This is a genomic window from Rhizobium sp. Root1203 (genome assembly GCF_001424945.1).
GTDB lineage: Bacteria > Pseudomonadota > Alphaproteobacteria > Rhizobiales > Rhizobiaceae > Rhizobium.
On the sequence record NZ_LMCW01000012.1, the window covers coordinates 892,716 to 1,119,417 of the forward strand.

General features: G+C 60.8%; 214 protein-coding genes, 1 tRNA gene, 1 other RNA gene and 3 pseudogenes (2 of these 219 only partly in view). 103 read left to right on the top strand and 116 right to left on the bottom strand.

Translation table 11 applies throughout. The features are described from left to right. Window positions 1-2,037 carry the 3' portion of an ATP-dependent helicase gene (locus tag ASC97_RS15090; protein ID WP_057469103.1) on the top strand. 444 nt of this gene lie to the left of the window's left edge, so 2,037 of the gene's 2,481 nt are visible here — the last part of the coding sequence; its start codon lies off the left edge, out of view; its stop codon occupies window positions 2,035-2,037. 801 nt (window positions 2,038-2,838) lie between these two features. Here ASC97_RS15090 and ASC97_RS15095 read toward each other — a convergent pair. Next, on the bottom strand, window positions 2,839-3,186 hold the full coding sequence (locus tag ASC97_RS15095; protein WP_057469104.1) for a hypothetical protein: 348 nt from the start codon (window positions 3,184-3,186) through the stop codon (window positions 2,839-2,841). Window positions 3,187-3,363: 177 nt separating this feature from the next. Beyond that, window positions 3,364-3,762, bottom strand: coding sequence for a DUF488 domain-containing protein (locus ASC97_RS15100; RefSeq protein WP_057469105.1), 399 nt, complete (start codon window positions 3,760-3,762; stop codon window positions 3,364-3,366). A gap of 302 nt (window positions 3,763-4,064) precedes the next feature. Here ASC97_RS15100 and ASC97_RS15105 point away from each other — a divergent pair, with 302 nt between their 5' ends. The 6 genes from ASC97_RS15105 (at window position 4,065) to pncA (ending at window position 11,795) form a co-directional block, all read left to right on the top strand. Next, window positions 4,065-4,901 carry a siderophore-interacting protein gene (locus ASC97_RS15105; RefSeq protein ID WP_057469106.1) on the top strand — a complete coding sequence of 279 codons (837 nt, stop codon included), beginning with the start codon at window positions 4,065-4,067 and terminating at the stop codon, window positions 4,899-4,901. 159 nt (window positions 4,902-5,060) lie between these two features. Then, complete coding sequence (locus ASC97_RS15110) at window positions 5,061-6,392, top strand: hemolysin family protein (RefSeq protein ID WP_057469107.1); 1,332 nt, start codon at window positions 5,061-5,063, stop codon at window positions 6,390-6,392. Between the two features lie 383 nt (window positions 6,393-6,775). Next, complete coding sequence (locus ASC97_RS15115) at window positions 6,776-7,267, top strand: hypothetical protein (RefSeq protein ID WP_057469380.1); 492 nt, start codon at window positions 6,776-6,778, stop codon at window positions 7,265-7,267. 227 nt (window positions 7,268-7,494) lie between these two features. Next, complete coding sequence (locus ASC97_RS15120) at window positions 7,495-9,135, top strand: Na+/H+ antiporter (protein ID WP_057469108.1); 1,641 nt, start codon at window positions 7,495-7,497, stop codon at window positions 9,133-9,135. 652 nt (window positions 9,136-9,787) lie between these two features. After that, the gene (locus tag ASC97_RS15130; protein ID WP_113000697.1) at window positions 9,788-11,062 is read left to right on the top strand and encodes a sugar MFS transporter; all 1,275 of its coding nucleotides are present in this window, start codon (window positions 9,788-9,790) and stop codon (window positions 11,060-11,062) included. Window positions 11,063-11,168: 106 nt separating this feature from the next. Next, window positions 11,169-11,795, top strand: coding sequence for a bifunctional nicotinamidase/pyrazinamidase (pncA, locus tag ASC97_RS15135; RefSeq protein WP_057469381.1), 627 nt, complete (start codon window positions 11,169-11,171; stop codon window positions 11,793-11,795). Here pncA and ASC97_RS15140 read toward each other — a convergent pair whose 3' ends face one another. Then, window positions 11,796-12,044: a DUF2164 domain-containing protein gene (locus ASC97_RS15140; RefSeq protein WP_057469111.1), complete on the bottom strand. Its 249-nt coding sequence runs from the start codon at window positions 12,042-12,044 to the stop codon at window positions 11,796-11,798. It abuts the gene before it with no gap. A gap of 132 nt (window positions 12,045-12,176) precedes the next feature. On the opposite strand from ASC97_RS15140, the gene ASC97_RS15145 reads away from it, so the two are divergent. Next, entirely contained in the window at window positions 12,177-12,893 is a 717-nt protein-coding gene (locus tag ASC97_RS15145) for an AzlC family ABC transporter permease (protein WP_057469112.1), read from the top strand. A gap of 2 nt (window positions 12,894-12,895) precedes the next feature. Then, window positions 12,896-13,204: an AzlD family protein gene (locus tag ASC97_RS15150; protein ID WP_037064251.1), complete on the top strand. Its 309-nt coding sequence runs from the start codon at window positions 12,896-12,898 to the stop codon at window positions 13,202-13,204. Between the two features lie 47 nt (window positions 13,205-13,251). Here the strand turns inward: ASC97_RS15150 and ASC97_RS15155 are convergent, their stop codons facing one another. Further along, a complete protein-coding gene (locus tag ASC97_RS15155) occupies window positions 13,252-15,087 on the bottom strand; it encodes an aminopeptidase P family protein (protein WP_057469113.1) in 1,836 nt (611 codons plus the stop codon). A gap of 276 nt (window positions 15,088-15,363) precedes the next feature. Here ASC97_RS15155 and ASC97_RS34655 point away from each other — a divergent pair, with 276 nt between their 5' ends. Further along, complete coding sequence (locus ASC97_RS34655; RefSeq protein WP_200959470.1) at window positions 15,364-15,537, top strand: hypothetical protein; 174 nt, start codon at window positions 15,364-15,366, stop codon at window positions 15,535-15,537. Window positions 15,538-15,698: 161 nt separating this feature from the next. Here ASC97_RS34655 and ASC97_RS15160 read toward each other — a convergent pair whose 3' ends face one another. Genes ASC97_RS15160 through ASC97_RS15170 form a run of 3 tightly spaced genes read right to left on the bottom strand, consistent with a single transcriptional unit; the run spans window position 15,699 to window position 18,327 of the window. Continuing rightward, the gene (locus tag ASC97_RS15160) at window positions 15,699-16,577 is read right to left on the bottom strand and encodes a 50S ribosomal protein L11 methyltransferase (protein WP_057469114.1); all 879 of its coding nucleotides are present in this window, start codon (window positions 16,575-16,577) and stop codon (window positions 15,699-15,701) included. Window positions 16,578-16,592: 15 nt separating this feature from the next. Next, the gene (locus ASC97_RS15165) at window positions 16,593-17,720 is read right to left on the bottom strand and encodes an FAD-dependent oxidoreductase (RefSeq protein WP_057469115.1); all 1,128 of its coding nucleotides are present in this window, start codon (window positions 17,718-17,720) and stop codon (window positions 16,593-16,595) included. 4 nt (window positions 17,721-17,724) lie between these two features. Next, window positions 17,725-18,327, bottom strand: coding sequence for an SCO family protein (locus ASC97_RS15170; RefSeq protein ID WP_057469116.1), 603 nt, complete (start codon window positions 18,325-18,327; stop codon window positions 17,725-17,727). A 296-nt stretch (window positions 18,328-18,623) separates the two neighbouring features. On the opposite strand from ASC97_RS15170, the gene ASC97_RS15175 reads away from it, so the two are divergent. Both ASC97_RS15175 and ASC97_RS15180 read left to right on the top strand, forming a co-directional pair. Then, window positions 18,624-20,588: a methyl-accepting chemotaxis protein gene (locus ASC97_RS15175; protein WP_057469117.1), complete on the top strand. Its 1,965-nt coding sequence runs from the start codon at window positions 18,624-18,626 to the stop codon at window positions 20,586-20,588. A gap of 2 nt (window positions 20,589-20,590) precedes the next feature. Continuing rightward, on the top strand, window positions 20,591-21,058 hold the full coding sequence (locus ASC97_RS15180; RefSeq protein ID WP_057469118.1) for a chemotaxis protein CheW: 468 nt from the start codon (window positions 20,591-20,593) through the stop codon (window positions 21,056-21,058). 94 nt (window positions 21,059-21,152) lie between these two features. Here ASC97_RS15180 and ASC97_RS15185 read toward each other — a convergent pair whose 3' ends face one another. From ASC97_RS15185 to ASC97_RS15195, 3 genes are all read right to left on the bottom strand, one after another. Continuing rightward, a complete protein-coding gene (locus ASC97_RS15185; protein ID WP_057469382.1) occupies window positions 21,153-22,022 on the bottom strand; it encodes an aldose 1-epimerase family protein in 870 nt (289 codons plus the stop codon). A 117-nt stretch (window positions 22,023-22,139) separates the two neighbouring features. Then, complete coding sequence (locus ASC97_RS15190) at window positions 22,140-22,634, bottom strand: CreA family protein (protein ID WP_057469119.1); 495 nt, start codon at window positions 22,632-22,634, stop codon at window positions 22,140-22,142. 62 nt (window positions 22,635-22,696) lie between these two features. After that, on the bottom strand, window positions 22,697-23,287 hold the full coding sequence (locus tag ASC97_RS15195; protein WP_057469383.1) for a 3'-5' exonuclease: 591 nt from the start codon (window positions 23,285-23,287) through the stop codon (window positions 22,697-22,699). A 268-nt stretch (window positions 23,288-23,555) separates the two neighbouring features. Here ASC97_RS15195 and ASC97_RS15200 point away from each other — a divergent pair, with 268 nt between their 5' ends. Continuing rightward, complete coding sequence (locus tag ASC97_RS15200; RefSeq protein ID WP_057469120.1) at window positions 23,556-24,092, top strand: GNAT family N-acetyltransferase; 537 nt, start codon at window positions 23,556-23,558, stop codon at window positions 24,090-24,092. 97 nt (window positions 24,093-24,189) lie between these two features. Here ASC97_RS15200 and ligA read toward each other — a convergent pair whose 3' ends face one another. Further along, window positions 24,190-26,346: an NAD-dependent DNA ligase LigA gene (gene ligA / locus ASC97_RS15205; RefSeq protein WP_057469121.1), complete on the bottom strand. Its 2,157-nt coding sequence runs from the start codon at window positions 26,344-26,346 to the stop codon at window positions 24,190-24,192. Window positions 26,347-26,554: 208 nt separating this feature from the next. Here ligA and ASC97_RS15210 point away from each other — a divergent pair, with 208 nt between their 5' ends. After that, window positions 26,555-27,442, top strand: a complete 888-nt coding sequence (locus tag ASC97_RS15210; RefSeq protein WP_057469384.1) for an MBL fold metallo-hydrolase — start codon at window positions 26,555-26,557, stop codon at window positions 27,440-27,442. A gap of 1 nt (window position 27,443) precedes the next feature. Here ASC97_RS15210 and recN read toward each other — a convergent pair whose 3' ends face one another. The 8 genes from recN to aqpZ form a co-directional block, all read right to left on the bottom strand. Next, on the bottom strand, window positions 27,444-29,117 hold the full coding sequence (recN, locus tag ASC97_RS15215) for a DNA repair protein RecN (RefSeq protein WP_057469122.1): 1,674 nt from the start codon (window positions 29,115-29,117) through the stop codon (window positions 27,444-27,446). Between the two features lie 5 nt (window positions 29,118-29,122). Then, complete coding sequence (locus tag ASC97_RS15220; protein ID WP_200959471.1) at window positions 29,123-29,992, bottom strand: outer membrane protein assembly factor BamD; 870 nt, start codon at window positions 29,990-29,992, stop codon at window positions 29,123-29,125. A 273-nt stretch (window positions 29,993-30,265) separates the two neighbouring features. After that, complete coding sequence (gene lpxC, locus ASC97_RS15225; protein WP_057469124.1) at window positions 30,266-31,222, bottom strand: UDP-3-O-acyl-N-acetylglucosamine deacetylase; 957 nt, start codon at window positions 31,220-31,222, stop codon at window positions 30,266-30,268. 287 nt (window positions 31,223-31,509) lie between these two features. After that, window positions 31,510-33,219 (bottom strand): cell division protein FtsZ, encoded by a 1,710-nt coding sequence (gene ftsZ, locus ASC97_RS15230; RefSeq protein WP_057469125.1) that lies wholly within the window; start codon window positions 33,217-33,219, stop codon window positions 31,510-31,512. A 56-nt stretch (window positions 33,220-33,275) separates the two neighbouring features. Then, the gene (ftsA, locus tag ASC97_RS15235; protein ID WP_037064280.1) at window positions 33,276-34,607 is read right to left on the bottom strand and encodes a cell division protein FtsA; all 1,332 of its coding nucleotides are present in this window, start codon (window positions 34,605-34,607) and stop codon (window positions 33,276-33,278) included. Then, the gene (locus tag ASC97_RS15240; RefSeq protein WP_057469126.1) at window positions 34,604-35,536 is read right to left on the bottom strand and encodes a cell division protein FtsQ/DivIB; all 933 of its coding nucleotides are present in this window, start codon (window positions 35,534-35,536) and stop codon (window positions 34,604-34,606) included. The genes ftsA and ASC97_RS15240 overlap by 4 nt, the downstream gene beginning before the upstream one ends. Next, window positions 35,524-36,450 (bottom strand): D-alanine--D-alanine ligase, encoded by a 927-nt coding sequence (locus tag ASC97_RS15245; protein ID WP_057469127.1) that lies wholly within the window; start codon window positions 36,448-36,450, stop codon window positions 35,524-35,526. The genes ASC97_RS15240 and ASC97_RS15245 overlap by 13 nt, the downstream gene beginning before the upstream one ends. Window positions 36,451-36,691: 241 nt before the next feature. Then, window positions 36,692-37,378: an aquaporin Z gene (gene aqpZ, locus ASC97_RS15250; RefSeq protein WP_057469128.1), complete on the bottom strand. Its 687-nt coding sequence runs from the start codon at window positions 37,376-37,378 to the stop codon at window positions 36,692-36,694. Between the two features lie 213 nt (window positions 37,379-37,591). Between aqpZ and ASC97_RS15255 the strand changes: the two genes are divergently transcribed. Next, window positions 37,592-38,896: an MFS transporter gene (locus tag ASC97_RS15255; RefSeq protein WP_057469385.1), complete on the top strand. Its 1,305-nt coding sequence runs from the start codon at window positions 37,592-37,594 to the stop codon at window positions 38,894-38,896. Window positions 38,897-39,012: 116 nt separating this feature from the next. Continuing rightward, window positions 39,013-40,110, top strand: a complete 1,098-nt coding sequence (locus tag ASC97_RS15260; protein ID WP_113000692.1) for a metallophosphoesterase — start codon at window positions 39,013-39,015, stop codon at window positions 40,108-40,110. Between the two features lie 103 nt (window positions 40,111-40,213). On the opposite strand, the gene murB is transcribed toward ASC97_RS15260, so the two are convergent. The 18 genes from murB to ASC97_RS15345 all read right to left on the bottom strand — a co-directional run bounded on the left by murB (window position 40,214) and on the right by ASC97_RS15345 (window position 60,002). Beyond that, entirely contained in the window at window positions 40,214-41,188 is a 975-nt protein-coding gene (gene murB / locus ASC97_RS15265) for a UDP-N-acetylmuramate dehydrogenase (protein WP_057469130.1), read from the bottom strand. Beyond that, a complete protein-coding gene (gene murC, locus ASC97_RS15270; RefSeq protein WP_057469131.1) occupies window positions 41,185-42,600 on the bottom strand; it encodes a UDP-N-acetylmuramate--L-alanine ligase in 1,416 nt (471 codons plus the stop codon). Before murC ends, murB begins: the two co-directional genes overlap by 4 nt. After that, on the bottom strand, window positions 42,597-43,721 hold the full coding sequence (murG, locus tag ASC97_RS15275) for an undecaprenyldiphospho-muramoylpentapeptide beta-N-acetylglucosaminyltransferase (protein WP_057469132.1): 1,125 nt from the start codon (window positions 43,719-43,721) through the stop codon (window positions 42,597-42,599). Before murG ends, murC begins: the two co-directional genes overlap by 4 nt. Window positions 43,722-43,727: 6 nt before the next feature. Continuing rightward, window positions 43,728-44,882, bottom strand: coding sequence for a putative lipid II flippase FtsW (gene ftsW, locus ASC97_RS15280; RefSeq protein WP_057469133.1), 1,155 nt, complete (start codon window positions 44,880-44,882; stop codon window positions 43,728-43,730). A gap of 1 nt (window position 44,883) precedes the next feature. Continuing rightward, entirely contained in the window at window positions 44,884-46,296 is a 1,413-nt protein-coding gene (gene murD / locus ASC97_RS15285) for a UDP-N-acetylmuramoyl-L-alanine--D-glutamate ligase (RefSeq protein WP_057469134.1), read from the bottom strand. A gap of 7 nt (window positions 46,297-46,303) precedes the next feature. Continuing rightward, window positions 46,304-47,404 carry a phospho-N-acetylmuramoyl-pentapeptide-transferase gene (gene mraY, locus ASC97_RS15290; protein WP_057469135.1) on the bottom strand — a complete coding sequence of 367 codons (1,101 nt, stop codon included), beginning with the start codon at window positions 47,402-47,404 and terminating at the stop codon, window positions 46,304-46,306. A gap of 22 nt (window positions 47,405-47,426) precedes the next feature. Continuing rightward, window positions 47,427-48,860 (bottom strand): UDP-N-acetylmuramoylalanyl-D-glutamyl-2,6-diaminopimelate--D-alanyl-D-alanine ligase, encoded by a 1,434-nt coding sequence (locus tag ASC97_RS15295; RefSeq protein WP_057469136.1) that lies wholly within the window; start codon window positions 48,858-48,860, stop codon window positions 47,427-47,429. Continuing rightward, complete coding sequence (locus ASC97_RS15300; protein WP_057469386.1) at window positions 48,857-50,317, bottom strand: UDP-N-acetylmuramoyl-L-alanyl-D-glutamate--2,6-diaminopimelate ligase; 1,461 nt, start codon at window positions 50,315-50,317, stop codon at window positions 48,857-48,859. The genes ASC97_RS15295 and ASC97_RS15300 overlap by 4 nt, the downstream gene beginning before the upstream one ends. A gap of 67 nt (window positions 50,318-50,384) precedes the next feature. Next, complete coding sequence (locus tag ASC97_RS15305; RefSeq protein ID WP_057469137.1) at window positions 50,385-52,136, bottom strand: peptidoglycan D,D-transpeptidase FtsI family protein; 1,752 nt, start codon at window positions 52,134-52,136, stop codon at window positions 50,385-50,387. A gap of 2 nt (window positions 52,137-52,138) precedes the next feature. Continuing rightward, a complete protein-coding gene (gene ftsL, locus ASC97_RS15310) occupies window positions 52,139-52,549 on the bottom strand; it encodes a cell division protein FtsL (protein WP_057469138.1) in 411 nt (136 codons plus the stop codon). Window position 52,550: 1 nt separating this feature from the next. Beyond that, window positions 52,551-53,576 carry a 16S rRNA (cytosine(1402)-N(4))-methyltransferase RsmH gene (rsmH, locus tag ASC97_RS15315; protein WP_057469139.1) on the bottom strand — a complete coding sequence of 342 codons (1,026 nt, stop codon included), beginning with the start codon at window positions 53,574-53,576 and terminating at the stop codon, window positions 52,551-52,553. Window positions 53,577-53,590: 14 nt separating this feature from the next. Further along, the gene (mraZ, locus tag ASC97_RS15320) at window positions 53,591-54,031 is read right to left on the bottom strand and encodes a division/cell wall cluster transcriptional repressor MraZ (RefSeq protein ID WP_057469387.1); all 441 of its coding nucleotides are present in this window, start codon (window positions 54,029-54,031) and stop codon (window positions 53,591-53,593) included. Window positions 54,032-54,812: 781 nt separating this feature from the next. Next, window positions 54,813-55,208, bottom strand: an RNA gene (gene rnpB / locus ASC97_RS16280) — RNase P RNA component class A. Between the two features lie 55 nt (window positions 55,209-55,263). Further along, window positions 55,264-56,454, bottom strand: a complete 1,191-nt coding sequence (locus ASC97_RS15325) for an NAD(P)/FAD-dependent oxidoreductase (protein WP_082530001.1) — start codon at window positions 56,452-56,454, stop codon at window positions 55,264-55,266. Between the two features lie 10 nt (window positions 56,455-56,464). Further along, complete coding sequence (locus tag ASC97_RS15330) at window positions 56,465-57,652, bottom strand: FAD-dependent oxidoreductase (RefSeq protein WP_057469140.1); 1,188 nt, start codon at window positions 57,650-57,652, stop codon at window positions 56,465-56,467. A gap of 99 nt (window positions 57,653-57,751) precedes the next feature. Next, window positions 57,752-58,273 (bottom strand): lytic transglycosylase domain-containing protein, encoded by a 522-nt coding sequence (locus tag ASC97_RS15335; protein WP_057469141.1) that lies wholly within the window; start codon window positions 58,271-58,273, stop codon window positions 57,752-57,754. 260 nt (window positions 58,274-58,533) lie between these two features. Beyond that, a complete protein-coding gene (locus ASC97_RS15340; protein WP_057469142.1) occupies window positions 58,534-59,298 on the bottom strand; it encodes an N-acetylmuramoyl-L-alanine amidase in 765 nt (254 codons plus the stop codon). Continuing rightward, entirely contained in the window at window positions 59,295-60,002 is a 708-nt protein-coding gene (locus tag ASC97_RS15345; protein ID WP_057469143.1) for a J domain-containing protein, read from the bottom strand. The genes ASC97_RS15340 and ASC97_RS15345 overlap by 4 nt, the downstream gene beginning before the upstream one ends. 226 nt (window positions 60,003-60,228) lie before the next feature. Here ASC97_RS15345 and ASC97_RS15350 point away from each other — a divergent pair, with 226 nt between their 5' ends. The 4 genes from ASC97_RS15350 (at window position 60,229) to ASC97_RS15365 (ending at window position 64,106) form a co-directional block, all read left to right on the top strand. Then, the gene (locus tag ASC97_RS15350) at window positions 60,229-61,104 is read left to right on the top strand and encodes a DMT family transporter (protein ID WP_057469144.1); all 876 of its coding nucleotides are present in this window, start codon (window positions 60,229-60,231) and stop codon (window positions 61,102-61,104) included. A gap of 90 nt (window positions 61,105-61,194) precedes the next feature. Next, on the top strand, window positions 61,195-62,406 hold the full coding sequence (locus ASC97_RS15355; protein WP_057469145.1) for a pyrophosphate--fructose-6-phosphate 1-phosphotransferase: 1,212 nt from the start codon (window positions 61,195-61,197) through the stop codon (window positions 62,404-62,406). 59 nt (window positions 62,407-62,465) lie between these two features. Continuing rightward, window positions 62,466-63,101: a LysE family translocator gene (locus ASC97_RS15360; RefSeq protein WP_057469146.1), complete on the top strand. Its 636-nt coding sequence runs from the start codon at window positions 62,466-62,468 to the stop codon at window positions 63,099-63,101. A gap of 114 nt (window positions 63,102-63,215) precedes the next feature. Further along, complete coding sequence (locus ASC97_RS15365) at window positions 63,216-64,106, top strand: transglycosylase SLT domain-containing protein (protein WP_057469147.1); 891 nt, start codon at window positions 63,216-63,218, stop codon at window positions 64,104-64,106. Here the strand turns inward: ASC97_RS15365 and ASC97_RS15370 are convergent, their stop codons facing one another. Beyond that, window positions 64,107-65,498 carry a serine hydrolase domain-containing protein gene (locus ASC97_RS15370; RefSeq protein WP_057469148.1) on the bottom strand — a complete coding sequence of 464 codons (1,392 nt, stop codon included), beginning with the start codon at window positions 65,496-65,498 and terminating at the stop codon, window positions 64,107-64,109. A gap of 170 nt (window positions 65,499-65,668) precedes the next feature. On the opposite strand from ASC97_RS15370, the gene ASC97_RS15375 reads away from it, so the two are divergent. The 4 genes from ASC97_RS15375 (at window position 65,669) to ASC97_RS15390 (ending at window position 69,830) form a co-directional block, all read left to right on the top strand. Further along, the gene (locus tag ASC97_RS15375; RefSeq protein ID WP_057469149.1) at window positions 65,669-66,913 is read left to right on the top strand and encodes a DUF3419 family protein; all 1,245 of its coding nucleotides are present in this window, start codon (window positions 65,669-65,671) and stop codon (window positions 66,911-66,913) included. Next, entirely contained in the window at window positions 66,910-67,581 is a 672-nt protein-coding gene (locus ASC97_RS15380; RefSeq protein ID WP_057469150.1) for a class I SAM-dependent methyltransferase, read from the top strand. Before ASC97_RS15375 ends, ASC97_RS15380 begins: the two co-directional genes overlap by 4 nt. A gap of 130 nt (window positions 67,582-67,711) precedes the next feature. After that, window positions 67,712-68,509 carry a glycoside hydrolase family 25 protein gene (locus tag ASC97_RS15385; RefSeq protein WP_057469151.1) on the top strand — a complete coding sequence of 266 codons (798 nt, stop codon included), beginning with the start codon at window positions 67,712-67,714 and terminating at the stop codon, window positions 68,507-68,509. Between the two features lie 82 nt (window positions 68,510-68,591). Next, on the top strand, window positions 68,592-69,830 hold the full coding sequence (locus tag ASC97_RS15390) for a lytic murein transglycosylase (protein WP_057469152.1): 1,239 nt from the start codon (window positions 68,592-68,594) through the stop codon (window positions 69,828-69,830). A 503-nt stretch (window positions 69,831-70,333) separates the two neighbouring features. Here the strand turns inward: ASC97_RS15390 and metF are convergent. The 4 genes from metF to ASC97_RS15410 all read right to left on the bottom strand — a co-directional run bounded on the left by metF (window position 70,334) and on the right by ASC97_RS15410 (window position 75,103). Next, a complete protein-coding gene (gene metF, locus ASC97_RS15395; protein ID WP_057469153.1) occupies window positions 70,334-71,233 on the bottom strand; it encodes a methylenetetrahydrofolate reductase [NAD(P)H] in 900 nt (299 codons plus the stop codon). 1 nt (window position 71,234) lies between these two features. Beyond that, window positions 71,235-72,260 carry a metalloregulator ArsR/SmtB family transcription factor gene (locus tag ASC97_RS15400; protein WP_057469154.1) on the bottom strand — a complete coding sequence of 342 codons (1,026 nt, stop codon included), beginning with the start codon at window positions 72,258-72,260 and terminating at the stop codon, window positions 71,235-71,237. 172 nt (window positions 72,261-72,432) lie between these two features. Then, a complete protein-coding gene (ettA, locus tag ASC97_RS15405; RefSeq protein ID WP_057469155.1) occupies window positions 72,433-74,082 on the bottom strand; it encodes an energy-dependent translational throttle protein EttA in 1,650 nt (549 codons plus the stop codon). 286 nt (window positions 74,083-74,368) lie between these two features. Next, window positions 74,369-75,103: a ribonuclease T2 family protein gene (locus ASC97_RS15410; RefSeq protein WP_057469156.1), complete on the bottom strand. Its 735-nt coding sequence runs from the start codon at window positions 75,101-75,103 to the stop codon at window positions 74,369-74,371. Window positions 75,104-75,270: 167 nt separating this feature from the next. On the opposite strand from ASC97_RS15410, the gene ASC97_RS15415 reads away from it, so the two are divergent. Genes ASC97_RS15415 through ASC97_RS15430 form a run of 4 tightly spaced genes read left to right on the top strand, consistent with a single transcriptional unit; the run spans window position 75,271 to window position 80,050 of the window. Beyond that, window positions 75,271-76,200 carry an alpha/beta hydrolase gene (locus tag ASC97_RS15415; protein WP_057469157.1) on the top strand — a complete coding sequence of 310 codons (930 nt, stop codon included), beginning with the start codon at window positions 75,271-75,273 and terminating at the stop codon, window positions 76,198-76,200. Between the two features lie 14 nt (window positions 76,201-76,214). Continuing rightward, window positions 76,215-77,174 carry a DMT family transporter gene (locus tag ASC97_RS15420; protein WP_057469158.1) on the top strand — a complete coding sequence of 320 codons (960 nt, stop codon included), beginning with the start codon at window positions 76,215-76,217 and terminating at the stop codon, window positions 77,172-77,174. Window positions 77,175-77,192: 18 nt separating this feature from the next. Then, the gene (locus ASC97_RS15425) at window positions 77,193-78,395 is read left to right on the top strand and encodes a CaiB/BaiF CoA transferase family protein (protein ID WP_057469159.1); all 1,203 of its coding nucleotides are present in this window, start codon (window positions 77,193-77,195) and stop codon (window positions 78,393-78,395) included. Further along, window positions 78,392-80,050 (top strand): thiamine pyrophosphate-binding protein, encoded by a 1,659-nt coding sequence (locus tag ASC97_RS15430; protein WP_057469160.1) that lies wholly within the window; start codon window positions 78,392-78,394, stop codon window positions 80,048-80,050. The genes ASC97_RS15425 and ASC97_RS15430 overlap by 4 nt, the downstream gene beginning before the upstream one ends. Before the next feature lie 39 nt (window positions 80,051-80,089). Here ASC97_RS15430 and ASC97_RS15435 read toward each other — a convergent pair whose 3' ends face one another. From ASC97_RS15435 to ASC97_RS15445, 3 genes are all read right to left on the bottom strand, one after another. Beyond that, window positions 80,090-80,431 carry a RidA family protein gene (locus tag ASC97_RS15435; RefSeq protein WP_057469161.1) on the bottom strand — a complete coding sequence of 114 codons (342 nt, stop codon included), beginning with the start codon at window positions 80,429-80,431 and terminating at the stop codon, window positions 80,090-80,092. A gap of 70 nt (window positions 80,432-80,501) precedes the next feature. Continuing rightward, window positions 80,502-80,840, bottom strand: a complete 339-nt coding sequence (locus ASC97_RS15440) for a TIGR01244 family sulfur transferase (protein ID WP_057469162.1) — start codon at window positions 80,838-80,840, stop codon at window positions 80,502-80,504. Between the two features lie 69 nt (window positions 80,841-80,909). Further along, window positions 80,910-81,749: a DUF4432 family protein gene (locus ASC97_RS15445; RefSeq protein WP_057469163.1), complete on the bottom strand. Its 840-nt coding sequence runs from the start codon at window positions 81,747-81,749 to the stop codon at window positions 80,910-80,912. Window positions 81,750-81,992: 243 nt separating this feature from the next. On the opposite strand from ASC97_RS15445, the gene ASC97_RS15450 reads away from it, so the two are divergent. Next, on the top strand, window positions 81,993-83,345 hold the full coding sequence (locus tag ASC97_RS15450; protein ID WP_057469164.1) for a L,D-transpeptidase family protein: 1,353 nt from the start codon (window positions 81,993-81,995) through the stop codon (window positions 83,343-83,345). Between the two features lie 118 nt (window positions 83,346-83,463). Here the strand turns inward: ASC97_RS15450 and ASC97_RS15455 are convergent, their stop codons facing one another. From ASC97_RS15455 to ASC97_RS15490, 8 genes are all read right to left on the bottom strand, one after another. Then, window positions 83,464-84,177: a ParA family protein gene (locus ASC97_RS15455; RefSeq protein WP_057469165.1), complete on the bottom strand. Its 714-nt coding sequence runs from the start codon at window positions 84,175-84,177 to the stop codon at window positions 83,464-83,466. Between the two features lie 238 nt (window positions 84,178-84,415). Continuing rightward, window positions 84,416-85,567, bottom strand: coding sequence for an iron-containing alcohol dehydrogenase (locus ASC97_RS15460; protein ID WP_057469166.1), 1,152 nt, complete (start codon window positions 85,565-85,567; stop codon window positions 84,416-84,418). Then, the gene (locus ASC97_RS15465) at window positions 85,564-86,949 is read right to left on the bottom strand and encodes an aldehyde dehydrogenase family protein (RefSeq protein ID WP_057469167.1); all 1,386 of its coding nucleotides are present in this window, start codon (window positions 86,947-86,949) and stop codon (window positions 85,564-85,566) included. Before ASC97_RS15465 ends, ASC97_RS15460 begins: the two co-directional genes overlap by 4 nt. A gap of 18 nt (window positions 86,950-86,967) precedes the next feature. Beyond that, complete coding sequence (locus tag ASC97_RS15470) at window positions 86,968-87,384, bottom strand: type II toxin-antitoxin system VapC family toxin (RefSeq protein WP_057469168.1); 417 nt, start codon at window positions 87,382-87,384, stop codon at window positions 86,968-86,970. After that, window positions 87,377-87,790 (bottom strand): helix-turn-helix transcriptional regulator, encoded by a 414-nt coding sequence (locus ASC97_RS15475; RefSeq protein WP_082530015.1) that lies wholly within the window; start codon window positions 87,788-87,790, stop codon window positions 87,377-87,379. The genes ASC97_RS15470 and ASC97_RS15475 overlap by 8 nt, the downstream gene beginning before the upstream one ends. 71 nt (window positions 87,791-87,861) lie before the next feature. Next, window positions 87,862-89,229: a glutamine synthetase family protein gene (locus tag ASC97_RS15480; RefSeq protein ID WP_057469170.1), complete on the bottom strand. Its 1,368-nt coding sequence runs from the start codon at window positions 89,227-89,229 to the stop codon at window positions 87,862-87,864. A 151-nt stretch (window positions 89,230-89,380) separates the two neighbouring features. Then, window positions 89,381-90,928, bottom strand: coding sequence for an amino acid permease (locus ASC97_RS15485; RefSeq protein ID WP_057469171.1), 1,548 nt, complete (start codon window positions 90,926-90,928; stop codon window positions 89,381-89,383). A 126-nt stretch (window positions 90,929-91,054) separates the two neighbouring features. Then, on the bottom strand, window positions 91,055-91,825 hold the full coding sequence (locus ASC97_RS15490; protein WP_443216744.1) for an N-formylglutamate amidohydrolase: 771 nt from the start codon (window positions 91,823-91,825) through the stop codon (window positions 91,055-91,057). 182 nt (window positions 91,826-92,007) lie between these two features. Between ASC97_RS15490 and ASC97_RS15495 the strand changes: the two genes are divergently transcribed. From ASC97_RS15495 to ASC97_RS15525, 7 genes are all read left to right on the top strand, one after another. Beyond that, complete coding sequence (locus ASC97_RS15495) at window positions 92,008-92,880, top strand: MurR/RpiR family transcriptional regulator (RefSeq protein WP_057469173.1); 873 nt, start codon at window positions 92,008-92,010, stop codon at window positions 92,878-92,880. Window positions 92,881-93,061: 181 nt separating this feature from the next. Next, the gene (locus tag ASC97_RS15500) at window positions 93,062-94,165 is read left to right on the top strand and encodes an ABC transporter substrate-binding protein (protein ID WP_057469174.1); all 1,104 of its coding nucleotides are present in this window, start codon (window positions 93,062-93,064) and stop codon (window positions 94,163-94,165) included. A gap of 75 nt (window positions 94,166-94,240) precedes the next feature. Next, the gene (locus ASC97_RS15505) at window positions 94,241-95,134 is read left to right on the top strand and encodes an ABC transporter permease (protein ID WP_057469175.1); all 894 of its coding nucleotides are present in this window, start codon (window positions 94,241-94,243) and stop codon (window positions 95,132-95,134) included. Next, entirely contained in the window at window positions 95,131-95,919 is a 789-nt protein-coding gene (locus ASC97_RS15510; RefSeq protein ID WP_057469176.1) for an ABC transporter permease, read from the top strand. The genes ASC97_RS15505 and ASC97_RS15510 overlap by 4 nt, the downstream gene beginning before the upstream one ends. A 14-nt stretch (window positions 95,920-95,933) precedes the next feature. Continuing rightward, window positions 95,934-96,995: an ABC transporter ATP-binding protein gene (locus ASC97_RS15515; RefSeq protein ID WP_057469177.1), complete on the top strand. Its 1,062-nt coding sequence runs from the start codon at window positions 95,934-95,936 to the stop codon at window positions 96,993-96,995. A 124-nt stretch (window positions 96,996-97,119) separates the two neighbouring features. Further along, window positions 97,120-97,425, top strand: coding sequence for an NIPSNAP family protein (locus tag ASC97_RS15520; protein WP_057469178.1), 306 nt, complete (start codon window positions 97,120-97,122; stop codon window positions 97,423-97,425). A 34-nt stretch (window positions 97,426-97,459) separates the two neighbouring features. After that, window positions 97,460-98,338 (top strand): hypothetical protein, encoded by an 879-nt coding sequence (locus ASC97_RS15525; RefSeq protein WP_057469179.1) that lies wholly within the window; start codon window positions 97,460-97,462, stop codon window positions 98,336-98,338. Between the two features lie 89 nt (window positions 98,339-98,427). Here ASC97_RS15525 and metH read toward each other — a convergent pair whose 3' ends face one another. Next, on the bottom strand, window positions 98,428-102,201 hold the full coding sequence (gene metH / locus ASC97_RS15530; RefSeq protein ID WP_057469180.1) for a methionine synthase: 3,774 nt from the start codon (window positions 102,199-102,201) through the stop codon (window positions 98,428-98,430). A 171-nt stretch (window positions 102,202-102,372) separates the two neighbouring features. On the opposite strand from metH, the gene ASC97_RS15535 reads away from it, so the two are divergent. Then, the gene (locus tag ASC97_RS15535) at window positions 102,373-103,629 is read left to right on the top strand and encodes an AGE family epimerase/isomerase (protein WP_057469181.1); all 1,257 of its coding nucleotides are present in this window, start codon (window positions 102,373-102,375) and stop codon (window positions 103,627-103,629) included. Between the two features lie 44 nt (window positions 103,630-103,673). Here the strand turns inward: ASC97_RS15535 and ASC97_RS15540 are convergent, their stop codons facing one another. From ASC97_RS15540 to ASC97_RS15570, 7 genes are all read right to left on the bottom strand, one after another. Next, the gene (locus ASC97_RS15540; RefSeq protein WP_200959481.1) at window positions 103,674-104,162 is read right to left on the bottom strand and encodes a heme-degrading domain-containing protein; all 489 of its coding nucleotides are present in this window, start codon (window positions 104,160-104,162) and stop codon (window positions 103,674-103,676) included. Window positions 104,163-104,250: 88 nt separating this feature from the next. Beyond that, a complete protein-coding gene (locus ASC97_RS15545) occupies window positions 104,251-104,862 on the bottom strand; it encodes a flavin reductase family protein (RefSeq protein ID WP_057469183.1) in 612 nt (203 codons plus the stop codon). A gap of 3 nt (window positions 104,863-104,865) precedes the next feature. Beyond that, window positions 104,866-105,609 carry an aspartate/glutamate racemase family protein gene (locus tag ASC97_RS15550; protein WP_057469184.1) on the bottom strand — a complete coding sequence of 248 codons (744 nt, stop codon included), beginning with the start codon at window positions 105,607-105,609 and terminating at the stop codon, window positions 104,866-104,868. 4 nt (window positions 105,610-105,613) lie between these two features. Then, a complete protein-coding gene (locus tag ASC97_RS15555) occupies window positions 105,614-106,435 on the bottom strand; it encodes an ABC transporter permease (RefSeq protein ID WP_057469185.1) in 822 nt (273 codons plus the stop codon). Between the two features lies 1 nt (window position 106,436). Then, complete coding sequence (locus ASC97_RS15560) at window positions 106,437-107,351, bottom strand: ABC transporter permease (RefSeq protein ID WP_057469186.1); 915 nt, start codon at window positions 107,349-107,351, stop codon at window positions 106,437-106,439. A 167-nt stretch (window positions 107,352-107,518) separates the two neighbouring features. After that, a complete protein-coding gene (locus ASC97_RS15565; protein WP_057469187.1) occupies window positions 107,519-108,817 on the bottom strand; it encodes an ABC transporter substrate-binding protein in 1,299 nt (432 codons plus the stop codon). 31 nt (window positions 108,818-108,848) lie between these two features. Further along, window positions 108,849-109,937 carry an ABC transporter ATP-binding protein gene (locus ASC97_RS15570; RefSeq protein ID WP_057469188.1) on the bottom strand — a complete coding sequence of 363 codons (1,089 nt, stop codon included), beginning with the start codon at window positions 109,935-109,937 and terminating at the stop codon, window positions 108,849-108,851. Between the two features lie 270 nt (window positions 109,938-110,207). On the opposite strand from ASC97_RS15570, the gene ASC97_RS15575 reads away from it, so the two are divergent. After that, the gene (locus ASC97_RS15575) at window positions 110,208-110,921 is read left to right on the top strand and encodes a GntR family transcriptional regulator (protein WP_057469189.1); all 714 of its coding nucleotides are present in this window, start codon (window positions 110,208-110,210) and stop codon (window positions 110,919-110,921) included. A gap of 79 nt (window positions 110,922-111,000) precedes the next feature. On the opposite strand, the gene ASC97_RS15580 is transcribed toward ASC97_RS15575, so the two are convergent. Then, window positions 111,001-111,384 (bottom strand): hypothetical protein, encoded by a 384-nt coding sequence (locus tag ASC97_RS15580; RefSeq protein WP_057469190.1) that lies wholly within the window; start codon window positions 111,382-111,384, stop codon window positions 111,001-111,003. Window positions 111,385-111,631: 247 nt separating this feature from the next. Continuing rightward, window positions 111,632-112,378 carry an SIMPL domain-containing protein gene (locus tag ASC97_RS15585; RefSeq protein ID WP_057469191.1) on the bottom strand — a complete coding sequence of 249 codons (747 nt, stop codon included), beginning with the start codon at window positions 112,376-112,378 and terminating at the stop codon, window positions 111,632-111,634. 154 nt (window positions 112,379-112,532) lie between these two features. Between ASC97_RS15585 and ASC97_RS15590 the strand changes: the two genes are divergently transcribed. Continuing rightward, window positions 112,533-112,608 (top strand) — tRNA-Ile (locus ASC97_RS15590). Between the two features lie 28 nt (window positions 112,609-112,636). Here ASC97_RS15590 and ASC97_RS15595 read toward each other — a convergent pair. Continuing rightward, on the bottom strand, window positions 112,637-113,173 hold the full coding sequence (locus ASC97_RS15595) for a GNAT family N-acetyltransferase (RefSeq protein ID WP_057469192.1): 537 nt from the start codon (window positions 113,171-113,173) through the stop codon (window positions 112,637-112,639). A 174-nt stretch (window positions 113,174-113,347) separates the two neighbouring features. Here ASC97_RS15595 and ASC97_RS15600 point away from each other — a divergent pair, with 174 nt between their 5' ends. The 6 genes from ASC97_RS15600 to ku (ASC97_RS15625) all read left to right on the top strand — a co-directional run bounded on the left by ASC97_RS15600 (window position 113,348) and on the right by ku (ASC97_RS15625) (window position 117,042). Next, window positions 113,348-113,650, top strand: coding sequence for a hypothetical protein (locus tag ASC97_RS15600; protein ID WP_057469193.1), 303 nt, complete (start codon window positions 113,348-113,350; stop codon window positions 113,648-113,650). Window positions 113,651-113,925: 275 nt separating this feature from the next. Then, complete coding sequence (locus ASC97_RS15605; protein ID WP_057469194.1) at window positions 113,926-114,174, top strand: DUF1488 domain-containing protein; 249 nt, start codon at window positions 113,926-113,928, stop codon at window positions 114,172-114,174. A 312-nt stretch (window positions 114,175-114,486) separates the two neighbouring features. Further along, window positions 114,487-114,633 (top strand): hypothetical protein, encoded by a 147-nt coding sequence (locus tag ASC97_RS34660; protein ID WP_200959473.1) that lies wholly within the window; start codon window positions 114,487-114,489, stop codon window positions 114,631-114,633. Between the two features lie 647 nt (window positions 114,634-115,280). Next, window positions 115,281-115,667, top strand: a complete 387-nt coding sequence (locus ASC97_RS15615) for a hypothetical protein (protein WP_244481469.1) — start codon at window positions 115,281-115,283, stop codon at window positions 115,665-115,667. Between the two features lie 4 nt (window positions 115,668-115,671). Further along, the gene (locus tag ASC97_RS15620; RefSeq protein WP_244481470.1) at window positions 115,672-116,115 is read left to right on the top strand and encodes a pyridoxamine 5'-phosphate oxidase family protein; all 444 of its coding nucleotides are present in this window, start codon (window positions 115,672-115,674) and stop codon (window positions 116,113-116,115) included. A 117-nt stretch (window positions 116,116-116,232) separates the two neighbouring features. Next, window positions 116,233-117,042, top strand: coding sequence for a non-homologous end joining protein Ku (gene ku / locus ASC97_RS15625; protein WP_057469197.1), 810 nt, complete (start codon window positions 116,233-116,235; stop codon window positions 117,040-117,042). Between the two features lie 36 nt (window positions 117,043-117,078). Here the strand turns inward: ku (ASC97_RS15625) and ligD are convergent, their stop codons facing one another. Genes ligD through ASC97_RS15640 form a run of 3 tightly spaced genes read right to left on the bottom strand, consistent with a single transcriptional unit; the run spans window position 117,079 to window position 120,738 of the window. Next, window positions 117,079-119,601, bottom strand: coding sequence for a DNA ligase D (ligD, locus tag ASC97_RS15630; protein ID WP_057469198.1), 2,523 nt, complete (start codon window positions 119,599-119,601; stop codon window positions 117,079-117,081). 2 nt (window positions 119,602-119,603) lie between these two features. Continuing rightward, window positions 119,604-120,440 carry a non-homologous end joining protein Ku gene (gene ku / locus ASC97_RS15635; protein ID WP_057469199.1) on the bottom strand — a complete coding sequence of 279 codons (837 nt, stop codon included), beginning with the start codon at window positions 120,438-120,440 and terminating at the stop codon, window positions 119,604-119,606. Window positions 120,441-120,453: 13 nt separating this feature from the next. Continuing rightward, window positions 120,454-120,738 (bottom strand): hypothetical protein, encoded by a 285-nt coding sequence (locus ASC97_RS15640; protein ID WP_057469200.1) that lies wholly within the window; start codon window positions 120,736-120,738, stop codon window positions 120,454-120,456. A gap of 249 nt (window positions 120,739-120,987) precedes the next feature. Between ASC97_RS15640 and ASC97_RS15645 the strand changes: the two genes are divergently transcribed. The 3 genes from ASC97_RS15645 to ASC97_RS15655 all read left to right on the top strand — a co-directional run bounded on the left by ASC97_RS15645 (window position 120,988) and on the right by ASC97_RS15655 (window position 124,069). After that, complete coding sequence (locus ASC97_RS15645) at window positions 120,988-121,947, top strand: helix-turn-helix domain-containing protein (protein ID WP_057469201.1); 960 nt, start codon at window positions 120,988-120,990, stop codon at window positions 121,945-121,947. 146 nt (window positions 121,948-122,093) lie between these two features. Further along, complete coding sequence (gene adh, locus ASC97_RS15650; RefSeq protein ID WP_057469202.1) at window positions 122,094-123,602, top strand: aldehyde dehydrogenase; 1,509 nt, start codon at window positions 122,094-122,096, stop codon at window positions 123,600-123,602. Window positions 123,603-123,673: 71 nt separating this feature from the next. Then, window positions 123,674-124,069, top strand: coding sequence for a DUF779 domain-containing protein (locus ASC97_RS15655; protein ID WP_057469203.1), 396 nt, complete (start codon window positions 123,674-123,676; stop codon window positions 124,067-124,069). 27 nt (window positions 124,070-124,096) lie between these two features. Here the strand turns inward: ASC97_RS15655 and ASC97_RS15660 are convergent, their stop codons facing one another. From ASC97_RS15660 to ASC97_RS15670, 3 genes are all read right to left on the bottom strand, one after another. Continuing rightward, window positions 124,097-124,456 (bottom strand): hypothetical protein, encoded by a 360-nt coding sequence (locus tag ASC97_RS15660; RefSeq protein ID WP_057469204.1) that lies wholly within the window; start codon window positions 124,454-124,456, stop codon window positions 124,097-124,099. A 310-nt stretch (window positions 124,457-124,766) separates the two neighbouring features. Then, a complete protein-coding gene (locus ASC97_RS15665) occupies window positions 124,767-125,432 on the bottom strand; it encodes a permease (protein WP_156390383.1) in 666 nt (221 codons plus the stop codon). A 90-nt stretch (window positions 125,433-125,522) separates the two neighbouring features. Beyond that, a complete protein-coding gene (locus ASC97_RS15670) occupies window positions 125,523-126,548 on the bottom strand; it encodes a substrate-binding domain-containing protein (RefSeq protein ID WP_057469206.1) in 1,026 nt (341 codons plus the stop codon). Window positions 126,549-126,867: 319 nt separating this feature from the next. Here ASC97_RS15670 and ASC97_RS15675 point away from each other — a divergent pair, with 319 nt between their 5' ends. From ASC97_RS15675 to ASC97_RS15700, 6 genes are all read left to right on the top strand, one after another. Then, the gene (locus ASC97_RS15675) at window positions 126,868-128,133 is read left to right on the top strand and encodes an ABC transporter substrate-binding protein (protein WP_057469207.1); all 1,266 of its coding nucleotides are present in this window, start codon (window positions 126,868-126,870) and stop codon (window positions 128,131-128,133) included. Between the two features lie 88 nt (window positions 128,134-128,221). Further along, a complete protein-coding gene (locus tag ASC97_RS15680; RefSeq protein WP_057469208.1) occupies window positions 128,222-129,208 on the top strand; it encodes a carbohydrate ABC transporter permease in 987 nt (328 codons plus the stop codon). Then, window positions 129,208-130,038: a carbohydrate ABC transporter permease gene (locus ASC97_RS15685; RefSeq protein WP_057469209.1), complete on the top strand. Its 831-nt coding sequence runs from the start codon at window positions 129,208-129,210 to the stop codon at window positions 130,036-130,038. The genes ASC97_RS15680 and ASC97_RS15685 overlap by 1 nt, the downstream gene beginning before the upstream one ends. Window positions 130,039-130,050: 12 nt before the next feature. After that, window positions 130,051-131,079 carry an ABC transporter ATP-binding protein gene (locus ASC97_RS15690; protein ID WP_057469210.1) on the top strand — a complete coding sequence of 343 codons (1,029 nt, stop codon included), beginning with the start codon at window positions 130,051-130,053 and terminating at the stop codon, window positions 131,077-131,079. Between the two features lie 70 nt (window positions 131,080-131,149). Then, entirely contained in the window at window positions 131,150-131,935 is a 786-nt protein-coding gene (locus ASC97_RS15695) for a ThuA domain-containing protein (protein WP_057469211.1), read from the top strand. Between the two features lie 13 nt (window positions 131,936-131,948). Next, window positions 131,949-133,055: a Gfo/Idh/MocA family protein gene (locus tag ASC97_RS15700; protein ID WP_057469212.1), complete on the top strand. Its 1,107-nt coding sequence runs from the start codon at window positions 131,949-131,951 to the stop codon at window positions 133,053-133,055. Window positions 133,056-133,289: 234 nt separating this feature from the next. Here ASC97_RS15700 and ASC97_RS15705 read toward each other — a convergent pair whose 3' ends face one another. Together ASC97_RS15705 and ASC97_RS15710 are read right to left on the bottom strand one after the other, a co-directional pair. Continuing rightward, a complete protein-coding gene (locus ASC97_RS15705; protein WP_057469213.1) occupies window positions 133,290-134,453 on the bottom strand; it encodes an aminotransferase in 1,164 nt (387 codons plus the stop codon). A gap of 101 nt (window positions 134,454-134,554) precedes the next feature. Further along, a complete protein-coding gene (locus tag ASC97_RS15710; RefSeq protein WP_244481471.1) occupies window positions 134,555-135,229 on the bottom strand; it encodes a Crp/Fnr family transcriptional regulator in 675 nt (224 codons plus the stop codon). A 337-nt stretch (window positions 135,230-135,566) separates the two neighbouring features. Between ASC97_RS15710 and ASC97_RS15715 the strand changes: the two genes are divergently transcribed. From ASC97_RS15715 to ASC97_RS15750, 8 genes are all read left to right on the top strand, one after another. Next, the gene (locus ASC97_RS15715) at window positions 135,567-136,145 is read left to right on the top strand and encodes a GbsR/MarR family transcriptional regulator (RefSeq protein ID WP_057469215.1); all 579 of its coding nucleotides are present in this window, start codon (window positions 135,567-135,569) and stop codon (window positions 136,143-136,145) included. Between the two features lie 4 nt (window positions 136,146-136,149). Further along, window positions 136,150-137,844 carry a thiol reductant ABC exporter subunit CydD gene (gene cydD / locus ASC97_RS15720; RefSeq protein WP_057469216.1) on the top strand — a complete coding sequence of 565 codons (1,695 nt, stop codon included), beginning with the start codon at window positions 136,150-136,152 and terminating at the stop codon, window positions 137,842-137,844. Next, entirely contained in the window at window positions 137,841-139,532 is a 1,692-nt protein-coding gene (locus ASC97_RS15725) for an amino acid ABC transporter ATP-binding/permease protein (RefSeq protein WP_057469217.1), read from the top strand. The genes cydD and ASC97_RS15725 overlap by 4 nt, the downstream gene beginning before the upstream one ends. Before the next feature lie 77 nt (window positions 139,533-139,609). Beyond that, window positions 139,610-141,190 (top strand): cytochrome ubiquinol oxidase subunit I, encoded by a 1,581-nt coding sequence (locus tag ASC97_RS15730; RefSeq protein WP_057469218.1) that lies wholly within the window; start codon window positions 139,610-139,612, stop codon window positions 141,188-141,190. A 5-nt stretch (window positions 141,191-141,195) separates the two neighbouring features. Beyond that, entirely contained in the window at window positions 141,196-142,350 is a 1,155-nt protein-coding gene (cydB, locus tag ASC97_RS15735) for a cytochrome d ubiquinol oxidase subunit II (protein ID WP_057469219.1), read from the top strand. A 12-nt stretch (window positions 142,351-142,362) separates the two neighbouring features. Then, window positions 142,363-142,473, top strand: coding sequence for a cytochrome bd-I oxidase subunit CydX (cydX, locus tag ASC97_RS15740; RefSeq protein ID WP_057469220.1), 111 nt, complete (start codon window positions 142,363-142,365; stop codon window positions 142,471-142,473). Window positions 142,474-142,658: 185 nt separating this feature from the next. After that, window positions 142,659-143,255, top strand: a complete 597-nt coding sequence (locus tag ASC97_RS15745; RefSeq protein ID WP_057469221.1) for a DJ-1/PfpI family protein — start codon at window positions 142,659-142,661, stop codon at window positions 143,253-143,255. Between the two features lie 25 nt (window positions 143,256-143,280). Then, the gene (locus ASC97_RS15750; protein ID WP_057469222.1) at window positions 143,281-143,631 is read left to right on the top strand and encodes a ribbon-helix-helix domain-containing protein; all 351 of its coding nucleotides are present in this window, start codon (window positions 143,281-143,283) and stop codon (window positions 143,629-143,631) included. Here the strand turns inward: ASC97_RS15750 and ASC97_RS15755 are convergent. After that, window positions 143,625-144,131: a GAF domain-containing protein gene (locus ASC97_RS15755; RefSeq protein WP_057469223.1), complete on the bottom strand. Its 507-nt coding sequence runs from the start codon at window positions 144,129-144,131 to the stop codon at window positions 143,625-143,627. The two genes, ASC97_RS15750 and ASC97_RS15755, sit on opposite strands and share 7 nt — an antisense overlap. A 370-nt stretch (window positions 144,132-144,501) precedes the next feature. Between ASC97_RS15755 and ASC97_RS15765 the strand changes: the two genes are divergently transcribed. From ASC97_RS15765 to ASC97_RS15775, 3 genes are all read left to right on the top strand, one after another. Continuing rightward, window positions 144,502-144,762, top strand: coding sequence for a hypothetical protein (locus ASC97_RS15765; RefSeq protein ID WP_037058514.1), 261 nt, complete (start codon window positions 144,502-144,504; stop codon window positions 144,760-144,762). Between the two features lie 21 nt (window positions 144,763-144,783). Beyond that, window positions 144,784-145,263, top strand: coding sequence for an NUDIX domain-containing protein (locus ASC97_RS15770; protein WP_057469225.1), 480 nt, complete (start codon window positions 144,784-144,786; stop codon window positions 145,261-145,263). A gap of 124 nt (window positions 145,264-145,387) precedes the next feature. Then, complete coding sequence (locus ASC97_RS15775) at window positions 145,388-146,344, top strand: DMT family transporter (protein ID WP_057469226.1); 957 nt, start codon at window positions 145,388-145,390, stop codon at window positions 146,342-146,344. Window positions 146,345-146,446: 102 nt separating this feature from the next. Here the strand turns inward: ASC97_RS15775 and ASC97_RS15780 are convergent, their stop codons facing one another. The 4 genes from ASC97_RS15780 to ASC97_RS15795 all read right to left on the bottom strand — a co-directional run bounded on the left by ASC97_RS15780 (window position 146,447) and on the right by ASC97_RS15795 (window position 148,234). Further along, window positions 146,447-146,815 carry a hypothetical protein gene (locus tag ASC97_RS15780; protein WP_057469227.1) on the bottom strand — a complete coding sequence of 123 codons (369 nt, stop codon included), beginning with the start codon at window positions 146,813-146,815 and terminating at the stop codon, window positions 146,447-146,449. Window positions 146,816-146,973: 158 nt separating this feature from the next. Continuing rightward, window positions 146,974-147,276 carry a hypothetical protein gene (locus ASC97_RS15785; RefSeq protein WP_057469228.1) on the bottom strand — a complete coding sequence of 101 codons (303 nt, stop codon included), beginning with the start codon at window positions 147,274-147,276 and terminating at the stop codon, window positions 146,974-146,976. Window positions 147,277-147,379: 103 nt separating this feature from the next. Beyond that, window positions 147,380-147,802 (bottom strand): secondary thiamine-phosphate synthase enzyme YjbQ, encoded by a 423-nt coding sequence (locus ASC97_RS15790; RefSeq protein ID WP_057469229.1) that lies wholly within the window; start codon window positions 147,800-147,802, stop codon window positions 147,380-147,382. A gap of 78 nt (window positions 147,803-147,880) precedes the next feature. Then, a complete protein-coding gene (locus tag ASC97_RS15795) occupies window positions 147,881-148,234 on the bottom strand; it encodes a DUF1428 domain-containing protein (protein ID WP_057469230.1) in 354 nt (117 codons plus the stop codon). Window positions 148,235-148,429: 195 nt separating this feature from the next. Between ASC97_RS15795 and ASC97_RS15800 the strand changes: the two genes are divergently transcribed. Continuing rightward, window positions 148,430-148,882 carry a VOC family protein gene (locus ASC97_RS15800; RefSeq protein ID WP_057469231.1) on the top strand — a complete coding sequence of 151 codons (453 nt, stop codon included), beginning with the start codon at window positions 148,430-148,432 and terminating at the stop codon, window positions 148,880-148,882. On the opposite strand, the gene ASC97_RS15805 is transcribed toward ASC97_RS15800, so the two are convergent. After that, a complete protein-coding gene (locus ASC97_RS15805) occupies window positions 148,839-149,876 on the bottom strand; it encodes a LysR substrate-binding domain-containing protein (protein WP_443216745.1) in 1,038 nt (345 codons plus the stop codon). The genes ASC97_RS15800 and ASC97_RS15805 overlap by 44 nt on opposite strands. Window positions 149,877-150,374: 498 nt before the next feature. Between ASC97_RS15805 and ASC97_RS15815 the strand changes: the two genes are divergently transcribed. Together ASC97_RS15815 and ASC97_RS15820 are read left to right on the top strand one after the other, a co-directional pair. Beyond that, window positions 150,375-151,400 carry a porin gene (locus tag ASC97_RS15815; RefSeq protein ID WP_057469233.1) on the top strand — a complete coding sequence of 342 codons (1,026 nt, stop codon included), beginning with the start codon at window positions 150,375-150,377 and terminating at the stop codon, window positions 151,398-151,400. A gap of 275 nt (window positions 151,401-151,675) precedes the next feature. Continuing rightward, the gene (locus tag ASC97_RS15820) at window positions 151,676-152,059 is read left to right on the top strand and encodes a GNAT family N-acetyltransferase (protein WP_057469234.1); all 384 of its coding nucleotides are present in this window, start codon (window positions 151,676-151,678) and stop codon (window positions 152,057-152,059) included. Here ASC97_RS15820 and ASC97_RS15825 read toward each other — a convergent pair. From ASC97_RS15825 to dnaG, 15 genes and pseudogenes are all read right to left on the bottom strand, one after another. Further along, the gene (locus tag ASC97_RS15825; RefSeq protein WP_057469390.1) at window positions 152,056-152,436 is read right to left on the bottom strand and encodes a DUF427 domain-containing protein; all 381 of its coding nucleotides are present in this window, start codon (window positions 152,434-152,436) and stop codon (window positions 152,056-152,058) included. The genes ASC97_RS15820 and ASC97_RS15825 overlap by 4 nt on opposite strands. A gap of 123 nt (window positions 152,437-152,559) precedes the next feature. Continuing rightward, the gene (locus ASC97_RS15830) at window positions 152,560-153,447 is read right to left on the bottom strand and encodes a DMT family transporter (RefSeq protein ID WP_057469235.1); all 888 of its coding nucleotides are present in this window, start codon (window positions 153,445-153,447) and stop codon (window positions 152,560-152,562) included. A 70-nt stretch (window positions 153,448-153,517) separates the two neighbouring features. After that, on the bottom strand, window positions 153,518-154,351 hold the full coding sequence (locus ASC97_RS15835; protein WP_057469236.1) for an AraC family transcriptional regulator: 834 nt from the start codon (window positions 154,349-154,351) through the stop codon (window positions 153,518-153,520). Between the two features lie 47 nt (window positions 154,352-154,398). Then, complete coding sequence (locus ASC97_RS15840) at window positions 154,399-154,803, bottom strand: DNA breaking-rejoining protein (protein ID WP_156390384.1); 405 nt, start codon at window positions 154,801-154,803, stop codon at window positions 154,399-154,401. A 122-nt stretch (window positions 154,804-154,925) separates the two neighbouring features. Next, window positions 154,926-155,087 carry a hypothetical protein gene (locus ASC97_RS34665; RefSeq protein WP_200959474.1) on the bottom strand — a complete coding sequence of 54 codons (162 nt, stop codon included), beginning with the start codon at window positions 155,085-155,087 and terminating at the stop codon, window positions 154,926-154,928. Between the two features lie 250 nt (window positions 155,088-155,337). After that, a complete protein-coding gene (locus ASC97_RS15845) occupies window positions 155,338-156,543 on the bottom strand; it encodes a DUF930 domain-containing protein (RefSeq protein ID WP_057469238.1) in 1,206 nt (401 codons plus the stop codon). 199 nt (window positions 156,544-156,742) lie between these two features. Then, complete coding sequence (locus tag ASC97_RS15850) at window positions 156,743-157,036, bottom strand: GYD domain-containing protein (protein WP_057469239.1); 294 nt, start codon at window positions 157,034-157,036, stop codon at window positions 156,743-156,745. 225 nt (window positions 157,037-157,261) lie between these two features. Next, a complete protein-coding gene (gene rpoD / locus ASC97_RS15855; RefSeq protein ID WP_057469240.1) occupies window positions 157,262-159,316 on the bottom strand; it encodes an RNA polymerase sigma factor RpoD in 2,055 nt (684 codons plus the stop codon). A 127-nt stretch (window positions 159,317-159,443) separates the two neighbouring features. After that, window positions 159,444-159,713, bottom strand: a complete 270-nt coding sequence (locus ASC97_RS34005; RefSeq protein ID WP_156390385.1) for a hypothetical protein — start codon at window positions 159,711-159,713, stop codon at window positions 159,444-159,446. 80 nt (window positions 159,714-159,793) lie between these two features. Next, window positions 159,794-159,904 (bottom strand): annotated as a pseudogene (locus ASC97_RS33010) (GFA family protein); the annotation flags it as partial. Between the two features lie 10 nt (window positions 159,905-159,914). Beyond that, window positions 159,915-160,949, bottom strand: coding sequence for an L-threonine 3-dehydrogenase (gene tdh / locus ASC97_RS15865; protein ID WP_057469242.1), 1,035 nt, complete (start codon window positions 160,947-160,949; stop codon window positions 159,915-159,917). A gap of 89 nt (window positions 160,950-161,038) precedes the next feature. Then, window positions 161,039-162,226 carry a glycine C-acetyltransferase gene (locus ASC97_RS15870; protein WP_057469243.1) on the bottom strand — a complete coding sequence of 396 codons (1,188 nt, stop codon included), beginning with the start codon at window positions 162,224-162,226 and terminating at the stop codon, window positions 161,039-161,041. 76 nt (window positions 162,227-162,302) lie between these two features. Continuing rightward, a complete protein-coding gene (locus ASC97_RS15875) occupies window positions 162,303-163,031 on the bottom strand; it encodes a class I SAM-dependent methyltransferase (protein WP_057469244.1) in 729 nt (242 codons plus the stop codon). Between the two features lie 70 nt (window positions 163,032-163,101). Next, window positions 163,102-164,958: a DNA helicase RecQ gene (gene recQ, locus ASC97_RS15880; RefSeq protein ID WP_057469245.1), complete on the bottom strand. Its 1,857-nt coding sequence runs from the start codon at window positions 164,956-164,958 to the stop codon at window positions 163,102-163,104. Next, entirely contained in the window at window positions 164,958-166,943 is a 1,986-nt protein-coding gene (dnaG, locus tag ASC97_RS15885; protein WP_057469391.1) for a DNA primase, read from the bottom strand. The genes recQ and dnaG overlap by 1 nt, the downstream gene beginning before the upstream one ends. 690 nt (window positions 166,944-167,633) lie before the next feature. On the opposite strand from dnaG, the gene ASC97_RS15890 reads away from it, so the two are divergent. Further along, window positions 167,634-168,512 carry a hypothetical protein gene (locus tag ASC97_RS15890; protein ID WP_057469246.1) on the top strand — a complete coding sequence of 293 codons (879 nt, stop codon included), beginning with the start codon at window positions 167,634-167,636 and terminating at the stop codon, window positions 168,510-168,512. On the opposite strand, the gene ASC97_RS15895 is transcribed toward ASC97_RS15890, so the two are convergent. After that, the gene (locus tag ASC97_RS15895) at window positions 168,513-168,965 is read right to left on the bottom strand and encodes a GatB/YqeY domain-containing protein (RefSeq protein WP_057469392.1); all 453 of its coding nucleotides are present in this window, start codon (window positions 168,963-168,965) and stop codon (window positions 168,513-168,515) included. Between the two features lie 272 nt (window positions 168,966-169,237). Between ASC97_RS15895 and carA the strand changes: the two genes are divergently transcribed. Then, window positions 169,238-170,443 (top strand): glutamine-hydrolyzing carbamoyl-phosphate synthase small subunit, encoded by a 1,206-nt coding sequence (gene carA / locus ASC97_RS15900; protein ID WP_057469393.1) that lies wholly within the window; start codon window positions 169,238-169,240, stop codon window positions 170,441-170,443. Between the two features lie 143 nt (window positions 170,444-170,586). Beyond that, the gene (locus ASC97_RS15905) at window positions 170,587-171,015 is read left to right on the top strand and encodes a GFA family protein (protein ID WP_057469247.1); all 429 of its coding nucleotides are present in this window, start codon (window positions 170,587-170,589) and stop codon (window positions 171,013-171,015) included. Window positions 171,016-171,082: 67 nt separating this feature from the next. Here the strand turns inward: ASC97_RS15905 and ASC97_RS15910 are convergent, their stop codons facing one another. The 3 genes from ASC97_RS15910 to ASC97_RS15920 all read right to left on the bottom strand — a co-directional run bounded on the left by ASC97_RS15910 (window position 171,083) and on the right by ASC97_RS15920 (window position 174,922). Further along, window positions 171,083-172,471, bottom strand: coding sequence for an MATE family efflux transporter (locus tag ASC97_RS15910; protein WP_057469248.1), 1,389 nt, complete (start codon window positions 172,469-172,471; stop codon window positions 171,083-171,085). A gap of 127 nt (window positions 172,472-172,598) precedes the next feature. Beyond that, window positions 172,599-173,861, bottom strand: coding sequence for a TCR/Tet family MFS transporter (locus tag ASC97_RS15915; RefSeq protein WP_057469249.1), 1,263 nt, complete (start codon window positions 173,859-173,861; stop codon window positions 172,599-172,601). A 155-nt stretch (window positions 173,862-174,016) separates the two neighbouring features. Next, window positions 174,017-174,922, bottom strand: a complete 906-nt coding sequence (locus ASC97_RS15920) for a LysR family transcriptional regulator (protein ID WP_057469250.1) — start codon at window positions 174,920-174,922, stop codon at window positions 174,017-174,019. 109 nt (window positions 174,923-175,031) lie between these two features. Between ASC97_RS15920 and ASC97_RS15925 the strand changes: the two genes are divergently transcribed. Continuing rightward, complete coding sequence (locus tag ASC97_RS15925) at window positions 175,032-176,027, top strand: aldo/keto reductase (protein WP_057469251.1); 996 nt, start codon at window positions 175,032-175,034, stop codon at window positions 176,025-176,027. A gap of 41 nt (window positions 176,028-176,068) precedes the next feature. On the opposite strand, the gene ypfJ is transcribed toward ASC97_RS15925, so the two are convergent. Together ypfJ and ASC97_RS15935 are read right to left on the bottom strand one after the other, a co-directional pair. Next, complete coding sequence (gene ypfJ, locus ASC97_RS15930) at window positions 176,069-176,983, bottom strand: KPN_02809 family neutral zinc metallopeptidase (RefSeq protein WP_057469394.1); 915 nt, start codon at window positions 176,981-176,983, stop codon at window positions 176,069-176,071. Between the two features lie 77 nt (window positions 176,984-177,060). Next, a complete protein-coding gene (locus ASC97_RS15935; RefSeq protein WP_057469252.1) occupies window positions 177,061-177,549 on the bottom strand; it encodes a DUF2306 domain-containing protein in 489 nt (162 codons plus the stop codon). Window positions 177,550-177,652: 103 nt separating this feature from the next. Between ASC97_RS15935 and ASC97_RS15940 the strand changes: the two genes are divergently transcribed. Continuing rightward, window positions 177,653-178,426 carry a LytTR family DNA-binding domain-containing protein gene (locus ASC97_RS15940; protein ID WP_443216747.1) on the top strand — a complete coding sequence of 258 codons (774 nt, stop codon included), beginning with the start codon at window positions 177,653-177,655 and terminating at the stop codon, window positions 178,424-178,426. Window positions 178,427-178,570: 144 nt separating this feature from the next. Here the strand turns inward: ASC97_RS15940 and ASC97_RS15945 are convergent, their stop codons facing one another. Further along, window positions 178,571-179,680 carry a phosphatase PAP2 family protein gene (locus tag ASC97_RS15945; RefSeq protein WP_057469395.1) on the bottom strand — a complete coding sequence of 370 codons (1,110 nt, stop codon included), beginning with the start codon at window positions 179,678-179,680 and terminating at the stop codon, window positions 178,571-178,573. Between the two features lie 239 nt (window positions 179,681-179,919). Between ASC97_RS15945 and ASC97_RS15950 the strand changes: the two genes are divergently transcribed. After that, a complete protein-coding gene (locus ASC97_RS15950; RefSeq protein ID WP_057469254.1) occupies window positions 179,920-180,948 on the top strand; it encodes a zinc-dependent alcohol dehydrogenase family protein in 1,029 nt (342 codons plus the stop codon). A 170-nt stretch (window positions 180,949-181,118) separates the two neighbouring features. Beyond that, window positions 181,119-184,607, top strand: coding sequence for a carbamoyl-phosphate synthase large subunit (carB, locus tag ASC97_RS15955; RefSeq protein ID WP_057469255.1), 3,489 nt, complete (start codon window positions 181,119-181,121; stop codon window positions 184,605-184,607). Window positions 184,608-184,700: 93 nt separating this feature from the next. Here carB and ASC97_RS15960 read toward each other — a convergent pair whose 3' ends face one another. Both ASC97_RS15960 and ASC97_RS15965 read right to left on the bottom strand, forming a co-directional pair. Continuing rightward, complete coding sequence (locus ASC97_RS15960; RefSeq protein ID WP_057469256.1) at window positions 184,701-186,206, bottom strand: UdgX family uracil-DNA binding protein; 1,506 nt, start codon at window positions 186,204-186,206, stop codon at window positions 184,701-184,703. After that, a complete protein-coding gene (locus tag ASC97_RS15965) occupies window positions 186,206-187,438 on the bottom strand; it encodes a putative DNA modification/repair radical SAM protein (RefSeq protein ID WP_057469396.1) in 1,233 nt (410 codons plus the stop codon). The genes ASC97_RS15960 and ASC97_RS15965 overlap by 1 nt, the downstream gene beginning before the upstream one ends. A gap of 250 nt (window positions 187,439-187,688) precedes the next feature. On the opposite strand from ASC97_RS15965, the gene greA reads away from it, so the two are divergent. Both greA and ASC97_RS15975 read left to right on the top strand, forming a co-directional pair. Continuing rightward, window positions 187,689-188,165 carry a transcription elongation factor GreA gene (gene greA / locus ASC97_RS15970; RefSeq protein WP_057469257.1) on the top strand — a complete coding sequence of 159 codons (477 nt, stop codon included), beginning with the start codon at window positions 187,689-187,691 and terminating at the stop codon, window positions 188,163-188,165. A gap of 6 nt (window positions 188,166-188,171) precedes the next feature. Then, window positions 188,172-189,248 carry a glycosyltransferase family 4 protein gene (locus ASC97_RS15975; RefSeq protein ID WP_057469258.1) on the top strand — a complete coding sequence of 359 codons (1,077 nt, stop codon included), beginning with the start codon at window positions 188,172-188,174 and terminating at the stop codon, window positions 189,246-189,248. 36 nt (window positions 189,249-189,284) lie between these two features. Here ASC97_RS15975 and ASC97_RS15980 read toward each other — a convergent pair whose 3' ends face one another. Continuing rightward, window positions 189,285-189,752 (bottom strand): Lrp/AsnC family transcriptional regulator, encoded by a 468-nt coding sequence (locus tag ASC97_RS15980; RefSeq protein ID WP_037058899.1) that lies wholly within the window; start codon window positions 189,750-189,752, stop codon window positions 189,285-189,287. Window positions 189,753-189,982: 230 nt separating this feature from the next. Here ASC97_RS15980 and trxB point away from each other — a divergent pair, with 230 nt between their 5' ends. From trxB to ASC97_RS16005, 5 genes are all read left to right on the top strand, one after another. Next, on the top strand, window positions 189,983-190,957 hold the full coding sequence (trxB, locus tag ASC97_RS15985; protein ID WP_057469259.1) for a thioredoxin-disulfide reductase: 975 nt from the start codon (window positions 189,983-189,985) through the stop codon (window positions 190,955-190,957). Window positions 190,958-190,978: 21 nt separating this feature from the next. Continuing rightward, complete coding sequence (locus ASC97_RS15990; protein WP_057469260.1) at window positions 190,979-191,875, top strand: LysR family transcriptional regulator VtlR; 897 nt, start codon at window positions 190,979-190,981, stop codon at window positions 191,873-191,875. 539 nt (window positions 191,876-192,414) lie between these two features. Further along, a complete protein-coding gene (locus ASC97_RS15995; protein ID WP_057469261.1) occupies window positions 192,415-192,708 on the top strand; it encodes an ArsR/SmtB family transcription factor in 294 nt (97 codons plus the stop codon). A 131-nt stretch (window positions 192,709-192,839) separates the two neighbouring features. Next, a complete protein-coding gene (locus tag ASC97_RS16000; RefSeq protein WP_057469262.1) occupies window positions 192,840-193,961 on the top strand; it encodes an alkene reductase in 1,122 nt (373 codons plus the stop codon). A gap of 74 nt (window positions 193,962-194,035) precedes the next feature. Continuing rightward, on the top strand, window positions 194,036-194,839 hold the full coding sequence (locus ASC97_RS16005; protein ID WP_057469263.1) for an aminoglycoside phosphotransferase family protein: 804 nt from the start codon (window positions 194,036-194,038) through the stop codon (window positions 194,837-194,839). Here ASC97_RS16005 and ASC97_RS16010 read toward each other — a convergent pair. After that, the gene (locus tag ASC97_RS16010; RefSeq protein WP_057469264.1) at window positions 194,836-195,846 is read right to left on the bottom strand and encodes an NAD(P)H-binding protein; all 1,011 of its coding nucleotides are present in this window, start codon (window positions 195,844-195,846) and stop codon (window positions 194,836-194,838) included. The genes ASC97_RS16005 and ASC97_RS16010 overlap by 4 nt on opposite strands. Window positions 195,847-195,937: 91 nt before the next feature. On the opposite strand from ASC97_RS16010, the gene ASC97_RS16015 reads away from it, so the two are divergent. Beyond that, on the top strand, window positions 195,938-196,849 hold the full coding sequence (locus ASC97_RS16015) for a LysR family transcriptional regulator (RefSeq protein WP_057469397.1): 912 nt from the start codon (window positions 195,938-195,940) through the stop codon (window positions 196,847-196,849). Between the two features lie 27 nt (window positions 196,850-196,876). Here ASC97_RS16015 and ASC97_RS16020 read toward each other — a convergent pair whose 3' ends face one another. Continuing rightward, on the bottom strand, window positions 196,877-197,158 hold the full coding sequence (locus ASC97_RS16020) for a DUF2188 domain-containing protein (protein ID WP_057469265.1): 282 nt from the start codon (window positions 197,156-197,158) through the stop codon (window positions 196,877-196,879). Window positions 197,159-197,392: 234 nt separating this feature from the next. Here ASC97_RS16020 and ASC97_RS16025 point away from each other — a divergent pair, with 234 nt between their 5' ends. After that, window positions 197,393-198,490 carry a calcium:proton antiporter gene (locus ASC97_RS16025; RefSeq protein ID WP_057469266.1) on the top strand — a complete coding sequence of 366 codons (1,098 nt, stop codon included), beginning with the start codon at window positions 197,393-197,395 and terminating at the stop codon, window positions 198,488-198,490. A gap of 80 nt (window positions 198,491-198,570) precedes the next feature. Here the strand turns inward: ASC97_RS16025 and ASC97_RS16030 are convergent, their stop codons facing one another. Then, complete coding sequence (locus tag ASC97_RS16030; RefSeq protein WP_057469267.1) at window positions 198,571-199,773, bottom strand: pyridoxal phosphate-dependent aminotransferase; 1,203 nt, start codon at window positions 199,771-199,773, stop codon at window positions 198,571-198,573. A 373-nt stretch (window positions 199,774-200,146) separates the two neighbouring features. Here ASC97_RS16030 and ASC97_RS33015 point away from each other — a divergent pair. The 6 genes and pseudogenes from ASC97_RS33015 to ASC97_RS16060 all read left to right on the top strand — a co-directional run. Beyond that, window positions 200,147-200,449: pseudogene (locus ASC97_RS33015) on the top strand (marine proteobacterial sortase target protein); the annotation flags it as partial. Window positions 200,450-200,660: 211 nt separating this feature from the next. Then, on the top strand, window positions 200,661-201,440 hold the full coding sequence (locus ASC97_RS16040; RefSeq protein ID WP_057469269.1) for a class GN sortase: 780 nt from the start codon (window positions 200,661-200,663) through the stop codon (window positions 201,438-201,440). A 58-nt stretch (window positions 201,441-201,498) separates the two neighbouring features. Beyond that, entirely contained in the window at window positions 201,499-202,647 is a 1,149-nt protein-coding gene (locus ASC97_RS16045; protein ID WP_057469270.1) for a PQQ-dependent sugar dehydrogenase, read from the top strand. A 170-nt stretch (window positions 202,648-202,817) separates the two neighbouring features. Beyond that, on the top strand, window positions 202,818-203,732 hold the full coding sequence (locus ASC97_RS16050; protein ID WP_057469271.1) for a DMT family transporter: 915 nt from the start codon (window positions 202,818-202,820) through the stop codon (window positions 203,730-203,732). Window positions 203,733-204,194: 462 nt separating this feature from the next. Continuing rightward, entirely contained in the window at window positions 204,195-204,410 is a 216-nt protein-coding gene (locus ASC97_RS16055) for a cold-shock protein (RefSeq protein ID WP_003581120.1), read from the top strand. A gap of 161 nt (window positions 204,411-204,571) precedes the next feature. Beyond that, on the top strand, window positions 204,572-204,994 hold the full coding sequence (locus ASC97_RS16060) for a BA14K family protein (RefSeq protein WP_057469398.1): 423 nt from the start codon (window positions 204,572-204,574) through the stop codon (window positions 204,992-204,994). A gap of 63 nt (window positions 204,995-205,057) precedes the next feature. Here ASC97_RS16060 and ASC97_RS16065 read toward each other — a convergent pair whose 3' ends face one another. Beyond that, complete coding sequence (locus ASC97_RS16065; protein WP_057469399.1) at window positions 205,058-205,705, bottom strand: MBL fold metallo-hydrolase; 648 nt, start codon at window positions 205,703-205,705, stop codon at window positions 205,058-205,060. Between the two features lie 258 nt (window positions 205,706-205,963). On the opposite strand from ASC97_RS16065, the gene ASC97_RS16070 reads away from it, so the two are divergent. Further along, window positions 205,964-206,572: a DUF1236 domain-containing protein gene (locus ASC97_RS16070; protein WP_057469272.1), complete on the top strand. Its 609-nt coding sequence runs from the start codon at window positions 205,964-205,966 to the stop codon at window positions 206,570-206,572. Window positions 206,573-206,810: 238 nt separating this feature from the next. Continuing rightward, window positions 206,811-207,077 carry a hypothetical protein gene (locus tag ASC97_RS16075; protein WP_057469273.1) on the top strand — a complete coding sequence of 89 codons (267 nt, stop codon included), beginning with the start codon at window positions 206,811-206,813 and terminating at the stop codon, window positions 207,075-207,077. A 64-nt stretch (window positions 207,078-207,141) separates the two neighbouring features. Here the strand turns inward: ASC97_RS16075 and ASC97_RS16080 are convergent, their stop codons facing one another. After that, window positions 207,142-208,029: a branched-chain amino acid aminotransferase gene (locus ASC97_RS16080; protein WP_057469274.1), complete on the bottom strand. Its 888-nt coding sequence runs from the start codon at window positions 208,027-208,029 to the stop codon at window positions 207,142-207,144. Window positions 208,030-208,283: 254 nt separating this feature from the next. Here ASC97_RS16080 and ASC97_RS16085 point away from each other — a divergent pair, with 254 nt between their 5' ends. Genes ASC97_RS16085 through ASC97_RS16100 form a run of 4 tightly spaced genes read left to right on the top strand, consistent with a single transcriptional unit; the run spans window position 208,284 to window position 211,480 of the window. Next, on the top strand, window positions 208,284-208,781 hold the full coding sequence (locus ASC97_RS16085; RefSeq protein WP_057469275.1) for a MarR family winged helix-turn-helix transcriptional regulator: 498 nt from the start codon (window positions 208,284-208,286) through the stop codon (window positions 208,779-208,781). Further along, window positions 208,782-209,483 (top strand): response regulator, encoded by a 702-nt coding sequence (locus ASC97_RS16090; protein WP_037058606.1) that lies wholly within the window; start codon window positions 208,782-208,784, stop codon window positions 209,481-209,483. It begins immediately after the preceding gene. A gap of 28 nt (window positions 209,484-209,511) precedes the next feature. Beyond that, complete coding sequence (locus tag ASC97_RS16095; RefSeq protein WP_057469276.1) at window positions 209,512-210,888, top strand: ATP-binding protein; 1,377 nt, start codon at window positions 209,512-209,514, stop codon at window positions 210,886-210,888. A 10-nt stretch (window positions 210,889-210,898) separates the two neighbouring features. Then, window positions 210,899-211,480 (top strand): DUF1349 domain-containing protein, encoded by a 582-nt coding sequence (locus ASC97_RS16100; protein ID WP_057469277.1) that lies wholly within the window; start codon window positions 210,899-210,901, stop codon window positions 211,478-211,480. A 55-nt stretch (window positions 211,481-211,535) separates the two neighbouring features. On the opposite strand, the gene ASC97_RS16105 is transcribed toward ASC97_RS16100, so the two are convergent. The 4 genes from ASC97_RS16105 to ASC97_RS16120 all read right to left on the bottom strand — a co-directional run bounded on the left by ASC97_RS16105 (window position 211,536) and on the right by ASC97_RS16120 (window position 213,866). Next, complete coding sequence (locus ASC97_RS16105) at window positions 211,536-211,877, bottom strand: tRNA-binding protein (protein WP_057469278.1); 342 nt, start codon at window positions 211,875-211,877, stop codon at window positions 211,536-211,538. Between the two features lie 9 nt (window positions 211,878-211,886). Next, the gene (proC, locus tag ASC97_RS16110; protein WP_057469279.1) at window positions 211,887-212,711 is read right to left on the bottom strand and encodes a pyrroline-5-carboxylate reductase; all 825 of its coding nucleotides are present in this window, start codon (window positions 212,709-212,711) and stop codon (window positions 211,887-211,889) included. A 1-nt stretch (window position 212,712) separates the two neighbouring features. Next, window positions 212,713-213,213, bottom strand: coding sequence for a YbjN domain-containing protein (locus tag ASC97_RS16115; RefSeq protein WP_037058615.1), 501 nt, complete (start codon window positions 213,211-213,213; stop codon window positions 212,713-212,715). A 392-nt stretch (window positions 213,214-213,605) separates the two neighbouring features. Continuing rightward, window positions 213,606-213,866 (bottom strand): accessory factor UbiK family protein, encoded by a 261-nt coding sequence (locus tag ASC97_RS16120; RefSeq protein WP_057469280.1) that lies wholly within the window; start codon window positions 213,864-213,866, stop codon window positions 213,606-213,608. A gap of 191 nt (window positions 213,867-214,057) precedes the next feature. On the opposite strand from ASC97_RS16120, the gene lgt reads away from it, so the two are divergent. The 7 genes and pseudogenes from lgt to ASC97_RS16155 all read left to right on the top strand — a co-directional run. Next, complete coding sequence (gene lgt, locus ASC97_RS16125; RefSeq protein ID WP_057469281.1) at window positions 214,058-214,906, top strand: prolipoprotein diacylglyceryl transferase; 849 nt, start codon at window positions 214,058-214,060, stop codon at window positions 214,904-214,906. Window positions 214,907-214,931: 25 nt separating this feature from the next. Then, on the top strand, window positions 214,932-216,032 hold the full coding sequence (locus ASC97_RS16130) for a class I SAM-dependent methyltransferase (RefSeq protein WP_057469282.1): 1,101 nt from the start codon (window positions 214,932-214,934) through the stop codon (window positions 216,030-216,032). A gap of 98 nt (window positions 216,033-216,130) precedes the next feature. Next, window positions 216,131-216,925, top strand: a complete 795-nt coding sequence (pgeF, locus tag ASC97_RS16135) for a peptidoglycan editing factor PgeF (protein WP_057469283.1) — start codon at window positions 216,131-216,133, stop codon at window positions 216,923-216,925. Window positions 216,926-216,930: 5 nt separating this feature from the next. Further along, window positions 216,931-218,082 carry a M24 family metallopeptidase gene (locus tag ASC97_RS16140; protein WP_057469284.1) on the top strand — a complete coding sequence of 384 codons (1,152 nt, stop codon included), beginning with the start codon at window positions 216,931-216,933 and terminating at the stop codon, window positions 218,080-218,082. A gap of 104 nt (window positions 218,083-218,186) precedes the next feature. Then, window positions 218,187-219,020 (top strand): hypothetical protein, encoded by an 834-nt coding sequence (locus ASC97_RS16145; RefSeq protein WP_057469285.1) that lies wholly within the window; start codon window positions 218,187-218,189, stop codon window positions 219,018-219,020. A gap of 106 nt (window positions 219,021-219,126) precedes the next feature. Then, window positions 219,127-220,059 (top strand): ribose-phosphate pyrophosphokinase, encoded by a 933-nt coding sequence (locus tag ASC97_RS16150; protein ID WP_057469286.1) that lies wholly within the window; start codon window positions 219,127-219,129, stop codon window positions 220,057-220,059. A 99-nt stretch (window positions 220,060-220,158) separates the two neighbouring features. Continuing rightward, window positions 220,159-220,593: pseudogene (locus ASC97_RS16155) on the top strand (Kazal-type serine protease inhibitor domain-containing protein); the annotation flags it as partial. Between the two features lie 58 nt (window positions 220,594-220,651). On the opposite strand, the gene ASC97_RS16160 reads toward ASC97_RS16155, so the two are convergent. The 4 genes from ASC97_RS16160 to ASC97_RS16175 all read right to left on the bottom strand — a co-directional run. Further along, window positions 220,652-221,329 (bottom strand): peroxiredoxin-like family protein, encoded by a 678-nt coding sequence (locus tag ASC97_RS16160; protein WP_057469287.1) that lies wholly within the window; start codon window positions 221,327-221,329, stop codon window positions 220,652-220,654. A 99-nt stretch (window positions 221,330-221,428) separates the two neighbouring features. Then, window positions 221,429-224,668, bottom strand: coding sequence for an adenylate/guanylate cyclase domain-containing protein (locus ASC97_RS16165; RefSeq protein WP_057469288.1), 3,240 nt, complete (start codon window positions 224,666-224,668; stop codon window positions 221,429-221,431). Between the two features lie 127 nt (window positions 224,669-224,795). Continuing rightward, window positions 224,796-226,247, bottom strand: coding sequence for a hypothetical protein (locus tag ASC97_RS16170; RefSeq protein WP_057469289.1), 1,452 nt, complete (start codon window positions 226,245-226,247; stop codon window positions 224,796-224,798). Window positions 226,248-226,328: 81 nt separating this feature from the next. After that, window positions 226,329-226,702 carry the end of a putative bifunctional diguanylate cyclase/phosphodiesterase gene (locus ASC97_RS16175; protein WP_057469290.1) on the bottom strand. The gene runs 1,696 nt beyond the window's last position, so 374 of the gene's 2,070 nt are visible here — the last part of the coding sequence; its start codon lies beyond the right edge, outside the window — the gene reads right to left on this strand; its stop codon occupies window positions 226,329-226,331.

Consider the following 226,702-nt stretch of genomic DNA (forward strand, 5'->3'; position numbering starts at 1 on the left):
GTCAACCTGCGCTCCGATTTCACCATCCTCGACACCGACGACGTCGTTCGCCTCGTCAAGCAGCTGATCCAGGCCGAGGGGCTCGACGACAAGCGCTGGCCGGCCAAGCAGTTCGCCGGCATGATCGATACGTGGAAGAACAAGGGCCTCGGCCCCGCCGACATCCCGGAAGGCGACGCCCGCGCATTTGCCAACGGCAAGGGCCGCGAACTCTACTTCGCCTACCAGCAACGTCTTTCGACGCTGAACGCCTGCGACTTCGGCGACCTGCTGATGCATCCGATCGCGATCTTTCGAAAGACTCCCGATCTTCTCAAGGAATATCATCAGCGCTTCCGCTACATCCTCGTCGACGAGTACCAGGATACCAATACCGCCCAGTACATGTGGCTGAGGCTTCTCGCCCAGCGTCCCAGGGGCGAGCTGCAGAACGTCTGCTGTGTCGGCGACGACGACCAGTCGATCTATGGCTGGCGCGGCGCCGAGGTGGATAACATCCTGCGCTTCGAGAAGGATTTTCCCGGCGCCAAGGTCATCAAGCTGGAGCGCAACTACCGCTCCACGGAACACATCCTCGGTGCCGCTGCCCACCTCATCGCCCACAACGAAGGCCGCCTCGGCAAGACGCTCTTTACAGACCGCAGCAACTCCGAGGACGCCAAGGTGCAGGTCCACGCCTCCTGGGATTCGGAGGAGGAAGCCCGGGCCATCGGCGAGGAGATCGAACAGCTCCAGCGCGGTGGCGCCTCCGGCCAGCCCCATGCCCTGAACGACATGGCAATCCTGGTGCGCGCGTCCTTCCAGATGCGCGAGTTCGAAGATCGCTTCGTCACGCTCGGGCTCAACTACCGTGTCATCGGCGGCCCGCGTTTCTACGAGCGCCTCGAGATCCGCGATGCCATGGCCTATTTCCGCCTCGTCGCCCAGCCGGCCGACGACCTCGCCTTCGAGCGCATCGTCAACACCCCGAAGCGCGGCTTGGGCGACACCACCGTCCGCGCCCTTCACGACTATGCCCGCGCCCGCGACATCCCGATGCTGTCGGCGGCAGCCGACATGATCGAGACGGACGAGCTGAAGCCGAAGGCGCGAAAAGCCCTGTTCGACGTGATTCAATCTTTCCGCAGATGGCAGGAAAGGCTTGAAAACACACCACATACCGAGCTCGCCGAACAGATCCTCGAAGAGTCCGGCTACACCGACATGTGGAAGAACGACAAGTCGGCCGACGCCCCGACCCGGCTCGACAACCTGAAGGAACTGATCCGCTCGATGGAGAGCTTCGAGTCGATGCGCGGCTTCCTCGAGCACGTCTCGCTGGTCATGGATGCCGAGCAGAACGAAAACCTCGACGCCGTCTCGATCATGACCCTGCACTCCGCCAAGGGCCTGGAATTCGAAACCGTCTTCCTGCCCGGCTGGGAAGAAGGCCTCTTCCCGCACCAGCGCTCGCTTGACGAGACCGGCCGAGCCGGGCTGGAGGAGGAACGCCGCCTCGCCTATGTCGGCCTCACCCGCGCCAAGCGCCGCTGCCACATCTGGTTCGTCTCCAACCGCCGCATTCACGGTCTCTGGCAATCGACCATCCCCTCGCGCTTCCTCGACGAGCTGCCGGAAACCCATGTCGAGGTCGCGGAAGTCGAGCAGAGCTATGGCGGTTACGGCCGCGGCGGCTATGGCCAGTCCCGTTTCGACAAGGCGGAGCCCTTCGCCAACTCCTATTCTACACCCGGCTGGAAACGCGCCCAGCAAAACCGCAACGACGCCACGCGCGACAACTGGGGCTCACGCTCCGGCCATTCCGTCGAGCGCATCGGCTACGGCGAAAGCGGCCCGAAGACCCGCACGATCGACGGCGAACTGGTGGCCAAGTCCACGACCTCGGAACCGTCGAAATTCAAGACCGGCGACCGCGTCTTCCACCTCAAGTTCGGCAACGGCAACATCACCGGCATCGAAGGCAACAAGCTGACGATCGAATTCGACCGGGCCGGCCAGAAGCGCGTGCTGGACGGGTTTGTGGAGCGGGTTTCCTAGTGCAAATATCCGCTTTCCCGTCACCGCCAATGCCATCGGCGCGCGCGCTCACCCATTCGTGACTTCGCATCTCCTGCCGCCTCCCGCATACTGGCCTTTCCTGCGCATATCTGTCGCGGGATCGAATAGGAGGATGCTGATGAAACGCTGCTCACTATCGCTGATCGGCATGTCGCTGATGATTGCCATCCTGAGCAATCCGGGCATTGCGCTGGCTTGCAACAAGATTATCGGGACATGATATCCAGAGGCAAGGCACATTGAGCGGGCGTAGCGCCCGCTCGCTTCATCAAGAAATTTGAGTATTCTATACGCCGGGCGAGGCTCTGAGTTTTGCGTATGCCTATCGAGTGAGGGAGACTATCTGAACTTTTTGACGTCTTTGAGAGCAAGATCAATATTATCTAGTGCCAACTCAAGTGCCGCCTTTGCCTCTTCTAAAGCCTTTAGTGAGTGGTGAGTTGCCCTCCCAGACGAATATCGTCCTCGAGGGGGTAGCTTCTCGGCGGGTGCAACCTCAACCCATTGAAATTTTTTGCCTGAAAGAACCTCGGCAATTCGGCCCTGATTGACACCAAACCATGCAGCGATGTCATGGTGTCGGTCATTGCGCGCACCCATCCCTTTTACTAACGCAGCATCGAAATCGCAAAGTCTGCGCCCGCTCGCTCTGCTCTAACAGCCATGCTTCACCTCAACACTCAGAACACCTCCAATTCTACTAAGAACAGCAACTAAAAAGAAGCAGAAATACAATTTAAAGTTAACTCCGGAGCCGCCATTCGGCCCAAACGCACCCCCTCACCCCAAAATCGGCATCGACCCCAGGCCCAGTATATCGTTCACCAGCGCCAGCCCGATGCCGGCCGCGACGATTCCCAGGCCGATCAGGAACAGGCGCCGCGAGCGGTCGTATTTTGCGGCGTTGAGCGAGTCCCGCGCCAGAAGGTCGGCGAACACCTTCACCTGGATGGCGATACCGACGGTGAGGCACAGCATCGGCAGGATGTCGATGCGGCTCCAGTCGTTCGGGTTGGAGACCCAATGGCTGATGAAATTCAGGGAAAAGCCGAGGATGATGCCCGCCGCCGTCAGCGAGCCGTTGCGAAAGGTCGCATCGATCTTTTCCTCTGTATCCGGCTCCGGCATGGCTTCGATTTCCGGCTGATTTCCTCCTCGCAAGAAAGGCAGAAATCACCGGGATGGGCAAGAGCGCGGGCGCGGCGGCAGCAATTCCAGCAAAAGCGCGTGGCAGCTTTGCGTCCGGAATTGCGGCAAAGCAAGAAGAGGCAGCGTTTTCGCGATTCGACGAAAAGCGGAATTACTCTAACTGCAGGCCTCGGCTAACTGCGCACCCCTGTCCGCAAGCAGGCGGCGGAGGACGCTTCGGTGGCAGCGGCTCTCGTCGTCGCAATAGCAGCCGATCGAAAAGGCGCTGGCATGTGAAAGGGTTGCCAGCAGCTCGAGCGCATGGCTTGCATCGGGTGCCTTCATCTCCTTCGTATAGGCTCTGACGAAGCGGTCCCAGTCGGCTTCGGTGACGGCGGCTTTCGCCTCGGAGACCAGGCCCTGACTCGGCGCCAGGATCGGCAGCCAGACGTCATAGTAGTCGCGGCTGGAAAATTCCTCCTTCGGCACGCCGCGCGGCGGCCTGCGGACGGTGCCGATCCTGACACCTTCGCCCGCCAGCCGCGGCGTCCCCAGCTGCACGACACTGATCGACATCATAATCTCCTTGCATGGCCGGGCGATCCGCAACCCGCCAAGTCCTCCAGCGGGCCCGCAGACCTCCCGCATTCCTGCAGAACTCCAGTGCGCCGACAAGCATTACAAAACCTTCATTTTAAAATCATGTTTTATCTTGCCAAGCCGCCGGCCGGCCGCTAGACACAATCCATCTGCCGCCCCTCGACGCCGCACGTAAGCGTTAACGTCAATCAACGCGCTGATCGAGCCCGGATCCGGGGTGCGAGCGGCGCGGCATGCCTGCGTTACGCGCACCCAGGTTCCGAACGAAGGAACTTTTGATGACGCCAAACATCGCTCCAAATACCATTGAAAACCGCCACCCGATCGAACGCGTTCGCCACGAACTCAAGCGCCGCCTGCTGACGGTGAGCCGCGTCGCCAAGGTAACGCCACAGATGCTCCGGGTGACGCTGACGGGATCCGATCTCGAGGGCTTCACCAGCCTCGGCCATGACGATCACGTCAAGATACTCATTCCCCGCCCCGGCGAGGAGCTCACATTTCCGGAAATCGGTCCCGACGGCAAGCCGATGATCGATCCGGCCAACCGGCCGACGCTGCGCGACTATACGCCCCGGCGCTTCGATCCCGTAGCGGGCGAACTCGATCTGGATTTCGCCCTGCATGAGGCCGGCCCGGCGACCGAATGGGCGCTGCGCGCGCAACCCGGCGACAAGCTCGGCGTCGGCGGCCCGCGCGGCTCCTTCGTGGTCGCCACCGATTTCGACTGGTATCTGCTTGCCGGCGACGAAACCGCCCTGCCCGCGATTGCCCGTCGCCTCGAGGAACTGCCGGCCGGCGCCCGTGCGCTGGTCGTCGCTGAAGTTGCCGGCCCCGAGGAGGAACAGGCGCTCGCCAGCAAGGCGGAGGTTTCCACCCTCTGGCTGCACCGCGGCGCGGCTCCGGCCGGCACCACGGATGAGCTCGACCGGGCGCTGCGCGACATCCCGCTGCCGACGGGCGACGGCTATGTCTGGATCGCCTGCGAAACCGTCGTCGCCAGGCGCCTGCGCACTGTCATGGTCGATGAACGGCGGCATCCGAAAACCTGGATCAAGGCAGCCGGCTACTGGAAGCGCGGCCAGGCCGAATTCCACGAAACGCACGGCGATTGATCCGAGCCCCGTATCTGTCGCGCACCGGCGGTACACGCAGGACGAGAAATTGAGGCAGAATCCACCGGTGGCGCGATCCGGCGACAACTTCGCCCCTGCCACATTGATTTTCTCCATGCTAGGCTGGCTGCCTTCTCAATAGCCCGGGGTTATCATCGTATGTCAGGCCAGAACGGCAGTATTCTCGATTACGCAGGGATTCTCGCTGTCTTTCTTCTCGTCGCCGCCAATGGCTTTTTCGTCGCCGCCGAATTCGCCTTGGTCTCAGTCAGACGCAGCCGCGTCACCGAACTGGTTGCCGCAGGGCGCATGAACGCCACGGCGCTTCAGCGCGCGGTGGACAATCTCGATGCGAATCTTGCCGCCACGCAGCTCGGCATCACGATATCGTCGCTGGCGCTTGGCTGGGTCGGCGAGCCTGCCCTCGCCCACCTGATCGAGCCGCTGCTTGGCTGGCTTCCCGGCCAATGGGCGACGGCGGGCTCGCACACGATCGCAGTGGTGATTGCCTTCGTCATCATCACCTCGCTGCATATCGTGCTCGGGGAACTCGCCCCGAAGAGCCTTGCGCTTCAGCGCAGCGAGGGAACCTCGCTGGCCGTCGTCCGGCCCCTGGCCTTGTTCCTCATCCTCTTCAAGCCGGCGATTTCCGCTCTCAACGGCATGGGCAACATGGTGCTTCGCGCCTTCGGCCTGCACGCCGGCACCGGCGAATCCTCCTTTCACTCCCCGCAGGAACTCAAGCTTCTTGTCGCGGAAAGCCAGGAGGCCGGCCTTCTCAACCAGGTGCAGCAGCAGCTGGTCGAACGCGTCTTCAATATCGGCGAAAGACCGATTTCGGACATCATGACGCCCAGGCTCGATGTCGAATGGATCGATGCCGACGACAGCGAGGCGGATATTCTGAAGACCATCCGCGAGTGCAGCCACGAACAGCTTCTCGTCGCCCACGGCTCGATCGACGAGCCCATCGGCATGGTGCTGAAAAAGGACCTGCTCGACCAGGTGCTCGACGGCGGTAAGGTCAAGCCGATGGAGGTGATCAGGCAACCGCTGGTGCTCCACGAGGGGACGTCAGTCGTCCGCGTGCTCGACAGCTTCAAGGCCTCGCCGGTCAGGCTCGCCATCGTGATCGACGAATATGGCAGCCTCGAAGGCATCGTCACCCAGACCGACCTCTTGGAAGCCATCGCCGGCGATCTGCCGGGATCCGGCGAGGATCCGGAAATCGTGATCAGGGAAGACGGCTCGCTGCTGATCGATGCGATGATGCCGGCATTCGACGCGTTCGAGAGACTGGGCCTGCGCGACAGGCCCGATGCGGATTTCCATACGCTGGCAGGCTTCGCGCTGCACGTGCTCCAGCACATCCCGCAGGCAGGCGAGACGTTCGAGTTCGACGGCTGGAAGTTCGAAGTGCTCGATATGGATGGAATGCGGATCGACAAGATCCTGGCGACGCGCAATTCCTCCGATGCGATCGATATCTAGCCTGGCCTGGATCGCCGGCAAGCAAGGGACGCCGATTCGCGCCGCGAGTTGGCCTGAAGCGCCCGCCTTGCCGGCGCCGATACGGTCGAAATGTCGCAGGGCCGGCCAGGCCATCGAAAAGCGTTTCAATCAGTCGGCTGATGCAAACAGACCTGGAAAGCTCTCTACAAAGCAACGCACGGGCCAAATCAGCGATATAAAACCCTAGTAATTTCAAGCAAATAAAAGACGTAAACCAAAGGTTAATCCGCTTGCGCCATTTCCGTCAATCGGTTGAAATTCATCACGACTTTCCGTTTTGACCACATCCGTCAATTGTCCTAGCTGCTTTGCGTCCGCCCATGAAAGGCGGATTTCACGATGAACCCGCAAAGGAGCTTCAAGTGACCGGCATTTCCTCCCTGGGCAGCGCGTCCAGCCAGTACCAGACTTCGCTTTCCAGCCTCGACAAGAACGGCGACGGCATCATATCCGCCGACGAGCTGGCAGCAGCAAACACGACCTCGAAGAAGCCTTCGACATCGGCCAGCGGCGACGACGGCACCAAGATCGCCCAGAAGATCGCTGCGGACATTCTATCGATCATGCTGCAGATGCAGCAGTCGAGTGCGGGTGACGACAGCGATGGCAGCGATGACGGCGACGGCGGCTCGAAGGGCATCCTCACCTCGCTCGACGCGAACGGCGATGGCAAGCTCACCTCCGACGAAGTCCTCTCCGCCAATCCGGCGAGCGTCGCCGGCAGTGCATCCAGCGCCGACGATCCTGTCCTGACGCAGGTGCTGAACGACATGCAGACCGCGATCCGCGCCTACCAGACCACCTACGGCGCATCGCTCGCGGCAGACACTGCAGACGACATCCAGACCGCCTGACCGGCGATTGGAGACCGGCGATTGACAAGGCTCCGCCGGGGGAGCCGAAGCAACCGCCGCGGACCGTGTTTCGGGGTCGCGGTCAGCGTCGCCGGCGTGTGTGGTCACCCTCGCCCAGGCGGTTTGGCGAAGCCGCTTCTGCGTGACGGCCAAGCAGCGCGGTTGCACCGGCTGCCGAAAAGACGCAAAACCGAACCATCGACGAGAAGACGAAGGATCGGCAGTTCATGGAAAGCATCAGCGTTTCGTTGATCCTGCTCTTTGCGGTCGTCGTCGGCGGAACACTCACAAGACTCTCCCCGATACCGGTGCCGCAGCCGATCGTCCAGATCGCGCTCGGCGTTGCGATCACCGCCGTCGCGGATCTCGGCGTCACGCTCGATCCGGACCTGTTCTTCCTCCTGTTCCTGCCGCCGCTGCTTTTTCTCGACGGCTGGCGAATTCCCAAGGAAGGGCTCTTCCGCGACAAGGGCGTCATCCTCGAACTCGCGCTCGGTCTGGTGGTCTTCACCGTTCTCGGCGTCGGCCTTCTGATCCACTGGCTGATACCGTCCATGCCGCTGGCGGTCGCCTTCGCACTTGCCGCCATCGTGTCGCCGACAGACCCGATCGCGGTCTCGGCGATTGCCGCCCGCGTTCCCATTCCAAACCGGCTCATGCATATCCTCGAAGGCGAATCGCTGCTCAACGATGCGTCCGGCCTGGTCTGCATGCGCTTTGCCGTCGCCGCGGTGCTCACCGGCACCTTCTCGCTCGTCGACGCAATCGGAGCGTTCGTGTGGGTCGCCGCCGGCGGCATCGTGATCGGCGTAGCGCTCACATGGCTCATCGTCAGGGTAAAGGGGTTCGTCACCCGGCGCCTGGGCGAAGAAACCGGCGCACAGATCCTCATCAGCCTCCTCATGCCCTTCGCCGCCTATCTCGCCGCCGAGCATCTCGGGTGCTCCGGCATCCTTTCGGCAGTCGCGGCCGGCATCACCATGAGTTACGGCGAGCAAAGCGGTCGGGCGCTGGCCGTCACCCGCGTGCGCCGCGCCGCGGTCTGGGATACGGTGCAGTTTGCGATGAACGGCATCATCTTTGTCCTGCTTGGCGAGCAGCTGCCGCAGATTGCCTCCGGTGCCGCGCGGATCGTCCGGGAGACCGGCCATCACGACCCGATCTGGCTGATCGCCTACGTCGTCGCGATCAACCTGGCGCTCGGCATCCTCCGGTTTGCCTGGGTCTGGGTCTCGCTGCGTTTCACGCTCTATCGCGCCGCGAAAAGCGGCCGGACCATGAACAAGCCCGGCTGGCGCCTTGTCGCCGCCACCTCCGTTGCAGGCGCGCGTGGCGCCATCACCCTGGCGGGTGTCCTGACCCTGCCGCTGACCATGACGGACGGCTCGCCCTTCCCGGCACGCGACCTTGCAATTTTCCTCGCCGCCGGTGTCATCATCGTTTCACTGGTCGTGGCGAGCGTCGGCCTGCCCATCCTGCTCAAGGATCTGCAGATCCCGCCCGAACCATCGCACAAGCGCGAGGAAGACGAGGCACGCGTCAAGGGCGCGGAAGCCGCGATACGCGCGATCGAAGCGCTGCAGCACGACATGGGCGACGGCCGCCCGGATGCCGACATCTACGTGGAGGCAAGTGCCCGGCTGATGGACGTCTACCGCCGGCGCATCGACGGCCGCTCGAAGACCGGCGACGACGCAGAACTCGCCCGGCGCATCGACGACATCGAGCGCAAGCTCTGGCTTGCCGGCGTCAAGGCGGAGCGCGCGGAGTTCTTCCGTCTCGGTAAATCGCGCAAGCTGTCGGACGACGTCCTGCGCAAACTGGTGCGCGAAGCCGATCTCTCCGAAGCCAGGTTCGGAGCGCCGTGACGACACCCAGCGCTGTGGCGGATGAGCAAAGTCAGCGGCTTAGGCCTGCTTCTTCCCTCATTCCTGTGCTCGTCACGGGAATCCAGCCACGGCGCATCGGCGCCGTGAATGACCCGTCCTTGGTCGTTGGAAGAAGAGTTTTCCGCACCCAAGGACTTGGGCGCACTGGATTCCTGCTGAGCATCATCAATCGCTTAGCCGAAATATCGCGCCCGATTATCCCCGACCCCGTATCCATAATCTCCGCCTCCCATAAACCGCCGAACGGGGCGCTGGGAAGCGCCATATATTTTTACTCCAACGCGGCAATTTTCAGCGCCCCGTCCAAGTGAGCAGGCATGGCCAAACCACGGGCGATGAAGCCGCGTGACCGCGCTCGGATGCCCGCCCGTCCGACACCCTTGCCGGAAGACCGCACCCCTTGCACCGGCCGCCTGACCTTCGCAGTCGCGAGATTTTACCGCAAGGCACAATAAAAATCGTTTGAATACTATCGAAATTCCTGTCGGCGGCATATATCAGCCCTGTGGCTTGCTGCACGCTTCCTCCCAGAGCGCCCCGCCGAGCCGCCGCCGGCCCGTCCTCCCAGACGGCTTTCAACGGAAAATACCCGGCGCCAACGAGAAAAAGAGGTATAAAAGTGGCTGGTATCATCACCAACAACGCCGCGACGACACGCCCGGCTTCGTCCGCATCTTCCCCCGCCGCGAACTATGGTTTCGCCCTTGTGGCCCTGACGTCGCTGTTCTTCATGTGGGGCTTCATCACCTGCCTGAACGATATTCTGGTGCCGCACCTGAAGAATGTCTTCCAGCTGAACTACACGCAGTCGATGCTGATCCAGTTCTGCTTTTTCGGCGCCTATTTCATAGCCTCGCTTCCGGCCGGCGCGCTGGTCAAGCGCATTGGCTACAAGTGGGGCATCGTGCTCGGCCTCGTGATCGCCGCGATCGGTTGCGCGCTCTTCATTCCCGCTGCCGGCTACAGGGTCTACGCCCTCTTCCTCGCGGCGCTGTTCGTTCTCGCCAGCGGCATCACCCTCCTACAGGTTGCCGCTAACCCCTATGTGACCGTGCTTGGCCCGCCGGATACGGCTGCCAGCCGCCTGACCCTGACCCAGGCGTTCAACTCGCTCGGCACGACACTTGCCCCGATGTTCGGCGCCCTGCTGATCCTCTCCGCGGCGACAGCCGCCATCGTCGGCGCAACGCCCGAACAACTCGATGCCGTCAGGCTGGCAGAAGCGAACGCAGTCAAGTTTCCATATATGCTGCTGGCAATCGCGTTCCTGTTGCTGGCGGCCCTGTTCGCCGCACTGAAGCTCCCGCAGGTCCAGGACGCCGGCGACATCGAACCCATAACCGGTGGCGGCTCTGCCTGGCAGTATCGCCATCTGGTGCTTGGTGCGATCGGCATCTTCCTCTACGTCGGCGCAGAGGTCAGCATCGGCAGCTTCCTCGTGAACTTCATGAGCCAGCCTGACATCGCAGGCTTCACGGAGGCGGAGGCAGCCCACCACGTCGCCTATTTCTGGGGCGGCGCGATGATCGGCCGCTTCATCGGCGCGGTCGTCATGCGCTACGTCGACGACGGCAAGGCACTTGCCTTCAACGCCGTCGTCGTGATTGCGCTGCTGCTGCTCACAGTCTTCTCGGGCGGCCATGCCGCCATGTGGTCTGTACTCGCGATCGGTCTCTTCAACTCGATCATGTTCCCGACAATCTTCAGCCTCGCCCTGTATGGCCTTGGAAAATACACGAGCCAGGGCTCGGGCATCCTGTGCCTGGCAATCGTCGGCGGCGCATTGCTCCCGCTCGTCCAGGGTGGACTGGCCGATACGGTCGGCATTCATCTCGGCTTCCTGATGCCGATCGTCTGCTATGTCTACATCGCCTTCTACGGGTTGAAGGGTCACCGGCCCCGCTGATTTCGAAACGATGCTTCGCCGCGTCCGCGGCGAAGCATTTTTCACCTCTTGCGCCTTCGAATTCACCTTGGCATCTTGCGGCGCAACAATAGGTGGAGACGTGTCCATGAAAGCGCTGCTGTTGGTCGATATTCAGAATGGCTTTTGCCCTGGCGGCAACCTCGCCGTTCCCGACGGCGACAAGGTGGTTCCCGTCGCGAACCGCCTGATCGAAAGCGGCAGGTACGATCTGGTCGTCGCCTCGCAGGACTGGCACCCGGCAGGCCATGGCAGCTTTGCCTCCTCGCATCCCGGGACGAAACCCTTTGAACTCGGCACCCTTGCCGGCAAGCCGCAGATGATGTGGCCGGACCATTGCATCCAGGGCACCCCGGATGCCGAACTGCACCCGGCACTCAAAGCGGACGACATCGACCTCATCCTCCAAAAGGGCGAGAACCGCGAGATCGACAGCTATTCCGCCTTCCGCGACAATGACCGCGACGCCGAAACCGGCCTTGCGGATTTCCTCGAGGGACAGAAGGTCACCGAGCTCCACGTCTGCGGTCTGGCGACCGACTACTGCGTCAAGTTCTCGGCGTTGGATGCACTGGAAATGATGCCCGGGATCACGGTTCGGTTCATCGAGGATGCCAGCCGCGGCATCACGCCGGAGGGCGTTGCCGCAGCGATCGCAGAAATGCGGGACCACGGCATTGACATCGTCACCAGCCGACAGGCGCTTGCCGACTGATCATCCGGTGGCGTCGCGCTGCAGCTGGTAGACGTCCTCCGCGAAGTCGTCGATGCGCCTTGACAGCGCGATCTGCGCATCCTCGAGCCCCTGCTTGTAGTATGCAGCCCCGACTTCCTTCGCGAAGAAGTCCAGGACGAGCTCGGCTTTCAGGAAGCCGATCGACTGATCGAGTTCCTCGTCGAAAAAATGCTGGATGCGCGAAACAAGCGCCGCTTTTTCGTCCTTGGAAAATTCAATAGGCTTCATCGTCCCCCTCACAGGCAGCGTGGTTAGAATGGCACCGTTCAGCGAAATCGATCGGTCGATCAAGGAAAATCGTTTGCAGCCTACAGTCCGTCATCTTAGAGGGAACTCAAATTTCCAGAAGGATCGTCGCCGATGAGTCGCGCGAATTTTATCGAAGGCTTGCGCGGCGGTTTTCCCGTGGCCCTGGCCTCGGCGCCGTTCGGTGCACTGTTTGGAGCGCTTGCCGCCGATAACGGCATGTCGCTTGCCGAACTGACCTTCATGAGCGGCACCGTCTATGCCGGTGCCAGCCAGATGGTGGGCATCGAGCTCTTCGGCCACAATGTCCAGGCATGGCTGATCGTCGCATCCATCCTCGCCGTGAATTTTCGCCACGTTCTCTATTCGGCCGCCATCGCGCCGTATATCAGGCACTTCTCCGCCATCCAGAAATTTTTCACCTTTTTTCTGCTCGTCGATCCGCAGTTTGCTGAAACCGTCAAGCGCGGCGAAAGCGGCAAGCCCGTCACGTTCGCGTGGTATCTCGGCTTCGGCATCATCATCTACGTGCCGTGGGTCATCATCAGCCTGATCGGTGGTTTGCTCGGCAGCTTCATCGGCGATCCGAAATCCATCGGCCTCGATATCCTGCTGCCCGCCTACTTCCTCGGCATCGTGCTGGACTTTCGCCACCGCAACAACTTCCTGCCGGTCGCCGCCGTCAGCGCTGTCGCTTCGATCGTCGCTTATCGCTATGTCGGCTCGCCCTGGCATGTGAGCCTGGGAGCTGCAGCCGGCATCGTCCTCGCCGCCCTGCTGCCGCCACCGCCGCCGGAACAGGAACTCGAAACCGATCTGCACGAGGTCTGACCATGTCTTTCGATCTTCACATGGCCCTCGTCATTCTCGCCGCAGCGGTTGCGACCTACGCCACACGCATCGGCGGCTATATCCTCATCACCACGATGAAACGCATTCCGCCTCGCATGGAAGCCGCACTCGCTGCCGTCCCCGCCGCCGTTCTCACGACACTGGTGGCTCCCGCTTTCTACAACGGCGGCTGGGATATGAAACTTGCCCTTGTCGCAGCCCTGCTGGTTGCCTTGCGCATTTCGCATCTGTGGATGCTGGTGGCCGCCTGGCTCGTCGTAATGGTGTGGCGTCACACCATCGGGATGTGACGCCCAATCAGTCAGGACGGTCTCCGGATTTTCCGGTTCGATGCTTCTCAGTATTCCAGCGGCAGCGTTGCATTCTCCAGCCACGCCCTGACCTCGCGGTCGTGGATCAGGGGCATCAGCGCCTCGCGCGTACGCTTGTGGTAGTCGTTGAACCAGTGCAGCTCGTCGTGGGTCAGAAGCTCGGGAATGACAAGGCTGCGATCGATCGGGCAGAACGTCAGGGTTTCAAAGCCAAGCATCGGGATATCGCCGCCCTCGATCGCTTCGGGCTCGCGGACATATATCAGGTTTTCGATGCGAATGCCGAAGGCTCCAGGCCGGTAGTAGCCGGGCTCGTTCGAGAGGATCATGCCGGCCAGCAGTTCCTGTGTCGAAAGCCTCGAGATGCGCTGCGGCCCCTCATGCACCGACAGGTAGGAGCCGACACCATGGCCGGTGCCGTGCCCGAAGTCGACCCCTGCGCGCCACAGGGCGATGCGCGCCAGCGGATCGAGATCGCAACCGCGCGTCCCCTTCGGAAAGCGCGCCGTGCTGATCTGGATCATGCCCTTGAGAACCAGCGTGAAGAAGCGCCTCTGCTCTTCGGATACCGTTCCGATCCCGACCGTGCGGGTGATGTCGGTGGTGCCGTTGATGTACTGCGCGCCGGAATCGATGAGGAAGAGTTCTCCCGCTTCGAGCTTTCGGTTGCTTTCCGTCGTCACGCGGTAATGCATGATCGCCGCATGTTCGCCGGCACCGGAGATCGTGTCGAAGGAAATATCCTTGAGCGGGTTCTGCATGTTCTGCCCGACCTGCGCACGTGCTGCCTCGAGCTTCTGAGCAACGTCGATCTCGGTCACCGAGCCGGGCTTCACCTGCGCCAGCCAGCACAGAAATTCCACCATCGCCGCGCCGTCCTGGAGGTGCGCAGCAGCCGATCCGTTGATTTCGACACTGTTCTTGACCGCGCGCGGAAGCTTCGCCGGATCGTTGCCCTCCACGATGTCGCCACCCGCCTTGCGAACGATGTCGGCAAGCCCGTAGGAGGTCAGGTCGGGATCGACCAGAACGCGGCCGCCGTCCCTAGACACCTCGGCAAGCCTTGCCGCCAGCGCCGACGGCGCCAGTTGCGTGCACATCTGCGCCAGATAGGCCTCGGCCTCGATGCCTGTCTTCCGCTTGTCGAGAAACAGGTCGGCCTTGCCGTCGGCATAGACGATGGCGCGGGCCAGCGGATGCGGCGTGTGTGGCACGTCGGCGCCGCGGATGTTGAAAATCCACGCAACGGAGGAAGGATCGGCGATCAGCACCGCCTTGAGATTCCTGCCGGCGAGGTCGGCGGCAATGGTGGCGATCTTGTCGGTCGCCAGCACGCCGGCCTGCCCGATGTTCTGGATTGCCACCGCGCCAAGCGGCTCCGGCGGCCGGTCGGTCCAGAGCCTGTCGAGCGGATTGTGCGGCAGGACGACGAGCGAACCACCGATCCCGGCAAGTGCCTTTTCGAGACGCCGGACCTCGGCGCCCGAGTGCAGCCAAGGATCGATGCCGAGCCGCAAGCCTTTGCTTCCGTTCGTGCCGATCCAGACATGCGGCGGCTCGTTGACGAGGTCGCCGCCGGCAAAGACGGAGCCGTCCACCTGCTCGGCGAGCTGTGTGACATATCGCCCATCGACGAAAACGATGGCCTGCGACCGCGTTATCAACGCCATCCCCGCAGACCCCGTGAAGCCGGTCAGCCAAGCCAATCGTTCTGCGCATGCCGGCACATATTCGCCGTTGAACTCGTCGGCGCGCGGCACGAGAAAGGCATCGATATCGAGCGCATCGAAACTTGTTCGCAAAGCAGAAACGCGATCGCGGCCGAATTGCGGCGTGGAGGTGACTTCAAAGGACTGGAACATGCTCAAAACCTAGTGTTGGGTACGAATCCGACAGGCGGGATGGGCGCTATATTATCGAAATTTCAGGAGGATGGGAGAAAAACCGGCCGTCAACGCCCGCCCTTTGGCCGCCCAATATTTTGGCGGAAATGAGGCGCCATCTTTTAAACTGGCACGCTTTATGCATTCCCTGCATGGCTCCCATGAATGAAACCCTCTGCCTCAGATTTTCGAAACACCTATATAGGCCTCATCAAACGGGTTCGAGACGAACCTCAAACGAAAAGGAATTTAGAAATGACTGCCTCTCTGTCGCGCTCCGCTTACAGCAGCCCGGTGCAGGCTGGCGAGCGCCAGACCGTGCGTCACGTTCTCGGCTCGCTCCGCCCACTGAATGGGGACACCCTCTCGATGCGCGGTGCCGTCCACAAGGTTACGCGCCACCAGGGCGCAATCAGCTACGCGTTCTGAGCAACTCGCCGCTCCGCTCTCCTCCTCCCTCACCGGACCGGCGATCAGAACAAGTAGAAGCCCGCTCGAGCGTCTCTCCTCCTTCGAGCTCGCGGGTACAGACTGGGAAACCGGTCTCAAGGCGGTGCCATCGGCATCGCCTTTTTCTTTGGCTCGGCGGCTCAGGGGCGGTCGAGATGAATAGTCACCCAACCATTGCGCCAGATGGTGCGGACATGACGCAGATGCGCGCCGTTGTAGGCGGCCAGCACCTTCCAGCGCTGCGACGCGAGGATGCCCGACAGGATCACCGAGCCGCCCGGCTCCAGATGATTGACGAGCTGCGGCGCCATCTTGATCAGCGGTCGCGCCAGAATGTTGGCGATGATCAGGTCGAAAGGACCATGCGCCGAGAACGCGGTCGAGTGAAACCCCGGTGCCGTCTCGGTGGAGATGCCCGATGCAATGCCGTTTCTGCGAACGTTTTCGGCGGCAACGCGCGTGGCGATCGGATCGATATCCGTGGCCAGCACCGGAATGTTCTTCAGCTTGCGAACGGCAATCGCCAGGACACCGCTGCCGGTACCGAGGTCAAGCGCGTTGCGCACCCGCCGGGACCGGACCACGCGGTCGATCGTCTCCAGGCAGCCCGCCGTCGTCCCGTGATGGCCGGTCCCGAACGCCTGGCCGGCATCGATCTCGATGGCGATGTCGCCGGTACGGACCTTGTCGCGATCGTGGGAGCCGTGCACGAGGAAGCGCCCTGCCCGGACGGGCTTCAGGCCCTCCAGCGACTTGGCGACCCAGTCGATCACCGGAATGACTTCGCGCTCGACCTTTGCCTCCGGAAAGGCATGGGTCAGGGCCTCTTCGACACGGATGCGTACCTGCGCCTCGTCCGCACGCATCATGTAGACCGACGCTTCCCAGATATCCTTCTTCTCGTCGATCTCGTTGGTCGCGATCGCGAAATCGTCTTCGCCGAAGACCTCCGACAGCAGATCGAGGATCTGCCCGGCCAGCACTTCGGTGGTCGTCACATAGAGGCGTATTTCACTCACGGTCAGTCTTTCCAGTTATAGCGCACCATCGATCCACGGCGGTGACGGCGTATCATATCCGGCAATGCCGCGAAGCAACTTTCGTGAAAACGCAGGTAGTCTGAAAAGCACCGGCACCGCAAGGTTGCGGATCGAGATTGCCACGGGATTGCTCATCGTGATCAGCGAGGTAAGCTGGCGTGTCTGCGTCAGAACGGTCTCCACCGCCGGCCTGCGAAGCCTTGCATATTCGCGTTCGCGTCCCTCCGATATCAGCCAGGCGAGCCAGCAGGCATCTTCGATCCCGAGGTTCATGCCCCGTGCGCCCGCCGGGGAATGGATATGGGCGGCATCGCCGGCAAGAAACACGTTTCCCTTTGCCATCGTCTCGGCATGGCGAAAATGGACACGAAAATTGGATGCCCACACCCGTTCAGCAATCGGGGCAGGATGTTCGATCGAGCTTTCGAAATCCGGCAGCGTCGAAATGTAGCGCAGCACGTCGCGCTCGAGCGGCAGCCGGCCGATCATGCCGGGGTCGAAAAGGGTGATCTCCGCAAAATGCGAATCGACCGGCTGTGCATAGCGGAAATCGGCCAGATAAAAGCTGGTCTCCAGCGCCTGCCCGGGAAAACCGATGCCAACCGCCTTTCGCACAATGGAATGGGCGCCGTCAGCGCCGATCACCATGTCGAAGTCCGCCGTCTCCACCGAGCCATCCGGCTTTCGAAGCATCACGCGCGGCTTGCCCGGATCGCCGGAGACACCCTCGACCGCAGTCTGCCATTCCGGCACGACCTCGTAGTCGGAGAGCTTGCCGAGCAGCAGGCGCTCCGTGTGCCCCTGCGCCAATGCATGGAGGGCACTGTATGGCCCCACGACCGTGGTCGTATCGAGCTCTGCGAGCCGGCGCCCTTTCGAAACGATGCGGAAGTGCGCGATCTGCTGCGCCTCCTGCAGGATCGCGTCGGTGACACGCGACGGCGAAAGCAGGGTCAGCGTTCGTGCATTGACGCCGAGCGCACGGCTTTCGACAAGCGGAACAGGTCCGGAATCCCTGTCCACGATCCGTGGCCGGAAACCCCGTCGCGCAAGCTCCAGCGCCGCTGTCAACCCGGTCGCGCCGGCTCCGGCAATGAGAATGCTTCGGTGCCCCGGCGCCATGACGTCATCCCTTGTTGACGAGGTTCTCCAGCTTTTTTACCGCCATATCGGGATTTTCGCCATAGGCAATGGTGCCGGCGAACCGCCCGGCCGAATCGAGCAGGAAGACCGAGGCCGTGTGATCCATGGTGTAGTCACCGTTGGGATTGCTTTCGTCGACCGGCACCTTCTTGGCATAGACGCGGTAACCCTTGATCACGTCGGCAACCTTTTCGGGGGCGCCGGATATCCCAACGATCCGCTTGGAGACATTGGATACATACTGGTTCATCACATCGGGTGTATCGCGATCCGGATCGACGGTGACGAAATAGGCTTGCAGCTTGTCGCCGTTCGGATCGATTTTCTCCAGCCAGCCATTCAGCTCGAACAGCGTCGTCGGGCAGACTTCAGGGCAATGGGTAAATCCGAAAAACAGCGCCGTCGGCTTGCCCCGGAAAGCCTGCTCCGTAATCGGCTGCCCATTCTGCGCGACCAGCGTGAACGGCACCCCAAACGGACCCTCGGACAAGGTCTGCTTGGTCTGGGTGACATTGAGTGTCAGCCAGCCGAGGATACCGGCCATCACCAGCACCGCAACCCAGACCGCTATGCGGACAGTCTTCATCGATCAAATTCCTTGCAGATGGGGATTGCCCCCTTGTCGCCTGATAGCGCTTCGCACTCCGACACGCAATTCAACAACATGTTTGCTCGCCTGTGCTCAATTGCCCCACCGGATCAAACTTCCCGGACACCCGACAATATCGTTAGGAAATATTTAAAAAAGCATATGTATATTTAGCCATGGATGGAACGCTCAACGTTCGATGACATGACGTCGCCTGGTGCCCGATATGGCCCGATATCCGCATGCGCGCAAAAAAACACAGCCGCGCCTATCGCGGAGGGGACAGTCTTCATATGACACAAATGACGGTGCGCAAAAGCCTTTCTGTCAGTCAGAGGCTTGGGACGCTGGCAGCGGCAGCATTCATCGGCTTTGGCACGATGCTCGCATTCGGCTGGTACGAAAACGAGGTCGTCGGTGGCGCCTTGCGGCGGGCGAACGAAATTCAGGCGAGCGTTGATCATATCAACGAAATGCACACGGCAAACCTGACGCTCATCCTCGCCGCGATGGATACCATCGTGGACCGGGGGGACAAGGTGGTGACGCCGGAACGCCTGAAGCTCATGAATGACTCGGTAGACCAGCTTTCGAACGGCTCGAAAGACATGCGCATCCTGGCGGAAGAATTGAATGCAACGACATTGCTGTCCAGCTACGACGCAGATGTTGCCTCCCTGAAGCAGAGGATCGTCGGAGACCTCAAGGCTGCCGTTGAATCTGGCGCACCGGATAGCGAATTCGGCAAACTCGACGACGCCATCGACGAGGGCGGCGACAAGCTGACGTCCACCCTCGTGAAACTGGCCGTGGATGGCGGCGCTGTCGCCAAGCAACGCATCGACCACGCAAACGAGATATCCCAGCACGCCGTCTACATCCAGATCGTGCTGGCCCTGATCGCCATCCTGTGTCTGGCCGCCCTCCAGTATATCCACGGCGGATCGATCCGGCGCGGCATCCAGTCCGTCCGCAACAGCATGCAGCGGATCGGCAACGGTGACCTGGACAGCCATGTTCCCGCAACGGATCGCGGCGACGAGATCGGCGACATGGCACGCGCCGCCGAGGGCTTCCGCCTCGCGGCGATCGAGAAACTGACGCTGGAGACCCGCGGCGAGATCGAGCGCAAGGAGCGCGACGCCGAACGCCGCAGCCGCGAAGCGGCCAAGCTTGCCGATACGGAGGCATTGAACAATGCGGTCAACGCACTCGGCCAGGGCTTGACCCGCCTTGCCGGCGGCGACGTGACCGCGACGATTGACCAGCCTTTCACGCCGGAGCTTGAGCGCCTGCGCAGCGATTTCAACCTGGCAACGTCGACACTCCGCAAGACAATGGTCGGCATCGCCCAGAACAGCACGTCGATCCAGGCGAACAGCCAGCAGATGCGCTCGGCCGCCGATGACCTCGCCAAGCGCACGGAACAGCAGGCCGCCTCGCTGGAGGAAACCTCTGCCGCACTCGACCAGATCACGGCGACGGTTCGCAGCGCAACAAACCGGGCCGAGGAAGTCGGCAAGATGGTAGCGCACACGCGCGAGAACACGACAAAGTCCGACCTCGTCGTCACCGACGCCATGGCCGCCATGCAGCGCATAGAGGGCGCTTCCCGCGAAATCGGCACCATCCTGAGCGTCATCGACGAGATCGCCTTCCAGACCAACCTGCTGGCGCTTAACGCTGGCGTCGAGGCGGCGCGCGCAGGCGAAGCCGGCAAGGGCTTTGCGGTCGTCGCCCAGGAAGTGCGGGAACTGGCTGGTCGCGCTGCCGGTGCTGCCAAGGACATCAAGGCTCTCATTGGAAAATCAGGCGCTGAAGTGAAGATCGGCGGCGAACTTGTGACCGCCGCCGGCGAGGCGCTCCGCCAGATCGGCGAAGATGTTTCGCGCATCGACGAACATGTTAAATCAATCGTAACCTCTGCACGCGAACAATCGGTTGGACTGAACGAAATCAACACAGCCATCAGCCAGATGGATCAGGTCACGCAGAAGAACGCGGCCATGGTGGAAGAGACGAACGCTGCGAGCCATACGCTCGCAACCGACGCCGACAACCTCATCCAGATGATCCAGACGTTCAAGATCGGCGAGGGCATGAATGCCCGTTCAACGCCGCGGGAAGCAACGGCAGTCTCGCATCCGAAACCATCTCCCGCCCGAAGCCTCATCGGCAAGGTTGCGGGTGCATTCAGCGGCGGCGCTGCCGCCAGAGCCATGGCCGCTCCGGCCGGAGACACTTGGGAAGAATTCTGATCATGAACAATACCGTTATCAACCAGACAGGTGCGCATCTCGAAATTGTCTCCTTCCACCTCGGTGAGCAGGAGTTCTGCATCGACATCATGGCGATCCGCGAAATTCGCGGTTGGGCACCGGTAACCCCGATGCCGCACACGCCGCCCTATGTCCTCGGCCTGATCAACCTGCGCGGCGCAGTCATTCCGGTCATCGACATGGCCTGCCGCCTCGGCATGAAAATGACGGAGCCTTCCGAGCGCTCCGCCATCATCGTCACTGACATCGCCGGCAAGCTGGTCGGCCTGCTGGTCGAGCAGGTTTCCGACATGATGACCATCAAGAGCGAAGACCTGCAGCCGGCTCCGGAAATCATCCCGGAAGCCCAACGCGCCTTCTGCCGCGGCATCGTGGCGCTCGAGAAGACCATGGTCTGCTTCCTGAATCTCGACACAGTCATTGCCGACGAGCTGGCTCAGGCCGCCTGAGGACAGCAAGCCGCGAAATGCAAACGCTCGCAACGGATCGCTGCGAGCGTTTTTTTGTGCTCGAAATGACGCGGCTGCCCGCTGCTGTCGACCGTTACTCGGCAACCTCGACCGAAAATGCAAAGCGGGCGGAGGCTCCGGGTGCAAGAACCTTGCTGAACGGCCGCTTCGCAAGATCGTTCGAGCCGTTCTTTTCCGCCGCTGTCCCGTGCCACGGCTCGATGCAGATGAACGGCGCTCCTGGCTTCTGCCACAGCGCCAGATTCGGCAGATTGTCGAAATGGAAATGCATCGTCGGTCCGTCGTCCGCACCGTAGCGCAATCCGTTGCCGGCGCCCTCGGGAAAGATCATCGCGTCCTCTTCGAACATGGCATGGTCCAGTACCAAACGCCCCGCCCTGAACGGCGAGGCAAGTTTCGCGGGGGCGATCAGCCCTCCCTCCACGCGCACCAGGTCGGGCTCGCCCCCATTGTCGAGCGTGACGACATGATCGCGGCCCGCCGCAGTGGGTAACGGCCAGACGAAAGCCGGATGAAAGCCGATGCCGAAGGGCATTGGCCGCTGGTCGCGATTGTAGACCTCGGCCGCGACCGTCAGCGTCCGGCCTTCGACCGAATGCTCGACCGCAAGCAGGAAATCGAACGGATAGACCGCTCTCGTCGCCTGCGAGGCCGCAAGCTCATACCTGCATGCCGTGCCGGTCGAAACCGCGAGAGTAAACTCCGCCCGGCGGGCAAATCCGTGCTGGCTCATCGGATAGCTCTCTCCGTCGATCACGATCGTATCGCCGGGAGCCTTGCCGACCATTGGAAACAGGATAGGTGAACGCCCTCCCCAGAAGGCCGCATCGCCGTTCCATAGCCAGGACCGCCCGTCGCTCGTCGTCAGCGCCTGCATCTCCGCGCCAAGGGATGAAACATCGACAGTAAGATATTGATTTGCGATCCGCGTGGGGCTTGGCATCGAGCGTCCTCTTCGATTGATCAGGCGTTGAAACATATCTGCGCCGACCGCCGATTTCCATCCGGCACACTGCAGTCGAACCGGCGATTCACCAGGAGTTGCCTGATCTCCCAAGCGCTATTGCGGTTTTCCGTTCTTCCAGGTGACGGGCTGCCCGTAGAGCGACACCGTCGAGATCGCCATCTTCGCCGAACCGTCGGTCAGCTCGCGGGAATGCGCGAGATAGATCAGCGTATCGTTCTGCTTGTCGTAAATCCTGGTGACCACCAGTTTCTTCCAGATCAGCGAAATGCCCGACTTGAAAACCTCATCCCCGCTTTTCGACAGGTCGATGTCGCCGATCTCGATCGGCCCCGTCTGGTGGCAGGAAATCGCGCTGTTCGATGGATCTTCGAACCAGTTGCCGTTCTTGACGCGGTCAATGACGCTGCGATCGAAATAGGTGACGTGGCAGGTAACGCCCTTCACTGCGGGGTCTGCCACCGCGTCGACGATGATATCGTTGCCGATCCAGTCGACGCCCACCTTGCCGACGACGTCAGCAGATGCCGGTCCGGCAAGAAGACCGATGAGCGAGACCGCGGCAAGCACGATGTTGCGTGTTCTGGACATGTTGGCTCCCTGTATGTTCCGCGAATCTAGATAAGTGCGCGGGACGCCTTTGCAAGAAAGGTTCAAGCTTTCCGGCAGGTACAGGGCTCGTAGCCGCTCGGCATCAGACGCCCGGGCTTCATGCCGATCAACGCCGGGATCGCATGAACCGCAGCCGCGCCGATCGCCCTCGCCATCTCGATGGCCGCCTGCGCGCAGACGGCGGCATCTTCGGCTGCGTTGTGGTGCACGAAACGCAGGCCGAGATGATCCGCAAGCATGTTCAGGCGATGCGAAAGAAAATGCGGCCAAATGCGCTGCGACATCTTCAGACTGCAGAGATAGGTGAGTTCCGGATAGGACTGCCTGTAGAGATCGAGGCTCGAGCGCCAGACGCTGAAATCGAAGGCAGCGTTATGCGCGATCATCGTCGCGCCGCGAAAATCGTCATGGAACTCGTCCATCACCTCGGGGAACTCCGGCGCATCTTCGACATGCTCGGGCCGGATGCCATGGATGGCGATGTTCATGCCCGAGAAACGCATGTCCTTCGGGCGGATCAGCCGCTCTTCGACGCGCGTGACCCTGCCCTCCTCGATCCAGGCAAGACCGACGGAACAAGCGCTGGCGCGCTGCTCGTTGGCGGTTTCAAAGTCAATGGCAATGGTCTTCAAGGCGACGTCCGATTCGATTTCCTGCATCAGGCATATCGCCACGCCGCCGTCGAGGCAAACTGCACGTTTCGGTTGACATATCGAAGCGAATATCGAAAATTGCGACCATGATCGGTTCTGTCGCCATGATGACGTTTCATATCACCACGACCCCTGCAGGGTGCGCGGGAGCCATGGTGCGTTAGCAGCATGCCGATTATCCCGAGAACCCTGCCGAGGCGAGCAGGGTTTCGGAACCGGCTCCCCTCCCCATCAAGAGGAGAGTGAAATGTCTGAAAACGAACAAGACGAACCCTGCGACCGAGCGCCACCGAACGGTGAAATACTCGTTCGTTCAGTGCACAAGTCCGACGCAGAGGCGGTCACGGAACTGATAAATCTTCCGGGCTTCCGCGCCGGAACGCTGCGTCCGCCCTACCAATCGGTGGAGGAGGTTCGCAAGAATATGGAGAGTCCGGCGCCCGGCGCTCTTAACCTCGTTGTCACATTCGGTGGCAGGATAGTCGCCAGCGGCGGCCTCAACCGCTTCGCCGGCCGGCGCCAGCACGTTGCCAGCATCGGCATGGGCGTGCACGACGACTTCACCGGCCGTGGCTTCGGAAGGATCCTCCTTGGCGCCATGGTCGAGGCCGCCGACGACTGGCTCGACATCAAGCGGCTGGAACTGACGGTCTATACCGACAACGATATCGCCATCGGCCTCTACAAGAAGTTCGGCTTCGAACAGGAGGGCATCCTCAAGGCCTTCGGCTTCCGAGCAGGGACCTATGTCGATGCCTATGCGATGGGGCGGGTGAGAGCGTGAAAGCGCGAGATGATCGCCCGAAGACCGGCGGTCATCTCATCCGGCGCCATGCGACGATGAGTGCATGCCCCGTCAGTCGCGCCTGGCGCCCGATACGTCACCCCCCGATCAGCGCCAGCCACTCATCCTCGTCCATCGTCTGGACGCCGAGCTCCCGCGCCTTGTCGAGCTTCGAGCCGGCACCCGGACCCGCGACAAGGATGTCGGTCTTCTTTGAAACGGAACCCGCCACTTTCGCGCCGAGGCTTTCCGCCCTTGCCTTTGCCTCGTCGCGCGTGAACTTTTCGAGTGAGCCCGTGAAGACGACGGTCTTGCCGGCGACCGGGCTGCCCGATGTCACCGGTTGCTCGGCCGCCTCGGGCGTCACCTCGGCAAGCAGGCGCGAAATCACCTCGACATTGCGCGACTCCTTGTAGAACTCGACGATGGCGCGGGCCACGATCTCGCCTATGCCCTCGATAGCGTTGAGATCGTTCCAGGCATCGCCGGATAGCTGCGCGGCTTCCCGCATGGCCGTTTCGAAAGCCTCGTATGCGCCGTAGGAGCGCGCCAGAAGCTTGGCGGTCGTCTCCCCCACATGGCGGATACCGAGCGCATAGATGAAACGATGGAGCGCGATGCTCCGGCGCTCGTTGATCGCCGCATAAAGCTTGCCGACGCTGACCTTGCCGAAGCCCTCGATGTTCTCCAGCTTGGTCAGAGAACCGGCCTGGCGCTTCTCCAGCGTGAAGATGTCGGGCGCCGTGCGGATCTGCAGCGACGGGTCCTCGCTTTCGAAGAAGAAATCGACCTGCTTGGAGCCGAGACCTTCGATGTCGTAGGCATTGCGCGAGACGAAGTGCTTGAGATGCTCGGTCGCCTGTGCGCGGCAGATGAAACCGCCGGTGCAGCGGGTCACCGCATCCACCTTGCCGGTCTTCTCGTTGACCTCTCGCACCGCATGCGAGCCACAGACCGGGCATGTCTTCGGAAATTCGTAAGAAACGGAATCCGTCGGCCGCTTCTCCATCACCACATCGAGCACCTGCGGAATAACGTCGCCGGCGCGTTGCACGATCACGGTGTCGCCGATGCGGATGTCATGGTCGTCCTCGCGGATCCGTTCCCCGGAATTGCCGATCCCCTTGATGTAGTCTTCATTGTGCAGCGTCGCATTGGTGACGACGACACCCCCGACTGTGATCGGCGTCAGCCGCGCGACGGGCGTCAGAGCGCCCGTGCGACCAACCTGGATCTCGATCTTCTCGACTGTCGTAAACGCCTGCTCGGCCGGGAACTTGTGCGCGGTCGCCCAGCGCGGACTGCGCGATCGGAAGCCGAGACGAGCCTGCAGCTCGAGGCTGTCGACCTTGTAGACGACACCGTCGATGTCGTAGTCCAGATCCGGCCGCTTCAGGCCGATATCGTCATAGTGGGCAAGAATATCGGCAACCGAGTTCAGCCGCCTCATCAGCGGATTGACGGGGAAGCCCCACGTCCTGAAGGTTTCGACCATGCCGAACTGCGTATCCGAGGGCATGTCCGACATTTCGCCCCAGGCATAGGCGAAAAACTTCAGTTTTCGGCTCGCGGTGACCTTCGGATCGAGCTGGCGCAACGAGCCGGACGCCGTGTTGCGCGGGTTGACATAGGTTTGCTTTCCCTCGGCTTCCATCTGCTTGTTGAGTGCCTGGAAGTCGCTCTTGGCCATGTAGACCTCGCCACGCACCTCGACGACGGCAGGTGCACCCTTCGGCAGCGCGTTCGGGATTTCCTTGATGGTCCGGATGTTGGCCGTGACGTTCTCGCCCGTCGTTCCGTCGCCGCGAGTGGCAGCGCTGACCATCTTGCCGTTCTCGTAGCGGATCGACATCGAAAGCCCATCGATCTTCGGCTCTGCCGTGAAGGCGATCGACTGGTCCGGCAGGCGCCCGAGGAAGCGATAGACGCTGGCGATGAAGTCCTGCACGTCCTCCTGCGAAAACGTGTTGTCGAGCGACAGCATCGGCCGTGCGTGGACGACGGGAGCAAACGTCACGGATGGAGCGGCGCCGACACGCCGCGAGGGACTGTCCTCACGGATCAATTCCGGAAAACGCGCCTCTATCGCATCGTTGCGCCGCTTCAGCGCATCATAATCCGCATCCGAAATCACCGGCCGATCGTTGCCGTGATAAAGCTCGTCGTTGCGGGCGATCTCTCTCGCCAGCCGCTCAAGCTCGGCAGCGGCGTCTTCTATCGACATATTTTCTACGGTTGCTGGCGCAGCGGACATTGAGAACACTCCGGGGAATCTGCAGAGGTTTTAGCCGAAATGACGGAAACGCAAAACCGGAAAGCAACAGGCGTCGCACGAACGGCGCTGACCTATGCGACTGCAGGAAATCAGCGGCGCAGCCAGCCGCAACCATTGCAAAAACAGGATGGTCGGCCGAAAACAACAACCGCAGCCCCGCAACTTCGCCCGGCAACAAGGAAATGCCATGCCCGACATCACCGCCACGCTTAGAATCCTTGAACCGTATCCGGGCCTGTTTGCCTATTATGACGGGCGCATCGAAGGCAAGCGCCTGCATTCAAACGCTCCGAACTGGCTCGACGACGGTGCCTACTCGTTGGGAATTGCCTCCTACGCCATCGTCGAAGGCAGCGAAGCGCTGGTCTACGACACCCATATGTCGCTGCCGCACGCAAGGGCGATCCGCGCCCACGTCGAGAGCCTCGGCGCAACCTCGATCCGGGTCGTGCTCAGTCACTGGCATACGGATCATATTGCCGGCAATGAAGTCTTTGTCGACTGCGAGATCATAGCCCTGAGGCTGACCGCCGAGACTCTCGTCCGCAACCGCGAGGAACTCGAAACGGGGAATCCGCAAATTTTCCCAGTCGTAATGCCGAACCGGCTTTTTGACGAGCGGCTGGATCTCGAGGTCGGCGGCCGCCGCGTGGAACTGCACCATTTCGACATTCACAGCGCCGATGGAAACGTCATCTGGCTTCCCGCAGAAAAGCTGCTGCTGGCCGGCGATACGCTGGAAGACACAGTCACCTACGTTTCCGAGCCGGAGCACGTGACCACGCATATCCGTGAGCTCCTCCGAATGCGGGAATGGCCGATCCAACGAATCCTGCCCAACCACGGTGATCCGGAGCGGATCGCTGCCGGTGGCTATACAGCCGAACTGATCGACGCAAACCGGCGCTACCTGCAGCGGCTGGTCGATCCGCAAGAGCGGGAAAGAGCGGAGGCAATGTCGTTGAAGGATTTTATCGCCGACGACCTCGCGTCCGGCGCGGTTGTCTATTTCGAGCCTTATGAAGCCATTCACCGGAAGAACATGAGCGAAATCAAATCCGCCCAGGGGGTGTAACTCAGCCGTTGCCGGCCAGCAACCGGGCGGCTGCCGCTCTCGCCTCTTCGGTGACGGACGCGCCGGCCAGCATGCGGGCGATCTCTTCTGTCCGGTCCTTGGGTTCCATGGTGGCGACACGCGTCGCGATCTTCTCGGAGCCCTCGGATGCCGGTCCCTTTGAGATCAGCAGATGCGTTGCCGCACGTGCGGCAACCTGCGGCGCATGCGTCACCGAGAGCACCTGCACGCGGTCGGAAAGCCGCTTCAGCCGCTGGCCGATCGCGTCCGCGACCGCGCCGCCGACGCCGGTGTCGATTTCGTCGAAGACGAGCGTCGGTGCCGAACCGCGGTCGGCAAGCGCGACCTTCAGCGCCAGCAGGAAGCGCGAAAGCTCGCCGCCCGACGCGACCTTCATGATCGAACCCGGCCGTGTGCCGGGATTGGTCTGGACATGGAACTCGACCACGTCGATCCCATCCGCCGTCGCCTCGTCGGAATTGGTGGTGATCTCCACCATGAAACGCGCGCGCTCCAGCTTCAGAGCCGGCAGTTCGGACATGACGGCGGCCGCGAGCGCATCGCCTGCATGATGCCGCTTCTCCGATAGCGAACGCGCCGCCGCCTCGTAATTTGCCCTGGTTGCGCCGACCTCCACCTCAAGCTTTGCCAGCTTCTCCTCGCCTGCATCGAGATCGGCGAGATCGCTGATCATGCGCACGGCAAGCGCCGGCAGTTCTGTCACCGGAACGGAATACTTGCGCGACGCGGCGCGCAGCGCAAACAGCCGCTCCTCGACGCGCTCCAGTTCCTTCGGATCGTATTCCGTCTTTCGCAGCGCTGCCTCGACTTCCATCTGCGCGTTTGAAAGCTGGTCGAGCGCAGCATCGAGAAGCGCCACAGTGTCTTCGAGCAATCCCGGCGCCTCATGGCTCTTGCGCTCCAGGCGGCGCACCAGGGAAGCGATGTGGGGCACGGGCGAGGCATTGCCGTTCAGGAACTCGGACGCCTCGGCAATATCGCCGGCGATCCGCTCGGCCTTCATCATCTTCTGGCGGCGGTCAGCAAGATCGTCCTCTTCACCATCCTGAGGCGACAGCTTCTCGAGTTCCTCGACGGAAGAACGAATGTAATCCGCCTCCCGCGCCGCATTCTCCACTTTTTCACGATGCTTCTTCAGCGCACGCTCGGTATCGCGCCAAACGCGGTAGAGCTGGGAAACACCGGCGACATCCTCACTTATGCCGGCGAACGCATCGAGCAGGATCCGGTGAGCATGGGTGTCGACAAGCGCTCGATCGTCGTGCTGGCCATGGATTTCAACAAGCATCTGCCCAGCCTGACGCATCAGCTGCACGCTGAGCGGCTGGTCGTTGACATAGGCCTTGGTGCGGCCGTCGGATGTCTGGACGCGGCGGAAGATGAGATCGCCGTCATCGTCGATGCCGTTTTCGCGAAGCAGCCTGCGAGCGCCGTGATCCATTCCCACGTCGAACACGGCAGTCACCTGCCCCTTGTCTTCGCCATGTCGGACAAGATCGCCGTCGCCGCGCCCGCCGAGCGCCAGCGACAGACTGTCAAGCAGGATGGATTTTCCCGCTCCAGTCTCGCCGGTCAGCACCGAGAGGCCGGTCTCGAAGGCAAGATCCAGCCGCTCGATCAGGACGATATCGCGGATCGAAAGCTGGATCAGCATTGGCCTTAGGAACCGAGCAGGAGTTTCTTGCCAGCGGCCGAAATCCACGAGCCTTGATTTTCACGCGGCTCGGCGCCGTTGCTTTTCAAAAGCTTGTAGGAATCTGCGTACCATTGGCTGTCTGGATAGTTGTGGCCGAGAACGGCAGCAGCCGTCTGCGCCTCTTCGACGATGCCCATCGCATAGTAGGCTTCGACGAGGCGAGCGAGCGCTTCTTCGATCTGGTTGGTGCTTGGATACTTCTCGACGACGGTGCGGAAGCGCGAGATGGCGGCGAGGTATTCCTTGCGCTCCATATAATAGCGCCCGATCTGCATTTCCTTGCCGGCGAGCTGGTCGCGCGCAAAGCGGATCTTCGCCTGGGCGTCATCGACGTATTCGGAGTCAGGATAGTTGTCGACGACCGCCTGCATGGCTTCGACGGTTCTTGCCGCGGCGCGTTGATCCTGCGTCACATCGACGATCTGCTTGGAGTAGCTGAGACCGATCAGATATTGAACGTAGGCGGCGTCCTTGGACTTTGGATACTGCGCCATGTAGCGGTTGCCGGAGGCAAGCGCATCGTCGAGACGGCCCTGGCGGTACTTGACGAAGGTGCTCATCACAAGCGCCTTGCGCGCCCACTCGGAAAACGGGTTTTCGCGGTCGATGGCGTCGAATTTGCGGGCGGCTTCCGCCATGTTGCCCGCCTTCATATTGGCGAGGCCCTGGTTGTAGAGAACGTCCGGCGGATCGTTTTCGAGACCGAGCTTGGTAATGTCGATATCGGGGTCGGACTGGCATCCAGAAATTAAGGCGCCTGCGCTCAGCACCAGGAGCGATGCGAACATAGCGCGCGCTGTCTTCATCATACTTTCAGACCCTGCATAACCCATCGGAACATCCCAACGACCGCCATCCCTCAACAGCAGTCACGCCTCGCTGGCGTTTCTAGCCACAAATGCATGGCCAGAGCAACGCAATGATGATGCATTAACGCATTTTTGTGGCGGCTCAGGTCACAATCTCCTGTTTTGCCCTGATAACGACGCATCCGGCGCCGCTAAACACCTGCAGCAAAAGATCTATCGGGAATCGAAGTGGAGAATTCCGCATAAAGAAACCGCCTCCCGAGAGAGGCGGCCCTGGCCTAAAGAAAGCGATGGAGGTCAAGCCGACCAGGGAGCAAATTCTGGAGCATTCACGCGAATGAAATCACGTGGTGCAACACGCGGGCGCGGCGCGGACGTCTCGACGACTTCATAGGCCGTCGGATCGCTGAGCAACGCCTTAAGGGCATTGGCATTCATTTTGTGGCCACCGCGATAGGACCGGTAGCAGCCGATAAAGGGAACGCCTGCAAGTGCCAGGTCGCCGACGGCGTCGAGCGTCTTGTGGCGGACGAACTCATCCTTGGCGTAACGCAGGCCCTCGACGTTGATAACCGTATTGTCGTCGGAGATGACAACGGAATTCTCAAGCGAAGAGCCGAGTGCATGCCCCGAGGCCCAGAGACGCTCGACATCGCGCATGAAGCCGAAGGTCCGCGCCCGCGACAATTCCGCCTTGAACGTAGCAGCCGTCATGTCGCCTTCCCACTTCTGGCGGCCGATCAGCGGGCAATCGAAATCGATCTCCACTTCAAATCGCATGCCGTCATGTGGACGGAACTCGCTCCACGATCCGCCATGCTCGATGCGAACCGGCTTGGTGATGCGGATGTAGCGACGCTTGACTCCGAGCGACACGAGGCCAACGTGCTCGATCGCCTCGATGAAGGGCATGGAGCTGCCGTCCATGATCGGCATTTCGGCACCGTGAACTTCGATCAGCACATTGTCGAGGCCGAGCGCATAGACCGCCGCCATGACATGTTCGATCGTTGCGACGGAGCGCGCCGGAGAAAAGCCGAGAACCGTGCAGAGATCGGTATTGCCGACCTGGGAGGAAACAGCGCGAAGTTCGGTAACGTCGCCGTTTTCGTGAATGCGATTGAATACAACGCCGGTGTCGGCTTCAGCCGGGTTGAAGGTGATCGAAACGTCGGCACCCGAATGGACGCCGGTCCCCGAAAGGCTGACCGGACGCGATACCGTCGTCTGAAAACCCAACATGCCAATAACCATAAATTCTGCCTTTATTATCCTCGGCGACCGCAGCGACCTATATTGTCGAACGTACCAGCCGAGGCTTATTTCACTCCGTCCAAGTCCTGCCATGAAGCACGCGAAGACGGTTCCTTGAGCCAATACATACGTGCGCCCACGCTGCAATCCAAATCACTGTTTCTTTCGCTTTGTTACGAAATCATGACTTTGAAATCGCTGCGCAATCAGGCTCGAATTTGATGGCCTGAAACAACAAAGCCCGGGAGCGAACTCCCGGGCTTGAACGTGGCGATTCTGTGTTTGCCTCAGTTCGACTGGCGGCGAAGGAACGCCGGGATCTCGAGCTGGTCGTCTTCCTGCATCATCCGCGCCTGCGGTACGCTGCGGCCCTGATCGTCGAGGTTTCCGCGGCGCGGCGCATAAAGGCTTGCCTCCGGGGAAAGCGGACGGCGCTGCTGAGAGGCGGCGGCGGGAGCTGACGTCATCTCCGGAACAACCTCCTCCTCGCGGCGACCGAGCGAATTGGTGATTCGCTTCAGAAGGCCCATCGGGCCACGCTCCTCGTGGGCGTGCGATGCGGGTGTCGGCTGCGAACGATGATCGATCTCGGCCTGGACGACGGGCGGGAAGTCTTCGACCTTCGGCATCCGAACCGGCTGCTGCTGCATGACGGGCGCAGGCTGCTGCATAACCGGCGCAGGAGCAGGCTGGCTGACGATAGGTGCCTGCACGGGCGCTTGCTGGACCGGAGCCGGACGAATGATCGGCGCTGCTTCGGGCGTTGCAAAGATCTTGCTCTGCGGGCGGAAGGTTTCCTGCTGGACCGGCTGCTGAACTGGAGCCGGTGCGCGGGGAGCGTGGATTTCGAGTTCGCGTTCCATCTCGGCTTCAGCCATGCGGATGGTCTGCGCGATCGAATCGACGGTCTTCGGTGCCTGCTGCATCATGGGTGCAGGCTGAACTGCGGCCGGCGCCGGAGCAACGGCCGCGGAAGGACGGATAATCGGCTTCTGAACCTGCTGGAAGTTCTTGCCGGCAGCCTCGTTCATCGCTCGGTCGATACCGGTTGCGACGACGGAGACGCGGATGATGCCTTCAAGCGATTCGTCGAACGTCGCGCCGAGGATGATGTTCGCATCCGGATCGACTTCTTCGCGAATGCGGGTCGCCGCTTCGTCGACTTCGAACAGGGTGAGATCGCGACCGCCGGTGATGGAGATCAGGAGGCCCTGAGCACCCTTCATCGAGGTCTCGTCGAGCAGCGGGTTGGCGATGGCAGCTTCAGCAGCCTGCATCGCGCGGCCCTGGCCGGATGCCTCGCCGGTGCCCATCATTGCGCGGCCCATTTCGCGCATGACCGAGCGGACGTCGGCGAAGTCGAGGTTGATGAGACCTTCCTTCACCATCAGGTCGGTGATGCAGGCGACGCCCGAGTAGAGAACCTGGTCAGCCATCGCAAACGCGTCGGCAAAGGTCGTCTTGTCGTTTGCAATGCGGAAGAGGTTCTGGTTCGGAATGACGATCAGTGTGTCGACCGACTTCTGCAGTTCCTGGATACCGGATTCGGCCAGTCGCATGCGGCGTCCGCCTTCGAAGTGGAACGGCTTGGTGACGACGCCGACCGTCAGGATACCCTTGTTGCGGGCAGCCTGGGCAACCACCGGTGCAGCGCCCGTACCGGTGCCACCGCCCATGCCGGCGGTGACGAAGCACATGTGGGTACCGTTCAGGTGATCGACGATCTCGTCGATGCACTCTTCGGCGGCTGCACGACCGACTTCCGGCTGCGAACCCGCGCCAAGACCTTCCGTGACGCTCGCGCCGAGCTGGATGATGCGCTCTGCCTTCGTCATCGTCAGGGCCTGCGCATCCGTGTTGGCGACGACAAAGTCGACGCCCTGGAGGCCGGCTGAGATCATGTTGTTGACAGCGTTGCCACCGCCGCCGCCGACACCGAACACGGTGATCCGCGGCTTCAGCTCTGTGATGTCAGGCTTGTGCAGCTTGATAGTCATTGTACCCGTTCCTTCTCTTTATGGCCGCATCGCCACGCCGGCCAATTCACTCAATTTCAGAAACTTTCCTTCAGCCACTGCCCCATGCGGGCGATGCGGCTGGTATTTCCCCCAAGCGACAGGAGCAGACCGCTCTGTGACGCATGTGTTTCCATGTCCGCGACCTGCGGATAGATCATCAGGCCGACCGCCGTCGAAAAGGCGGGGCCCTTTGCCGCCGTCGGCAATCCCGAGACGCCCATCGGACGACCGATTCGAACGTTGCGGGCAAGGATGCGGCGCGCCACGTCGGCCAGACCGGTCAATTGGCTGGCACCGCCCGTCAGCACGACGCGCTTGCCGACGATCGGGCTGAAGCCAGAGCGCTGGATGCGGTCGCGAATCAATTCCATCGTTTCTTCGATGCGGGCGCTCACGATGCGCGAAACCAGCGCACGCGGCACCTGCGTCGGCAGATCGCGGTCGTCCTCGCCGATCGGCGGGATCGAGATCAGCTCGCGCTCATCGGAAGAATTCGGCATTGCCGAAGCGTGAACGACCTTCAGCCGCTCGGCGTCTTCGATGCGGGTCGAAAGGCCCCGCGCCAGGTCGGTGGTGACATGATGGCCGCCAAGGCTGACGGCATCGGTGTGCACCAGCTTGCCTTCGGCAAACACGGAGATCGTCGTCGTGCCGCCGCCCATGTCGATTGCGGCACAGCCAAGCTCGACTTCGTCGTCGACGAGCGCTGCGAGGCCTGATGCGTAGGGCGTAGCAACGATGCCTTCGACCGAAAGATGTGCACGGTTGACGCTGAGCTCGAGATTCTTCAGCGCGGTGCGTTCGGCCGTAACGACATGCATGTCGACGCCGAGGACGTCGCCGTACATCGACAGCGGATCGCGGATGCCGCGCTCACCGTCAAGCGAGAAGCCGGTCGCCAGTGAGTGGAGTACGGCGCGATCCTGGCGCAGGGACTGCTGGCAAGCGGCGGACAGAACCTTCTTGAGGTCGTTCAGCTCGACTTCCTGACCGCCGAGATCGATCGTCGCGGTGTAGATATCGCTCGCAAGACGGCCGGCTGTCAGGTTGACGATCAGGCTTTCGACCGTCAGGCCGGCCATGCGCTCGGCTGCGTCCACCGCAAGGCGGATAACGCTCTCCAGCGCATCGAGGTCCGAGATCGCGCCGGTCTTGATGCCGCGCGAACGCTGATGGCCGATGCCGATGATTTCGATGTTGTGCGTACGGCCGGGCAGAACCTGGCTTTCCTCGCGCGGCGTCAGCCGACCGATCATGCAGACCACTTTCGTCGATCCGATATCGAGTACGGAAACGACATGCGACCGCTTCGACGAAAGCGGCTTAAGACGCGGCAATCCAAAATGGGACGAACCGAACAAGCTCATATATTCTGCCCCGCCTTCTTCAAATCCTTGGTACGCTGGTCAAGAGCGAGCTGGCGTCGGGCCATCGCTTCCGGCGTCAGCTGAATGGCCGTACGGTCGGAAAGCCTGAGATCGACAGCCGCGATATCGCGATCGAGAAGATCCTGCTCCTGGTTGAACTTCGAGAGCCGCGCCAGTGCCAGGTCGACATCGTCTTCCGGCATCTTGATAACAACGCCATTGTCCATATGCAGATCCCAGCGGCGTCCGGATATCCAGACGAAGGCTTTCACGCGCGCCTTGATCGCGGGCCATTTGGCGAATTCGCCCTCCAGCGAAGCCGCCGCCACCTCGGCGCCCCGGCCGACGACCAATGGTAGCTGCGAGAATTTGTTGTCGCGAAGCGGTGCAATCACCGCCCCACCCTTCTCGACGAGCGAGAGCTCCTGTCCGTGCTGCCAGATCGCATAGGCCTGACGTTCCTGAAGCTTCACTTCGATCGCCTTCGGGTAGACCTTGCGGACTTCGACGCTCTCGACCCATGGCAACTTCGCAATCTTCTGGCGCGCCGCATCCACATCGAGAGCGACGAGGGACGTCGTGCCGTCCAGGCCGATAAGCTGCAGAATGTCGATTTCGGAGGTCTCGGAGTTGCCCGAAACTCTTACATCCTCAATCGCAAAACCGGCAGCAGCCGTCGTCGCCTGGGCAACGACTTCCGTATGACCACCAAGGGACATGCCATAGAAACCGGTAGCCGCAAAAAACGCCAAGGCGGAAACCGTACCCGTATGCGCGGGAACATGAATTCGGCCGCTGCCGAGACTGACAAGGAAGCGCACGAGGCGGCGCAGCGGGCGCGGCAATACCATCCGTCCATCGCCTTCCGCGTACGGAGGCTCGACATGATGGCTGGGGCGCCCCATCCTTTTGACCGTCACCGAGAACAAGAAGCGTCCTCCACCATCCAACGGAGAAATTCACCGAACGAGAAACCGGCATGGCCGGCCATTTCAGGCACAAGCGAGGTTGGCGTCATGCCCGGCTGGGTATTGATTTCCAACCAGATGATTTCGCCATCTTCGGAGAAGCGATCGTCGTAACGAAAGTCGGAGCGACTGACCCCACGGCAACCAATTGCTTGATGCGCCCTTAACGACAATGATTGTATTTTTTGGTAAATATTCGGTGAAATTTTCGCCGGGATGACGTGTTTTGACCCGCCGGCGACATACTTGGAATCATAATCATAGAAACTGTGGCCCTGCGGCACGATCTCGGTAACGCCAAGCACCCGATCGCCCATCACGCCGCACGTCAGCTCGCGACCGTGAACAAAGCGCTCGACCAAAACCTCGTCGCCGTAGCGCCACTCCGGCGAGCCGATGATTTGCGGCGGATGCGCCTGATCTTTCTGGACGATCACCACGCCGAAGCTGGACCCCTCGCGCACCGGCTTCACCACATAGGGCGGTGCCATCGGATGCTCGGACGGAAAGGCAAATCGATTGATCACTTGCGATTGAGCGACCGGAATGCCGGCGGCGGCGGCAACCCCCTTCGCCTTGCCCTTGTCCATCGCAAGTGCAGACGCAAGAACGCCGGAATGTGTGTAGGGAATCTCGAGATACTCGAGGATACCCTGAATGGTGCCGTCCTCGCCAAACGGGCCATGCAGCGCATTGAAAACCGCGTCGGGACGCAGGGCGGAGAGCCTTGCCGAGACGTCGCGATCGACATCGATACGCGTCACCTGAAAGCCTTCGGCCTCGAGGGCATCCGCACATGCCGCCCCGGAGGAAAGGCTGACAGGCCTCTCCGAGGAAAACCCGCCCATCAGGACAGCGACATGCTTGCGACTCATAAATACCCCCAAAAATAACTGGCAGCTTGAATTCCAATGCTTGCCCCAAGCTTGCTTCACACCGAATCCGAAGCCCTTGGCGCAGGTGTATTAGAGCAGCACTATGGTTAACGAAGCGTTTACTTTCGTTAATTTCCAGCTCACGAAGTCGCAAAACCGAACGCCCATCGGGCGGCCGTGAATACAGAAAACCCCGCACCACGGACGGTACGGGGTTTTCCTCAAGCGACTGAAACGAGCGTCAGGCTTCTTCGCCAACCGCCTTCCAGACAATGCCGCCAAGCACACCGCCGACCAGCGGAGCCAACCAGAACAGCCACAGCTGCTGCAGAGCCCAGCCGCCCACGAAAAGCGCCTGGCCCGTCGACCGGGCAGGATTGACAGAGGTGTTGGTCACGGGGATCGAGATCAGATGGATCAGCGTCAACGCCAGTCCGATGGCAATCGGCGCAAATCCCGCCGGTACCCTGCTGCTCGTGGAACCGAGAATGATGAAGATGAAGAACAGCGTCAGCACGATTTCGATGACAAGTGCGGAGACCAGCGAATAACCGCCGGGCGAATGCTCGCCATAACCATTGGCGGCGAAGCTGCCGAGTTCGAAGCCCGCCTTGCCGCTGGCGACGACATAGAGGACGCCGGCGGCGACGATCGCACCAACGACCTGCGCGACGATGTATGGAATCAAGCGGCTCGCCGGAAATTTTCCAGCGACCGCAAGACCGACCGAAACTGCCGGGTTGAAGTGGCCGCCTGAAATGCCGCCGACAGCATAAGCCATGGTTAGCACGGTCAGACCAAAAGCAAATGCGACACCGACAAAGCCGATCCCCAGCTCGGGAAATGCTGCAGCAAGTACGGCACTGCCGCATCCGCCGAACACGAGCCAGAAAGTACCAAGAAATTCTGCAATAAGACTTTTCTGCATAGTTCCCTCCTGCGCTCAACCAGAGCGTTACAGAAGATTCCGCTCATATTGATTCTGGTCAAGTAAGCAGGTCGTGTGGCCCCCATCTGTGACCGAAAGGAAGCACCCTAATTTTTGTCCGTTTATTGCGCGTTTTGCATTTGCGCCGAATTAAAATTGCGTTAAGAGCCGCATGCCTCCCAGGCACTCAATGAAATCCCGATTGGAATGAAAATGTCAGACGCGATATCCAAAGTATCGCCGACCTCCGCTTCATCGAACAGTGCGCAAGTGAATTCGCCGGCGCGTGTTCTGATCGCGAGCCTTGTCGGCACCACGATCGAATTCTTCGATTTCTATGTCTATGCAACCGCCGCGGTGCTGGTGTTCCCGACACTGTTCTTCCCGAACAGCGATCCCACCACCGCGCTGCTCGCTTCGTTCGCGACCTTCTCTATCGCCTTCTTCGCACGTCCGCTCGGCGCCGTTGTATTCGGCCACTTCGGCGACAGGATCGGCCGCAAGACCACGCTGGTGGCCGCCCTTCTGACGATGGGCATCTCGACGGTCGTCATCGGGCTGCTGCCCTCTTACAACTCTATCGGCGTCCTGGCTCCGCTGTTGCTGGCGCTGTGCCGTTTCGGCCAGGGCTTCGGCCTCGGCGGCGAATGGGGCGGCGCGGTGCTGCTCGCAACCGAGAACGCGCCGGAAGGCAAGCGTAGCTGGTACGGGATGTTCCCACAGCTCGGCGCACCCGTCGGTCTCTTCCTGTCGTCGGGCATCTTCTGGCTGCTGCTGCAGGTTATGTCCCAGGATGCGCTTTTGAGCTGGGGCTGGCGCGTCCCCTTTGTGGCATCCATTGTCCTGATCGTCATCGGTCTGTGGGTTCGCCTGTCGATCACTGAAACGCCAGCCTTTCAGAAGGCAATCGACAAGCAGGAGCGCGTTGCCGTGCCGGTCGCGGAGCTCTTCCGCAAGCACAAGCGCAGCCTTTTCCTCGGCACCTTCGTCGCACTCGCGACCTTTGTGCTGTTCTATATCGGCTCCGCCTATCTTCTGTCCTACAACGTCAAGATCCTGAAGATCCCGTTCCTGGACGCGCTCGAGATCCAGATCGTCGGCTCGGTCGCCTTCGGTATCTTCATCCCGATCGCAGGCAAGCTCGCCGAACGGTTCGGGCGTCGCGAAGTGCTGATCCTCACGACGATCCTGATCGGCGTCTTCTCCTTCTTCCTGCCCGGCCTGATGACCGGCGGCGAAGGCAGTATCGTCGTCTTTGCAATCCTCGCGATGGCGCTGATGGGCATGACCTATGGTCTGATCGGAACTGCGCTGGCGGCACCCTTCCCGACTGCAGTCCGCTACACCGGCTCTTCCATAACCTTCAACCTCGCCGGCATCTTCGGCGCCTCCCTGGCGCCCTATATCGCCACCTGGCTGCAGGCGAACTACGGCATGACGTTCGTCGGCTACTATCTCGGCATCGCCGCCGCGATCACGTTGGTGTGCATCCTGGCATCCGGTCGCGACGAAGTCTGAGGACGGCAAGTGCCAAATCAAAAGGGCCGCGACGGACAACCGTCGCGGCCCTTTTTCGTTGTTGCCTGTTAACGCACTGCCTCTATTTTTCCGCCACGATGAGACGGAGGGCCGGAATGCTCACACGACGAATGTTGCTGACCCGGGGATTGGGGGCAGGTTTTTCCCTGTCATTGCCTACGATCGCACACGCCTCAGGCATTCCCGCCGTCGATGTCACCTTCCTTGTCGTCAACGACATCCATGCATGCCGCGTTGGCGACGGGCTCAGCCCCGGCTGTCAGGCCGAGGGAAAGACCGACACGAATCTGCTGCGCCACATCCGTGCCCTGAACAGCATCCATGAAAGGAAATGGCCGGAGGAAGTCGGCGGCAGGCCCAGCGGCTTGAGCGTCGCAGGTCAGCCGGTCGCCAAGCCGCAGGGCATTATCGTATGCGGTGATGTCACCGACGATGGAGGCGGCCAGATGGCGGAATTGGCCGAGGGTTCGCAATTGCTGCAGTTCTCACACCGCTACCAGCAGGGACCGGGACCGGATCGCGTTCACTTCCCGGTCTATGTCGGCCTCGGCAATCACGATCTCGATCAGGATGGGCGACCGCCGCAGGTGGACTGGTACCGCGACGAACTGCGCGACTATGTCCAGATGAACCACAAGCCCAGCGTTTTCTTCAAGCCGGTCGTCCCCGTAGACAACTACGACGATGCCTCGGACAACTACTCCTGGAACTGGGGCGGGCTGCATCTCATCCACGCCCAGCGATATGGTGGCGATGACACCAAGGGAGCGGCAAGCGGCCTTGAATGGATCAAGCGCGATCTTGCCGCCTACGCCGCCGACGGCCGGCCGGTGGTTGTCTTCCAGCACTACGGATGGGACAAATTCTCGCTGGAGCGCTGGGATCCGCAGCAGAAAGCCTTTACCGACAAAGGCAGCGGCGCGCCTCACTGGTGGGGTGAATCAGAACGTCAGGAACTGCTCGCAACCCTTTGGCGCTACAACGTAATCGGCATCTTTCACGGCCATGAGCACGACGCGCCGATGGCTTACAGGGTCGGCGACATCGACGTATTCAAGGCCAGAGCCGCGTACATGGGCGGATTCTGCCTCGTGCGTGTCACAAACGACGGGATGGATGTGGTCATAGGCGACGCGATCGACGACAACGGCGGCGTGAGCTACACGACCGCCTTCACCAAACGGCTGCGCTAGAGCGATTCCAGCAAAAGTGCGTACCGGTTTTGCTGCGCGGAATTGTGCAAAATCAAAAAAGAGCGTTTTAGCGATTTGAAGTTAAGCAGAAATGCTCTTGAGTCTACTCCGTCGTCGCACCTTGAAACGGGCGGACCTCGCGTCCGGGCATGAAGATGCCAAGCCGCTTGATCTCCCATTCGAGCTTGATACCGGATTTCTCGAAGACGAGGCCGCGAACCTGCTCGCCGAGATATTCCAGATCGTAGCCGGTCGCCTGTCCGGTATTGATCATGAAGTTGCAGTGCAGCGATGACATCTGCGCGCCACCGATCACCAGCCCGCGCCCGCCCGCCTCGTCGATGAGCTTCCAGGCCGAATGTCCGTCGGGATTCTTGAAGGTCGAGCCTCCCGTCTTCTCGCGGATCGGCTGCACCGTCTCGCGATGATTGCGCACGGCATCCATGTCGGCACGGATCTTCGCGCGGTCTTCCGCAAACCCCTCAAATAGCACTGAGGTGAAAATCAGGTCGCTCGGGGCGGACGAGTGGCGATAGCCATAACCCATATCCGCATTCGAAAGCACGTGCCTGTTGCCCTTGCGGTCGACGGCATTCACCTCGATCAGGCGCTCGCGCGTCTCGGCACCATTGGCGCCGGCATTCATCCGCGCGGCACCGCCGATGCTGCCGGGAATGCCATAGTAGAAATGAAAGCCGCCGATGCCGTTGTCCATTGCCATTGCGGCGACGTGCTTGTCGGGGCAGATTGCCCCGGCCCGAATGCGGTTTTCACCGGCGAGTTCGACCGAACCGAAGCCCTTGGCCGAAAGGCGCAAAACAATACCGGGAATGCCGCCGTCGCGGACCAGGATGTTCGAACCCACACCGACGATGGTGAGCGGGACATTCTCCGGAAGCAACTTCAGGAAAGCTATGAGGTCGTCTTCGTCGTGCGGCTGGAACATCAGCTCCGCAAGGCCGCCCGCGTGGAACCACGTGACGCGATCCATCGGCGCATCCGGGGTGATCCTCCCGCGAATGTCCTTTACACCGTCGCCGAGCGACGCAAGAAGCTTTTCCCCATTCACCTGTTTCATGCAGATTTTCCCGAAAGGCCTTCCAGTTGCTTGGGCAGCGCTGCCGCCCAGTATGTGATACTCCCAGCCCCCAACAGAACCACAAAATCGCCCGGCTTTGCAATCTCGGCGACCATTTCAGGCAAAAGCTCGGGTGACGGCAGGAAACGCGCGTCACGGTGACCGCCCGATTTGATGCGGGAAACCAGCGCTTCGGAGTCTATGCCTTCGATCGGATCCTCACCGGCGGCATACACAGGCGCAAGGAAAATACTGTCTGCATCGTTGAAGCAGGCAGCGAATTCCTCGAACAAACTGGAAAGGCGCGAGTAGCGGTGCGGCTGGTGGACGGCGATCACACGGCCCTTGCAGGCCTCGCGCGCGGCCCTCAGCACCGCCTTGATCTCGACCGGGTGATGGCCGTAATCGTCGAAGATCTGGACGCCGTTCCATTCGCCGGTCAGCGTGAAGCGACGCTTGACGCCGCCGAACGAAGCCAGTCCCCTGGCGATATCCTCGCTCGACATGCCGAGACGGTTTGCAACGGCGATTGCCGCGGTCGCGTTGGAAATATTGTGGCGGCCGGGCATCGGCATCACGAGGTTGTCGAGCTTGATGACCTGCCCGGTCCGGCGGCGGCGGATCTCGACGTCGAAGATCGAACGCGGGCCGTCGATACGGACATTCATGAAGCGGACGTCGGCCTGCGGGTTTTCGCCGTAGGTAACGATCTTGCGGTCCTCGATGCGGCCAACCAGCGCCTGCACTTCCGGATGGTCGAGGCAAAGGACGCCAAAACCATAAAACGGCACATTTTCGACGAACTGGCGGAATGCGGCGCGCACCGCGTCGAAGCTGCCATAGTGATCGAGATGCTCGGGGTCGATGTTCGTGATGACGGCGACATCGGCCGGAAGCTTGAGGAAGGTACCGTCCGACTCGTCGGCTTCGACGACCATCCACTCGCCCTCGCCCATTCGGGCATTGGTGCCGTAGGCGTTGATGATGCCGCCGTTGATGACGGTTGGATCCAGGCCACCGGCTTCCAGCAGAGTCGCGACGAGCGAGGTAGTCGTCGTCTTGCCATGCGTACCGCCGATCGCGATCGCGTTGCGAAAGCGCATCAGTTCGGCCAGCATCTCGGCGCGGCGCACAACCGGAAGCAGCTTTTCGCGCGCGGCAGCCAGTTCCGGATTGCTCTTCTTGATCGCGGTCGACACCACGACGACTTCGGCGTCGCCGAGGTTTTCCGCCTTGTGCCCGACGAACACTTCGATGCCTTTGTCGCGAAGCCGCTGAACGTTGGCGCTGTCGGCCTGATCCGATCCTTGGACGCGATGGCCGAGATTGTGCAGCACCTCGGCAATGCCGCTCATGCCGATGCCGCCGATGCCGATGAAATGGACGAGGCCTATGGCCTTCGGCATTTTCATGCGCGTTTCCCCTTGAACTCTGCAATTGTACGTCGAGCCGCAATAGCCTCTACCATGTCGGCAAGCAAGTTCGCAGCGTCAGGTTTCCCGGCCTGCTTGGCGGCAGCAGCCATGCGCACAAGCTTTTCCGGGTCGTTCATCACCTTGGTCAGGATCGCCGCGATCTTCTCCGAGGAGAGTTCGGCCTGGGCAATCACCTTCGCGCCGCCGGTCGCCGCCAGGGCAGCGGCGTTCGCCGCCTGGTCATGGTCCAGCGCATGTGGATAAGGCACGAGAATCGCCGGGCGTCCGATCACGGAGATTTCCGAAACTGTGGATGCGCCGGAGCGGCAGATGACGAGATGTGCCTTGGCAAGCCGCTCTGCCATGTCGGTGAAGAACGGCGCGATATCGGCGCCCATGTCGAGCTTGGCGACACAATCGCCAACCATGTCCATATCCTCCGGGCGCACCTGCTGCGTGATGCGCAGCCGAGAGCGCAGGGCGTCGTCGAGCAGGCTGATCGCCGTTGGCATTGCCTTGGAGAAGTATTGTGCACCCTGGCTGCCGCCGAAGACGACAAGATTGAACGGTTCACCGGGATGCGACGGCGCGTAGGGCGTGTTCGCAGCCGTGATGATGGCCGGGCGAACCGGATTGCCGGTCGTCACCGTCTTGTCGGGAAAGGCACCGCCATTCTCCGGCAGGAAGCCACCGGCAATCGCCTGCACCCGGCTCGCCAGCGCCTTGTTGGCGCGCCCCATGACCGCGTTCTGTTCGTGGATCATCGCAGGCACGCCAAGTCGCGTTGCGGCAAGCAACGGCGGCACGGTCGGATACCCCCCGAAGCCCACAACGACAACCGGCTTCAACCGCGCAATAAGCTTTTTCGCGGCGCGCATACCGGTCCAGAGCGTCCACATGGCGCGACTGACCGCGACCGGATTCTTTGAAGCGATCGTCGCGGAAGGTACAACATGGATCTCGTCGGCCGGGAATTTGCCTGCATAGCGTTCTGCCCGACTGTCGGTGACGAGGTGCACGGAATAGCCGCGCTCCTTCAGCTTGTAGGCCAGGGCCTCCGCCGGAAACACATGGCCGCCGGTTCCGCCGGCGGCAAGCAGGACGATGCCTTTGCTCATAAACTCTTACTCCGCCGGCATGCCGTGCGCGACACGGAATAGACTCCGGTCCTGCGCACGTTTCTCCGGCCTGTGACGCGTCAAGGCGAGAATGAACCCGGCCGTGACGCAGATGGCCACCATCGACGAACCGCCATAGGAAATCAGCGGCAGGGTCATACCCTTGGCCGGCAGCAGCTCGAGGTTGACGCCCACGTTGATGATGGACTGTATGCCGATCTGCAGCACGAGGCCAGCAACGGCAAACCGATTGAAGTCGTTCCGCTCCTTGTAGGCATGCGAGAGCCCGCGCAGCACGAGAACGGAGAAAAGCGCGACCAGCGCCATGCAGAAGACAATACCGAATTCCTCGGCCGCGACCGAGAAGATGAAATCGGTATGCGCGTCCGGAATGATGCGCTTGACGATACCCTCGCCCGGCCCCTGGCCGAACCAGTCGCCGCGAATGATCGCTTCACGCGCGGTATCGATCTGGAAGGTGTCGCCCTCTCCGGTCATGAACTTGTCGATACGAAGGGCAACGTGCGGGAAGACGTAGTATGCGCTGACGAGGCCGCCCGCGCCGAGCGCGCCGAGAACAATGATCCACAGCCACGGCATGCCGGCCATGAAGAACATGCCGCCCCACACGGCCGTCGTCAGGATCGTCTGGCCGAGGTCCGGCTGCGCCACGAGAAGGGCGGCGACGATACCGAATAGAATGATGGCGAAAAGATTGCCCGGAATTTCCGGCTGCCGCGCATGCTCGGCAAAGAGCCAGGCGCAAACGACGACGAAGGCAGGCTTCATGAATTCCGAGGGCTGGATGGAAATGCCCGCCAGCGTGACCCAGCGCCGCGAGCCCTTGACCTCGACGCCGAAGAACAGCGCCAGCAGCATCATCGCCAGGGCGACGATCAGCAGAAGGATCGCCGTTCGTCGAACCTGCCGCGGCGTCAGGAACGAAAGTCCGATCATGACGGAGATGGAAGGGATCATGAATGCCGCATGTCGCTTGACGAAGTGGAACGGCTCCAGCCCGATGCGCTCTGCGACCGCCGGCGACGCGGCGAAGGACAGCATGAAGCCGATACCCATCAGGAAGATGAACATCGCCAAAAAAAAGCGGTCGATGGTCCAAAACCAATCGGCCAGAGGCCCACGTTCCGCACGGCTTACCATGTCATTTATCTCCTGTTGCCGAACCGATCAGCATGGTGATTCCGTCGAGCGCTGCCACATGGCTGACAAATGCATCGCCCCTCACTTCAAAGTTCTTGTACTGGTCGAAGCTTGCGCAGGCCGGGGACAGCAAAACGGCAGAAGGTCCGCTTTCATCCCTATCCGCATCCGCAGCCGCATGCTCGACGGCTCGTTCCAATGTCCCGGAAATCTCGTAGGCTACCGATTCGCCAAGCGTAGCAGCAAATTCGGCTGCAGCCTCCCCGATCAGGTAGGCTTTTGCGATACGGGGGAAGAACGGCGTCAGCGTCGAGATGCCTCCCGCCTTGGGCAGGCCGCCCGCAATCCAATAGATCCGCTCATAGCTCGACAATGCCGGGGCTGCCGCATCGGCATTTGTTGCCTTCGAATCGTTGACGAAGACCACGTTGCCGCGCCGGCCGACCGGCTGCATGCGATGCTTGAGACCAGGGAACGAGGCAAGGCCGGTCCGGATCTCGTCAATCGAGACGCCGACCGCAAGGCACGCGGCGGCAGCGGCAGCAGCGTTCTGCGCATTGTGGCCTCCACGCAGCGTCTGGATGCCGTCGAGATCCGCGATAGGCTGGGCCGCTCCTCCGGATGCCTCGACGAGCTTCGTCCCTTCCGCGTAGATGCCGCTGGCAAGCGGATGGCGCCGGGAAATGCGCGTGACCTTGCCGCCGGCCCGCTCGACGCGATCGGCAATCACCTCGCAATGGCTGTCGTCGACGCCGATGACTGCGACGTCGCTGCCTGCAACCAGCCGCTCCTTGATGTCGGCATAATGCTGCATCGTTCCGTGCCGATCGAGATGATCCGGCGTCAGATTGAGGAGGATGCCCGCAGAAGGGTTGAGCGTCGGCGCAAGATCGATCTGATAGGACGAGCATTCGACCACATAGAAGCGCCCTGCCTTGGGCGGCTCGAGGGTCAGCACCGCGGTACCGATATTGCCGCCCAGCTGTGTGTCGCGCCCGCTCGACTTCAGGATATGGGCAATCAGCGCCGTCGTCGTCGATTTGCCGTTGGTGCCCGTGATTGCGACGAAGGGGCAATCGGGCGCATGTGCCCGGCGCTCGCGAACGAAAAGCTCCACGTCGCCCACGATGTCCACCCCGGCCGCACGCGCCAGGTCGACCGTCCAATGGGGCTTCGGATGTGTCAGCGGGACGCCCGGCGAAAGCACGAAGAGGGACTGGACACTCCAATCGATGGTCCGCAGATCGGCAGTGTGCATCCCCTCGGCCGCCGCCTTCGTGACGCTGTCGGGATTGTCGTCCCAGGCCGTGACGTCTGCGCCGCCAAGGATCAGCGCACGCGCTGTTGCAAAGCCGGAACCGCCGAGCCCGAAGAGCGCTACCTTCTTTCCTGCAAGCGTCGTGACCGGGATCATAACAATCTCACCGCAGCTTCAGCGTCGAAAGGCCTAGCAGAGCCAGTCCGACGGCGATGATCCAAAACCGGATCACCACCTGGCTTTCGGTCCAGCCCTTCTTTTCGAAATGGTGATGGATCGGCGCCATGAGGAAGACGCGGCGACCGGTCAACTTGAAGAAGCCGACCTGGATGATGACCGACAGCGTTTCAATGACGAACAGACCGCCGATGATGGCCATGACGATCTCGTGCTTGGTGGCAACGGCGACCGTGCCGATCGTACCGCCGAGCGCCAGCGAACCGGTGTCGCCCATGAAGATAGCGGCCGGTGGCGCATTGAACCAAAGGAAGCCGAGACCAGCGCCGATGACGGCGCCCAGCACCACCGAGAGTTCGCCCGTACCCGGCACGAAATTGATCTGCAGGTAGTTCGCAAAAACCGCATTGCCGGCGAGATAGGCGATCACGCCGAACGACGCGGCCGCGATCATCACGGGCACGATCGCAAGTCCGTCGAGGCCGTCCGTCAGGTTGACCGCATTGCCGGCGCTGACGATAACGAAACCACCGAATACGACGAACAGGATGCCGAGATTGAGCATGAAGTCCTTGAAGAAGGGAAAGGCAATCGACGAACCAAACGTCGACCCGGCCGCTCCGGAGGCAAGTGCTGCGCGCATCATGAAATAGACGGCGATGCCCGCGATCAGGAACTCAATGCCGAGGCGGGCCTTGCCGGAGAAGCCCTTGTGGCTCTGTTTGCTGACCTTCAGGTAGTCGTCGTAAAAGCCGATCGCCCCGAAGCCCAGGGTCACAAGCAGCGTGGCGACGACATAAACGTTGGAGAGATCGGCCCAGAGCAGCGAGGCACCAACAATGCCGGCCAGGATCATCAGGCCGCCCATGGTCGGCGTGCCGGCCTTCTTGAAGTGCGTCTGCGGTCCATCGGCGCGGATCGGCTGACCCCTGCCCTGGCGAATGCGCAGCGAATTGATGATCATCGGCCCGAACAGGAAGACGATCAGCGCGGACGTGAACAGGGAGGCGCCCGTACGGAATGTAATGTACCTGAACAGATTCAGGAACTTCAGGTGTTCCGACAGTTCGACTAGCCAAATCAGCATTCAGGGCCCCTTGTTTACCCGGTCAAAATTCGCGTTGCGTGTCGGCAAATGGTGGGAATTTGTCAAGAAGCGCAGCGACAATCTTGCCGAAACCGATGCCCAGTGACGATTTTACCATCAGCACATCGCCGGCGCCGACCGAGTTCAATACATATTCGATGAGATCTTCCGTCTTCTCGCGGTGCTCGACACGCACGCTGTCGGGAAGCGATTCCTTGAGCGCAACCATCTCGGGACCAGCAAGCCAGACGTGTTCGATGCCAGCCGCCAAAAGCGGCCCGGCGAGGTCCGAATGAACCTTCTGCGAATAGTCGCCCATCTCAAGCATGTCGCCCAAAACCGCGATCCGGCGACCGGATCCGGTCGGCACAGCGCTTGCCAGGACGGCGATCGCCGCCCGCATGGACGATGGGTTGGCGTTGTAGCTCTCGTCGACGACGGTAAAGGTCCCGCGTTCGATCGCCAGCCTGTGGCGGCGGCCCCTTCCCTTTTCCGGCTGCAGCGTCGCAAGAGCTGCGATCGCCTGCCGCATGTCCGCCCCCACGATCTCGACGACACCGAGCGCGGCCAGCGCGTTCTCGGCGATATGGCGGCCGGGCGCACCGATAGCGACCTCCTTCGTCTCGCCGTCGATGGTGATCCACAGCGTCGAACTTTGGTCCGAACCGTTGAACTCCGCCAGACGGTACTCCGCCTTCGCATGCTGGCCGAACGAGTGGATATGCTGGATCCCGGCCGATTGCGCCGTGCGGTCCAGATAATTGAACTGGTCGTTGTCGCGGTTGAGCACGACATGCCCGCCAGACACCACGCCTTCGAAAATCTCGGCCTTCGCCGTGGCGATTTCCTTGATACTCTTGAAATTACCGAGGTGTGCCGGCGCAACGGTGGTGATGACGGCGACATGCGGCTCGATCATCTTCACCAGCGGGCGGATTTCGTCCGGGTGGTTCATCCCCACTTCGAATACACCGAAGTATGTGTCGAGCGGCATGCGGGCCAGCGTCAGCGGTACACCCCAATGATTGTTGAAGGACGCAACCGAGGCATGCACCTTGCCCGAGGGCGACAACATGCGCCTTAGCATTTCCTTGGTGGTGGTCTTTCCGACCGAACCTGTCACTGCAATGATCTGCGCGCGCGAGCGTGCCCGCGCGGCCAACGCAAGCCTGCCGAGCGCCGCCAGCACATCCTCGACCACAATCATCGGAACGGTCAGCCGTCCCATGGCGGGAAGACGCGATTCGCTGACGACGAGAAGAGCCGCACCGTTTGCCATGGCCATCGACGCAAAATCATGGCCGTCGACACGGTCGCCCTTGATCGCAAAGAAGGCTTCGCCCGGTCCGATGGAGCGGCTGTCTATGGAAATGCCGGTGATGCCGTCAGGCAGCGTCCCGAAGGGTCGCCCCGCCATCGCCGCGATCATATCTTCCGTCGTCCAGAGCCAGCTCACGATTTCAGCTCCTCCAAAGCCTTACGCAGTTCGGCGTGATCCGAAAACGGCAGGGTGACGCCCCCGATCGTCTGCCCTTCCTCGTGCCCCTTGCCGGCCACGATCAGCGTATCGCCCGATGTCAGCATTCCGACCGCCTCGCGGATCGCCTTGGAGCGATCGCCGATTTCTGAGGCGCAGCCTGCTGCCGCCATGATTTCGGCGCGGATCGATGCAGGCTCTTCGGAACGCGGATTGTCGTCGGTGACGATCACCACGTCAGCCAGCCGGCAGGCGATCTCGCCCATGATCGGCCGCTTGCCGCGGTCCCGGTCGCCACCGCAACCGAAGACCACGATCACCCGGCCGGTGGTGAAGGGTCGCACCGAATCAAGCACATTCGCGAGCGCATCCGGCTTGTGCGCATAGTCGACATAAGCCAGCGCGCCATCCTTGGTATGACCGACGAGTTCCAGGCGACCTGACGCACCTTGCAGCTTCTCCAGAGCTGCCATGGCAACTTTGGCCGGAATCCCGGTCGACATGGCAAGCCCGGCCGCAACCAGGGCGTTGGCTACCTGGAAGTCACCCGCAAGCGGGATATCGACCTCGAAGATCTCGCCACCAGCATGGATTTCGGCAACCTGCTTGTGCCGGAAGTGCTCGACACGCTTCAAGGTCAGATATTCGCCCTTGCGCCCGACCGTACGGACGTCCTGGCCCGCATCGTGTGCTGCCTCGATCGCCTGATCCGACCATGGGTCGTCCGCGAAAATCACGGCAGGCGATCCCTTCGGCAGCAGCGTATCGAAAAGCCGCATCTTTGCGGCCATGTAGCTTTCGATGGTCGGATGATAGTCCATGTGGTCGCGGCCGAGATTGGTGAAGGCCGCCGCCGCGAGCTTGACGCCATCGAGCCGGCACTGGTCGAGGCCGTGGCTCGAGGCCTCCATCGAGGCATGCGTGACACCCTCGTCCGCCAGCTCCGCCAGCAGCGCGTGCAGGGAAACGGGATCCGGCGTGGTCAGGGAACCGTATTCGTTGCGCGTCGGCGAAACGACACCGGTCGTGCCGATCATCGCAGCCGGATGGCCGGCATGTGCCCAAATCTGCCGGGTGAAGGAGGCGACGGATGTTTTGCCGGCCGTACCGGTAACGGCCACCATCGTCTCGGGCTGCTTGCCATAGAGGCGCGAGGCGACGATCGACAGAAAACGGCGCGGCTCGTTCACCACAAGGACGGGAATGGAAGCATTGACAGCATGCGAGACGATGGCAACGACGGCACCCTTTGCAGCAGCGTCAGACACGAAACCGGCACCATCTGCCTTTGTGCCGGCGACGGCCACGAACGCCATGCCGGGCGCAATCTTTCTGCTGTCGGAAGAGAGGCCGGAAATCTCCAGCCCGCCTTCCGGCCCATCCAGCTGTACCTTGAGTTCCGGAAACGCATTTCCGGCGATGTCTCGCAATTTCATCGAACGCATATTTCTCTCTCGAGCCGCCGCGCCCCCATGGCGAATCGGCTTCGACATTCATTCAGACTCAATAAGACACCAACATGGCCGATCCGTCGTCACCGAACTTAGGTTCCACACCGAGGATTGGCGCCGCACGGGCGATGATGTTCTTGACCATCGGAGCTGCAGTGTAGGCCGCGATGTTCTGGCCCTTCTCACCGTTGTGCGGCTCGTCACAGAATGTCAGCACGACATATTTCGGATCGTCAATCGGAAATGCCGCGAGAAAGGCGTTGAAGTTCAGGTTCGTTGCATAGCGACCGTTGACGACCTTGTCGGCGGTGCCGGTCTTGCCTCCGACGTTGAACCCGGGCACATCAGCATTGCGGCCGGAACCCTTGATACCGTTCAGCTTGAACAGGTAGCGCACATCGTCGCTCGTGGTCTTCTTGACGACCAGCTCGGCGACATCGTCGGCTTGCGCGCGCGAACGCGGCAGGAAAGTCGGCTCGATGAGCTTGCCGCCGTTGACGAGTGCGGCACCCGCAACCGCCGTCTGCAGAGGCGTGGTGGACACGCCGTGGCCGAAAGAGATGGTCACCGAGTTGATCTTCTTCCAGACTTTCGGCTGGCTTGGCATTTTCACTTCGGGAAGCTCTGTCTGCATCTTCGTCAGCAGGCCCAGCTTGGTCAGGTAATCCTTCTGCGCCTCCATGCCAACGATATCGATGATGCGGGCCGTGCCGACGTTTGAAGAATACTGGAACACTTCCGGCAGCGTCAGCCAGCGGCGCTGGCCGTGGAAATCGTGGATGGTGAAGCCACCGATACGGATGGGCTGGGTCGCGTCGAAGCTATCGGTCAGCTTGACCTTGCCGGTATCGAGCGCCATTGCCAGCGAGAACGTCTTGAAGGTCGAGCCCATCTCGAACGTTCCGTTCGACATGCGGTTCAGCCAGCCTTCCTTGGCGCCTTCCAGCGGATTGTTCGGATCGAAATCAGGTGCCGACGCCATCGCCAGCACCTCGCCGGTATGGATGTCCAGGACGACCGCACCGGCGCCCTTGGCTTCGTAATTCGTCACCGCATTGGCCACGACATCGCGGACGATATTCTGGACGCGTATATCGATCGACAGGCGCACCGGCTCCAGCGGCTGGTCGCTGGTCATGCCGACCGAGGCCAGATCTGCGAGCCCCTGGTCGTCGATGTACTTCTCCATGCCGGCCACACCGCGATTGTCGATATTGACGTAGCCGAGAATGTGCGCTGCGGTCGCGCCGCCAGGATAGAAACGGCGCTTCTCGGGCCGGAAGCCAATGCCGGGAATACCCAGCGCCAGGATCTGGCTCTGTTGCTTCGGCGTCAACTGGCGGCGGAGCCAGGCAAAATGGGAGGTCCGGTTGGCGAGCTTCTTGTAGGTGCCCTTCATGTCGAGGTCGGGAAGAACGGTCGTCAGCTTCTCCACGGCTTCGTCAGCATCGACGACCTTGTTCGGCTCGGCAAAGAGAGAAACGGTGCGGATATCCGTTGCCAGCACTTCGCCGTTCCGGTCGAGAATGTCGGGACGCGACGCCATCAGCCGGTCCGGCGGCAGAATACTCGACACGACATCCGGATCGCGGACCGCATATTCGACGAGACGGCCACCGATAACGCAGTAGACGCCGAGGAACGCGACGATCAGAAGCCCGACGCGGCTCTTGGCCTGGCCTGACCGCTTCTTTCGCGATCCCGGTATGGGCGTATTGCCGGACGGACCGCCGAAACGATTGTACACGCCGGCGGAAAAATGCGCCTGGCTCTTCGAAACCATGATGCGTGAAAGAAAGGACATCTCTACTCCACAGATCCGGTTGCCATGTCGTCTTCGTCAGCCGCGGGCGCCACTGGTGCGGCCTTCGGCTTTGTCTTCGCGCCGCTCCCCGCCTTCGCCTCGGTGATATCGGGCACGGGAACCTGCGACTTCAACATCGGAAGTTCCCTTGCATGAACAAGCGAGGTCGATGGCGTCGGCTGCAATTGAAGCTCGCCATTGTAATTGTTGACCAGCCGCTCGAGACGGTTGGGCTGCGACTGCAACGCCCAGTCCGCCTTCAACAGGTCGATCGTATCTTTTTCCAGCTTGATCTCGGCTTCGAGGCGGTGAACCTCTTCCAGCTTCAACTCGGCGCGATGCTTGATCGTGTAGGTGACGGCCGCAGCCGCAGTCATGACACCCACAAGCACGAGGTCGAAGGTTCTCAGCATATCAGGCTCCGAGCTTTCCGAGACTTGCAAGATTGGGTAGCCCGAAGATCGACAGATCCGCGGGCTCGGCGGGAGCGTGAGTTCTCAGGCCGGCGCGCAGCTTCGCCGACCGCGCCCGCGGATTCGCCTCGGCTTCAGCTTCGCTCGCGGAAACCATCGGCTTGCCGAGCCGCTCGAATGTCGCGGCACGCTCATGCGCAACCGGCAGGTGGCGCGATCCGACAGCCTTGCCCGCGCGATCGGAAAAGAACGTCTTGACGATCCGATCCTCGAGGGAATGAAAGGTTACGACGACCAGCCGACCGCCCGGCTTCAGCGCGCGCTCGGCTGCAAACAGAGCCTGCGCCAGCTCGCCGAGCTCGTCATTGACGAAAATGCGCAGGGCCTGGAACACCCGGGTCGCAGGATGGATCTTGTCCTTCATCTTGCGCGGCGTCACGATCTCGATCAGTCCGGCAAGGTCGCGCGTGGTCTCGAAGGGCTTTTCGGCGCGGCGCTTTTCAATTGCATGCGCGATCCGCGGCGCTTGGCTTTCTTCACCCAGATAGTGAAAGATCCGGATAAGTTCGGCAACCTTGGCGCGATTGACGACGTCGGCGGCGGAAACGCCCGCGGCGGACATGCGCATATCGAGCGGACCGTTCTTCTGAAAGGAAAAACCGCGATCGGCCTCATCGATCTGCATCGACGAAACGCCGATGTCGAGGACGATGCCATCAAGGCTATCGGCCGGCGCATGATCCGCCAGACTGGAAAACTGGGAATGGACAAGCGTCAGATGCCCACCGTGGGCAGCAACCAGCTTCTGACCCGCCTCGATCGCCGTCGGATCGCGGTCGAGCGCAATGACATCCGCACCGGCGTCGAGAATGGCCGACGTATAGCCGCCAGCGCCGAATGTACCATCAAGGATGACCTTGCCCGCAGACGGCTCAAGTGCAGCAAGAACCTCCTTGAGAAGAACCGGAATGTGGCGAACCGATCCGCCACCGGCATCCGTAGGACCTCCGCCAGGATTCGCCACCATTCCGTTCCCTCGTTCTATTCGGAACGCCTGCCCGCCAGCCTGCGCTCCCCTCGTGCCTGCAACTGAGCAGCCTGAAATGCCTGCGGCTGCCACAGCTGAAAATGGTCCGCCCGACCGACGAAGGTTACTTCGTCCAAGATTCCGGTGAAGTCGCGAATGAAATCCGTGACCATCAGCCGCCCCTCGGCATCGAGCTTCATGAAGACCCCGCCCCCGTGAATGAGGAGCGACATCTCGTTCGCGTCCGGCGAAAATGGATCTGCCGCAGCAATCTGCCGTTCGAACCTTTCGAGAAGATCCAGACCGCCGACGCTGATCGCCGGAAACACAAAGTCCTGGAAACAATACAGCTCCTGGACATTGCGCTGCGCCAGCACGGAACGAAATGCCGCCGGCACGGAGACCCTGCCCTTGGAATCGATCCTGTTGGTCGCACTTGAAAGGAAGCGGCTCATGACACGAAACATCCGCTCCCGAAAGAGCCCCGACGAAAATCAAATGCCCGGAACCCCGAAATTCAGACACAGCGTCGCAAGTCGAATGAAACAAACTCCATTCGACGCTTCCGAGAAGGAAGGCGCTCTTACTTTGCGATGAGTGGGCACCTGATTGCCCTTGCGCAGTGCATGAATGGGATAACATGGGACCATATGGGCGTCAATGGGAAACGCCCGTCTCACGATGAGCGCAGTATCGGAAATTTATAAGCTGTTAAGTTTAACAAAGAGTTAGCACTGCCCCGCGGGCCGCCGGTATATGAGTTGCAACTGATGTACCGGATGCTTTCCAATTCGGGGGAAAACGACGTGGAAACATCGGATTGAAACCTGCCTTCCGGAAAAGGTATTCGCCGTTTGGATGAGCCACCGCGAACCCCATTCGGATAGGGCACACCGTCGAATAGCGTATTTTAGCTAATTGAAATATACTGGTTCGAGACCATATCCGGCATGCATACCAACGGGATATGGGGTCCACGATGTCGAACTTCACATTGAAGGGAATTCTATACGGTAGAAAAATTCAGGACAGCGGATTTCCAGTCGCTCCAACAGCCCAAAAGGGGATGACGGCAGAAATACAGTGCCTTACCTGCGGGACGGTCTTCAAACGATGGTCCGTTCTGTCGTCCAGCACCACGGTTTGCGACAAGTGCATGGCAGAACCGCGAACCTCGCATTGAGGCCGACGAAGTGCGTGCAGAGCAGCCAAGGCTGCGCCGCTCGCATAAAGGTGATCGCCAGTTGGCCTGTAAGCCGGGTTCTGTATGGCTCCGGTCGAAACCGGAACGTGGCAGCCATTCCTCTGGGACAGCGCTCGCGCGCTGCCTCACGCAACCCACCCGGATGACTGACCTGGAAACCGGCCGGACGGCTTACGCCGTCCACGTCATCCCTATTCGGTCTTGCTCCCGGTGGGGTTTACCTTGCCATCGCCGTTGCCGGAGATGCGGTGGGCTCTTACCCCACCCTTTCACCCTTACCTGCCGAGGCAGGCGGTTTGCTTTCTGTGGCACTTTCCCTGAGGTCGCCCTCGCCGGACGTTATCCGGCACCGTGTTTCCGTGGAGCCCGGACTTTCCTCACCTTACCGCCTTTCGGCATTGGTAAAGCGCGGCTGCCCGGCCAACTGGCATGGCTCCCTTAACCGAGAGCGCCGACGAATGCCACTGAAATATCCGGTCGCGACTAACGGAAATAAGGTTTGAAATCCGTCGCGTAGTCCTGTTCGTTGATTCGGCCCGCGAGCATCAGCTCGGCACCGAGCCGCCCGATCTCGTCGGAACTCTTGGCGGCGGTGCCGCAGCCTCCGGTGAGCACTGCAATGCGAGGGCAAGACGTATAGCCGATCATAGGATAGCCGCTGGGCGTGAACGAGACGACGCATGAGCCGCTCGACGTAGAGAGCGGTTGCAGCTCCGGAACCAGCCTAGAAATCAAGCGGGTCAGGTGCTCCTGAGCTGTCTGCCGCCCGTCCGTCCTGAACCAGGACCGCAATTCCGGCTCGCTGGCCAACCTCACATCGTCCGGATCGCCACCGATCTTCATGTAAAGCTTGCCGTCGGGATAGCGGATCGGAGGCAGCATGTAGATGCCGTCTTCCCCATCCGCGCCCTGTGCGATCAAGGATGGCATACCCGCAAAAGCCTCGGCGGCCTCTTCGGCAACCTCGTAGAAAGCGACCGTCCGCGCATAAACCGTCATATCAACAGGCTGCGGCAACAGATTCTCCGCAATGGAAAAACCACCCGCGGCAAGCAACACCTTCCCGCCGCGATAGGTCTTGCCGCTCGACGTCTCGACGGCAACGACGTCACCTTCATCGCGGATGGACACGGCCACGTCACCGATGATCGCGACTCCGGCTTTCTCGGCTGCCGCTGATTGCGCCCGCACCAGATTGCGCGGGCTGATGTAGCCGGCACCCGCCGCCTCGTGGACGCCTTCGCTGCCAGCCGGAAAAGAGAAGTAGGGGAACCTGCGCTTCAAACCCGCATCGTCCGCGATGGTCGTCTCGGCTCCGAGTGCGGCGGCAGCATCGACGGTTCGCGCGATATAGTCGTCCGCGTTTCCGCGCGCAGGCCCGACAACCAGGCAACCCGCCGGCGTATAGAACGAGACGCCGCTCTCTCGCTCGATCTCGATGTAGCGTGCAATCGAACGGTTGGCGAGCCGCGCCCAGTCACGATCGGGATCGATCGTTCGTGTAATACGACCCTCGTCGTAGTGGCTGGCGAATACACCCGTATGGGACTTTTTGTCGACCGGCTCGTCGGGCCCGATCACGGCGATGCTGTCCGTCGCGCGCGCCAGATGCCTTGCAGCTGCAGCACCCATGAGGCCTCTGCCGACGACGATGTATTTGAAATCCTGGTTCACTGCTTGCCCCTCATCGTAAAACCGGCGTCAGTTCCCTGCCGAAATCCTCTTCGCCGAGCCAGCCCTGCGTCATCACGACGGCACCGAGACGGCCGAGTTCGTCTGAAGATTTTGCGGCGACGAAGTTGCCGCCCGTCAGGAGCGCGATACGCGGCGAATCGGTATAACCCACATAGGGCAAGGCCGTCCGGGTGAAGGTCGCGACGCAGGGCGCTGCGGTAACCGGGCACCCCGAAAGAGCCGGCATCAGGTTGGAGGCGAGGGCAACAAGCTGTTCGCGCTCGGCGGGATTACCATCCGACCTGAACCAGGCACCGGCATCCTCCAGTCTGTCGAACCTGTGCGCCTCGGTATCGCCGCCAAGCTTCAGGTAGGTCTTTCCGTCGGGATAACGTACAGGCGGCAGGATGTAGACGTGATCCTCATCCCGGTCGCCGAAGACAACGCTCGAGGGCATCTCGCCGAAGAGCTCCAATTCGCGTTCGGCGAGCTCATAGAAAACGACCGTGCGGGCCGCCACGCTGATGTCGGCAGGAGATGGAATAAGCCCGTTGAAATTCGTGAAACCACCTGCGGCGACCAGCACACGCTCAGCAGTGTAGACCCTGTCGGAGACACTTACCTCGACATGAGCACCCGCATCCCTGACGCTCGTTACCGTCTCATCGATGACGCTAACGCCGCCGGTCTCTGCAAGCGCCACTTGGGCCTGCACCAAAGCGCGCGGGTTGACGTGGCCAGCACGGCGCTTCTCGAAATAACCCTGGAAAGACTCATTCAGGGAGAATTGCGGAAACCGTTCACGGAGCGTGGACGGATCCAGCATTTCAACATCGATGTCGAGTGTCGCGGCTACATCGAGTGCACGCCCGAGAAAGCCCTGTCCGGGTTGCGGAGCTGGCCCGGCGAACAGGCATCCTGCCTCGGTGAAGAAGGGAATGCCGCTCCTCGCCTCGATCTCGGCGTATCGATCCAGCGAGCGGGCGGCCAGTGTTGCCCAAATCACGTTGTCGTCGAACGTTCGCGTAATGCGAGCCTCGTCATAGTGGCTCGCGAATACGCCGTGGTGGCTTTTGCGCTCGGCCGGCTCACGCGGACCGATCAGAGCCACACCTTCGATCATCGCGGAAAGGTGGCGGGCCGCAGCCGCACCCATCATTCCGCGCCCGATCACGATCACCTTGAAATCGACTGCCATATCTCACCTCGTTCCGAAGCCAGATAGCATGGTCACCAAGATGAATCATATTGTTAAGTGCGCATCCCAAGACATTTGAGAACAAGCACTTTGTGGCAATCAGTCGAGCAATGCCAGCACTTTGCCGCAATAGGCCTTGGAGACCGGATTCATCCGGGTTGCCGCATGCCCTGCATTGTATTTCAGGATGGTCCCACAGGTTTCGCCACCGCCGAGTTCGTGCGCCGCGGCAAGATATTTCATGCCGTACTTGATGTTCGTCTCAGGATCGAACAGCCCCTTGCGGCTACCGGAATAGCCCATCATCCGTGCTGTCGCAGGCTTGATCTGCATCAGACCGACTTCACCCGCACTACCGCGCGCATTCGGATTGAAGTTGCTTTCGACGCGAACGACCGCATGAGCGAGCTCGATGGGAACATTATACTCGTTGGCGTATTTTATGATGATGGCGGAGTACTTGGTTGTCGTAATACCCGGCATTGCGAAGCCGCTAGTGCGGTCGACTGTCTTCAACGGAACGGTCTTCTGTGCCTGATTGCCCCATTCGCCTGCAAAAGCGCCATTGAATCCCATCAGCAGTGTGCCCACGCACACCACAGCAGAAATAATCTTTCTCATTCAGTCTAATCACTCCGACCAAAAGAATTACCGGGCACGAAAACAAGAATTAGCCCAGCAAAAATCAGCGTGAATACATATTTTCACGACAGATATTCTTTTTGTTTCATTTGACGCCGGCCCATTACCCCAAACAAAGCAACCGGCGCCGTTCAGCGACCGGGGTTAGACCATCGTAATGAGGAGATAATAGGGAAATCATGTGGCAACGCAGCAAACTCCCAAAATCCGGGAATCCGTGAATGATAGGAAAGCCCGTCTCAGGCCGCGTATCGCGGGAGCGTCGCTAGGAGGCGATGAAGGGTATCGATTGTCGAAAAATCGGCGATTCCATCGACCCTTTCAGGACGGAAATGGCGCTGGAATGCCTCGAGTTCCCCTGCCATCTTGTCAGAGAATTCACCAGTAATTTCCGTTCCGTAGCCATACAGCGAAAGCATCGACTGCAGTGCTTCGACCGGCTGACCCTGATCCCCGCGCTGGAAAAATCTTCCACCCGTGATCGGCGTCGGCACGACCCAGTGCCCGATACCTCCCTCATAGAGGTCATTCCAGGGAAAGTTTTCGCCCGGATCGAGCTTGCGGCGGGGCGCCACATCGGAGTGACCAAGCACGCGTTCCGACGGAATTGACCAACGTTCGCCGCAATCGTGACACAATTCGATCACGGCTTCGATCTGCGCTTTCGGATAGTCCGGCAATCCGCCGGGGTGACCCGCATTGGCAATCTCGATCCCGATCGAAAGCGAATTGATGTCGCTGTCGCCATGCCAGACGCTTTTGCCAGCATGCCAGGCTCGACGCTGCTCGGGAACAAGCTGCACGATGTCGCCGTTCTCGTGGACGAAGTAGTGGCAGGAAACCTGGCTTTCGGCACGACAGAGCCATTCCAGGGCTCCTTCAGGCGTCGGCATTCCGGTATAGTGAAGCAGGATCATATCGGGCTTGCGCCCATCCGCGCGTTCACCGTAGTTCGGCGACGGCTGCACGATCGCTTTCCGGTAGTCGGCCTCGAACGAGGTCATGCAGCGCGGCGTTCCTTCTCGATCTCTTCGTAGGCGGCGTTAAGTGCCGCCATCCGCTCGTTTGCTATCGCATGGAATTCCGCAGGTACGCCGCGCGAGACCAGCCGATCCGGATGATGCTCGCTGACAAGGCCGTGATAGCGGCGGCGTATGGTGGTGAAATCGTCCGAGGGCGAAACGCCGAGCACCTTGTAGGGGTCGCGGCCGATCGAAACATGGCGCGCCGCAATCCGCGCGAAGCGCTCCTCGCTCATGTGAAAGATCTCTGCCACGTGCGCCAGGAAAGTCATTTCCTTCTCATGGATAAGTCCATCGGCCTTGGCAATATGGAAGAGGCCGTCGAGAACCTCTTCAAGCACCGGGCAATTGGCAGCACATGTCACGCACAGCGTCGACAGCTTTTCCGCATAGGCTTCGTAACCAGCCACATCCTGGCGTGCCAGATTATAAAGGCGGGCAACGTTGCGGGCCTGATCCGGCGGAAACTCGAAGATTTCGCGGAAGGCATCGACTTCTCTCTCGCTGACGATCCCGTCTGCCTTCGCCATCTTTGCCGAAAGCGCGATGATCGCGACAGAGAATGCCACCTTCCGGCGGGTCTCCGGATCGCCTTCGAAAACCGTTCGGATTGCCTCGACCACGGCGGAAAGAGCATTTCCCGCGGTGTTGCCAATGGCATTCAGCAGTTTTTCCCAGAAGGACATCAAGGTCTCTCGCGCATCAAAAAGAAAACCACCTTGAACAAATAAAGTCTGCCTTTGCAAGATAACGATTGGTCGTAGCGTTGAAAACACCTTTCACATTTCGGTAATTGTCGCACGCGAATCGGGCCATCCATTGCGTTTGCGTGGCGTCGTATCAGGCGAATGAATTGGACAGTGCAGTGCTGAGATGTCAGCGCTTCCCCCGTTCATTTCGTGAGATATTTCCATGCCATTCGCCGACAGACCGCAAATCCTCGGGCTCGCTTTGGGCTTCATCGGGGTCCTGATATTCGGCGCGACGCTGCCGATGACGCATATCGCGCTCCAGGGCTTTTCGCCCTACTTCGTGACGCTATGTCGCGCCGCCATCGCGTCCGTCGTGGCCATGATCGCACTGGCGATTTTCCGCCGTCCGTTTCCGAAGAAGCATTTCCCCGCCCTCTTCGGTGCCGGTATCGGCGTGGTTTTCGGTTTTCCTGCCTTTTCGTCGATCGCCATGCAGACCATACCGGCGAGCCATGGCGGCGTCGTTCTCGGCGTGCTGCCGCTGCTGACGTCGATCTTCGCTGCGCTCATCGACGGCGAACGGCCGGGGCCGCTCTTCTGGGCATGCGGCGTTGCGGGCGCATTGCTCGTCGTCATCTTTTCGGTTCGCGGCAGCGGCTTCCAGCTTGCCGCCGGCGACATCTGGCTTCTCGCAGCAGCCGTGTCGGCGGCACTTGGCTATGTCCTTCTTGCCCGCCTCTCGCGGCATCTGTCGGGATGGGAATCGATATCCTGGGCGCTTGTGGTCACGTTCCCCTTGTCGCTCATCGGCACCATCGTCGTCGCACCATCGGGCATCCATGCGCCCGGCGCCGGGGAATACGGAGCGCTCGCCTATCTCAGCCTGATGTCGATGTTCGGCGGCTTCGTCTTCTGGAATGCCGGCCTCGCGATCGGCGGAATTGCCCGGGTCGCGCAGGTGCAGTTGCTGCAGACGTTTGTGACGCTCGCGATTTCCACAACCCTCCTCAAAGAACAACTCGGGCTTGAAACGATTATATTCGCGCTTCTTGTCGCCTTCGTGGTTTGGCTCGGACGAAAGGCGCGATTTTCATAGAAACAACACTTTACAGGCCTTCTTCTCTGCCGCATCCATGCGCTTACTAAGCATCACGCAAGAGCGCAGACATTCATAGTGGAGGGGATCATGGCCAAACAGAAAGTCGCAATGCTCACGGCCGGAGGCTTGGCACCCTGCCTCTCATCGGCGGTCGGCGGCCTTATCGAACGCTACAGCGACGTCGCACCGGATGTCGAACTGATCGCCTACCGTTCGGGCTATCAGGGCGTCCTGCTCGGCGACAGCGTCACGATCACCGCTGAGATGCGCGAAAAGGCTCCGCTGCTGCACCGCTACGGCGGCTCCCCGATCGGCAACAGCCGCGTCAAACTCACCAATGCTGCCGACTGCGTAAAGCGCGGCCTGGTCAAGGAAGGCGAGAACCCGCTGCGCGTCGCAGCCGAGCGCCTTGCCAGCGACGGCGTTACGATCCTTCACACGATCGGCGGCGACGACACAAATACGACGGCAGCGGACCTTGCGGCCTACCTCGCCGCAAACGGTTACAATCTGACTGTCGTCGGCCTGCCGAAGACGGTCGACAACGACGTCGTTCCGATCCGCCAGTCACTCGGCGCCTGGACGGCCGCTGAAGTCGGCGCGCACTTCTTCGACAATGTCAGCAACGAGCAGACGGCGGCTCCCCGTACGCTCATCATTCATGAAGTGATGGGGCGCCATTGCGGCTGGCTGACGGCAGCGACCGCGCGCGCTTATTTGCAGCGCACCAGAAATAACGAGTATGTCGACGGACTGATGACCAACGCGCAGATGAAGAGCATCGATGCCGTCTACCTGCCGGAAATCGTCTTCGACCTGGAGGCCGAGGCCGCGCGCCTGAAGGAAGTCATGGATCGCACAGGTCATGCCACCGTCTTCGTCTCGGAAGGCGCATGCCTGGACGCAATCGTCGCCGAGCGTGAAGCCGCCGGCGAGACCGTCAAGCGCGATGCTTTCGGTCACGTCAAGATCGACACGATCAATGTCGGCGGCTGGTTCCAGAAACAGTTCGCCAGCCTTCTCAACGCAGAACGCTCGCTGGTTCAGAAATCCGGCTACTTCGCCCGCTCGGCGCCCGCCAATGTCGATGACCTGAGGCTGATTCAGAGCATGACCGATCTTGCCGTCGAAAGCGCGCTCAACAAGGTTTCGGGCGTCACGGGCCACGACGAAGCCCAGAACGGCAAGCTGCGCACGATCGAGTTCCCGCGGATCAAGGGCGGCAAGCCTTTCGACACCTCGGTAAAGTGGTTTGGCGAAGTCATGAATACGATTGGGCAGAAATACAAGGAAGCCTGATTGACGCAAGGGCGATATGGTGTCTTTGCTTGCTCTTCTAATAAAGAGGAGGAGATCTCATGTCGCTCGAAGCCTGGTTTGCTTTCGCTGCAGCATCCGCCGTTATGCTGGCAATTCCAGGGCCGACGATTCTCCTCGTCGTATCCTATGCACTCGGTCATGGTCGCAAAACCGCCTTCGCCACGGTAACCGGCGTAGCGCTCGGCGATTTCACGGCAATGACGGCTTCGCTGTTCGGGCTCGGTGCCGTCCTCGCGGCATCGGCGGCACTCTTCACCGTTCTCAAGTGGATCGGCGGCGCCTACCTTATCTGGCTTGGAATAAAGCTCTGGCGCGCGCCGATCGTGACAGAACCGATGGCCGATAACGACAATCTGCCGGAAGAGAAGTCGCTGAAGATCTTTCTGCACGCCTATGTCGTGACCGCGCTCAATCCGAAGAGCATCATCTTCTTCGTGGCTTTCGTGCCGCAATTCCTCAATCCCGCCCTGCCCTTCTTCGGCCAGATGCTGGTCATGGAGGCAACATTCCTCGTTCTCGCGACGATCAACGCCTCCACCTATGCGCTTGCGGCGCATGCCGCGCGTGGCCTGATTCGCAAGGCGAGCGTGCAGCGCGCGGTCAATCGCACGGGAGGCACGCTGCTGATCGCCGCCGGCGCAGTAACGGCCGGTTACCGGCGGATTGCTGCGTAAATATTCTCGGCGGGTTGCCGCAAAGCAACGAATAGGTTAATTGGCGAAACTGGGCATAAGGTTCTTGTTAATATCTAACGCTGCCGGGGCGGCGCGTTTCACGAGAGTGAGAGTATGGTAGCGATCGGATTTTCCGGCCTTAAACGCAGTCTCATCGTGTCCACGATGCTGTGCGGCGTGGCCGCTGGATGCTCCAGCGTCGAATACACCTCAGAGGCGGAACTGACGGCGGAACAGCTCGTCGTTCCGACGCCTCGGCCGGGTGAAGACGCCATGTTCGCGGCAATTCCGGCAGGCGAAGGCACAACGGCCATGATTGCGGGTGCCGATCAGACGGCACCGTCGGTCGCGACTGCAGCGATGCCGTCAACCGATCCATCGCAACCGACGGCCATGGGCCAGATCCCGCTGACGCCCGAAATGACTGCCATCCAATCGGTCGTACCGACGCCGCGGCCAGGAACGCCCTCTACGCAGCTCGCCTTTGCCGCTACCCCGCAGACAGGCGCTGTCGCCGCGCTCTCCGCAATTGACACAGCCCCTCGCCCGATGATGGACTACGGCTTCGATACGTCGGGCCCGATGGATCCACCCGCGGCCCCGCCGATGTTCGGCGACAATGACGACGACGGTGCGCCGACGGTTGAAAAGAGCGCCATCACCAAGATCATCGACAAGTATTCCGCGATCTACAAGGTACCTGCGTCGCTGCTTCACCGCGTCGTTCATCGCGAAAGCCGCTACAATCCGAAGGCCTACAACAAGCGGGGTTACTTCGGGCTGATGCAGATCAAGTACAATACCGCAAAGTCCATGGGCTACGACGGCCAGCCCGAGGGGCTCTTCGACGCCGAAACCAATATCAAATATGCGGCAAAGTATCTTCGCGGCGCCTGGCTCGTGTCTGACAACAGCGAGGACGACGCAGTTCGTCTCTATGCCCGTGGCTATTATTATGACGCCAAGCGCAAGGGCATGACGAACATCGCGCAGGGCAACTACTGATCACGGCTGCCGATCGCCGGACGGCAATGCGGCGAGAACGTCCCTGACGAGTGCCTGTGGCCTGTATTTGAGCCAGCTGGGCGTTAGCCCCATCCTGACGACGACCAGATTGGCGGACGGAACGATTGCCATGCTTTGTCCATCATGGCCTTCCAACCAGAACGTATCTGCCGGAAGGACGGCATCGCCGCCTGTGCTGTTGCCGGGAGGTCTCAGCCAAGCCTGCAATCGCGTATATGCTCCGTTCGATGCCAGTGTCGGCGTTCGCATCATGCCGACGAATCCTTCCGGCAACAGCCGCTGGCCGTTCCAGACGCCATCCTGAAGCAGGAACTGGCCGAAGCGCGCCCAATCCCTGGCCGTCGCGTAAAGATAGGAGCTGCCGACAAAGGTACCGCGCGCATCGACTTCCAGTACCGCGCTCGACATGCCGAGAGGGCCGAACAGGGCCCGTTCTGGATAGCTCAGCGCAGTTTGTTCGTCCCCGATCCGGTTCATCCAAATCCTGGAGATCAGCACCGCGGTACCGCTGGAATAGTTGAAGCTTTTCCCGGGATCGGTGAGCATTGGCAAACTTGCCGGAAGCGCCGTCTGGTCTGGATCGAGATACAGCATGCGGGTGACGTCGGCGACGGTTCCATAGTCTTCGTTGAATGCCAGGCCGCTTTCCATCCCCAGCAGATCGCTGAGCTTGATCTGCGCGCGCCGGTCGTTCCTCCACTGCGGCAGGAGGACCGCATCGTCGAGCTTGATCTTGCCCTCCATCATCACTCGCCCGAGGATCGCGGCGTTCACCGTCTTCGTCATCGACCAGCCGATCAATGGCGTAGTGGGACCGAATCCCTTTCCGTAGGCTTCCGCAATGATCTGGCCGTCATGCACGACAATGGCCGCGCGCATATTCTTCCCAGTCAGATCGTTCCTCGCCAAGAGGGTTGCAATTCGCTCGTCTCGCGCGTTTCCAACGCCATCCGCTGCCACCTGGATTGCATTGTCTCGCGAGACGGCGGCCACGGGTTCGCCCGGCACCGCCAATCGCGCCGCTTCGAAATTGCCGTCGGGAACTGTCGTGCAACCGAGGCGGTCGCGATAGATCGCATGGTTGGCGGCAAACAGCCCCATGATTCGAGCCGTGACCCGCTTTTCCCCACGGTCGACATCGATCCGCACGAGCCGCAACAGCGGATTTCCCGGGGCTTGCACGTCCTTGGAAAGCACCACGTCGGGATCGCGCCCCGCCAGGAAGACGTTGGAGCAGACGATCTTGGCTGCATAGCCATCGCCAACGCGCAGGAGTTCCGGCGGCTTGACATACAGCCACCCTGCGCCAACGACGGCAGTGACGCCGAGCACAGCGGCCAGTGCCGTCAGTGTACGTCGAACCCGTCGCATATGTGCTCCTCCATGGGGCGAAGAAAACCGGTGGCGGCACCGAAGTCTGCAACGACCCACGGCGGTCATCAAGGCAAATTCTGCGGGATGCGTTTCCACAAGTGACGTCATCAAACTGTAGCGCCATCGCGTTAAACGCGCTGAACGCTAAAAGGTTGAGAGACTCACTCATGACGGAATTTGCACCGGACGCAGGCTTTCGCAAGAACCGGAAACTTAAGGCGGCTCTTCTGCGCCACAAGGCCTTTTCAAAAGAAGGTCTTTCGGAACGGCTCTTCGGGCTCCTTTTTTCCGGCCTCGTCTATCCGCAGATCTGGGAGGATCCTGATCTCGACATGCAGGCTATGGAGATTGCGCCTCATCACCGCGTGGTGACGATAGGCTCCGGCGGCTGCAACATGCTCGCCTACCTGTCGCGGAGCCCCGCCTCCATCGACGTTGTCGATCTCAACCCGCACCACATCGCACTTAACCGCCTGAAGCTTGCAGCATTCCGGCATCTGCCCGGTCGCGCCGACCTCGTCCGCTTCCTCGCAATGCCGGGCGAGCCATCCAACAGCAAGGCATTCGACCGGTTCTTGTCCGCCAATGTCGACGAGACGACGCGCGCCTACTGGAACGGACGAAAGTTTGGTCGCCGGCGCGTGACGGTCTTTGACCGCAACATATACAAGACCGGCCTTCTCGGTCGATTCATCGGCGCAGCGCATCTGCTGGCACGCCTGCACGGCGTCGACCTCACGGAGATGACGCGCTCGCGCTCGCTGCGCGAGCAACGCCAGTTCTTCGACGAGAAGATTGCCCCGCTGTTCGAAAAGCCGGTCGTGCGCTGGATCACCAGCCGCAAGAGTTCCCTCTTCGGCCTTGGCATCCCGCCGCAGCAATACGACGAACTGGCAAGCCTTGCCGCCGATCATTCGATCGCACCCGTTCTCCGGCACCGCCTTGAAAAGCTCGCCTGCCATTTCCCGATGCGCGACAACTATTTCGCGTGGCAAGCCTTTGGTCGGCGCTACGCACCCGAAGGCGAAGGTCCGCTTCCGACCTACCTGCGGCCCGAGCACTACGAGACGATCCGCGCAAACGTCGATCGCGTCAGCGTCCACCATGCAAGCTTCACGGAGCTCCTCGCGGCGGAACCGGCCGCTTCGAGCGATCGCTACATCCTGCTCGACGCGCAGGACTGGATGACCGATCAGCAACTGAACGACCTCTGGTCGGAAATTACTCGGACGGCCCGCGACGGCGCCAGGGTGATTTTCCGCACCGCTGCTGAAAAGAGCATTGTCGAGGGCCGGCTGTCGCCCGCAATTCGCGACCAGTGGGTCTATCTGGAGGAACGGTCACGCGCGCTGACGGCGCTTGATCGCTCGGCGATTTATGGCGGGTTTCACATCTACGGAAAGACAGCATGAGCGAGGTCGACGCATCGAGCGACGCGCCGGTCGAAAACCATGCCGACCTGATGGACGGCATGTACCGCTATCAGCGCCACATCTATGACCTCACCCGCAAATACTACCTGCTCGGGCGCGACCAAGCGATAAGAAACCTCGATGTGCCGGCCGGCGGGACGCTTCTGGAAGTGGGTTGCGGAACGGGCCGCAACCTGGCGCTCGCCCACAAGCACTTTCCATCGGCACACCTGTACGGCCTTGATATATCGCAGGAAATGCTGATCTCGGCGCGCAAGACCTTCGCCACCAAAGGCACGAGCGCCGATTTTCGAGTTGCCGATGCAACCGCCTTCAAACCACAGGAATTCGGCGTCGAAGGCTTCGACCGGATCCTGATCTCCTACGCTCTCTCGATGATCCCCGATTGGGAACGCGCGATCGATGCTGCCCTTGCCGCACTCAACCCGGGCGGGCAGCTTCACGTTGTCGATTTCGGCCAGCAGGAAGGCCTTCCGGGGTGGTTTCGGGTGCTGCTGCGGTCATGGCTCGCAAAGTTCCATGTGAACCCGCGGGCGAGCTTGCACGCTGTCCTGCAGGCCCAGGCGAAACGACGGAACGCGCGGCTGGCGTTCCAGACGATCGGCGGCGGCTATGCCTGGTGCACAACAATTATTATGCCGCGCTAATATTTAGCTTGAAACTAACCGTTTTTTTACGTTGATATGGTGAATAGAGGGGCATCTCTCTGCTGGACGCGTCTATCACGAAGGTCAAGCTGTGGGGCAACACGATCATTCGGTTCACGACGGAACACCTATGCGCCGGCTTCTGCTTTGCGTCTTGCCATTGACCATCATGCTGGCCGGTTGCACATCATCGGGCTATGACTATCTCGAAACAGCGTCCGTAAAACCCAAGACAAGGTTCAAGGACACCGATCCGCAGGACTTCGGGCAAAAGCACCCGCAGCAGAACGCCGTTCACGGCATCGACATCTCCAAGTGGCAGGGCGATATCGACTGGCAGACGGTCCGCAATTCCGGCGTTGCCTTTGCGTTCATCAAGGCGACCGAGGGCAAGGACCGTGTCGATCCGCGCTTCAACGAATACTGGCAGCGCGCCCGCGCCGTCGGTATCCCGCACGCCCCATACCATTTCTACTATTTCTGCTCGTCGGCTGACGAACAGGCCGACTGGTTCATCGGCAACGTGCCGAAGGAATCCATGCGTCTGCCGCCGATCCTCGACGTCGAGTGGAATGGCGAATCGAAAACCTGCCGTACCCGCCCGGATCCGGAAACGGTCCGCGCGCAGATTCAGCGCTTCATGGACCGACTTGAGGCTTACTATGGCAAGCGCCCGATCATTTACACGTCGGTCGACTTCCATCGCGAAAATCTCGCTGGCTATTTCCAGGATTATCACTTCTGGGTCCGTTCCGTCGCGAAGCACCCGGAAGTGACTTATGCCGACCGCCGCTGGGCGTTCTGGCAGTACACGTCGACTGGCGTCATTCCCGGCATCAAAGGCCCCACCGATATCAACGTGTTCGCAGGTTCGGCAAAGAACTGGAGCAACTGGGTTGCGGCCGTATCAAAAAACACGAATTCTTAGTAACGTCCCGCCTTCTTTCTTGCTTCTGTCACAATCATTTGGGACATCGACAGCAATTTCAGCAATGACGAGGATGAAGTCTATGCATCGCATGCCCGCAAGCCGTTCTGCGCTCGCTTTCCTGTTGGCCGCCGGCCTCGCTACCGGCGCCGCTGCGCAGACGGGCGCGCCGGTCAGCGAAGCCCCCGTGGCAACGACACCGGCGCCCGCATGCGACGGCGACCTTGCGGCATTCCTCGCAGGCGTGAAGGCCGAAGCGATTGCAGCTGGCGCATCCGCCGAAGCGGCCGACAGAGCACTCGCAGGCGCCGAGATCGACCCGAAGGTGCTGAGCCGCGACCGCGCCCAGGGCGTCTTCAAGCAAACCTTCCTCGAATTCTCGCAGCGCACGGTCAGCCAGGCACGCCTCGACATCGGTCGCCAGAAGATGAAGCAGTATGCGGATGTCTTCGCCCGCGCCGAACAGGAATTCGGCGTTCCATCCGGCGTCATCACCGCCTTCTGGGCTATGGAAACGGACTTCGGCGCCGTGCAGGGTGATTTCAACACCCGCAACGCGCTGGTCACGCTCGCCCACGATTGCCGCCGTCCTGAGCTCTTCCGCCCGCAGCTGATCGCCCTCATCGAGATGGTTGAACATGGCGACCTCGATCCGGCGACCAACACAGGCGCCTGGGCCGGCGAAATCGGCCAGGTTCAGATGCTGCCGCGCGACATCATCGCTTACGGCATGGATGGCGACGGCGACGGCCACGTGCGCCTGAAGCAGAGCGGACCAGATGCGATCCTGACCGCCGCCAAATTCATCCAGCACCTTGGCTTTCAGAAGGGGCAGCCCTGGATTCAGGAAGTCACGGTTCCAGACAACCTGCCGTTCGACAAGTCGGGCCTCGGAGGCTCCATGACCGCAGCCGATTGGTTCGCGCGCGGCGTCAAGCCGCGCGACGGCAACACAGGCTTCGGCAACCTGCGTGGCGACCTCGTGTTGCCGCAGGGCCGCCTTGGGCCCGCCTTCATCGCCTACCCGAATTTCCAGATTTACCTCGAGTGGAACAAATCGTTCATCTACACCACCTCGGCCGCATATTTCGGCACACGTCTCTCGGGCGCCGAGCCCTATCTGAAAGGCACGCCGGAACAGGGTCTTTCCAACGACGAGATGAAGCAATTGCAGACGAAGCTCGACACGCTCGGCCATGATGTCGGTGCGATTGACGGCATTCTCGGCTCGGGTACGCGCGTCGCCATCCAGAGGGAGCAACAGAGACTGGGGATGCCCGCAGATGGCTGGGCGACACCAGCACTGCTCGGTGCCCTCTAATCAGTCCAGGAACCGCTTTCTTTCGAGCCGGGCCAATTGGCCCGGCATTTGTCGAACGTGGATTTTCATGCGTCGGAAGACCGCAAACCCGTCACACCCGTAAACGCGGGGTCCCCCAATTTTACAGTTCGTTAAAAAGTGTGAATAATTTCACAATGCAATTTGCACTTCCGTTTCAGGGGTTTAGTGCGTCAAAACCCGCAAAAGCGTGACATTTTCGCCGCACCGCAGCATAAAATTCTCTTTTCAAGTGCCGTATTCCCGACATATTATCCGGCCGTTAACGCGAGGAGACAGACATGGGACTGACACGATCCTTGAATGTCCTTTTGATCGGTGCGGCGTTTCTATTTGTTTTGTCGATGCTTTTCATCTGACTTTTCTACCGGCCGAAACGGACTATGCCGAGACTCCTGAATAGCGAACAGCTCACAAAATTAAAAAAGCGCATGTCTTGAGGACATGCGCTTTTTTACTTTTTGAACCGCCGGAGATTGGGTCCGCTAGGCGGCGGCGCCAGCGCTTTTGGTTTGCCCGCGCTTCAAGCCGAGATTGGCGAGCACGGCAGAGACCAGGGGGGCGCGGTTCATCGTATAGAGATGAAAATCGCTGATGCCGCGGCGGCCAAGATCTTCGATCTGCTCGGCAGCAACCTCCGCAGCAACCTTGGCGCGCTCCTCCGGCTTGTCGTCGAAGCCCGCAAAGCGTTCATCGAGGAAGCTCGGAATGACTGTTCCACATGCACCCGCAAAGCGCTTCAGCTGCGTCAGGTTCTGGATCGGCATGATGCCCGGGACGACGGGAATACGGATGCCCGCAGCGCGAACCTTTTCCAGGTAACGTTCGAAATTATCGTTGTCGAAGAAGAACTGAGTCAGCGCACGATCGGCACCGTTGTCAGCCTTGCGCTTCAGCATCTCGATGTCGGCGGCAGTATCGAGGCTCTCCGGGTGCTTTTCCGGATAGGCCGAGACCGAGATCTCGAAGTCGCCCAGCTCGCGCAATCCCGCAACGAGCTCGGCCGCGTTCGCATAGCCCCCTGGATGCGGCTGATAAGGCGCTCCGACGCCACCAGGGGCGTCGCCCCGCAGTGCCACGAAATGCTTGACGCCGACGTCGCGGAACGTGTCGATGACGCTGTGCGTCTCTTCCTTCGTCGCCCCGACGCAGGTCAGATGCGACGCTGTGGCAAGCGGCGTGCCGGAGAGGAATCGCGACACGGTCGCCAGCGTCGGCGCCTTCGTCGTACCGCCGGCTCCATAGGTCACAGATACGAAATCCGGATCCCAGTCCTGCAGCTCGCTGACGGTATTCCACAGCTGGCCTTCCATCTCCTCCGACTTCGGCGGAAAGAATTCGAAGGAAATGCCGATCCTGCGGCGCGCATCGCTGTTTGAAGCCATCTCATTCTCTCCCGGCAAATGTAGGTACGGCGCTTTCGCCCTCGACAGAGGCCATAAGTCGCCTTGGGTCCCGCGCGAGCCAGATGGTGACCGTAAGTCCCTGCCCGCCCTGATGACCCGGATGAAGATCGACGACCTGCTCGACATCGAGCCCGGCCTTGCGCAGCCAATCGGACATCGACTGGTGCGAGAAGCCGAGGCGTACGTGCGCGTGTTCGTCACGAAGGTATTCCAGCGCATGTGGCGCAAGATCGATGACGACCAGCCGCCCGCCCGGGCGCAGCATGCGCGCCGCCTCGCCGATCGCGATGTCCGGCTGATCGAAAAAATGAAGGACCTGGTGGATCGTCACCAGATCGAAATCCTGCGCCTCGAAAGGCAGGTTCAGGATGTCGGCGTGGCGGACCGAGGCCTTGGTGATGGCTGACTTGTCAAGATTTGCGCGTGCCACACTGAGCATGTCACGGCTGGCATCGACGCCGATCGCGCGACGATAGAGGCCGGAGAGCAGTTCGAGGATGCGGCCGGTCCCCGTGCCAAGATCCAGCAGCGAATCGATCGGCTGACTGCCGAGCAGTCGAATGACGGCCGCGTCGACTTCCTCGTCAGCGGCGTGCAGACGGCGAAGCTCGTCCCACTCGGCCGCATTGCGGCTGAAATAGTCCTGCGCGCGCTCGGCCCGCTGGCGCTTGACCGCGGAGAGACGCTCGCCGTCACGAAGAATGACGGGATCGTTCTCGGATGCGTGCGTCAATAGGCTTCTGACGAAGGCCACCGCCTTGCCGTCCTGCCGCAGCCGGAAGTAGGCCCAGGCCCCTTCCTGATAGCGATCGATGAGGTCGGCCTCCCCGAGCAGTTTCAAATGCCGCGAGATGCGAGGCTGGGATTGTCCAAGAATTTCTGTAAGATCGGTGACGGTGACATCGCCCGCGGCAAGCAGCGCGAGCAGACGCAGGCGCGTTGGCTCTCCGGCCGCCCGCAGCACGTCCACCAACGCATCCAAACCAAGCCTGACGGGCTCACTCATATCAGATCCAATCAACATATAAAGATATCTTTATGTGAACTGAGCTGCTCTTGCAAGCAACAATTCTATCCGATCACGAAATTCGCTGCGCAATTAGCGACATAGCGCCGCCATGAAAAAAGCCGCCGGGTCGCCCGGCGGCTTCTACATGGTGCGTGCGAGGTGCTGTAAATCAGCGTGTCAGGCGCTTGTAGGCCTGACTGCCGGGGTTCAGGGCATCCGCACCGAGGCGACGGACCTTGTCCTGCTCGTAGTCTTCGAAGTTACCTTCGAACCATTCCACATGGCCGTCGCCTTCAAAGGCGAGGATATGCGTCGCCAGGCGATCGAGGAACATGCGATCGTGGCTGATGATGATTGCGCAGCCTGCGAAGTTTTCGAGCGCCGTCTCCAGCGCACCCAGCGTTTCCGTATCGAGGTCGTTGGTCGGTTCGTCGAGCAGCAGCACGTTGCCGCCGGCCTTCAGCATCTTGGCCAGATGGACGCGGTTACGCTGACCACCGGAGAGATTACCGACCTTCTGCTGCTGATCGCCGCCCTTGAAGTTGAAGGCGCCGCAATACGCACGGGAGTTCATGTCGAACTTGCCGAGCTTGATGACTTCGGCCCCGCCGGAGATTTCCTCCCAGACTGTCTTGCTGCCATCGAGCGCATCGCGGCTCTGGTCGACATAGCCGAGGTGCACGGTGTCGCCGATGCGCACCGAACCGCCGTCCGGCTTTTCCTGGCCGGTGATCATCTTGAACAGGGTCGTCTTGCCGGCGCCGTTCGGCCCGATGATGCCGACGATACCGCCCGGCGGGAGCTTGATCGACAGGTCGTTGATCAGAGTGCGGCCCTCATAGCCCTTGGTGATGCCTTCCATCTCGATGACCACCTGGCCGAGGCGCTCGCTGACCGGGATGATGATCTGCGCGTCGCCGGGACGCTGCTTTTCGGCGGCATCGACCAGCTGCTCGTAGGACTTGATACGCGCCTTGGACTTTGCCTGACGGGCCTTCGGGCTGGATGCGATCCATTCCTGTTCGCGCGAGATTGCCTTCTGGCGGCCCGCTTCTTCGCGGTTTTCCTGCAGCATGCGCTTGGCCTTCGCCTGAAGATAGGCAGAGTAGTTGCCTTCGTAGGGAATGCCGCGGCCACGATCGAGCTCGAGGATCCAGCCGGTCACGTTGTCGAGGAAGTAGCGATCGTGGGTGATCATCATGACGGCGCCGGGATAGGCGCGCAGATGCTTTTCGAGCCACGCGATGGTCTCGGCGTCCAGATGGTTGGTCGGTTCGTCGAGCAGCAGCAGATCCGGTTGCGACAACAGCAGCCGGCAGAGCGCGATACGACGGCGCTCACCACCTGACAGCGTCGTGACATCCGATTCCTTAGGCGGGCAGCGCAGCGCTTCCATGGCCATTTCGACCTGCTGCTCCAGGTCCCAGAGATTCTGGCTGTCGATGATATCCTGAAGCTTGGCGCCCTCGTCCGCCGTTTCATCGGAATAGTTCATCATCAGCTCGTTGTAGCGCTCGAGCACGGCCGTCTTGTCGGCAACGCCGACCATGACGTTTTCGAACGCCGTCTTGGTGGGATCGAGATGCGGCTCCTGCTCCAGATAACCGACCGTCGCGCCTTCAGCGAGCCAGGCTTCGCCGGTGAATTCCTTGTCCTGCCCGGCGATGATGCGCAGCACGGTCGACTTGCCGGCGCCGTTCGGCCCGAGAATGCCTATCTTGGCATCGGGGTAGAAAGACAGGTTGACGTTTTCCAGAATTTTCTTGGCGCCGTAGGACTTGTTGAGCCCCGACATATGATAGATGAACTGACGTGCCATTGATGAAATGCTCCGCGGGGGATTTTAGGTTTGCCGCTATGTAGGCGAATTGCCGCCCGGGAGCAACGCGCAGCGCCGAAAAACAAGACGGTTTCTGAAACCTTCGGCGGAATTCCAGCCCGAAGGCGCCGGCTGTTTCAGCTTTGCGCGGTCGAGGTGGAAAAGCCGGAGACCGGTTTGTCTTGACGATCGCTCCTCTCAAGACCGGCTCGCCCGTTGTCTCCGAGGTGCCACAGGGCGACGGCGCTATCGATCGGCTCGATGAGACAGGCATCGGGCCTCCCCATCAAAATCCGGCCGCGTCGACGATCCCTTCGTTGCAGCCGAACGATGTCCGACCGGCGCCTTGTATGAGATCGCCAAGGCTGGCGACTTCGTCGGATGTCGCATCCTGCGAAAGCCCGATCGTCAGTTCGCTGATGACGCGGTTCTGGCCGGCGCGACGGCAGCTCATCTTCACGCGGTCCCCGGCGCCCGGGCCGAAGCTCTTGTCGAAGGCCGTCTTGATCTCTTGGGAGGTTAGCGTCTTGCCGATCCTGGACGCAAAGAGGTCGCGAACCGCAGAGCCGTTCAACTCCCCCACCAGCCGGACCGCGGTGGAGAAATAGTCGTCGGCAGTCATGGCAGTGCAGGTACCGTGCTTGAGCCATTCATGCCGCTCAAGGCCCGACTGCGTGCCTGGCATGGCCTTGTCGAGTGCGGCCTTCGACGCATCGGGGAGCGTCACGGCCGGCAATTCCTTCCAGCTTCCACTCTTGTCAGCCGCGCGCAGGTCTTCGGACACCCCACAATAGTTTTCTCGCATCGGCCACAGGCCGTGCAACGAAAAATTGGACGCGTCGAACCGGTCTTTCGTCTGGCTCGCGCACTCGGCCCTACGATGATTGGTCTCGCAAAATGCCGGCTGCCAGCTTGCCGCGAGGATAAAACGCGTCCGCCCGCCCTCTTCTTCCGCATAGGCAGAACAGGCGGTGGCCGCGACGAAGATACCTACGGCCAAACGCAAGAACAGATTTCTCATGTCAATTCACCCTATCGCTCGAAAAAAGAACAATTCATGAACAAATAAACACGCCAAACGTGTTTTCGCAAGCCGTAAAAACATGGCCGTGAAATTCCCCCGGCACAACCGTCGTGGCTTGTTGCATTTGGCAGCTGTTCTGGTCTTTTCCGGTGATGGAGGAAACAATGTTCGCAGAAACACAGCGCCTCGCGACGCCGGGGGCTTCGCTTGCCTTTCACCATCAGCCGGCAGTCGGACATGCAAACGGGATCGTTCTCGTCTGCCACGGATTGGCCGAGCATTCGAAGCGCTATGCAGCCTTCGCGCAAAGCATGGCTGCACGCGGCTATCACGCCTACGTCCACGACCATCGCGGCCACGGCGAGACAACGGCGCCGGACGCGCCGATCGGCCGATTTGCCCGCCGCGAAGGGAGCAAGCGCGTTGTCGATGACGTCGCAGCCTTTCGCGATCACCTCGTTGGACGCCATCCGGGCCTGCCGGTCGTGCTCTTCGGTCATTCGATGGGCGGCCTGATCGCACTCAATGCGGCCGTCAGCTACCCCGACAAATTCGATGCTGTCGCCGTCTGGAACGCCAACTTCAACCCCGGCATCGCCGGCCGGGCCGCGCAGGCGATCCTCATTGCGGAGCGCGCGTTGAAAGGCTCCGACGTGCCAAGCGCGATACTGCCGAAGCTCACCTTCGGCACCTGGGCCAAGTCGATCGGCGGCAGGCGTACGGACTTCGACTGGCTCTCCCGTGATCCCGCTCAAGTGGACAAATACATTGCCGATCCGCTATGCGGTTTCGACGCGTCCGTATCTCTGTGGCTCGACCTGTTCGAACTGACCTTCCGCGCGCCGCAGAAGCAGCATTTGGCGAGGCTGCCTGCGCGGATGCCGATCCACCTGGTCGGCGGTGGCAAGGACCCCGCAACGAACGAAGGAAAAGCGGTCGTATGGCTTTCAAACCATTTGAAAGCCGCTGGTTTCTCTCGTATCACCACCCAGATATATCAGGACATGCGCCACGAGACTTTGAATGAAGTCGGCGCCGAGGTCGCCATTTCATCATTCGCCGATTGGTGTGACGAAGCGCTCGCAAAGTCCTGAAAGAAGGACCGGCAATGCGAAACAGCAATTCCACACTCCCCGCATCGGCCTCCTCGGAGGTGATGATGGGACTTATGCTGATGTCCATCTCGGTTCTCGTCTCACCGATCATCGACATCTTCTCGAAGCTCGCCATCACCACCATCCCGTCCGCGGAGATTACCGCGGCGCGGTTTGCGGTGCAGGCTCTTTGCATGCTGCCCATCGTGCTGTGGCGAAAGAACCTCGCCGACACGACGTGGAAACAGAGCTTCTTTCACGCGATCCGCGGCGCCATCATCACCGTCTCGATGATTTCCTTCGTTACGACGCTGAAATATATGGCGGTCGCCGATGCCATTGCGATTTTCTTCGTCGAGCCGATCATCCTCACCATCCTCAGCAGCATCTTTCTCAAGGAGGCGATAGGCTGGCGACGCTATACGGCATGCGGCGTGGGCTTTTTCGGCGCGATCCTCATAATCCAACCAAGCTTCGAAGAGGTCGGCTACGTCGCCCTTCTGCCTGTCGTGAGTGCGGTCTGCATTGCAATCTCGGCGATGATGAACCGCGCCCTCGCCCAGCGCGAGGACCCCTGGGTGATGCAGTTTCACATGGGATTGTGGGGTCTCCTCATCTGCGTCGTTCTCCTGTATTTCGGCCACGGGACGGGCTCCGAAATCTTCGATCCTGTCATGCCTGATGGCCGCGCCTTGCTCTATCTGATCGGCGTCGGCGTCACCGCGGCGATTGCAGGCATCCTCGGCGTCTATGCCTACCGGTCGGCACCTGCCTCGACACTGGCTCCGCTGCAATATTTCGAGATCGTTTCGGCGACAATCTTCGCCTGGTTGGTGTTCGGCGACTTTCCGGATGCAGTCAAATGGATCGGCATCCTCATCATCATGGGATCCGGCTTTTACATCATCTGGCGCGAGCGCCGCTTTGCATCGAAACCCGTATCCGATACATCTCAATCGACACGGGCACCCTGATCTGATCGCGGGAGGAATATGACGGATACCCAGCTCAAGAAGCCGCCGCTTCGCGGCATCCGCGTCATTGAACTCGCCCGCGTGCTTGCCGGCCCATGGGCGGGCCAGATGCTGGCCGATCTCGGCGCCGATGTGATCAAGGTCGAGAATCCCGACGGCGGCGACGATACCCGCCAATGGGGGCCGCCCTTCGTTGAGAGTGCGGACGGTGGGAACCTTTCCGCCGCCTACTATCACTCCACCAATCGCGGCAAGCGATCCGTCACCGCAGACTTGAAGAGCGATGAAGGGCGGGCGCTGGTGCGCCGCCTCGTTGCGACCGCCGATGTCGTCATCGAGAACTTCAAGGTAGGCGGGCTGGTGAAATACGGCCTCGACTACGAGAGCCTGAAGAAAATCAATCCCAAGCTCATCTATTGCTCGATCACCGGCTTTGGCCAGACAGGCCCATATGCAGGGTTGGCCGGCTATGACTATATCGTTCAGGGCATGTCCGGCTTCATGTCGATCACCGGCGAGCCGGAAGGACAGCCGATGAAGGCGGGGGTGGCCATTGCCGATATCTTCACCGGCATCTACGCGGTTTCGGCGATCGAGGCCGCACTTATCCATGCGCTGAAAACCGGCGAGGGCCAATTGGTCGATATGGCGTTGCTCGATGTGCAATCGGCCGTGCTCGCCAACCAGAATATGAACTACCTGATCTCCGGCCGTCCACCGACAAGGCTCGGCAACGCCCACCCGAATATCTCGCCCTACGAGGTCGTGCCGACGGCCGACGGCTATCTCATTCTCGCGATCGGCAACGACGGCCAGTTCGGCCGGCTGTGCTCCATCCTCGGTCTGGAAACCGCCGCCGACGACGAGCGTTTCTCGACCAACAGGGCACGTGTCGCCAACCGCGATGAGGTCCGCCGGCTGGTGTCGACCGAAACCCTGAAGCGGCAGAAAGCCGACCTTCTGCGATCCTGCGAGGAAAACGCGGTTCCGGCAGGCGCGATCAACACCATCGAGGAAATGTTTGCCGACCCGCAAATCGAAGCGCGCGGCCTGCGCATCGACCTTAGGGATTCGGCAGGCACCGTCATTCCCGGCGTGAGGACGCCGGTCGTGCTTTCGCAGACGCCCTTGCGCTACGAAAGGCCGAGCCCGAGGCTGGGAGAGCATCAGGAGGAAGTTCTGGCGGAACTCGCCGAACTGGAGGGAAAGAGATCACCATGAAGAAAACCGGCGGGGAACTGATCGTCGAGGCATTGAAAGCGAACGGAGTGAAACGCCTCTCCTGCGTGCCTGGCGAGAGTTTCCTCGCCGTTCTCGACGCGCTTTATGACAGCGACATCGACGTGGTTGTCTGCCGGCAGGAAGGTGGCGCTGCGATGATGGCCGATGCCTGGGGGCGGCTTACCGGAGAGCCTGGGATCTGCATGGTGACCCGTGGCCCGGGCGCGACGAACGCCTCGGCCGGACTTCACATCGCTCGGCAGGATTCCATCCCGATGATCCTCTTCATCGGCCAGGTGCAGCGCGACGCCCGCGAACGCGAAGCGTTTCAGGAGGTGGAATTCCGCCGCGCCCTCACTGAATACGCCAAATGGGTCGGCGAGATCGACGATGCCGCGCGCATTCCGGAGTTCGTGACCCGCGCCTTTGCGATCGCAACGTCCGGCCGTCCCGGCCCAGTAGTCTTGTCACTGCCCGAAGACATGCTGCGCGATCAAGTCGAAGCGCCCCGCGCCAAGCGCTATGCGCGGGTCGAGGCCCATCCGGGAAGTGGCCAGATCGATGACCTCTACCTCCGCCTTTTGAAAGCCGAACGGCCGATGGTAATCATCGGCGGCACCCGCTGGGACGCGGATGCGGTCGCCGATTTCCAGATTTTCGCCGAACGTTTCAAGCTGCCGGTGGGCTGTTCCTTCCGCCGCCAGATGCTGTTCGATCATCTGCACCCGAGCTACGCCGGCGACGTCGGAATAGGAATCAATCCGGCGCTCGCCAGGGAGATCAAGGAGAGCGACCTGTTGATCCTGCTTGGCAGTCGAATGTCTGAAATGCCCTCCTCCGGCTACACGCTGATCGACGTTCCATACCCGCAGCAATCGCTCGTCCATATCTATCCGGATCCATCCGAGCTTGGCCGCATATACCGGCCGGATCTCGCGATCTCGGCAAGCCCCGAAGATTTCGTCGCCGCGCTGGCCGATCTCGAAGCGCCGGCCGAACCGCTCTGGGCGGAACGCACCGAACGCATGCATCAGGCTTATCTGTCCTGGTCGAAACCGCCGCAGACAGGCCCCGGCGATGTTCACATGGGACCCATCATGGAATGGATCGAGGCCAATACGCGCGCCGACACGATCTTCACCAACGGTGCAGGCAACTATGCGACCTGGCTGCACCGCTTCCACCGATTCCGGCAATTCAACACACAGGCTGCACCGACATCCGGGTCCATGGGGTATGGCCTGCCCGCCGCGGTCGCGGCCAAGCGACTGTTTCCAGACCGCGAAGTGATCTGCTTTGCCGGCGACGGCTGTTTCCTTATGCACGGCCAGGAATTTGCAACCGCCGTCCGCTACCGCCTGCCGATCATCGCCATCGTCATAAATAACGGCATCTACGGCACCATCCGCATGCATCAGGAGCGCGAATATCCCGGCCGCGTCAGCGGCACGGATCTGACGAACCCCGATTTTGCGGCCCTCGCCCGAGCCTATGGCGGGCACGGAGAGACGGTGGAGAAAACCGAGGATTTCGCCCCCGCTTTCGAACGGGCACGCGCCGCCGGCAAACCTTCGATCATCGAGATCAAACTCGATCCCGAAGCGATCACCCCCACCCGCACGCTGTCGGAAATCGCCCAAACAAAAAGCCGGTGAGCGAACCCACCGGCTTTCACAACAGAGATGGCGACGCGTTTAGATCGCGGCCGTCACGATGAACTCGACCTTGTACTTCGGCGCCGCAAGCTTTGCTTCGCTGGTCGCGCGAGCCGGCGTGTTTGCCGGATCGACCCAGGCTTCCCAGGCAGCATTCATTTCCGCGAAGTATGCGATGTCGGAGAGATAGATAATCGTCTGCAGAACCTTCGACTTGCTCGAACCCGCCGCAGCAAGCAGGCGATCGACTTCGCCCAGCGCCGACTTGCACTGCTCGGTTACGCTTTCGCCTTCGCCGACCTGGCCCGCGAGATAAACGGTGTTGCCGTGGATGACCGCGCCGCTCATGCGGGCGCCGACGTCGATGCGCTTGATGCTCATGATGTTCTCCTGGTTATGAAATGAAAGACGCCGCTCAACGGGCGGCGTCAACGATACTCCACGGCCGAGACTAGGCGCGGATATGCTGTGTTTTCTGATAGATCGCCGTCGAGCGGGCACCGGAACGGCAATAGCCGAGCATCGGGCGCGGGAATTCGTCGAGCGCATCGACCATGCCGACGACCGCCTCTTCCGTCACGCCCATCGGGCCGACCGGAACGTGGGCGATATCGAGACCCAGCTCTTTTGCCCGCGCTTCGATGGCGGCAAACGGCGTCTGGTCCATGCTTTCCTGGTCTGGACGATGGCAGACGATGGACTTGAAGCCCATGGCCTTGATCTCGTCGAGTTCCTCGACCGTGATCTGGCCGGAAACCGAATATTCGTCATCGATCTGGCGAATGTCCATCGCTAATCCTCCTGAAACCGTGGGCTGAATGACTACGCCGCCGGATGACCAGCGTCAACCGCGGATCACTCAAACGAAGGCAAAGCTGAGGCCGTAATCGCGGCTTTCGCCGGGCTCCAGCAAGACGAATTCCCCCGCGGCCTCGAGCTCGGATCGCGAGACCCACCGATGCGATACCGGCTCGATGCCGAGCACGTCGGCAGGCGCCTTCTGGTTTCGCCAGACTTGCAGGTGCGGCAAGGTCTCAGCCTTTACACGCACCCTCAGCGTCTTGCCGCCAATGGCAGCGATCGGCCCTAGACGGACTTCGGCAAGGCCATCCTCCGTTGCCGGCGCCTTGACGCAGAAGATGTCCCCAAGCTCGTCTCCGAACCGCCAGGGGAAGCCACCGCCTTCGAGCATCTTGCCCTCCAGCCGCGTCGCGGCGTCGAACCATTTGCCGCCGACGTTCATATGGTACATGAGGAATGTCGGCACCGTCCGGTCGCTGGTATTTACGACCCGGTCGTTGAGATGCGTCTCGCCGGTCTTGCCGTCAATGAACCAATGCCGTTCGATTCGGGCCGGCAATCCCTCCATCGTGGTCAGCTCAATGTCCGCGCGGCACTCCGCGTTGCCGTTTTCAAATTTGGTCCAGAGGACCTTTGGGGCATGCCCAGCGGCGGAGCCGTGCAGAGGGAAGACCTTGCCATCGCTGCGGCCTGGGATGAGGACACGGTGGCGGATGTGATCGGGTCCGCAGGTAAAGAGAAACCCTTGGACCGAATGTGAAATGCGAGCGTCGCCGTCATCCGGAACCGCCGTCTTCGGTGCAATATCGACACCTTCGACAAGGCATCCGCCAATGTCCATCACTGAGGTTTCGTCCAGCATCAGACGCGGCCCACTGGCAGCGGCAAACTCAATCATGATCTCGTCTCCCCGGTTCGTCGGCCGCCGTAGGGTTAGGTTCTGCGCCACGTTTCGTCAATCGCGCAGGCGTTTTGCCCCGACCAAAGATTTCATTGGAACCGCCTGGCGGTCTCAAATGTTTATCACCAAAGAGAAAATCACGAGTTTTTTATCTTTTGTTCAGTACGATTTCATAAATTCCACACTAGCGTCAAAATTCGCAGGTGTGTGTCGGCTCCAGTCACTGAAGGATACGAAGACGTGAATCGCTTTCTTAAATTGGCATTGCCTGGGATAGCAGTGGTACTGGCCGCGACCGCAATGGCTCCAACTGCCAACGCGCAGTTCTTTAGCAATCGCCAGAACAGCGTGGTTTTCGTGGCGCCGAACGGCGATATCCTCGACTACGTCCCTTCGGGTGCCGGCTATACCCGCGACCGTCGCGGCAACAGGGTGCTTGTCGATCGCTATGGCAACATCATTGCGACCGAAGCACGCGCGCGCGGCTACTATCCGCCGCCGCCGAGCCGCGAGGTCTACAACAACGATCCCTATTATGGAGACGAACGGTACGGCGACACGCGCTACTCGGAACGCGGCGCCGTGACAGGCTCGATCCCTCGGGATGCCGCCATCGATCGCCAGCCACTCGACAACCAGCCGTACCCGCAAAGCGACGGTGACTATGCCTCGATCGAGCCGGATCAACAGCAACCCGACATGATGCAGCCGAAGCCGCCGTCGGAGCCTGTGATCACGCTTAAGAACAAGTCGAAGTCGGAGATCGTCGCACTTCAAGTCTTCCTCGACCGTGCTGGCATCTCTCCGGGCGCCATCGACGGCCACATGGGCTCAAATGTCACCAAGGCGATTTACGCCTACCAGGAGATGACTGGCGAGACGCTGGATCCGAACAACACGGATGCCATACTCGAACAGCTCCGCATGTCCGGCGGTCTGCCGCTCGTGAGCTACACCATCACCCCTGCCGACGCTGCCGGTCCATACGTTGCCCAGATTCCCGAGGATTACGCGCACAAGGCCGCACTGTCGTCGCTTGGCTATACCTCCACGACAGAGATGCTGGCAGAGCGCTTTCACATGGACGAGGGCTTCCTGAAGGAAATCAATCCGGGCGTGGACTTCACAGTACCGGGTACAATCGTAAAGGTCGTCAATCCGGGAGAGGTAAAGAGCGGCAGTGTCGCGCGCATTATTGCCGACAAGGGCAAGAAGCAGGTTTTTGCCTACGATGCATCCGGCGGTCTGGTTGCCGCGTACCCCGCATCGATCGGCTCCACCGATACCCCCTCGCCGTCAGGCACGGTGACAGTCGAGCGCGTCGCCTTCAATCCGGGTTATACCTACAATCCGAAGATCAATTTCCAGCAGGGCGCCAACGACAAGATTCTCAACATTCCGCCAGGTCCGAACGGCCCCGTCGGCACAGTCTGGATGGCGCTGTCGAAGCCGACCTACGGCATCCACGGGACCCCTGAACCGTCGAAGATCGGCCGAACCCAAAGCCATGGCTGCATCCGTCTCACCAACTGGGACGCGACCGAACTGGCAAAAATGGTCAAGCCCGGTGTCACCGTCGAATTTGTAGATTGAACCTGAACAAGGTCACATTCGATCCGTGAAGTCGGCTGGGTTTACCCACCGCAGTGCAATGCAGCAACAAAAATGCGCCCTGCGAAGCGGGCGCATTTCTCAGAGATGTCGTTGGTTCCTACGCTGCGGATCGGACAAGCGGGCCCGTCATGCGAGCAGCAGCAGGAAGCCTGACCGGCAGCTTTCTCATGATTTCCTCGGCGAAACAGAGGGCATTCTCGCGCGCTTTCTCGATATTGCTGACGCGCCCCGGATCCATTGAATGCAATGTACCGCCGCAATCGAAGATGTCGCGGAACGCGGAGCGCTCGATGATGGCCGTATCGAGGACCGGCACCTGGCGTTCGCTCAGCAGCGATTTAACCAGCGCCAGCGCGCGAGTCGTGACCATCGAGCTGACGCGGGTCAGCACCACCGAATGGCCGATCCTGATGCCCGCCTTCTCGTCGAGATACTGGAGCAGCTCCAGCACCTGCGCCCCACCGCGTGCGTCCATGGCGCAGCCCTGGATCGGGATAAGCACATGGTCGGAAAGGCCGATCGCGGTCGCCAGCAACGGATTGCGCGCACCTGGCAAATCGATGATGAAGTAGTCGGTGTTATGCTTGTTCTCGGAAATATGTTGCGGCAGTGATGCCGAGGTCACGAAGTCGATCACCGCAATATTTGGAACCTGGCCGGAAACGTCATGCCAGCGGGAAATCCAATGCTGCGGATCGGCGTCCAGGATCGTTACCCGATATCCCTTGTGGGCAAGCTCGGTAGCGAGAAGAAGAACGGCCGTCGTCTTACCGGCTCCGCCCTTGGTGTTTGCAAAAGTAATGACTGGCATGTCTAGTCCTCGAGGGGAAAATCACGAGCCCGATATCGCTCTGTTGCGCACTGTCGGAGCATCGTGCGATTAACGCATCCTTTCCAATCATGGTTAACAATATCTAAACGTGGCAGTCGAAAATGCTGCGTGGATTTTTCGCATCCCTGAAAACAAAGAGATGGAAAGTGTTTCCAGGGAACAAAAAAGCCCGGAAAGCCAGCGCTTTCCGGGCCAAATATCAGGTCCGCCTTTTGTCTCAGAAGCAATCCTTGAAAAGCGCTTTGGTGTTTTCCAGCGTCAAGGCCACCGGGTTGCCGCCGGCGCTTGGATCCTCGATCGCCATCGCCGACAGTTCATCGATCCGATCCGGTGCGATTCCCATCGCCGACAAGGTCTGCGGGACGCCGAGTTCCGAGCGAAGCTTGAGGACGTAATCATAGAAGCCGTCGAAACCTCCGGAAATGCCGAGATAGGCGGCTGCGCGGGCGATCTTATCCTCGATCGCCGAACGATTGAAGCGAAGCACCGCAGGCATCACGACTGCGTTGGTCATGCCGTGATGGGTGTTGTAGACGGCGCCGATCGGATGCGACAACGCGTGGATCGCCCCAAGCCCCTTCTGGAATGCGACAGCGCCCATGGCGGCGGCCGACATCATGTTGGCGCGGGCTTCGAGATCGGTACCTTCCTTGTAAGCACGAGGCAGGAACTCCTTGACGAGGCGCATACCCTCCAGGGCGATGCCGGCGGACATCGGATGGTAGAAGGGCGAAGAGTACGCTTCCAGGCAATGCGCGAAGGCGTCCATGCCGGTGCCCGCCGTAATGATCTTCGGCATCCCGACCGTCAGCTCCGGATCGGCGATGACGACGCCCGGCAGGAACTTCGGATGGAAGATGATCTTCTTTACATGCGTCTCGGAGTTGGTGATGACGCTGGCCCGGCCGACTTCCGAGCCGGTGCCGGCCGTCGTCGGCACCGCCACGATCGGCGCGATACCCTCGACGCTCGCGCGCGTCCACCAGTCGCCGATGTCCTCGAAGTCCCACACCGGTCGTGTCTGCCCGGCCATGAAGGCAACGCATTTGCCAAGATCGAGGCCCGAGCCGCCGCCGAAGGCGACGACACCGTCATGACCGCCATCCTTGAACGCCTTCACGCCGGCGTCGAGGTTCTTCTCGTTCGGGTTTGGATCGACGTCGGCGAAGATCGCGCGGCCGAGACCCGCGTCGTCCAGGATGTCCAGCGCGTTCTTGGTAATCGCCATCGACGCGAGGCCGCGATCGGTGATCAGCAGCGGCTTCCTGATGCCGAGGCTCTTGCAGGCATCCGCCAGTTCCTTGATCCGGCCGCGGCCGAGCTTGAAGGCTGTCGGATAGCTCCAATTGGCAGTGATATGCGCACTCATGCTGTTACCTTCTTCAAATGATAGGATTTCGGACGCGTCAGATTCTGGAAGCCGATGATGGAGAGCGAGCCGCCACGTCCCGTTTCCTTGACCCCGGTCCAGCATAGAGCCGGATCGAGATAGTCGGCTCGGTTCATGAAGACTGTACCGGTTTCGATTTCGCGACCAAGCCGCCCTGCCCGTTCCGCATCCCTGGTCCAGAGCGAAGCCGTCAGCCCGTACTGGCTGTCGTTCATCAGCGCGATCGCCTCGTCGTCGCTCTTCACCTTCATGATGCCGACGGCCGGGCCAAAGGTTTCTTCGCGCATGAAGGCCATGGAGTGGTCGACGTTGACGAGGACCTGCGGCGCCAGGTAGGCACCGCCGTCATCGGCCGGGAAAAGCTTCGGATCGACCAGCGCCTTGGCACCGTTGGCAACGGCATCGGCGATCTGCTCGCGCACGACCTTGGCGAACCGCTTGTTGGCCATCGGGCCGAGCGACGTCTCCGGATCGAGCGGGTTGCCGAGCTTGTAGTTCGACACCCAGGCAACCGACTTCTCGACGAAGTTGTCATAGAGAGACTCGTGCACATAGATGCGCTCGATACCGCAGCAGCATTGCCCCGAATTGTAGGTCGCGCCGTCCATCAGCGTATCGACGGCCGCGTCGAGGTCGGCGTCTTCCATCACATAACCCGGATCCTTGCCGCCAAGCTCGAGCCCGAGACCGGTGAAGGTACCGGCCGCGGCGCGCTCCATGGACCGTCCACCTTCGACCGAACCGGTGAAATTGACGAAATTGAAGCTGCCCGCAGCGATCAGCGCCGAGGTGGTTTCGTGATCGAGGAAAACATTCTGGAACACGTCCTCCGGAACGCCTGCTTCCACGAAAGCCTGCACCAGCCGTTCGCCGACGAGCAGCGTCTGCGACGCGTGCTTCAGCACGACCGTGTTGCCGGCCATCAGCGCCGGAGCGATCGTGTTGATCGCCGTCATGTAGGGATAGTTCCACGGGGCCACGACGAAAACGACGCCGTGCGCCTCGCGCTCGATCCGCCGCTCGAACTTGTCGCTCTCCTCGACGACGAGCGGCGCCAGCGCATCGGCCGCGATCGAGGCTACGTAGTTGGAGCGCTCGTTGAAGCCCTTGTATTCGCCGCCGTAGCGGATCGGCCTGCCCATCTGCCAGGCAAGCTCCGGCACGACGACGTCGGACATCTCGTTCAGCCGTGCGGCGCCCTTCAGCACGAGCTGGACACGGTCTTCAAGCGGCCGCTTTGCCCAGGACTTCTGCGCCTTGCGGGCGCGCGCCACGACCTCTTTCGCCGCTTCCAGCGACAGCGCCGGACGCTCGGCGTAGACCGATCCATCGATCGGTGAAATGCATTGGATCATTGGCATTCTCTTCAGACTCCAGTTCTAACAGACCAGGGTTTTCACGTGGCCGGCGGCGCCATAGGCGAGAATCGCTCTATCGCGGGTGATGATGGTCAGATCGTGTTCGCGCGCGGTGGCGATAATGATGCGGTCGGTCGGATCGTTGTGGACCGGCGCAGGCAGATAGGAAGACGCAATCAGCACTTCGGGTGTAGCCTCCGCCACGTTTAGGTTGCCCAATCGAACGACATCGTCGAACCACATCAATGCAGTCTTGGTGGTCGGCAATCGTCCTCGCGCGACAAGCATGCCGATTTCCCAGGCTGACATCGCCGAAACAGCAATGACGCCGCCTGCACTGCGAACCCGGACCAGTTCCTGCTTCGCGTCCGAGGCGACAGCCTCCCCGTGCGCCATCCAAATCATGGCACACGTGTCAAGCAGCAGCCCCTCACTCATCGGTGTAGACCTTACCCCAATCGGGATCGGCAGGCGCCGTCAAATCAAGATCCGGCAGTAGTGTCATAGTTCCCTTCATGCAGCCGAAGATGGGATCGTCGAACGCGCCGTCGCCGGTCGAAACCAGCTTCGGTTTCGTCCCCTCCAACGCCTTGCCGATAGATCTCGTCTGTTTCTTATCTTCAAAGCCTCGACCCATTCCGCGTCTGTGCGCTGCGATTTCCTGAATCGTAACGCCAAGAAAGTCAGCGAGATGATCCTGCTCCTCCGCGCTCATCTTCCTCTCACCCTTTAACAGCCGGGACACCGCACTCCTGTCGATCTCGAGCCAGCGCGCGAGGTCACTTTGATTTTTACCCGCAAGATTCAATTGTTGCAGAAACCATTCGGTATCGAACTGTCGCATAACCTCACCAAACGATGTGAAACCGTCAACAAAATACCGCATGTTGACAATTTCACAACGCCAATCAACGACTATGCTCTTTCGAAACCGCGCGCCACTTCCCAGTCGGTGATGCGACGGTCGTACTCTTCCTGCTCCCATTCGGCAGCGCGGGTATAATGGTCGACGACCTCGTCGCCGAAGGCTTTGCGGAGCATCTTGGACTTGGTCATCGTTGCCGTCGCAGCACGCAACGTCCGCGGAATCTCCCGGACGCGGCGAGCGCCATAGGCGTCGCCGACGAATGGATCCTCGAGCGTCAGCTTGTTCTCGATGCCGTCGATGCCGGCGGCAAGCAGCGCGGCGAAGGCAAGATACGGATTGAGGTCGGAACCGCCGACGCGGCATTCGATGCGGATTGCCTTGGTGTCGTCGCCGCACAGACGATACCCTGCCGTGCGGTTGTCCTTGCTCCAGACGGCCTTCGTCGGTGCGAAAGTGCCGGCCATGAAACGCTTGTAGGAATTGATGTAAGGCGCAAGGAAATAGGTGATCTCGCTCGCATGGCTCAGCAAGCCGGCGACGTAATTCTCCATGAGCGGCGACATGCCGTACTTGCCCTGCTCGTCAAAGAACAGCGGCGTCTTGCCGTCCGCGCTCCAAAGCGACTGGTGGATATGCGAGGAGCTGCCAGCCGCGTTGTAGTGCCACTTGGCGAGGAACGTGATGGCCTTGCCTTTCGACCAGGCGATTTCCTTGCAGCCGTTCTTGATGATCGCATGACGGTCCGCCATCGTCAGGGCGTCCGCGTAGCGAACATTGATTTCCTCCTGGCCGGCGGAGGCCTCGCCCTTCGAATTCTCGACAGGAATGCCGGCCCCCTGCAGGCCCGTGCGGATCGCCCTCATGACCTCTTCTTCCTTGGTCGTCTGGAAGATGTGGTAGTCCTCGTTGTAGGCGCTGGCGAGCTTGAGATTGCGGTAGCCGGACGTATGTGCCGACTCGTAGGTCTGGTCGAAAAGGAAAAATTCGAGCTCGGAGGCCATGAAAGCCTTCATGCCCATATCCTCAAGCCGCTTGATCTGTTTCTTCAGGACGGCGCGTGGCGAATGCGGCACGTCTTCATGCGTGTGATGATCGAGAAGGTCGCATAGCACAAGCGCCGTCCCTTCGAGCCACGGAATACGACGCAGCGTCGAAAGGTCGGGCTTCATCGTGTAGTCGCCGTAGCCCTTTTCCCAGCTCGTTGCCTTGTAGCCGGAGACGGTTTCCATCTCCATGTCGGTCGCGACGAGATAGTTGCAGCTGTGCGTCTCCTTCCAGGCGCTCTCCAGGAAAAACTCGGCCTGGAAACGCTTGCCCATCAGGCGGCCCTGCATGTCTATCTGGCATGCCAGAACAGTGTCGATGCGCCCGTCGGCAACATCCTGCTTGAGGTCGTCGAGAGTGTAGATGCTCATGATAAATCCGCCTGAACTATGAATAGGGAAATCGGGGCAACGAAAGGGCATGCCGTGGCTCAAGCCTGGCGGCCCGTCTGATGCATTTTCGTTGAGCCGGGAAACGGGGCCGCCGGAAACGGCCCCGTCATCGAAGAGGGAAGCCTCAGGCTCAGTTTTCGCCCACCGCCTTCTCGGCGGCCGCAATTTCTGCCTGACGGCGAGCGACTTCCTCGCCGATCGGCGGACCCTTGAAGCGACGGTTTTCGAAGCCGAACCAGACGATCGCGGTCAGGACCAGGAAGCCGACCGTGACGTACAGCGCCGGGCCGTTCGGCGGCTGAACGCCGAGAACGAAGATCAGGATCATCGCCAGGATCGTCAGGACGGAGAACAATTTGTACATGCCTTCGCCGATGTTCCACGGACCCATCTTGTCCCACTTGGACGTACCCCAGGCGAAGAGGCCGAGCGTGATCGGGATCGCGAAGGAGAAGAACAGGAAGATGACCGTGCAGGAAACGACGATCGTGTAAACCGGCGTATCGCCGATCGAGACGAGCGACGAACCCCAGACGAACAGAACCGAGAGGATCGAACCGGTCCAGATCGCGGCAACCGGCGTACGGTACTTCGGGCTGACCTTGGCAAGAGCCTTGGATGCCGGCAAACCGCCGTCACGCGAGAAGGCGAAGATCATGCGCGAGACCGAGGTAACGGTCGCAAGGCCGCACAGCCATTGGCTGACGAGGATGGCGAAGTAGAGCACATCCTTGACGAGAGGATTGACCTGGCTGTCCATGGCCCAGAAGAACACGTTCCAGCCCTGCTTGGCCGCATCGTCCATGCTCGGCAGCATCAGAACGAACGAGCAAAGCATGATGTAGCCGAAAAGCGCCGACCAGAGGACGGAGGCAACCATACCGCGCGGAACGGAATGGGCTGCCTTGACCGTTTCTTCTGATGTATGCGCCGACGCATCGTAGCCGGTGATCGTGTAGATCGGCAGCAGCAGACCGAGCAGGAAGACCCACATGCCCGAAGTCGCCGGCCAGACGTTGCCGCCCGCTTCGCCGGAATAGTTGGCGAAGGTGAAGAGACGAGCCACATCGTAGGACGGTGCAGACAGCAGGCACACCGCCGACAGAACGATTGCCGTTGCGAAGATCAGATAGCCCGAGAAATCGGTGAGCTTCGCAGTCAATCCGATGCCCATGTGGTTCACGAGCGCCTGTGCGCCGGTGATGATCACCAGGAAGACGATGCGCACCGCCGTGGTATCCGTCAGGCCGAAGTAGCTCGTGCCGAAGGAGCCCATGAAGAAGTAGTAGGTGCCGACGTTGATGGCGCCGAGAACCGTGACCAGACCCAGCAGATTGAACCAGGCGGTCAGCCAGCCGGTAAAGCGATTGCCGAGGATCGAACCCCAGTGATAGAGGCCGCCGGCCGTTGGATAGGCCGAGCTGATCTGCGCCATTGCAACGGCAAACACCAGCGAGACGAAGCAGCCGACCGGCCAGCCGATGCCGATCGCAGCGCCGCCCGCACCGGCGGTCGCCTGTGCGAGCGAGTTGATACCACCTGAAAGAATGCAAATAATGGAAAACGAGACGGCAAAATTCGAGAACGAGCTCATGCGTCGTTCAAGCTCCTGAGCATAGCCCATGGAGTGCAGGATGTGCACATCCTGCTTTTTGTCGAGTTCCGAGTAATCGGACATGACTTCCCCCTGTATAGCGATCAGCCGCGGGATTGCGGCCGATTATCCAGTGCCAAAGTGCCCGTGACGTTTTCGCCTACGGGCGGATCGCAGTTAGACTGCTCCCTGGGGTCTTATGTTTTGTTGTCAGGCGTCCAGGCTCTGCTGGAGCAGCCCCGTCAGATAGCCGGCCATGACCCCTTGACCTGCTTCGTCTGAGATGAGGTCGTTGCGGACCTCGATCATTACATTGCGAAACCCGTTCGAAAGCCCGTGCAGGATCAGCGTGTGCGTCACGCCGTCCACAGGGCCGTAGGGTTCGTTGCGTTCTACTTTGTAAAGCGGCGCGCCAGTCGCTGCGACCGTGAGCATACGGTCCGCGAGACGGCTGTCTTCGTCGTGCAAAATCCCGATTTCCACGGCGCGCGACTTGCCGTGATATACGGGAGTGAAGCTATGGACGGTTGCAATCACGGTCTCCTGCCCCCTCGCCCTGCGGTCGCGAATCAGCGCCCGAATAGCGTCGTGGAAAGGAATATACAACGCTTCTGTGCGCGCGTGTCGTTCTTCCGGGCTGAGATGCGCATTGCCGGGAACATCGTAGACTTCGCTCTTCTCCGGCATGGCGCCCGCAGCGTCCGGCGGCCTGTTGCAGTCGTAGATCAGCCGCGAAAAACGCTGGTACACCAGTGTTGCATCGAGCGCATCCGAAATGCCCCGAGCAACTGCAAGCGCGCCCGGATCCCATGCGATATGACTGCTCAGCGCATCCATGGAAAGCCCGAGCGTGCCATAGCGCTCGGGAAGCAGGCGGGAGGCGTGCTCGCAAACGACAAGCAATGGACTTCTGCCGTTCGGCCGCTCGACCGCGACGCTCTCGCCATCCGACTTGCTCAGGACCTCGAACTCAGCAGGCATCACAGCCGAACCATCCCAATCATTAATAAAATACTTATAAGAAAAGAATTCTTCAGGTTTGATCCCCTGTCAAGCGCATCCTGAAAAAATCTTTTCACAACAGCAGTTGACATGGATTGTGACAGCGTTGTTAACTTTCAGTGGGAAAGTGGCACAAGACCAATCCCGGGGAGCAAGATCGCGTGACCGTGGCGTCGAAAACAGTTTCGGACGTAATCCACTCGCATTTTGGCACGCTCACGCGCGCCGAGAAGCAGTTGGCTGAAAGTCTGCTTGATAACTATCCTGTCTCCGGACTGGGCAGCATCACCACGATTGCCGAAAATGCCGGCGTATCGACGCCGACCGTCGTACGCATGGTTCAGAAGCTCGGCTTCAAAGGCTATCCCGACTTTCAGGCGCACCTGCATCAGGAAGTCGAAGCAACGATTTCCAATCCGATCGCAAAGCACGACCGCTGGGCGTCCAACGCGCCCGGCACGCACATCCTGAACCGCTTTGCCGACGCGATCATGGGCAATCTGCGACAGACGCTGAGCGGCCTCGACACGGCAACCTTCGACAGCGTTGCTTCGCTCCTGTCCGAGCGCAAGCGTGGACTGTATTTCGTCGGCGGCCGTATCACCGGGGCGCTGGCCGAATACTTCTTCACGCATATGCAGGTCATTCGCCCGAACACCACGCTGCTTTCGTCGAATTCCAGCAGCTGGCCGCAATATGTTCTGAACATGAGCCCCGGCAGCCTGCTGATCATCTTCGATATCCGCCGCTACGAGCAGGAGATGGTGAGCCTTGCCACCGCGGCACGCAAGAGCGGCGCGGAGATCATCGTTTTTACCGATCAATGGGGTTCTCCGGTCGCCAAGCTGGCACGCCATACGTTTCGCGTGCAGATCGAGGCACCATCGGCCTGGGATTCTTCCGTTGTCACGCTTTTCATCGTCGAGGCGCTTATCGAAGCGGTTCAGAACTCGACATGGGATGAAACGAAAGTGCGTATGAAAACGCTGGAGGGGCTATTCGAGCAGACCAAGCTCTTCCGCAAACTTGGCTAGGAGGGAAAAGTACGGCAGAAAAATGACAACGTGGCACAAGCGAAGGAACGCGTCGTAAATGAAACATCATCGCCAAATGCCTGCGATACAAAGAAAAATTAACGTCATTGAACTGTCACGAAAGCTTCACGTAACGTCAGTAACAGCATCGTCGGACACTGAAACCTGAAGGAGAACAACAGTGATCTCTAATATTTCTAGACTGCTTTCGCTTTCGACTGCAATTGTTGTGGCTTCAACTGCAATTGCAGCTGCGGAGCCAAGCGCCGAACTCATCGCTGCCGCCAAGAAGGAAGGCACCCTGACGACGATCGCCCTTCCGCACGACTGGTGCGGCTACGGCGACGTCATCGCCGGTTTCAAGGCCAAGTACGGCCTGGAAGTCAACGAACTGAACCCGGACGCAGGTTCGGGCGATGAAATCGAAGCAATCAAGGCCAACAAGGGCAACACCGGCCCGCAGGCTCCCGACGTGATCGACGTCGGTCTCTCCTTCGGCCCGTCGGCAAAGGCCGATGGCCTGATCCAGCCCTACAAGGTTTCGACCTGGGACTCCATTCCCGACAGCGCCAAGGATGCCGACGGCTTCTGGTATGGCGACTACTACGGCGTCCTCTCTTTCCTGGTGAACAAGGACCTCGTCAAGGAATCCCCGGCGGATTGGGCTGACCTCAAGAAGAGCGACTACGCCAACACGGTAGCCCTTGCTGGCGACCCGCGCTCGGCCAACCAGGCTGTTCAGGGCGTGTTCGCTGCCGGCCTCTCCGCCGCAGGCGGCGACGTTGCCAAGGCCGGCGACGAAGGCCTGAAGTTCTTTGCCGAACTCAACAAGAGCGGCAACTTCGTTCCGGTGACCGGCAAGGCCGCTCCGTTTGCTCAGGGCTCGACCCCGATCATCGTTGCCTGGGACTACAACGCTCTTTCGTGGGGCGAAAGCCTGAAGGGTAACCCGCCGTTTGAAGTCGTCGTACCGAAGACGGGTGTCGTCGCCGGCGTCTACGTTCAGGCGATCTCCGCTTTCGCTCCGCATCCGAATGCAGCAAAGCTCTGGATGGAATACCTTTATTCGGACGAAGGTCAGCTCGGCTGGCTGAAGGGATATTGCCACCCGATCCGGTTCAACGATCTTGCAAAGAACAACAAGATCCCGAAGGAACTGCTCGACAAGCTTCCGCCGGCGGCTGCCTATGAAAAGGCAATCTTCCCGACGCTTGAACAGCAGGGGGCAGCCAAGGAAACCATCACCAAGAACTGGGATTCCGTGGTTGGCGCTAACGTCAAGTAACTGAAATAAGTGCCTCTCCGCTGCCCTGGGTGGCGGAGAGGTGTCCCTGTCTACCGCCCGATAAGGCTGTCGTATATGAGCAGTGTTTCAACACCCGTGGCCAGCACCACGCCCCTGATAAATCGCGACAGGGTTATCGACTGGCTCGGCATAGCGCCATTCATGATATTCGCGCTGATGTTTCTCATCATCCCGACAGTGTATCTGGTAGCGGGCGCATTCCTGACACCGGAAGGCGATCTTACCCTCAAGAATATCGCCGACCTGTTCACGCCTTCCATCATGAGCGCCTACTGGATCAGTATCAAGGTGTCGGTTGCATCCGCTCTCGGCGGCGCGCTGATCGGCTTCATGCTCGCTTGGGCAGTCGTGCTCGGGGGTCTTCCCCAGTGGGTCCGCTCCGGCCTTCTGACCTTTTCCGGTGTCGCATCGAACTTCGCCGGAGTACCGCTCGCCTTCGCCTTCCTCGCCACGCTCGGACGCACCGGTCTCGTCACCGTTCTGATGCGTGATTGGTTCGGCTTCAATCTCTATTCGACGGGCTTCAACCTTCTGAGCTTCCTCGGCTTGACGCTTACCTACATGTACTTCCAGATCCCGCTGATGGTGCTGATCCTGACGCCGGCGCTGGACGGCATGAAGAAGGAGTGGAAGGAAGCCGCGTCGATCCTCGGCGCCTCGAACGGCCAATACTGGCGCATGATCGCCTTTCCAATCCTCTGGCCGAGCCTGATGGGCACCACCCTGCTCCTGTTCGCCAACGCCTTCGGCGCCATCGCGACGGCGTATGCCCTGACAGGAAGCGCGCTCAATATCGTGCCGATCCTTCTCTACGCACAGATCCGCGGAGACGTGCTTCACAATGCCAACCTGGGATACGCGCTGGCGCTTGGCATGATCGTCATCACCGGCCTGTCCAACCTGTTCTACATCCTGCTGCGCATGCGCGCTGAACGGTGGCAAAAATGAAGACATCCCGCCTTGGAGCATGGATCGCCACAGCACTCGGCGCGATCTATTTCGTATTGCCGCTGATCGCCACGATCGAATTCTCGCTGCGCATGCGGCGCGGCACATATAGTTTCGACGCCTATGCTTCGGTCTTTTCCGATGTCCAATTCCGGCAAACCTTCGGCTTTTCGATGCTGATGGCACTGCTGACCATCGTGTTCGGCATGCTTCTCGTCGTGCCGACCGCCTACTGGGTTCGCCTGCGCCTGCCGCAGATCCGTCCCGTGGTCGAATTCATCACCTTGCTGCCCCTGGTCATCCCGGCCATCGTCATCGTCTTCGGCTATCTCAGAATGTACAACTCGTCATCGATGTTGCCCTTGACCGGCTCGACGACGGGCACCAACATCCTGCTCGTCTTCTCCTACATGACGCTTTCCCTGCCCTACATGTATCGGGCGGTCGATACCGCAATGCGCGCAATCGACGTCCGCACCCTGACGGAAGCCGCCGAAAGCCTCGGCGCGAGGTGGACGACGATCATGTTCAAGTGCATTTTCCCGAATGTCATGAGCGGCGTGCTTTCGGGCGCGTTCATCACGCTCGCAATCGTCATGGGTGAATTCACCATGGCAGCCCTCCTCAATCGTCCGGCTTTCGGTCCATATTTGCAGCTGGTCGGCGCCAATCGCGCTTACGAACCATCGGCGCTGGCGGTCATCGCCTTCTCGATCACCTGGCTCAGCATGGGCCTGCTCCAACTCGTCTCCCGCTTCCACAGAGCCGCCCCGGCTAAGTCGTAAGGTATTTGGTTTTCATGGCCTTTCTCGAACTCGCAAACCTCAAGAAATCCTTCGGCAACGTACAGGTCGTGCATGACTTCAACATGCAGATCGAGAAGGGCGAATTCATTTCGTTCCTCGGCCCGTCCGGCTGCGGCAAGACGACGGTCTTGCGCATGATTGCAGGATTTGAAACGCCGACAGCCGGCCGGATCGCCATCGGCGGCAAGGAACAAGGCAATCTCAAGCCGAACAAGCGCAACATCGGCATGGTCTTCCAGGCCTACGCCCTGTTTCCCAACATGAGCGTCAACGACAACGTCGCGTTCGGCCTGAAGGTCGCAGGCGCTCCCCAGGCCGAGATTGATCAGCGCGTCAAGGAGATGCTGGGCCTCATCAAGCTCGACCATCTTGCCGATCGCTATCCCTACCAGCTGTCGGGCGGCCAGCAGCAACGCGTCGCACTGGCACGCGCGCTTGCCGTGAAGCCCCAGGTCCTGTTGCTCGACGAACCGCTCTCGGCTCTCGACGCCAAGATCCGCGTATCGCTGCGCGAAGAAATCCGCGCCATTCAGCAGAAGCTGGGGATCACCACGGTCTTCGTCACCCACGACCAGGAGGAGGCACTGTCCATCTCCGATCGCATCGTCGTCATGAATGGCGGTCGCGCGGATCAGATCGGCACGCCTTTCGAGATCTACAACACCCCGGCCACCCGCTTCGTCGCCTCGTTCGTCGGCACACTGAACATCATCGACGCGAAGGTGATCGATCCTGCGGTAAACCGCATCCAGATCGGCGATCAGGGCGTGACGCTGAAGCAATCGATCGCCGCCTTCAAGGCGGGCGACACGGTGTCTCTCGCCCTCCGCCCGGAAGCCGGCTCGCTATCCGATACGATCGCCAGCGATACGGCACTGAGAGGCGAAGTGGTGTCGGCACATTTTCTGGGGTCCGTCATCCGCACGCGGATGAACGTCGGCGGCAACGTCATTTCCTTCGACATGTTCAACAGTCCCGGCGTCACGCCGCCGGCAACCGGCGAGACTGTGACGCTGCGGTTCATGGCCGCCGACCTTCTCGTCATTCGCGACTGATCGGCTGAGGACCTACCGACGAGGGGTTTGCCGAACGACCGGCTTGCGGCGAGATCGCAAGCCGCTCACTATAGTCCCGTCGGGTGGCAGTTCGCCCGGCACGCCTCACACAAGAGATATTTCAATGATTACCTGCCACCTGCGCTATGTACTCGACCCCTACAAGATTTCGGAATTTGAAGAATATGCCCGGCTCTGGATCCCGATCGTCAATCGGATGGGCGGCAACCATCACGGCTATTTCCTGCCCTCGGAAGGCGCCAGCAATATCGCGGTTGCGCTCTTCTCCTTCCCAAGCTTTGCGGCCTATGAGGATTATCGCCTGCGCATGGCTGGAGACGCTGAATGCCAGGCGGCCTTGGAGCTCGACCGCCGCAACCGCAGCATCATCAGCTACGAGCGCAGCTTCATGCGTCCGGTCCTCGGCTAGGCCGCGCGCAGTCTGCCAGGGCGAGTGAACCCAAATGCCTGAACCTCGGATAAGAATTCTCGATACCATCACCAGCCCCGGAAATCCGGAAAGGCCCAATGACGACCGCTTCGGCCACAACGACGCCACCGCCTTCGTTATCGACGGCGCCACGGGTCTCGGCGATCGCCGGTATATGGAGGAGGCCGACAGCGACGCCGCCTGGATCGCCGAGCGATTTGCGCACGGTTTTCAGCAGCATTTGACGCGCGACACCAAGGTCTCCGACGTCGCTCGCACCCTCTCCGTGAATGCGCTTGCCGCCTTTCAGGACCGCAATACCGACGTGCCGCGCTACGCCTGGCCGCTTGCGGCCTTCGCCATGGTGCACGCGACGCGCAGCGGTCTTTCGTTCCTCGGCCTGGGAGACTCCTGTCTGTTCCTGTTGCGCGATGACGGCTCTGCGAGCATGCATATGGCAATCCCCGATGCCTACGCCAACGAGCAATTGCACGCCCAAAGCCACATTGCCCGGACCGGCGGCATCACCAGGGATGGCGGCGCGCTCGGCAATCCGGAAACTCTTGCGGCACTTCGCCGGCATCGGGAGAACCAGAACACGGTCGACAGCGGTGTCTGGACCTTGGGTCTCGTGCCTGACGCTGCCGACCATCTAGTCTCGGAGGAGCTTCGGATCGAAGGCACGGGCCACGCCATCGTCTGCAGTGACGGCTTCTCGGACCTCGTCGTCCTTTATGCGGCCTATACGTCGGCAAGCCTTGTGAGGACTGCGCTCGACAACGGCTTAGCGCCGATGGTCGACGAGCTGAGACGTTTCGAACGCGAAATCGATCCGGAAGGGATTCGCTTTCCACGTTTCAAACAGAGCGACGACACCACGGCACTTCTCGTCGAGCTGAGCGCCGGAATCTGATCGAATTTTCCATTCAGAATCAGCGAATTAGCTACAAACCCTGAATCACTTTCTGCGCGCATTGAATCGAGGCATGAAGACGCGGCCGCTTAGGCCGCGTCCTCGATCTCGTCCTGCCGCTTGCGCGGTACATAGTTGAGCACCGGCCCCAGCCAGCGCTCGACTTCTGCGACATCCATGCCCTTTCGGCCGGCATAATCCTCGACCTGATCGCGCTCGACCTTCGCCACACCGAAATAGTAGGACTCGGGATGGCCGATGTAGATGCCCGAAACCGAGGAGCCGGGCCACATCGCATAGCTTTCCGTCAACTTTACACCGGCAGCATTCTCGGCATCGAGGAGACGGAACAGCGTTTCCTTTTCCGTGTGGTCAGGCTGGGCCGGGTAGCCCGGCGCCGGGCGGATACCGGCATATTCCTCGGTGATGAGCTGCTCGTTGCTCAGCGTCTCGTCCTTGGCATAACCCCAGTAATCGCGCCGGACCCGCTCATGCATGCGTTCGGCGAAGGCCTCGGCAAAACGGTCGGCCAGCGCCTTCACCAGGATGGACGAATAATCGTCATTGGCGCGCTCGAAACGCTCTGCAATCGCGATTTCCTCGATACCCGCGGTGACGACGAAGCCGCCGACATAGTCCTGCACGCCGCTTGAGACTGGCGCCACGAAATCGCACAGCGCCACATTCGGTCGGCCGTCGCGCTTCGAAAGCTGCTGGCGGAGCGTGTAGAACATTGCCAGCTCCTGGCTGCGCGCCTCGTCCTTGAACAGGCGAATGTCGTCGCCGACGGCGCCCGCCGGCCAGAAGCCGATGACGGCGCGCGGGCGGAACCACTTCTCGTCGATGATCTTCTTCAGCATCGCCTGCGCGTCCGCCCACAACGCGCGTGCCGCCTCGCCCTGCTTCTCGTCCTCGAGAATGGCAGGGTAGCGGCCGCGCAGTTCCCAGGTCTGGAAGAACGGCGTCCAGTCGATGTACTTCGCAAGCGTCTCAAGGTCGTAGTCTTCAAAGACCTTGGTGCCGAGGAAACTCGGCGTCGTCGGCGTGTAGGCCGACCAGTCGACCTTCTGGGCATTCTCGCGCGCACGAACGAGCGGCAGGCGAACCTTCTCGGCCTCGCTGCGGGCATGGGCCGCTGCCACCTTCGCATACTCGGCGCGGATGTCCGTGATGTAGCCATCGCGGGCGTCCGGCGACAGCAGAGCCGAGACAACGCCCACGGCACGGCTGGCATCGGTCACGTAGACGGCCTGCCCCTTGTTGTAGCCCGGGTGAATCTTGACGGCCGTATGGACACGACTGGTGGTGGCGCCGCCGATCAGCAAGGGCAGATCAAGCCCCTGGCGTTCCATCTCGGCTGCAACGTGGACCATCTCGTCGAGCGACGGCGTAATCAGCCCCGACAGGCCAATGATGTCGACATCTTCCGCCACTGCCGTTTCCAATATTTTCGTGGCCGGCACCATGACGCCGAGATCGATGATTTCGTAGTTGTTGCAGGCAAGCACGACACCGACGATGTTCTTGCCGATATCGTGGACGTCGCCCTTGACGGTCGCCATGAGAATCTTGCCCGCCGACTTCCGCTGGTCGCCGCCGGTGAGGCGCTTTTCTTCTTCCATGTAGGGCAGCAGAACCGCAACCGCCTGCTTCATCACGCGTGCCGACTTGACCACCTGCGGCAGGAACATCTTGCCCGAGCCGAAGAGATCGCCGACCACGTTCATCCCGGCCATCAGCGGGCCTTCGATGACATGCAGCGGACGCGCCGCCTTCAGGCGTGCCTCCTCGGTGTCGGCGTCGATGTACTCGGTAATGCCGTTGACCAGCGCATGCTCGAGCCGCTTTTCGACCGACCATTCGCGCCACGACAGATCCTGAACGCGCGCTTCTCGCGTGCCGGCACCGCGGAAACGCTCGGCAACCTCGAGCAGCCTCTCCGTGCCGTCGGGCCGCCGGTTCAGCACCACGTCCTCGCAGGCCTCGCGCAGTTCCGGGTCGATGTTGTCGTAGACGGCAAGCTGGCCAGCATTGACGATGCCCATGTCCATGCCTGCCTGAATGGCGTGGTACAGGAACACCGCGTGCATCGCCTCGCGCACCGGTTCGTTGCCGCGGAAGGAGAACGACAGGTTGGACACGCCGCCGGATATATGCACCAGCGGCATGCGCTGACGGATGGTCCGCGTCGCCTCGATGAAATCGACGCCGTAGTTGTTGTGCTCCTCGATACCGGTCGCCACCGCGAAGATGTTCGGATCGAAAATGATGTCCTCGGGCGGGAAGCCCGCCTGCTCGGTCAGGAGCTTATAGGCGCGCGTGCAGATCTCGACCTTGCGGTCGTAGCTGTCCGCCTGCCCGGTCTCGTCAAAGGCCATCACGACCACGGCCGCGCCGTAAGCGTGCAGCAGGCGCGCCTGGGCAAGAAAATTCTCCTCGCCTTCCTTCAGCGAGATCGAGTTGACGATCGGCTTGCCCTGAACGCGCTTCAGGCCGGATTCGATGATCGAGAACTTGGAGCTGTCGATCATAACTGGCACGCGGGCGATATCCGGCTCGGCAGCGATCAGGTTCAGAAACTCGATCATTGCCTTTTCGGAATCGATCAGGCCTTCGTCCATGTTGATGTCGATGACCTGAGCACCGTTCTCGACCTGATCGCGCGCGACGTCGAGCGCTGCCGTATAGTCGGCATTGGTGATCAGCTTGCGGAACTTCGCCGAACCGGTGACATTGGTGCGCTCGCCGACGTTGACGAACGGAATGTCCTTGGTCAGCTCGAAGGGCTCGAGGCCCGACAGCGACATGAATGGACGATGCTCCGGAATCTCGCGTGGCTTGTATTTTGCCACGGTTTCGGCAATCGCGCGGATATGCTCCGGCGTCGAGCCGCAGCAACCGCCGACGATGTTGACCAGGCCCTCGCGCGCAAAACTCTCGATCTGGGCAGCCATCAGTTCCGGCGTCTCGTCATACTGGCCGAACTCATTCGGCAGGCCGGCATTCGGGTAGGCGCAAATGAAGGTATCAGCAACGCCCGACAGTTCCTGCAGATGCGGGCGCATGGCGTTGGCGCCGAGCGCGCAGTTGAGGCCGATCGTGAACGGATTTGCATGGCGCACCGAGTTCCAGAATGCAGACGGCGTCTGGCCGGAAAGCGTGCGTCCCGAGAGGTCGGTGATCGTGCCGGAGATCATGACTGGCAGGCGAATGCCCTTGGCCGCAAAGCGTTCCTCGCAGGCGAAAATTGCCGCTTTGGCGTTCAGGGTATCGAAAATCGTCTCGATCAGGATGATATCGGCACCGCCGTCGATCAAACCGTCGATCTGCTCGCCGTAGGCGATGCGCAGGTCGTCGAAGCTGACGGCCCGGAAACCGGGGTTGTTGACGTCGGGCGAGATCGAGGCCGTTCTGTTCGTCGGGCCGATGGCGCCGGCAACGAAACGGCGACGCCCGTCCTCTCGCTCTGCTCGAACCGCGGCGCGGCGCACAATCTCCGCGCCTTCCTTGTTGAGGGCGTAGACTTCGCCCTCCATGGCATAATCCGCCTGGGCAATACGCGTCGACGAGAAGGTGTTGGTCTCGAGAATATCGGCGCCGGCCTTGGCGTATTTGTAATGGATTTCCTCGATAGCATCCGGCTGCGTCAGGATCAGAAGGTCGTTGTTGCCCTTCTGGTGGCAGGCGCAACCGATGAAACGGTCACCCCGAAAATGGTCCTCGTCAAAGCCGAGCCCCTGGATCTGCGTGCCCATTGCACCATCAAGAACGAGGATGCGTTCGCTTGCCGCTTTCTTCAGGGCTGCAAACACATCACCGCCGTCACGCGTTGCCCCCTGGGGACCAAAAAGATTGTCAAACACGGGCAGGCTCCTTGACGTCGTTAAAGACCAGCGCTCCAAATCACATAAAGATATCTTTATGTCAATATACGCTTGTCGAAACTGCACCGGACGCGGTTGCCGGGTGACAGACTCGAACCGCCCCTATATAGGCGCTTTAGAAGGTATTGTGCACGCAATCGGAGGAGTATCATGACACCTGCAATCGGCGACGCCACGCTTGGAAACTGGACGACCCGCAGCTACCATCGCAACTGGCTGCTAGGACAGGCCAATGCCCTGTTTGATTTCTTCCAGCACGATTCCATCAATCCCAAGGGCGGGTTCTACGATCTGGACGATACCGGCAAACCGCTCGACGCCGAGGGTCAGGTGCGCGGCGTGCATATCGCCGCACGTGCAGTCCATTGCTTCTCGATCGGCGCCCTGCTCGGCCGTCCCGGCGCGGCTGACGTGGTTGACCACGGCATGCAGTATATCTGGAACCACCATCGCGACAAGAAAAACGGCGGATACTTCTGGTCGCTCAAGAATGATGGCCCGGTGGATTCCACCAAACAGGGATATGGACACGCCTTCGTGCTGCTCGCCGGCTCGTCGGCGAAAACAATCGGCCACCCCTTGGCAGACGCCATGATCGCCGACGTCACCGAAGTCCTGAACGCCAGGTTCTGGGAACCGCGCCACGGTGCCATCGCGGAGGAATTCAATGCCGATTGGTCGCTGATCGACGGTGGCACCTACCGCGGCCAGAATTCCAACATGCACTTGACCGAAGCGCTGATGGCCGCCTTCGAAGCCACCGGCGACAAGGCCTATCTCGACAAGGCCGAAAGCATCGCCGATCTGGTGATCCGCCGTGCCGCGGGATCCGTTGACTGGCGCGTCGCGGAGCACTTCTCGTCCGAATGGATCCTCGACAAAAGCTATCGCGGCAACGAAATGTTCCGCCCCTCGGGCACCACACCCGGCCACTGGCTGGAATGGGCGCGCCTGCTGCTGCAGCTCTGGTCGCTCGGCGGCAAGAAGCACGCGTGGATGCCGGATGCCGCCAAGGCCCTCTTCGCGCAGTCGATGCTGCTCGGCTGGGACGCCGACAAGGGCGGCTTCTTCTACACGCTCGATTGGGAAGACGCGCCGGCCAAGCGCGACAAGCTGTGGTGGCCTGCCTCGGAAGGCGCGGCCGCTGCGCATTACCTCAACGAGCACCTGCCGAGTGATTATCACGAGGAAAGCTATCGCAAGATCTGGAGCGTGATCGAACGTTGCTTCATCGACCATAAGAATGGCGGCTGGCACGAAGAACTGACCGAGGACCTCGTTCCCGCTCATACCATCTTCCCGGGCAAGGGCGACATCTATCACGCACTGCAAGCCTGCCTGATCCCGCTATTCCCGGCAACCGGCAGCCTGACGAAGGTGATCGCCGAGGCCGGCGGCAAGATCTAGTTCGATGTAGCAGGCGGCGCCCTGATATCGGGCGCCGCTTTCGTTCAAGCAAGGCTCAGCGCGTCAAGATCCTTTGCCAGTATCAGCGCCAGCGCTTCGACCGCCAGATTGTGATCGTCGCGCTGCGGCAGGCCCGACACCGTCACCGCGCCAATACAGCCGGTTCCCTTGACGTTGATCGGAAAACTGCCGCCATGCGGCGCATAGTCCGCGTCCGACAAGCCGTTGTCGGCCACGGTCTTTCCCTTTTCCTTGAGCTCCAGGCCAATCGCGTAGCTGCTCCTGAAGTAGCGCAGCACCAGATTGCGCTTGCGGCGCACCCATTGAACGTTGTCCGGCGTCACGCCCGGAAGCGCGGCGTAGAAAACAGGCATCGCATGCAGCGTGATGTCGATGGCGATGCCAAGGCCGCGTTCGCTGCCGAGTTCCTGCAGCAGCTTGCCGAGTTGCCAGGCCGTGCCCAGATCGAACGCGTCGAAGCTCAACGCCGTTTCCTGTTCCGCGATCCGCTTGAGATCCTCGTCGGCCGTGATCATGTCTGTTTCTCTCCGCTATGCTTTTGGCTGACCATTCGCAACCCAAGCGGAAAAGTAAAGCAAAATCGTGGTGATACGGCTCGTGTCAGAACTTCGGCGTCAGCATCTCGAAGCGGTCGCGGATCGTGCTGCAGGTGTCACCGCCAAGACGCGCAATGGCATCGACCGCTGCCGGATCGACGCGCAAACGCTCCGGATCGACGACACCGTCGCGATAGTGCGCATAGACGATCTCGCCCATGATGATCTGTCGCGACTTTCCGAGCTCCAGCGTCACGTGCCGTTTGCACTCGAAGGCCGCCGGCGCCTCGGCGATCCACGGCGACGCGACCTTGGTGCCGGGCACCGCAGTCAATCCCGCTTCCTTCAGTTCATCGACGCCGCGCGGATATTTGGAGCCGCATATATGCATTGCTTCAGCAATCGCGAACGAGACGATATTGACGGTGAAGACCTCCGTCATGCGGATATTGTGGCCGGTATCCTTGAAAGACATATCCGGGTTGTTCTCGACGCCCAAAGCCAGGATGGGCGGATCGGCCGACAGGCAATTGAAGAAGCTGAATGGTGCAGCGTTGATGCGGCCATGCTCGTCCACCGTCGTCACCAGCGCGATCGGACGCGGAATGACGGTGCCGATCATCAGCTTGTAGCGATCGCGCTCGGAAAGCGTTTCGAAGTCGAAGGAAATGGACATCGCTCAGCCCACTGCCCGCATGGGCGCAAAACCGCTCATCGCGCCGACAAAGGGCTTGGCCAGCGGCGAGGCATAAGAGCCACGCTTGCTGGTCGACAATCCAAGCGACACCAGCGCCTCGGCTTGCTTGACTGCGGCGGTAACGCCATCCACCACGGGCACGCCATAGATTGCCTGCAGTTCGCGCGCCAGGTCGGTCATGCCGGCACAGCCAAGCACGATCGCCTCCGCCCCGTCTTCGCGGAGTGCCCTTTCGATCTCCGCACGCAACGTCGCGATCGCGCCGGACGCTGGATCATCGAGCTCGAGCACGGGGATATCGGATGCCCGAACCTTCGCACGCTCGCCCATGCCGTAGCGCCGGACAAGATTTTCGATCAGCACGCGCGACCGCTCCAGCGTCGTCACGACGGTGAACCGCTGGGCAAGAAAGCCCGCAGTCGCAATGGCGGATTCGCAGAGCCCGAGCACCGGAACATCGGCAAAGCTGCGCGCCGCCTCAAGCCCGGTGTCGTCGAAGCAGGCGACAACGGCTGCGTCGTAGCCGGCGGCCACCCGCTCCCTCAGTTCGGACAGAAGGCCGGGGATGGCGAGCGCGCCATCATAGTGCCCCTCGATGGAGGCTGGCCCCATGCGCGATGTTGCCGGGATGATGTCCGTCCCCGCTGCAGCCACCGCCCGGGCTGCGATTGCGGCCTTCTCGGTCATCGAAGCCGTCGTGTTTGGATTGACGAGGAGAATGCGCATGATGTCAGCTTATCTTTGCCTGGCGTCGACTGAGCATGAGCATGATGCCGAGCGCAATGAGAATGATGGTGAAGGAGAAGAGCGTCGTGACGGTACCGAGCGCATAGAGCACCGGCGTCGTGACGTTGGTCGTCATGCCGTAGATCTCGAGCGGCAGCGTGTTGTAGCTGCCGGAAGTCATCAGCGTACGCGCGAATTCGTCATAGGAGAGCGTGAAGCCGAACAGGCCGACGCCGATCAGGCTTGGCGCAATCATCGGCAGCACGACATGGCGGAAGGTCTGCCAGGAATTCGCCCCGAGATCGCGCGCCGCCTCCTCATAGGCCGGTGAGAAGCGGTTGAAGACGGCAAACATGATCAGCACGCCAAAGGGCAGCGTCCATGTCAGATGCGCGCCGAAGGCCGATGAGTACCAGGCGGGCCGCAGGCCGCCCTGCTGGAACACGACACCGATACCAAGCGAGATGATGATCGACGGAACAACGAGGCTGGCGACCGTCGTATAGAAAAGTACCGTGGAACCTCGAAACCGCCGGCGGAACGCCAGGCCTGCAAGCAGCGACACCACGACCGTCACCACCATCACCATCAAGCCGAGCGTGAACGACCGACGGAAGGAGGCACCGAAATCGCCGACCGCCTGCTTTTCGAAAAGGTTGAAGAACCAGTGCACGGATACGCCGTTCAGCGGGAAGGTCAAACCGCCCTCCGGGCCCTGGAAGGACAGGATCAGGATCGCCGACAGCGGCCCGTAGAGGAACAGCACGAAGGCCAGAAAGAAAACCGCCAGCAAATAGAATTCGAAGGTGCGCTTTTCGTGATTCATCTCAAAGCTCCTTGCGGATGTCGACGACGCGCAGGATCGCCGCGACCATCATCAGAACGACGATCAGGAGCACCACGGCATTGGCGGCCGCTGCCGGGTACTGTAGCAGGGACATCTGGTTCTTCATCATCAGCGCCACCGATGCGCTCTGGCCGCCTGACATGACCTGCACCGTCGAGAAGTCAGCCATGACAAGCGTCACGACGAAGATCGAGCCGATCGCAATGCCGGGCTTTGCGAGCGGCAGCACGACATTCCAGAGGATCTGCCACCCGCTGGCGCCTGCATCGCGCGCCGCCTCGAACAGCGAGCGATCAATGCGCATCAGCGTATTGAAGATCGGCGTCACCATGAACAGCGTGTAGAGATGCACCATCGCGAGCACGACAGCGAAATCGGAATAGAGCAGCCACTCGATCGGCTGCGGGACGATCCCCATGTCGACCAGCGCCGTATTGACCAGTCCATTGCGCCCGAGCACCGGGATCCACGAGATCATCCGGATGATGTTCGACGTCATGAACGGCACGGTGCAGACGAGAAAAAGGAGCATCTGCGTCGTCGTGCGGCGGATGTGGAATGCGAGGAAATAGGCGACCCAGAAGCCGATGAAGAGGGTCAGCACCCAGACGATTGCCGTGAATTTCAACGTATTGAGATAGGTCTTCCACGTGACCCACGAGCCGAGTGTATCGGTGTAGTTCATCGTCAGGAAGGCCGGGTAGAGGCCGGCGAAGTCATAATCCCAGAAACTGACGACTGCGATCATCAAGATCGGCAGGACGAAGAAGAAACCGAGGATGACAATTAGCGGCGTTGCCTGGATATAGGAGGCGGTCCACGGCGGAAGGCGAAAGCCGCCGCTGCGGACCTGTGCGGCCGTTTCGTCTGCCTGCTGTGAAGCGATCGTTGCCATCCCCAATCCTTTCGGAAATCAAGCTTTCATCCTGGCGGATAGAGGGAGGTGCCGTCTGAGACACCCCCCCAACCCTCCCCACAGGGGGGAGGGAGTTTTCCTGGCCGCACCTCCTCGGAGCTCCCTCCCCCTGGGGGGAGGGGAAAGCGGCAATCGCAACGCTTTCCTTAGGCAGCGATGAACTCATTCCAGCGGCGGACCATGTAGCGGTCTTCGTCCATGACGGAGTTCCAGCATGCGACATGACCCATGCGCTCTTCGAACGAACCACCGTCGCGAACGGCGCCCGCCTTCTCCATGATCTTGCCTTCCGGAGACAGGATATCGCCCTGCGCCGGCTTGCCCTCGATCCAGTAGCCCCACTCGTCGGCGGACATGAATTCCTTTGCGGTGTCCATGGCGGCGGAATAGTAGCCCTGACGATTGAGATAGCCGCCGACCCAGCCGGAGGTGTACCAGTTGATGTACTCATAGGCCGCGTCGAGTTCGGCGCCCTTGAGGTGGGACGCCAGGCCAAGACCGCCGCCCCACGCGCGGTAGCCTTCCTTGAGCGGCTGGAACGTGCAGGCGATGCCCTTCGAGCGGACTGCGGCAACGGCGGGCGACCACATGGACTGGATCACAACTTCGCCCGATGCCATCAGGTTGACGCTCTCGTCGAACGACTTCCAGAACGCGCGGAACTGGCCGTCCTGCTTGGTCTTGATGAGGAAGTCGATCGTCTGGTCGATTTCCGCCTTGGTCATGTTGCCCTTGTCGGCATATTTGATCTTGCCGGAGGCTTCCATGATCATTGCGGCATCCATGATGCCGATCGACGGGATGTTGAGGATCGCGGTCTTGCCCTTGAAGGCGGGATCGAGAATGTCGGCCCAGCTGGTGATCGAACGGCCGGTAAGATCGGGACGGATGCCGAGCGTGTCGGCGTTGTAGATGGTCGGGACCATCGTCATCCACTGCGTCGGCTCCTTGGCGAAGGTCTTGGACGCCTGGCCTTCGACGAAGCCGACCGTATGCGGTGCCGTACCTTGGGCGATGACGCTGTCGGGCTTCAGCTTGCCGTTGATGAAGAGCGGCACGATCTTGTCGTAGTACTTGAGTTTCTTGACGTCCATCGGCTGCAGCACGCCGGTCGGGTAAACCTTCTTGGCGATCCAGTATTCGACGTCGGCGATATCGTAGCTGTCGGGCTGCGTGACGGCGCGCTGCGCGGCGGCGTCGGAATCGGTTGCAGTCATCTCCAGGGTGATGCCCAGGTCGGCCTTGCACTTCTCGGCGATCGCATTGATGTTCGAAACGCCGGTGCCGAACTGGCGCAGCGTGACGTTCGTTTTCGCCCAGATGGTCGGGAAGCCGGTGATGAGGCCGGAGCCGGCAATTGCGCCGGCCGCAGCAGCGCCCGTCTTCAGGAGCGTACGGCGGGACAGGCCATTGCCCGTCTTGGTCGATTTCGTTTCATCAGTCATGTCAGTTCCCTCTTTTTGTGGTGATGATGATTCATGCGGAAACGCGGCCGAGGAGGACGGCATCCTCAAGGGCCCAACTCAAAGACACCGCATCGCCCACCGACACGGGTTTGGCGAAATAATCGCCGTCGCTTGCGATGACCGTGAAGTCGTCGCTGCCCGCGCCGACGACGGTGATCTTCACCGAAGCGCCGCGATATTCGATGTTGGAGACGACGCCGTTGAAGCCGAGCGTCTTGTCGGAGGCACTGTCGAGACGCACGCGGTCGGTGCGGATGCCGATATCGACCGCCTCGCCGACCCGCCTTCCCTCGCCGCGTACCGAAAACGTCTGGCCTTCTGGAACATCCAGCGTCACCACACCGTCATTCGAGGACCTCACGCGGCCGGAAAGAACATTGTGATCGCCCATGAAGCGGGCGACGAAGGCGGTCGCCGGGCGCTCGAACACGTCGCGCGGCGCTGCGGCCTGCTCGATCTTGCCCTCATTCATGATCACGATGACGTCTGCCAGCGCCATCGCCTCTTCCTGGCTGTGCGTCACATGGACAAACGTGATGCCGAGCGTCTTCTGCAGCTTCTTCAGTTCGGCGCGCATACGGATCTTCAGGAACGGATCCAGCGCCGACAGCGGCTCATCGAGCAGCAGCGCTTCAGGATCGGTAATCAGGGCGCGGGCGAGTGCCACGCGCTGCTGCTGGCCGCCCGAAAGCTGCGCCGGGCGGCGCGGCGCATAGGCCTCCATCTGCATCAGCTTCAGCATGTCCATCGCCTTGGCGCGCCGCTCGTCCTTTTCGACGCCCTTCATCTTCAGGCTGAAGGCGACGTTGTCGACGAGATCGAGGTGTGGAAACAGCGCATAGGACTGGAACATCATCGCCGTGCCGCGCTTGGCCGGCGGAAAATCGGTCACGACGGTGTTGCCGAGGCGGATATCGCCGGAGGAAATGCTCTCGTGTCCGGCGATCATTCTCAGCGTCGAGGTCTTGCCGCAGCCGGACGGCCCCAGGAAACAGCAATACGAGCCCGCCGGGATCTTCAGGCTGATCGCGTGCACTGCGGTGGTGGCGCCATACACCTTGGAAACGGATGCTATATCGATCTCTGCCGCTTTCGACATCGTGTCTTCCCCTGTTCGGGAAGAACAATGCATCTGCCGTGCCAGTTTCTATTGCACCGCATCAAACGCTTGGGAAAGCTGGCATTTCCTGCGGCGACAGGCTTTGCTGCAAAATTCAGCGCCTCGGCAGACCTGCACATGAAATAGGCTATCGTCTGCAATGCGTGCAAAAAATCGTATACAATTTAGTCGTCTCTTTGATCGCAAATTCCGATTAACTTTCGGGCCAAAGACGACTATCATTTACAGATATAGAAGGTATTCCATTTCATGAATTCGGCCTCGAACGCGCTCCAGACAACGGATGACTCCGCCGAAACCGGCGCCCAGCAGATCCGCGACGCCATCCGCGACGCGATTGTCGAGCGTCGGCTTTCGCCGGGAACAAAGCTGTCGGAAAGCGATGTCGGCAACCTGTTCAATGTCAGCCGAACGCTGGCGCGCGCCGCTCTCCAGGCACTGTCCTACGAAGGACTTGTCAATGTCGAGAAGAACCGCGGCGCGTTTGTCGCCTACCCCTCGCCCGACGAGGCCCGGCAGATCTTCGCCGCCCGGCGCCTGATCGAACCGGGCATCCTGCGCGAAGCCGCGGCCAGAATTACGCCGTCCGAGATTCAGCATCTGAAGCAGCTGTTGCTGGAAGAAACCCGGCTGATGGGTGAACGCGGACAGACCGCCCGCCGCGCCGAAATCAAGGCCTCCGGCGATTTTCATCTGACGCTTGCGGCCATCTCCGGCAATGCGATCATGCAGCGCTTCATGGACGAACTTGTTGCGCGTTCGTCGCTGGTGATCGCGCTATACGGCCAGTCGACCGTCTCAAGCTGCGGCCACTCCGAACATGGCGACATCGTAGCCGCGATGGAAAGCAAGGATCTCGATCGCGCATGCCGCCTCATGCTGCATCATATTGCGCATATCGAGGCAGACCTCGATCTGCGGGAGCGCAGGACGCAGGGACTGAAGGACGCATTCGAGCCCTGAATGTCCATCGGACGGGCTGCGCCGCGTTGGCGACACGGGGAGCGTCGCGGCCACCGACCGGCGGCCGCGAGAAGTGAACTCAATCGCGCGAGCGGCCCTCGGCCGGAACCGAGGCAACGGCCACGATATCGGGTGTACCTGTCGTATGCAGGCGTTTGCGCACAAGGACGCCCATGACGCGAGCGGCTGTCGAGAAGGTCATCTGATCGAGCGGTCCCTCGCCTTCCCACGGCTTCGTCAGCCGTTCGGTGACGGCGCCGACGATATTCATGGGGACGATGTCGTCGCATTGGCGCATGGCCTCGAAGACGCAGCTGATGGGAACAACCCGGCCCTCGAACGTCACGATCGGCTCCGTAAGTTCTGTGTCCCACTCTTCAAAAGCATAGAGCGCTTCGCGGAAGAGTTCCTGAAGGGTGAACGGGGCGTGTCCATTGTGAAGTGGCGGCAAGGCATTCGTCATGTCTGTCTCCTCTTGTGGGATAGTGCCAATTCCTCCTCATCGGCCGGCATCGAAGCGGGACCAGAACTCATGCTCCCGACCGGACCGAATAACACGATCAATGTTATAGTGTAATATACGTGTGATAAAGGCTTTTATCACACAGGTGTCCCGCAGTGACGGGCACGAAAAGATAAGCCGTTGATATTAAAAATAATATCAACGGCTTGAACCAAATCAACTTGCGTTACCGAAGGCCGAAAAGGGCTTATTGGGTGATCGCAAAGGTCACGTTGACGGTGATGTTGTAGCTCGTTTCACCACCCTGGATCGGCACAGACGAGTCGGATGCCTCCTTCATCATTGCCGCGCGGTAGACTGGCACCGGCTGCGGGCGTGGTCCGCTTTCGTTGATCTCGATAACGTTTCCGAGCTTCACGCCGGCCGCGCCGGCGAGCGTCTTCGCCCGGCTGATAGCGTCGGCGACGGCATCCTTGCGCGCCGCTTCGATCGCGCTGTCCGGCTTGTCGTTGGTGAACTGGATATCGCCGCCCTGATTGACGCCGAGCGTCACCGCCTGGTCTATGATCGCGCCGAGCTTGGACAGATCCCGGACGCGCACGGTCAGCGAATTCGACACCTGATAGCCGATCAGTTCGGGCGGCTGCGGCTGTCCGTCGCTGCTTTGCGGGAACCTGTACTGCGGCTGAACGGAGAAGCCCGATGTCTGCAGGTCGCGTTCTGCAATTCCCGCCTTCTTCAGGGCGGCAAGGACATCGCTCATCGCCTTGTTGTTCCCGTCGAGCGCCTCGCGGGCTGTCTTTTCCTGCCGGACGACGGACAGGTTGAGCACAGCCATGTCGGGTGCCAACGTGGACCGACCCTCGCCGATAACCGAAATCACCGACTGACGCGGCTGCGAATCAGCGGCAATGGCCGGCAGACCAACCGCGGCCGCCGCAGGCAGGCCGATCAGCAGGCTAAAGACGAACCCCTTGGTGTTGCGCAATGGCATGTTTCACTCCCCGATTGTGATCTACCGCTATTCCTTTGCCGTTGGATTGTGAAGCTATTGCGGCAATGGCTTGTGACCGCTCAAGATTTGCGTTAGAGCGAAACCGCCCCGGCGAACCATTGCGCCGGACGCACGGCAGCCACCATGGCCGCCCGGGCCTGTAGCTCAATGGTTAGAGCCGGCGGCTCATAACCGCTTGGTTGGGGGTTCGAGTCCCTCCGGGCCCACCATTTCCTCCCTTCACGACCCAGCGATGCGTTACGCAGGTGCGTCAAACTCCCCCTTTGAAATCTCGTAGATTACATGGGTGACCGGCGTGCCGTCGGGCATTGTTAGGATGTCGGTCCGATCCGCGAGCCTGGCGCCGAGTTTTTCCATGGCGCGGCGCGAGCGCAGGTTTGTTTCACCGACGCGAAAATAGACGGTCTCCACGAATCGGAATGCATGCGCCAGCAGGAGCCGTTTGACCTCCCGGTTCCAGGCGCCGCCCCAGTGACTGCGAGACAGAAACGACCAACCGATCTCCGCGCGCCCTGATCCTGCTTCGGACAGGTTATAGCGTGACGAACCGATAATCCGGTCGGATCCGTTGTCGATCACCACCATCGCGCCGCCCGACTCCAGCGATGCCTGAAACAGCCGCCGGAAGATTGGCTCCTGCCAGCGGTCGCGTGCAGGGTGCAACTTCCAAAGCTCGGGATCCGACGCGACCGAATAGAGCGCATCATAATCGGCCTTGATGAGCGGGCGAAGGCGGACGAGTTCGCCATGGAGAAGCGGTTGCATATCGAACATGTCTTCCACCCAAATCCAAACTGTGTCGATTCGACGCCGACAGGACGCCGAGCGTACACCTATGATCCTCCCGCAGGGCAATCGAATAGCTCATTCCCGCCAATTCCGCTCATTTGACAGCAGGCATTGATTATGCGCCGGATAGGCACACTTTATCCCTAGAGGAGCTTCGCCATGCAAACTGCCGGAGAAATGATGCTCAAGAAGCCGTCGGCGCTATCGGTTCCCGAGAGGCGTGTGCTCATCGATCATCTCGCGACGACGATCGTGAAGCTGACGCACGGATTGGCTGAGGCCGGCCAGTTGGAACTCCTGCCTGCAATGCTGGAAACGAAAGAAACACTCCGCCGGTTGACCGACGACCTCGCAGTCACGAACACGGACTATTCCGACAGGATCATCGCTGGGGCCGTCCAGCTTGTCGCGACAACCGAAGCGCTGCTCGAAGACGAATTTCTTTCATACACCATCCATTGAATGCCGAGATCCATTGAGTGCCGGGTGAACGGCCTGTCAGGCGTTCCTCTGCGACGGACGAACTCTGTTGTTGTTAAACGACCGGCAAAGGCGCAGTAATATACGGGAGACGGAAAGTCGCCCTAGATGTCGCGTTGGACTGAACGCCGAACCGACAGGTCGATCGACGAACGCGCGTCGTTCCAGATCGCGATCCTCACCAAATCAGGATTGTTTTCACGCCTCAAATCATTGCGCACGGCAACGGCGCTTCGCCACCAAAGGATTGGACTGCAATGGCGCTTATCTTTCCCAATAGAAGCCGCAGTTTTGACGAAACGAGACACGGTGTGCGCTTTCTCGGATACGACGGCATGTTCGAGGTGAGGTTCCTGGTCGAAGCGGAGGCGTTGAGAAGCGCCACCGAAGCGGCATGCCTGAACGCCTTCGATGCAACGCGACCCTCGATCCAGGAGGCGGCATCCAGGGCCTACGCGCGTCGGAAAGGAAACAATCTGACGCTTACGGCGCAGGATTTTCGTTGATCGGTTCGCCAGCCAGTGGCTGAAACTCACCGCACACCGGGTCATGCGGACAAGTGCGCGGATTGTTGCGGTGTGTCGATCGGAAAACGGACCTCAAGGCGCTGGTCGCACGGCAACAAAAACAAGTCGATATGCTGATGACGCTGGCGGTCTCGTCGATCAAGTGACGAACGCCATGTCGGCGCGATCAAGCGATGACCGGCCTTGTGGTCCCTGTGCCAACTCCCCATATTTGCGGTGGTGGCAGCACGTGAACGGGCGCTGCTTTCAAGGGTGGCAAGCCTTCCCTAGCCCCAATCGAAGGAGGGCATCATGTCTTCCACAACAAGCAGCTATTCATGGAAGAATACCGCAATTTATATCGGCCAGTTCCGATATATTGAGTTCTTCATCAAATCGACCCCGGCGATCAGTGTCGCCTTCATCTTCTACGTCACGTTCGAGGGCGTGTTGTGGTAGATCTGGTTATATTGCCCGGCGCCGAAACACAGTGCCTGCACTACCGACTGAGTTGCTCTGCCTTGATTAAATCCGGTTACACGGCTGTCCGGCAGGTATAAGATGATTTGTCGGCAACGCTGAAACCCGCGTTGCCGCTTGAGAGCAAAGTTCTCTGGCCCCCAGTAAGGGGAGTTACCCAATGTCCTTTCCAAGGTTTGATCACAACGGAACATTCTCCCCCGACGATCTGGGTGGTCTGCGAGCCGAGTTCGATGCATGGTGTGGAAGGGACCGAGGCGTTTGCGCCGGGCCGGTTGCCGGGCCCATCGAGGACGAAGTTCTTGTCAGAAACGCCCCGTTGACGCTTCACTATATGCTTCGTTCGTTGAGACCGAACACGGCAGCCGACGCCTTTGAAACAGGAGGCATCGCTTCCGGGGATCGCGCGCGTCCTGCAGGGCCGATCCGCGTCCTTGCGCTCGTCCCCGACTAAAAGGTCGAATTGCACGGTTGAGGGCAACGGTGACGGCGATGCCGACATGCAGTCGCGCGACCACGTGAGGTGCCACTTCCGACGATCAACTCTCGGTCGAAATCAAAGGCCAGTCTGCCGGCGGATGTCTGCAGAGCCACAAGATCAGCCAAATGCCGCAAAGGAGTCCACAGTGTACAATGCTAAACGTGATGGTTTCGGGAATGGCGCGAGCCTTGCCATTCCGTCGATGGGCGAAATAGAAGGCCGCATAACTGTCTTGGAAGTTGTCGCAATGACCTCCCTGAGCCTTCTCGTAAAAGCCGGTGACACCCACGAAGCCCAGCAGGTGCTTTCCACCATTCGACGCGCGATGCGGTCGAAATGCGAGGACATGAAGCTCTCGCCTTCGGATGCGGATTCGGCGATTGCCTACGCGCAGGAACTCTTCGAGGCAACACTCGAAAACATGAACCGCGACACCGGGGCGATAGCCGTTCCGCGCTTGGCCAAGCACGGCATACCGCGACGCTCCATGCCCGTGTACCACAGCGACGGGGATGGCACCCATGGGCGTTAGAGACATGACGGAACGCGAATGCAGGGAAGTCCTTGCACGGGGGAATGTCGGCCATCTTGCCTGCGTTCATGACAGCCGACCTTACGTGGTGCCGATCCACTATGCCTTCGATGCGGAAAATATCTATGTCTTCTCGCTGCCGGGCCAGAAAATAGATTGGATGCGCACCAATCCAAACGCCTGCATTCAGGTGGAGGAGACCGGCGAACTTCACCTTTGGAAGAGCGTCGTCGTCGAGGGCACCTTCCGGGAACTGCCTGACACCGCGCAATTGCATGATGAGCGCATCCACGCCTGGTCGTTGTTGCAGAAGCGTTCGCTGTGGTGGGAGCCTGGCTCCTCCAAACCGGGCACCGGTTCAGCCGAGACAGAAGTCCCGATTTTTTTCGCCATTTCGGTTGATGGGATATCTGGACGGGAGTTATTGGCGCAGGCAGCACCGGTCTGAGACGCTCGGTCGTCACAATAATTCCTTTGCGAAATGGAACCAAACCGCTTCCCCTTCGTTATGTGAAATCGCCGGACTATGGCTTTGGGAGATGGCGCGGAGAGCGTCAGGGGACAAATGGCGCGTCAAACCTATTGGAAAGGCTACCTCAAGCTCTCGCTCGTCACTTCGCCAGTGTCGTTGACGCCTGCGACCACGGATAGCAACCAGGTTCGCTTCCACGTCCTGAACCGGAAAACAAAAAATCGGGTCGAAAGCCGCTATGTCGACAGCGTCACCCGCAAGCCGATCCCGGACAAGGATCAGGTCAAGGGGTACCCGCGCGGCGAAGACGATTACGTCATCCTCGAAGACGAAGAGATCGATGAAGTCGGGCTGGAAAGCACCCGCACGATCGATATCGACACCTTCGTGCCCAGGGGCTCCATCGACTGGATCTGGTATGATAAGCCGCATTTTCTCGCCCCGGAAGACAAGGTGGGTGTCGAGGCGTTCTGCGTCATACGCGAGGCGATGAAGGCGAACGACGTCGTCGGCATCGCGCGCCTCGTCCTCTATCGGCGAGAGCGCGCGGTTCTGCTGGAGCCACAGGGAAAAGGCATCATCCTCTGGACGCTGCACTTCGGCGACGAGGTCCGTCAGCCCGCGGCCACGCTCGACACGGACGGCAACGTGGATACGACGGTCCTTGCGCTGATGAACAAGCTCGTCAAGGACAGAACCGACGATTGGAAGCCATCCATGGTTCAGGATCCCATTCAGAAGCGGATCAGGGCCATGATACGGGCAAAGCAGAAGAACCTGGTGAAATCGTCACCGCCGTCGGCAAAGCGGCCTGCGGCCAAGCCGACGGGCAACGTCGTCAATATAATGGACGCACTTAAGAAAAGCCTCTCCAAGGAGAGCGGGGGTCCGAAGCCTCACTGACTTTGATCACCGCGCCCGTCACGTCTTCTGCCCCCGTCAATTCTTCTGCAGTGGCACGGCCGCAGAAAAGAAATCCGACCAGGGATCCCGGGACATGGCCTCAAGGCGTGCGGGTGCATTGTCGACGGTGAAGTAGGCCGGGCCTATCTCCTCTGTCAGTTCCCCCCAGTCGAGCGGCATCGAGACGGCGGCGCCTGGCCGGGCACGCGTGGAATATGCCGCAACCGCGGTGTTGCCGCGCCCGTTGCGCAGGTAGTCGATAAAGATCTTGCCGTTCCGTTTCGCCTTCGTGGCGGTCGCCAGATATCTCTCCGGATGGTCTTTCGACATCGAGTCCGCCAGCGCCTTGGCGAAGGCCTTCACTTGAACCCAGCCAGCCTTTGGCTGCAGCGGCGTCACCACATGGAGACCCTTGCCGCCCGACGTTTTCACGAATGCCGCAAGGCCCGCGCCTTCCAGGCGCTGCTTCAGCTCCTGCGCCGCTGCGATCACCTCGCCCCACGTCACATCCTCGGCCGGATCGAGATCCATCGTGATCATGTCCGGCTTTTCCCAGCTGTCTGTGGTTGCTCCCCAGGGGTGGATTTCCAGCACCGCGGATTGGACGAGCGCGACGATGCCGTCGAAGCCGGCAATCCGCAACAGCTTCTCGCCGCCTTTGTCCTTCGGATCGGCAATCTGCTCGATATGCGGGTTCATGCCTTTCCACGCATGTTTCTGGAAAAACCGCTGATGGCCGCCGATGCCGTCCGGACACCTCAGCAACGCCAGGGGACGTTTGATCACATAGGGCTCCATGAAGCGCCAGACCTGCGCGTAGTAACTCGCGAGTCCCTGCTTGGTGACCCCTTCGTCTGGCCAATAGATCCGGTCGGGATGGGTGAGCGTGACGCTGGACTGCGGCAGCTCGCGGGCAGTCGTCTTCTCTGTCTCGCGCATCACGTCCCCTGCCGCCTTGTCCTCGCGAAGGCCCCTAAAGGCCGCATGCCGCAATTTTCCATCGCTCGACCATGCCTGAAACTCCACCTCCGCGACAAGCCGCGGTTGGACGTAGACCAGGCCGCGCCGCTCTTCCGTCGTCAGCGCATCGTCGAATGTGCTCTTCTTCTGCTCGATCGCCGACAAGCGGTCGTAGAGCATTTGCGCAGTCGAGACTGGATAACCGGTTCCGACCCTGCCGGCATGCTTCAGCTTGCCGTCCTTGTAGTATCCCATTGCAAGCGAACCGATCGCGTTCTTCGTCGCGGTGGACGGGACATATCCCCCGATCACGAATTCCTGACGGTCCGAGCATTTCGACTTGATCCAGTCGCCCGTACGCCCGGACGTGTAGGTGCTGTCAGCACGCTTGGAGATAACCCCCTCGAGGCCGAGGAGGCGGGCGTGATCGAGCACGCGTGCGCCGTTCTCCGTGAAATGGGTACTGTAGCGCAGCATCCCACCATCTCCCGACAGCAGCTTTTCCAGCAGGTTCTTGCGATCCGTGAGCGCCGCCCCCCTGAGGTCGTCGCCGTCGAGATAGAGAAGATCGAAGGCATAGAACACGAACCGGTCGCTGCGACGCTCGCTGAGCTCCTTCTGCAAGGCGGAAAAATCGGAGACGCCGTTGTCACGCTCCACAACCACCTCTCCATCGATGACCGCCGTGTCGACAGGTAGTGCTGAAAAAGCATCTGCGAGGCGTCTGCCAAACCTCTCGGTCCAGTCGAGGCCGGTGCGGGTAAGCATCGTCACCTTGCCTTTTGTCAGCCTGATCTGTAGCCGGTACCCGTCGAACTTGATCTCATGAATCCAGTCCGCGCCGGCGGGAGGCTTCGGCTTCAGCTTTGCAAGCTCCGGTTCGATGAAGTCCGGCAGTGCCGCTTTCCGTGCGCCAGCGGGCTTGTCGAACGACACCGCCTTTGCCCGGCTTGCCTTCGGTGCGGCGGCAATCGCCTTTGCGGCCTTTGCGTTGCCTTTCGGTTGCGATTGCCATGTCGCGTCCGGATTCTTCGCGACCTCCTCGATCTTGCGGCCGGTTTTCGCCGATTCAGGGCGCTGTCTGAGAATATCGCCCTTTTGGCGCGCCTCCTCGTCCTGTGCCTTGATCAGCAGCCAGTTCTCGTGCTTGTCGCCCGGCTTTCCGTGGATCCGCACCAGATGCCAGCGTCCCTTGAGCTTATCGCCGTCGAGCTCGAACTCCATATGACCTTTCTTGTAGCCCTTGTGCGCATCACCGTGCGGCGTCCATGTCCCGCGGTCCCAGACGATGACCGTACCGCCACCGTACTGCCCCTTCGGAATGATCCCCTCGAAATCTCCATAGGCAAGGGGATGGTCTTCCACATGCACGGCCAGACGCTTGTCGTCCGGATTGAGGCTTGGGCCGCGCGTCACCGCCCAGCTCTTCAGCACGCCGTCCAGCTCTAGCCTGAAATCGTAGTGAAGCCTTGTCGCATCGTGCTTCTGGATAACGAAGCTGAGCGCGTTGCCGCCCCGCGCTGTCGTACCACGCGATCGGCCCTGCGGCTCGGGCGTAACCTTGAAATCGCGCTTGGCCTGATAGGTCTCGAGAGCCATGGTCAGCCCGCTTTTTTCGGCCGGCTATCCGCCCGGCGCGACGCGGTCTTGCCGGCAGGTTTTCCGCCGACCTTCGCACTTTGGCGAAGCGCGTCCATGAGATCGATGACCTTGCCTTGCGGCGCCTGCTTCCTCTTTGGCGGCGCCCTGCCCTCGATCTTCGCCTGCACGAGTTCGGCAAGCGCAGTTTCGTAGCGATCTTCATATTCCTGCGGCTTGAAAGTGCCTTTCTTGGTCGCGATGATGTGGCCCGCGAGTTCCAGCATCTCCCTGTCGAACTTCATCTCCGGAATATCCTTGAAGACGGTTTCCGCGTTGCGCACTTCATAGTCGTAGCTCAGCGTCGTCGCGATAACGGCATCGTTCTGTGGCCGGATCAGGACTGTTCGCTTCTTGCGAAAGAGCACGGCCTCGCCGATCGCCGCCACCTTCTGGTCGCGCATCGAGCGGGCAATCAGCGCCAGCGCTTCCTCGTCGTCGTCACTCACGGGTGCCAGATAATAAGGACGGTCGAAGTAGAGCTTGTTGATCTCGTCGTCGGGAACGAAGCTCTGCACGTTGAGAATCTTGTCGCTTTCCGGCACGAATTCCGCGAGCTCTTCGCCTTCGATCACGATGTACTCGCCGCTATCCAGCCGATACCCCTTGACCTGATCGTCGCGCTCTACCGGCTTTCCGGTTTCACCGTCGATGAACTGACGCTCGACGCGATGCCCGGTTTTGCGATTGACGATGTTGAACGAGATCCGGTCGGACACCGAGACTGCCGTATAAAGGCCAACGGCGCACACCAAGTCCCCCACTTTCAGATGGCCTTTCCAGCTTGCCCGTGCTGCCATTGCGATCTCCCCTCTAGGTGTCGTCTGGTCCAGTGTCGTCCCGTGCTCTGCGCCGCCGCCGCTCGTCCAAGGCAATGATCTTTTCGACGGACGCGATGTCCTCGCTGGTCACGACAGGCACGGGATCCGCGGCGATCGCTTCCAGCACTTCCGCTGAAAGCGCGCCATGCCGGATGACCCATTCAAGCGTCTCGCGCGTCTGCCGCTCGGCCTTGAGCTGAGCGTAAAGCGAAACGATCAGACGGTCGCGCGCGTCCATCCGGCTGCCTTTTTGATCGAACTTGCGGATATGCGGCATCGAACTCCGCCCTTGTGGTGATGAAAGGCTTAAACCGCTCAGGCGGCGAAAAGTTCCCGGGGCTTATCGAATGCGCCCGTCTCGACATCCGTCGCACCGCGACTGTGGTCGATAGTTCAGCAAGGTGTCGCAGTTCTGAGACAGTTTCGGCACCGCAGCGCGGATTGGGCGCGCCGCCCTGCTGCCGGCGCGAGTTGCTAAAAGCCGGGGTTTCCGCCACATTGAGCGGACTGCTGGTGGGAGGAGCCAATGCACGAACAATCTGCTCATGCGGAGCACGTCTACACGTGCACACAGAGAGATTCGGCCGCGGCAAGTTCTTCGGTCGTCGCTTCGTGGCGGCGCTGCATCGCCATGCACCAGCTTGCTCCGGAAGACAGACGCACGCCGTTGCGACTGACCGATCAAGAATTCAGGCGTGCCCGCGAGGAATCCGAACGGCTGATCACCAGTGCTTCGGACGAACTCGACAGGCTGTTCACGACCACCGGCAAGGCCGGCTGCTGCCTTCTGCTGACCGATCGAAACGGCATTGCACTCGAGCGACGAGGTGCGACCGCCGATGACAAGCAGTTTCACGACCTGGGTCTGTGGACTGGCTCGGTTTGGACGGAAGCCAGCATCGGGACAAACGGCATAGGAACGGCGATTGCAGACGAGCGGGCGATCTCCATTTTCCGCGATCAGCATTTCTTCTGCTCGAACATCAACCTCAGCTGCACGACCGCGCCCATCCGCGATCACCGGGGGCAACTGGCGGCCGCGCTCGACATTTCCACCTGCCGCGACGATGTCAACGAGATGACGCTCGCCATCATCGCCCAGATGGTGCGCGATGCCGCGATGCGGATCGAGATCAATCTCTTTCGCAGTGCGTTTGCCGGTGCCCGCTTCCTGATGGTTCCGGCGGGCGCGAACCCTGCATCAGCCCTTCTTGCCGTCGACCGGCACGACCTCGTGCTGGGTGCAACGCGGGCCGCCCGGGTTGCCCTGAAGCTCGACGATAGGCGCATAGCCGCAGGCATCCCCGCGGCCGATGCCCTTCAGGAAAGCCGTCTTTCCGATGACGAGGACCTCCTCGATGCGGAGCGCGCCGCTCTGCTGCGTGCGCTGTCGCGCTCGGGCGGCAACGTTTCGCAGGCTGCCATCGCGCTCGGCATCAGCCGTGCAACGCTGCACAGGAAGATGAAGAAGCTGAACCTTCACTGACGGGTTTGCGGCCGCCCGCGTGTCGCACCGCTGCGACACAGTGCAGTGCGGTATCGGTTTGCAGACCTGTTTCCCGACCGAAAAGGCGCGCAGATTTCCTCCCATGGGTTCGCTTAGGGACCCGGCTCATCTCAAGGGAGGATGACATGCTGCATCAGAAAATCGTCGAGTCGCCGTTCAAGCTGAAATATGGCAACTTCATCGGCGGCGAGTGGCGAGAGCCGATCGAAGGCAGGTATTTCGACAACATCACGCCCGTCACCGGCGGCAAGCTGTGCGAAATTCCACGCTCCAGCGAAAAGGACATCAACGCCGCCCTCGACGCTGCGCATGCCGCTAAGGACGCGTGGGCGCGAACCTCGGCAGCCGATCGCTCCAACATCCTGATGAAGATCGCCCAGCGAATGGAAGACAAGCTGGAACTGCTTGCGCAGGCCGAGACCTGGGACAACGGCAAACCGATCCGCGAAACCATGGCCGCAGACATTCCGCTGGCGATTGACCACTTTCGCTACTTCGCCTCGTGCATCCGCGCTCAGGAAGGCTCGATCGGCGAGATCGATTACGATACCGTCGCCTATCACTTCCACGAGCCGCTCGGCGTCGTCGGCCAGATCATCCCCTGGAATTTCCCGATCCTGATGGCGGCCTGGAAGCTGGCGCCGGCGCTTGCCGCCGGCAACTGCGTCGTCATCAAGCCGGCCGAACAGACCCCTGCCTCGCTTCTCGTCTGGGCCGAGCTGATCGGCGACCTTCTGCCGCCTGGCGTGCTGAATATCGTCAACGGTTTTGGGCTCGAGGCGGGCAAGCCGCTCGCCACCAGCCCGCGTATCGCCAAGATCGCATTCACCGGCGAAACGACCACCGGCCGCCTCATTATGCAGTATGCCAGCCAGAACCTCATCCCGGTGACGCTGGAGCTCGGCGGCAAGTCGCCAAACATCTTCTTTGCCGACGTGATGGCTGAGGACGATGATTTTCTCGACAAGGCGCTCGAAGGCTTCGCGATGTTCGCGCTGAACCAGGGCGAGGTCTGCACGTGCCCCAGCCGTGCCCTCATCCAGGAATCGATCTACGACCGCTTCATGGAGCGCGCCGTCAAGCGCGTGGAAGCCATCAAGCAGGGCAATCCCCTCGACAGCGCAACGATGATCGGCGCGCAGGCTTCGAACGAGCAGCTGGAGAAGATCCTCGCCTATCTGGACATCGGCAGGCAGGAGGGGGCTGAGGTCCTCGCCGGTGGCACGCGCAACGAGCTCGGCGGCGACCTCGCCAACGGCTATTACGTCAAGCCGACGATCTTCAAGGGTCACAACAAGATGCGTGTTTTCCAGGAAGAAATCTTCGGCCCGGTGGTCTCCGTCACGACCTTCAAGGACGAAAAGGAAGCTCTGGAGATCGCCAATGACACCCTCTACGGCCTCGGCGCCGGCGTGTGGAGCCGCGATGCGAACCGCTGCTACCGCTTTGGTCGCGAAATTCAGGCCGGCCGCGTCTGGACCAATTGCTACCACGCCTATCCCGCGCACGCGGCTTTCGGCGGCTACAAGCAGTCCGGCATCGGCCGCGAGACTCACAAGATGATGCTCGACCATTACCAGCAGACCAAGAACATGCTGGTGAGCTACAGCCCGAAGGCGCTCGGCTTCTTCTGAGAAGGGCAGCGACTGTACCAACGACCCGCTCCCATTGCGGAGCGGGTTTTCGCCGCGAGGATAGCAAAGCCATGGACACCACCGTTTGCGGGCAACCCCGCGTTCTTGCCACGGACGCTGCCATTGGGCTTATCGATGACATCAGGCAGGACCACCCGGACATCCTGTTTCACCAATCGGGCGGCTGCTGCGACGGCTCGTCGCCGATGTGCTATCCCGCCAGCGACTTCCTCATCGGCGAAAACGATGTGAAGCTGGGAGAGATCGCAGGCGTGCCGGTCTATATCAGCGCCAGCCAGTTCGAAGCATGGAAGCACACGCAGTTGATCATCGACGTAGTACCCGGCCGCGGTGGCATGTTCTCCCTCGATAACGGACGTGAGAAACGCTTTCTCACCCGCTCCCGTCTTTTCGGAGACGGCGAGGCCTGTGCACTCCCAGGCGGGACGGGTCGCCCTGCCGGCTAGCCATCCGGCCGACGGCATCGAACGAACTCAGTGCTTCCGGACCTTGCCGGTGGGGATCGTCGACGTCGTAATCGAGACCGGGTCGCTTGCCGGAAACGAATCTTCCAGCCCCTGCTCAAGTTGCTCTTCCATCGTTCCAGCATCGCCGGCCTGGCGCGCGCTTCGCAGCGCCTCCACATCGCCGTCCACGTCGTCGCTCGGGTCCGATGCAGCAAGTTCCGACATGATGGACCTGGCGCGGTCCACCGCGTTCCCCGCAGTCAGCGACCGATCGCTTGCACTGCGCAGTTGTACGGAAACCACCTCGCCTCCGCTGCCGACGAACTCTACCGTAAATCCCCGCTTCCCTCCTTGTTCGGGAATGACCTGTGTACCAACGAGCTGCATGATGCTCTCCCATGAGGTGGTTGCTGGTAGGGGAACGGGCACCCGCCCGCGAAGGTTCCCGCGCACGCTGCTATGCGATGGACAAAAAAGCCACCGCGTGAACGGTGGCTCAAGTCGTGAAGGTCAAAACCTCCAGAGGGGAACAGTTGTCTCCTCGACCGGGAGGAATGGCCGAGATGCATGAAACAACTGACCTTAATATGGGGCGCCCAGCCCCGTCCTTCAATTAATCGTCGCCTGAAATAATGTCCGCGCTGAAATCTTCTTTCCAGAGATTGTCGGAATGGCGCGATATTCTACCGGGCGCAGATCAGGCGCTGCCCGGAGCCGTGCCGAGTACGATCGGAATCGCGCACATGACGACAATCACCGCGCCCTGCAGGATCGTGGCGATCACCATGGTGAACGCCCGCAGGGTGGAGATTTTGAGATCGGCCCTGAACCACCGCGTCTCGATCGTCGCATACCACACCGTCACGACGGCCAAAGCGGCAAACCCTGCCAGCTGAGTCATATCCTGGCCGATCCGGACGAGCAGACTTGCAACGCTGATCCCAAGGGCAAACGGCGCCGCGACATAGCACTGACTGTAGAACGGTGGCCTCAACGAGCTGCGATCGATCGGTGTTCCGCGCTTGCGCAGAATCTTCACGGCCATCAGCAGCGGAAAGACGCTGTATGCGATTGCCCGAAAGAGGATCAGGTTGGAATCGCTTGCGAGCAGGGACGGACGTATCCAGGGCGCTTCCATCCTGCTGAAGCTCAGCTCCAGGCCATGCGCAAGGAAAAGCGTTATCACAAGAAACAGCGGCGGACTCAGCGTGTCGGTGTACTGCTCGGACGCATCGTCGGAAAGCTCGACATCGGCATAGCGCATCATCGCCCCCGGATGGCGAATAGTTCGCCACAGGGTTATCGGATAGAAGACCATCCAGGAGACCACCTCATACAGGAACTCCTCGAATGACTTCAGCATTCGCATGAAATCCATAGCCCGCCCCTCTCCCTTTCTCGCGCCATCCGCTGGCTTCCGACGCAAATGTACACACCAACAAACCGCAGCCGTTCAAACCTGAGGCTGTCGGAATGGCTCCGTCGATTCGCGCAGGATCAGCTCGACCGGCCACAACTCGTGAATATCAAGCGGCGATCGGCCGGACAGGAGTTGGAGGACGAGATCGGTGCAGCGCGTTCCGGCCGCACGCATCGAGGAGCGCGTGGCAGACAGCGAAGGCACCATGTTGTCGGCGGTAAGGTACGGAAACACATCGTCGTGTGCGATGACGGACACATCGCGTCCGATCTGCAAACCAAGCGACCGCGCCGCGCGGTAGACGCCAAGCGCCGTCATCATGGACCCTGCGACAATAGCCGTCGGAGGATTGGGCTGCTCGAGAAACGAACGCGCAAATCGAAAGCCGAGCTCGTCGGTGAAGTTGCCGCTCGCCATCAGCTGTGGATCGGGTTCAATTCCATGGCTCTGCAGGGCATTGCGAAACCCGCTGTCGCGATGAAGCGCGTAGGTCGCGCCCGGGCGCCCGTTGATCATCGCGATCCGCCGATGGCCGAGATCGATGAGATGCGACGTCGCTCGCCGGATCGCACCTTCGTTGTCGATGTCGAGCCAGGCATGCGGCACGTCGATATCGGAGCGCCCATGAACGAGAAACGGCATGCCGAGTTCGTGCAGCAGCGCAATGCGGTCGTCGTTTGGCCTCGGCGAATGTACGATGATCGCATCGACGCGCCTGCTCTCGACAAGGCGGCGATAGTGCTGCATCTCGTCGCTCTGGTCGGGATCGGCCATTGGAATGACCAGGATATCGGTATCCTCCGACACCAGCCGCTCCGCCATGCCGGCCATGAACTCAGCGAAATGAAACTCGCCCGCACGGCCCATGACCACGCCGATCGCGCCGGCACGTCCGGTTTTCAGGCGTACAGCATTGACGTTCGGCCGGTATCCCAGCCTGATCGCCTCTTCGGTGACGCGGGCGCGGGTCGTTTCGCTCACTTCGGGATAGCCGCTGAGCGCCCGGCTGACGGTCGTCGGAGACAGCCCAACTTGTTTGGCGAACTCTTTAAGTTTCATGCTCCGACGCGTCTTTCGTGATCAGCTTTTCAATCATTTGTACACCGTAGCCTACCGAGCCTCTTATGTCTGAACCGGGCGAAGCTGCAACAAGCCAAATCGATTTCAATTTTAATAATTACTCGTAGTGGACCAGGAACTGGTCGTCCACAGGCAAAAACCGAACCATCCCCATGTTTTCGCTTCATTTAACATAAGTTCCAGGCGCATCATATTGGCGCTGTCATTGCCCACTTGACACCAAATCGCCCTTCTGACAATTTTTTCCAGCCAAACCGATTTCAATTCACAGTCATTTGGTTCTTTTTGGGAGGAAGATATGAAGTTTCGTTTCACTGCGGTCGCCGTTGCGGCCGCTCTTTTCGGCATTGCGCAGCCATCGTTCGCAGCCGACATCAGCATTTCAGCGAGTTCGACCGGCAAGAACCTGGACCTCTTGCGCAAACAGCTCGACGCCTTCGAGAAGGAGACCGGCAACAAGGTCAGCATCGTGACCATGCCGTCGTCGTCCACCGAACAGTTCTCGCAATATCGCCTGTGGCTCGCAGCCGGAAACCAGGATGTCGACGTCTACCAGACCGATGTTATCTGGGCGCCGCAGCTGGCCGAACAGTTCCTCGATCTGAAGGATGCCGCCAAGGATGTCGTCGGCGATTTCTTCCCCTCGATCATCGCCTCGCAGACAGTCAACGACCGCCTGGTCGCGCTGCCGCTCTACACCGACGCACCGGCCTTCTTCTATCGTAAGGATCTGCTCGACAAATACGGCAAGCAGCCGCCGAAGACCTGGGACGAGATGGCGGCAACCGCCAAGGAAATCCAGGAGAAGGAACGCGCAGCCGGCCAGAAGGATCTCTGGGGCTACGTCTTCCAGGGCAATGCCTATGAGGGCCTCACCTGCGACGCTCTCGAATGGATCAAGTCCTCCGGCGGCGGCCAGATCGTCGAGACCGACGGCTCGATTTCCATCAACAACGAAAAGGCCGCGGCCGCCATCGAGCGCGCCAAGGGCTGGGTGGGAACCATTTCCCCATCCGGCGTGCTCGCCTACCAGGAGGAAGAGTCCCGTGGCGTCTGGCAGACCGGAAACGCAGTCTTCATGCGCAACTGGCCCTACGCCTATTCGCTCGGCAATGGCGCCGACAGCGCCGTCAAGGGCAAGTTCGACGTGACCACGCTGCCGGTTGCCGCAGAGGGCGACCAGCCCTCCTCGACACTCGGAGGCTGGAACCTCGCCGTCTCCAAATATTCGAAAAGCCCGGATGCCGCTGTTGCCCTGGTTAAATTCCTGACCTCCAAGGAAAGCCAGAAGCAGCGCGCCATCGAGCTTTCCAACCTGCCCACCCTGCAGGCGCTCTACGACGACAAGGACGTTGCTGCTGCGCAACCGTTCATGCCGAACTGGAAGCCGATCTTCCAGAACGCCGTGCCGCGTCCGTCGGCTACGACCAAGGTCAAGTACAACGAGGTCTCCTCCAAGTTCTGGACCGCCGTCCACAATACCCTATCAGGCAGCGGAACCGCCGCTGAAAACCTCGAACTTCTCGAAGCAGAACTGACCACGCTCAAGGGCGACAGCTGGTGACAGATCGAACCGGCAGCGGCGGCCTCCGCCGCTGCCGTCTCCGGCATGCCACCACCCAACATCGCCTCCAAAAGCGGGTATCGCACTCATGACTGAAGCTGCAGTCTCTCAACCCCTCGGGTCGCAGGTCCGCGCCACCAGACGATTTTCGGAATTGCGCTCCGAGCGAGTCCGGTCGGCCTGGATGTTCCTGGCGCCGACGCTGTTCATCCTGGCCGTCGTTGCCGGATGGCCGCTCTTCAGAACCATCTATTTCAGCTTCACCAACGCATCGCTGACAAGTCTCGGCGACGCGGAGTTCGTAGGCTTCAAGAACTATCTGTCCTGGGTCACACTGAAAAGCGGCCGCACCGTCTATAGCGGCCTTCTCGCCGACCCCGCCTGGTGGGGAGCCGTCTCGAACACCCTGAAGTTCACCGTCCTCTCGGTCGCCATCGAAACCACCCTCGGCCTGATCGTGGCTCTGGTACTGAACGCCCAGTTCGCCGGACGCGGGATCGTCCGCGCCGCGATCCTCATTCCCTGGGCGATCCCGACAATCGTCTCCGCCAAGATGTGGGCGTGGATGCTCAACGATCAGTTCGGCATCCTGAACGACATTCTCTTGGGGCTTGGCCTGATCAGCCAGAAGATCGCCTGGACTGCCAACCCGGACACGGCAATGATTGCAGTGCTGATCGTCGACGTCTGGAAGACGACGCCATTCATGGCGCTGCTCATACTCGCCGGCCTGCAGATGGTTCCGGCCGATATTTACGAGGCAGCCAAGATCGATGGCGTCAATCCCGTCAAGGTGTTCTGGCGCCTGACCCTGCCGCTGGTGCGTCCGGCCATCATGGTCGCCGTCATCTTCCGCATGCTCGACGCCATGCGCATCTTCGACCTTATCTACGTGCTGACGCCGAACAATGCCAAGACCAAGACGATGTCCGTCATGGCGCGCGAAAACCTTTTCGATTTCGACAAGTTCGCCTATGGGGCAACGGCCTCGACCGTCCTCTTCCTGATCATCGCGACGGTAACCGTGCTCTACATCTGGCTTGGCCGTGTCAATCTTGGCGGAGGCGAACGCTGATGCTCCTCACTGCCACAAAGAACACGCTGTTCTACCTCCTCGTCGGCGTCATCGTGATCATCGCCATCTTTCCATTTTACTACGCGATCCTGACGAGCTTCAAAGCCGGCACCGAACTGTTTACCATCAACTACTGGCCAACCTCGATCTCGTTTGCCAACTATGCGAGCGTGCTGACGACAGGCAGCTTTATCCGCAGCCTCGGCAATTCGCTGCTGGTCGCCTGCGTGGTGGTCGCCGCGTCGCTGCTCCTTGCCGTCACCGCATCCTTTGCGCTGGCTCGCGTGCATTTTCGCGGCCGGGCTTTGCTGATGCTGACAATCCTCTCAGTGTCGATGTTCCCGCAAATTGCCGTGCTGGCCGGCCTCTTCGAGCTTATCCGCTGGATCGGCATCTTCAACACGCCGTTCGCGCTGATCTTCTCCTACATGATCTTCACCCTGCCCTTCACGGTCTGGGTCCTGACAACGTTCATGCGGGATTTGCCCATCGAAATCGAGGAGGCGGCAATCGTCGACGGCGCCTCCCCCTGGGTCATAATCACGCAGGTCTTCATGCCCCTGATGTGGCCCGCTTTGGTCACGACGGGCCTGCTTGCCTTCATTACGGCCTGGAATGAATTCCTCTTCGCCCTAACATTCACCTCATCGGATGCACAGCGAACGGTGCCGGTTGCAATCGCCCTGCTGTCGGGCGGGAGTCAGTTTGAAATCCCATGGGGTAACATCATGGCGGCATCGGTCATCGTCACGGTGCCTGTCGTTGTCCTGGTCCTGATATTCCAGCGTCGCATCATATCCGGCCTGACCGCCGGTGGCGTCAAAGGTTGAAGAAAGCAAGATATGGCACAGATTCGACTCGATAATATCCGCAAGAGCTTCGGCGCCTTCGAGGTGATCAAGGGCGTGACCATGGATATCCGCAAGGGCGAGTTCATGGTCTTCGTCGGTCCTTCCGGCTGCGGAAAGTCAACTCTCCTGCGCCTGATCTCGGGGTTGGAGGACATAAGCTCCGGCACGCTCTCCTTCGATGGCGAAGCAGTGAACCACCACGCGCCGTCCAAGCGTGGCATAGCGATGGTCTTCCAGTCGTATGCACTCTACCCGCACATGAGCGTCTTCGAGAACATGGCCTTCGGCATGAAGCTCGCGGGGCAGACGAAGAACGAGTGCCGGGCCCGTGTCGAGCAGGCCGCAAACATGCTGCAGCTTTCGCCCTATCTTGAGCGCCTGCCGCGCCAACTCTCCGGCGGCCAGCGCCAGCGCGTCGCCATCGGCCGCGCCATTGTTCGCGACCCCAAGGTCTTCCTGTTCGACGAGCCGCTGTCGAATTTGGATGCCGCCCTGCGTGTCGCAACCCGGCTGGAGATTGCCAAGCTCCATCGCAGCATGCATGGCACGACGATGATCTACGTCACGCACGACCAGGTCGAGGCGATGACGCTGGCAGACAGGATCTGCGTCCTACGCGACGGTGTCGTCGAACAGATCGGCACGCCGCTCGAACTCTACGAGACACCGAATTCCGTGTTCGTGGCTGGCTTCATCGGTTCGCCGAAGATGAATTTCCTCTCCGGCTCGTTCTCTGCTCCGCATGGCGCGCACACGATCGGCGTACGCGCCGAGCACATGGAGATCGTTCAGCGGACACCCGCATGGACCGGCACGGTGATCCACTCCGAAATCCTCGGTTCGGACAGTTTCGTCTATCTCGACGTCGGCTCCGGTGAACCGCTTGTTGTCCGCGAAACCGGGGTATCACGCCATCAACCCGGTGAAACGCTGGGTGTGTCCCCCATCGACAGCCGCATTCACCGTTTTGACGAATCCGGCCGCGCCCCGGAAAGGCCGCCTCTTAGGGGCGCGGCCTGACAACCACTCGAACCACCGATCGGCTGGCTTCCCACCGGCTGATCCAACATCCGCATGAAGGAGTAACGTCTTGTCTATTCGCACCATCGTCTGGGGTGAAAACATCCACGAAACCACCAACGCCATCGTTCGGGGCATCTATCCCGACGGCATGCACACGACCATCGCCAACGCGCTGAATACCGATCCGGCGATCAAGGCGACAACGGCGACGCTCCAGGAGCCGGAACATGGCCTGACCGAGGCCCGCCTTGCCGAGACAGACGTCCTGACGTGGTGGGGCCACAAGGACCACGGCGCCGTTTCCGACGTTGTCGTCGAGCGCGTTGCCAAGCGTGTCTGGGAGGGCATGGGCCTTCTCGTCCTGCATTCCGGCCACTTCTCGAAAATCTTCAAGCGCCTGATGGGCACCCCCTGCGCGCTCAAGTGGCGCGAGGCCGGAGAGCGCGAGCGCCTGTGGACCATCAACCCGCGTCATCCGATTGCAGCCGGCATCGACGAGAACTTTGTGCTGGAAAACGAGGAGATGTACGGCGAGCAGTTCTCCGTACCGGAACCGCTCGAAACGGTGTTCATCTCATGGTTCCAGGGCGGCGAAGTCTTCCGCTCGGGCCTCACCTGGCGGCGCGGCGCCGGCAACATCTTCTATTTCCGGCCTGGCCACGAGACCTATCCGACCTATCACGATGCGAACGTCCAGAAGGTGCTCATCAACGCGGTGAAATGGGCCTATAACCCTCAAGGTGACCTGAAGAGCATCACCGATGCCCCGAACGTTCCGGTCGAGAAGGCGCATGAGCCGATCGTCGAACGCGGCCCGAGACTGCACCAGGCCGGCGAAGCCGGTTACCGCTGAGGAGCATGAGCAAATGCGTCTACTCGTTCTTGGAACAGGCGTTATGGCCAAAAACCAGGTCGCCAACTTCATCGCTATCGACGGCGTGGAGGTGGTCGGTGCCGTCGATACGGACCAAGCTCGCCTCGATGAATTCGCAAATCACTTCCATATCGAAAAGCGTTTCCGTACGCTTGAGGAAGCGATCGCCTGGGGCGAATTCGATGCGGCGACCAACGTCACGCCTGATCGCATCCACCATGCGACCAGCCTGGCGCTGATCGCTGCCGGCAAGCATGTATTCTGCGAAAAGCCGCTGGCTGAAAATTATGCCGAGGCGCTGGAAATGACGGAAGCGGCCGAAGCCGCCGGCGTCATCAACATGGTCAACCTCACCTACCGCAACGTCGCACCGCTGCAGCGTGCCCGTGAAATGGTGCTGGCCGGCGAACTCGGCACGATCCGCCACGTCGAGGCATCCTACCTGCAAAGCTGGCTGGTTTCGCGCGCCTGGGGCGACTGGCGCACGGAATCGCGCTGGCTGTGGCGCCTGTCGACCGGACACGGCTCGAACGGTGTGCTCGGCGATGTTGGCATCCACATCCTCGATTTCGCCGCCTATGGCGCGGCGACCGATATCGACCATGTCTTCGCCCGCCTCAAGACCTTCAACAAGGCGCCGGGCGGACAGATCGGCGAATATCTGCTCGACGCCAACGACAGCTTCACGATGTCCGTCGACTTCACCAACGGTGCACTCGGCGTCATCCACGCCACACGGTGGGCCACGGGTCACCTCAACGAACTGAAGTTGCGCATCTACGGTGAAAAGGGCAGCCTCGAAGTCGTCCATCGCCCCGATGGCTCGGATCTGCGCGGCTGCTTCGGCGAGGACATCGAAACCGCCACCTGGCGCGACATCGAGGTCCCTCCCGTCCTGACCAACTACCAGCGTTTCGCCGAGGCGGTCAGAACAGGAAAGCAGGACGACCCGACCTTCCGCCACGCCGCGAACCTGCAGAAGGTCATCGACCTCGCGATCGTGTCGGAGAAGGAACGGCGGGAGCTTAATCTGCTGACTGCTCAGGAGCAGGAAAGCCCGCAAGATAAGCGCATACCGCCGCTGACGATCGTCGTTTAGAGCACGAGGGACTGCCAGGGCTTTTCAACACCCTGCTACGGTGAAGCTCTTCTGCCTGGCAACTCCTCCCTCCGCCCTCATCTCTGAGCTTGTCACAGAGATGATGGCGTTCAAGTCATTGAACGCAAAGACTCTTTCCACGGCGCAGACGCGCCGCGGCTGGGTTCCTGTCACAAGGACAGGAATGAAGATGAGCCTGGGAAGACCTCATTTGTCTGATCGGACATTGTCGTGTCACCCCAGCCGCTCGCGCAGGAGCGCAATAGAGTTCGCATCGGCATTTGCGAACGCCAGGCGAAGATAGCGGTCCTGCCCTTCGCCGAAATAGCGTCCGGGAAGGCAGACGACGCCGGCCTCTTTCGCGAGCCTCTCTGCCACCGCCGAAGAGCTCAGCTTTTCGAATGGATGCCGGATGAAGGCAAAATAAGCACCGATGGCGCCGATCTCCCAGCCGGGCAATTCCTCGATGACCGATACCAACGCATCCGCGCGCCGCGCGATTTCCAGGCGGTTGCCCGCGCGCCAGTCCGCTAGAATGGGCATCGCTTCCGCAACGGCAACCTGTGCCGCCCGCGGCGCGCAGATCTGCATATTGTCCATGACCTTTGCAATCTCGGCGACCACGTTCACGCCGGCGGTAATCGCACCAAGCCGATGGCCGGGGATACAGAACGACTTCGAGAAGCTGTAGAGCAGGATGAGCGTGTCTTCCCAGCCTGGGATCGACAGCAGCGGATGCGGCGCGCCGTAACCGTCCGGCAGGAAGTCGCGATAGGTCTCGTCGACGATCAGCCACGCGCCATATTTGCGGCAAAGGACGAACAGTTCTTGAAGTAGGGCCGGTGGATAGACCGCACCGGTCGGATTGTTCGGCGTCACGACAGCGAGCGCCTTTGCCCCATCTGCCAGAGCAATCTCGGCGGAACGAACGTCCGGCAGGAAGCCGTTTTCGGCGTCGCACTCGACCAACGCACGCTTGATGCCAAGCATCGACAGCGTTGTTTCCTGGTTGAAATAGAATGGATTGGTCAGCGCTACGGTGTCGCCCGAACCGGCAAGCGCAATCGCTGCACACATGAAAGCCTGATTGCAGCCGGCCGTGATTTGGACGTTTGCAGCCAACACCGGCGCCCCAAAGACCGCCGACATGTGTTCTGCATAAACCTCGCGCAACACGTCTTCACCCTCGATCGGACCGTAGCCGGTCGTCTTTGGAGATGCAGCCGCTTCTCCAAGCAGCCGCAGCATTTCCGGATGCGGGGGGTAGCCGGGCACGGCCTGAGAAAGGTCGACCAGCGGTCCCTTGGTTCCACGGTATTCGCGAGCCCACGCGAGAACGGAAGGGATCGGTGGAGGCGACAGTCGGGAAACGAGCTGATTGGCGTGCGCGGTGGGCATGGACGAACTTCCGAAGTGGCTGAAGCAAGTGTAAAACAGCACTCCTGCACAAATTAGGCCGCCTCGGCAACACGCATTCGATCGCCGTCCTCGCGCATCCGTCAGGATCCGCAGCACGCCTTGAGCTTCGAAAGCCGCGGCACCTCGATATGCCTGTTGGCGACAACAGAGATAATCCCGTCGGACTTGAGCCTGGACAGCTGGCGCGACACCGTCTCGATCGTCAGTCCCAGAAAGTCGGCAATATCGGCGCGCGACAAAGGCAGGTCGAAACGGCGGCTGTCGCCTTCCGCCTCGGGATCGAGGTGAGTTGCGATGAGCAGCAGGAAACTCGCCACTTTTTCGGCCGCCGTCTTGCGCCCGAGCGTGACCATCCACTCCCGCGCCTCGTCGAGCTCACGCAACGTCTGCGCCATGAGACGCTCCGCGAGGGCCGGATTGCTTTTCACCATCCGCTCGAGTGCTGCCTTCGGTACGCGACAGAGGTTCACGTCAGACGCCGCTTCGGCCGAGACCGCATTCTCCTCGGCGTTCAGCCGCCCCAGAAAGTCCGGGGCGAATTGAAGGCCGACGATCTGCTGACGGCCATCTTCGAGCGTCTTCGTGAGTTTCACCACACCGCGAATGACTGTGGCGTAGGATTCGGCCGGTGTCTTCTCACCCGACAGTTCGTCGCCGGCATCGTGATTGACGAGACGTGTATGCGCAGACAGCGCCATAAGCTCGTCGGCATTGAGCGCACCGCACATACCCTTGTGTCGAACCTCGCAACTCATGCAACGTACCGGTATATTTGAATTATGTATGTCTCTGCGCATCAAATCAGCTCCTCGCGAAGCATAGACTACCGCCGCCGCCGGAGAACAGCGTTTTCTTGATCGAAATCAAAGTGCATGCGTTCAAGCTTGGCTATTCCTCGTCCGAATGACCCGCAATGAACGCCGACATCGTCGCCCGCTATGTGTGATCCACGTCAAGTAGCCTTCGGCGAATCCCACACGGCTAATCGCAACGCCACATTGCCGCAGCCGCCACTTGCCGATTGTTCTTGCCACGGGCACGGCTATAGTAATTTCACAAATTTCTGAAATTACAGACACAACGGAAAAAACGATGAACCTCCCGCCGCTTGTTCAATCCTTTGTCCTGCACTTCGGCGAAATGGGCTCGCGGTGGGGTATCAACCGCACCGTCGGACAGATCTATGCCCTGCTCTATGTCTCGCCGTCCCCGCTTTGTGCCGAAGAGATCGCCGACTCGCTGGGCATCTCGCGTTCCAACGTGTCGATGAGCCTGCGCGAACTGCAGACATGGAACCTCGTATTGCTGAAGCATCGACCGGACGACCGTCGCGATTTCTTCACCACGCCCGACGATGTCTGGCTGATCCTGAGGACACTGGCGGAGGAACGCAAGAAGCGGGAGGTCGATCCAACCCTTTCCGTCCTTCGCGAAATCCTCATGCAACGGTCGGCAAGCGAGGCCGAACGCCACGCGCAGGAGCGCATGAGCGAGATGCACGCCCTAATTGAGCAGCTAACGCACTGGTATGAGGACGTAAAACAGCTTGAAACCGAACGGCTTGCAACGTTACTCTCGCTTGGAGCGAAAGTGACGAAGCTGCTGGAGGCCAAGGACCGAGTCGTTTCGCTCGGCCGCAGCCGCCGGCCCGATCCTGCGAACAAGAGTTAGCGCCATGACGAGTGCTTACTTCGACGCAAATGGAAAGCAGGCTTCCGGCGAGCCGGGCAGATCTGCGCGTCCACCCTCCGGCTTGAGAAAAGCCGCAGCGGTTCAGGCACTGGCCGCGCTAGTATGGATTCCGCAGGCAGCATGTCTTTCTATCGCCGTGGGACGCCTGGCAAACGGCAGCCCGGTCGGTAGCGTTCTCTGGCTGGCCGCCTCGATTGCTCTCCTCGGCATCGCCAAAAGCTGTCTCAACGCGGCTGGCGGCCGCATGGCGTTTCGGGCGGCTCGCAGCGAACTCACCTTCCGCCGGACCGCCGCCGTCGCGGCGCTGGCGCGGCGCTCGCCGCTCGACGCCACGCGCGCGGCTTCTGGACAGGCGGCCAGTATACTTGGAGAGCAGGCCGAACTGATCGTCCCCTACCTGTCCCGCTTCCAGCCGGGCCGCTTCAAGGCAACCACAGTGCCGCTGGTGATTCTGGCCTGCGTCCTCCCGTTTTCATGGGTTGCCGCATTGGTGCTCCTGATCGCCATGCCTCTCATCCCCGTGTTCATGGCCCTCATCGGATGGAGCGCACAGGCTGCCAGCGAGAAGCAGCTTGCGGCGACCGGCGGCCTGAACGGCTTTCTGCTGGATCGCCTGCGCGGGCTCTCAACCATCCGTTCCCTCGATGCCGTGGATGCCACCGCTCTGAAGCTGAGAGCGGATGCCCAATCGCTCAAGACCCGGACAATGGCGGTCCTGAAGATCGCCTTCCTGTCCTCCGCGGTTCTCGAACTGTTTTCGGCGCTCGGCGTTGCGTTGGTCGCGGTCTATGTCGGCTTTTCGCTGCTTGGCGAGATCCGTTTCGGCGCATGGGCAACCGGCCTCGATCTGACGAGCGGCCTCTTCGTCCTGCTGCTTGCCCCTGCCTTCTTCGAACCGCTGCGCGAACTGTCCGCCGTGTGGCACGACCGAGCAGCCGGCGAAGCCGCCCTCAAGACCCTCGAAGCGCTGAGCAAGGACGGCATGACGCTCGCCGATATCCCGCATCGGCCCGGCGCAGGAGCCGACACCCACGATCTGAGGCTTGAAAACGTCAGCTTCCGATATGGCCCGGATGCCCCGCTTGCCATCGACGCGTTCGATCTTCATGTCCGCGCCGGTGAACATGTCGCGCTTCTCGGCGCCAGCGGTTCCGGAAAATCGACCCTGCTTGCCCTGATGGCCGGGCTCGCCCCCTGCCAAAGCGGCCGCATCACGCTCGGCAGCGAGCCTGCCACCTCAGCCGCGCGGCAGACGATTGCCTGGATCGGACAGAAACCGCATATCTTCGCAGGCACGATCGCGCAGAACGTGGCGCTCGGCCGGCCGGAGGTTTCGCCGCGAAAGACCGCTGAAGCCCTCCACTTCGCCAGACTTGGCGTCGTCGCGTCCGCCTACGGCCACCGGCCGCTCGGGGAAAGCGGAATCGGACTGTCCGGCGGCGAGGCACTGCGCCTCGCCATCGCCCGCGCGGCGGCCAATCCCGATGTCGGTATCATCCTGGCCGATGAGCCCACGGCCCATCTTGATGCAAGGACGGCCAACGAAATCACCGAATGCCTGTTGTCCCTTGCGCACGGCCGGACACTGATCGTGGCGACCCACGACCCGCGCCTCGCCGCGCGCATGGGCCGGACGGTCGACCTGATGCCGGAAACGGCGCGGGAGGCTGCGGAATGAACGCATCGCTTTCCCATCTGAAGCCGGTCATCAGGCTGTTTTTCACCAGCAAGCGACGCGGTCTTCTGATCGGCGCGGCGCTCTCGGCGACAACGGTTGCCGCGGGGATAGCGCTGCTCGGACTCTCGGGCTGGTTCATCACGGCGACCGCGACTGCCGGAATATCCGCGGCAACGGTCGCGACCTTCGATGTCTTTGCGCCCTCGGCCGGCATCCGTCTCCTCGCTCTCGGGCGTACTGCAGCGCGCTACGGCGAGCGACTGACCACCCACGACGCGACGCTCGGGGTGCTCGCAATTTTGCGCGAACGGCTTTTCCGCGGCTGGGCTCAGGCTGGCGCGGCAACGGACCTGATGCGCCGTCCGGCACGCCTGCTCTTCCGTCTCACCGGGGACGTCGATGCGTTGGACTCGCTCTATCTCAGGATCCTCGTGCCGGCAGGTGTCGCCGTGGCTGCGGCAATCGGGACCAGCATCGCGCTGGGCCTCATGCATCCCCTGTTCGGTCTGCTGGCCGGTCTTTGGCTGCTGGCCGCCGGCCTCGGCATTCCATTGATGGCCGGCCGCCGAGCCGCCAGGCATGCCCGCCGCCGAACCCATGGCATCGAGGCATTGCGCGCGCGGACGATCGACCTCGTAGCCGGCCAGACCGATCTGCTGATGGCCGGACGACTGCACGCACAGCGTGACGCCATCGCCGCAGCCGATCGATACGCCGCCGATGCCGACGATCGCCTCAACCGCATCGAATCCGGCGTCACCATCGGTTTTGGCCTCGCCTCGACGGCGCTGCTGACGGGGGCTCTGCTTGCCGTGGCAGCGCTTTGCGCATCCGGCACGATTACACCGCCGGTCGCAGCGCTTGGCATCCTGATTGCGTTTGCCGCCGTCGAGCCCTTCGGTGCGCTGCGCCGTGGCGCCATGGAGCTGGGCCGGACGCTCCTGGCGGCAAGCCGCATCGCGCCACGCCTGTCCGTCGCCGAGGCGACCTATCGAAACGCTCGGCCAAATCCGGGTTTTGCAGCGCAGTTTGCTGGCGTCTGCGCGCGATACGAAGCGTCGGACAGACTGGCTGCCGAAGACATCACACTGGATCTGGCAACGGGCGAACGGCTCGCGCTGATCGGTGACAGCGGCGCCGGAAAATCGACGCTGCTTGCCCTTCTTGCTGCCGAAATGATGCCGGTAGAGGGCCGCGTTTCGACCCTGCCGGCAACGCTGCTGACCCAGCGCACCGAACTCTTCCAGGATACGCTTCGGGGCAATCTCCAGCTGGCAAAGCCTGATGCCACCCATGACGAGCTTCGCATCGCGCTGGGTGCAGCCGGTCTCGCCTGCGATGTCGCGACCCTGCCGCTTGGCCTCGACACACTGCTTGGCGAAGGCGGCATGGGCCTGTCCGGCGGCCAGGCGCGCCGGCTCGCACTTGCCCGATTGTTCCTGCGCGACACACCGCTGTGGTTGCTGGACGAGCCGACAGAAGGTCTCGATCGCGCCGTCGCGCGCGATGTGATGGCCCGACTTGCAGAGAAGGCAGAGGGCCGCTCGCTTGTGATCGCCACTCATATCCGCCGGGAGGCCGCAATCGCCGACGTGATCGCCGTCCTCGCAGGCGGCCGCATCGAGGAAGTTTCACGCCGTGGAGAGGCGGCGTTCGAAAAGGCTCTGAACCGGTTGAGACCGGACTGAGCGCAACCGCATAGCCGCCAGGCAATCCGGCATGGCGGAAAACTCTTCGTACCCCGTGGGGCCGTGGGAGAAAGACAATGGAACTAGACATCGTCGCGCTATCGCGCTTCCAATTCGCGCTGACTGCGCTTTATCACTTTTTGTTCGTGCCGCTGACGCTCGGCCTGTCCGTGCTGCTTGCCATCATGGAAACGGTCTACGTCATGACAGGTCGCCAGATCTGGCGGCAAATGACGAAATTCTGGGGCATACTGTTCGGCATCAACTTTGCAATCGGGGTCGCCACGGGCATCGTCATGGAGTTCCAGTTCGGCATGAACTGGAGCTACTACAGCTATTATGTCGGCGACATCTTCGGGGCTCCGCTCGCAATCGAAGGGCTGATGGCCTTCTTCCTCGAGGCGACGTTCGTCGGACTGTTCTTTTTCGGCTGGGACAAGCTGTCGAAGGTCGGCCATCTCGTCGCGACCTGGTGCGTGGCGCTCGGCTCCAACTTCTCCGCACTCTGGATCCTGGTCGCCAACGGCTGGATGCAGAACCCAGTCGGCTCGGCGCTCAATCCGCAGACGATGCGCATGGAGATCACCAGCTTCTTCGACGTGGTCTTCAACCCTGTCGCCCAGGCGAAGTTCGTGCACACCGTTTCGGCGGGCTATGTCTGTGCCTCGATCTTCGTTCTCGGCGTCTCGGCGTGGTACCTGTTGAAGGGACGGCATATCGAAATTGCCAAGCGGTCGATGACCGTTGCCGCATCCTTTGGCCTCGCCTCCGCACTCTCGGTCGTCGTGCTCGGGGATGAAAGCGGCTACCTCGCAACAGAAAACCAGAAGATGAAGCTCGCCGCGATCGAGGCGATGTGGAAGACGGAACCGGCGCCGGCGGCGTTCACAGCCTTCGGCTTCCCGGATCAACAAGCACGCGAAACGCATTTCGCAGTCCACATTCCGTGGGTCATGGGCTTGATTGGTACCCGTTCGTTAACGACCGAAATTCCGGGCATCGACAAGCTTGAACAACAGGCCGAGGGGCGAATCCGCGACGGCATCAAAGCCTACGATGCGCTGATGCAGATCCGATCCGCACCTGTTCAGGATCAGGTGACCCAGCAAGTCCGCAGCTCCTTCGAGGAACTCGGCCATGAGCTTGGCTACGGACTCCTTCTGAAGCGCTACGTCGACGACCCTCGCCAGGCGACGGACGAACAGATCGCCCAGGCGGCACGTGACACGATCCCGCATGTGCCGACGCTCTTCTGGTCGTTCCGCATCATGGTCGGCCTCGGCATGTTCTTCATCCTGCTGACGGCGACATTCTTCTGGCTTTCCGCACGGCGGCATCTCGACAAGTATCCGCTGCTCCTGAAAATCGCCGTTCTCGCGATCCCGCTTCCATGGATTGCCATCGAGGCCGGCTGGATCGTTGCCGAGATCGGCCGCCAGCCCTGGGTCATCGAAGGGGTGCTGCCGACTGCATTGGCGGTCTCCAGCCTCGGCGCCAGCACGGTTCTGCTGACCATCATAGGCTTTGCCACCCTCTATACGGTGCTGATCGTGATCGAGATGACCCTGATGATCCGGGCCATCAAGAAGGGACCGGCACCGGACGACGAGCCGGAAGCCGAGCTCATTTCTGAAACCCTCGTTGCCGCTGCGGAGTGATCGCCATGATCCTGCACGAACTCATAGACTACGAAACCCTGCGCGTGATCTGGTGGCTCCTCATTGGCGTGCTGCTGATCGCCTTTGCGGCCACCGACGGATTCGACCTCGGCGTCGGCACGCTGCTTCCCTTCGTCGCCAGGACGGACACGGAGAGGCGCGTCGCCATCAACACCATCGGCCCCGTGTGGGAAGGGAACCAGGTGTGGCTCATCCTCGGCGGCGGCGCTATCTTCGCCGCCTGGCCGCCGCTCTATGCCGTCTCGTTCTCCGGCTTCTACCTCGCGATGTTCGCGATCCTCTTCGCGCTCATCCTGCGCCCCGTCGGCTTCAAGTACCGCTCGAAGCGCGAGAGCCCCCGGTGGCGCAGCAACTGGGACTGGGCGCTGTTCATCGGCGGCTTCGTGCCGTCGCTGATCTTCGGCGTCGCCGTCGGCAACGTTCTGCAGGGTGTGCCCTTCCGCTTCGATCCTGCCGACATGCGGATCTTTTACGAGGGGACATTCTTCGGCCTGCTCAATCCCTATGCCCTGCTCTGCGGCCTGCTGTCCGTCGCCATGCTCGTCATGCATGGCGCCTCGTGGCTGGTCCTCAAGGCGAGCGGCCCCGTTGCCGAGCGGGCAAGGAGCTACGGCAGCATCGCAGCGGTTGCCGTGATCGCGCTGTTCGCTCTCGGCGGCATTTTCCTGGCGCTTGGTGTCCACGGCTTTAGCATCACCAGCGAGGTCACCCCGGCCGGCCCCTCCAATCCGCTGTTGAAAACGGCATCGCACGACGGCTCGTGGCTGGCGAACTATGCAACCCATCCCTGGATGATGATCGCGCCGATCCTCGGCTTCCTTGGTGCCGCAGCGGCCCTCATATGCATGCGGGCAAAGCTTGAGGTGACGACGCTGCTGTTCAGCAAGCTGTCGATCTTCGGGATCATCTCGACCGTGGGTCTGTCGATGTTCCCGTTCATCCTCCCCTCCTCCCTCGATCCCAACTCGAGCCTGACGGTGTGGGATGCCTCTTCGAGCCACCTCACCCTGTTCATCATGCTGGTGGTATCGGCGATCTTCCTGCCGATCATCTTTGCCTACACCGCCTGGGTCTACAAGGTGCTCTGGGGCAAGGTCGACGAGCAGACAGTCAACGACAAGAGCGGCCACGCTTACTGAAGGAGAAAGACGATGTGGTATTTCGCATGGATCCTCGGCCTGCCTCTGGCCGCCGCCTTCGCCGTCCTCAACGCCATGTGGTACGAGCTGATGGACGATGAGGCCAAGAAGAAGAAGCTCTAGTCGCTGCTTCTCATTTGTTAAACGGTTGGGATGCGCTCGGTCGAGAGCGCATCCTTTTTTATGGCTGACCGTTTCCGTCCCTTTGAACGCAGCTCGGACGCGGAATTTTGGCTGTAGTATTCCCATAGTACCCGCGCATGCCTCGACCTTGCTAAGCTCTCGACGTTGTTCTGGGAGGAAAACATATGCCAGCTTCGAAAATTCTCATGATTACAGGTGATTTCACGGAAGACTACGAGACGATGGTGCCGTTCCAGACGTTGCTTGCCTGCGGTTATACCGTGCATGCCGTCTGCCCCGGCAAGAATGCTGGCGAAACCATCGCGACCGCCATCCACGATTTCGAAGGCGACCAGACCTACTCGGAAAAGCGAGGCCATAACTTCGCGTTGAACGCCACTTTTTCGAGCATCCGCGCCGAAGACTACGATGCGCTGGTCATTCCAGGCGGTCGCGCACCCGAATACCTCCGCCTCAATCCCGAGGTCATCAAGGCCGTGCGTCATTTCTTCGAGACGGGAAAACCGGTCGCCGCGATCTGCCATGGCGCGCAGTTGCTCGCTGCGGCCGGCGTCCTCAAGGGGCGTACCTGCTCGGCCTATCCGGCATGCCGGCCCGAAGTCGAGCTTGCCGGCGGCATCTATGCAGACATCGCCATCAGCGACGCGGTCTCCGACGGCAATCTCGTCACGGCTCCTGCCTGGCCCGCCCATCCCTCGTGGCTGCGGCAGTTCATGACTGTGCTTGACACAGCGTCCCTGCTAGAAACGAACGCCGCCTGAGGAGGCGGACAACGGGAGGGAAGAGATGTGCGAGCTGTTCATCAAGGCGGATGCAAAGCTCTGGGAGAGCACGACGCGTTCGCTGCGCGTCGACGGCATGGTCACGAGCGTTCGCCTTGAGAACTTCTTCTGGTCGACGCTTGAGGAAGTCGCTCGCCGCGACCGCATGAACGTGACGCAACTGATCACCCGGTTGCACCACGAATCGATCGACGCGGGCCACGATCTCGGAAACTTCACCTCGTTTCTGAGAGTGTGCTGCGCCCGCTATCTCGCACTCCAACTCTCCGGCGATATCCCGTCCGACGTCACCCAGCCGATCGCCGGCCTGAACGCTCCGGCGATCCTCGTGCGAGAACGGCAAAAGTATCATTGAGCCGGCACGGCCTGGTAGCTGGCCTCGATGAAAATCCTGGCCAGCGCCTCGATACCAGCCTGGTCGTCGGCATCGAAACGCGAGACGATCGGGCTGTCGAGGTCGATCACTCCCAGAATCTTGCCGTCATGGCGGAGTGGCACCACCAGCTCGGAACGGGAGGCGGCATCACAGGCGATATGCCCCGGAAAGGCGTGGACGTCCTCGACAACGATGGATGCTCCCGTCTCGACTGCGGTCCCGCAGACGCCGCGGCCGACCGCGATTCGGACGCAGGCGGTTCTCCCCTGGAACGGCCCCAGGACGAGCTCGTCCTTCGATTTCAGAAAGTAGAAGCCCGCCCAGTTCAGGTCGGGCATCATCTCGAACATCAATGCCGAGGTGTTGGCAGCATTGGCGATCACGTCGCTTTCGCCGTGCAGAAGGCCCTTCAGTTGCTGGCTCAGTTCCCGGTAGAACTCGACCTTGTCGGCCTGATCAATCTTCGCCGTTTGAAACATGTCCGTCGCTGCTCGTTTTCGTTTTGAAGTGGCTCTCATATAGTGAGTGCGGCATGTCTTGCCAATCGGACGAGCATGCCGAAATCATCTGTGATTGCAGGTCTCGCGATCTTGCCGGACTGCGATCGAACCATATTTACCCTAGCGGCAACTTTTCGATCATGGGCCTGCAAAATCGTCGGCGAACAATCGCCGCAGGTTTGCAGGCAGCGGGCGGCAAGCGAAGCCACGTCCGCTCGGCAACGCCGGACATGTTTATCGATTGACGCCTCAAGGCGCCCGAACTCGTCTCAACGATGACCGACCACCGGCCGCTGCTTCCTGTGAGAGGCTAGAATAGAAACATTGATTTCAGACCGAGGTAAGTACAATGACACCGGAAGATAGACAGGCGGTTTTCAGCCACCGTCAGATTGCAGCCATCATCAAGGGCATCACGCTGGAGGACGGCACAGACGCGCCGATAACGGGAAAATCGCTCGGCGAGGCGATCCTTTTCGTCTCCGAGGAAGCCGCGACCAATGCGGCGAGCGCCCATATCGTCTACGGCGCGAACGAGTCGCTGAGCTATACGGACTGCCTCAGCATATACCGCGACTACGGAGCAGCGCTCCGCCGCGGATCGAACTGACAGGCTTCGGCGAGGATCGTCATGGCGAAGCGAAGTGCCGGTCTGCTGATCTACCGGCGCCACGAAAGCGACTACGAAGTGTTGCTTGTGCACCCGGGTGGGCCTTACTGGGTGAAGAAGGACGACGGCAGCTGGTCGATCCCCAAGGGGCTCGTCAACGAGCACGAGAACGAGCTGACGGCAGCCATACGCGAGACCAAGGAAGAGATTGGCGCTGACATCGATGGGTCGTTCGTCGCTCTCGGCTCGTACAGGCAACCGGGGGGAAAGACCGTTGTCGCCTGGACAGTCGAGGCCAACGTCGACGCGGCCGCGATCACCAGCAACAGCTTCAGCATCGAATGGCCACCCCATTCGGGCGCGATGCAGGCGTTTCCGGAGGTCGATCGCGCGGGATGGTTCTCGCTGGTCGACGCGGAGACGAAAATTCTGGCCGGTCAGCGTCCCATGCTGGCGGACTTCGCAAAGCACATCGCACGGGCCGAACCGGAACCGACGTGACCTCGATCAACTCTGTCTGTCCGACGAACGCGATTGTGCATGGCAGCTATTCGCTTTCCGCGCTCGCTTTGCCGCGCTCGCTGGGCCATTTTGCCGAAGCTATCCTCCAAATGATTCTGGCCTCATGACAGCTATTAATTCGCCGGTACGCGGTGTTATCATCGCGTTTGCCGCCTACGCCGTGTTTGCGTTCAGCGATGCGTCGATCAAGATCTTGCACGGCAGCATCCCTGCCTACCAGATTGCCTTCATCGGCGCCCTGTTCGGCACCGTGGCGCTTCCCTTCATCAAGGCCAGGGATGATTCCTGGTTTGACGTTGTTCGTTCGTCGAACCGCTGGCTCTGGCTGCTCCGCTTCGTTTGCGGCGCGGTCGGAGCGATCGCCTCGATCATCACCTTCACCCTGCTGCCGATGGCGGAAGCCTTCTGTCTGCTGTTTCTCCTGCCGTCCTTCGTGACGATCCTATCGGTCATATTCCTGAAGGAAGACGTCCGGTGGCAGCGATGGGCCGCCGTTATCGTCGGCTTCGCAGGCGTCCTTGTCGTCCTGCGCCCGGGCTTTCGGGAATTGTCGGTCGGTCATCTCGCCGCAGCCATCGGCGGCCTCACGGCCGCAATTTCAATCGTCGTCCTCAGAAAAATGGGACCCGCGGAAAAGCGCTTGTCACTCTATGGAGCAGCACTGCTCGGCACATTGATCGTCAGCGGTATTCTGATGCTTTCGCAGGTTGTGGTTCCGACACCGCGCCAATGGCTTTTCCTTGCCAGCTACGGGCTGCTCGGCGCCGCCGGAAACGTCCTGCTGATGACAGCCGCGCGCCTGGCACCGGCAAATCTCGTTGCGCCGCCGCAATACAGCCAGATGCTGTGGGCGATCGCCTTCGGCTACCTGATCTTCGACGACACGATCGATCTGCCCATGGCAGGCGGCATCGTCCTGATCATCTGCTCGGGCCTGTTGACGCTGGCGCGCGAACGCAAGCGCGGAACGCCGCTGCCAAGAGCCGTCGTATCCGCCGACAACCAGGCGCCGCTTGCGACGTCGGTCGAGCCCGATGGCGACGCGATCAAATCGGCGTAGAGCCCACGTTCCGCTCCGACCCCGGTCTCTCCATTCAAAACGAAACACCCTGCCTGCAGACACGCAGGCAGGGTGTTTCTCATTCAGCCGTTATATCGGCAATTATCGACGCAGGATCGGGCAACCGCGAACGTTGCCGAAGCTGATCTCGTCGGCGCCGCGACGCGACCAGCCCTGAACGATCACGCGACGTGGCGTAACGTCCACCACGCGGGCGCGGCGGAAGCCGTAGTCCCGAGCAATATCTTCGGCGAGACGCGGATCGCAGCCGCGCGGGCGACCGTAGCCCGGGCCGGGCGGTGGCGGGCGACCGTAGCCAGGCGGTGGCGGCCGGCCGTAACCGGGAGGCGGTGGCGGGCGGCCGTCGCCGATGTAGATATCCACCTGGGCGGATGCCGGTGCCACGGCCCCGGCAAACGTGCCGGCGGCGAGCACCAAGGCAAAACCCGCCTTGGTCAGAAATTGCATCATCGAAATCTCCATATGCGCGCGACGAGGGAGTCGCTGTACTTGGATTCACTATCACCGGTCGGAGAGCCCTTCCGGAGTTGCACTGTCACATGCGATTCGCACAAGGCAGGCGGAAAATGGCGTGGCTATGGCGAACCATTCATACACCCGGCACACGATCAGCGACGGATCAGCGGGCATCCACGGACGTTGGCGAACGTCATCTGTTCCCAGCCGCGATATCCGCGACCTGAAACGATCACGCGGCGCGGTGTGATGCTGGTCAGCCGTGCGTTGCGCAAGCCGGCCCAGCGCGCCTTCTGTACGGCCTGCACCGGCGAGCAGCCGCTGGTCGGCCGATACTGGACCGCCGTCGCGGCTGCGCCATGCGGCGTTGCAGCCGCAGCGATCGGCGCGGCGGTAGTAATCGAAGCCAGCGCAACAAGAGCGGCAAGTGAAGCCTTGGCGAGGAAATGATACATGGCAAACTCTCGATTCTCGTTTCAACAATCGCCCTTTCGGGGATTGGCGAGACGATAACCGACTGAAAATGAACGATGTTCGAACCGGCTATTCAGTTTCTGTTCAGGCCCCGAGATGCAGCAAAACCTCGCGCCGGTGTGGCCGGTCTCGATGTTCGAAGAGATATATTCCCTGCCATCTGCCGAGCACAAGGCGCCCGTTGCTGACGGGGATACCGATCGAAACCTGCGTCAGTGCCGCCTTGATGTGGGCCGGCATGTCATCCGGTCCCTCCGTGGTATGCACGATCCACCGCATCGAAGGATCTGACGACGGTGGCACGAGGCGGCGAAAGAAGGCGTCGAGATCGGTGCAAACATCGGGATCGGCATTTTCCTGGATGAGCAGTGAACAGGAGGTATGCCGGACAAAGACGGTCAGAAGCCCTTCGCCGGCGCCCGACTCCCGAACGAAGGCCGACACCTCCTCGGTGAATTCATAGAGGCCCTGCCCGCGCGTCGACAGGCTGATGATCTTTTGCGGCATGACTGTTCTCCGGAAGCGTTATCTCCGGCAGACGTGCCGCCCGCGGCCCTTGATGTCAATCTCGTTCGGGGGCTTCGCTCAGAGCCGCAAAAACGGCTTGAACCCTCCGAAGATCATCCGCTTGCCGTCGAAAATCGTCTTCCAATCGTCACCCTGCAGGCGTGGGTCCGACATCACTTTCGACATGATGTCGTCGCGCTGTTCGCGCGAGTCGTAGACGATCCAGGAGAAGACGACGACTTCATCGTCCGTCGCCTGGACTGCGCGGGGAAATGATGTCACCTCTCCATAAGGCACGTCGTCGGCGACGCATTCGACATATTCCTTGGCGCCGTGAGCTTTCCATACTGCGCCCGTCGTTGCCGAAAACAGCTTGTAGGCTTCGATGTTCTGCTTCGGCACCGCGACGACGAATCCATCGACATAGGACATGATCTTCTCTCCCTTGGCTTGTTGCACCGGTACGAGGACGAACGGGATTGCTCCGATCCGACACCTCAATAAGAATAGGCGCATTGCGGGAGCGACAAGATCGCGGGCGGCTCGTCGAAATAAATCGACGCCTATGTCGCCATATCTCCTCTTTTCGCGTCCGCTGCACATATAGCCGTCAGGAGGAAAAAGCCGATGCAGAAGATCACCCCGTGTCTTTGGTTCGACAATCAGCTCGATGAAGCGATCACCTTCTACTCCGGAATATTCAAGAACGCCGGTGCGGCGCAGGTCAAACGCGGGCCGGATGGAAAGGCCTTCGCCGCCACCTTTGAACTGGAGGGACAGCAGTTCATGGGCCTGAACGGCGGCCCTCAATTCAAGTTCACTGAAGCGATCTCGTTCTTCGTGCATTGCAAGGACCAGCCGGAGGTCGATTACTACTGGGAGCGGCTGCTCGACGGCGGCAAACCGCAGCAATGCGGCTGGCTCAAGGACCGGTTCGGAGTTGCCTGGCAGATCATCCCGGATGCGCTGATGCGCTATCTCAACGATGTCGACGCGGGGAAAGCGATCCGCGTACAGGCTGCCATGATGCAGATGGTCAAGATTGACGTTGCAGCCCTTGACGAGGCCTATGCTGGCTGATGTCGGCGATCGGTAGTGACCCGGCAGCGGGCAGCGTCTGCGCTTCGCTTGCCTGGGTCGTCGGCCGAAAATTCCGGAACTGCTCGACAAGAAAGTCGACCAGTGCCCGCACCGCGGTCGGCAAGCCCCGCGATGCCGTAAACACGAGATAGATCGTGGCCTGGGACATCTGATAGTCGGGAAGCAGATGCACGAGGCTCCCCTCCCGGATGCCCTCGGCGCAAACGTGATCGGGAAGCAGACCAACGCCGACCCCGGCATGTACCGCCTCCAGAATGGCCGGAACGCTGCGGCAGCTCATGCGAGGTCTGTGCTCGTGCCTATAGGGCGTTCCATCGGGTCCCTTGAACTCCCAGACATCCGTGTCCTTCCACTCGGCCATGGCACCGGTGAAGGACACCGTCGGCACGTCGGCAAGGCATTCGATGCCGCAGCGACGCGGCAGCGTCTTAGCAAGTTCCTTGTTGGCGACCAGGATCAGGTCCACTTTGCTCAGAACCCGCATCGTCAGCTCGGAATCGGTCTCCTCCGCCAACTGCGCACGCACGGCAAGGTCCAGCCGGTCGTTGATGATGTCGACGCGCTGATCGGTTGCCAGAATCTGAAGCTGGACCTTTGGATTTCGGATCAGGAACTCCGGAAGCATGCCCCCCAGCGCCCCTTCGAGGAGTCCGGTCGGGACGCTTATTCTGATCGGACCCTGGGGCTCCCCGTTGGCCTCGCTTACGGCCTTCGCTGCCCGGTCAACTTCGCGCAGCATGTTTTCACAGTATACGTACAAGGACTGGCCGATCTCCGTCACCCGAAAGCGATGGACTGTCCGCTCGATCAGCCGCACCCCCAGCCGCTCCTCGAGCGTCGAGATATGACGGCTGAGCTTCGATTTCGGCAACCCAAGCATGCGCCCGGCAGCAGAGAAGCCGCCGTAGCGAACCACCGCCGCGAAGTATGCGAAATCGTTCATATCGGGAAACGTAACGTCTGCGGCGGGCACCGAACACCTCGTCTTTGCAAATGCGTATTCAAGCTCTCCCGGCACCTCGCTTACGCCTCTTGGTCGGTGATGCCAACGGCAAGAACGAAACTTTCGTTCCGAATTTGGAACATTGCGTTCCAAAAGACGGCCTTCAAATGCCGGTCGCGCGCAATTATCTGCCGGCTGTAACTCCCTCCCGATGTCGTTTCGACGACCTCGCCATAGTGCTCTCGTGAGCCCTCGTAACAGACGTGTTTCGTTATGCGCCGCCCCACCGCGGCGCAGCGGTGGATTCTGCCTAAGTATTTGATAACGTTGCACAAAAGACACAGTAATAGCCAATCGATCCTACAGAATGCGATTTCGATCATGAGGCAATTGATCGATTTACTTAAGGATGAAAGAGAAGGGCCGGCGGTTCGCTGATCCGCGCGCCGAAAGGCAATTACCGGAACAGCCGCCAATTCGCTTTTACGGGCGTGGCGGCAGTCCCTTCGAAAAGGAAATGGATTTCAAATGAACATACGGATGGTTTTGTTGACCTCGGCCGCAGCGTTTGCGGCTGCGTCTTCCCCGGTATTCGCTGCTGACGCAATCGTCGCAGCCGACCCGGAACCGGTAGAATACGTCCGCGTCTGCGACGCGTACGGCACAGGTTACTTTTACATTCCGGGTACAGAAACCTGCCTGAAGATCAACGGTTACATCCGTTTCCAGGTCGACGGCGCCCCGGACGCAAAGGGCACCAGCGACTGGAACGCAAAGACACGCGCACAGGTTCAGCTGACCGCCAAGAGCGACACCGAGTATGGCCCGCTCACCGGCGTGATTGTTTTCCGCAACAACGGCGACACTTCTTCGACCGGAACCATTCTGGATTCGGCATACATCGACGTCGCCGGCTTGCGCGCTGGTCTGTTCTACAGCTGGTGGGATGACGACCTGAGCGGCGAAACGGACGTTCTGTCCAGCCACGAGACGCTGCACAACTCGATCCGCTATCAGTACGAAAGCGGCGACTTCTATGCTGGCGTCAGCGTCGACGAGCTGGAAGACGGTTACTACAAGCCCGGCGAAGGTGCGAACAACGTCGGCGTCGCTGTCGGCGTTGGCGGTAAGGCTGGTATCTTCTCCTACCAGGTCATCGGTGCCTACGACACCGACAACGAAGAAGGCGCGATCCGCGGTATCGGCTACGTTGACGTTGGACCTGGAACGATCGGCCTCGCAGGCGCCTGGGCCAGCGGCCGCAACAGCTACTACGATCAGTCCGAATGGACGATTGCCGCGGAATACGCACTCAAGGCAACCGACAAGCTGACGATCACCCCCGCGGCGCAGTACTTCGGCAAGTACGTGACGGATACCGGCTCGGCCACCCCTGACTCCTTCGATGGTCTGGGCGACGCTTGGGCTGTTGGCGTAACGGTCGACTACCAGATCGTCGACAACCTCTACGCCAAGGCAACCGTCAACTACACGGATCCAGAGGACGCCGACGAAGTCACGACCGGCTTCTTCCGCCTGCAGCGCGCGTTCTAAGCTGAAATCCCGGCGCTCCGGCTTTGCCCGGGGCGCCATCGCTATTGCGTTTTCTGATCCGATTGACCTCCGATCAGTTACGGGGATGGGCCGGTTTCCCTGCCGGACCATCCTTGTATGCCTCCCAGAGTGTACGGTCTCGCGACCACCGGTCTTCTCGCCCGCTGAAGCGTTCCTCCGCAAAAATCAGTAGGTTTCCAGGCCGCACCTGCGCACTCGCCTTGCGACGCATTCCATCCTCGCTATTGTCGTACTCCTCCGCAGGGCAGCGACATATGGAACTACGCATAGATCCGCATCCATCGAACGGTGAGCTGAACGCGCTTTGGCAAGCGGCGTGGAGCGACCCGGACATGCGGGATTTCCGGCCGGTCCTTTGTCGAAGCCTCGCGCATGTGGGTGCCTATCGCGACGAGCGGCTCATTGGCTTTGTAAACGTTGCCTGGGACGGTGGCATCCACGCGTTTCTTCTCGACACCTGCGTACATCCCACGTTTCGTCATCAAGGAGTGGCAACGGCGCTCGTCAAGGCAGCTAAGGACTGCGTACAAGCGCGGGGGGTGCATTGGCTTCATGTCGACTTCGAACCACGCCTCGCCGAGTTCTACCGCGACTGCGGCTTCGTCCCGACAAGCGCAGGCGTCATCCGGCTTGCCTAGGCAGGCAGGTATTCGATTGTATCGACACGATCCGGATAGAAGGCGAAATACCCCTTGATCTCGCTGACGGCAGCATGCGGAGTTTCGTAGGTCCAGATTGCGTTCTCGGACCGATCCCCGCCCGCCGGAATGCTGTAGTACGACGCTTCCCCCTTGTAGGGACAATAGCTGTGGTGGTGGGTCCGCTCGACGAGCGTCAGGTCCACGTCTGAGCGCGGTATGTAGTAAACCGGCGGGTATGTGGCTTCCTTCAGCGTCAATGCCTTGTGGCTGTCGGCAACCACTTGTCCGCCGACCTTGACGACGATGCGCGACGAGCTTGGGGCGATCGTGATCGGATGGTCTGGACCTGGTATCTTCATCGGCTGGAGCGACATCGTGATCTCCTTCTGATGATTCAGATATAGGAGCCCAGCGGCCGAATTGCAGGAGCTGACGGCAACTCCTGCATATTGTTGATCACCGACGGTCGAGACCGAGTGGCGTGCAGCCATCCGTTGCTAGGTGGCTCCAAGCGTCCGTCGGCGTGACAGCCCAAGCCCCAGAACTGCCGCAAGCACGCATCCGACACCAACGAGCTGGTTCAGCGATAGCCGCTCGCCGAGCAGGACAAAGGCCATCAAGACAGCGGATGCCGGCGCGATTGCCGTGAAGAGCGACGCTTCGACACCCGACACCCGCTCTGCTCCCGCATACCACAGGATGAAGCCTGCAACCGTCGGCACGAGCGCGTAGTAAACCACCGCCGCAATCGCCTCATGGGAAACGCCGATGGGAGACGCCGTTTCCCACAAGGCTGGAATGGTCGCGACGATCAAACCGATTCCGGTCATAAGAGCGGACTGCGTGAGCGGCGGGATTGGTGTGCCCAGGGTCTTGTTCAACAGAATGAACAGGCTCTCGCAGATCACCGCACCAAGAACCAGCCCGTTGCCGAGCATCGATCCGCTCCCTGCGTCCGGCGAGAAGGCAATGGACAATACACCGGCCGCCGACAACGCGATCGCCAGCACAAGCGAACGATGTGGTCTCTCGCCGAGAACCGCAATGGAAAGAGCGGCTGAGACGATCGGAAGAGTGCCGATGATCACGCCCGCATCAGCCGCCGTCGTCAGTTTCAAACCCGAGATGAGCAACGTCGTATAGCCGACGCTGCCTGCACCCGCCTGAACGATGAGGATGCCCCATTGCCGCGGACTCAAACTTGGGAGCCGCGCTCCCTTCCACCACATCAGGACGGCGAACAGGGGAAACGCTATTGCAAAACGCAGCGCTGTGGCTGTGAACGGCGGCATATCAGAGGCGATGATCCTGCTGGCGGTTACTGTGCTCCCAACGGTCAGCATCGCAAGCGTGAGATAAAGGTAGCCTTGAAAAGGTCCGCGCATCGTCGTTCTCCAGTTGGCTTGCAGGAGACCCGAAGGGTATCGCGAGATCTTGAACGAAATTGCAGGAGGCTCACGCCATCGCGTTGGCATAGCTGCGTGGCGACAGCCCATATTTGCTGACGAACACGCGCGTCATATGGCTCTGGTCGGAGAAACCGGCGGCAAGTGCCGTTTCGGCAAGGGGAGTACCCACGGCCATCAGCCGTCGGGCAAGATGGATGCGGCGCTGTATCAGATAGGCATGCGGGGTCATGCCGGTGGCCTTGAAAAATGCTCGCAGGACTTGAAAGCGACTGAGCGAGCTCGCCCTTGCCAGATCGGATAGCGAAATCCCCGCGGCCGGATCGTCATCCATCATCTCGCGTACGATCCGGATCGAATGCGGCACGACGGGACGCCCGGTGGCCGGCCGCTTGCGCATGACCCCTGCAACGAGCGTCAGCAAGCCTTCCTCGCACGACAGCGGATTTGCATTGGTGCCGCTGCCCGCGTTCTGGTGATCTGAATTCGGATCCGTTGCGGCCGCAAAAAGCGCCTCGAATTGTCCCGCCGTCCGCGTATCGCGAAATACCGGATCGGGAATCTCCGCCATTGCCAACTCCCCCTCCGTTATATCGGAGAGGCAATTGCCGATCACTTCAGGCGAAAAATAGAGAATGCGCCATGAACGCCCCTCACCGATCGGCGTGCCGTCATGCACCTCGTTCGGGTTCACCGCAATGAGATCGCCCGCACCAGCTTCCACCATGCCACGCCCGCTGAGCGACTTCTGCGCGCCCGAAGAAATGAGACCGATGCCGAACTGCTCGTGCGTGTGCCGGGTAAAGCTATGGTTCGTTTCCGCCACGACGGCTTCGACGCCGGCGATCGCGGATTTCAGCATTCTGAACTGGTTCTTCGCCATCTCGCCTCGCACTTCGGGAGCGATCAACTGCAGTCGGAAGCTCGCGCTCAGCCGCCGATTTCGACAGTCATGCTGTATTGGCAGGTTTCGTTGCGCCGCGCGGCGTTGCGCATCAGATAAACCTGCGCCTCGTAGTTGCCGCTTGCATCGAGATTGGCGCTGAATTCATTGCCGGTCGTTGATCCGTTGAAAAGGGCTTCTTCGGCTCCCGGCGCGGTCACGTTGAAATAGCAGCTGCTGTTCTTTGGGCTGAACAGGATAGACATCGCCTGCCCGGCATTGGCGCCGATGACGTAGGTCACGCCGTCATATCCCCGGAGCGATCCCTTCACGGTAGTCGAGCGGGCGCCGGGCTTGAATTTTACCACCACCGTCTTGTCGGCAGCAGTGGCTTGCTGGCCAACCAGAACCATGGAAATTGCAAACGACAAGGCAAAACACGCGCTACGCATCGATGGTCCCCTTGGCCTGCCGAAGGCCGGCACTGTTTCTACGTCTTCAATCATGAAATCTTAGGGTGAGGAACCAGGGCTGTCTACCCGACGTGGTCGCCCGCGGCAATCTACTCACCGGTTCAATGCACGGTCTCCGGCTGTGTTTCACCCGCGAGTATGGACAAAGTTTCTTCGAGAGCAACGACCAGCATGTCGGTCATTTCATCGCCGCGCTTCTCGACAAAGGCCACCTTGGTGGCCTCGTCCTGCATTTCGAAAAAGCGCTCGATCTCGATCGACATCTCATTGTCCTTTCATGCGCCGCAACCATCCGGCGATTGGACAATGGTTAGGCGGTCTGTCTTGTGCCGAACTGGAGCGATCACGGATCGCATCCTGTCGCACGACGACACACCCAACCTAGCGCACGCCCCAGCAGGTTCCAGAGCCCCGATTGCAGTATTTCGATACGACTTCCGTATGGAACCGGGCCGCAAGGAAGGTCGTTCAAGGTGACCGCCGGCGCCGGCAGCCGTTTGCAGGTTCGTTCCTCTATTGCGGGAAGCCACGGCTTTTCCATTGGCTTTTGGGGACCTGATCGCCCACGTCGAAGGCAAAGGACATGACCTTTGTGGCGTCTGCATCCACCTCGCATCGGAAGCTCATATCGTACCAGCGCGCGCCGGCACGGAACGCCCCACGTCTCACTTCAAGCACGGTACCGCTCGACAACCGGTAAGATGGCAGCAATTCGGGCCGATAGCCCGATGGCGAGTGCCTGAGCTGCTCGCGCAATTCGGTGGTGCAGAGCTGAGCGACCCGCAGGCCTCGCGGCAGATTGTCCATGGCGGTCTTGGCGACAGGATCGTCCGTCGCATTCCGCGAAAACAGCGTCTTGGCCTCGGTGAGTGCATCCGGTGCGGCCTTTGCAGGCTCTTTCTGCTCGGTTTTGGCCGCTTCAGGCGGCTTTGCCTGTTCGAAATCGGTCTTTGCCTCGCCGGTAGCCTCTGCTGCCGATCCGTTCTTCTCTTGATGGCTGTCGACCGCTGCCACTTGCGGCAACTCGATATCGTCAGGCACGGGGTTTCCCGGCGGCTTGTCCTCGACCGGCGGCTTCAACGCCGTCGTTGTTTCAGCGGGCTTCGGTTCCGGCTCGTCGCTCGGCGGCGCTTCGTCAGGCCTGGCAGCCGCAGCGGAAGCATCGCCCGTTTCGGATTTTTGCGGCCCGGTGTTTTTGTCGCCGAATTCGAAGACCGGCCGCAGAGGCTGCAAAGGCTGTGGCTTGCCCTGCTCGCCGGACGCTTGCCCACCCTGCTCCTCCGGCTTCGATTGTTCCGGCTTTGGCGTCTCCTCGGGCGGTTTCTCCTCCGGCGCTTTTACCTCCGGTGGCTTTTCCTCCGGCGGCTTCGGTTGTTCCGGTGGCGGCGGTGGCGGCGGCGGTGGTTCTTCTGCCTTCGTTTCCGCTTTCGGCGGCTCCGCCGGCTTCTCGGCAGGCTTCTCCTCCGCCTTCTTTTCTTCAGGCTTCGGCTCTTCCGGCACCTTCAATGCGGGCTTCGGTTCCTCGGGTTTCTTTTCCTCCGGCTTCTTCTCCTCCGGCGGTGGCACGAGGTCCACGTTGAGGGTTTCCTCCTCGGGGGGTGTCGGCGGCTGCTCGGGCAGTTTCACGAAAAAGAAAGCAGCGACGGCAAGATGCAGCAATACCGAGGCAAACACGCCCCAGCCAAATACCCCCCAGCGATCTTCCAGAATCTTCGGCATGCCCACGCACGGTGCTCTACGATAAGCTGTCGATGTGGCCTTTTAAGAAGGCCGCATCAAGCCTTAAAGCAAAAAAGACGGCATGCGCCGCGAAATGCTGCACAACCAAGGACAACAACAAGACGTTAAATCTGAGGAGGACAGGCCGGACGGCACGGCACATACAACTCAACAGCGCCGCGCCCCCGATCCACTACGCCTAGCCGAGCGTTCCTATGATCTCGCGATAGGCGGCTTCTGGAAACGCCTTCAGCGTCCGCGTGCGCACATTCCCGCCCATTCCGAGGGACAGGCCGAAACGCGCCATTACCGCATCGTCGGGCGCCTCGCAGACCGCGACGAGATCGTGTTCTCCAAGGGTCAGAAAGAACTGCTGGAAGGATCCGCCCATATCGCCGAGCAGCTTCTTTGCCGCGTCCAGACGCTTTGTCGAGTCACGAACGTTGCGAATGCCCTGATCCGTCCAATTGATAAGTACGATGTAAGTGGTCATGTCACACCTCCCGACGGAGGGTCTCGGTCGACGCAGGCGTATTGGCGACCTTTGCTCAAGCGCTGCAGTCGGTCCCTTCCCCCGTGGCGAGGATTGTACTCCAGTCACTCGACAAGAAAAGCGCTGATCTTGGAAGCGTGCCCGATCAAGAAAAAAGCCGGACACAAGAGCCCGGCTTTCAGATTGCAAACCTCGCCACTCGGCTGATTGCCGAAGATGAGCGCCCTAGCTGTCGAGGAAGCTGCGGAGCTTTCTGGAGCGGCTCGGATGCTTCAGCTTGCGCAACGCCTTCGCTTCGATCTGACGGATGCGTTCGCGGGTAACCGAGAACTGCTGGCCGACCTCTTCCAGCGTGTGGTCGGTGTTCATGCCGATGCCGAAGCGCATGCGTAGCACGCGCTCTTCGCGCGGCGTGAGCGATGCCAGGACGCGGGTCGTCGTCTCGCGCAGGTTCGCCTGGATGGCGGCGTCGATCGGAAGAAGCGCGTTCTTGTCCTCGATGAAATCGCCGAGGTGGCTGTCTTCTTCGTCACCCACCGGGGTTTCGAGCGAGATCGGCTCCTTGGCGATCTTCAGGACCTTGCGGACCTTTTCGAGCGGCATGGCGAGCTTTTCGGCCAGCTCTTCCGGCGTCGGCTCGCGGCCGATCTCGTGCAGCATCTGGCGCGAGGTGCGGACGATCTTGTTGATCGTCTCGATCATGTGCACCGGAATACGGATCGTACGGGCCTGGTCGGCGATCGAGCGAGTGATTGCCTGCCGGATCCACCACGTCGCATAGGTCGAGAACTTGTAGCCGCGACGGTATTCGAACTTGTCGACGGCCTTCATCAGGCCGATGTTGCCTTCCTGAATGAGGTCGAGGAACTGCAGGCCGCGGTTCGTGTACTTCTTGGCGATGGAGATGACGAGGCGAAGGTTCGCTTCCACCATTTCCTTCTTGGCGATACGCGCTTCGCGCTCGCCCTTCTGGACCATCGACACGATGCGGCGGAATTCGGCGATGGAGATGCCGGTTTCAGTCGCCAGATTCTGGATCTCCTGGCGGATGTCGCGGATCGTCGTGTTTTCCGACTTCGCGAATTCCTTCCAGCCGCGTGCGGCCAGATTGCCGATTGACTTCATCCAGTTCGGATCGAGTTCGGCGCCCTGATACTGCTCGAGGAACGAGTCACGCTTGACGCCGTAGGATTCCGCCAGACGCAGCAGGCGGCCCTCGTTCTGCATCAGCCGCTTGGAAATGTCGTAGAGCTGCTCGACGAGTGCGTCGACGCGGTTCTGGTTCAGCGACAGAGACTTGACGGCCTTGATGAGCTCATCTTTGAGTTCCTTGTAGCGACGTTCCTGGGCGGAAGACAGTGTGCCGGTTGCGGCAAGTCGCTGCTCGACCTGCTGGTCCTGCAGCTTGCGCAGCTTCTTGTAGGTCTCGGCGATAACGTCGAGCGTTTCCATGACCTGCGGACGAAGCTCGGCTTCCATCGCGGCGAGCGAGAGGTTGGACTCGTCTTCGTCCTCTTCCTCTTCCTCGCCAGGAAGACCTTCGCCGCCGACGTTGGTGATGTCGTCGTCGCCGGTACGGACGCGGCGCGTCTTTTCCTTTTCTTCGGCAGCCTTGCGGTCTGCCTCGATCTTCTCCGGGCTCTGGAACTGCGGAGCAGCCTTGGCTTCGGGACCCGAGTAGGTCGTTTCAAGGTCGATGATCTCGCGAAGCAGCGTCGTGCCTTCGTTGAGTTCGTCGCGCCAGATGATAATGGCCTGGAAGGTCAGCGGGCTCTCGCAGAGGCCACCGATCATGGTTTCGCGGCCAGCCTCGATACGCTTGGCGATCGCAATTTCGCCTTCGCGCGACAGAAGCTCCACCGAGCCCATTTCGCGCAGGTACATGCGAACCGGGTCGTCGGTACGGTCTGTCGGCTCTTTCTTCTTGGCGGTCGCAAGGGCGGTACCGCCGGAAGGAGCGAGCTCGCCGCCTTCGCTTTCCTCGTCGGAGTTGGAATCGTCGTCGTCGCCACCGCTGGTGCCGGCCTCTTCGGCTTCCTCGTCCTCGATGACGTTGATGCCCATATCGGACAGCATCGACATCGTGTCTTCGATCTGTTCGGAAGTCACTTCCTCTGACGGCAGGACCGCATTCAGCTCGTCCATCGTCACATAGCCGCGCTTCTTCGCGGCCTTGATCATTTTCTTGACCGCGTCATCGGAAAGATCGAGAAGAGGGCCGTCGGTGCCGCCGTCGCGTTCGACTTCCGCTTCTTCGTTCTCTTTGACCTTGGTTGCCATTTATATCGTCGCCTTCCTGACGCTATTCAAACTCGCTGCGGTGACGGCCATACCAAAGCCCGCACGCCGCAAACGGTCGTCTCGAATCACCTGATCCCCACCTAATGGGATGAGATTTAATGCCTGATTAACCACGATTGCCGGCGCCGGACGACAGAGCTTTATTGTCGTCAAATGTCCGGCCATGGTTGTGCGATCCGCCCTTGACCCAGTTCACCGCTTTCCAAGTCGAACGGTGATTCCCACAATTTTTGTTCTCGTCAAGCTTTTCCAGAAAAAAAGCCGCAGAAAACCCGGAAAAAGCCTTATCCACAGGCTCGGAACCGCTCAAGCGATTGCCAACCATAAATAGGATGTCACCGCAGGAAGACAAGAGCACCAGAGATTCTTGGCGCAACCGCAAGACACCTGATGGTATCCTGTTGCCGCCAACGGCACATATCACATGAGCGCCGCCAAAGAAACCTACTGCGACTGCAGGCCGCCACGCCGGCGGCAGAGCGAGCAATTGCAATCGACGCCCTGCTTGAACTCCCCATCCACCTCAAAGGCGATATTGCCGCAATGGCAGCTGCCCTCGTAGATCATGCGCGTCCTCCTACCAGTCCATCACGACCTTCCCTGAATTGCCCGAGCGCATCGCCTCGAAGCCTTCGCGGAAATCGTCGATGCCGATGCGATGGGTAATGACCGGCGCCAGATCGAGACCGCCTTGAACGAAGGCGATCATCTTGTACCAGGTCTCGAACATCTCGCGGCCGTAGATGCCCTTCAGATTGAGCATCTTGAAGATCACCTTGTTCCAGTCGATCTCGAAACCGGCGGGCGCGATCCCCAGTATGGCGATCTTGCCGCCATTGTTCATCTTGTCGATCATGTCGCGGAAGGCGGGCGCCGCGCCCGACATTTCGAGCCCGACGTCGAAGCCCTCGGTCATGCCGATCGACTTCATGACATCCGCAAGGTTCTCCTTGGCCGCGTCGACGACATGATCGATTCCGAGCTTTCGGGCGAGCGCAAGCCGATGCGGGTTGATGTCGGTGATCACGACCTTGCGGGCGCCGGATCGTTTGGCAACAAGCGCACCCATGATGCCGATCGGCCCGGCGCCCGTCACCAGGACGTCTTCGCCGACGAGATCGAACGAAAGTGCCGTATGAACGGCATTGCCGAACGGATCGAAGATGGCGGCGATCTCGTCCGGAATGTCATCGGGGATCGGCACGACATTCGCCTCCGGAATGCAGACGAACTCGCCGAAGGAGCCCGGCCGGTTGACGCCGACGCCGAGCGTGTTTCGGCAGAGATGCCCCCTGCCCGCGCGGCAGTTGCGGCACTTGCCGCAGACGATATGTCCTTCGCCGGACACACGCTCTCCCACGTGATACTTGGTCACGGCGGAGCCAACCTCAGCGATCACGCCGCAGAACTCGTGACCGACCACCATCGGCACGGGAATGGTCTTCTGCGCCCACTGGTCCCAATTCCAGATATGGACGTCGGTGCCGCAGATCGCCGACTTCTTGACCTTGATCAGCACATCGTTCGGGCCGACCTCAGGTACCGGCACCTGCTCCATCCATAGCCCGACCTCGGGCTTTGCCTTGACCAGAGCCTTCATCATATTCGACATCGACGATATCCTACCTTTGTTTCTTCACCGGCTGCCATTCCCTCTTCTCCCCAGCGGGGAGAAGGCCGGGTAAGGGATAGTGCTTGTTCTCAGATCACCCCGAGTTCCCGGCCAGCCTCCGCAAAGGCTGCAATCGCCCGCTCGACGTCGGCGCGCGTATGCGCAGCAGACATCTGCGTGCGGATACGGGCCTGGCCCTTGGGCACGACGGGGAAGGAGAAGCCGACGACGTAGACACCCTTCTTCAGCATCAGCGCCGCCATCTCCTGCGCGAGCTTGGCATCGCCCAGCATGACGGGAATGATCGGATGTCCCTCGCCCGCCAGCGTGAAGCCAAGCTTCGTCATGTCCGTGCGGAACAGATCGGCATTGGCCGAAAGCCGCCCGCGCAGCGCGTCGCCGTTGTCGATCAGGTCGAAAACCTTCAGCGACGCGGCAGCGATCACGGGTGCCAGCGTGTTGGAGAAGAGATAGGGACGCGAACGCTGGCGCAGCCAGTCGACGACCTCGGCCTTGGCAGACGTATAGCCTCCGGACGCGCCGCCCAGCGCCTTGCCGAGCGTGCCCGTAATGATGTCGATCCGCCCCTCGACGCCGCAATATTCGGGCGATCCGCGTCCATGCTTGCCGACGAAGCCGACGGCATGGCTGTCGTCCACCATGACCATTGCGCCATAGGTCTCGGCGAGGTCGCAGACGCCCTGCAGATTGGCGATGATGCCGTCCATCGAGAACACGCCGTCCGTCGCGATCAGCTTGAAGCGGCTGCCTTCGGCTTTCTTCAACTCTTCCTCGAGAGCCTTCATGTCGTTGTTGGCATACCGGAAGCGCTTGGCCTTGGAGAGGCGCACGCCGTCGATGATCGAGGCGTGGTTGAGCGCGTCGGAGATGATCGCGTCCTCTTCGCCGAGGAGCGTTTCAAAAAGGCCACCATTGGCATCGAAGCAGGAGGAATAAAGGATCGTGTCCTCCATCCCGAGGAACGACGAAATGCGGGCTTCGAGCTGCTTGTGCTCCTCCTGGGTGCCGCAGATGAAACGCACGGACGCCATGCCGTAGCCGTAGCGGTCGAGCGCCTTCTTGCCGGCCTCCGCAAGCTCGTCGTTGTCGGCAAGGCCAAGATAGTTGTTGGCGCAGAAATTCAGCACGCGCTCGCCCGAAGCAACCGCAATCTCGCCACTCTGCTTCGAGGTGATGACGCGCTCGGACTTGTAGAGCCCGGCGTCCTTCAGTCCGGCCAGTTCCGCGCGAAGATGAGAGAGGAATTGCGAGGTCATTGAGTGCCTTCCTTGGTGCTTTCCTAAAACGCCGGCGTCGGACTAGCATATCGCCGCATGCTTGTCTTGCACACGGTCAGCGCTGCGCCGCGATCAAAAGGAACATCGGCCGATCCATTTCTTCCGCCCACTCCGGATGATCCATAAGCTGCTCTTCGCTCGGTCGCCATTCCTCGACATGGCGAATGGAGAAACCCGCTGCTATCAACGCGTTCAGCGTCGTGCCGAGCGTCCGGTGGTACTTGACCACGCCCTTCGCGAGCCAGTCCGTCGTTCGCTGCCCCTCGCGGGAATAGCCATCGAGTGGCCAGATCCGGCGACCTTCGCCATCCGTGGTCCACATCGGCATGACAGGTGCCATGTAGATCGGATGCTCGATGGTGAAGACGAAATCGGCTCCGGGCGCCAGTGCACGATGGATCGTCGCGACAAGCCGCGGGAAGTCTTCGATGTAGTGAAAGGCGAGCGAACTGTAGGCAAGATCGAAGGATGCGCCGGGCAGTTCCAAATGTTCCAGATCGGCGATATCATAACGGATCGTCGCATCCGCCGTTTCCTGCCGCGCGCGGGCAATCATCCTTTCGGAGATATCGAGCCCGAGAACGCTCTTCGCACCCTGCCCGGCGGCATGGCGCGCAAACCAGCCGAAGCCGCAGCCGAGATCGACAATCCGCTTGTCCGATAGATCCGGCAGAACCGCTCGGATCGACCCCCATTCGGCGGCTCCGTCCAACCCGTGCACCGACCGGCTGAGCTGGCTGTATCCTTCGAAGAACTCGCGCTTGTCGTAAATATTCTGGGCCATGTCGCCGTCCTCCCGTCCGCCTTATAGCCCACCCCGGCGCGTGACCTCAACAGGGCAGCCCATCACCCGACTAGTCGTCGTGCGTCAGGATCACGTCCAGGAACGCGTCGCCGTAGCGCTCCAGCTTCGACTGGCCGACACCGGGGATGCCAAGCAGCTCTTTGTGTGTACGCGGCCGCTCCGTGGCGAAGGCGATCAGCGTCGTATCCGGGAAAACGACATAGGGCGGCACGCCGAGAGATTTGGCGATGGACGTGCGCTCGGCGCGCAGGGCCTCGAACAGCACCCCGTCGGCACCAGAAAGAACTGACCGGCGTTCTGCCTGCGCTGTCTTCTTGCTCCGACGCTCGGACGCCGGGCGATCCTTGCGGAAAAAGACCTCCCGCTCGCGCTTGAAGACCGCTCGGGCCTCCGCTTCCAGCTTCAGGGCGCCGAATGCGCTGTGATCGACACGGACAAGCCCCATGGCGAGCAACTGGCGGAAGACCGATTGCCACGTTCTCGATGGAACGTCTTTTCCAGCGCCGAAGATCGGCATCGTTGCGTGACCGAACCGCTCCGTCTTCTCGTTGACGTTGCCGAGAAGGACATCGACCAGATGCCCCGTTCCAAAGCGCTCACCTGTGCGATAGATGGCGGCCAGCGCCTTGATCGCGGTATCCGTGCCGTTCCAGGTCTCGACCGGCTTCAGGCAGGTATCGCAGCCTTTGCAATTGCCCGCGGAGATCTCTCCGAAATGCGCAAGAATTGCCTGGCGGCGGCAGGAGGCAGTCTCGCAGATGGCGAGCAACGCATTGAGCTTGGACCGCTCCACGCGCTTGATCTCGTCGGAAGCGTTGCCTTCGTCGATCATGCGGCCCCGCTGGATCACGTCGGCCATGCCGTAGGCCATCCATACCTCGGACGGCAGCCCATCGCGTCCGGCGCGGCCGGTCTCCTGATAATAGGCCTCGACGGATCCCGGCAGATCGAGGTGTGCGACATAGCGCACGTTCGGCTTGTCGATTCCCATGCCGAAGGCAACGGTCGCGACGAGGCAGAGATCTTCCTCTTTCAGGAAAGCATCCTGATTGGCATCGCGAAGCGCGCGGTCCATCCCGGCATGATACGGCAGCGCCCGGATGCCTTGTGTGTTGAGCCACGCGGCCGTGTCCTCGACCTTGGCCCGCGACAGGCAGTAAACGATTCCACTATTTCCCTTGTGTCCCGAGAGGAACCGCAGAAGCTGCTGGCGCGGCTGGTCGCGCTCGACGATCTCATAGGAAATGTTCGGGCGGTCGAAGCTGGTGGTGAAAACCTTGGCATCGTGCAGGCCAAGGCGCTCCACGATATCGTCGCGCGTGTGAGGGTCGGCAGTTGCCGTCAGCGCGATACGAGGAACGCCTGGGTAGTGCTCCGCAAGCTTTCCGAGTTCGCGATACTCCGGCCGAAAATCATGCCCCCATTGGGAAACGCAATGCGCCTCGTCAATGGCAAACAGCGCGATCTTGGAATTGCCGATCGTCTCGCGGAAGCCATCCATCAGAATGCGCTCCGGCGTCACATAAAGAAGGTCGAGCTTGCCGGATGAAATCGCCCGACGAACGTCAATGAACTCCTCCCGTGACAGAGAGGAGTTCAGCGCCGCGGCGCGCACCCCAAGCTGCTTCATCGCCTCCACCTGATCGCGCATCAGCGCGATCAGCGGCGAGACGACAATACCCAGGCCGTCACGGCAGAGTGCCGGAATCTGGAAGCAGACCGATTTGCCGGCTCCGGTTGGGAACAGCACGACGGCATCGCCGCCGGAAACGACGTGCTCGACCACCTGCTGCTGCTTGCCGCGAAAGGCCGGGTAGCCATAGACACGATTGAGGATGCCGATAGGCGAACGCTCCGCGCCGAACAGCGCATCCCCCTCTGAAAATGCCGTTTCCGCTCCTTGCATCAGTGGTTCGCTGCCTTTTTCACCCGACCGGAAAGCACACCGAAGCCGTCGACGATCGCTTCCTGGTTCTCAAGCCGGAGCCCCTCGAAATGGACTTCCTGGAGCGCCCGCATCAGCTGGTCGATGACCTCGCCGTTGCCGGCCTCCGTCGCCTCGGCGATCTCGCGCTCGAGTTCGATCTTGTGCCAGCGCAGCGCCTTGGCGCGCTTGTGGAAGGCTAGCGCCTGACGATACCCCTCGCGGGCATCTTCCATCGCCGCTTCCTCGGTGGCGATCCACAGGCGTGCATTGCGGATCTGTTGCTCCAGGCTCTGGATCAATCCGCCAAAGCCCAGCTCCTCCAGCCGTTCGATCAGGTGTTCCCGCGTCAGATGCTGCGCGGCCACGGCCGCAGCGGCCCCCAGCATGCCGGACCAGAGTCTCTGGAGCTCCCGGCTATCATAGTCGATGGAGGCAATCTCATCGTACTCGTCCTGCATCAGCGCCGGATGGTTGACGACGGTGAGCGCAAGCACGCTCTCCCGCAACGCCGGTAGTTCCTGATGGCCTCGAACAAGCCCGGAACGCGCCAACCGATCCGAAATGCCGCTGCCTGAGACTCGGGCACCGCGCTGCCCGTCGTTCGGCCGCCCCTTGTTCTGCCCACCACCGCGCTCGAAATTGCGTCGCTCGTTGGTGCGATTTTGGAATTGCGGCTGGAAGAAGCCGTTCAGCCGGTCGCGCATATCCTGCTGGTAATGCCGGCGGACGTTTTCGTCTGCGATCACGGCGACCAGCTGCTTCAGCCGAGCCTCCAGCTCCGCCTTCGCCTCGGGCGTTTCGAACTGGCCGGCATTGATCTCGCGGCCCCAGATCATCTCGGCCAGAGGCTTGGCCTGGCTCATCACCTTGTCGAAGGGCGCGCGCCCCTCGTTGCGGACGAGATCGTCGGGATCCTTGCCGTCCGGCAGCAAGGCGAAGCGGACGGTGCGCCCCGGCTTGATATGAGGCAATGCCAGGTCAGCCGCACGATTGGCCGCGCGAATGCCGGCTCCGTCGCCGTCGAAGCAGAGCACCGGCTGCGGCGTCATTCTCCACAGCAACTCGAGCTGGTTTTCCGTAAGCGCGGTGCCGAGCGGCGCAACGGCATTCTCGATGCCCGCCTGGTGCAGTGCGATCACGTCCATATAGCCTTCGACGGCGATGATCGTGCCGTCTCCGTTCGCGCCCTGTGCCGCACGCCGGGCACGGGTGAAATTATAGAGTACGTTGCCCTTGTGGAAGAGTTCCGTCTCGTTCGAATTCAGATACTTGGCGGGCGCATCAGGCGACATGGCGCGGCCGCCGAAGGCGATAACCTTCTCGCGCGAAGACAGGATCGGGAACATGATGCGATCGCGGAACCGGTCGTAGGACACCGGCACCTCCGGTCCATGAACGACCAGCCCGCAGGCCTCGATCTGTTCCTTGGGAACGCCCTTGCCGGCCAGAAACTCCTTCAATGCGTTGCGGCTGTCCGTGGCAAAGCCAAGCCGGAAGGTTTCGATGGTCCGCCCGGTCAGCCCGCGGTCGCGCAGATAGGCCCGCGCCCGCGCGCCATTCGCGGTCTGCAGCTGATCCTGGAAGAACTGCGTTGCAAGCTCCATCACGTCGAGAAGCGAGGTTCGCTCCTTCTCACGCTTTTCCATCACAGGATCGGCGATCGGCATCGCGATGCCCGCCATGTCGGCGATCTGCTGCACAGCCTCCGGGAAACTCAGCCCCTCCAGCTCGGTCAGAAACCGAAAATGATCGCCGGTCACCCCGCAGCCGAAGCAGTGATATCGGCCCTTGCGGTCCTCACAGTGAAAGCTCGGCGATTTCTCGCCGTGGAACGGGCAGCAGGCCCAGTAGTCGGCGCGCGATACGTTGGTCTTGCGCTTGTCCCAGCTCACGCGGCGGCCGACCACGTCCGAAATCGGCACGCGGTCGCGTATCTCGTCGAGAAAGGAATTTGAAAAGCGCATCGAAACCTCTTGGCTATTCTCCATATAGGCAAGTTCGCCGGCACACGCCACGACCTTCGCCACAAAGGCCCGCTATTCACAGGTTAAGCCCGCACATCCCGGTTTCGCGTGCGTTTTTGTCCCATCAACACTGCGTGACCGGCGCCTGCGACAGGGGTGCGACAACAACGTTTTTTCCAATGCCGTAGAAGGGCATGGAGCAATTGAGCCGCCAAGGACAGCATCGCATTACAGAAAAAATCTCCATTTAAAATAGCGGTTTAACCGCATTTCTCGGAAAACGTGACGCCTCCTCGCGCTGGCGTGGACCATGGACGCCGTCTCGCCAAAGGCAGCCTTCCGGCCAAATATTATTTTTTTGTAATTTGAATCGCCTGCCGCATCGCAATAACTTCCAACTCGACACAGCGATCCCCGAGCGAGGCACCATCCCTACCCCCGGCGCCGCCTCGCAAGGGTGCCTTTGCGAATATCCCCTTGGCTTGGGTTTTAACCCTGCGTAACCAATCGGAAGCAAAGTGCAAGAAGGCAGGAGCTCCCCCAGCTCCTGCCTTCTCTAATTTCAGCTTGGGATTCTGCCGTTTGGCTGGCCGACGGCTATTTATGCAAAAACACTCATTTTTGCATAAGAAAGCAATTGACAGTGGCCATCGCCGTGTCCGATGAAGGCGGCCCCACTGGTATGGTTGCATGCCCCACAAAGCCGAAGATTTCCTGAGAAATGACGCATTTTTCGTAGCAGTGCTTCACTGCGCGCAGGAAATGCTGGCGATCTATCGCGAAAGTCCGAGAATCGCCTCTATCTTCGCGGCACAACAGCGCTGGCTGATGGCGCATAGCGGCTTTGCACTTCATTACGGCTATCCCGGCGAGCCCAAGCGAGCGCTCTATTCCGGACGCTTCATCAGCTTTGTGGTCAGCCACAAGATCGCAAGCCGCAACACTGCTGCGGCCTTTATCCAGGAAATGCTTGCCTATCGATTTCTGCAGTTGATCGAAGGCGCCTCAGACAAGCGCACACGGCTGCTGGAGCCGACGGAAACCGCCGCGGAACATTTCTTCAAGTGGCTCGCCACCCATCTTGCCATTCTCGACCATCTGGATGGCGGCAGCCGCCTGGAACAGACGATGGCGGACCCCCTGGCCTTTGCTCGGATCCAGCCGCTGATCGCCAAAGCCATCATCGACAGCGATGCGGTCCGCGACCCAGGCGCGACATACAATCTTTTCAACTGGGCCAACTCGGGCGGTCTCGTCATGGATTACCTGATGAGCCGGATCTCGTCATTCGACCGGACGGCCGAGCGCGTCGACATCGGCACATTATCGCTCAAGGAAATCCGCGATCAGTTCATGATTTCAAATACACATCTCAAGCGCCTGCTGGCGCAGGCTGCGGAATTGGGGAGCATTGGCTGGGAGCTGCCGCACTATAAAGGCAAGGTCTGGCTGTCCCGCGCCTTCGTCATGGAATACTGGGGCTACCAGGCAGCGAAATTCGCTGTTGTCGATACCGCCGCCGAAGCGGTGCTCGGGCCCTCGATAGCGAGGGCCGCGAAGCGAGGCTGATCAGTTCAGCAGTTCCTTGACGGCGCCCGAGGCCTTGGAAAAATCCATCTGGCCGGCATAGCGCTCTTTCAGAACAGCCATGACCTTGCCCATGTCCTTCGGGCCGGCAGCACCCGTTTCGGCGATGATCGCGGCAATGTTCGCGCGCACGTCGGCATCGGAGAGCTGCTTCGGCATGAAGTCCTGGACGACCGTGATTTCAGCGCGCTCCTTGGCTGCCAGTTCCGGGCGCGCATTCTCCTCGTAAATCTTCGCCGACTCGTCGCGCTGCTTTACCATCTTGGCAAGGATCTGCAGGATCTCGTCGTCGCTTGCCTGTTCCTTGCCGGCACCGCGATTGGCGATATCCCGGTCCTTCACGGCGGCCTGAATCAGACGAACGGTCGAAAGCCGCTCGGCATTCTTTGACTTCATCGCATCCTTGAGGGCGGCGGCGAGTTGATCGCGCAACATCATAATCACTCCTGTTTGAATGCCGCTTCATAAACCAGACGAATGCGTTGGATCAAATAAATTGCGAGAATGCCGACAGAAAGCGCGAGAAAACAGGCAATACCTGCGGTATTAAGATTGACCTCGGGAAAGAGCGTGGCTATTTACCGCCACCTGCACCAAAATTCGTGATCAGGCCTGACAGCGCGCGCCTTGCCGCGCGCCTATGCTTGCAAACCAAATGGCCGGCCAGCGTTGCCCAAGAACGTGTGGCTGCCGGAAACGGGATGAAGATGACCGCGACAGCACCCTGGACAACCGAAAAGCCGACCGCCCTGCTCGTGCTGGCCGACGGCACCGTGATCGAAGGCAAGGGCATCGGGGCGACCGGCAAGATCCAGGCCGAGGTGGTCTTCAACACCGCATTGACCGGCTATGAAGAGATCATGACCGACCCCTCCTACCTCGGACAGATCGTCACCTTCACCTTTCCCCATATCGGCAACATCGGCACCAACGATGAGGATATCGAAGACCTGACGCCGGCGGCACGCCATGGCGCGGTCGGCGTCATCTTCAAAGCCGACATGACCGACCCATCCAACTACCGCGCGGTCAAACATCTTGACGCCTGGCTGAAGGCGCGCGGCGTCATCGGCCTCTGCGGCGTGGACACCCGCGCGCTCACCGCCTGGATCCGCGAGAACGGCGCTCCCAACGCGGTCATCGCGCACGACCCCAACGGCGTCTTCGACATTGAGACGCTGAAGGCTGAAGCCAAGGCATGGAGCGGGCTGGAGGGCCTCGACCTCGCCAAGATCGCTTCATCGGGCCAGTCCTCGCAGTGGTCGCAGACCCCATGGATCTGGAACGAAGGCTACGGCGAACTCAAGGCTGAGAACGCCAAGTACCACGTCGTTTGCCTCGACTATGGGGTCAAGCGCAATATTCTGCGCCTCTTTGCCGGCCTTGATTGTAAGGTGACAGTGATGCCCGCGACGACAAGCGCCGAAGATGTGCTTGCAATGCAGCCGGACGGCATCTTCCTGTCCAACGGCCCGGGCGACCCGGCGGCAACCGGCGAATATGCGGTGCCTGTCATCCGGAAGCTGATCAAGACCGACATTCCGGTCTTCGGCATCTGCCTCGGACACCAGATGCTGGGTCTGGCACTGGGCGCGAAGACCGAGAAGATGCATCAGGGCCACCACGGCGCCAATCATCCGGTGAAGGACCACACGACCGGCAAGGTCGAAATCGTCTCGATGAACCACGGCTTCGCAGTCGACACGAAGTCCCTGCCTGATGGCGTTGAAGAGACTCACGTTTCCCTGTTCGACGGCACCAATTGCGGCCTGCGCGTCGCCGGCAAATCGATCTTCTCTGTACAGCACCATCCGGAAGCATCACCCGGCCCGCAGGACAGCCACTATCTTTTCCGCCGTTTCGTCAACCTCGTCCGCGAGAAAAAGGGGGAAACGGCCCTGGCGGAGCGCTGAGCTTCCCCTCGCCCGACATCTGGGCGCCGCCGTCAACCGAGAACACGGAAAAACCGCTTGCAGCAGATCGTTGCAGGCGGTTTCATTTGTTGACGGGTGCATGACTGGCATCCTCGGAAAGAAGCCGGACTGAGGATAAGAGGATGGAGCAAACCGACACCACCCACAGAGGAGGCTGCCTCTGCGGTGAAATCCGCTACGCCATCGCCGAAGCTCCCTTGCGCAGCAGCATTTGCCACTGCCGGACCTGCCGCCGGATTGCCTCGTCCCCGTCTCTTCCATTCGTTGTCTTTCCCGCGCGAACGTTCGTGTTCGAGAGCGGCGAACCAAGGCGCTTCGCCTCGTCGCCTGAAGTCATCAGAACGTTCTGCGGAAGATGCGGTTCGCCGCTCACCTATGGGAGCAAGTCCGACCCCGATACGATCGACGTCATGACGATAAGTCTCGATCGACCGGAGATCTATGTGCCGACGGATCATGTGTGGGTGTCGGAAAAGATCGCCTGGGACATCGTCGGAGACGACCTGCCTCGGCACTGGAAGGGCCGATCGGACGACGGTGCGGCGCAATAAGGCTGCGCCGCAGCCGGGATCGGCTCGATGGTTTCGAGCCGATCGTTTTCACCATGCATGGATCGGCTTATGCGTTTCGGCGCATCAGAAGATAGAAACGCCCGCACAGCATCACGGCCGCGGCGAACAGCCCGATAAGAAAACCCAGCCAGATGCCGATCCCGCCCAAGCCGAGCGGAAAAGCGAGAGCCCAGGCGAGGAAGAAACCGATCGGCCAATAGGCTACCAGTGCCATGATCATCGGCACGCGTGCGTCCTTGAGGCCGCGCAGCAGACCGTTGGCAATCGCCTGAAGACCATCCACCAGCTGGAAAAGCCCTGCGATGACAATGAGAGGCCCGGCATAGGCAAGCACCTGCGGTGCCTGCGCGGAGTGCGTGTCCAGGAACCAGCTGGCCAAGAAACCAGGCATGATTGCGAACAGCAACCCGCCGACAGCCGAGATGACGCCGGAGATCGCAAACACGGCAATGGCCGCCCGCACGAGGGCGACGTGATCACCCTGACCGTGGGCGACGCCCACCCGAACCGTTGCTGCCTGCGATAGGCCGAGCGGGATCATGAAGGCGATGGATGCCCATTGAAGTGCAATCCCGTGCGCAGCGAGTTCGATAGTCCCGATCCGGCCCATCAGGAGCGACGCCATCGTGAACAGGCTCACCTCGGCAAGAATGGTGACGCTGATCGGCAGGCCGAGACGCACGACCTCCCAGAAGGCTTTCCAGTCCGGACGCCAGAATCGCACGAACAGCTCGTAACGTCGTGTTTCCGGCCTGCTTTCCACGTAGGCGAGAATGAAGAAGAAGCCCGCCGTTTGCACGACCACCGAAACGATCGCAGCGCCCCTGAGCCCCATTGCCGGCAGGCCGAAGTGGCCGAGCACCAGCATGTAGGCAAAGATGGCGTTCAGCACCAGCATCGCGATCGTCACGTTCAGGATCACGGCAGCTTTGCCGATGGCGCTGACGAGGGCGCGCATGACGTTGTAGAGAAGGCCCGGCAGCACGGCGAACTGCCCGATGACGATATAGCTGTGCGCAAGCGCTGCGACTTCGGGCTTCTGGCCCGCAGCAAGGAGGATTCTTTCGGAGTTGAAGAAGGCCGGCAACATCAGGACCCAGAAAGCCAGAACGACCCAAAGCCCCATGCGCAGCGACCGGCGCACGCTGACGACATCGCCGCGCCCGTAGGCCTGCGCCACCATCGGAATGACGGCAATCGAAAAGCCGGAACCGAAGACGAGAATGGTAAAGAGGAACTGCCCGGCAAGGACCATGGCCGCCAGATGTTCGGCGCCGAGCCGTCCGACGATCATCACGTCCGTCGTGTTGATGCCGAGCTGGGCAAGTTGCGCACCGATCAGCGGGATCCCGAGCGCCATCGTTGCGCGGATGTGCGCACCCCAACGGTTGTCAGTTTTCGGCGCCCGCGTTACCGCGTCGATCGGCGTGTCCATGACCCAAATTCCTGTGATTTCAATCGCTGACGGCCACGATGCAACGTCAGGCATCGCGACGATGTAGACGAAAATCGCGCAAATAAATACTCAGAAAGATGCAAATGATGAAAAATTCATCATGACATCATGAATTCTGATGGTTCACCGCTCCGGCTGGTTCAGCGCGTGCCGACTTCACCGTGCGTACCTTCAGCAGAAACAGGATGGCGGCGACGAGAATGAAGAGAGCGGCCATCAGATAAGGCGCGCCCGCAAAAGTGACGGGCGCATCCGGACCGGTGAAATGGCCGAACAATTGCGTGAAGATAAGCGGTCCGATGATCGTCGTGATGCTGCTGAGGCTGGTCAGCGCGCCCTGCAGTTCACCCTGCGCCGAAGGCGGTACCTTTCCGGCGGCAATGCTGCGAAGCGGCGGATCCGCGACGTTTTCCATCACCGTCAGCACGATCACCGCATAGACCATCCAGCCATGCCAGGCAAAAGCATAGCCTGTCAGGCCGACGACCGAGAAGCACAAGCCGACCACGGCGGTTTTCCATTCGCCGAGAACAGGCACGATCTTCGGCAGCACGAAGGCCATGACGACGGCGGCGCCGATGCCGTAGATGCCGAGCGAAAGGCCGATTTGGCCTTCGCTCCAGCCATAACGGTATGTCGAGACGAAAGACCAGACGGCCGGATAAACCGCATGCGCCAGCCAGAAAAGGAACATGACGGCGCCGACCCAGCCGATGCCTGCATAATTGCGCATCTGCTTCAGCGCACCCAGCGGGTTGGCACGCTTCCACTCGAAGGCACGCCGGTTCTTCTCCTCCAGCGTTTCCGGCAAGAGGAAGCAGGCGGCAACGAAATTGGCGAAGGAAACCGCAGCAGCCCCATAAAACGGCACGCGAGGCCCGAATTCACCGAGAAAGCCGCCGATCACGGGCCCGATCGTAAAACCGACGCCGAAGGCAATTCCGATCAGGCCGAAGTTCTTTGCCCGGTTCTCGTCGTTGCTGATGTCGGCGATATAGGCGGAACATGTCGCAAAGCTGCCGCCGCTGAGACCGGCGAGCATGCGGCCGACGAACAGCATCCAGAAGCTTGTGGCCACCGCGCAGATGAGGTTGTCGATTGCAAACGTCAGCACGGACAGAAGCAGAATGGGGCGACGTCCGAAGCGATCGCTGAGATTGCCGAGAAACGGCGCAAACAGAAACTGCATCCCGGCATAGACCACGAGCAGCCAGCCGCCATCGAGTGCTGCATCGCTGACGGAGCCACCGGTCAGCTGCTCGAGATAGACGGGCAGCACCGGCATGATGATCGCGATGCCGATCACATCAAGAAAGAGAATCATGAAAACGAGGAAAAGGCCGCGTCGAACGAATTTGGGATCGAGCATGAGATATCTCTACAGCGTGTTGTTTCTGGAAAGACGATCTCGTCGCCGGGGATGTTACATATCCCAACCCAGCAAACGAAACAATACGTGAACATTTCAAATCTTTTGATAGGGCTACGAGTTGCGCTGATGGAATAACGGAACAAAAGGCGCACCTAACCAGTCTTCCGGTGCTCGGCCTTGACGAAATCCACGAAGGCCCGCAGCGCGGACGGCATGTGTCTGCGGCTCGCATAGTAGAGAAACGGACCCGAAAACTCCACAGCCCACTCCTCGAGAATGGGTTGCAGCGCGCCGGCCTGCATCGCCGGCAGCAACACATCCTCGAAGGTGTGGATGATGCCGAGGCCGGCAACCGCAGCGCCCACCTGCATTTCGATTGCGTTGGCGATCATTGGCCCGGTCGGCGTGATCATGAATGTCTCGTCCTCCCGGTTGAACTCCCACGACAACGCTGCTCCGCTCAGAAAGCGATGGCGGATGCAATCGTGATCGATCAATTCCTTCGGATGTCGTGGAACACCGCGACGGCCGAGGTAATCCGGAGCGGCCGCGGTTACATACCGCTGCCTGCGCGGTCCGATCGGCACCGCGATCATGTCGCGTTCCAATCGTTCGTCATAGCGGATACCGGCGTCGTAGCCTGCAGCAAGGACGTCGATGAACGTATCCTCCCCGACAATTTCCAGCGTGATCTGCGGATAAAGTTTCAGGAAGCGGCTGGCGAGGTCGGGCAGAAACAGCCGCGCCGCGATCGTCGGTACGTTGAGACGCAAAGTCCCGGACGGACCTTCCCGGAAACGATCGAGCTGCTCCAGTGCCGAGGCGACTTCTCCGAGCGCCGGCGCAAGCCGTTCCAGAAGCCGCTGCCCCGCCTCGGTCGGCGTCACGCTGCGCGTCGTGCGGTTGAGGAGCCGCACACCGAGCCGTTCCTCCAGGCGCCGCAGCGAATCGCTGAGCGACGACGCCGAAACGCCACGCTTGCGCGCTGCCGATCGAAAGCTGCGCTCCCTTGCAACGGCGGTAAAAGCATCCAGATCACTGAGAGGCAGATCGTCCATTGTCCATTATTCCGCACAGCCTGTTCGCATTAATTCGGATTATCGCACAACGCTGCTCACTGTAGAACCCAATTCGCGACGCATGGCAGCGTCCGTCAAGGAGAGCGAAATGCAGAACTATCGTTTGGGGCAGACCGGCCCCCAAGTCTCGGCCCTGGGCCTCGGTTGCATGGGGATGTCCGGAATGTACGGCCCGTCCGACCGTGCCGAGAGCATCGCGACGATCCATGCAGCCCTCGACGCCGGGATCAATCTGCTCGATACCGGCGATTTCTATGGCATGGGTCACAACGAAATGCTGATCGGCGAGGCTCTCAAGGGCCGCCGCCGCGACGATGTTGTCATCAGCGTCAAGTTCGGTGCCCTGCGCGACCCGGCAGGTGGCTGGAACGGCTTCGATTCCCGCCCTGTGGCAATCAAGAACTACCTCGCCTATACCCTGAAGCGCCTCGATGTCGAATACATCGATATCTATCGCCCTGCCCGGCTGGATCCGGACGTGCCGATCGAGGAGACGGTCGGTGCGATCGGCGACCTGATCAAAGCCGGGTACATCAGGCACATCGGGCTGTCCGAAGTCGGCGCCGAGACGATCCGGCGGGCGGCTTCCGTCCATCCGATTTGCGATCTGCAGATAGAGTATTCGCTGATTTCCCGTGGCATCGAGGACAAGATCCTGCCCGCCTGCCGCGAACTCGGCATATCCGTTACCGCCTACGGCGTTCTTTCCCGCGGGTTGATAAGCGGTCATTGGCAGAAAGGCCAGGGCAACGCCGCTGGCGACTTCCGCGGCTCCAGCCCCCGTTTTCAGGAGGGCAACGTCGACCAGAATCTCGCCCTCGTCGAAGAACTTCGCAAGATCGCCGATGAGAAGCGCGTTTCCGTCGCCCAGATTGCGATAGGCTGGGTTGCCGCCCAGGGAAAAGACATCGTGCCGCTCGTTGGAGCCCGCAGTCGCGATCGCCTGACCGAGGCATTGCTATCGCGCGCCGTCCAGCTTTCAGCCGACGACTTGGCGGCAATTGATCGTGCCGTACCCAAAGGCTCGGCTGCAGGCGGCCGCTACCCGGCGGCGATGCTCAACCACATGGATAGTGAAAAGTGAAGTGCCTGCCGGCCTCGTGAAAGCGAGGCCGGTTTTCCGGCTCAGACGGGCTCGGAGAAGGTGTCGCATGCCGACAGCTGGCCGCTGTCGAAGCCCCGCTTGAACCATTTGGCACGCTGCGCCGATGTGCCGTGATTGAAGCTTTCGGGAACGACGTAGCCCTGGCTGCGCTTCTGCAGCGTATCGTCGCCGATCTGCTGGGCGGCATTCAGCGCCTCTTCCAGATCGCCGGCTTCGAGTATGCCCTTCTGCTGGGTGAACTTGCCCCAGATACCGGCGAAGCAATCCGCCTGAAGCTCGACGCGGACGGACATCTTGTTGGCATCGGCCTCGCTCATCCGCTGACGGGCTTCGTTGAACTTCGGCAGGATGCCAAGCAGGTTCTGCACGTGATGGCCGACCTCGTGGGCAACCACGTACGCCTCGGCGAAGTCGCCGGAAGCGCCGAATTGGCGGCTGAGCTGCTGGAAGAAGGCCGTGTCGAGGTATACCTTGTGGTCGCTGGGGCAATAGAACGGCCCGGTTGCCGCTGAAGCAAAGCCGCAGGCGGACTGCGTCTGCCCGGAGAAAAGCACCATCCGCGGTTCTTCGTATTCACGACCCATGGATTTGAAAATGCCCTGCCACGTATCCTCTGTCTCGGCCAGAACGGTGCGCATGAATGCCGTCATCTCGTCGTTGGCGGGCGGCTGATCGCTTGACTGGCTTTGTTCGTAGCCCGGACCGCTGACCGATCCTCCATCGAGGACCTGCATCAGATCGATGCCCATCGCCTTGAAAATAAAGTAGATGACCACCAGAAAGATGATTGTGCCGATGCTGAGGCCGCCGCCGCGCCGGCCCATCCCGCCGCCGGTTGGAAAGCTGAAGCCCCCGCCCTGGCCCAATCCCCCCATGGAAGGATCGTTGCGGCGATCCTCGATGTTGTCGGACTGACGCCGGCCTTTCCATTCCATGATGCTCTCCCCGGCGATGCCCATGCATGCTCTTCGGATAGTTAATATATCCGCGGGCGAGACGAATTCCAGCCGTTTCATGCAACGCGCTTGCGGCGCGCCGAGTGGACGACGATCAAAGCGAGGACGAGCAGGATGAGCAGGGCGGAGAGAGCAGCCCGCCACTCGCTGCCGCCGAAGGCGACGGCGTGCATGATCCGACCCGGCACGAACGTGAAAAGGCCGGCAACGCCGATGCCGCCGAGATAGAGGCTCCTGACGATTCGCATATGCGTGCGGATATCGCCCCGCCGGGCGGCAGCGATTGCCTGCCAGCTGCCGAAGAGCGTTGCGATGGATAGAAGATGAATGGGGCTGTAGCCGTAGAACAGATCAAGCTGATGGATGAAGAAGCTCGACAACGCCGTCACCACCATAAGCGCCAACCACGATTTGCCAAGAAATCGGTGAAGAGGCGTGCCCTTCGGTCGCAGCAAGAGATACGCGCCTAACAACGCCGCCGGCGTCACAGCGGCAACATGGATTTGAACGGCAAGCGGGGCATGGAAAAGAGGCTCGAGGGTCATGACCAGGTATTCCAGTTGAACTTGCTCGTTCTTTCCGCCATGAATTCTCCTCTCTCAATTCGAATGGCGTAAAACGGCAGGATACTTCGTGGATCACACCTTCATGCAATCCACGCTTCGTGAATTGCAGGTCTTCGTCCGCTCGCCTCGCTTCTGGGCGACCTTCGCGGCCGTTGTTCTGATTTTCACGGTTACCGGTGCCTATGGCACAGCCGATAGGATGCATGCCGGGGAACGGCTGAGCTATTGGCTGATCGTGCATGCCGTTGCCTGGGGGATCGCGATCCTTTGCTCGGTCATTGCCGACGTGCTGTTGCGAGGCAGGATCGAGAACATGCTCATGCGCATGATGATCGGCTCGATCGCCTCGGCTCTTCCGATCGGCATTGCCCTCGGCGGCATCGACTTCGCCTTTACGGGCGTGTGGAGCGAAATGGACAACACCCTTCACCGCGCGCTCTTCGCCATGCCGCTTTGCGCGCTGTTCTGCCTGCTCACCTATATGGCGATGCATCAAAGGATTGCCGAAGCCGCGGCCCCGACAGCTACCCCGTCCGAATCGGCACCTGCGACCTCCATCGTCGATCGCCTCAAACCGGCGAACCGTGGCCCGCTGCTGCGACTTTCCGTTCAGGATCACTACACGGAGGTCGTGACCGGCGGCGGCCGCGAACTGGTGTTGCTGCGTTTTGCGGATGCCCTCAGGGAAGCGTGCGGGACGCCGGGGTTGCAGGTCCACCGCTCTCACTGGATCGCCGACGCCCATGTCGAAAGCGTGAGGCGCGAAAACGGCAAGCTTGTCATTTTGACGCGTGACGGCAGCCGTATCCCCGTAAGCCGCAGCTACACCGACGATGTCCGCCGCCGTTTCGGTTGAGGAAATGCGGGCAAATACCTGACGCGATTCCCCTTTCGTCTTGCTTGTGAAGCTGGCTCTCCGGTCGGACGAACCGCTTGTTCGGATCGGTTTTGCTGCATCGGCAAACGGAAAACCTTCGCGAGCAAAGGGCACCAGGCTTGCTCAGGCCTCGGCGGCGCTCATTGCACGCTTGGTCTCGGCATTCGGTGCCGGACACATCAGCCACCTGAGACCGTAATGCATCAGCGCAGTCACGATCACCGATGTGTAGCCATCGATCGCAAAGTGCCAGCCGAGATAAACCGAGCTCGCCATCACGAACGCAACATAGGCAAAGGCGACAACGCCGAGCAGGCGGGAGACCTCCGCCGCAAAAAAAGCGTTCAGAGCGATTAGCCCGACATGCACGCTCGGAAAGGCGGATATACTCGATCCGAGACCCGTTGCGCCGCTCTCGTAAAGAGACCAGAGATACCGCTGAAACAATGCCGCCTTGCTCGCCCACTCGCCGGAGGCAAGCGCGGCCAACTGATCGCCAAAGCGATCCCTGTCACCCGTGACCGCACCGTAGAAAGCCGGACCAGCAGAAATCAGGGCACCGGCAAGTATGTTTCCGCAAACGAACCAGACAAGCATGAACATGCTGACATACCGCACCCGCACGGATGCGGCGCGAGGCGAGGTCACGACGTAGAACAGCGCAATGAAGCAGACATAAAACCAAAGCACTCCATAGTTCCAGTCGACGATCTCGAATAGAATATGCCCTTTTGCAAAGACATGAAGCAGCCGCCAGGGGTCGGTTCCAAAAGCTAGCCGAGCATCGACGTCCGCCAGCAGACGATCGTAGAGGAACCCACCGCGCATCACGGGCAGCACGTTCTTGATCGAGGTGAACGTCCCCTGGAAAATCATCAGAGCCATCAAAAGCGCCATGCCCGCGATCACATGCGCAAGCCGTTGTGGCGACAGCACTCTTCGCAGCGCCAACGGTCGCTTCTGATTGAACCGAAGGATCGTCCGGAAGCAGTCGATGACGATCGCCACGATGGGCATGAACAGCAGGAACAGCAATGTCCATTGTGCGAAATAGAGCCCGTAGGCCATCGTTCGGCCATGGCCACTCGCGACCACCACCGCAAAGCCGACGATGCAATAGCTGGCAATCGCCACATACAACCAGCGGTCTGCCAACATCCGCGCCCAGACATGCGACACCAGTTCGGCCAGCCACCTCATGGCCTTCACGGCCATCCCTCGCTCTTTGAACATGACAGGTCCATCCGCTGGGGCGCGCTTGATTTCACTCATTTCAGCACCGATAACAAGCATGCTACCTATTAATATTTAATATTTCATATGTATCTATAGGCAGTACACTTTTCTCAGTTTGCGCATCCACAGCGTGCAATTCTTTCAAATGTCGAGAGACGACGCCCTTGCGCCGACTTGACGCGGCTCCTCCTTTCGATCTTCTTGAAAAACGAGGAGAATGCGGAGAAGTAGAGGCAATGAAGGCTGTACGACTGGAAGCGACGGGAGAGCTGTTCCTGCGGGATGTCGCGAAGCCGGCTCCGGGGCCGGACGAACTGCTGGTGCGGATCGAGGCTTGCGGCATCTGCGGAACGGACCGCCATCTGTTTCTCGGAGAGTTTCCATCCAAACCTCCGGTGACGCTCGGCCACGAATTCGCTGGCCTCGTCGAGGCGGTCGGATCGGGCGTCACAGATTTCCGTCCCGGCATGCGCATAACAGGCGACCCCAACATAGCCTGCGGCCGCTGCCCGGAATGCCAGCGCGGGCGCGTCAATCTCTGCCGGAATCTCCGGGCGATCGGCATCCATCGCGATGGCGGATTTGCCGAATATGTGATCGTCCCGCAAAAGCAGGCCTTCGTGCTGCCGACAGACATCGATCCCTTGCATGGCGCATTCTGCGAGCCACTCGCCTGCTGCCTGCACGGGGTCGATCTTGCCGATATCGACGCCGGATCTTCTGTCGTCGTTCTCGGCGGCGGCGTCATCGGGTTGCTCGTCGTCCAGCTCGCCCGCCTTGCCGGAGCCACTCGCGTCGTCCTCGTGACGCGAAGCGCGGAGAAGCGCCGCCTCGCCGAGAGCCTGGGCGCGACGGCAACCGTCGACGCGAACGCGGGAGACCTCGTGGAACAACTGACGGGCGCGAACGGCTTGCTGCCTGCGGGTGCCGATGTGGTGATCGAGTGCGCCGGCGTGGCTGAAACGATCGAACAGGCGCCTGCGCTTGCGCGGCGCGGCGGCACCGTGGTTATCCTTGGCGTCATGCCGCAGGGCGTGAAAGTCGGGATCGAACCCTTCGACCTGCTCTTTCGGGAGATCAAGCTCGTCAACTCCTTCCTCAACCCCTTCACGCACGGGCGCGCGGCCGACCTGATCGCGTCGGGAACCATCAGAATCGACCCCCTGATTTCCCGCCGCATCGGCCTCGCCGAGGCGTCCGAAGCTATCGGCAATCCGGCGCCTTCCGGAGAGATTCGCGCACTTGTGGTGCCGCACCTCGCATAGGCCTGAAAGAACCCTTCGATTCCTGTCGATTCCGCAAATTATGGGGTTCCGTTTGCAAATACATTTGCCTATAAGCCGCTTCTAGCCTGAAAAGACCATCACATGCGCGACCCGGCCGGTGCTTCCCACCCCTGGCCGGCTTTCTGCGCAGCTAGAAAATGGAAAAAGCCATGCCGAAGCGCCAAGACATCAAATCGATCCTCATCATCGGCGCAGGACCGATCGTCATTGGCCAGGCTTGCGAATTCGATTACTCAGGGACTCAGGCCTGCAAGGCGCTGAAGGAGGAAGGCTACCGCGTCATCCTCGTCAATTCCAACCCGGCGACGATCATGACGGACCCGGGCCTCGCCGACGCGACCTATGTGGAGCCCATTACCCCCGAAGTCGTTGCCAAGATCATCGCCAAGGAACGCCCGGACGCGCTGCTACCCACCATGGGCGGCCAGACAGCGCTGAACACGGCGCTCTCGCTGAAGCGTATGGGCGTGCTTGACCGCTACAACGTCGAGATGATCGGCGCCAAGCCGGCGGCCATCGACATGGCCGAGGACCGCGCCCTGTTCCGCGAAGCAATGTCCCGCATCGGCCTCGAAACACCACGCTCGATGCTGGCCAACGCCACCGATATCAAGGATCTGGACCGCAAGACACACGAAGCCGAGCGCAACAAGGTGAAGGAAAGCCTCTCCGGCGCGGATCTCGACAAGGCACTGGATGCTCTCGAGAACGAATGGAACCTCGGCGAGACCGACCGCAAGCAGCGCTACATCAGCCACGCCATGGCGATTGCAGCCCAGGCGATCGATGTCGTCGGCCTGCCGGCGATCATTCGCCCCTCCTTCACCATGGGCGGCACTGGCGGCGGCATTGCCTATAACCGCTCGGAATTCTTTGAAATCATCGGCGGCGGCCTCGACGCCTCCCCGACCACGGAAGTGCTGATCGAAGAATCGGTTCTCGGCTGGAAGGAATATGAGATGGAGGTCGTCCGCGACAAGGCGGACAACTGCATCATCATCTGCTCGATCGAAAACATCGACCCGATGGGCGTCCACACAGGCGATTCGATCACCGTCGCCCCGGCGCTGACGTTGACCGACAAAGAATACCAGATGATGCGCAACGCCTCGATCGCCGTCCTGCGCGAGATCGGCGTCGAGACCGGCGGCTCGAACGTGCAGTTCGCCGTCAACCCGAAGGACGGCCGCCTCGTCGTCATCGAAATGAACCCACGCGTTTCCCGCTCGTCGGCCCTGGCATCCAAGGCGACCGGCTTCCCGATCGCCAAGGTCGCAGCCAAGCTCGCCATCGGCTACACCCTGGACGAACTCGACAACGACATCACCGGCGGCGCGACGCCCGCATCCTTCGAGCCGTCCATCGACTACGTCGTCACCAAGATCCCGCGCTTTGCCTTCGAAAAGTTTCCCGGCGCATCGCCTGTTCTGACCACGGCGATGAAGTCCGTCGGCGAAGTCATGGCGATTGGCCGCACCTTCGCGGAATCGCTGCAGAAAGCGCTTCGCGGTCTCGAAACGGGCCTCACAGGTCTCGACGAAATCGAAATCCCGGGCGTCGAAGAAGGCGAAGGCAGCCAGAACGCCATCCGCGCCGCCATTGGCACGCCGACCCCGGACCGACTTCGCATGGTCGCTCAGGCGCTGCGCATGGGCATGAGCCCGGAGGAAGTGCACGAGGGCTGCAAGATCGACCCCTGGTTCATTGCCCAATTGAAGGCAATCGTCGACATGGAAGCGCGCATTCGCGAGCACGGCCTGCCGACCGATGCAACCAACCTGCGCACCCTGAAGTCCATGGGCTTCTCCGACGCCCGCCTTGCGACACTGTCAGGCAAGCGCCCGAAGGAAGTGGCGGAACTGCGCAACAGCTTGAACGTCCGCCCGGTTTTCAAGCGCATCGACACCTGCGCGGCGGAATTCGCCTCTCCGACCGCATACATGTACTCGACCTATGAAACGCCCTTCGTCGGCACCGCCCGCTCCGAAGCTGGTGTTTCCGACCGCAAGAAGGTCGTGATCCTCGGGGGTGGCCCCAACCGTATCGGCCAGGGCATCGAGTTCGACTATTGCTGCTGCCACGCCGCCTTCGCCTTGAGGGATGCAGGCTACGAAGCGATCATGATCAACTGCAACCCGGAGACGGTCTCGACCGATTACGACACGTCCGATCGGCTCTACTTCGAACCGCTGACGGCCGAAGACGTGATCGAGATCTTGCGCGCAGAGCAGGAAAAGGGCGAAGTGGTCGGCGTCATCGTGCAGTTCGGCGGCCAGACGCCGCTGAAGCTAGCCGAAGCACTCGAAAAGAACGGCATCCCGATCCTCGGCACCGCGCCTGACATGATCGATCTTGCAGAAGACCGCGACCGCTTCCAGAAGCTTCTGATGAAGCTCGACCTTAACCAGCCGAACAACGGCATTGCCTACTCCGTCGAGCAGGCCCGTCTTGTCGCGACCGAAATCGGTTTCCCGCTGGTCGTGCGCCCGTCCTACGTGCTTGGCGGTCGCGCCATGCAGATCATCCATTCGGAAAGCATGCTGCAGACCTATCTCCTCGACACCGTTCCGGAACTCGTTCCAGAAGACATCAAGCAGCGCTACCCGAACGACAAGACCGGCCAGATCAACACCCTGCTCGGCAAGAACCCCTTGCTGTTCGACAGCTACCTCAGCAACGCCATCGAAGTCGATGTCGATTGCCTTTCCGACGGCAGTGACGTCTATGTCGCCGGTATCATGGAGCATATCGAGGAAGCCGGCATTCACTCGGGCGATAGCGCCTGCTCGCTGCCGCCGCGCACCCTGTCTCCGGCGATGATCGATGAACTGGAGCGTCAGGCAAAGGCGATGGCCAAGGCGCTCAACGTCGTCGGCCTGATGAACGTGCAGTTCGCGATCAAGGATGGCACCGTCTACGTTCTCGAAGTGAACCCGCGCGCCTCGCGTACCGTACCATTCGTGGCCAAGACCATCGGTGCACCGATTGCAAAGATCGCTGCTCGCGCCATGGCCGGCGAAAAGCTCGATGCGACCTTTGCCGCCTATGGCCAGAAACCCGACCCGCGCAACCTCAAGCACATCGCAGTCAAGGAAGCCGTCTTCCCGTTCGCCCGCTTCCCCGGCGTCGACATCCTGCTCGGCCCGGAAATGCGCTCGACCGGCGAAGTCATCGGCCTCGACACGGATTTTGCCCTTGCCTTCGCCAAGGCACAGCTCGGCGCCGGCGTCGAACTGCCGCGTGACGGAACGGTCTTCGTTTCCGTGCGCGACGAGGACAAGCCCCGCGTCCTGCCGGCGATCCGCCTCCTGGTGGAACAGGGCTTCAAGGTTCTGGCGACAGGCGGCACGGCACGTTTCCTCGCTGAAAACGGCATCAGCGCCACCAAGATCAACAAGGTCCTGGAAGGTCGCCCCCACATCGAGGACGCGATCCGCAACCGCCAGGTCCAGCTCGTCATCAACACGACGGACAGCAACAAGGCGATCTCCGATTCGAAGTCGCTTCGCCGCGCAACCCTGATGCAGAAGGTGCCCTACTACACGACGATGGCCGGCGCCGAAGCCGCAGCTCAGGCGATCAAGGCGCTCAAGGCCGGCAACCTCGAAGTCCGACCGCTGCAAAGCTACTTCGCTTAGGCAGCGTCAACAACGGCACACCCATGTCCGCGCGACGCGCGTGAAACCAAGATAGGGACCCGGCGCAAGCTCGGGTCCTTATCTTTTTGGAGATTATAAACTCTTCCCGTCGCCAATGCGCGGAGCAACGGAATCACTTTCTCCAAGCACACTCATAAGCCGCTGAATCTCCATCATATCCTGCCTGAAGCGAGTCACCTCCTCTGCCTTCAGCCGCTCGTCCGGAATGCGTAGCAAATAGGATGGATGTACCGTCACGAACAGCATGCGCCCTGCCGCGAGCGGGATTGCATGGCCGCGCACATCGGAGAGCCTAAGCCTGGCGTCCGTCAGCGACGCCAGCGCAGTGGCGCCCATGGCGACGACCAGTTTCGGTTCGATGAGATCGATTTCAAGGTCGAGCCACCATCGACAATGCGCAACCTCGCCCATGTTGGGACGCTGGTGAATCCGCCGCTTGCCGCGCGGTTCGTACTTGAAGTGCTTGACCGCATTGGTGACATAGACAGCCTGCCGGTCGATGCCAGCCTCGCTGACAGCCTGATCGAAAACCTTGCCGGCGGGCCCAACAAACGGGCGTCCGGCGAGGTCCTCCTGGTCGCCGGGCTGTTCGCCCACGAACATCACCTGTGCATCCCTCGGCCCCTCGCCAAACACCGTCTGTGTCGCATTCGCGTGGAGGGAGCAGCGGGTGCAGCCGGCGGCCTCCTCGCGAAGCGCTGCAAGGGTCCCGACCGGTGCGCATGTGGCGGCGGGCAGGTTTCGCGCGGCCTCCTGCAGCCTCTCGTGAAACAGCAGCGGTTCGCTTGCCTGACGTGCAGCCATCGCCAGAACCTTGCTTTCGGCACCGGCGATGAGACCGGGAATGAGATCGGCTTCGGGCAGGTTCTTCCAATATTTCTTCGGCATCTCGCCTTGCATCGCCTTTGCCTTCAACCGCGCCGGATTGAAGATGTTGGCATAGTAAGTGCGCCACAGATGGTCCGCGGGATCCGTCAGGTCCGGCTTTTCACAGGGTTCGTTGCTCAGCGTCAGCCTCTCTCCGTCCCAGGCGGCTGAACCCTTGGGTGTCGCGATGACCCAATCCATGTCGTTGAAGCGTTTCTGGAAAAATGGCGCCTCGCGGGCGACGATGTGATGATCCGGCTCGAACCAGGCGAGAAACTTTCGCCGCCCGTTCAGCGAAATCCCGGAACCCACCTCCTTGAAACGGACAAAGGCGGTCATCTTATGGGCATCGCGCCGCACGCTTTTCTCCATCATCCGGGCGCTGGCGACATCCTCGTCCGAAACGACCTCGAGCAAAGTCCGATCAGACTGCAGGCGCCAGAGCAGACGGTAGAGCAGAAAAAAGCGCATGGGATCACTGTGACAGACGACCGCTTCAGCAAGCGCGATAAAGGCCGGCGGCACGGTTATCCGGACTTGGTCGCCGGCAGGCGGCGGCGGCAGAGCTTCCGGCGCGGCAAACAGGTCTGCCTCGCATCCCATTTTCCGCCAGTCGACATCCTCAGGCGGAACACCCGCTGCGGCAAGCGCCCGGGCGGCATCGCGCCACTCCGCAAGCTCGCCCCGCCCCTCCAGCAATACCCGTGCCATCAGAACAGCGAGAGCTGTTCTGGCTTCGGCTCGAACAGCGCGCGCAAATCCTGCCGGTCGACCAGGCGACGCGGCGACCACCCTTCCGCCAAAATAAAGGCCTGTACCTTCCGGATCGATACGCCGAGCCGCGTCAGATCCTCGATCCGCAGGCGCCGGAAACGGCGCGCCGACAGAATGGCTTTCACCGTTTTCGTCCCCAACCCCGGCACGCGCAACAGTGTCTCGCGTGGAGCGCGGTTGATGTCGACCGGAAAATCGCTGCGATTGCCGAGCGCCCAGGCAAGTTTGGGATCGAGGTCGAGATCGAGCATGCCATCCACCTGTGTCGACGTGATCTCATCGATGCCGAATCCGTAGAAACGATAGAGCCAGTCTGCCTGGTAGAGCCGATGTTCGCGCATCAGCGGCGGCTTGATGAGCGGCAGATTTCTTGACGAATCCGGAATCGGACTGAATGCTGAATAGTAGACGCGCTTCAGACCGTAGCTGCCATAGAGCCGTGCGCTGGTGCCGAGGATCGTTGCATCGTTGGCGCCGTCGGCACCGACGATCATCTGCGTGCTCTGCCCGCCCGGAACAAAACGCTTGCGCCGCTTGGTCTGCAGTGTCGGTTCAGCCGCCTCCTCGATCTTTAGCCGCAGATCGCCCATGGAGCGACGGATGCTTGCAGGCTTTTTTTCAGGTGCCAGCCGGGCAATACCGCTGTCGGTCGGCAGCTCGATGTTGAGTGACAGCCGGTCGGCATAAAGTCCTGCTTCCTCGATCAGGTGGGGCGATGCCTCGGGAATCGACTTCAGATGGATATAGCCGCGGAAATTATGCGTGGTGCGCAATTCGCGAACGACGCGAACCATCTCCTCCATCGTATGATCGGAGGAGCGGATGATGCCGGAGGACAGAAACAGGCCCTCGATATAGTTCCGCCGATAGAACTCCAGCGTCAGCCAAACCACCTCCTCGGGGGTGAAGCGCGCCCTTTCCACATTGCTGGACGAACGATTGATGCAATAGGCGCAGTCGTAGATGCAGAAATTCGTGAGAAGGATCTTGAGCAGAGATATGCACCTGCCGTCCGGTGCATACGCATGGCAGATGCCCGCCCCTTCGGTCGATCCGAGACCGCCGCTCTTCGCTGAATCGCGGTTGGCCGTGCCGCTGGAAGCACAGGATGCGTCATACTTTGCTGCATCCGAGAGGATAGCCAATCGTTCTTCGAGGGACTTCTTCATACCGATGTTCACTATATGTTCCATCGCTAAAGGTCAACCGTCTCCACCGCTGGCACATGTTTTTCAAGTTTGACGCGAATAGTCGCGCCGGGTTGCGGCCCTGCCCCATCCGAATTTTCTGGAAATCAGCGGCACCGATCTGCTATAAGCTGAACAGTTATGTTTGTTGCACGGTTCCGAGGTTCCCCTTCGGGACCTGTTTTCTTTTGTGTCGTCGGCTAAGCGGACACAAGGAGTTAAGGACAGAGAAATGGTTGATAAGGTACCGATGACGCAGGGTGGTTTCGTCAAGCTGCACGAAGAATTGCGCTGGCGTCAGCAGGAAGAACGTCCTCGGATCATCGAGGCGATTTCCGAAGCACGCGCGCATGGTGACCTTTCGGAAAATGCCGAATACCATGCCGCCAAGGAAGCCCAGAGCCACAACGAAGGCCGGATCGGCGAGTTGGAAGACCTGACGGCACGCGCCGAGGTCATCGACCTCTCCAAGATGTCCGGCGACAAGATCAAGTTCGGCGCCAAGGTGAAGCTCGTTGACGAGGACACCGACGAGGAAAAGACCTATCAGATCGTCGGCGACCAGGAAGCGGACGTGAAGGCTGGCCGAATTTCGATCTCCTCGCCGATCGCGCGCGCGCTGATCGGCAAGGAAGTCGGCGATTCGATCGAGGTGAACGCACCCGGCGGCGCCAAGGCCTACGAAGTCCTCGCCATCAGCTGGGGCTGATGGCGCGTGGGAGATCGCGGACAATCCGCTCTCGTCGATATCAGTGACGTCGAGATCATCGCGCCGAACTTCAAGAAGCGGCTCTCCGGCGTCACGTCGACGATCATTCAGCTGATCCCGGTACAGCGGGCTCTGGGTCAACGCATTGCAGCACTCGGACCGGGGTTGCCATCAGATCTTCCGCATATCGGTTTCGCTGATCTGGTGAAGCTTTGGCGCGCTCCCTCGGGAAAGCGGTTTCGCATCTGGCATGCGCGCCGCAACATCGAAATGCTGCCCGCGATCCTCATGCGTGACATCCTGCGGATGAAGCTCAAGATCGTCTTCACCTCCGCCTCCCAGCGAAAGCATTCCGGCTGGACGAAACGTCTGGTCTCCAGAATGGATGCCGTCATTGCCACCAGCGGCAAGACGGCGGCCTACCTCGAAGTGCAGAACACTGTGATCCTGCACGGGATCGATACGAACCGGTTTTCACCGCCGGCCGACAAAGCGCAGGCCAAACGTGAACGTGGCTTTGACCCTGGCAAGAAGATCGCAGGCTGCTTCGGCCGCGTTCGACATCAGAAGGGCACGGACGTCTTCGTCGACAGCATGATTCGCCTCCTGCCGGATCGCCCCGACTGGATCGCGATCGTTGCCGGCAGAGCGACTGCCCAACATCTCGAGTTTGAAAAAGGGCTGAAGGCAAAGGCGGCGGCAGCCGGCTTGTCGGACCGGATTTTGTTCGTCGGCGAACACACCGATATCAACGAATGGTACCGCGCACTCGATCTCTTTGTCGCACCGCAGCGATGGGAGGGCTTCGGCTTGACCCCGCTCGAGGCGATGGCGACAGGCGTACCGGTGGTCGCTACCGACGTCGGCGCATTTCCGGAACTCATCGCGGTCGGAGAGGCTGCGACCGGCATGCTGATTGGACGCGACGACGCAGGTGCGATGGCAGACGCGGTCGGTTCGCTCATGGACCAGGACGTGCTTCGCGCGCGCTACGCCGCTAACGCGAGGGCGCACACAACAGCGAATTTCAGCATTGAGGGTGAGGCAACGAAGTTGCGCGACATCTACGAGGGGCTCGCCTGAAAAACCTGCAAGGCAGGATCACCGGACGCGGCCGGTTCACACTTCGACCAGGCCCAGCTTCTTCACCTGTCGGATCGTCAGCATGGTGCGAACCGTATCGACATGCTCGTTCGCCGTCAGCACCTCGATCACGAAATCCTGGAAGCGCGTCAGATTCTCCGCGACGCAATGCAGCAGAAAATCGCTATCACCAGAGACCATCCAGGCCTGTCGCACCAGCGGCCACTGGCCGGTCGCCGCCGCAAAAGCCTTGAGGTTCGCCTCCGACTGATGCTTGAGTCCGACCATGCAGAAGGCCACAAGGTCGAAGCCCAGCTTGGGGCTGTTCAACATCGCATGATAGCCCTCGATGATGCCGGATTCTTCCAGCTTGCGCACGCGGCGCAGACAAGGCGGCGCTGATATCCCGACCCGGTCGGCAAGCTCCACATTCGTCATCCGACCGTCTGCCTGCAGCTCACGCAGTATCTTTATGTCGATGGCATCAAGTTCGGCGCGGACCACGCGAGTGCCTTTCTTTAAATTGCTCAAGCCAGCTTCTATATAATGCAGCGCAATACGCAAGAATGTTTCGCCGCGATGACGGAATCTTGCACAGCCCATGGGAATGCCTTGTTGGTAACGCAAGGCTGCCCTTGAATAAAAGCATTGGTCGTTCATAAATGGCGAATGGATCGCCAGACGGTCGCATTCGTCTCTTGGCCGCCGCGTCCTGATAGTTGAAAGGAAATACCATGTCCGCCCGCCACACAAAGGTGCTCATCATCGGCTCCGGCCCTGCCGGCTACACGGCTGCAGTCTATGCGGCCCGTGCAATGCTGAAGCCGGTGCTCATCGCCGGGATGGAGCAAGGCGGGCAGCTGATGATCACGACTGATGTCGAGAACTATCCGGGATTTGCCGATCCCATCCAGGGCCCGTGGCTGATGGAGCAGATGCTGCAGCAGGCCAAGCACGTCGGCGCCGAGATCGTCAACGACATCGTGACCGAGGTCGAGATGAATCAGCGTCCGTTCGTGGCGCGGACCGACAGCGGTCAGGTCTGGACTGCCGATACGCTTGTTATCGCGACGGGCGCCAAAGCCAAGTGGCTCGGCATCGAGAGCGAGCAGCATTTTCAGGGCTTCGGCGTATCCGCCTGCGCCACCTGCGACGGCTTCTTCTATCGCAACAAGGACGTGATCGTGGTCGGCGGCGGCAACAGCGCTGTCGAGGAAGCGCTTTACCTGTCGAACATCGCAAAGTCGGTAACCGTCGTGCATCGGCGCGATAGTTTCCGCTCCGAGAAGATTCTGCAGGAGCGCCTCTTCTCGAAGGAGAATATCAAGGTTTTGTGGAACACCGAAGTCGCCGAAATCACGGGTACGCCGGCAAAGCCGCCGATGCCGCCTTCCGTGACCGGCGCGCGCCTGCGCGATACGCGCACCGGCGCGATCAGCGACCTGCCGGTCCACGGCGTCTTCGTGGCAATCGGCCACGCACCGGCGACCGAGCTGTTCAAGGGCAAGCTGAAGTTGAAGGACAATGGTTATCTCTGGACGGCCCCCGATTCGACTGCGACGAGCATCGAGGGCGTCTACGCCGCAGGCGACGTGACGGACGACACGTTCCGGCAGGCGATCACCGCGGCTGGTCTGGGATGCATGGCAGCCCTTGAAGCCGAACGATATCTGACGGGCCACATGCCCGTCGCCGTGGCCGCGGAGTAAAATGGCATGAGGGGTGGGGGAATGCCATTGGATTGGGACAAGCTGCGGATTTTTCACGCAGCTGCCGAAGCGGGCTCGTTCACGCATGCGGCAGACAAGCTGCATCTGTCCCAATCCGCGATCAGCCGGCAAGTCAGCGCGCTTGAGCAGGATGTCGGCACCAAGCTCTTCCACCGCCACGCACGCGGCCTGATCCTAACGGAACAAGGCGAACTGCTGTACCGCACCGCACACGACGTGCTGCTGAAGCTCGAAACGGTGAAGATGCAGCTCACCGAAACGACGGAAACGCCGACGGGCAAGCTGCGCGTCACGACGACCGTCGGTCTCGGTCAGGGCTGGCTCACCGACAAGATCCAGGAGTTCATGCAGCTCTATCCCGATGTCCAGATTCAGCTCATCCTCGACAACGAGGAAGTGGATGTGAACATGCGCTATGCCGATTGCGCCATACGCCTGCGCCAACCGGTGCAATCGGATCTCATCCAGCGCAAGCTGTTTACCGTGCACATGCACGTCTACGCGGCCCCCTCCTATATCAACCGCCACGGCGAGCCGCAGTCGGTCGAGGATCTGGACAATCACCGGATCATCACCTTCGGCGAGCCTGCACCGAACTACCTGCTTGATGTAAACTGGCTCGAGGTCGCGGGCCGCTCGTCTGACAACAAGCGCATTCCGCACCTGCAGATCAACAGCCAGACCTCGATCAAGCGCGCATGCCTGCTCGGCATGGGTGTCGCATGCCTGCCCGACTACATCGTTGGGCGAGATCCGGGGCTCATCCAGTTGCCGATCAACGCCGACGTGCCGTCGTTCGACACGTATTTCTGCTATCCCGATGAAATGAAGAATGCCGCGAAGCTCAAGGCTTTCCGCGATTTCATCGTCAGCAAGGCGAGAAACTGGAACTTCTAGTTGTTTTTTGCCAAAAAATGCAAGCCGTGCAACTGGCGCATGTCTGACATGCACAAAAAATGGTTGCCGTTTGCCCATTAAAGCACCATATGGAAATCAGCTGATGCACACGGTGGCTTTTCCTCCCAGTTCCACCGCATTAGCTGTTCCCCTCTGGAGGTTTAGACCTTCACACCTATAAGGGCCCCGGCTTTCCGGTGGCCCTCTTTTTTTGCCTTGTTTTTTCGCATCGCAGCAGAAAATGCTGCAACGCATAGCAGGCATGCGCAAACAGCCATTGAAAAACGCCTGCCAAAGCATCATATCGCACTCAGCTGATGCACATGGCGGTTCTCTCCCAGTGCCGCCGCGTTAGCTGTTCCCCTCTGGAGGTTTATTGACCTTCACACCTTAAAGGGCCCCGGCTTTCCGGTGGCCCTCTTTTTTTGCTTAAAATTTAACCAGATGAAATCCGCAGGTTTCACTATCTCGTGACTTGAATATCGAAAACCATCAATCCATATATCGATCATAAACGATTTATAGTTCGGCTGGTAACGATGGACAAAGACGAAATCCTCAAGGCGCTGTCTCACCCCACGCGGATGGAGATCCTGAACTGGTTGAAGAATCCGGAGACGCACTTCAGCTCTCAGGAGCATCCGCTTGAAATGGGCGTATGCGCCAGCCAGTTCGAGCGCTGCGGTCTTTCGCAATCGACCGTCTCTGCACACTTGGGCACATTGAGCCGCGCCGGCCTCGTCAACACCAGGCGCGTCGGCCAGTGGATTTTCTACAAGCGCAGCGAAGAAACGATCGCCGCCTTCCTGAAACAGCTCGCTCAGGATCTCTAAAATGCCCGTCACCCCTATCGTCCTGGCCCTGATCGGCCCTGGCGCGACAGCCCTCACCTATCGCTCCGCCAAAGGCCAGGCTGCGCCTGTACCGGCCGAGTGATCTTTCCGCAGACCAAGAAAGGATTCCCATGACCAAGCTTTTCCAACCCACCGAGGCCGGCGATATCGCCCTCAGGAACCACATCGTCATGGCGCCGTTGACGCGCAATCGCTCCCCAGGCGCAATCCCGAATGACCTCAACGTCGAATATTATCGCCAGCGCGCTTCCGCGGGCCTCATCATCACCGAGGCAACGGCCATCACACAGCAGGGTCAGGGCTACGCCGACGTGCCGGGGCTCTACAGCAAGGAAGCGCTCGATGGCTGGAAGCGTGTGACCGACGCCGTCCACGCAGAAGGCGGCAAGATCGTCGTTCAGATGTGGCATGTCGGCCGCATCTCGCACAACACCCTGCAGCCGAACGGCGGCAAGCCCGTTTCCTCGACAAACACGGTTGCCAAGTCGAAGACCTATCTCGTCAACGAGGATGGTACCGGCAGCTTTGCTCCGACGTCGGAACCCCGCGCGCTTGAAGCCTCCGAAATCCCCGGCATCGTCGAGGACTACCGCAAGGCAGCACGCGCGGCGATCGACGCCGGCTTCGATGGCGTGGAAATCCATGCGGCCAATGGTTACCTGATCGACCAGTTCCTGCGCTCTGGCATCAATGACCGTACAGACCAGTATGGCGGCTCGGTCGAGAACCGCGCCCGCTTCCTGTTCGAAGTGGTCGATGTGATCACCAAGGAAATCGGCCCACGCCGCACCGGCATCCGCATCTCGCCGGTAACGCCTGCCAACGACTCATCCGATCCGGACGCCCAGCCGATCTTCACATACGTGGTGGAAGGGCTGGCAAGATACGATCTCGCTTTCATCCACGTCATCGAGGGTGCGACAGGCGGCGACCGCAATTATCAGCAGGGCGACAAGCCATTCGACTACGCAGCGCTGCGCGCGGCGTACGAAAAGACCGGTGGCAAGGCAAGCTGGATGGTCAACAACGGCTATGACCGCAACCTGGCGATCGATACCGTCGAGAGTGGACGTGCCGATCTCGTCGCGTTCGGAAAACCGTTCATCTCCAATCCGGATCTGGTCGAACGCCTGAAGGACAACGCTCCTCTGAACGACCTCGACCAGGCAACGCTCTACGGCGGCGGCCCCAAGGGATACGTGGACTACCCGGCGCTCGATACCGCCGCGTAGTTCCAACGAGACACATGCTGAAATCCCGCCACCGGCGGGATTTCTTTTTTTCCACGCGCCGGTAGCATGGCTCCATGTTCGAATCCTATCTCGACCGTTGGCGGCTGACCGTAGACGGTGATGCAATTACCACCCACTCGAGCCACCTCATGCCCGTTCTCTCGGACGGCAGGCCGGCAATGTTGAAGATCGCCCATGACGAGGCGGAAAGAGCTGGCGGCGCGGTGATGCAATGGTGGGACGGCGTCGGCGCTGCGAAGGTCTATGCCTGCGACGCCGACGCCGTATTGCTCGAACGAGCCGGGGGCCGCCGCTCGTTGCTTGCAATGGCTATGCACGGCGAAGACGACGAGGCAAGCCGCATCATCTGCGACACGGTTTCCAAGCTCCACGCTCCACGCAACAAGTCTCTGCCCGACCTCATTCCTCTCCGCCGCTGGTTCCGCGAGCTCGCACCGGCGGCGCGCGCCTATGGCGGAACGCTCCGCGATTGCTGTGCGATAGCCGAGGCTCTCCTTGCCGATCCCCGCGATCCGGTCGTTCTGCACGGTGACATTCATCACAGCAATATCCTGGATTTCGAGCGGCACGGCTGGCTGGCGATCGATCCCAAGGGGCTCTACGGCGAGCGCGGCTTCGACTACGCCAATACCTTTGCAAACGAGGACCTTTCCACTGTGACCGACCCCCGCCGTCTGCAACGGCAGTTGCCGATCGTGTCTCGGAACGCCGGCATCGAGCCAAGGCGCCTGCTGCAGTGGATCGTTGCCTATTCCGGCCTGTCGGCGGCCTGGTTCCTCGATGACGGATCGCTGAAAGCGGCCGAAAGTCCGCTTGCCGTCGCGCGCATCGCGCTCGCAGAACTTGAGCGGGCCTAGTTGGCTCCCTGCGTCAGGAGCGGAGCAGGCGTTTCGCGACGCGATTGCGGCAGGCAGTCAAATGCTGCCAACGTCGCCCTGACAGCGTCATCGATCGGCGTATGCGGCTCGCTGCCCAGCTCGGCGACCAGACGGTCATTGGTCATACGCAGCGGCTTCCGCCAGAGATAGCGCATCTCCTTCAGCTCGCGAAGGAAGGTCACGAAGGGGGCGGCGAGCGGAACCAGCCACCAGGGAAATGCCCGCACCCTTGCGTCGCCGCCGACAACCCGATTGATCGCCGCGGCCATCTGGCTGCCGTCGGCGTCCCAGAAACCGTCCATGTGATAGACGGCAAAAGCCGGAAGTCGATCGCCACGCTCGACCAGGCGGACCATGGTTTCCGCCACGTCCGGCAGGTAGGCCCATTGATGTCCCACGCCGCGGCGTGCGGGGTTCCTGATTGTCTTCAGCGGCTTGCCGGGGACGATCATGCCCTGTGAAAACCAGCTGTTGGCAGCAGTCGGACCGAAAAAATCCCCGGCGCGAACGATGATCACCGATACGCCTGCACGCGAAGCCACCTCGAGGCGCCTTTCCATCTCGACCCGGATCGCCCCCTTTTTTGTCACCGGATTTTGCGGGCTGTCCTCGCGAAGCGTGGGAAACGAATCCGGCCCGAAATTGTAGAGAGTGCCCGGCAGCACGACACGAGCGCCGACGGCACCGGCAGCGGCAATCGCGTTGTCGAGCATCGGCAGCACCAGCTTTTCCCAATCCCGGTATCCCGGAGGATTGACCGCATGGACAATCACGCTCACACCGTCGGCGGCCTTCATCACATCCGTTGCGCTCATGGCGTCGCCCTGTATCCATTCGAAGCGCGGCTCGCTCGCCCTCCCCTTGGCGGCATTGCGATTGAGCGCCCGTATCTGCCAGCCGCACGCCAGAAGCCTGCGGGCGACTTCGCCGCCGATGCCGCCGGTTGCGCCAAGGATAAGTGCGATCTTCTGTGTCTGCTCAGTCATGATGGCCTCCGTCAATTCGATGACCGGACTATGCGCGCATTCCATGATAAACGAAATTGACGAATTTCGTGCAGCCGCTATACATAATTTTATGAGCGAGGAACCGAACTGGGATTTCTATCGAACCATGCTGGCCGTGCTGCAGTATGGTTCGCTTTCAGCCGCCGCGCGTGAACGGGGGCTGACGCAGCCCACAATCGGCCGTCATATCGATGCCCTCGAAGAGCGCATCGGTTCAAAGCTCTTCGTCCGATCCTCGAACGGCCTGCTGCCGACCGACGCTGCGCTCCAACTTCGGCCCTTTGCAGAGACATTGGCAGCGACATCAGCCGCCCTCCTGCGCGCGGCGTCGGGTCACCGGCAGCGCGTTGCAGGGACCGTCCGCATCAGCGCCAGCGAGATCATTGGCGTGGAGGTGCTGCCTCCTATCCTCTCACCGCTGATGGACACATATCCGGAGCTGCGCATCGAGCTGTCGGCCTCCGATACGATCGAAGACCTCCTCAACCGCGAGGCGGATGTCGCCGTGCGGATGGCCGAGCCGACGCAGGATGCCCTGATCGTGCGCCGGATCGGCGATATTCCGCTCGGCATGCATGCACACAGTCGCTATCTCGAAAAGGCAGGCATGCCGCGGACGCTTGCCGACCTCGCGACCCATCGGCTCATCGGCTTCGATCGCCAGACGGCCTATATCAGGACGATGATGAAGCGCTTTCCCATGCCTGAGGGCCTCGACTTCGCATTCAAGGCTGACAAGCCGCTTGCGCAACTTTCGGCAATTCGCGCTGGCCTGGGCATCGGCATCTGCCAGATAGGCATCGCGGCACGCGATCCGGACCTCGTGCATCTTCTGCCGGAGGCCTTCGAAATACCGCTCGGCACCTGGGTCGTGATGCACGAGGGTATCAAGACAGCGTCGCGCTACCGCGTCGTCTTCGATGCGCTTGTGGCGGGCCTTGCGAGCTATGTGAGGGAAAAACCGCGCAACCGCGCAGGCTGATCGATCGTCAATCGACAGAGGGGACGATCAGGCGCGCGGCGAAGCGTCGGCAGAACGGACAATCCGGTGTCCATCGACCACTTCGGTCTCCGGCCGATCGCCGCCTTCGGCATATTCCTCGTGCCATTTGCCCCTGTCGTCCTGCCAGCTGATCTCGGCGGAATCGCCGCCCACCTGCTGTTCGGCCGCAACGATGCGGGCTGCCTCAAGCGCTTCGGAATGCGTCGGGAATGCTTCGGAATAGACATCTCCCAGCCGGTAGGCCCAGCCCCCGTCATGCGGGACGACTTCGTAGACCACCTTGACCATGCATCTCACTCCTCTTCTTCTTGTTCCGCGCCCGAATGCAGACCGAATTGAATCCGGTTTCGCCGCGGGGCCGCTTGGCAAGATACGAGAGGCGCCGCGATATGCTTCCGGCTGACCGAGACGCCAGTATTCCATTAAATGCGCAAGACTGCAAACATGGTCGGCCGCGCGCTCACTTGATATGTAAAATCATCGCCTTAGACTTCAGATATGAATCAAAGTGGGAGCCGCACCTTGGGGATTGCATCACGCCTGAAGGACGAAAAATACATGGCAGCGGCGCTCGTCGTCGGCGTGATCGCCTATGCCGCCGAGCATGACGTCATGCAAATGGGTCAGGGCGCGGCGTTGATCGCAGCCGCCGCCCTCGTCGGCACCATCGTCCTGGCATCGATGCGCGTCGCACACCATGCGGAAATCCTCGCCGTCAAGGTCGGTGATCCCTACGGCACGATGATCCTGACGCTGTCGGCGGTCGCCGTCGAAGTCATCATCCTCGCAATCTTGATGACCGGCGAGAGCTCGTCGACGCTGGTGCGCGACACGATCTACGCGGCGCTGATGCTCGACATCAACGGAATTCTCGGTCTCGCCGCCCTGCTCGGCGGACTGAAGCACGGCGAACAGCCCTACAACGACAATTCGGGAAAGACCTATGGCGTGATGATCCTCACGGCCATCGGCATCTCCATGATCGTCCCCGAGTTCGTGCCTGATGACAAATGGCACTTTTACTCCGCGTTCACGATCGTTGCGATGATCGCGCTCTATGCACTCTTCCTGCGCATGCAGGTCGGCCAGCACAGCTACTTCTTCAGTTACAGCTATCCCCGCCACGAGCGCGCCAAGAACGCATCGGACGAGCACATCGCCGAGGATTCCACGATGGCATCGATCATTGCCATCCTCGTCGGCGTCGTCATTATCGGCGGGCTGGCCGAGATCATGTCCTCCTGGATGACCGCGGGCCTGAGGGGCACCGGCGCGCCGGTCGCCGTGACCGCTATCGTCGTTGCCGCGATCTCAGCCGCGCCTGAAATCATGACCGCGCTGCGTGCAGCACTGCGCAACCGGATGCAGGCAACGATCAACATAGCCATGGGCGCATCGCTCTCGACGGTCATCCTGACGGTTCCCGTCATGGAGGGGATAGCGCTTTACACGGGACAGCCATTCATCATGGCGATGTCCCCGGTTCAGACGGTCATGGTCGCCATCACCCTCATTGCAGCAGCAATCAACCTGAACGACGGTGAAACCAACGCAATAGAAGGGATGACGCACTTCATCCTCTTCGCGACCTTCATCATGCTGACAGCACTGGGGCTTTGAACTCCAGGCGACTTTAGTCCCAACCGACGAAAAACCCGCCGTTTCCGGCGGGTTCACATTGCGATACCAGATTTTAGAGATTACACGCAGCCGCCGCAGAAGCGCTGTATGCGCTTGCAGGCTTCCTCGAGCAGGGTCTCGGACGTTGCGTAGGAAATGCGGAAGTTCGGTCCGAGACCGAAGGCCGAGCCGTGAACCACGGCAACGCCTTCGCTTTCGAGCAGTTCCGAAACGAAGTCCTCATCGGTCTCGATGACCTTGCCCGACGGCGCCGTCTTGCCGATAAGGCCGGCGCAGGACGGATAGACGTAGAAGGCGCCTTCGGGCGACGGGCACGAGATGCCCTTGGCCTGGTTCAGCATCGAGACCACCAGATCACGACGGCCCTCGAAGATTTTCTTGTTCTCAGGAATGAAATCCTGCGTGCCGTTCAGCGCTTCGACGGCAGCCCACTGGGCAATCGAGGTCGCGCCGGAAGTCTGCTGACCCTGGATCATGTCCATCGCCTTGATGAGCGGCAGCGGCCCGGCTGCGTAACCGATGCGCCAACCGGTCATCGCGTAGGCCTTGGACACGCCGTTCATCGTCAGCGTGCGGTCATAGAGCTTCGGCTCGACTTCGACAGGCGTGACGAACTTGAAGTCGCCATAGGTCAGGTGCTCGTACATGTCGTCCGTCAGGATCCAGACATGCGGATGCTTGAGCAGCACATCGGTCAGCGCCTTGAGCTCTGCATGCGTATAGGCAGCGCCCGACGGGTTTGAAGGCGAGTTGAAGATGAACCACTTCGTCTTCGGCGTGATCGCCTTGTCGAGATCGGCGGGCTGGAGCTTGAAGTTGTTTTCCTGCGTCGCCGAGACGACGACGGGCGTGCCGCCGCAAAGGGCGACCATCTCCGGGTAGGACACCCAGTACGGTGCCGGGATGACGACTTCATCGCCAGGATTCAACGTCGCCATGAAGGCGTTGAAAAGAATCTGCTTTCCGCCGGTACCGACGATCGTCTGCTCCCAGGAATAGTCGAGCCCGTTCTCGCGCTTGAACTTCGCGGCGATCGCCTTGCGCAATTCGGGGATACCGGAAACCGGCGTGTACTTCGTCTCGCCGCGATTGATCGCGTCGATGGCGGCGAGCTTGATATTTTCCGGCGTATCGAAGTCCGGCTCACCGGCACCAAGGCCGATCACATCGCGCCCTTTGGCTTTCAGCTCGCGCGCTTTCTGGGAAACGGCGATGGTGGCTGAAGGCTTCACACGGGAAAGAGCATCGGCAAGAAAGGCCATGATATCGGTCCTATACGGTTGAATTGGGCAGAAAGCCGGGACCGGATCTCTGCGCTAAGCTCTATGTCCAATGTGAGCAGGCATTTCAAGCGCAAAGGCGTGATGAAGCCAATGATTCTTCGTGATCGATTGCCCGTCGCTGCAGCCGATTCGCAGCGCGCGCGTTTCGACGGCATGAATCGGTTTGCGAAGACCTTGAATCGATCTCTGAACACAGGTCGATTTACGCCTTGAAATCAAAACCTTCGCAAAATTCCGGCTTTGCCACGAATTCGCCGCAACAAATACCGTGGCACGCCGCAATTCAGACGTGAGCCCGCCGAGATCGAAGCCGCATTTTGGTGCATCCGAAATTGGTTATCGAGGGCATACCATGTTTCTGGAAGACGAATTTGCCGTGAGACGCCTGCGCGCCAGTCGCCTTTCCCTGTCATTGCTGGTTGTGTTTGTCGCCTTTGCCGCCTCCGCTTTCATGATGTTCGGGCTGGTAACGGCTGCCAACGCCGACGAGCGCCAGCAGAAGAGCGACCAGCTCGCCGGCCTCGTGCGACAGAACGACGTCAACAGCGGCTCGCTGCTTTTCCCCACCAGGGAGCCCGGCTTCTTCGTCGAGGCACCGCGCCTGAAGACCGATGTCCAGATGGACGTGTCCGGTCCCGTCGCGCACGCCGAGCTTGCGGCAACGAGGATGGCCACCGCCCCGACGCCGAAAGCTGCCAGCCTGATCGCGCAGAAGTCCGCCACGGTGATACTGCCGCAAACGGCAACCCGCGCCGACGAACAGATCATGCGTGGATTGACCGCCCTGTTGTCGGCAATCGCGGCGGCGAGCGGACTGGCTGTCTGGCGGCGCCGAGTGCGCGGCGTCTTTGTGGGAGCAAAACGCAATGAGCGCTAGGCGGAGCAAGGGCATGGGGTATGGCGAGGTGGACGACTTCGGCCCCCTGCCGACCTATCTCGAACTCGCCATGGCGACGGCTGCTGCAACAGCCTATGACGTATCTGAGGCAAAGCAGGCCCGCTCTATCCTCCCCCGGTTCTCCGCTGTCGAAAAAGCGATCGCCATCAGCATCGCAATCCTGGCGCTTTACGGAGCCATCCTGATCGGCGACGGGCTCTACATCAAGGCGAAGGCCGAGTTGTCGCAGTTCCTGCTCAAAAGAGCGTTCGCTGCCGAATTGCGCGGGGAAGATGCCAAACCATGGCCCTGGGCCGACTTCACCACCGAGGCAGAGATCAGCGCTCCCCGCCTCGGAAAGCATGCGATCGTTTTGTCGGGAGCTTCCGGCGAAGCACTCGCCTTCGGGCCGGCATGGCTCACCAGCACCCCGCAGCCGGGCGAAGAGGGCACGTCGGTCATCGCCGCGCATCGCGACACACACTTTCGCTGGTTGAAAGACGTGCAGCCGGACGACGAAATCGAAGTCACCCGGCGGGACGGAAAGGTGTTGACGTTCAAGACAGGCAAAGGCCGCGTGGTTCCTTGGGACCAGAGCGGCATCGATCCCGCAGCACATGGCCGGCACCTTGTCCTGGCGACCTGCTGGCCATTCGGTGCAAAGGAACGCGGACCGCTTCGCTACATCGTGGAGGCCGAACTCGTCGACACCGCGGCGACCGGCGCGCTCCCTTCGACAAACACAAACCCGTTATCCAGGGTTCAGTAGGGGTTGAAGCCCACACCGCGCCGCGCCACGTTGTTCCAGACGAGAGACAGGATGGCAGATGAAGCGACTTCGGAAAATTGAGTTCGGCATGATATTCGTGGCAACGGCCGCCATCTCCGTTCAGGTATCTGCCGCCGATATCGTTCAGACCAAGAAGGTGGAAGTTCAGGTCGAGACGATTTCCGACGGGCTTGAACATCCCTGGGCCGTCGCAATCCTCCCGGATGGCGCCTATCTCGTGACCGAGAGGCCCGGCCGGATGCGCATCATCCGTGACGGCAAGCTTTCCGAACCGATCTCCGGCGTTCCTGAGGTCAGGCACCGGGGACAGGGCGGATTGATGGACGTCGAGCTCGCCCCGGATTTCGCAACAAGCCGAACGGTCTACTTCACCGCCGCTACCGCCAACAAGAACGGCTCAGGCACGGAGGCTTTCCGCGCATCGCTTTCGGCGGACGGAAAGACCCTTGAGAACGTCAAGTCGATCTTTGCGATGAGGCGCTTCACGAGCGGCAACATCCAGTACGGCTCGCGCATCGCGGTTGCCAGGGACGGCTCCCTCTTCATCAGCATTGGCGACCGCGGCGATCGCGACCGGTCGCAGGACTGGCAGGACGACGCCGGAGCAATCGTTCACATCAACGCCGACGGCAGTGTACCGAATGACAATCCCTTCAAGGACGGCGGCAAGGCGCTTCCGGAGATCTGGTCGAAAGGCCACCGAAATCCGCAAGGCATCGCTTTCGATACCGCCGACGGCAAACTCTACACCGTCGAGCACGGCGCCCGGGGTGGCGACGAGATCAACCATATTGAACCCGGCAAGAACTACGGCTGGCCCGTCATCACCTACGGCCGCGACTATTCCGGCGCGGAAATCGGCGAAGGCACGGCCAAGGAAGGCCTCGAACAACCTCTCTACTACTGGGATCCCTCGATCGCCCCCGGCGGCCTCGCCATCTACCACGGCAAGATGTTTCCCGAGTGGGACGGCGACTTCCTCGTTGCCGCATTGAAATTCCAGTTGCTCTCGCGCATGCAGCGCGACAGCGTGGGTGCCTTCGTGGCAGAGGAACGCATGTTCGACGGCTCATACGGTCGAATGCGGGATGTCGTGGTGGCGCCCGATGGGGCCCTGTTGATTGTGACCGATGAGGACAACGGGGCACTCCTGCGTGTCTCGCGGGCGCCGGACGGCAACGGCTGAATGCGGCTGGAGACTGTGCCGCAAGGCCTTGCGGATCGCGCACGTCAGGTCCGGCCAGCGTCATCGATCGCGCACAGCCTGAAACCGCGGTGTTTTTCGCCCTTGCCCATCTGAAAGGCAACTGCTAACGCTCCAGCACACTGCCACCCACTCCCCACATCGAGGATGAAATGACGCGCGTTCAGGCGAATCTCCTTCTGTTGCTTGCTGCTGCCATATGGGGCGGCGGTTTCGTCGCGCAGTCGACGGCAATGAAGGCGATCGGCCCCTTCTGGTTCATCGGCCTGCGCTTCGCGGTCGCGACCGTTGCGGTTTTGCCCTTCATGCTGCTCGAAGGCCGCAGGGCAAGCACAAAGACGACGCCTCGCCACTTAAAACTCTACCTGTTGACGGGCCTTGCGCTGTTTGGCGGCGCTGCGACCCAGCAGCTTGGGTTGCAGACGACAACGGTGACGAACTCAAGCTTCATCACCGGCCTGTACGTCGTCTTCGTCCCGCTGATCGCCGTCGTCTTTCTGCGCCGGTCTCCGCACTGGATCGTCTGGCCCGGCGCACTGATGGCGGTCACCGGCATCTTTCTTCTCTCGGGGGGGCAACTGTCGGCCCTGTCGCAAGGTGATCTGCTCACGGTCGTCTGCGCCATCTTCTGGGCAGGACAGATCACGCTGGCCGGCATTGCCGTATCGGAGAACGGCCGGGCGCTTTCTCTCGCCAACGCCCAGTTCGCCATCACCGCGGTCTGCGCACTTCTCGTGGCGATCGTGACCGAACCGATTACCTGGACAGCCGTCCGGTCTGCGGCCCCTGAGATCCTCTATGTGGGGCTCTTCTCGTCGGGGGTAGCTTTCTCGCTTCAGATCATCGGCCAGCGCTACACCACATCGTCGCAGGCGGCGATCTTCCTGTCCTCGGAAGCTCTTTTCGGCGCCTCGCTCGGCGCCCTGCTTCTCAACGAGACGATTCCGCCGATCGGCTATGCCGGCTGCGCCCTGATGTTCCTGGCGATGCTTCTGGTTGAAATCGTACCTGAGATAACCCGCCGCCGCACCTCGAACAGGCTGGAAACGAGCCAAAATCTCGGATGACGGCAAAAATATAAAAAAATCTCTAATATCCAATTGGTCGCGCCAGCGTTGCATCTTTGGGAAAATCTGCTCCTAAACTATATTGCCGACGATACAAAACGTTAATCAGCGCTTGCTTATGAGCGATTTTTTTCGCGAGAGGCAAATTGAGCCGCCGGAGCGCGTTCGCCGGGCCGCTCCACAAGAAAACTTTTGCTTGCCAAAATTTAATAATCGCAGCACTCTCATGGCGTTCGGGCATTTTGCGAGCATGGGAAGTCCTTGATAATGTGCGCGCCGGAGACGCTAATATTCCGGTCTGTTGGTTCCGATAAATCGGGCAGAAGTCCCGTGGCAAACCGACAGAGTAAGAGGGGACCTTTTTCTCACATTTCAATAATTGCCTGCTAGCGCCTCCGAGAGGGGGCAATATCAGTGATGCTGCCCGTGTGGATGGCGGGCAGAGATAAAAGGACCTGACGCATGGCCGAGACTGGCACTGTAAAATTCTTCAATACCGACAAAGGCTTCGGCTTCATCAAGCCGGATCGTGGCGGCGCTGACATCTTCGTTCACATTTCAGCCGTTCAGGCTTCGGGTCTTGCCGGACTGACGGAAAACCAAAAGGTAAGTTTCGACACGGAGCCGGATCGCCGTGGCAAGGGCCCCAAGGCTGTCAACCTGCAGATTTCGGGCTGATACTCCAGCCCGGGCTGACACCCTTAGCCACAGCTATCAATTCGAGTTGAAGCCCGGCAGGAATGCCGGGTTTTGTTGTTCAGCCTGTATTCACGTGCCCGCCCTTACCTTGACATCATCAAGGTGCAAGACCGCCTATCAGTTGAACAGGACAGGACATGATGAATAGCCTCGCCAAAACCCTCTTTCTGACGGCAACCGCTGCTGCCATCACCTTCTCGTCGATCGGCGCGGCATCTGCTGACGATTGGCGCTACCGCCATCATCACAACAACAACAACGATGCGCTCGTAGGCGGTGCAGTCGGTCTTGCGACCGGCCTGATCGTTGGCTCGGCTATTGCCAACGCTCCGCGCTACGACGAACCACGCTACATCGACCCGCCGGTCTACGAGTACGACGATGCACCTGTCTATCGCGCTCCGCCGCCGCGCTATTATCGCCCGGTACCGGTCCGCGCCTCGGTCGAACCCTGGACCCCGCAGTGGGAACGGTTTTGCTCCTATCGCTATCGCTCGTTCGACCCGCGGAGCGGCACCTTCATCGGCAATGACGGCCGCAGCCACTTCTGCGTCGCGAACTGATCGCAACGTCTATCGACAAATACAGGGGCGCCGCTTTTTAGCGGCGCTTTTGTTTTGAGCGAATCAGATGCCTTGAAGGTAGGGGTTGTTGCGCCGCTCGTCGCCGATTCGACTGCCGGGACCATGGCCGCAAATGAAGCCGACATCGTCACCCAAAGGCAGCACTTTCTCGCGAATGGAATCCAGGAGCTGCTGGTGGTTGCCGCCCGGCAGATCGGTGCGTCCGATCGAGCCGTTGAAAAGCACGTCGCCCAGGTGAGCAAAGTTCTGTGCACGATTGAAATAGATGACATGGCCGGGCGCATGGCCGGGCGTATGGTACACTTCGAATGCGTGTTCGCCGAAGGATACCGAATCGCCGTCCTTCAGCCAGCGATCAGGCACAACGTTCTGCATGCCCGCCGGCAGGCCATATTTCTGCGATTGAGCTTCGATGCGCGCCAGCAGTGGAAGATCGTCCTCATGCGGCCCGACGATTTCGACGCCCAATGCTTCCTTAAGCTCCTTGGCGCCGCCTGCATGATCGAGATGGCCGTGCGTGAGCCAGATCGCCTTTATCGCCAGATCGTTCTCCCTGACTGCCTGCAGGATGACCGGCACGTCCCCGCCGGGATCAACCACAACGCCCTCCTTCGTTTCGGGATCGAACAGGATCGTGCAGTTTTGCTGGAACGCGGTTACCGGAATAATACCGGCCTGGAGCATGCTCATGAGTGCCTCGCTTCGTCTTTCTGAGGGAAAGGTATAGTCCGGAATCGGAGCCTGCACAGCCGCCATTTTGCAAGCTCTGCGTCCGTCCCCCATGACGAGAGACCGCCGGATCACGAAAAATCATAACGATGAAACCCATGGTGATATGGGGTGCCGATTTAAATGATGAGCGGAGCCACTCCCCTCACCCAAAGGTGGGAAATTTCGGAACCTCGTGCCAGGCAGGACGTTACCAGCCCAGAAAGAAGGAGAACCAAGATGACCTTGAAGCGAGAACTTTTCCTGGCTGGCGCGATCGTCGCGGGAACCGCGGGCTTCGCTCACGCGGAAATGGCGGCGACGGCCATCAACGATCTGACCATCCATACCGGCCCGGGCACGCAGTACCCTTCGGTCGGCGTTGCCACACGCGGATCGCAAACCATTCTCGACGGCTGCATTCAGGATAGCCGCTGGTGCCGTGTCGACGTAAACGGCGTTCGTGGCTGGGTCTATGCACAATATCTCCAGATGGACCAGGGTGGCGATACGGTGATTGTCCAGGACCACCGGGACGATCTTGGCGTTCCCGTCGTAACCTATGAGACGACGGCCAGCGTCGATGCCGAACCCGCGCCCGGTGACGAGTTGCTTGGCCCCGTCGGCTCGGTGGAAGCAATCGACCCTCCCGAGATGGTAACCACCTATATCGAGACCAATCCGGGTCGGACGGTCGAAATCCGCGGCGATGTGGTTGTCGGCGCCCAGGTTCCCGGCGACGTGACGTTCCAGGAGATTCCCGACTACCAGTATCGCTATGCGCGCATCAACGACCGTCCGGTACTGGTCGATCCGGGCAGCCGGCGCATCGTTTATGTCTATCAATAGCAGTAGAATCGAATGATTGCGGGGCGGCCTTGGGGCCGCCTTTCGCATGTGAATGCAGGCAGAAAATTTTCACGTATGGGTTGCTATCCATTTCGCTTCCGCCTTTCCTATGCTAAAATACTGATATTCAGACGATATCCCTGTTCCTATCGGACGCCGGATCGACTGTATGACTGGCCGTCCCGTTGGAGATGGCGCAGTCGGCGCTGCGTTTGAGGAAACGCGAAGGAGGGAAATCATGGAAGCCTTACTACCACTCATTACACAAGTGATCGCGGGCGCGGTCGGCGGCAATCTCGCAAGCGGCGCCCTGAAGCAAGTGGCTATCAGCACTGTGGCCAGAACGATCGCCGGCGCGATCGGCGGGATCGGCGGCGGCATCCTGTTGACCATGTTCGGCGGCGAAGCCCAGTTGACCGGGTTGATCGCCGACGGCATCGGCGGCCTGATCGGCGGCGGCATTCTGTCGACGATCGTCGGCGCCGTTGTGGCCAAGGCAAGATAGCACCAGCGAATGATAAACGGCCGGCTGCCTCTCTGGAAACCGGCCGCAACATCAAAAGGCGTCGTTATCCGGCCACAGTAGCCGGATGAACCTCGTTGACGTAATCGTTCATCAGTGTCTCGGAGATCGTCGAGGGCGTGAACCTGTAGGGACCGATTTCGGAGACGGGCGTCACTTCCGCCGCAGATCCGGTCAGGAAACACTCGCTGAAGCTTGAAAGCTCTTCAGGTAAGATAACGCGTTCGACGACGTCAATCCCTCGACGCTTGGCGAGCTCGATGACGGTTTGCCGGGTGATCCCGTTGAGGAAGCAATCCGGCGTCGGCGTATGGAGAACCCCGTCCTTCACGAAGAAGATGTTTGCGCCGGTCGCCTCTGCAACCTGGCCGCGATAGTCGAGCATCATTGCATCGGCGTAGCCCTTGGCTTCGGCAGCGTGCTTGGAAATGGTGCAGATCATGTAGAGCCCCGCTGCCTTGGATGCGCATGGTGCCGTTTTTGGATCGGGACGTCGGTACTCGGCAATGTCGAGACGGATTCCCTTGAGTTTTTCAGCCGGATTGAAATAGCTGCCCCACTGCCAGATGGCGATCGCCACGTTGATGCGGTTCGATTGTGCCGAAATGCCCATCATCTCGCTGCCACGCCAGGCGATCGGGCGGACGTAGGCCTCCGAAAAGCCCTGGCGCTTCAACAGCTCGACCGTTGCCGCATCCAGTTCGGCAACGGAAAAAGGAACCTTGAAACCCAGGATTTCCGCCGACCTGTGCAGACGTTCGTTGTGCTGCGTCAGCTTGAAGACCTTGCCGCCATAGGCGCGTTCGCCCTCAAAGACGGCGCTTGCGTAATGGAGGCCATGCGTCAGCACGTGGATCTTTGCATCCTTCCACGGAACGAACTCGCCGTTGAACCAGATTTCGCCATCCAGCTGATCGAAAGGAACTGAAGCCATCCTGTCCTCCTTGGCGCGCCGACGCCATGCCTGTTGATTGTTATCCCAAATACGTTCTATCCACTGAAGTAGGGGAAATTGCGCGTTATATTGGGAGTTTCGCGAAGGCGGGTCGGGTTTTCGGTGGAAACAGCGATATCGTCGGCTTCGCAAAGCGTGGGAAGGCTAACGACGACGTAAAAATATGTCAATAAAGCTGACGTATTTTTTCGGATCGTTCCCGAAGGACGCCGAATAAGAAAGGAAATGCCAAATTGGCACGACAGACCAGCCCGAAAGCCGGCAAGCCGGAACCGCTGAAGATGCCGATGGAAAACACGGACACCATCGACTTCGACATCATCGAGCTGCTGTTCTTTTCCTATCGTGACTTCGTTTCCGACCCCGATGCCATTCTGTCTGAAAGCGGCTTCGGGCGCGCGCATCACCGCGTGGTGCATTTTGTTAACCGCAACCCCGGCATGACCGTTGCCGATCTTCTGGATACGTTGAAGATTACCAAACAGAGTCTCGCACGGGTACTCAAACAACTCATCGATTCGGGGTATATCAGACAGCTTGCGGGGCCTGAGGACAGACGGCAGCGCAAACTCTATCCGACGAAGACAGGGCGCGAACTTGCCTTTGCACTGGCAGAGCCGCAATCGCGCCGTATTGAGAGAGCATTCGACGGAGCTTCTCCGGAAATACGGGAAGGCGTGAAAGCCTTTCTGAGAGGCATGCGGAACAGACAAAACGCGAAAGCAGACTGAATGGCGGCAAAAACAGTGATTTCGGACGATGCGGCGCACTTGCTCGTGGTGGACGATGACACGCGCATTCGCGCGCTGCTAAACCGCTACCTGACCGAGAACGGTTTTCGGGTAACGGCGGCAGCCGACGGCGCCGAAGCCCGACGCAAGCTTGCGGGCCTCGACTTCGATCTCATCATCATGGACGTGATGATGCCGGGCGAATCCGGGATCGATGTCACCAAAGGCCTGCGCACGATCAAAAGCGTGCCGATCATCATGCTGACGGCACTTGCGGAATCGGGCAGCCGTATCGCCGGTTTGGAGGCTGGAGCCGACGATTACCTTCCCAAGCCTTTCGACCCGCGCGAGCTCGTCCTGCGGATCAACAACATCCTGCGGCGCAATGCCTCGAACGACGCGCCGAAGATCGAGCAGGTGATGTTCGGCCCCTACACCTTCTCGCTGACCCGCAAGGAACTGAAGAAGGCTTCCGAAGTCGTACGTCTCACCGACCGGGAGCAGGAAATCATGCTGCTGTTCGCCAAACGCGCGGGCGATACCATTCCGCGTCACGAGCTGATCGGAAGCGACGTGGATGTCGGCGAGCGAACGATAGACGTGCAGATCAACCGCCTGCGTCGGAAAATCGAGGACGACCCCGCAAATCCGGTCTGGCTCCAGACGGTTCGTGGTATAGGATATCGGCTGAGCATCGATTGAGGACCCAACGTCAGGACCGGCGATCTAGATGGTGACATTCGATTCCCTGCGGCGCGAGGACCGCTCGCCTGCCTACGGATGGCGGTGGCTTGGCCGCTGGCTGCGCCGGCAGCTGCCGAAGGGCCTCTATGTCCGTTCGCTTCTCATCATCATCATTCCGATGGTGCTTCTGCAATCCGTCGTCGCCGGACTTTTCATGGAACGGCACTGGCAGATGGTCACGCAGCGGCTCTCGATGGCGGTGACCCGCGATATTGCGGCGATCATTCAAATGATCGAGACCTATCCCCAGGATACAGACTACAGCGAAGCGACGCGCATCGCCCGCGACCAGCTGGGCCTGCAGATATCGATCGAACAGGACGGCGAACTCCCTCCACCGCGCATCAAGCCGTTCTTCTCGATCCTGGATGGCATTTTGAGCGATGAGATCAGCGATCAGATCAAGCGCCCGTTCTGGATCGATACCGTAGGTGACTCCAACCTTGTGGAAATCCGGGTAAAGCTCAAGGACAAGATACTGCGCGTGCTCGCCAGACGCAGCCAGACCTACGCCTCCAACACCCATATCTTCATCGTGTGGATGGTCGGAGCATCGCTTGTGCTGATCACCATCTCCATTCTCTTCCTTCGGGGCCAGATCCGCCCGATCCAGACGCTGGCCGCCGCCGCCGAGAGCTTCGGCAAGGGTCAGAAGGCCGACAACTTCTATCCGCGCGGCGCAGATGAAGTCCGCCGCGCCGGTCTCGCTTTTATTCTCATGCGCGAGCGTATCGAGCGCCAGATGGAGCAGCGCACCGCTATGCTGACCGGCGTCAGCCACGACCTGCGCACCATCCTCACCCGTTTCAAGCTGCAGCTTGCGCTGGCCGGCGATCATCCGGATTTGCATGGATTGAACGACGACGTCAACGACATGCAATCGATGCTGGAGGCCTACATGGCATTTGCCCGCAGCGAAGTCGAAGAGGACGTCGGCGAAGTGAAGCTCAGCGAGCTCTTCGAGAAACTCGAACCCGACTTCGCCTTGCACGGCAAGACGCTCACCTATGCGATCGAGGGCGACGACAGCGTTTCGGTCCGTCCGACCGCCTTCACCCGCTTGGTGACCAACCTCGCCTCCAACGCCCGTCGCTACGCCAACACGCTCAACATAGACGCGAAGCACAGCGCCAAATGGCTGACGATCGTCTTTGACGACGACGGCCCGGGAATTCCGGAGAAGAATCGCGAAGACGTCTTCAAGCCCTTCTTCCGGCTCGATGAGGCGCGCAACCTCGATGCATCGGGCACTGGTCTCGGCCTTGCAATCGCCCGCGATATCGCCCGCAGCCACGGCGGCAACGTCACGCTCGGCGATAGTCCGCAGGGCGGTTTGCGCGCAACAATCCGGCTGCCTGCGTGAGAGACATCGGATGACCATCACCGCAAATGACATGACGTGGCTCAATCCCCCGCCTTTCGTCGAGGAGCGCGACGGCACGCTGCATGTTCGCTCGGGCGACAAGACGGATTTCTGGCAGGGGACCTACTATGGCTTCCATCGCGACGACGGGCATTTCCTGCACCGTTCCCGACGTGGCGATTTCACCGCCGAACTCTGCTTCTCTGGGCGCTACGAGGCATTGTACGATCAGGCAGGCATGATGGTGCGTGCCGACGCCAAGCACTGGATGAAATGCGGCATCGAATATACGGATGGAGCCAGACATTTCAGCGTCGTCGTAACCAACGGCAATTCCGATTGGTCGGCTTTCCGCGTCGATCATGATTTCGAACGGATGTCCGTGCGCGTGACACGCAACCGCGATGCCCTCTTCGTCCAGTACAAAACGGATCGCATGGCGGAATGGCAAATGGCCCGCCTCGCCTGGTTCGACCCGGCCTTCGAGGAGTTGTCGGTCGGCCCCGCTTTTTGCTCACCGCAGCGGGCGGGCTTCGAAGCCGCATTCCACGACTACGTCCTCACAAATCCACTTTCCCGAGATATCCACTGATCTCGCCGGCACGCGCCGATACCGTTGGCACTCGCCGATCCCGTCTGTCCACAGATCACATCAGCTTCTTGCCGTTCGGCACTGGCTTGTCGGTCGCGGCAAGCACGATGGCGCCCGCTTCGTCCTCGAAGCCGAGCGTCAGAACTTCGGACCGGAAGGGGCCGATCTGGCGCGGCGGAAAGTTGACGACGCCGAGAACCTGACGGCCGACAAGACCCTCCAGCGTATAGTGGACGGTAATCTGCGCCGACGAATTCTTGACGCCGATCTCGGGTCCGAAGTCGATCAGCAGCTTGATCGCGGGCTTGCGTGCCTCGGGAAAGGGTGTGGCCTCGATGATCGTGCCAACGCGAATGTCGACGCGCTCGAAATCGGCATAGGTGATTTCTTCGGTCATGACAGCACCTCAGCCGGCAAGTTCTTCGGCGCGCTTGCGCGCGGCCGCAAGCGCCTTGTCGAACAGCGGCTGCATCGCGTCCTCGGCCATCAGCACCGAAAGGGCTGCCGCCGTCGTGCCGCCAGGAGACGTCACGTTCTGGCGAAGGCGCGCAGCGTCGTCGGGGGACTGATGCATGAGTTCACCAGCCCCCGCGACCGTTTCCCGTGCGAGGCGCATGGCAAGGTCCGCCTGCAGGCCGAGTTTGCGGCCTGCTTCTGCCATGCACTCGACGAGATAAAATACATAGGCCGGACCGCTGCCGGACAGCGCCGTAACCGCATCGATATCGGCTTCGTCAGGCACCCACTCGACAGGACCCGATACGCGCAAAAGCGCGTGGACATGGTCGCGCTGCGTTGGCGTGACGCGCGCGTTGGCAAAGGCACCGGTCACGCCACGCCCGACCATCGCAGGCGTGTTCGGCATGGCGCGAACCATCGCGGCCTCGCCGAGATGCTTTTCGAGAAACCCGAGCGTCTTGCCGGCAGCAACCGACACGACCACCGTCGCGGCACCGACCGCACTCTTGACCAGGGGAAGCACGGCTTCCATCACCTGCGGCTTGACGGCAAGAAACAGCACGCCCGCCGTCAGATCGGAAGGAGCAGCCGTCACATGTGTCGCGCCTGCGGCCTTGATGATGTCCATCATCTGGGCCGAGGGACCTGGATCAACGACGACGACAGAAGCCCCCGGGACACCGCTCTTCAGCCAGCCGGAAAGCATCGCGCCTCCCATGTTGCCGGCACCGACAAGAACGATTGGGCCCGAAGACGAAAGCTCTGACGACATTTTACGCTTCGCCCACTGTTTCAAACAGAACGGCTTCCATAGCGCGGTTGGCTTCCATGCCCGACCAGATCACGAACTGGAAAGCCTGATAATAGGCTTCGCAGGTGTCGAGTGCGCTGGCGAGGAGCACTTCGACCTGCCGATTCGTCGGTTCGGCACCGCCGGCAAGCAGGAGAGACTGCCGGAAGATTATCACATCTTCCTGGCGCCAGACATCGAAGTGTCCCATCAACACCTGGCCGTTGATCGCTGCAAGAAGTCTCGTGACCTCATTCATCCGCTGTTCCGGCACCTTGATGTCGAAGGCGCAGCCGAGATGCAGTGCTTCAAACTCTTCCATCCAGGAAAAGGAGACGTGGTAGTCCGTCCACTTGCCTTCGACCGTCATCGCGATCTCGTCGTCGCCGGACCGCTCGAAAGCCCAGTCGTTGTTGGCGGCGACGTACTCGATCATATCGACCGGGTTCGACTGACGCTCGACTTCCAATTCCATGAGGCTCATGCAGCACCTTCTTGACCGGAGTGAATGCGTAACGACTTTGTCCAACGAGACACAGAAGAACACACACAGCTACCCGGAAACCACCAACCCAGATGATCGTTGAACCGCTTACCAGACTTACGCAGTGAACCTGCCCGGAGCTTACCAACTGCTTCGAATCATCATTTAAAATCAGTGTATAACGCACCCGGTGGCATGCCAGCCCCCAAAGGCCGGTTTTCCGAAACGCCACTGTGGAAAGGTGATTGGATTTGCTTTCAGAAGGGGGATTAAGCGACTCTGCGAATTGGCTTTTTTGGCAGTGTCCACAGGTGGATAACTGCACCGGCTTTTTTGGCCGAAGCCGCGGCGTGTCTCATAAAGGCCACACCGCCGCCTGTCTCAAAACGAGATTACTTGCCTTTTGCGGCCAGTTTCGCTTCCAGCGCCGCAACACGCGCCAAAAGGGCTTCGTTTTCGTCGCGCGCCTTGATCGCCATTTCGCGCACGGCCTCGAACTCCTCGCGCTTGACGATGTCCATGCTGTTCAGCCAGCGCTCGGCCTGCGCGTTGAACGCGGTCTCGATTTCCTTGCGCACACCCTGGGCAGCGCCGGCGGCATCGGTCATCAGCTTGGCGAACTCGTCCATGATGCGGTTTGCTCCAGTCGTCATGGCGGTCTTCTCCCTTGTAAATGAACAGGTTCGGCCTCCGCGGCCTATGAGGATGAGGTAGGGCTTCGCCATTGAGGATGCAAGCGCTTTGCTCTGGATAAGCACCCCTTGCAATACGGATCACTAACAATCGACTTGACCCTCTGCGGGCGTAGCGCCATGTTCCGCCGACATCAACGGATGGGAACACCTTGCCGATAGCTGCCAACCTCCTGGCCATCATGCCTTTCCCGGATATCGATCCGATCGCGTTTTCGATCGGTCCCCTGGCCATTCATTGGTACGGTCTCGCCTATGTCACCGGCATCATGCTCGGATGGTATTATGCGCGTTTGATCGCCGGCAACGACACACTCTGGCCCGGCAACCGCTCGCCGATCTCGAAAACACAGCTTGACGACTTCATCGTCTGGGTGGCGCTCGGGATCGTGCTTGGTGGGCGCATCGGCTACATCCTTTTCTACGATCTTCCCTCGGTGATCGAGAGCCCGATCCGCGCGATCCAGATCTGGAACGGCGGCATGTCCTTTCACGGCGGACTGGCAGGCACGACCATTGCGATGATCATCTTCGCGCGGCGCAACGGCATTCCGTTGTGGAGCCTTTTCGATATCGTCTCGGCCGTCGTTCCGATCGGCCTTTTCTGCGGCCGCATCGCCAATTTCATCAATGGGGAGCTCTGGGGCCGGCTGACGGATGTACCCTGGGCGATTGTGTTCCCGACGGGCGGCCCCTTTGCCCGCCACCCGAGCCAGCTCTACGAAGCCGGTCTCGAGGGCATCGTGCTCCTCCTCGTCCTTGCCCTGTTGATCTATGCGTTGCGCGCCTTGAAGACACCCGGCTTTGTCACCGGCGTGTTTGTGTGCGGCTACGCCCTGTCGCGTATTTTCGTTGAATTCTTCCGCGAACCGGATGCCCAGCTTGGCTACCTTCTCGGCACCGGCTGGTTGACGATGGGGATGGTCCTCTCGTCTCCCATGCTTCTACTTGGCGTCTGGGCCATGATCCGTGCCCGCCGGCAGGCTGCCCTGCAGCACTGATCTCGGCTGTTGGAGGAGGAGAACCATGACCACCGCACTCGGTGAGAAGATCAAGGCGATCATCCGGGCGAATGGACCGATCAGCGTGACGGATTTCTTTTCGCTCTGCCTCGCCGATCCCGAATACGGCTACTACCGCACCCGTGAACCGTTCGGCAGTTCCGGTGACTTCGTGACCGCGCCGGAAGTCAGCCAGCTATTCGGTGAAATGATCGGCGTCTTCATCGTCCATGCCTGGCAACGCCACGGCACGCCGGCAGACGTCAGGCTTGTGGAGATCGGACCCGGACGCGGCACGATGATGGCCGACATGCTGCGCGTCATCTCTCGCCTCGCGCCGCCCCTCTTCGAAAACATGACGGCGCATCTCGTGGAAACCAGCGAACGCCTGCGCGACATCCAGCAGGAAACCCTGGCGGATCATTCCGGCAAGATCGAGTGGCACACTGATTTCGGCGAGGTGCCACCCGGCTTTACGCTGATTGCCGCCAACGAGCTCTTCGACGCCATCCCCATCCGGCAGTTCGTGAAGACAGCGGCCGGTTTCAGGGAGCGCATGGTCGGCCTCGACGCCGATGACGAGCTGGCATTTGGGGCCGGGATCGCGGGCATCGACCCTGCCCTGCTGCCGGAAGGGGCTCAGTCCATGCCGTCAGGCACCCTGTTTGAGATTTCTCCTGCCCGGCAGTCGGTGATGCTCGCCATCGCAGAGAGGCTCAAGCGTTTTGACGGGACGGCACTCGCAATCGACTATGGTCATCTGGTCACCGGCTTCGGCGATACACTCCAGGCTGTTCGCATGCATGAGTTCGATCCGGCACTGGCCCATCCGGGCGAAGCCGACCTGACCAGCCACGTCGATTTCCAGGCGCTGGCGGAAACAGCCGCTTCGGCAGGCCTGCATATCAACGGGGCGCTCCACCAGGGAGATTTCCTGGTCGGGCTCGGCATTCTTGACCGAGCCGCCGCGCTCGGCCGCGATCGCGAGCCGCGCACACAGCAGATCATCCAGGCCGCCGTCGATCGGCTTGCTGGCGAAGGAGAGGGAAAAATGGGGGAACTGTTCAAGGCAATGGCTGTCTCTCATCCCGCCATCGCCCTCATGCCCTTCCGCCCCGTGGATTGACAGAGCGCGCGCGGCTGGGCCAACATCCGGCGCAAGGAAAGACGCTTCGCCGGACAAGACGGAATAGACAGAGCGAAAGCCAAATCTTGGAATTGCTGATGACACATGCGCCATCCCCGGCACCGATCCAGAGCGAGCTGCTGAACCAGGCGACAGGCGGCGCAATCGTTCATGGCTATTTCACCCGGCAGGGAGGCGTTTCCGATGGCATCTATCGCGGCCTCAATGTTGGCCTCGGATCGAACGACAACCGCGAGAGGGTGCAGGAAAACCGGCGGCGCGTGGCAAGCTGGTTCGCGCTGCCGCTGGAACGCCTGGCGACCGTGCATCAGGTTCACTCGCCCGATGTCGTCGTCGTCGATGCCGACTACGACGGTTCCCGTCCGGCGGCAGATGCGTTGGTAACGGCAACGCCGGGCATCGCTCTCGGTGTTCTGGCTGCCGATTGCGGGCCGATCCTGTTCGCCGATCCGGAAATGAGCGTCATCGGCGCAGCCCATGCCGGCTGGAAGGGTGCGCTCACCGGCGTGCTGGAGAACACGATCGATGCGATGGAGAAGCTGGGCGCCAGACGGGAGGCGATCGTCGCCTGCCTCGGTCCGTCGATCAGCCGACGGAGTTACGAAGTCGGCCCCGAATTCGTCGACCGTTTTGTCAGCCAGAACAAGGCATACGACCAATATTTCACTGCGTCGCCGAAGGCTGGGCATGCGATGTTCGACCTTCCCGCACTCACGGTCGACCGGCTGCGCGCCGCAGGCGTTCGAGCGGAAAGCCTGGGGCTCTGCACCTACCCCGATAGCGAGCGTTTCTTCTCCTATCGGCGCACCACGCATAGGCAGGAGCCGGACTACGGCCGGCAGATTTCTGCGATTGCCATTAGGGAGATTTGAGCGGTATGGCCCTGCACTTCGAGAAGCCCGAATTTGCCAGCCGCCTCGCGCGCCTGACGGAAAAGATGCTGGAAGAAAAGCTCGACGCTGTCCTGCTCTTCGCCCAGGAGAGCATGTACTGGCTCACCGGCTACGATACCTTCGGCTACTGTTTCTTCCAGACACTGGTGGTCAAATCGGACGGTACGATGGCGCTCATCACGCGCTCGGCCGATCTGCGCCAGGCCAGGCAGACGTCGATCCTGGAGAACATTCACATCTGGGTCGACAGGGTGAACGCCGACCCGACGGTCGATCTCAAGAACCTGCTGGTCGAAATGGACCTGCTGGGTGCCCGTATTGGCATCGAATACGACACGCACGGCATGACCGGCCGTATCGCCCGCCTGCTCGACGCGCAGCTCGCGGCGTTCGGCCAGATCGTCGACGCATCCTACCTCGTCAGCCGCCTGCGTCTGATCAAAAGCACCGCTGAAATGGCATATGTCGAACGCGCGGCGGCACTGGCCGACGACGCGCTCGATGCTGCCATCGCGCTCACCAATCCCGGCGCCGACGAGGCCGACATTCTCGCAGCCATGCAGGGCGCGGTATTTGTCGGCGGCGGCGACTACCCCGCCAACGAGTTCATCATCGGCTCCGCGCAGGATGCTTTGCTCTGCCGCTACAAGGCCGGACGGAGGAAGCTCGATGCCAACGACCAGCTGACGCTAGAATGGGCGGGCGCCTATGCGCACTACCACGCGGCGATGATGCGCACGATCGTCGTCGGCGAACCGGCCTATCGTCATCGCGAGCTCTATAACGCCTGCCTCGAAACCATCCAGGCGATCGAAACCGTCCTGAAGCCGGGCAACACGTTCGGCGACGTCTTCGACATGCACTCCAAGATCATGGACGAACGTGGGCTTGCCAGGCATCGCCTCAATGCCTGTGGCTACTCGCTTGGCGCGCGCTTCTCGCCATCGTGGATGGAGCACCAGATGTTCCACGTCGGGAACCCTCAGCCCATCGAGGCCGATATGTCGCTCTTCGTCCACATGATTATCATGGACTCCGATACGGGAACGGCAATGACACTTGGCCAGACCTATCGGACGACCGAGGGAGCGCCACGATCGCTTTCCCGACATCCGTTGGACTTCCTCAACGCGTGACGTAAAGCGTCAAAGCCAGCAATCCGCAATTGACACAGACCAGCCCCGACCGTCATAAAGTTTGCCGGGGCTGGCACGCGCATGAGGGAAGGACGAACCGAGGGATGACGCGAGTTGCGACGGCGCCCACGCTCATGGCCTGCCTTACCCTTCTGTCGGCCTGCAACACCACGGATGCGCTGACCCCGCTGGTCGACGTCGGCGACACCTCAGGCAGTGTCCGCTCGTCACCTGTGACCCAGCGCGACGTGGAGCGTATCGCAGGAACGACGCCGCGCAGGCAGGCATTTGCATCCGAGCCCCAGCAGCAAGGCGGATACCAGCAAGGCGGTTACCATCCGGCCTACGTCAGGCAGGGCACCGGCGCGCCTCCCACGACGATGGACGCCCAGGCTCTCGCTCTCGACGGCGACGCCCGCTCGCCGGCAGCGTCCCCCCGGATTGAGAGCAAGACGCTTACTGAACCCGTGTCGAACGCCGAAGCCGAAGAACAGGACATGGTCGAGCAGCCGGCACGGCAGCCTCCTGTGAAGCAAAACCAGACTGCAATGCTGAATGCGGGCACGAACCGCGGCACGACCGTGCGTTTCCTGCCCATCATCGGCGCCCCGGTCCAGGCGGTAACACCGTTGTCCCGGCAGCTCGGCACAGAGGCGCGCTCGCACGGCCTTTCGATCAGGAGCTCCAACGACAACAGCAGCTCCTACATCCTGAAGGGCTATCTCTCCGCCTTTTCCGACAGCGGCAACGTGACGGTCGTCTATGTCTGGGACGTACTGGACAACAGCGGCGCTCGCCTGCACCGCATCCAGGGACAGGAGAGCGTGCCGTCGGCAGCACAGGATCCATGGGCTGCCGTCCCCGCCTCTGTCATGCAGCAAATTGCGTCCAAGACGATCACCGAGTTCTCTTCTTGGCGTGAAGCTCGTGGCGGCTAAGCCACAGGCTTTTTAGAAATAAGGAAGCCTGTGGCTCCTTTACGCTTGCATTCGGGAACAAGCTGGCTAAAAAGCGCGGCTATCAGCAGGTAACAGGCGGACCAAGATGAAGGTTTTCGCAGGCAATTCGAACCGGCATCTCGCCGAAGCGATCTGCAACTATCTCAATGTGCCCTTAGGCAGAGCCACCGTCAGAAGATTTGCCGATCAGGAAATCTTTGTGGAAATCCAGGAAAACGTACGCGGCGAGGACGTCTTCCTTGTTCAGTCTACTTCGTTTCCTGCCAACGACCACTTGATGGAACTGCTGATCATGATCGATGCGATGCGTCGATCCTCGGCACGTCGCATCACGGCCGTTCTTCCATATTTCGGCTATGCTCGCCAGGACCGCAAACCCGGGCCGCGCACGCCGATTTCCGCCAAGCTTGTCGCGAACCTGATCACCGAAGCCGGCGCCGATCGCGTCTTGACCCTCGACCTGCACGCCGGCCAGATCCAGGGCTTCTTCGACATTCCGACGGACAACCTCTATGCGGTGCCGATCCTGTCGCGCGACATCAAGGCAAACTACGACATCAGCAACGTCACGGTCGTCTCCCCGGACGTTGGCGGCGTCGTGCGCGCCCGTTCGCTCGCCAAGCGGCTCGACTGTCTGCTGGCGATCGTGGACAAGCGCCGCGACCGCCCCGGTGAATCCGAAGTGATGAACGTCATTGGCGACGTGACCGGCAAAGATTGCATCCTCATCGACGATATCGTCGATTCCGGCGGCACCCTCGTCAACGCCGCCGAAGCGCTCCTGAAAAACGGCGCGACCAGCGTGACCGCCTATATCACGCACGGCGTGCTGTCGGGCGGTGCCGTTACCCGAGTCACCTCATCCAAGCTTCGAGAGCTGGTCATCACCGACTCCATTCAGCCGACGACCGCAGTGCTGTCCGCGCACAACATCCGTGTGGTCAGCACCGGCAGCCTCATCGGTGAAGCGATCAACCGCACGAGCCAGGAAGAATCTGTTTCCAGCCTCTTTGACTGAACCATCACAGATTTGCGAACAATAGCAGCGCTTTGCACTTTGTCCTGATCACGCCTTCGGCTAGGATTTCGAACGAAGTCAAGCCGCGGGGAAACAATGATGTTTGTCGGTTTCACAGTGCCGAAAAAGCTCGCGCTGCTTTTTCTGATCCCCATGCTCTCGGCATGCACGGCCGATGTCGACCCCGGCTCCTCGCGGCCGCCGCCGCGCCCTCGCCCGCCGCAGCCGCAGATGTGCACCATGGAGTATGCGCCGGTCTGCGGCCAGCGCGGCCCGCGCACGCAGACGTTCGGCAATGCCTGCCAGGCTCGGAGCAGCGGATTCCAGATCATCGGCCGCGGCGAATGCCGCCGGCCGCAACCGATCGCGCCGCCGCCCCGGCCGGAACCGCCTCCACCGGATCGCCCGGCGGGCGCCTGCACCCGCGAATACAGGCCGGTCTGCGGTCAGCGCGGACCACAGATGCGGACTTTCCCGAATGCGTGTGAAGCCGACAACAGCGGTTTCCGCATTGTCGGCCAAGGCCAATGCCGTCCGTGAGGCAGAACCGACGTGCTTCGGTTGACGGGCGCGCCGGCCATGAGGCGACCCGCTAGGCGGCAATATGCGATGCTGCAGACATGACCTCCTGGGGAGCCGGTACGCCGAACAGACGGCGCCCGTCATCGGCGACCTCCGTGAAACACCAACGCACGACACCGTCGCGGTCGAGCAGGAATTCGCCGATGAGCTGCCCCTCGCCCCCAGCGATCATGCTGCGGTCCTCGTCCGTGAATTCGTAGCCGTCCGCCGTGTCGAGATACTCGGTGGCCGCCATCACACCCATCGGCTCCGGCAGTTCCGGCATCTCAAGACGCATGGAACCAAGCGCTTCCAGACTGACCTTATAGGGCCACGCCGTCTCGGACTGCGTAAATTCGATGTTCGGAAGCCCGAAGGCGCGGTGCGATACCCGGTCGGGATCCGACGCCGCGAGCAGATTGGGAACAGGATGATACCGGAAATAGAGGCGCGCGCGCTCGATCGGCGTGTTGACGATCGTCAGACTTTCCACGCCCTTCTCTTGCAGGTCGCCCGCCAGACTTGCCATGGCGGCGATCTGCCGTCGGCAGAACGGGCAGTGCAAGCCGCGAAACAGCCCGACCAGAACCGGCTTCTGTCCGCGAAAGTCGTCTATCGCTATTTTGCCCTGGCGCGTGATCGCGTCGAGAACGACGTTGGGCGCACGATCGCCTGGCTGCAAGGGTCTATCGCTCTGGATTTCCGGCATGTCATCCTCCTTCGCATGTTCGCCAGGCGCACTGCGCGTCGGTGGGGATTGTTTCTAGGCGACTCCATCGGAAGCCGTCTGACTGCCAGCGGCCTTCGTTCAGTCAAGAAAAGGCAACACCACCAAAGCATCCGGATCCAGACCGTGTTTGGTGCAAACGTCCTGAGCCAGCGCAAAATACCGCTCGGCCTCGGCCATATCGTCGTTTTCCAGATTCAGCGTCGCTAGCCCATCATAGCATGGAAACAGCAGCTGCGGCTCGCCAATTTCACCTGCGAGCTTCAGCGCCTCGTCGTAATAGTTGCGCGCCAGTTCCGGCTGGCCATGACATTGATGGATCTGTCCAAGCACGATCAGCGGCACCGCCAGGTGATCACGCTGGTCGAGCGCCCGGTCGATTTCGATCGCCCTCTCGGCAGCAGGAACGCCCTCCTTGGCGCAATTGTCCGTAAACGTGCAGCAAGCGACGGCAAGGTTGGCGTAGAGGCGCGCCTGGAAGGCGAGATCGGCGATGTGCGTAGCCACATCAAGCCCTTGCCGGCACACCTTTATCGCACGCGCCGGATCGACGATCGTGTAGAGCACGCCGAGATTGGCATAGGCACGGCAGGCCGCACTCAGCAATTCCGCTTTCTGGGCAACCTCAAGGCTGCGCTCGACCTCGCGCACGGCGTCGCGATGATGTCCGAGACGGGCAAGGGCCACGCCCTTGGTGTTCAGCGCCTCCGCGCGCACCTGAGCCGCCTCCGCGGTCGCGCAATCGGAGGCATCGAGGCAGGCAAGCGCTTCATCGGCGCAGCGCGCGGCTGCGCGCTGGTCGCCCATGCGAAAGGCAAGATGCCCACGCTCCTGCAAGAGATGTGCAAGCTCGATCGGCGCGTCGCACCGGCTCAGCAGCAAGGCCGCTTCGGCGAAATCGGCATCCGCGAGAGCCCTTCTGCCCGCGTCGAGATGGAGGCGCCCGAGCTTGCGCAGAATTCTCGCAGCTGCTGGCTGGTTGCCTGTATCGCGGAAGATCGCCAGCGCCAGCCCGTAGTGATCGCGCGCATTGTCCCGGCTTCCTGCGGGACCATAGAGGTCGGCAAGCCGTTCAAGCAACTCAAGCCTCTGCGGCAGAACTGCGGCATTGTCCGCGATGGCTGCAAGCGCTTCGCGGTAGAGGCGAATGGCGTCGTCGTTCGCATAGGTCTTGCGTGCAAGATCGCCTGCCGCCGTCAGGTAACGGGCGCCGGTGTCGATTTCACCGGCGAGGCACAAATGCCGCCCAAGCAAGGCAACATCTTCGAGCCGCAACGGCGAACCCTGGTGCAAAGATTCCATGGCGTGCCCTATCCGGGCATGCAACTCTCTGCGCCGCTGCAGCAGCAGGTTCCCGTAGATGACGTCATGCAGCATTGCCTGGGTAAAGCGATAGGAGCCCGCGGCTTTTGCGGGATCTCGACCGACGTCTTCCAGAATTTCGGCCTCGCACAGAAGATCGAGGCAAGGCTCGACGCGAGCGGGATCGGACGTAATCGCCCGCAACAACGCGTCCTCGAACCGTGGTCCGATCACCGCGGCCTCCTGGGCCACCCGCTTCACATCCGAAGGCAGGCGGTCCACCCGCGCCAGCAGCATCGCCTGCAGGCTCACGGGAATCTCCGTTCCCATTTCCGCGCTCGCAACGCTCCATCGCTCGCCGTCCAGCCTGACCATGCCGGTCTCGATCAAACCCCGGACGATCTCCTCTATGAACAATGGATTGCCGCCTGCGCGCATCAGGATGCCTGACCGCATGGCGGCAGGAACTGCACTGCCGGCGCCGAAAAATTGGGTGAGCAGCATTTGGCTGTCTTCCAGAGACAGGGGTGCGAGCCGCAAGACCGTACGGCTGGTTCTGCTGGATGTCAGGCCTTCGCTCTCTTCCGACGAACGGCCGGTGGTCAACATCATCAGGCGCGTCCGCTCGAGCCGGTCGAGCACGAAGTGCAATGTCTCGATCGAGGCCGCGTCCGCCCAATGCAGATCCTCCACGACAAGCAGAAGCGGGCTCAGCGACAGCCGCCGTTCGATGATCGTGCGCGTGGCGTAGAGAATCTGCCGCCGCAGCTTTTCCGGTTCCAGATGGCGCAGGGCTTCGCCCGGATCGCCAAAGCCGAAAACGCAGAAGAGCAGAGGCGTCAAACCGGCGACATCCTCATCGGGGAATTGGAGATCGCGCAGCCCCGACGTGAGCAACTCCACCGTTATTTGAGGGCTCTCGCGGTCGGCAATCCCATACGCGCTGCGCAGCACCGACGCCAGCATTCCGTAGGATTGCTCTCCGAGCGGCGAGCACACGGCGCGCCTCACGACGACATGCTGAAACCGGGCCTCGCCGGGAAGCCGCTCCAGGAAATCCTTGACAAGCCGCGATTTGCCGATCCCCGCCTCCCCTACGAGTTGGACAAGCTGTGCGCTGCCGCCGCAGGCAAGCTCCAGGCAATCGGCCATCCGCAGGAGTTCGGCATCTCGCCCGACGATATCGGCGTGCAGCCCGAGGCTCTCCAATCCGCGCACGGAATGCGGCGTCTCCAGCGGACCGACCAGCCGATGCACCTCGACATCGCCGCTCTTGCCGCGAAGCGCCTGTGCGCCAAGGCTGTCGAAGGCGAATGCATGCCGCGTCAACCGATGCGTCATCGGCCCCACCAGGATGACTCCAGCGTCCGCCAGCGATTGAAGGCGTTGTGCAGTATTCACCGTATCGCCCGTCACGGAATAGGAGCGCGACGCCGAGGCGCCGAACCCGCCGGTAACGACCGGCCCGGTATTGATGCCGATATGCAGCCGCAACGGAACCCCTTGCAGTGCAGGCCACCGGCGACCGACGCGCTCCGCGCCCGCCATCATTTCGAGCGCCGAGCGCAGGGCACGGTCGGGATCGTCCTCATGTGCCGTCGGCGCTCCGAAGAGCGCCAGCAGCGCGTCGCCCACGAACTTGTCGACGAAGCCGCCATAGGCCTCGACCGCATGCGTCAATTCCTCGAAGACTTCATTCTGCAGCGCCCGCATGACCTCCGGATCGGTCTTCTCGCTGAGCGTGGTAAAGCCGCAGAGATCGGCAAAGAGCACGGTCAGCGGTCGGCGGTCGGCACCTTCGTCGGGCGCGGGCGGAATGGGTAGACTTGACGGGATGACGTCTCCGCCAGGCACATGAACGGACGATCCGCCGATTGCGGTCCCGCATTTCGGGCAGAAGGCGAAATCAGGCTGGCACGCTTCGCCGCACGCGGCGCATGTGATCGGTTGCCGTGCGCCGCATTTCGGGCAGAACGCAAAGCCGCTCTCGATCGCAAAACCGCAGGCGATACACTTCATGGAACCGACCTCGAGACGCCGCGCCGTTCAGTCTCGACGATCATGCGCCAGCGACGTACAATGAACCTGCCGCGCTGTCCCCGCAAGGGACAGGGCTGCGCCCGTTGCGAGCGCCGCCCCTGCTTGGCTATTCAGCGCCCTTGACCACCTGTCCGTTTATCGTGACGGCGCCGCTGCGCGCGATGTCGATATCCCACCGCTGGCGCCCATCCGGGTCTGCCTTGGCAAAGCCCTTGGCCATCATCAGCCCAAAAGAGACCTGGTTGAGATCTGGACTTGTCTTTGCCAGCTCCTGCACGGCTGCGATGGTCTCGTCGAAGTCACGCGCCAGGATCGTCGCCTTCATCGAGTATTCCTTCTTCATCTTCGGGTCGCCGCGAATCTCGCCCGAGATGTCGGCGTCGTACACGCTCGAAACGGCTGCAATCTTTGGAAACGCGACGACGAAATCGTGCCCTTCGACGAGCTTCTCGAATGCCTTCTCGCTCTCCCGGTCGGAAGTGGGCTTCGAGAAATCGACCTTAAGAAGTTCATCGCCAAAGGCAGCAAGATCTATGTCGGGAAGAGCCATCTGCACCTGGACTGAACTGGGGACGAAGGACGAATAGGCGGCCGGCACCAGCGAACTGTCGAAGCTGATCTGCTGTGCCGCCATGCCGAAGTCAAAACGCGTCGCATTGGTAGGGCCGCTCATCGCAACCGTATAGTCCAGCGTCTTCGCCCCACCGTTCCCGGCAACGTTCGAAACCGTCAGATTGTTGAGGCTGATCGTCTCATTCAGGCTCGTCATCAGTGGAAAAGCCTTCCGAAGCAAGCTCTTCAGCGCTTCGCTGTCGGCTCGGCGAAGCTTCTTTTCGTCAGCGTGATCGAGGATGAAGATCGCGAGGTCTCTGATCTCCCTGGCAGGCACCCCATTCACCGCAGCCGCAAAATCGACGGTATCGGCGCGGATCTCGACCGGTGGAACGTTCCGACCTGTGACCGTCTCGACAAACGCCGAGAACGTGCCGCTACCTGCGAAGTTGGTTCTCCCGGCGGATGCGCTTTCCGCAGACGTCAGCTTGTAGTTCGAACTGTCCGTAGCGACGCTGACTTCCTCGGCATCGGTCTTCGACGAGAACCGCACCGCCTTCGACGAGAAATCGCCGGAGCGCAGATAGCTGATCGCCGGATCGAACAGGCCGCTGAAGATCAGCGAATCCACCGTGTACGTGAAGTCTGTCCTCGGTTGGCCCACCGCCGAAAAATGGCCTGAGGCATTGACGGAATTGTTGCCCTCGACCTTCCAGAGGCCGTCGTCCTGCGGCGTCGCGAAGATCGACCACGGTACAAGGCCGCCGACGGCAAAATCGGCAGGATTGATGTTCTTCAGCAGCTTTGCGAGATCGTAGATGATCTCGTACCGGGTCCCGGCGGGATTGACGGTGACAAAGCCATCCCTGCTCAATTCCTTGGGCAGCAGCTTCGTCAGGTTTCTCTCGATTTCGCTTGCGCCCTGCTGATTGATCTCGGCCGCCTGCCCGGTCGACAGCAATCCGAGAACGATGGCGCCCGCGACTGTTATGGCATTGAGCTTCATACCGGATTTCCCCCGTGGCGTTCATCGCACATGTGAAGTCGCTTACGTTCGATGTCAACCCGTAGGCTCCGAGCATCACGATCAGGCTGCAGCGTTCCGTGGCCCAGTGTCGGCTGCTGCTCCGGACAGCCCGTTCACGATCGCCTCGATGTCCGGACGAGGAGCCGGTTTGCCAAACAGGAAGCCCTGCACCTGCAGGCAGCCTTCTCTGCGCAGGAACTCGATGTGCTCTTCCCTCTCCACACCCTCGGCGAGTACCGGAATGTCGAGGCTCTGCGCAAGAATGAGGGTGGACCGCACGATGGCCGCCGACTGCTTGTTGGTAACGACGCCGTCGACGAAGGCACGATCTATCTTGATTTTGTCGAACGGGAAGCTCTGCAGCGTCGAGAGCGACGAGTAACCGGTGCCGTAGTCGTCCATCGCCACCCTGACACCTAGCGCCTTCAGGCGAC

Excerpts from the sequence above, each read along its gene's own strand:
- ASC97_RS15510 (WP_057469176.1), top strand. The coding sequence starts at position 95,131 with ATGAAGACATCCCGCCTTGGAGCATGGATCGCCACAGCACTCGGCGCG.
- ASC97_RS15545 (WP_057469183.1), bottom strand. The coding sequence starts at position 104,862 with ATGTCCATTTCCTTCGACTTCGAAACGCTTTCCGAGCGCGATCGCTAC.
- ASC97_RS15755 (WP_057469223.1), bottom strand. The coding sequence starts at position 144,131 with ATGTTTCAAACGGCGAAGATTGATCAGGCCGACAAGGTCGAGTTCTAC.
- murB (WP_057469130.1), bottom strand. The coding sequence starts at position 41,188 with ATGAAACAGGTGAATGGGGAAAAGCTTCTTGCGTCGCTCGGCGACGGT.
- ASC97_RS34665 (WP_200959474.1), bottom strand. The coding sequence starts at position 155,087 with ATGTCGATCGAGATCGAGCGCTTTTTCGAAATGCAGGACGAGGCCACC.
- ASC97_RS15700 (WP_057469212.1), top strand. The coding sequence starts at position 131,949 with ATGCGTCTACTCGTTCTTGGAACAGGCGTTATGGCCAAAAACCAGGTC.
- ASC97_RS15200 (WP_057469120.1), top strand. The coding sequence starts at position 23,556 with ATGTCTGAAAACGAACAAGACGAACCCTGCGACCGAGCGCCACCGAAC.
- cydB (WP_057469219.1), top strand. The coding sequence starts at position 141,196 with ATGATCCTGCACGAACTCATAGACTACGAAACCCTGCGCGTGATCTGG.
- ASC97_RS15220 (WP_200959471.1), bottom strand. The coding sequence starts at position 29,992 with ATGGGTTATGCAGGGTCTGAAAGTATGATGAAGACAGCGCGCGCTATG.
- ASC97_RS15435 (WP_057469161.1), bottom strand. The coding sequence starts at position 80,431 with ATGAGCATCAAGCGCATCGACGTCGGCGCCCGCATGAGCGGCGCGGTC.
- recQ (WP_057469245.1), bottom strand. The coding sequence starts at position 164,958 with ATGCAAGGAGCGGAAACGGCATTTTCAGAGGGGGATGCGCTGTTCGGC.
- ASC97_RS15175 (WP_057469117.1), top strand. The coding sequence starts at position 18,624 with ATGACACAAATGACGGTGCGCAAAAGCCTTTCTGTCAGTCAGAGGCTT.
- ASC97_RS16020 (WP_057469265.1), bottom strand. The coding sequence starts at position 197,158 with ATGGTCAAGGTGGTCTACGAAGTCGTCCCGCATGACGGGGGCTGGGCC.
- ASC97_RS15890 (WP_057469246.1), top strand. The coding sequence starts at position 167,634 with ATGCCCCACAAAGCCGAAGATTTCCTGAGAAATGACGCATTTTTCGTA.
- ASC97_RS15965 (WP_057469396.1), bottom strand. The coding sequence starts at position 187,438 with ATGAAGAAGTCCCTCGAAGAACGATTGGCTATCCTCTCGGATGCAGCA.
- ASC97_RS15835 (WP_057469236.1), bottom strand. The coding sequence starts at position 154,351 with ATGGCGAAGAACCAGTTCAGAATGCTGAAATCCGCGATCGCCGGCGTC.
- ASC97_RS15840 (WP_156390384.1), bottom strand. The coding sequence starts at position 154,803 with ATGCGTAGCGCGTGTTTTGCCTTGTCGTTTGCAATTTCCATGGTTCTG.
- ASC97_RS15660 (WP_057469204.1), bottom strand. The coding sequence starts at position 124,456 with ATGCAGCTCGTTGGTACACAGGTCATTCCCGAACAAGGAGGGAAGCGG.
- ASC97_RS15935 (WP_057469252.1), bottom strand. The coding sequence starts at position 177,549 with ATGACCCTCGAGCCTCTTTTCCATGCCCCGCTTGCCGTTCAAATCCAT.
- ASC97_RS15410 (WP_057469156.1), bottom strand. The coding sequence starts at position 75,103 with ATGAGAAATCTGTTCTTGCGTTTGGCCGTAGGTATCTTCGTCGCGGCC.
- ASC97_RS15715 (WP_057469215.1), top strand. The coding sequence starts at position 135,567 with ATGAACCTCCCGCCGCTTGTTCAATCCTTTGTCCTGCACTTCGGCGAA.
- ASC97_RS15305 (WP_057469137.1), bottom strand. The coding sequence starts at position 52,136 with ATGTCCTTTCTTTCACGCATCATGGTTTCGAAGAGCCAGGCGCATTTT.
- ASC97_RS15300 (WP_057469386.1), bottom strand. The coding sequence starts at position 50,317 with ATGAAATTGCGAGACATCGCCGGAAATGCGTTTCCGGAACTCAAGGTA.
- ASC97_RS15390 (WP_057469152.1), top strand. The coding sequence starts at position 68,592 with ATGCATCGCATGCCCGCAAGCCGTTCTGCGCTCGCTTTCCTGTTGGCC.
- ASC97_RS15520 (WP_057469178.1), top strand. The coding sequence starts at position 97,120 with ATGATTACCTGCCACCTGCGCTATGTACTCGACCCCTACAAGATTTCG.
- ASC97_RS15425 (WP_057469159.1), top strand. The coding sequence starts at position 77,193 with ATGACGGATACCCAGCTCAAGAAGCCGCCGCTTCGCGGCATCCGCGTC.
- ftsA (WP_037064280.1), bottom strand. The coding sequence starts at position 34,607 with ATGAGCTTGTTCGGTTCGTCCCATTTTGGATTGCCGCGTCTTAAGCCG.
- carA (WP_057469393.1), top strand. The coding sequence starts at position 169,238 with ATGACCGCGACAGCACCCTGGACAACCGAAAAGCCGACCGCCCTGCTC.
- ASC97_RS15905 (WP_057469247.1), top strand. The coding sequence starts at position 170,587 with ATGGAGCAAACCGACACCACCCACAGAGGAGGCTGCCTCTGCGGTGAA.
- lpxC (WP_057469124.1), bottom strand. The coding sequence starts at position 31,222 with ATGGTTATTGGCATGTTGGGTTTTCAGACGACGGTATCGCGTCCGGTC.
- ASC97_RS16010 (WP_057469264.1), bottom strand. The coding sequence starts at position 195,846 with ATGACTGAGCAGACACAGAAGATCGCACTTATCCTTGGCGCAACCGGC.
- ASC97_RS15485 (WP_057469171.1), bottom strand. The coding sequence starts at position 90,928 with ATGTCCGATTACTCGGAACTCGACAAAAAGCAGGATGTGCACATCCTG.
- ASC97_RS15745 (WP_057469221.1), top strand. The coding sequence starts at position 142,659 with ATGCCAGCTTCGAAAATTCTCATGATTACAGGTGATTTCACGGAAGAC.
- ASC97_RS15550 (WP_057469184.1), bottom strand. The coding sequence starts at position 105,609 with ATGCGCATTCTCCTCGTCAATCCAAACACGACGGCTTCGATGACCGAG.
- ASC97_RS15770 (WP_057469225.1), top strand. The coding sequence starts at position 144,784 with ATGGCGAAGCGAAGTGCCGGTCTGCTGATCTACCGGCGCCACGAAAGC.
- ASC97_RS34660 (WP_200959473.1), top strand. The coding sequence starts at position 114,487 with ATGTCTTCCACAACAAGCAGCTATTCATGGAAGAATACCGCAATTTAT.
- ASC97_RS15120 (WP_057469108.1), top strand. The coding sequence starts at position 7,495 with ATGGAAAGCATCAGCGTTTCGTTGATCCTGCTCTTTGCGGTCGTCGTC.
- ASC97_RS15875 (WP_057469244.1), bottom strand. The coding sequence starts at position 163,031 with ATGGCCCAGAATATTTACGACAAGCGCGAGTTCTTCGAAGGATACAGC.
- aqpZ (WP_057469128.1), bottom strand. The coding sequence starts at position 37,378 with ATGCAGAAAAGTCTTATTGCAGAATTTCTTGGTACTTTCTGGCTCGTG.
- murC (WP_057469131.1), bottom strand. The coding sequence starts at position 42,600 with ATGAAAATGCCGAAGGCCATAGGCCTCGTCCATTTCATCGGCATCGGC.
- ASC97_RS15815 (WP_057469233.1), top strand. The coding sequence starts at position 150,375 with ATGAACATACGGATGGTTTTGTTGACCTCGGCCGCAGCGTTTGCGGCT.
- ASC97_RS16005 (WP_057469263.1), top strand. The coding sequence starts at position 194,036 with ATGTTCGAATCCTATCTCGACCGTTGGCGGCTGACCGTAGACGGTGAT.
- ASC97_RS16065 (WP_057469399.1), bottom strand. The coding sequence starts at position 205,705 with ATGAGCATGCTCCAGGCCGGTATTATTCCGGTAACCGCGTTCCAGCAA.
- ASC97_RS16120 (WP_057469280.1), bottom strand. The coding sequence starts at position 213,866 with ATGACGACTGGAGCAAACCGCATCATGGACGAGTTCGCCAAGCTGATG.
- ASC97_RS15330 (WP_057469140.1), bottom strand. The coding sequence starts at position 57,652 with ATGGCAGTCGATTTCAAGGTGATCGTGATCGGGCGCGGAATGATGGGT.
- cydX (WP_057469220.1), top strand. The coding sequence starts at position 142,363 with ATGTGGTATTTCGCATGGATCCTCGGCCTGCCTCTGGCCGCCGCCTTC.
- ASC97_RS15820 (WP_057469234.1), top strand. The coding sequence starts at position 151,676 with ATGGAACTACGCATAGATCCGCATCCATCGAACGGTGAGCTGAACGCG.
- ASC97_RS15765 (WP_037058514.1), top strand. The coding sequence starts at position 144,502 with ATGACACCGGAAGATAGACAGGCGGTTTTCAGCCACCGTCAGATTGCA.
- ASC97_RS15665 (WP_156390383.1), bottom strand. The coding sequence starts at position 125,432 with ATGCTGAAGTCATTCGAGGAGTTCCTGTATGAGGTGGTCTCCTGGATG.
- ASC97_RS15380 (WP_057469150.1), top strand. The coding sequence starts at position 66,910 with ATGAGCGAGGTCGACGCATCGAGCGACGCGCCGGTCGAAAACCATGCC.
- ASC97_RS15525 (WP_057469179.1), top strand. The coding sequence starts at position 97,460 with ATGCCTGAACCTCGGATAAGAATTCTCGATACCATCACCAGCCCCGGA.
- ASC97_RS16075 (WP_057469273.1), top strand. The coding sequence starts at position 206,811 with ATGGAAGCCTTACTACCACTCATTACACAAGTGATCGCGGGCGCGGTC.
- ASC97_RS15640 (WP_057469200.1), bottom strand. The coding sequence starts at position 120,738 with ATGCCGCATATCCGCAAGTTCGATCAAAAAGGCAGCCGGATGGACGCG.
- pncA (WP_057469381.1), top strand. The coding sequence starts at position 11,169 with ATGAAAGCGCTGCTGTTGGTCGATATTCAGAATGGCTTTTGCCCTGGC.
- ASC97_RS15185 (WP_057469382.1), bottom strand. The coding sequence starts at position 22,022 with ATGCCAAGCCCCACGCGGATCGCAAATCAATATCTTACTGTCGATGTT.
- rpoD (WP_057469240.1), bottom strand. The coding sequence starts at position 159,316 with ATGGCAACCAAGGTCAAAGAGAACGAAGAAGCGGAAGTCGAACGCGAC.
- ku (WP_057469197.1), top strand. The coding sequence starts at position 116,233 with ATGGCGCGTCAAACCTATTGGAAAGGCTACCTCAAGCTCTCGCTCGTC.
- greA (WP_057469257.1), top strand. The coding sequence starts at position 187,689 with ATGGTTGATAAGGTACCGATGACGCAGGGTGGTTTCGTCAAGCTGCAC.
- trxB (WP_057469259.1), top strand. The coding sequence starts at position 189,983 with ATGTCCGCCCGCCACACAAAGGTGCTCATCATCGGCTCCGGCCCTGCC.
- ASC97_RS16170 (WP_057469289.1), bottom strand. The coding sequence starts at position 226,247 with ATGAAGCTCAATGCCATAACAGTCGCGGGCGCCATCGTTCTCGGATTG.
- ASC97_RS15750 (WP_057469222.1), top strand. The coding sequence starts at position 143,281 with ATGTGCGAGCTGTTCATCAAGGCGGATGCAAAGCTCTGGGAGAGCACG.
- ASC97_RS16000 (WP_057469262.1), top strand. The coding sequence starts at position 192,840 with ATGACCAAGCTTTTCCAACCCACCGAGGCCGGCGATATCGCCCTCAGG.
- ASC97_RS15150 (WP_037064251.1), top strand. The coding sequence starts at position 12,896 with ATGTCTTTCGATCTTCACATGGCCCTCGTCATTCTCGCCGCAGCGGTT.
- ASC97_RS15190 (WP_057469119.1), bottom strand. The coding sequence starts at position 22,634 with ATGTCCAGAACACGCAACATCGTGCTTGCCGCGGTCTCGCTCATCGGT.
- ASC97_RS16160 (WP_057469287.1), bottom strand. The coding sequence starts at position 221,329 with ATGCCGGAAATCCAGAGCGATAGACCCTTGCAGCCAGGCGATCGTGCG.
- adh (WP_057469202.1), top strand. The coding sequence starts at position 122,094 with ATGCTGCATCAGAAAATCGTCGAGTCGCCGTTCAAGCTGAAATATGGC.
- murD (WP_057469134.1), bottom strand. The coding sequence starts at position 46,296 with ATGATCCCGGTCACGACGCTTGCAGGAAAGAAGGTAGCGCTCTTCGGG.
- ASC97_RS15730 (WP_057469218.1), top strand. The coding sequence starts at position 139,610 with ATGGAACTAGACATCGTCGCGCTATCGCGCTTCCAATTCGCGCTGACT.
- ligA (WP_057469121.1), bottom strand. The coding sequence starts at position 26,346 with ATGTCCGCTGCGCCAGCAACCGTAGAAAATATGTCGATAGAAGACGCC.
- ASC97_RS15950 (WP_057469254.1), top strand. The coding sequence starts at position 179,920 with ATGAAGGCTGTACGACTGGAAGCGACGGGAGAGCTGTTCCTGCGGGAT.
- ASC97_RS15100 (WP_057469105.1), bottom strand. The coding sequence starts at position 3,762 with ATGTCGATCAGTGTCGTGCAGCTGGGGACGCCGCGGCTGGCGGGCGAA.
- ASC97_RS15595 (WP_057469192.1), bottom strand. The coding sequence starts at position 113,173 with ATGTTCGATATGCAACCGCTTCTCCATGGCGAACTCGTCCGCCTTCGC.
- ASC97_RS16070 (WP_057469272.1), top strand. The coding sequence starts at position 205,964 with ATGACCTTGAAGCGAGAACTTTTCCTGGCTGGCGCGATCGTCGCGGGA.
- ASC97_RS15475 (WP_082530015.1), bottom strand. The coding sequence starts at position 87,790 with ATGCGACAGTTCGATACCGAATGGTTTCTGCAACAATTGAATCTTGCG.
- ASC97_RS15490 (WP_443216744.1), bottom strand. The coding sequence starts at position 91,825 with ATGCCTGCTGAGTTCGAGGTCCTGAGCAAGTCGGATGGCGAGAGCGTC.
- ASC97_RS15385 (WP_057469151.1), top strand. The coding sequence starts at position 67,712 with ATGCGCCGGCTTCTGCTTTGCGTCTTGCCATTGACCATCATGCTGGCC.
- ASC97_RS15145 (WP_057469112.1), top strand. The coding sequence starts at position 12,177 with ATGAGTCGCGCGAATTTTATCGAAGGCTTGCGCGGCGGTTTTCCCGTG.
- ASC97_RS15360 (WP_057469146.1), top strand. The coding sequence starts at position 62,466 with ATGTCGCTCGAAGCCTGGTTTGCTTTCGCTGCAGCATCCGCCGTTATG.
- ASC97_RS16150 (WP_057469286.1), top strand. The coding sequence starts at position 219,127 with ATGAAGGTTTTCGCAGGCAATTCGAACCGGCATCTCGCCGAAGCGATC.
- ku (WP_057469199.1), bottom strand. The coding sequence starts at position 120,440 with ATGGCAGCACGGGCAAGCTGGAAAGGCCATCTGAAAGTGGGGGACTTG.
- ASC97_RS16115 (WP_037058615.1), bottom strand. The coding sequence starts at position 213,213 with ATGAGCCTCATGGAATTGGAAGTCGAGCGTCAGTCGAACCCGGTCGAT.
- ASC97_RS15095 (WP_057469104.1), bottom strand. The coding sequence starts at position 3,186 with ATGCCGGAGCCGGATACAGAGGAAAAGATCGATGCGACCTTTCGCAAC.
- ASC97_RS15210 (WP_057469384.1), top strand. The coding sequence starts at position 26,555 with ATGCCCGACATCACCGCCACGCTTAGAATCCTTGAACCGTATCCGGGC.
- ASC97_RS15850 (WP_057469239.1), bottom strand. The coding sequence starts at position 157,036 with ATGACCACTTACATCGTACTTATCAATTGGACGGATCAGGGCATTCGC.
- pgeF (WP_057469283.1), top strand. The coding sequence starts at position 216,131 with ATGACACATGCGCCATCCCCGGCACCGATCCAGAGCGAGCTGCTGAAC.
- ASC97_RS16060 (WP_057469398.1), top strand. The coding sequence starts at position 204,572 with ATGAATAGCCTCGCCAAAACCCTCTTTCTGACGGCAACCGCTGCTGCC.
- ligD (WP_057469198.1), bottom strand. The coding sequence starts at position 119,601 with ATGGCTCTCGAGACCTATCAGGCCAAGCGCGATTTCAAGGTTACGCCC.
- ASC97_RS15415 (WP_057469157.1), top strand. The coding sequence starts at position 75,271 with ATGTTCGCAGAAACACAGCGCCTCGCGACGCCGGGGGCTTCGCTTGCC.
- ASC97_RS15505 (WP_057469175.1), top strand. The coding sequence starts at position 94,241 with ATGAGCAGTGTTTCAACACCCGTGGCCAGCACCACGCCCCTGATAAAT.
- ASC97_RS15560 (WP_057469186.1), bottom strand. The coding sequence starts at position 107,351 with ATGGCAACGATCGCTTCACAGCAGGCAGACGAAACGGCCGCACAGGTC.
- rsmH (WP_057469139.1), bottom strand. The coding sequence starts at position 53,576 with ATGGTGGCGAATCCTGGCGGAGGTCCTACGGATGCCGGTGGCGGATCG.
- ASC97_RS15605 (WP_057469194.1), top strand. The coding sequence starts at position 113,926 with ATGGCGCTTATCTTTCCCAATAGAAGCCGCAGTTTTGACGAAACGAGA.
- ASC97_RS15155 (WP_057469113.1), bottom strand. The coding sequence starts at position 15,087 with ATGTTCCAGTCCTTTGAAGTCACCTCCACGCCGCAATTCGGCCGCGAT.
- ASC97_RS15555 (WP_057469185.1), bottom strand. The coding sequence starts at position 106,435 with ATGAATCACGAAAAGCGCACCTTCGAATTCTATTTGCTGGCGGTTTTC.
- ASC97_RS15675 (WP_057469207.1), top strand. The coding sequence starts at position 126,868 with ATGAAGTTTCGTTTCACTGCGGTCGCCGTTGCGGCCGCTCTTTTCGGC.
- ASC97_RS15795 (WP_057469230.1), bottom strand. The coding sequence starts at position 148,234 with ATGTCCTATGTCGATGGATTCGTCGTCGCGGTGCCGAAGCAGAACATC.
- ASC97_RS15830 (WP_057469235.1), bottom strand. The coding sequence starts at position 153,447 with ATGCGCGGACCTTTTCAAGGCTACCTTTATCTCACGCTTGCGATGCTG.
- ASC97_RS15165 (WP_057469115.1), bottom strand. The coding sequence starts at position 17,720 with ATGGCGCCGGGGCACCGAAGCATTCTCATTGCCGGAGCCGGCGCGACC.
- ASC97_RS16140 (WP_057469284.1), top strand. The coding sequence starts at position 216,931 with ATGGCCCTGCACTTCGAGAAGCCCGAATTTGCCAGCCGCCTCGCGCGC.
- ASC97_RS15790 (WP_057469229.1), bottom strand. The coding sequence starts at position 147,802 with ATGCCGCAAAAGATCATCAGCCTGTCGACGCGCGGGCAGGGCCTCTAT.
- ASC97_RS16105 (WP_057469278.1), bottom strand. The coding sequence starts at position 211,877 with ATGACCGAAGAAATCACCTATGCCGATTTCGAGCGCGTCGACATTCGC.
- ettA (WP_057469155.1), bottom strand. The coding sequence starts at position 74,082 with ATGGCACGTCAGTTCATCTATCATATGTCGGGGCTCAACAAGTCCTAC.
- ftsZ (WP_057469125.1), bottom strand. The coding sequence starts at position 33,219 with ATGACTATCAAGCTGCACAAGCCTGACATCACAGAGCTGAAGCCGCGG.
- ASC97_RS15480 (WP_057469170.1), bottom strand. The coding sequence starts at position 89,229 with ATGAGCATCTACACTCTCGACGACCTCAAGCAGGATGTTGCCGACGGG.
- ASC97_RS16030 (WP_057469267.1), bottom strand. The coding sequence starts at position 199,773 with ATGGCCTTTCTTGCCGATGCTCTTTCCCGTGTGAAGCCTTCAGCCACC.
- ASC97_RS15110 (WP_057469107.1), top strand. The coding sequence starts at position 5,061 with ATGTCAGGCCAGAACGGCAGTATTCTCGATTACGCAGGGATTCTCGCT.
- ASC97_RS15375 (WP_057469149.1), top strand. The coding sequence starts at position 65,669 with ATGACGGAATTTGCACCGGACGCAGGCTTTCGCAAGAACCGGAAACTT.
- ASC97_RS15565 (WP_057469187.1), bottom strand. The coding sequence starts at position 108,817 with ATGACTGATGAAACGAAATCGACCAAGACGGGCAATGGCCTGTCCCGC.
- ASC97_RS15620 (WP_244481470.1), top strand. The coding sequence starts at position 115,672 with ATGACGGAACGCGAATGCAGGGAAGTCCTTGCACGGGGGAATGTCGGC.
- ftsW (WP_057469133.1), bottom strand. The coding sequence starts at position 44,882 with ATGGTAAGCCGTGCGGAACGTGGGCCTCTGGCCGATTGGTTTTGGACC.
- ASC97_RS15940 (WP_443216747.1), top strand. The coding sequence starts at position 177,653 with ATGCAATCCACGCTTCGTGAATTGCAGGTCTTCGTCCGCTCGCCTCGC.
- ASC97_RS15570 (WP_057469188.1), bottom strand. The coding sequence starts at position 109,937 with ATGTCGAAAGCGGCAGAGATCGATATAGCATCCGTTTCCAAGGTGTAT.
- ASC97_RS15170 (WP_057469116.1), bottom strand. The coding sequence starts at position 18,327 with ATGAAGACTGTCCGCATAGCGGTCTGGGTTGCGGTGCTGGTGATGGCC.
- murG (WP_057469132.1), bottom strand. The coding sequence starts at position 43,721 with ATGAGCAAAGGCATCGTCCTGCTTGCCGCCGGCGGAACCGGCGGCCAT.
- ASC97_RS15350 (WP_057469144.1), top strand. The coding sequence starts at position 60,229 with ATGCCATTCGCCGACAGACCGCAAATCCTCGGGCTCGCTTTGGGCTTC.
- ASC97_RS15800 (WP_057469231.1), top strand. The coding sequence starts at position 148,430 with ATGCAGAAGATCACCCCGTGTCTTTGGTTCGACAATCAGCTCGATGAA.
- ASC97_RS15705 (WP_057469213.1), bottom strand. The coding sequence starts at position 134,453 with ATGCCCACCGCGCACGCCAATCAGCTCGTTTCCCGACTGTCGCCTCCA.
- ASC97_RS15440 (WP_057469162.1), bottom strand. The coding sequence starts at position 80,840 with ATGGACATTCGCCAGATCGATGACGAATATTCGGTTTCCGGCCAGATC.
- ASC97_RS15460 (WP_057469166.1), bottom strand. The coding sequence starts at position 85,567 with ATGAGTGCGCATATCACTGCCAATTGGAGCTATCCGACAGCCTTCAAG.
- tdh (WP_057469242.1), bottom strand. The coding sequence starts at position 160,949 with ATGTCGAATATGATGAAGGCTCTGGTCAAGGCAAAGCCCGAGGTCGGG.
- mraZ (WP_057469387.1), bottom strand. The coding sequence starts at position 54,031 with ATGAGCCGCTTCCTTTCAAGTGCGACCAACAGGATCGATTCCAAGGGC.
- ASC97_RS15430 (WP_057469160.1), top strand. The coding sequence starts at position 78,392 with ATGAAGAAAACCGGCGGGGAACTGATCGTCGAGGCATTGAAAGCGAAC.
- ASC97_RS15710 (WP_244481471.1), bottom strand. The coding sequence starts at position 135,229 with ATGAGTTGCGAGGTTCGACACAAGGGTATGTGCGGTGCGCTCAATGCC.
- ASC97_RS15400 (WP_057469154.1), bottom strand. The coding sequence starts at position 72,260 with ATGAGTGAGCCCGTCAGGCTTGGTTTGGATGCGTTGGTGGACGTGCTG.
- ASC97_RS16055 (WP_003581120.1), top strand. The coding sequence starts at position 204,195 with ATGGCCGAGACTGGCACTGTAAAATTCTTCAATACCGACAAAGGCTTC.
- ASC97_RS15990 (WP_057469260.1), top strand. The coding sequence starts at position 190,979 with ATGCCATTGGATTGGGACAAGCTGCGGATTTTTCACGCAGCTGCCGAA.
- ftsL (WP_057469138.1), bottom strand. The coding sequence starts at position 52,549 with ATGCTGAGAACCTTCGACCTCGTGCTTGTGGGTGTCATGACTGCGGCT.
- ASC97_RS34655 (WP_200959470.1), top strand. The coding sequence starts at position 15,364 with ATGACTGCCTCTCTGTCGCGCTCCGCTTACAGCAGCCCGGTGCAGGCT.
- ASC97_RS15580 (WP_057469190.1), bottom strand. The coding sequence starts at position 111,384 with ATGACGAATGCCTTGCCGCCACTTCACAATGGACACGCCCCGTTCACC.
- ASC97_RS16045 (WP_057469270.1), top strand. The coding sequence starts at position 201,499 with ATGAAGCGACTTCGGAAAATTGAGTTCGGCATGATATTCGTGGCAACG.
- ASC97_RS15680 (WP_057469208.1), top strand. The coding sequence starts at position 128,222 with ATGACTGAAGCTGCAGTCTCTCAACCCCTCGGGTCGCAGGTCCGCGCC.
- mraY (WP_057469135.1), bottom strand. The coding sequence starts at position 47,404 with ATGCTGATTTGGCTAGTCGAACTGTCGGAACACCTGAAGTTCCTGAAT.
- ASC97_RS15445 (WP_057469163.1), bottom strand. The coding sequence starts at position 81,749 with ATGATTGAGTTTGCCGCTGCCAGTGGGCCGCGTCTGATGCTGGACGAA.
- ASC97_RS15825 (WP_057469390.1), bottom strand. The coding sequence starts at position 152,436 with ATGTCGCTCCAGCCGATGAAGATACCAGGTCCAGACCATCCGATCACG.
- ASC97_RS16145 (WP_057469285.1), top strand. The coding sequence starts at position 218,187 with ATGACGCGAGTTGCGACGGCGCCCACGCTCATGGCCTGCCTTACCCTT.
- ASC97_RS16015 (WP_057469397.1), top strand. The coding sequence starts at position 195,938 with ATGAGCGAGGAACCGAACTGGGATTTCTATCGAACCATGCTGGCCGTG.
- ASC97_RS15915 (WP_057469249.1), bottom strand. The coding sequence starts at position 173,861 with ATGCTCGATCCCAAATTCGTTCGACGCGGCCTTTTCCTCGTTTTCATG.
- recN (WP_057469122.1), bottom strand. The coding sequence starts at position 29,117 with ATGCTGATCCAGCTTTCGATCCGCGATATCGTCCTGATCGAGCGGCTG.
- ASC97_RS16130 (WP_057469282.1), top strand. The coding sequence starts at position 214,932 with ATGACCACCGCACTCGGTGAGAAGATCAAGGCGATCATCCGGGCGAAT.
- ASC97_RS15895 (WP_057469392.1), bottom strand. The coding sequence starts at position 168,965 with ATGTTGCGCGATCAACTCGCCGCCGCCCTCAAGGATGCGATGAAGTCA.
- ASC97_RS15335 (WP_057469141.1), bottom strand. The coding sequence starts at position 58,273 with ATGAGAAAGATTATTTCTGCTGTGGTGTGCGTGGGCACACTGCTGATG.
- ASC97_RS15180 (WP_057469118.1), top strand. The coding sequence starts at position 20,591 with ATGAACAATACCGTTATCAACCAGACAGGTGCGCATCTCGAAATTGTC.
- ASC97_RS15670 (WP_057469206.1), bottom strand. The coding sequence starts at position 126,548 with ATGAAACTTAAAGAGTTCGCCAAACAAGTTGGGCTGTCTCCGACGACC.
- ASC97_RS15470 (WP_057469168.1), bottom strand. The coding sequence starts at position 87,384 with ATGAGTGAGGGGCTGCTGCTTGACACGTGTGCCATGATTTGGATGGCG.
- ASC97_RS15515 (WP_057469177.1), top strand. The coding sequence starts at position 95,934 with ATGGCCTTTCTCGAACTCGCAAACCTCAAGAAATCCTTCGGCAACGTA.
- dnaG (WP_057469391.1), bottom strand. The coding sequence starts at position 166,943 with ATGCGCTTTTCAAATTCCTTTCTCGACGAGATACGCGACCGCGTGCCG.
- ASC97_RS15465 (WP_057469167.1), bottom strand. The coding sequence starts at position 86,949 with ATGCCAATGATCCAATGCATTTCACCGATCGATGGATCGGTCTACGCC.
- cydD (WP_057469216.1), top strand. The coding sequence starts at position 136,150 with ATGACGAGTGCTTACTTCGACGCAAATGGAAAGCAGGCTTCCGGCGAG.
- ASC97_RS16050 (WP_057469271.1), top strand. The coding sequence starts at position 202,818 with ATGACGCGCGTTCAGGCGAATCTCCTTCTGTTGCTTGCTGCTGCCATA.
- ASC97_RS15690 (WP_057469210.1), top strand. The coding sequence starts at position 130,051 with ATGGCACAGATTCGACTCGATAATATCCGCAAGAGCTTCGGCGCCTTC.
- ASC97_RS15645 (WP_057469201.1), top strand. The coding sequence starts at position 120,988 with ATGCACGAACAATCTGCTCATGCGGAGCACGTCTACACGTGCACACAG.
- ASC97_RS15355 (WP_057469145.1), top strand. The coding sequence starts at position 61,195 with ATGGCCAAACAGAAAGTCGCAATGCTCACGGCCGGAGGCTTGGCACCC.
- ypfJ (WP_057469394.1), bottom strand. The coding sequence starts at position 176,983 with ATGGAATGGAAAGGCCGGCGTCAGTCCGACAACATCGAGGATCGCCGC.
- ASC97_RS15775 (WP_057469226.1), top strand. The coding sequence starts at position 145,388 with ATGACAGCTATTAATTCGCCGGTACGCGGTGTTATCATCGCGTTTGCC.
- ASC97_RS15685 (WP_057469209.1), top strand. The coding sequence starts at position 129,208 with ATGCTCCTCACTGCCACAAAGAACACGCTGTTCTACCTCCTCGTCGGC.
- ASC97_RS15455 (WP_057469165.1), bottom strand. The coding sequence starts at position 84,177 with ATGCCAGTCATTACTTTTGCAAACACCAAGGGCGGAGCCGGTAAGACG.
- ASC97_RS15245 (WP_057469127.1), bottom strand. The coding sequence starts at position 36,450 with ATGAGTCGCAAGCATGTCGCTGTCCTGATGGGCGGGTTTTCCTCGGAG.
- ASC97_RS15725 (WP_057469217.1), top strand. The coding sequence starts at position 137,841 with ATGAACGCATCGCTTTCCCATCTGAAGCCGGTCATCAGGCTGTTTTTC.
- ASC97_RS15995 (WP_057469261.1), top strand. The coding sequence starts at position 192,415 with ATGGACAAAGACGAAATCCTCAAGGCGCTGTCTCACCCCACGCGGATG.
- ASC97_RS15345 (WP_057469143.1), bottom strand. The coding sequence starts at position 60,002 with ATGTCCTTCTGGGAAAAACTGCTGAATGCCATTGGCAACACCGCGGGA.
- ASC97_RS15340 (WP_057469142.1), bottom strand. The coding sequence starts at position 59,298 with ATGACCTCGTTCGAGGCCGACTACCGGAAAGCGATCGTGCAGCCGTCG.
- ASC97_RS15925 (WP_057469251.1), top strand. The coding sequence starts at position 175,032 with ATGCAGAACTATCGTTTGGGGCAGACCGGCCCCCAAGTCTCGGCCCTG.
- ASC97_RS15255 (WP_057469385.1), top strand. The coding sequence starts at position 37,592 with ATGTCAGACGCGATATCCAAAGTATCGCCGACCTCCGCTTCATCGAAC.
- ASC97_RS16090 (WP_037058606.1), top strand. The coding sequence starts at position 208,782 with ATGGCGGCAAAAACAGTGATTTCGGACGATGCGGCGCACTTGCTCGTG.
- ASC97_RS15365 (WP_057469147.1), top strand. The coding sequence starts at position 63,216 with ATGGTAGCGATCGGATTTTCCGGCCTTAAACGCAGTCTCATCGTGTCC.
- ASC97_RS16080 (WP_057469274.1), bottom strand. The coding sequence starts at position 208,029 with ATGGCTTCAGTTCCTTTCGATCAGCTGGATGGCGAAATCTGGTTCAAC.
- ASC97_RS15960 (WP_057469256.1), bottom strand. The coding sequence starts at position 186,206 with ATGGCACGGGTATTGCTGGAGGGGCGGGGCGAGCTTGCGGAGTGGCGC.
- ASC97_RS15920 (WP_057469250.1), bottom strand. The coding sequence starts at position 174,922 with ATGGACGATCTGCCTCTCAGTGATCTGGATGCTTTTACCGCCGTTGCA.
- ASC97_RS16040 (WP_057469269.1), top strand. The coding sequence starts at position 200,661 with ATGAGCGCTAGGCGGAGCAAGGGCATGGGGTATGGCGAGGTGGACGAC.
- ASC97_RS16100 (WP_057469277.1), top strand. The coding sequence starts at position 210,899 with ATGACCATCACCGCAAATGACATGACGTGGCTCAATCCCCCGCCTTTC.
- ASC97_RS15780 (WP_057469227.1), bottom strand. The coding sequence starts at position 146,815 with ATGATGCAATTTCTGACCAAGGCGGGTTTTGCCTTGGTGCTCGCCGCC.
- carB (WP_057469255.1), top strand. The coding sequence starts at position 181,119 with ATGCCGAAGCGCCAAGACATCAAATCGATCCTCATCATCGGCGCAGGA.
- ASC97_RS15420 (WP_057469158.1), top strand. The coding sequence starts at position 76,215 with ATGCGAAACAGCAATTCCACACTCCCCGCATCGGCCTCCTCGGAGGTG.
- ASC97_RS15575 (WP_057469189.1), top strand. The coding sequence starts at position 110,208 with ATGAATTCGGCCTCGAACGCGCTCCAGACAACGGATGACTCCGCCGAA.
- ASC97_RS15105 (WP_057469106.1), top strand. The coding sequence starts at position 4,065 with ATGACGCCAAACATCGCTCCAAATACCATTGAAAACCGCCACCCGATC.
- ASC97_RS15655 (WP_057469203.1), top strand. The coding sequence starts at position 123,674 with ATGGACACCACCGTTTGCGGGCAACCCCGCGTTCTTGCCACGGACGCT.
- ASC97_RS15370 (WP_057469148.1), bottom strand. The coding sequence starts at position 65,498 with ATGCGACGGGTTCGACGTACACTGACGGCACTGGCCGCTGTGCTCGGC.
- ASC97_RS15785 (WP_057469228.1), bottom strand. The coding sequence starts at position 147,276 with ATGTATCATTTCCTCGCCAAGGCTTCACTTGCCGCTCTTGTTGCGCTG.
- ASC97_RS15945 (WP_057469395.1), bottom strand. The coding sequence starts at position 179,680 with ATGTTCAAAGAGCGAGGGATGGCCGTGAAGGCCATGAGGTGGCTGGCC.
- ASC97_RS16095 (WP_057469276.1), top strand. The coding sequence starts at position 209,512 with ATGGTGACATTCGATTCCCTGCGGCGCGAGGACCGCTCGCCTGCCTAC.
- ASC97_RS15845 (WP_057469238.1), bottom strand. The coding sequence starts at position 156,543 with ATGCCGAAGATTCTGGAAGATCGCTGGGGGGTATTTGGCTGGGGCGTG.
- ASC97_RS15140 (WP_057469111.1), bottom strand. The coding sequence starts at position 12,044 with ATGAAGCCTATTGAATTTTCCAAGGACGAAAAAGCGGCGCTTGTTTCG.
- metF (WP_057469153.1), bottom strand. The coding sequence starts at position 71,233 with ATGGCTTCAAACAGCGATGCGCGCCGCAGGATCGGCATTTCCTTCGAA.
- ASC97_RS15585 (WP_057469191.1), bottom strand. The coding sequence starts at position 112,378 with ATGCCATTGCGCAACACCAAGGGGTTCGTCTTTAGCCTGCTGATCGGC.
- ASC97_RS16165 (WP_057469288.1), bottom strand. The coding sequence starts at position 224,668 with ATGAAGTGTATCGCCTGCGGTTTTGCGATCGAGAGCGGCTTTGCGTTC.
- ASC97_RS15600 (WP_057469193.1), top strand. The coding sequence starts at position 113,348 with ATGCAAACTGCCGGAGAAATGATGCTCAAGAAGCCGTCGGCGCTATCG.
- ASC97_RS15870 (WP_057469243.1), bottom strand. The coding sequence starts at position 162,226 with ATGACCTCGCAATTCCTCTCTCATCTTCGCGCGGAACTGGCCGGACTG.
- ASC97_RS15910 (WP_057469248.1), bottom strand. The coding sequence starts at position 172,471 with ATGGACACGCCGATCGACGCGGTAACGCGGGCGCCGAAAACTGACAAC.
- ASC97_RS15535 (WP_057469181.1), top strand. The coding sequence starts at position 102,373 with ATGACACCTGCAATCGGCGACGCCACGCTTGGAAACTGGACGACCCGC.
- ASC97_RS15260 (WP_113000692.1), top strand. The coding sequence starts at position 39,013 with ATGCTCACACGACGAATGTTGCTGACCCGGGGATTGGGGGCAGGTTTT.
- proC (WP_057469279.1), bottom strand. The coding sequence starts at position 212,711 with ATGTCGTCAGAGCTTTCGTCTTCGGGCCCAATCGTTCTTGTCGGTGCC.